The sequence below is a fragment of the Janthinobacterium sp. SUN137 genome (assembly GCF_030587265.1).
Taxonomy (GTDB): domain Bacteria; phylum Pseudomonadota; class Gammaproteobacteria; order Burkholderiales; family Burkholderiaceae_D; genus Janthinobacterium; species Janthinobacterium kumbetense.
The window spans coordinates 171,039-399,973 of the sequence record NZ_JAPWHZ010000001.1 but is presented as its reverse complement, the minus strand read 5'-3'; the positions used below and the strand labels follow the sequence as shown (position 1 = coordinate 399,973).

Genomic DNA, 228,935 nt, shown 5'->3' with positions numbered 1-228,935 from the left:
AACCAAATGACAGAATCAATTTTGTCCTCGCATCAGGCCGACCCGGCCAACCGCGCCCGCCTGCGCTGGCGTTCACGCCGTGGCCTGCTGGAAAACGACATTATCCTGACCCGTTTTCTCGATGCGTATGAAACCGAATTGACCGATGAAGAAGTTGACGCGCTGACGCGTTTGCTGGATTTATCGGACAATGCGTTAATGGATCTGGTACTGGCCCGTAAAGAGCCGGAAGGCGAAGTCGATCTGCCGCATGTGCGCGCACTGCTGCAACGACTGCGCATTGCCTAGACGCCTGGGCGATATATTGCAAACGGTGCGAGTGGCGCGCTGTAGCACTGCCGAATTGCGGTGCGAATTGCAGCCAGAATTTTTGATTTTAATTTCGACTCACTCCCGAGAAGGAAGAGCCCATGAATATCTCTGACACAAAAGCTACCCTGTCGTTCTCCGATGGCAGCCCATCGCTTGAATTTCCAATTTACAAAGGCACGGTTGGCCCGGACGTCATCGACATCCGCAAACTGTACGCCGGTAGCGGCAAGTTCACCTACGACCCAGGCTTTATGTCGACGGCCGCCTGCAACTCGTCGATCACCTACATCGACGGCGACAAAGGCGAGCTGCTGTACCGTGGTTACCCGATCGAACAGTTGGCCGTCAACGCCGACTTCATGGAATCGTGCTACCTGCTGCTGAACGGCGAACTGCCGAACGCAGCGCAGAAAGCCAAGTTCGTCGACACCGTCACCAAGCACACGATGGTGCACGAACAGATGCAATTCTTCTTCCGTGGCTTCCGCCGCGACGCGCATCCGATGTCGGTCCTGGTGGGCACCGTCGGCGCGCTGGCATCGTTCTACCATGACTCGCTGGACATCAACGACCCGCGTCACCGCGAAGTGTCGGCCATCCGCCTGATCGCCAAGATGCCTACCCTGGTCGCCATGACCTACAAGTACTCGGTCGGCCAGCCGTTCGTGTACCCACGCAACGACCTGTCGTACAGCGCCAACTTCATGCACATGATGTTCGCCAACCCGTGCGAAGAGTATAAGGTCAACGACGTGCTGGTGCGCGCTCTGGACCGCATCCTGATCCTGCACGCGGACCACGAGCAAAACGCATCGACTTCGACCGTCCGTCTGGCCGGTTCGTCGGGCGCCAACCCGTTCGCCTGTATCGCTGCCGGTATCGCCTGCCTGTGGGGCCCTGCCCACGGCGGCGCCAACGAAGCGGCACTGAACATGCTGAAAGAAATCGGCACCGTCGAGAACATCCCTGCCTTCATCGCGCAAGTCAAGGACAAGAACTCCGGCGTCAAGCTGATGGGCTTTGGTCACCGCGTGTACAAGAACTTCGATCCACGCGCCAAGCTGATGCGTGAAACCTGCTACGAAGTGCTGCAAGAGCTGGGTCTGCAAGACGACCCGCTGTTCAAGCTGGCGATGGAACTGGAAAAGATTGCACTGAACGACGAATACTTCGTTTCGCGCAAACTGTACCCGAACGTCGACTTCTACTCGGGCATCGTGCAATCCGCACTGGGCATCCCGGTATCGCTGTTCACCGGTATCTTCGCCATGGCCCGTACGATCGGCTGGATCGCCCAGTGGAACGAAATGATCGCCGACCCGGAACAGAAAATCGGCCGTCCGCGCCAGCTGTTCGTCGGTTCGACCACGCGCGAAGTATTGCCACTGGACAAGCGCGCTTAAGTTGCCGCGTATTGTTCTTGCCGGGCCTTGCGGTCCGACGCACAAAAGCGAGCCTCGCGGCTCGCTTTTTTTATGCCTGTCCGCACCGCCGGCCGCAAGCCGGGCTGGTATGCTCAGGCCTGGCTACAACAGAAAACATAACGCGATGAATGACGAAACATGCGCCCCCAGCGGCGTGGCCCTGGCCGATACGGCATTTGGCTATACCTTGTCGCTGATCGGCGGCAAGTACAAGATGCTGATCCTGTACGCGCTGGCGGAAAACACGGTGCTGCGGCATAACGAACTCAAGCGGCATCTCGGCGGCATCGCCTTCAAGACCCTCAGCGTCGTCCTGAAGGAACTCGAAGCCGATGCGCTGATCGTGCGCAAGGAATATCCGCAAGTACCGCCCAAGGTGGAATATTCCCTCTCAAGCAAGGGCGCCTCGCTGATCCCCGTGCTGCATACTTTGTGCGAGTGGGGTGAACGGCACCAGCCTGCCTGATCCGGGTACGCCTGGTAAAGGGGATTTTTGGAGTCAAGTAACTTACCTTTTATGCTGTATAGGTAGTCAATGTGCGTACTTGTGAAAAGTACTCGCTATGGTTATGCTGTTTTTGCCCCTGCAGGCGCGCGGCCATGTGCTGCGCGCCTTGGGGCAGGGTACCGGTTTGCCTGCTTTTCTGTGCATGCGGGTCCGGTGCATTCATCCCATATTCAGGAAAGCAGCATGAAGAAAACCCTCGTTATCGTCTTCCATCCCTCGATCGATACATCGGTCGCCAACAAGCGCTGGCTGCAGGAGCTGGCGCAGTATCCTGAGCGCTACACCCTCCACGATGTGCACCGGGCTTATCCGGATGGAAATATCGATGTGGCGCGGGAGCAGGCGCTGGTGGAGGCGCACGCCAATGTGGTCTTGCAGTTCCCCGTGTACTGGTTTAACTGTCCGCCCTTGCTGAAGCGGTGGCTCGATGACGTGCTGGCGTATGGCTGGGCCTACGGCACGGGCGGCGACGCCTTCAAGGGCCGCAAGGTGGCGCTGGCCGTCACGGCAGGCATCCGCCAGGAAGACTTCACGCCGGAAGGCAAGTGGAACGTCACCCTGGCGCAGCTGCTGGCGCCGTTCGATGTCACCCTGGCGTATATCGGCGCCGACAACCGCCGCTTCTTTGCCTTCTATGGTGCGGAAGACGGGCCGAAGGAAGCGGGTTATGCCGGGCGGCTGGCGCGCAGCGCGCAAGAGTATGAACGCTTCCTGGCCGCCTTGTAAGCGCGCTGGTCCAGCCTCAGTTCAAGGCCGCTTCCAGCTGGCGCAGGGCGACCTGCCGGCCCTCCAGCTGCAGGCTGTCGCCGTCATAGGGTTGCGGCAGGACGATGCGGTGTGGCGCATTGTGCTTGAGGATGCCGCCCCAGTGGGCGACCCTGGCGCCGGCCTGGCGGCGTATCGCCTCGACCGTGGCGCCGCTGGCGAGGATATGGGCTTGCGGAAAAGCTTGCTGCAGCACGCCCAGGCCGAAATAGGCTTGCGGTTCGGCCGCGCTGATATAGATGGTGGTCAGGCGCTTGCCGCTGGCGGCGATGGTGTGCGCTAACTGCGCCGCATCGTCGCGCAGGAACTGGGTATTGACGAGGATGGCGTCCGCCACGCCGCTCAGCAGCAGCGAGGTGGACGGTGCGCGGCTCAGCACATCCAGTTGGAAGGTCTCCAGCGTGCGGGAGGGGTGAAAGGGGAGGGCGGCGCGTGCAAGCATATTATTCTTTCAATATTAGATACTCTCTTGCATATTATCCTTTCGACCAGACACGGGAAATAGGGTAGATTGCAATACTTAGTTGCATGAATCGGATGAATCAAGGGAGTACCCGCATGGACCGCATCACCGCCGCACAAGTATTTGTCGCCATCGCCGAGCGTGGCAGCATGGTGGCCGCCAGCGACGCGCTCGACATGTCGCGCGCCATGGTGACGCGCTACTTGGCCGAGATGGAGCAGTGGGCGGGGGCGCGCTTGCTGCATCGCACCACGCGCCGTTTGAGCCTGACGGATGCGGGCGAGGCCACCCTGGCGCGCTGCCGGCAGATGCTGGAAGTGGCCGGCGCCATGGCCGTCACCTCGCCCGAGGGCCTCGACACGCCGCACGGCTTGCTGCGCATCACCTGCTCGCAATCGCTGGCGCAGACGGCGCTGGCCGGCGCAGTGACCGCTTACCTGCGGCGCTACCCGCGCGCCGCCGTCGACCTGCAGATGGAGAACCGCGCCGTCAATCTGGTGGAGCAGCGCATCGACCTGGCGATCCGCATCACGAACGCGCTCGAGCCGAACCTGATTACGCGCCAGCTGGCCAGCTGCGCTTCGGTGGTGTGCGCCGCACCATCGTACCTGGCGGCGCACGGCACGCCGCGCCGGGCGGAAGACCTGGCCTTGCATAACTGCCTGACGTACACGTATTTCGGCAAGAGCCTGTGGCAGTTCACGCACGACGGGGAAGCGCTCACTGTCCCCGTCAGCGGCCGCCTGTCGGCGAATGAGTCGCTGGTCCTGCTGGTGGCCACGGTGGCGGGGGCGGGCATCGCCATGCAGCCGCGCTATTCGGCCGCGCCGCTGATCGCCAGCGGGCAGCTGGTGGAGCTCCTGCCCGCGTATCAGCCGCAGGACATGGGCATCTACGGCATCTACACCTCGCGACAGCACATGTCGCCCTTGCTGCGCACCATGCTCGACTTCCTGGTGGAGTGGTTTGCCGGCGATCCCGATTGGCTGGCGGCCATCGCGGCGGCGCCGTTGCCGGGCAGACCAGTTGGACGCAAGCGGCACGCCGGCAGGGCTGCCGATGTGCTGTAAGCGCAACAGTGACAGGCTTGCAAGCCCGGGAAAATCAACAACACAGCTTACATTTGCTTGCCAAATAAAATTCAACTAGCGGTTGTTGCGTTACAATACCGCGTGCTATTCTAAATGACGGTATGCAGAATGCTGGTGCAATAAAAAAGCCCTTCCCCACAACTTGATGTGCAATCCGCTAACCGGTCAGGCCGTGTCGCGGAAGGTTAGATTAACCCGCTAATTCCTCGCGAAGCGCGAAGAAAGGTGAGCAATATATGCAGCAATTAACGACCAACTCCTACCTGTTCGGTGGGAATGCTCCGTACGTGGAAGACCTGTACGAGGCGTATCTGAACAACCCAGGCTCGGTACCCGATAACTGGCGTTCCTACTTCGACGCAATGCAGCACGTGCCTGCCGTCGATGGCACCAACAAGCCTGACGTGGCGCATGCCTCCGTCGTCGCCTCGTTCGCCGAGCGCGCAAAAGCTGGTCCGATCCGCACCGTGACCGCTTCCTTCGATGCTGAAATGGGCCGCAAGCGCGTCGCCGCCACGCAGCTGATCGCCGCTTACCGCTACCTCGGTTCGCACTGGGCCAACCTGGATCCGCTGCAACGCCAGGAACGTCCGATGATCCCTGAGCTCGAGCCGAGCTTCTACGGTTTCACCGACGCGGACATGGACACCGTGTTCAACATCAGCAATACCTATTTTGGCCCCGAGACCGCCACCCTGCGCGATCTGCTGAACTATCTGCGCGATACCTACACGCGCTCGATCGGCGCCGAATTCATGTACATCTCCGACCCGGCCGAAAAGCGCTGGCTGCAAGAGAAACTGGAAGCGATCCGCTCCACCCCGAATTTCACCCCAGAGAAAAAAATCCACATCCTCGACCGCCTGACCGCGGCTGAAGGCCTGGAACGCTATCTGCACACCCGCTACGTGGGCCAGAAGCGCTTCTCCCTGGAAGGCGGCGAAACCTTCATCGCCTCGATGGATGAAACCATCCAGCGCGCCGGCGAAAAAGGCGTGCAGGAAATCGTGATCGGCATGGCCCACCGCGGCCGCCTGAACGTGCTGGTGAACACCCTGGGCAAGGCGCCGCAGGAACTGTTCGAAGAATTCGAAGGCAAGCATGGCGACGACCTGCCTGCTGGCGACGTGAAATACCATCAAGGCTTCTCGTCGGACATCTCCACCGCAGGCGGCCCGGTTCACCTGTCGCTGGCGTTCAACCCGTCGCACCTGGAAATCGTCAACCCTGTGGTCGAAGGTTCCGTCAAGGCCCGCATGGATCGCCGCGGCGACGCGCAGGGCGCGCAAGTGCTGCCTATCCTGGTGCACGGCGATGCTGCTTTCGCCGGCCAGGGCGTGGTCATGGAAACGCTGAATCTGGCGCAAACCCGTGGCTACCATACGGGCGGCACGGTGCATATCGTGATCAACAACCAGATCGGTTTCACCACCTCGGATCCGCGCGATGCCCGCTCGACCCTGTACTGCTCGGACGTCGTCAAGATGATCGAAGCACCGGTCCTGCACATCAACGCCGATGATCCGGAAGCCGTGGTGCTGGCGACGCAGATCGCGCTCGACTACCGCATGGAATTCAAGAAGGACATCGTCCTCGACATTATCTGCTACCGCAAGCTGGGCCACAACGAGCAGGATACGCCGGCACTGACGCAACCGCTGATGTACAAGAAGATCGGCCAGCATCCAGGCACCCGCAAGCTGTACGCGGACAAGCTGGTAGCGCAAGGCGTGATCCCTGCCGATGGCGGCGACAAGATGGTGGCCGCTTTCCGCGACGCCATGGACGCCGGCAAGCATACCGTCGATCCGGTCATCTCGAACTTCAAGAACAAGTACGCCGTCGACTGGCTGCCGTTCCTGAACAAGAAATGGACCGATTCGGCCGACACCGCCGTGCCGATGACGGAACTGAAACGCCTGGCCACCCGCATCACCACCGTGCCGGAAGACTTCAAGGTCCACTCGCTGGTTGAAAAAGTACTGGGCGACCGCGGCACCATGGGTCGTGGCGAAATGAACCTGGACTGGGGCATGGGCGAACACCTGGCCTACGCTTCGCTGGTATCGTCCGGCTACGCCATCCGCCTGACGGGCCAGGACGCCGGCCGCGGCACCTTCGTGCACCGCCACGCCGTCTTGCATGACCAAAACCGCGAGCGTTGGGATGCAGGCACCTACATTCCGCTGCAAAACGTGTCGGACAACCAGGCGCCGTTCACCGTCATCGACTCGGTGCTGTCCGAAGAAGCCGTACTGGCCTTCGAATACGGCTACTCGACCGCTGAACCGAACACGCTGACGATCTGGGAAGCCCAGTTCGGCGACTTCGCCAACGGCGCGCAAGTGGTCATCGACCAATTCATCAGCTCCGGCGAAGTGAAGTGGGGCCGCGCTTCCGGCCTGGTCATGATGCTGCCGCACGGTTACGAAGGCCAGGGTCCTGAGCACTCGTCCGCGCGTCCAGAGCGTTTCCTGCAGCTGTGCGCAGACAACAACATGCAAGTGGTGCAGCCGACGACGGCTTCGCAGATCTTCCATTTGCTGCGCCGCCAGATGGTGCGCCAGTTCCGCAAGCCGCTGGTCATCCTGACGCCGAAGTCGCTGTTGCGCAACAAGGATGCCGGTTCGCCGCTGACCGACCTGGCCAAAGGCGGTTTCCAGACCGTCATCGGCGAAGTCGACGACAAAATCGACGCCAAGAAAGTCAAGCGCGTGGTCGCCTGCTCGGGCAAGGTCTACTACGACCTGGTCAACGCACGCAAGACCCGCGGCCAGACCGACACGGCCATCGTGCGCCTGGAACAGCTGTATCCGTTCCCGCACAAGTCGTTCGCTGCTGAACTGAAGAAGTTCCCGAACCTGGTCGAAGTCGTCTGGGCGCAGGACGAGCCGCAAAACCAGGGCGCCTGGTTCCAGATCCAGCACAACATCTTCGAAGGCCTGGAATCGGGTCAGCGTCTGGCTTACGCCGGCCGTCCTGCTTCGGCGTCGCCTGCTGTCGGTTACTATGACAAGCACTACGCCCAGCAAAAAGATCTGCTGGAAACGGCATTCTCGAAGCTGAAGGGTTTTATCCTGACCAAGTAAGTGGCAGGATGACGGGGGCCGTGCGTATGCATGGCGCCTGTTCGCATACATCGTGACGGAGCGCCGCCCTTGCTACGCAGGGGCGGCGCCGCAATAACAAAATAAACGGAGTTTTACATGGCACAAATCGAAGTCAAAGTTCCCCAGTTGTCGGAATCGGTTGCAGAAGCGACCCTGCTGGCATGGCACAAGAAAGTCGGCGAAGCAGTTGCGCGCGACGAAAACATGATCGATATCGAAACCGATAAAGTGGTGCTGGAACTGCCGGCGCCAGCCGCTGGCGTGATCGTTCAAATTATCAAGGCTGACGGCGCTACCGTCGTCGCCGGCGAAGTCATCGCCATCATCGACACCGACGGCTCGGCCAAGGTCAGCCCGATGGAAGTGTCGGCCGTGCCTGCACCAGCCCTGGCTGCCGCCGCACAAGACGCCGCTACCGCGTCCGCGCCAGCCGCTGCGACCAAAGGTGATGTCGCCATGCCTGCCGCCGCCAAGATCCTGTCCGAAAAAGGCCTGTCCGCTGGCGACGTCGCCGGTTCGGGCAAAGACGGCCGCGTGACCAAGGGCGACGCCCTGGCCGCTTCCGCCAAGCCAGCTGTTGCGCCGCTGGCGCCAGCCGCTGCCAAGCCAGCGCTGCAGCAAGTTGCCACGCCGTCGGCCGCCAGCCTGGGCGATCGCCCTGAAGAGCGCGTGCCGATGAGCCGTCTGCGTGCACGTATCGCCGAGCGCCTGCTGCAATCGCAATCGACGAACGCCATCCTGACCACGTTCAATGAAGTGAACATGCAGCCGGTCATCGACCTGCGCAACAAGTACAAGGACAAGTTCGAGAAAGAGCACGGCGTCAAGCTGGGCTTCATGTCCTTCTTCGTCAAGGCCGCCGTCGCCGCGCTGAAAAAATACCCGATCATCAATGCTTCCGTTGACGGCAACGACATCGTCTACCACGGCTACTTCGACATCGGTATCGCCGTCGGTTCGCCACGCGGCCTGGTCGTGCCTATCATCCGCAACGCGGACCAGCTGTCGATCGCCGACATCGAGAAAAAAATCGGTGAATTCGGCGCGAAAGCCAAGGAAGGCAAGCTGACCCTGGACGACCTGACGGGCGGCACGTTCTCGATCTCGAACGGCGGCACCTTCGGCTCCATGCTGTCGACCCCGATCATCAACCCGCCGCAATCGGCCATCCTGGGCGTGCATGCGACCAAGGACCGCGCGGTTGTCGAAAACGGCCAGATCGTGGTACGTCCGATGAACTACCTGGCCATGTCCTACGACCACCGCATCATCGACGGCCGCGAAGCCGTCCTGGGCCTGGTGGCGATGAAAGAAGCGCTGGAAGATCCTGCACGCCTGCTGCTGGACCTGTAAGCACTGTAGTCCCCCGGCGTAGCCGCCGGGGCAATGTAGCTGATACCCCTTGCCAGAAGACGCAGCTGGCTGATCTCAATGAAAGAGGATTCCCATGAACGTCTCTGAAGAAATCAAGCGTCTGCACGAGTTGCACCTGGCAGGTGCCCTGAGCGACGCGGAATTCGCGCAAGCGAAAGCCAAGCTCCTGAGCAATATCAACCTGGACAAGCCGGACCATGCGTCCGGCGCCGCTTCCGGCCCCGCGAACGACCTGGTGCAGGAATTCAACCGCCTGCGTCGGTCGCGCAACGACCGCTGGCTCGGCGGCGTCTGCGGCGGCCTGGGCCGCGCTTCCGGCATGGAAGCGTGGATCTGGCGCCTCGTCTTCGTCCTGTTTACATTGACCTTCGGCTTCGGCGTGGTGATTTACCTTCTATTGTGGATTTTCGTACCAGACGAAGAGATTGGAATAACAAAACATGAGTACTAAACAATTTGACGTAGTTGTCATCGGTGCGGGCCCTGGCGGCTACATCGCCGCCATCCGCGCAGCGCAGCTGGGCTTTTCCGTCGCTTGCGTCGACGAGTGGTCGAACGCCAAGGGCGGCGCCGCGCCTGGCGGTACCTGCACCAACGTCGGCTGCATCCCGTCGAAAGCGCTGCTGCAATCGTCCGAGCATTTCGAACACGCGGGCCACAGCTTCGCCGAGCACGGCATCGACGTCGCCGGCCTGAAGCTGAACCTGGGCCAGATGCTCAAACGCAAAGACACCGTCGTCAAGCAAAACAACGACGGCATCCTGTACCTGTTCAAGAAGAACAAGATCGCCTTCTTCCACGGCCGTGCCGCTTTCGCTGCCGCCGCCGCTGGCACGTATGACATCAGCGTGACGGGCGAAGCCAACGAAACCCTGACGGCCAAGCACGTGGTCATCGCCACGGGTTCGAACGCGCGCGAACTGCCGGGCGCACCTTTCGACGAGAAATTGATCTTGTCGAACACGGGCGCACTGGCCATCGACGCCGTACCAGCCAAGCTGGGCGTCATCGGCGCCGGCGTGATCGGCCTGGAAATGGGCAGCGTCTGGCGCCGCCTGGGTTCCGACGTCACCGTGCTGGAAGGCCTGCCGGTCTTCCTGGGCGCCGTGGACGAGCAGATCGCCAAGGAAGCGTCGAAGCTGTTCACCAAGCAAGGCTTGAAGATCAACCTCGGTTGCAAGATCGGCGCGATCACGCCAGGCAAGAAAGACGTCACCGTGGAATTCGTGGACGCCAAGGGCGAAGCGCAAAAAGCCGTGTTCGACAAACTGATCATCTCGATCGGCCGTACGCCGAATACGAATGGCCTGGGTGCCGACAAGGTCGGCCTGCAGCTGGACGAACGCGGCTTTATCGCCGTCGACGGCGACTGCAAGACCAACCTGCCGAACGTGTGGGCAGTGGGCGACGTCGTGCGCGGCCCGATGCTGGCGCACAAGGCGGAAGAAGAAGGCGTTGCCGTGGCCGAGCGTATCGCCGGCCAGCACGGTCACACCAACTTCAACACGATTCCCTGGGTAATCTACACCTCGCCGGAAATCGCGTGGGTCGGCAAGACCGAGCAAACCCTGAAGGCCGAAGGCATCGCCTACAAGGCCGGTACCTTCCCGTTCATGGCCAACGGCCGTGCGCGCGCGCTGGGCGACACCTCGGGCATGGTGAAATTCCTGGCCGATGCGACCACCGATGAAATCCTCGGCGTACACATCGTCGGCCCGATGGCCTCTGAACTGATTTCCGAAGCCGTCGTGGCGATGGAATTCAAGGCTTCGGCCGAAGACATCGCGCGCATTTGCCACGCTCACCCATCCCTGTCGGAAGCGACCAAGGAAGCGGCACTGGCGGTTGACAAGCGCACGTTGAACTTTTAATTGTAGTTAGTCCTACGGGGGCGCTCGCGGATTTTTTCCGCCGGCGCCCCTGTGCGTTAAAGCGAATCCCATGAACGTAGAAGAGTTTTACCAGCATGCGCTGCAGAAGCGTGATTTCAAGGCCGATGCCGCCCAGCGGCGCGCGGTCGACCGCCTGCAGCTGTGCTATGACGAGTGGGTGGCCTACAAGGGTCAGCGCTCGAGCACCTTCAAGCGCCTGCTGAACCGTCCTGCCGTGCCGAAAGGCGTGTACATGTGGGGTGGGGTGGGGCGCGGCAAATCGTTCCTGATGGACAGTTTTTACTCGGTCGTGCCCCTGGTGCGCAAGACGCGCCTGCACTTCCACGAATTCATGCGCGGCGTGCACCAGCAGCTCGATGAATTGAAAGGCGTGGCCGACCCGCTCGACGAGGTGGCCAAGCGCATCGCCAAGAAATACCGTTTGATCTGTTTCGATGAATTCCACGTCTCCGACATCGCCGATGCGATGATCCTGTACAACCTGCTGTCGGCCCTGTTCGCCAACGGCGTGTCCTTCATCATGACCTCGAATTACGACCCGGACCTGCTGTATCCGGACGGCCTGCACCGCGACCGCATGCTGCCGACCATCGCGCTGCTCAAGGACAAGCTCGACGTGATGAACGTCGACGCGGGCGTCGATTACCGCGGCCGAGCGCTGGAACAGGTGGAAAGTTACTACACGCCGCTGGGCGCCGAGACCGACAAGGCTTTGCGCGACGCTTACACGCGCATCGCCGAGACGGCAGACGAAGACGCGCGCATCCGCATCGAGAGCCGCGAAATCCATTGCCTGCGCCGCGCCGGCGGCATCATCTGGTTCGATTTCGCCACCCTGTGCGGCGGTCCCCGCTCGCAGAATGATTACCTGGAAATCGCCAGCCGCTTCCATACGGTAATATTGTCCGGCATACCGGCCATGTCGGCGGCGCAGTCGTCCGAAGCGCGCCGCTTTACCTGGCTCATCGACGTGTTTTATGACCAGAAGGTCAAGCTGATCATGTCGGCCGAAGTGGCGCCTGATGAGCTGTACACGAACGGCATGCTGGCCAACGAGTTTCACCGCACCGTTTCGCGTATCATCGAGATGCAATCGCGCGAATACATGGAAAAAGAACAGCGCGGCGCGGCCGACGCGATCGTTTGAGGCAGGGATAAGGAACATGATGGCAAATACACTATACAAGCTGGGTGCGGCGCTGGGCCTGGTCCTGGCGTTGTCCGCCTGCGCGCATCAGGGTGCCGCGGCGTTGGATGAGGTCGGCGCGCCGCAGGTGCCCGCCACCTTGTCGGTGGACGAGGCGGACGCCAAGCTGAAGCTGGTCGCCAGCGAGCGCGCGGCGGCGGAAGACGAGTTTGCCGCGCGCGAACTGGAGTGCTACGACAAGTTTTTCGTGAATAATTGCCTGGACAAGGCCAAGGAAAAGCGCCGCCTGATCCTCGTGCGCCTGCGCGCCGTCGAAGCGGAAGCGAATTACTTCAAGCGCGCCGAGTCCGTGCGCCTGCGCGATATCGACCTGGCCCGGACGCAGGAAAGTGCGCGCCTGGACGCCGAACAGCGTGCCGCGGCCCTGCCCAAGCCCGTGAAAGTGGTCGCGCCCGAGCCGGCGCCGCCCAAGCCGGAAGGCAAGAGCGTGGCCGAGCGTGAGGCTGAGCACGCGGCGAAGGTGGCGAAACAGGCTGCCGCCGACGCTGCCGATGCCCCGCGCCGCGCCGCCCGCGAAGCAGCCTATGCCCGCAAGCAGGCTGACGCCGTGGCGCGCCAGAAACGGGTGGCGCAACGTCTGGCCGAGCGCCAGGCCGAAGCGCAGGCCAAGGCTGCCAAGGCGGCGGCCGCTGCCAGCACGCCGGCCGTTGCTGTACCTGTGCCGCCGGCCAAATAACACCGCTGCGCAGGGGGCAGGCCGGAAAGGGCGTGCCCTAAGCCGCGCGGCAGGTTAAACTACGCCCACTGGCTGCCTGCGTACGCTGCGCGCGCCGGTTTCCCAACACCGTTACCAACACTGCCTGGAACGCAACACATGAGCGATGCACAGCAAATAGAGCGGCGCCTGATTGAACTCAACGTGGAACACCGCGACCTCGATGCCGTCATCGAGTTGCTGATACTCGATGGCCACCATGACGAGCTGCAACTGCGCCGCCTGAAAAAACGCAAATTGCAATTGAAGGATCACATCACCTTGCTGAAAATGCAGTTGGTGCCCGACGTTCCCGCCTGAGGGGCGCCAGTAGCGTCCAGTCCAGCCTTCACCTAAGTATATTTTGACCGATCACAATTTATTGCCCGCAAGCCCAGATGGCCAGCCTGCCGATCTGCCAGCCAGTCTGCCCGCCGAGCTCCAGGCGCCGCCTGGCAAGCACGATGCTGACATCGAGCGCCTGTTTGGCGCCGGCGGCCCGCTCGGTCCGGCCGTGGGCAGCTACAAGCCGCGCCGTTCGCAAACGGAAATGGCGAAAGCCATCGCCAGCGCCATCGACAGCCAGACGACCCTGATCGCCGAGGCGGGCACGGGCACCGGCAAGACCTTCGCCTACCTGGTGCCGGCCCTGATGTGGGGCGGCAAGACCATTGTGTCCACCGGTACCAAAAACTTGCAGGATCAGCTATTCCTGCGCGATATCCCCACCGTGCGCGCCGCGCTGCAGGCGCCCGTGTCCGTCGCCTTGCTGAAGGGCCGCTCGAACTACGTCTGCCACTATCACCTGGAACGCACCCTGCAGAACGGGCGTATGACGTCGCGCGACGACGTGGGCCACCTGCGCGAAATTTCGCGCTTCATCAAGATGACCAGCTCGGGCGACAAGGCCGAGCTGACCAAGGTGCCGGAAAACGCCATGATCTGGAATCTGGTGACGTCCACGCGCGACACCTGCATGGGCGCCGAGTGCCAGTATTACCAGGATTGCTTCGTCATGAAGGCCCGTAAGGAAGCCCAGCAGGCCGACGTGGTGGTGGTCAACCATCACTTGTTCTTTGCCGACGTGGCCCTGAAGGATACGGGCGTGGCGGAATTGCTGCCCTCGGCCAACACCATCATCTTCGATGAGGCGCACCAGCTGCCCGATACGGCCACTTTGTTTTTTGGCAATACGGTGTCGACGTCGCAAATCCTGGAACTGTGCCGCGACGTGCTGGCCGAGGGCCTCGCGCATGCGCGCGGCATCGACTGGGCCAAGACCGTCACGGTGGTGGAAAAGGCGGCGCGCGACCTGCGCCTGACCTTCCCGCAGGATATCGTGCGCCTGTCCTTGCCGCAGATCGCCCCCTCGAGCGACTTTTTCCCCGCGCTCGACAGCCTCAAGGACGAGCTTGACGGCATGGTCGCCGTGCTGGAAACCCAGGCGGAACGGGCGGAAACGCTGGAGCAGTGCCGCGTGCGCGGCGTCGAACTGGCGCAGCAGCTGAGCGGCTGGAAGTTCGATCCGAAGGCGAAAGTGGCGGCCGGCGAGGAAGCCGTGTTCTGGGTGGAAGCGTTTTCCAGCTCCCTGCAATTGCATAAAACACCATTATCGATCGCGCCCATCTTCAATAACCAGCGCGAAGGCACGCCGCGCAGCTGGATTTTCACGTCCGCCACCCTGGCCGTGAAAAACGACTTCAAGCATTTTTCTGAACAGATGGGCTTGACGGGCGAACCGTCGCACACCTGGCCGTCGCCGTTCGACTATGGCGAGCAAGGCTTGCTGTTCGTGCCGCAAAACCTGCCGCAACCGAATTCGCTGGGCTACACGGATGCCGTCATCGACTGCGCCTTGCCCATCATCGAGGCGGCGGGCGGGCGCACTTTCTTCCTGTGCACCACCTTGCGCGCGGTCAAGCGCGCGGCCGAACGCCTGGCCGACGAATTCAAGCAGCGCGGTTTGAACTTCCCCCTGTTCGTGCAGGGAGAAAAGGGCCGCACGGAATTGCTGGATCAGTTCCGCGCGGCCGGCAATGGTGTGCTGATCGGCAGCCAGAGTTTCTGGGAAGGCGTCGACGTGCGCGGCGATGCGCTGTCGCTCGTGATCATCGACAAGCTGCCGTTCGCGCCGCCCGACGATCCCGTGCTGGCGGCGCGCATCGAAGTGATGGAAAAGCAGGGCAAGAACGGCTTCATGCACCATTCGCTGCCGGAAGCCATCATCAACCTGAAGCAGGGCGCGGGCCGCCTGATCCGTGACGAGGGCGACCGGGGCGTGCTGATGATCTGCGATCCGCGCCTCATTTCCAAGCCGTACGGCAAGCGCATCTGGCAAAGCCTGCCGCCGTTCAAGCGCACGCGCGACACGGCCGAAGTGGTGGAGTTCTTCCGCAACCTGCCCGCCAGGGGCGCTTAAATCCTCGCCTAAGTCCTGCCTGCCGGCGCCATCCGCGCGCCGGCGTATTTCCCTTTGTTATCAATCACATGGCGTTGTTCGCGCGGCGCCCGCTTGCGCACCTGGCATGCCAGGAATCGGCGCGATCGCGCCAGTTTCTGGCATTTTTCCTCATGTCCAGGACGCCAGACACATCTTTGCGCCAGCGCAAACAGGCTTGTTGCCGAGCGGTCTACAGTGAGCTCATGCCTTGCAGGGTCAAGGCGCGGCGATGGCAGGGCCGCACGGGGAACAGGGGGATGCCATGGAGATCCGCTACGGCTGTTTCTTGAGCTATGCGCACGGCCAATATGCGTTCATGAACAAGTTCAAGAATGACCTCATCGAGGCGTTGGCCTGCTATCTGGAACCGCACCTGGACCGCGAGGAAGTCCTGTTCATCGACAGCGAACAGCTGGGCGGCGGCGACGATATCGACCTGCGCGTGGCGCGCGCCATGTGCCAGAGCGTGTGCATGATCGTGCTGTACACGCCCAAATATGAAGCGCACGGCTACACGCGGCGCGAATTTGCCGCCATGCAACTGATCGAACAGGAGCGGCGCGCCTGGTACGACTTGCCCAGCCACCTGATCATTCCCATCATCATGACGCGCCATCCGGACGGCTTGCCGCCGCAAATCACGGAATCGGGCCTGTACGTCGATTTTTCCGGCTATACCCTGGCCAGCGGCGACCTGAAATCGAATCCGCAATACCTGCCCGACATCGAACGCATCGTGCAGCGCATCGCCACGCATTACCACTTGCTCAAGCGGTCAACACCGCCCGGCCACGATTGCAGCCGTTTCGTGTTGCCCGCTATTCCGCCGGAATGGCGCGCCATTCCGCCTCCCCACTTTCCACGTTAATCACGTAAAAGGTCCTGTCATGGAATGCCAACGCCTCTCCCTGCCGCCTTTGAGCGCCCCTGGCGAAGTCGTCACCTTCTACTCCTACAAGGGCGGTACCGGCCGCACCATGGCCCTGTCGAACATTGCCGTGCTGCTGGCGCGCCGCGAAAACGCCAGCGTGCCCGTGCTGATGCTGGACTGGGACATGGAAGCGCCGGGCCTGCACCATTATTTCGAACAGCACGAGGAGCGACCGGGCGTGCTCGAGTTCTTCGAGGCGTGCCGCCAGCAGCTCGAGCGCATCAGCCTGGAAACGGCGGGCGCGCGCGCCGGCGGGCAGGCCAGGGGCCGGGAAGATGGGGGGCGCGAGGACGCGGCGCTGGCCCAGCGCGTGCTCGACGCCATCGACTGGCAGCAGTACGTGGTGCGCGTCGATCAGGGCAGTCCGCTGTACCTGATGCGCGCGGGGCGCTTCGACGCCAGCTACAGCGAGCGCCTGGCGCAGATGCGCTGGGATCAGCTGTTCGACAGCTGCCCGGCCCTGTTCCGCTGCTTCGCCGATACCCTGGCCCAGCATTTCCGTTACGTGCTGGTCGATTCGCGCACGGGCCGCACGGACAGCGCCGGCATCTGCACCACCTTGCTGCCGAAAAAGCTGGTGGTGGTCTTCACGCCGAACCGGCAAAGCCTGGAAGGCGTCGACGCGCTCGTCACGCGGGCCATCGAGTACCGCCGCAGCCATGAAGACGAACAGCGCCCGCTGCTCGTGTACCCCTTGCCCTCGCGCATAGAAATGGGCGACGGGGCGCAGCGCGCCGAGTGGCGCCGCGGCGATGCGCACAAGGGCATCGCCGGCTTCCAGCCCATGTTCGAGCGTCTGCTGCGCACTTCCTACGGCTTGCCGCAGATCGCCCTTGACAGTTATTTCGACGAAGTCCAGCTGCAGCAGACGAAAACCTTTGCCTATGGCGAGCAATTGGCCGTGCGCATCGATCAGGGCGGCGACCGCTTTTCCCTCACGCGCACCTTCGAAGCCTTTTTGCACTGGCTGACGGGCGGCTACTTCCCCTGGCAATCGAGCCGTGAAATCGCCTTGCTGGGCGCCATCAGCGAAGCGCGCCAGGCCTTGCAGGCCGAACCGGGCCGCGCCGTGGCCCTGCCGCTGGCGCGCGACCTGGCGCGCCTGGGCGAGCTGTATCGCAAGGATGGGCGCAGCGGGCAGGCGCTCGATGCTTTCCGCCAAAGCGTCGAGATCCGCGTGCGCCTGCTGGGCGAGGAGCATCCCGACAGCCTTGCGTGCAAGAGCGGCATGGCGCGCCTGTTGCGCCAGCTGGGCAAGCTCGAGGAAGCCCGCTTCCTGGAAGAGGACGTGCTCGACGTGCGCGAACGCGTGCTGGGCAGCGAACATCCCGACACCCTGGCCGCCCGGGCCTGCCTGGCGAAAACCCTGTTGCTGCAGGGTGAACTGGCGGCGGCGCTGCTGCTGCAGGATACGGTGCTGGCAAGCTACGCGCGCCAGCTGGGCGGCGAGCATCCGCTGACCCTGGAAGCGATGGATGGCCGCGCCGCCACCTTGCTGCGCATGGGCCGGCTGGCACAGGCGCAGCAAGTGCTGGCCACGGTGGTGGCGGCGCGCGAGCGCCTGTTCGGCGCCGAGCATGGCGATACCTTGCGCAGCAAGCTGGCCCTGGCGCAGGCGCTGGGGCGCGAAGGCGACCTGGAAGGGGCGCGGCGCCTGTTCGCTGCCGTGCTGCAGGCGCAGGAGCGGCGCCTGGGCAGCGACCATGCGGCCACCCTGGCCACGCGCGATTTGCTGGCCGACATCGTCGCCGGCCAGGGCGACTGGGCCGGCGCGCGCCAGTTGCACGAAGACCAGGTGGCGGCGCGCGAGCGCACGCACGGGCTCGATCATCCGGAAACCCTGATGAGCCAGCGCAAGCTGGCCGAGGCGCTGCTGCGGCGCGGTGAACTCGATGCGGCGCGCAGCGTGCAGGAGCAGGTGCTGGAAGTGCATGCGCGCCTGCTGGGTGAAGACCACCTCGATACCTTGCACAGCAAGACGCAACTGGCCGGCACCTTGCAGCAGCAGGGCGACAGCGCGGCGGCGCGCCTGCTGGAAGACGCCGTGCTCAGCGGCAGTGACCGGCTCTTGAACGCACCCGTCACGGGACATGCGGACAGCGTGCTGGACGGCGCGCGGCATTTGCAGGAAACCATCCTGGCCGGCCGCGCCAACGGGCACGAAGGGGCCGAGCCGGAGACCCTGGCCAGCATGATTTCTATGCTGCAAGGCATGATCGAGCGCGAACAGTATGCGCAGGCGGGCGAACTGGCCGAACATTTGAAGTCTTGCCTGCTGCGTCCGGGCGTGCCTGGCAAGCTGCGCAGGCGCGGTATGGCGCAGCTGAAAAGAATGTATAAATTGCAAGGCGATTTGAATGCCTTGCTGGCCTTGCAGGAGGATGAAGTGCAGGCGCTGGAAGGGGCGCTGTCCGAGGCGCGCATCGAGCAGCGCTGATGCGGCGCGCCATGTCCGCGCGGCGGCACAAATAATGCTGTCTATCGGCGTGCGGTACGCGCAGTGTTGGCATTGCTTCAGGTAAAATCTCGTTATGAGAATTCTTATCAGTAACGACGACGGCTACCTGGCGCCTGGCCTGGCGGCCCTGGCCGACGCGCTCGCCCCCATTGCCGACATCGTCGTGGTGGCGCCCGACAGCAACCGTTCGGGCGCCTCCAATTCGCTGTCCCTGGACCGGCCCTTGTCCGTGCACAAGGCCGCCAACGGCTTTTATTTTGTCAACGGCACGCCCACCGACTGCGTGCACGTGGCGCTGACGGGCATGCTGATCGAGCGCCCCGACCTGGTGGTCTCCGGCATCAATAACGGCCCCAACATGGGCGACGACACCCTGTATTCGGGCACCGTGGCCGCCGCCACGGAAGGTTTTCTGTTCGGCATTCCCGCCATCGCCTTTTCCCAGTCGCAGTTTGGCTGGGCCAACCTGGACGCGGCCGCCCGCGTGGCGAGGGAAATCGTCGAGCGCCAGTTTGACGCCCTGCAGAAACCGTATCTGCTGAACGTGAATATCCCGGCGATTCCTTACGAGCAAATGCAAGGCGTGGTGGCCACGCGCCTGGGCAAGCGCCATTCGGCCGAGCCCGTGATCCGCGCGCTCGACCCCCGCGGCCGTGAAATCTTCTGGATCGGCCCCGCCGGCGCCGCCAAGGAAGGGGGGCCGGGCACGGACTTCCATGCTGTTGAACATGGGCAAGTATCGATCACGCCGTTGCAGATCGACCTGACCCATACCACCCAACTCGATGCACTGGCAAAAGGCCTGGCATGACCGCTCACGATGACCGACAACCATGACCGATAAGCCGCGCACCTTCCCCCTGTCCCTCGATTCGCTGGCCGGCAAGCCCGCCAGGCAGGGCGGGGGGCAGTCGCTGGCCCAGTCCAGGATCGCCACGCCGCAGACGGCCACGCAGAATGCGGCGCAGAGCGCGGCGCGCGGCGGGGCGCAGCCGTATGGCGCGCACTCGGCCATCGCGCCGTCGCGGGCCCAGGCCATCGCCAATGAGCGGGCGCAGCCGGCGGCGGTGTCGCCGCCGCGGCAAAATCCGCTCGTTTCGGAGGCCGTGCGCCGGGCCATGGTGGCGCGCATCGCGAAACAGGGCGTCAAGGACCAGGTGGTGCTGGACGCCATGCAAGCCGTGCCGCGCCACATGTTCATGGACGAGGCGCTGGCGTCGCAGGCGTATATCGACGCCTCGCTGCCCATCGGCCACCACCAGACCATTTCGCAGCCGTACATCGTGGCGCGCATGATCGAAGTGATGCGCCAGGGCGGGGCGTTGCAGCGCGTGCTGGAAATCGGCACGGGCTGCGGCTACCAGGCGGCGGTGCTGTCGCTGGTGGCGAAAGAGGTGTATTCGATCGAGCGCATCCGGCCCCTGCACGAGCTGGCGAAGGCCAATTTGCGCCCGCTGCGCGTGTCGAATCTGCGCTTGCAGTACGGAGATGGTATGCTAGGCCTGCCGCAGGCGGCGCCCTTCGACGGGATCATCCTTGCCGCAGCCGGCCTGGAAGTCCCGCAAGCCCTGCTGGAACAGCTGGCGCCCGGCGGGCGTCTGGTTGCGCCGGTGGGGGCTAAATTGCAACACTTACAACTCATTACCCGGGTGGGGAAAATGGAATGGACTAGCCAAACCCTGGAAGATTGCCATTTCGTACCTTTGCGCCCGGGCACCATATGATCCCCGGATCAGCTAGCAAGCAGGACATATAAATACATGCGAATGATTAAGAAAAGTAACATACTTCTATGTGGCATCACCTTGGCCGCGCTGTTGAGCGGTTGCGGCACGACGGGCGTCCAGGCGCCCGTCGTCGAGCGCCACCCCTCGAGCAGCAGCGCCGCCGCCAGCGATCCGCGCGACCGCGATCCGGCCTATTACACGGTCAAGCGTGGCGACACCCTGTTGCGCATCGCCCTCGAGCACGGGCAGAATTACCGCGACTTGGTGGCCTGGAATGACTTGAGCAACCCGAACGACATCAAGGTCGACCAGGTGCTGCGCGTGTTGCCGCCGAATGGCGACACGGGCGGCGCGCAAACGTCGGCCATCGTCATGCCGCCAGCGACGGAAGTCAAGCCGGCCGCGCCTGTCGTACCGAAGAAAACGGGCCCGCGCGGCGAGAAGCGCGCGTATTCCGACGCCACCCTGGCCGAATTGCGCGCCGATGGCGGCACGGGCGACGCCAAGCCTGCGCCAGCCCCGGCAGCAACCGTCGCCGCCGCACCGGCCGCCGCCGCGGCAGCCCCTGCGGCATCGGCGCCCGGCGACGACAAGATCAGCTGGATGTGGCCTTCCGAAGGCAAGGTCATCGGCACTTTCGACGAAGGCAAGAACAAGGGCGTCGATATCGCCGGCAAGGCGGGCCAGCAAGTGGTGGCCGCCGGCGCGGGAAAAGTCATGTATGCCGGGAGCGGAATCCGTGGTTATGGTAATCTTGTCATCGTGAAGCACAGTAATAGTTTATTGTCGGCGTATGCGCATAACCGCAGCATCCTGGTGAAGGAAGGGCAGAACGTCAACAAAGGCCAGGCCATCGCCGAAATGGGCGATTCCGATGCCGACCGCGTGAAGCTGCACTTTGAAATTCGCCAGCAGGGCAAGCCTGTCGACCCTTCGAAATTCCTGCCTAACCGTTAGGTAAAGCAATGACACACGCGCCGCACGACCAGCTGGACGATGACCCGGAACTGCCGGAAGACGGGGCAGACGAAGTCGTGACGGACGATGCCGGCGAACTTGACGGCATCGACGCCGTCGACGCGGGCGAGGGCGGCGAGGTGGCCAGCGTCAGCGTGCTGGTCGAAAGTGTCGATGAATTGAAAAAAGTGCTGGCGGCCGAGCTGTCGACCGATACCACCCAGCACTATCTGAACCAGATCGGCACGCGGCCCCTGCTGACGGCGGCGCAAGAGGTGCATTACGCCACCCTCGCCAAGCAGGGCAATTTCGAAGCCCGGCAAACCATGATCGAGCACAACCTGCGTCTGGTCGTGTCGATCGCCAAGCACTACATCAACCGGGGCGTGGTCTTGCTCGACATGATAGAGGAAGGCAACATCGGCCTGATGCGGGCCATCGACAAGTTCGAGCCCGAGCGCGGTTTCCGTTTCTCTACCTACGCCACCTGGTGGATACGCCAGAGCATCGAGCGCGCCATCATGAACCAGGCGCGCACGGTGCGCCTGCCCGTGCACATGGTGCGCGAACTGAATCAAATTCTGCGCGGCAAGTACCACCTGGAAGCCCAGCACCACGATGGCAAGGATGCCACCGCGGAAGACATCGCCCACCTGGTGGGTCGTCCCGTGGAAGAGGTGCAGGATATCCTGGCCCTGTCCGAGCACGCCACCTCGCTCGACGCGCCGCTCGACAACGACCCGCAATCATCGCTGATGGACATGTTGCCCGGCGCCAGCGAAGACAGCCCCGACGCGCGCGCGGAACACCATGAAATGACGGTGCTGGTGCGCGACTGGCTGACCAAGCTGCCCGACAAGCAGCGCGTCGTCATCATGCGCCGTTTCGGCCTCGACAACGACGACCCTGCTACCCTGGAAACCCTGGCCGAGGAAATGGGCGTGACGCGCGAGCGGGTGCGCCAGATCCAGCAGGAAGCCTTGATCAAGCTCAAACGGGCCATGGCCGCACGCGGCGTCGTGCGCGACTCCCTACTGTAGCAAGTCTGATAAAACGCCCATGGCGGCGTTGCATGGCCTCGCCGTACTGGCGTACTGTCTTCGGCCACGCGCCTTGCCCCGCGCATTTTCTCAGGCTTGCTGCCCGGTGAGGGCTTGAGCGGCTTTTGCCTGTCGCGATCTGCTATCATACGCCCCGCTCGCGGCGCCTGACCTTTCCCCCGTTCTTTCAAGTTCCAGCGCGGCCCTGCGTCCTGGCCCACTCTTACCTATTGATCGCTATGCAAGAAAATATCATCGAAATCAAATCGCTCGACATGGACGCCCGTGGCGTTGGCCATATTGAGAACGAAGACGGCTCGCCGGGCAAGGTCGTGTTTGTCGAAGGCGCGTTGCCGGGCGAGCGCGTCAGCTTTGTGACGTTCAAGAAAAAGAAGAACTGGGAAATGGCCCGCATGACGGCGCTGCACCGCGAATCGTCGATGCGCGTGACGCCCAAATGCAAGCATTTCGACAATTGCGGCGGCTGCTCGATGCAGCACCTGGAGCCGTCGGCGCAGGTGGCGATCAAGCAGCGCGTGCTGGAAGACAACTTGTGGCATATCGGCAAGGTGCGTCCGCAAAGCATCATGCGCCCGATGTATGGCCCGACGTGGGGCTACCGCTACCGCGCGCGCCTGTCCGTGCGCCACGTCAAGAAGAAAGACGCCGTGCTGGTGGGCTTCCATGAAAAGAAATCGGCGTTCGTGGCCGACATGGATAGCTGTGAAATCTTGCCGCCGCACATCTCCGCCATGCTGCTGCCGCTGCGTGGATTGATTGCTTCGCTGTCCATCTTCGACCAGATGCCGCAGATCGAGCTGGCCGTGGGCGAAGACGTCACCGCCATGGTCTTGCGCATCATGGCGCCATTGACGGCGGATGACGAAACGAAATTGAAGGCCTTTGCCGACGAATATGGCGTGCAATGGTGGCTGCAGGTGAAGGGCCCGGAAACGGCCGTGCCGTTCTATCCGCTGGACAAGCAATTGCACTACCTGCTGCCGGAATTCGGCGTCAAGATGCCGTTCAAGCCCGTCGATTTTACCCAGGTGAACCACCACATCAACCGCGTGCTGGTGTCGAAAGCCCTGCGCCTGCTGGAAGTGCAGCCGACGGACCGCGTGGCCGACCTGTTCTGCGGCCTGGGTAATTTCACCTTGCCGCTGGCCACGCAAGGCAGCGAAGTGGTGGGCATCGAAGGCAGCACCACCCTGACGGAGCGGGCGCTGGAAAACGCGCTGGCCAATGGCCTGGCGGAAAAAACCTCGTTCTCCACGCGCAACCTGTTCGAAGTGACGACGGACGACCTGATCGCGCTGGGCAAATTCGACCGCATCCTCGTCGATCCGCCGCGCGATGGCGCCATGGCCCTGTGCCAGGCACTGGTCGGCCTGTCGCAAGTGCGTCCGGACCTGCTGCCGAAACGCATCGTGTATGTGTCGTGCAGCCCGTCGACCCTGGCGCGCGACGCCGGCATCCTGGCGCTGGAAGCGGGTTATGTGCTGAGCAAGGCGGGCGTGGTGAACATGTTCCCGCATACTTCGCACGTCGAGTCGATGGCGGTCTTTGATTTGATCTGAGGGCACACCTGATAAAACGTCCATAGCTGCGTTGCCTTGCCTAGCCGTACTATTCGTACTGTCTTCGGCAAGGCGCCTTGCTCTGAACGTTTTTCAGGCGCGCCGAGGCTATTCAGGGCGCTTGCACAAATTCTGCCTTTTCTCCTGACTCCACAGCAATACCACTTACAGCGTGTTATAAAACTGGTCTGTCTTTTCCCGATCCAGCGTCTTTTTTCATTCTTCCTCTGCCGTTTTTTTGCTTGTCCAGTAGGACAACGCGCCGTCCGTCTCCGCCGTTATGCTTTCTTTGTAAAGTGGTATTGCCCACTTCGAGGCCACTTCAAAACCACTTGACCGCCTATTTTTTCAGCAGCATGCTGTTCTTGCAACTGCAAAAAACAAAATCACAGGGTAGCTTTTTCATTGAAGCAGAGTGGTATTTCCGCAAACCTGAACAGGAGACAACGTGGAAAATTTAATACTCAAGAAAACGATCAGGAACATGATGGTATGTCTGGCCAGCGGTGGCGTGCTGGCGGCCTGCGGCGGCGGCGGTGACGCCGGCGCGCCGGCCGGTTCGCAATTGCTGGCGGCCAGCACGGTGGTCGCGTGCGTGCCGTGGCAAGAGGGCGGCACGTATAACGCGGGCACGGTGGTCACCTACCTGGGCGCCAACTACACGGCCCTGGTGACGCAGACCGATCACGTGGGCTCGGGTTGGAACCCCGTCGCCACGCCTAGCCTGTGGAGCGCAGGCGGCACGTGCGATGGCGGCACCACGCCAACTCCTACTCCGACACCAACGCCGACCCCGACGCCCACACCAACGCCGACACCGGCGCCTACGCCAAATCCAACGCCCACCCCGACGCCAACGCCAACCGGCGGCACGTGCGCGCTGGCGTGGGTGGCCGGCACGGCCTACAGCGCGGGCGCCACCGTCAGCTATGCGGGCACGAATTACCGCGCCAATTACTGGACGCAGGGCGATAATCCGTCGACCAGCAGCGGCGCCGCCGGCACGGGCAAGCCGTGGACCAGCCTGGAGATCTGCAGCACCACGCCTACCCCGACGCCAACGCCTACTCCGACGCCGACCCCAACGCCTACGCCGACACCTACTCCGACGCCAACGCCAACGCCGACGCCGACCCCGACGCCAACGGGCCGCGAAGTCGGTTCCTATTTCGCCCAATGGGGCGTGTATGGCCGCGACTATGAAGTGGCGAACGTGCATACCAGCGGCGTGGCCGACAAGTTGACCTTCATCAACTACGCTTTCGGCAATATCTATCCGAAAAACGGCGGCTATGAATGCGCCATGATCACCAAGACGGAGCCGGGCGCGACGAATCCGAATTCGCCGGATGCGGGCACGGGCGGCGATGCCGAGGCCGACTACATCCGCACGCCGAAACGCACCGTCGATGGCCAGGCGATTCCTTGGGATGCTCCCTTGTCGGGCAACTTCCTGCAGTTGAGAAAGCTCAAGGCGGCGCACCCGAACTTGAAACTGTTCATCTCGCTGGGCGGCTGGAGCTGGTCGAAGAACTTCTCCGTCGGTTCCGCCACGGATGCGCTGCGCAAGCAGATGGTGCGCTCGTGCATCGACATCTACATCAAGGGCAACTTGCCGGTGCAGGGCGGTCGCGGCGGCGTGGGCGCGGCGGCGAATATCTTTGACGGCATCGACATCGACTGGGAATATCCGGTCGGCGGCGGCCAGCCGTACAACACGGTCAGCCCCAACGACAAGCGCAATTTCACCTTGCTGATGGCGGAATTCCGTGCCCAGCTCGATGCGCTCGGCGCAGCCAACGGCAAGCGCTACCTGTTGACGGCCGCGGTCGGTGCCGGCAAGGACAAGATCGACAACACGGAACCGGCCCTGTACTCGCAGTACATGGATTGGATCAACCTGATGACCTACGACTTCCACGGCGGCTGGGAAAACAGCACCAACTTCAACGCCCAGCTGTTTGCCGACCCTGCCGATCCGTCGACAGGCATGGCGCGCGAATACGTGGGCGACAAGGCGGTGCAGTACATGATTGCCGCCGGCGTGCCGCGCGACAAGCTGCTGCTGGGCATGCCGTTCTATGGCCGCGGCTGGACGGGCGTGGCGCCGGGACCGAATGGCGATGGCCTGTACCAGGCGGCCACGGGCACGGCGCCGGGCACGTACGAGTCGGGCATCGAGGACTATAAAATCCTCGTCGCCAAGGCCGGCACGCGCTACTACCATCCCGTGACCAAGCAGCTGTACCTGTACACGGGGGCGGGCGGCCAGTGGTGGAGCTATGACGATCCGACCGTCATCGGCACCAAGGTGAAATACGTCAAGGACCAGGGCTTGCGCGGCGCGTTCTCGTGGGAACTCGATGGCGACGCGAATGGCGTGCTGGCAACCGAGGTGTGGAAAGTGCGGTAATGTTGATGTAGCGTAAGACGCGGCCGGATAGCCATGCTGTCCGGCCGTTTATTCATAAAAACACGGGAGGCGGGCGATGGCGGCGGTATCGACATTCGGAGTCAAGCAGAAGCAGCAGCAGGAGCAGCAGCAGGAACAGGAGCTGAGCCGCGAGTGGCGCAGCTGGATCGCGGAAAACCTCATGCTGGGCAGCCATCCGTCGGCGCTGATGCCGGTGCTGCAGCAGGCCGGCATCGCGGAGCCCCTGGCGCGCCGCGAAGTGGAGCTGGCGCTGCAGAGTCCCTACCTGGCCGGCGCCGTGCGCCTGTCGAACCGCCTGGCCAAGCGCGACTGGGTGATCGACATCCAGCGCAAGCTGAACCACCTGCGCACCCCCGAGATTCCCCGCCGCGACAAGCTGTCCGCGCAGGAATTCCTGGACGAGTACTATTCCATCAACCAGCCCGTCATCATCACGGGCATGATGGATGAATGGCCCGCCATAGCGAAATGGAGTCCCGCGTATTTCCGCGAGCATTACGCGCAGCGTGAGGTGGAAGTGCAGTTTGGCCGCGAAGCGGATGCCCAGTATGAAATGAACAGCGTGGCGCACAAGCGCAAGATGGCGTTCGGCGAGTACGCCAGCCTGGTCGAGGCCAGCGGCGCGACCAACGATTTCTACATGACGGCGAATAACAATTCGCAGAATCGCCAAGCCTTGCGCGAGCTGTGGGACGATATCGGCCAGCTGCCCGAATACCTGCGCCAGGATGGCGGCCCCACGGGATTTCTATGGTTCGGCCCGGCCGGCACGGTGACGCCATTCCACCACGACCTGACGAACAACTTCATGGCCCAGGTCAAGGGGCGCAAGCGCCTGCGCATCATGGCCGCCTGCGAGGTGGCGCGCGTGTACAACCAGCGCCACTGCTTTACGCCCGTCGACGGGCGCGACATCGACCTGCGGCGCTACCCGCTGATGGCCGACGTGCAAGTGCGCGAATGCGTGCTGGCGCCGGGCGAGATCCTGTTCCTGCCCGTCGGCTGCTGGCATTTGGTCGAAGCGCTCGACGTATCGATGACGGTGGCGTTTACCAATTTCAAATGGGATAACGATTTTTACAGCAAGTACCCATCTAATCACGACTTTTGATCGTGGCGCCGCATGGCGCGAACCTGCCGCGAACAGCCGCCTTATAGGCGGCTTTTTGCATGTTACGGGGCCATACTTGTATAAAATATTTCCATAAAATAATTGATTCAAATCATTTTGCAGCAATTATTTTGATATGAATGACCATGATGTTTCATTATCCAGATGGCGATGGCGGGCGGATAATTTTATGGCTGGCGCGGCGCCGGGCCGCTGATGGGGTTTGCCGGCGCGCGCCAGCACCGACAACCATCTGGAGGCGGCAGGGCATGAACACGCAGCACACGACACAAGCAGCAATGCAGTTGCAGCAAACACCGAAAATCACCGTGGACACGCGGCTGACGCGCGAAGCGGCCGAATTGCTGGCGAAGGCCGACATCCATTTGAATGGCCGCGCCGCCTGGGACATGCAGCTGCGCAAGCCGGGCGTGCCGGAGCGCGCCTTCGCCAGCGGCAACCTGGGGCTGGGCGAAGCGTACATGGACGGCGATTGGGATGCGCAGCAGCTCGATGAATTCTTTTGCCATTTGCTGCGCGCCAGGGTGGCCGACGATGTGCGCCCCATGCGCCTGGCCTTCCACGCGCTGTACGCGCGCCTGTTCAACTTGCAGACGGAGCGCCGCGCCTGGATGGTGGGCAAGGAGCACTATGACCTGGGCAATGCCTTCTATGCGGCCATGCTCGATCCGCGCATGACTTATACGTGCGGCTATTGGAAGGATGCCGGCAACCTGGCCGAGGCGCAGGAAGCGAAGCTCGATTTGATCTGCCGCAAGCTCGGGCTGGAACCGGGCATGCGCGTGCTCGACATCGGCTGCGGCTGGGGCAGTTTCATGCGCTATGCGGCGGAAAAATACCAGGTGCAGTGCGTGGGCGTGACGATCTCGAAAGAGCAGGCCGCGTATGCGCGCAGCATGCCGGGCGGCGAGCGCCTGGACTTCCGCCTGCAGGATTACCGCGACACCAATGAAAAATTCGACCGCATCGTCAGCATCGGCATGTTCGAACACGTGGGCCACAAGAACCACCGCACCTTCATGGAAGTGGCGCACCGCTGCCTGGAAGACGATGGCCTGTTCCTGCTGCACACGATCGGCAAGAACAAGCGCCATTCCACGTGCGACCCGTGGATCGACAAATACATCTTCCCGAACGGCGACTTGCCGTCGCTGGGCCAGATCGGCGACGCCATGGACGATTTATTTGTGGCCGAAGACTTGCACAACTTCGGCGCCGACTACGACAAGACCCTGATGGCCTGGCATGCGAATTTCGAGCAGGCGTGGCCGCAGTTTTCCGCCCAGCTGGGCGAGCGCTTCCACCGCATGTGGTCATACTATCTGCTGTCCTGCGCTGGCGCCTTCCGCGCGCGTGATTTGCAGCTGTGGCAATGGGTCTTGTCGAAACAGGGCGTATTGGGCGGCTATGAGCGTGTCAGTTGAGATGTGCGGCAACTGATATGATGGATTGATGGATATCAATCAAGCGCGTACCTTCCTGGAAGTGGCTTCCTGCGGCAGCTTCATCATGGCTGCCGAACGCATGCACGTGACGCAAACGGCCGTCAGCGCCCGCATCCGCACCCTGGAGCAGCAGCTGGGGCGCCAATTGTTCGTGCGCAACAAGGCGGGCGCGCGCCTGACGCCGGCCGGCGAGCGCTTCATGCGCCACGCGGCCACCATGGTGCAGGTGTGGGAGCGGGCGCGCCACCAGGTGGCCCTGCCGCCGGGGCGCGACGACGCCGTCAGCATCGGCTGCGAGCTGAGCTTGTGGCAGCCGCTGCTCGGCGACTGGCTGATACGCATGAGCCGCGACTGCCCCGAGATCGCCTTGCGCGCGGAAGTCGACAGTCCCGCGCGCCTGCTCGACGCCGTGCACGACGGCTCGCTCGACCTGGCCGTGCTGTACAACCCGCCCCAGCGCCCGGGCCTGGCCAGCGAATTGCTGGCCGAGGAAAAGCTGGTGATGGTGACCACGCGCGATGACGGCCAGATACAGGCCGATACGTATGTGTACGTGGACTGGGGCCCCAGTTTCGCCGCCAATCACCAGGCCGCGTATCCGGAGCTGAGCAGCCCGCCCATCTCGATCTCGCTGGGACCGCTGGCCCTCGTCTACCTGCTGGACGTGGGCGGCGCCAGCTATTTCCGCATCGGCAGCGCGCAACCCTATCTTGATGCGGGCCTCCTGTTCCGCGTGCGCGACGCGCCCGAGTTCTCGCATTCCGCCTACGCCGTGTACGCGGCCCAGCGCGACAATCCGACCCTGGACCGCGCCCGCGCCTGCCTGCTGGAGGTGGCGGAAAAGGTCAAGTAGATGCGACAGACGTAAAAAAGCCGACTCGAAGGTCGGCTTTTTGTTCAAGCGCAATGCTTAGTCTTAGTCGCGGCTGCCGCCAGCGAAGCCCAGCAAGGAGAGCAGGCTGGTGAAGATGTTGTACACGTCCAGGTAGATGCGCAGGGTGGCCGAGATGTAGTTGGTCTCGCCGCCGTTGATGATTTGCTGCACGTCATACAGGATGTAAGCCGAGAAGATGGCGATGGCGACCATGGAGATCACGATCGACAGTGCCGACAGGCCCAGGAAGATGTTCGCCACCGATGCCAGGATCAGCACGATCACGCCGGCGAACAGCCACTTGCCCATGGCCGAGAAGTCGCGCTTCGAGACCGTGGCGATGGTCGCCATCACGGCCAGGATGGTGGCCGTGCCGCCGAATGCCGTCATGATCAGCATGCCGCCGTTCGAATAGCCCAGGGTACGCGTCAGGATAGGCGTGAGCATCAGGCCCATGAAGAAGGTAAAGCCCAGCAGGACGGCGACGCCCAGGCCCGAGTTCTTGGTCTTTTCAATCGCGTACATGAAGCCGAATGCGACGGCCATGAAGATGATGAAACCCATGCCGCCGGTCAACATCGGCAAATGCATCTGCACGCCGATGAAGGCGCCCAGCACGGTCGGGATCATGGACAGCGCCAGCAGCCAGTAAGTGTTGCGCAAGACCTGATGGCGGACTTGCTGCATGCCCCCCGACAGGTCAAAGGTGCGTTGCATGTTCTGATTCATAGTGCCTCCGTGTTGTCAATTCAAATTACTGCTTTGCCCAAGGATAGCATGAGGGCCGGAATTTGCCAAAAAAGCAGCTTAAGATTTCATTAAACGGGGGCGGGGCGGCAAGATGCCCCCTGCCTGTCTGGGTGATATGGGGTGGAGTATGGTAAAATCAAAGGTTGATTGAGTTATCAATTTACCGTTTTAAACCTTACTTTTTATTGGAGTTTTCACACATGGCAATCGAACGCACCCTGTCGATCATCAAACCAGACGCAGTTGCAAAAAACGTAATCGGTCAAATCTACTCCCGTTTTGAAAACGCTGGCCTGAAAATCGTTGCAGCACGCATGACCCAACTGTCGCGCGAACAAGCTGAAGGCTTCTACGCAGCGCACAAAGAACGCGGCTTCTTCAAGGATCTGGTCGACTTCATGGTTTCCGGTCCAGTCATGATCCAAGCCCTGGAAGGCGAAAACGCCGTTCTGGCCCACCGTGACCTGATGGGCGCGACCGATCCGAAGAAAGCAGAAAAAGGCACGATCCGCGCCGATTTCGCCGATTCGATCGACGCTAACGCCGTACACGGTTCCGACGCTGTCGAAGCTGCTAAAGTGGAAATCGCTTACTTCTTCCCAGAACTGAAGGCTTAATTGCCTTAGATAACGTTATTTCCTGGCGTTATCTGTGAAATAACTTATCACCCCCTGTTCCCGCTGCGCTGTGGAGTTTTCGCTCCGGATGCGCGCGGGGACGGATTTTTAGAATAGACATGATCATGAATACGACGACCCTCACCAACTTGCTGGACCTTGATCCCGCGCAACTCATCGCCTACTGCGCCGAGTTGGGAGAGAAACCGTTTCGTGCGAAACAATTGCAACGTTGGATACACCAGTTCGGCGCTTCCGATTTCGACGCCATGACGGACCTGGCCAAGTCGCTGCGCGACAAGCTGGCCACGCGCGCCGAAGTGCGCGCCCCGGCCATCATCAGCGACCACACGTCGACGGACGGCACGCGCAAGTGGCTGGTTGATGTAGGCAATGGCAATGCCGTGGAAACCGTGTTCATTCCGGAAGAAAACCGCGGCACCCTGTGCATCTCGACCCAGGCCGGCTGCGCCGTGAACTGCCGTTTCTGCTCGACGGGCAAGCAAGGCTTCAACCGCAACCTGTCCGTGGGCGAGATCATCGGCCAGCTGTGGATGGCCGAATTCGAATTGCGCCGCACCAAGGGCATCGAGCCGGGCCCGAAAGGCGAGCGCCAGATCACCAACGTGGTGATGATGGGCATGGGCGAGCCCCTGCTGAACTTTGAACCGACCGTCACGGCCTTGAAATTGATGCTCGACGACAACGCCTACGGCCTGTCGCGCCGCCGCGTGACCCTGTCGACGTCGGGCGTGGTGCCGATGATGGACAAGCTGTCGCAGGAAGTGCCGGTGGCCCTGGCCGTCTCGCTGCACGCCTCGAACGATGCCTTGCGCGACGGTTTGATTCCACTGAACAAGAAATACCCGCTGAAGGAATTGATGGCGGCCTGCAAGCGCTACCTGGAATTCGCCCCGCGCGATTTCATCACCTTCGAATACTGCATGCTGGACGGCGTCAACGACAGCGACGAGCACGCGCGCGAACTGCTGGCGCTGGTGCAAGACCGCGAGTTCGGCGTGAACTGCAAGTTCAACCTGATCCCGTTCAATCCCTTCCCCGAGTCGGGCCTGTTCCGCTCGAAAAACCCGCGCATCAAGGCCTTTGCCCAGGTGCTGATGGATGGCGGCATCATCACCACCGTGCGCAAGACGCGCGGCGACGATATCGATGCGGCCTGCGGCCAGCTGGCCGGCGAAGTCAAGGACCGCACGCGGGTGCAGGAACGCATGGAAAAGATGACTGAGTATCAACAAAAATTTGGCGCCAATTTCGGCAAGATCGTGGAAATCCGCTCCTGATGAGGGAATGCATGGCTTACCAACGCTCGCTCGCTGTGGCCGCTGTTTGCCTGGCCGTGCTGCTGGTCGGCTGTGCTTCCGCTCCCGTCGATGCGGGCGCCGCCTTGCGCCAGGAGGCGCTGGCGAGTACGCAGGAGCGTGCCGCGCTGCGCTTGCAGCTGGCCAGCGCGTATTATGCGCAAGGCCAGCTCGACGTGGCCCTGGCGGAAGCGGAACAGGCCGTGCAACTGGCGCCGAACGATGCGCAAGCCTATGGCGTGCGCGCCCTGATCCTCGCGGCCCAGCGGCAAACTGTGCCTGCTGAGAAAGATTTCCTTTACGCTTTGCGCCTTGCGCCCCACAATCCTGAGTTGAGCAATAATTACGGCCTGTTTTTGTGCCAGACGGGACGCGCCGCGCAATCGCTGGCGTATTTCGATGCGGCCTTGGCCGATGCGGCGTATGTGTCGCCGGAAAAAGCGCTCAACAATGGGGGCGCTTGCAGCCTGGCCCTGAACGATTACCCGCGTGCGGGCGCATATTTGATGCGCGCCGTGCGCATCGCACCGGACGTGGCAGTGACGAACGCCGGCCTGGTGCGCGTGTATTACCAACAGCAAGACTACCGGCAAGCGGCTTATTATTTGCAGCGGCTCGGCAGGATAGCAACAATGGAGAGCCAGACGGCCGATGTGCTGTGGCTCGGGATCAAGGTGCAGCATAAGCTCGGGGATGCGGGTGCGGAAGCTGGCCTGGGGGCGCATTTGCGCAACCACCATTCCGGCTCCCCCGAATATGCTGCTTATCAAAATGGGGCGTTTGATGAGTGAGACAGGGATACCAATGAATTCAGAGTGGGCAGAAACGCCTCAGCAGCAGCCCCAGGGCAATCTTGCGTTGGCAGGCGCACAGTTGAAGGCGCAGCGCGAAGCGCTGGGCTGGCCGGTGGAACAGGTGGCCGACCAGCTCAAGCTGGCGCCGCGCCAGGTGATCGCGCTGGAAGAGGGCGACATGGCGGCCTTGCCGAACGTGGCCGTGGTGCGCGGTTTCGTGCGCGCCTACGCCAAGGTGGTGCGCCTCGACGCGGCGCCGCTGGTGGCCATGATCGAAGTCCATCCGGCGCCGGCGCAAGACCCGGCCGCGCCCGTGCGGCGCGAGATTTCCGCCACGTTTTCCGAATCGCGCTTCCCGTCGATGACGCAGCGTTCGTCGAACCAGACTCCCCTCTGGATCGCCGGCGCCGTGGCTGTCGTCGTGGCGGCCGCCTTTGGTGCCTATAAGCTCGGTTATGTGCCGGCCAGCCTGCTGTCCGCGCATGTCGAGAAAGAAGCGGCGCATGCGGAAGTAGGCCCCGTGGAAACGACCCTGATCAAGCCGGGCCAGGATTTGACGCCCGTGCAGTCGCCGTCCGTGCCCCTGATTTCCGTGCCGCCGCCGCCAGGCAACGATACGCAGACGGGCGCACCGGCCTCCGCCATCGCTTCGGCGCCGGCCGCCGCCGTGCCGCCAGCAGCTGCGCCGGCAACGACGCCAGCCGTGACGCCAGCGGCCACGGCCGCCGTCACGCCGCCGGCGGCTGCCGTTACCGCCGCCGTGGGCGCGAATGCGCTGGTGCTGAAGGTGGAGCAAGATTCCTGGGTGGAAATTCGCCGTCCCGGCACCTCGCCGCTGATTTCGCGCATGGTCAAGGCGGGCAGCACGGAAACGTTCGACATCACCGGTCCGGCCACCTTGGTGGTGGGCAAGCCGGGTGTCGTGCAGGCAACTTTGCGCGGCGCCAAGCTGGACTTGCCGACCGTTGCCGGTGGCACGATTTCCCGTGTCAGCATCAAATAATTGCAGTAATCGTTCACGCAAACTCAGAAGATAATATTATGGCTACCTCGAAAACAGCGATCGGCTCCGGTCCATCCGGCCGGCGCGACAGCCGCAAGGTGCTGATCGCGCACGGCCAGCGCCAGATCTGGGTGGGCGGCGACGCCCCCGTGGTGGTGCAGTCGATGACGAACACGGACACGGCCGACGCCATCGGCACGGCGATCCAGATCAAGGAACTGGCGCGTGCCGGTTCGGAACTGGTGCGCCTGACGGTGGACCGTCCGGAAGCGGCCGCGGCCGTGCCCTACATCCGCGAGCAGCTCGACAAGATGGATATCGACGTGCCGCTGGTGGGCGATTTTCACTATAACGGCCATACCCTGCTCAATGATTACCCCGATTGCGCGCGCGCGCTGTCGAAGTACCGCATCAATCCGGGCAACGTGGGCAAGGGCGCCAAGCGCGACACGCAATTCGCGCAAATGATCGAAGCGGCTTGTCGTTATGACAAGCCGGTGCGCATCGGCGTGAACTGGGGCAGCCTGGACCAGGCCTTGTTGGCGCGCATCATGGATGAAAACGCGGGCCGCGCCGAACCGTGGCCGGCGCAAGCCGTCATGTATGAAGCGCTGGTGACGTCGGCCATTGAAAACGCCGTGCGCGCCGAAGAGCTGGGCCTGGCGCGCGACAAGATCATCCTGTCCTGTAAAGTGTCTGGCGTGCAGGACCTGATCGCCGTGTACCGCGAACTGGCGCAGCGCTGCGACTATCCGCTGCACCTGGGCTTGACGGAAGCGGGCATGGGCAGCAAGGGCATCGTCGCTTCGACGGCGGCCCTGGCCGTGCTGTTGCAAGAGGGCATCGGCGACACCATCCGCATTTCGCTCACCCCGGAACCGGGCGGCGACCGCACGCGTGAAGTCATCGTCGGCCAGGAAATCCTGCAAACCATGGGCTTGCGCAAGTTCGCGCCCATGGTGATCGCCTGTCCCGGTTGCGGCCGCACGACGTCGACCACCTTCCAGGAGCTGGCCGACAACATCCAGACGTATCTGCGCGAGCAGATGCCGGAGTGGAAAAAGTCGTATCCGGGCGTGGAAGCGATGAACGTGGCCGTCATGGGCTGCATCGTCAACGGTCCCGGCGAATCGAAGCATGCGAACATCGGCATCAGCCTGCCCGGCACGGGCGAATCGCCGGCCGCGCCCGTGTTTGTCGACGGCGAAAAAGTCGTCACCCTGCGCGGCGAACGCATCGTCGAGGAATTCCAGGACATCGTCTTGAATTATGTAAAGAGTCACTATGGAAACACGGTTGCCGCCTGAGCCTGATCCAATAAAAAAGTAAAGAAGAACACTATGTCCGAAAATAAGAAATTCGATAAAATTACCGCGGTGAAGGGCATGAATGACGTGCTGCCCGCCGACGCCCCGCTGTGGGAATTGTTTGAAAATACGGCGCAATCCGTGCTGCAAAGCTATGGCTTCCAGCAAATCCGCACGCCGATCGTGGAAGAAACGAAATTGTTCGCGCGCGCCATCGGCGCCGTGACCGATATTGTTGAAAAGGAAATGTATTCGTTCACCGATTCGATGAACGGCGACAACCTGACCCTGCGTCCTGAAGGCACGGCTGGCGTGGTGCGAGCCGTGGTCGAGCACAACCTGGTATACGAAGGCCCGAAACGCCTGTGGTACAAGGGCCAGATGTTCCGCCACGAGCGCCCGCAAAAAGGCCGCTACCGCCAGTTCCACCAGTTCGGCGTGGAAGCCATCGGTTTTACGGGCCCGGATATCGACGCGGAAATCATCATGCTGTCGCGCCGCCTGTGGGATGACCTGGGCCTGGAAGGCATCCGCCTGGAACTGAATTCGATCGGCGACGCGGCCGAGCGCCTGCGCCACCGCGCCGACCTGATCGCCTACCTGGAAAGCCACAGCGAGCTGCTCGACGAAGAAGCCAAGCGCCGCCTGCACAGCAATCCGCTGCGCATCCTCGACACCAAGAACCCTGCCATGCAGGACCTGGTCAATGGCGCGCCGAAGCTGCTGGACTACCTGGGCGAAGAATCGCTGGCCCACTTCCACGGCGTGCAGAAGATCTTGAACCACAACAACATTCCGTTCACCATCAATCCACGCCTGGTGCGCGGCCTCGACTACTACAACCGCACCGTGTTCGAGTGGGTCAGCGACAAGCTGGGCGCGCAAGGCACGGTCTGCGCCGGTGGCCGCTATGATGGCATGGTGGAAATGTTCGGCGGCAAATCGACGCCCGCCGTCGGTTTCGGCATGGGCGTGGAACGTCTGGTGCTGCTGATGAAGGATGCAGCCGAGCCGGAAGCCCCGGCCCAGTGCGACGTCTACCTGGTGCATCAGGGCGAGCAGGCGGGCTTGCAAGCCTTCGTGCTGGCCGAGCGGATTCGCGATGCGGGCCTGGACGTTGTGCTACATTGCGCAGCGAGCAACGGCGGCGGCAGCTTCAAGACGCAAATGAAAAAGGCCGATGCCAGCGGCGCGGCGTTTGCCGTGATCATGGGCGACGATGAAATCGCCAATAACGTTGCTACGGTGAAAGCCATGCGCGAAGCCGATGCCGGTGCGCAACAGAACACGGTGCCGTTCGACGATGTCGTCGACTACGTGGTGGACCAGATCATCGGCGACCACGATTGCGGCCATGACCACGGTCCTGGCGGCCACGTGCATCATCACCATTGATTTGACGCAATACCGTTCTACCCTCGATCAACTACTCATTAAAACTGACGACCCATGGCATACGATCACGAAGAACAAGAGCAACTGGCAACCCTCAAGGCCTGGTGGCAGCGCAATGGCAATCTGACCTCCTGGGTCCTGATCGTGGCGCTGGCAGGCTACAGCGGCTGGGCCGGCTGGCAGTACTACCAGCGCACGCAGGCTGCGCAAGCGGGCCAGCTGTACGACGAACTGCAAAACGCCATCGCCGCCAAGGACACGGCCAAGGTGATGCGCGCGGCCGGCGACATGCAATCGCGCTTCAGCGGCACGGCGTATGCACAGATGAGCGCCCTGTCCGCGGCCAAGGTGGCATTCGATGCGAATGACCTGAAAACGGCCAAGACCCAGCTGCAATGGGTGGCCGAGCATGGTACGGAAGAGTACAAATCCATCGCCAAGCTGCGCCTGGCCGGCGTCCTGCTGGATGAAAAAGCCTACGATGAAGCGCTGAAAGTGCTGGCGACGGCTTCCGTGGCGCAATTTGCCGGCGCCGTGGCCGACCGCAAGGGCGACGTCCTCGTGGCGCAAAACAAGCTGGCCGAGGCGCGCACGGCTTACCTGGCCGCGCTGGCTGCGACGGACAAGAACAATCCAGGCCGTCAATTGATCCAGGTCAAACTGGAAGCGATCGGCGGTACGGTACCGGAAGACAAGGCCAAGGCTGACAAGGCTGCTGCCTGACAGGAACACTGATGGTGCGGCTGCGCGGCGTTGTGCGCCGCCGGCCTTGCCCTTACAAGTACAAGAAAAAGGTTGGATAACACTTATGCGTGTCACTGAAAAGCTGGTAGCTGCAAGTCTGTTGGCCCTGATGGCCGGTTGCTCGTCCTGGAACCCGTTCGCCTCGAAAGATCCGAAAGTCGAACCGGCCAAGCTGGTCGAGTTAAAATCGAGCATTGCCGTGCGCGACGCCTGGAAGTATTCGATCGGCAAGGCCGGCGTGTACGCGTTTACGCCTGCGCTGGCCGGCAACAGCCTGTACGTGGTCAATGCCGATGGCGCGCTGGCGCGCCTGGATGCGGCCAGCGGCCGTGAAACGTGGCGCATCAAGGCCGGCAGCGACATCACCTCCAGCGCCGGCAGCGATGGCGCGCTGGTGGCCGTGGGCGCCGCCAAGGGCGCCGTACTGGCGTTCGACGCCGATGGCAAGCAACTGTGGAAGGCACAGGCGTCCAGCGAAGTATTGACGGCGCCCGTCGTGGGGCAGGGCGTGGTCGTGGTGCGCAGCGTGGACAACCGCATCGTCGGCTTCGACGCCAAGACGGGCGAGCGCAAGTGGACGGTACAGCGCGCCACGCCGGCCTTGACCTTGCGCAATGCGCCGGGCATGGTGCTGGGCGGCGCGAATATCTACGTGGCCCAGCCGGGCGGCAAGCTGCTGGCACTGACGGCGGCCACCGGTGTGGTACGCTGGGAGATCGTCGTCAGCGAACCGCGCGGCGCTACCGAACTGGAGCGCGTCTCCGACATCGCCGGCACGCCGGTGGCGTTCGAAGGCGAAGTGTGCGTCGTCACGTACCAGGGCAAGGCAGGCTGCTTCGATGCCGCCACGGGCGTGCCGCGCTGGACCAAGCCGATCTCGTCCGATGTGGGCGTGGCCGTCGACCAGCGTTTCGTGTTTGTTGCCGATGACCAGGGCGCCGTGGTGGCGTTCAGCCGCGAAGGCGGCCAGAGCGCCTGGAAGAATGAGGCGCTGGCACGCCGCCGCCTGTCGACGCCGGCCTCCTACGGCCGCAGCGTCGCCGTCGGCGACTATCAAGGTTATATCCACTTCCTGTCACGGGAAGATGGCGCATTAATAGGTCGTGTCAGCACCGACGGTAGCCCGATTGTTTCGGCTCCCGTTGTTGCCGGTTCGAATTTGATTTTTCAAACCCAATCAGGGACAGTGACCGCTCTCGCGGTCGAGTAATACAATGAAGCCGGTAATTGCACTAGTAGGTCGACCCAATGTTGGGAAATCGACTTTATTCAATCGTCTGACCCGCTCGCGCGATGCGCTGGTGGCGGATTTGCCTGGGTTGACGCGCGATCGTCACTATGGCGAAGGCCGTGTCGGCGAACGTCCCTTCCTGGTCATCGATACGGGTGGTTTCGAACCCGTCGCCAAGGAAGGCATCATGCACCAGATGGCACTGCAGACCAAGCAGGCCGTGGCCGAGGCCGACGTGGTGGTATTCATCGTGGACGGCCGTCAAGGCCTGACCCCGCATGACAAGACCATCGTCGACTTCCTGCGCAAGAGCGGCCGCCCGGTCTTGCTGGTGGTCAACAAAAGCGAAGGCATGCGCTACACGGCCGTCGTGTCCGAATTCTATGAATTGGGCATGGGCGATCCGTATGCGATCTCGTCGGCGCACGGCGACGGCGTCAACGACCTCGTCGAAGTGATGCTGGACCTGGCGTTCGCGCAGCGTCCGGATGAGCCTGAAGAGCTGGAAAAGACCGACCGCGGCATCAAGATCGCCCTCGTCGGCCGTCCGAACGTGGGCAAGTCGACCTTGATCAACACCCTGCTGGGCGAAGAGCGCGTGATCGCCTTCGACATGCCGGGCACGACGCGCGATTCGATCGAAATCCCGTTCGAGCGCGATGGCCAGCAATACACCTTGATCGACACGGCTGGTATCCGCCGCCGCGGCAAGGTGTTTGAAGCGATCGAGAAATTCTCGGTGGTGAAAACCCTGCAGTCGATTTCCGAAGCCAACGTGGTCGTGCTGATGCTTGACGCACAGCAAGATATTTCCGAACAGGATGCGCATATCGCCGGCTTTATCCTGGAATCGGGCCGCGCGCTGGTCGTGGCCGTGAATAAATGGGATGGCTTGCAATCGCATCAGCGTGACGAAATCAAGATCGATATCGACCGCAAGCTCGATTTCCTGTCGTTCGCGCAGATGCATTTCATTTCCGCGCTGAAGGGCACCAACATCGGTCCGCTGATGAAATCGCTCAACGCCGCGTATGCAGCCGCCATGTGCGACCTGTCGACGCCGAAGCTGACGCGCGCCCTGATCGAGGCCGTGGAGAAGCAGGAACCGCGCCGCAAGGGCTCGATTCGTCCGAAGCTGCGTTATGCCCACCAGGGCGGCATGAACCCGCCTGTGATCGTCATTCACGGCAATGCGCTCGACGCCGTTGGCGATCCTTACAAACGCTATCTGGAAAAACATTTCCGCGATACGTTTGCGCTGGTCGGCACGCCGCTGCGTATCGAATTGCGCACGGGTAAAAACCCGTTCGCACGCACGCCAAGCAAGTAAAATTAAGTGCATATTAAGGCGCCGCAGAGATAATGCGGCGCCGACAGCCAATTCAATGGCTTTTGCACGGAAATAATAAAGTGTTAATGCGCCATGCGCGACAGCGATCGCGAAAACAGGTTACAGTAGCTATGACGCATCTTTCTTTCTTTGAAAGGTGTGAGAGCACTTGAAATCAAGCGAGTCGCCTCCAATTCTTACACAACAACATAAACAACGGAGCTGTTATGAGCAACAAAGGGCAACTGTTACAAGACCCATTCCTCAATGCATTACGCAAAGAGCATGTTCCTGTCTCGATCTACCTGGTCAATGGCATTAAATTGCAGGGCCATATCGAATCGTTCGATCAATATGTCGTATTGCTGCGCAATACGGTGACACAGATGGTGTACAAGCATGCCATCTCGACAGTGGTGCCGGCCCGTGCCGTCAATCTCAATATTGAATCTGAAGCGGAGTAAAGCGTTGAGCTTGACGGCCCAGCGCCTTTCACCCTCCATCGCCCCCGTCCGCGCCAGCGGCGCTGATGCGTTTGCATCGGCGTCGGCGTCCGCCACAACTCATCAGTTGCCATCATGCGCGCGGCACTAGTCGGGGTTGACTTCGGTCACAGCGACTTCGCCGCCAGCATGGAGGAACTCATGCTGTTGTCGCGTTCGGCTGGCGCCGACCCGATTTCCACCATCACGGCCAAGCGTTCCAGTCCGGATTCCGCGTATTTCGTCGGCAGCGGCAAGGCCGATGAAATTGGCGACGTCGTCGTCAATGATGGCCTGGAAATCGTCATCTTCAACCACGCCCTCTCGCCAGCACAGCAGCGCAATCTGGAAAAGCGCCTGAATGTGCGCGTGCTCGACCGTACCAGCCTGATCCTCGACATCTTCGCGCAGCGCGCCAAGAGCCACGAGGGCAAGCTGCAAGTCGAACTGGCCCAGCTGCAGCATCTGGCCACGCGCCTGATCCGCGGCTGGACCCACCTTGAGCGGCAAAAGGGCGGTATCGGCTTGCGCGGTCCCGGCGAGACGCAGCTCGAGACCGACCGCCGGCTGATCGGCGACCGCGTCAAGGCCTTGCGCGCGCGCCTGGAAAAGCTGCACAAGCAGCGCGAAACGCAGCGCCGCGCGCGCGGCCGCAATCACACATTTTCCGTGTCCCTGGTCGGCTATACCAATGCCGGCAAGTCGACGCTGTTCAATGCCGTGACCAAGGCCGGCGTGTATGTCGCCGACCAGTTGTTCGCCACCCTCGACACCACCTCGCGCCGGGTTTACCTGGGCCAGGAAGTGGGCAACGTGGTGATCTCCGACACGGTCGGCTTCGTGCGCGAATTGCCGCATCAGCTGGTGGCGGCCTTCCGCGCCACGCTCGAAGAAACCATCCATGCCGATTTGCTGCTGCACGTCGTCGACGCCGCGTCGCCGGTGCGCATGGAGCAGATCGAGCAGGTCAACCTGGTCTTGAAAGAGATCGGCGCCGATCACATTCCGCAAATCCTCGTGTGGAACAAGATCGATGCGGCCGGGCTGGAGCCTTCGGTGGAGCGCGATGAATATGCTACGATCAGTCGCGTGTTCGTCAGTGCGCAGAAGGGCAGCGGGCTCGACCTGCTGCGCGATGCGATTGTCGAGATGGCCAGGAAGGCGCCCGGTTCGGCCCACCTGTATCAGAACGATGAAGCACTGCAGGAAGATCAGTTTGACGGTCAGTACGACCAGCACGATGGCGCCGCCCCGGACCAGGACGAAGAGCCTGGCGAGGACGATAGGATTTCCACCCACTCCCAAGTCGGAACACGATAGTTATGCTTGTCTCCCTACTCAAAAAAACAGGCTTGAAGTTGTCCCTGAACGATCCCCGCTGGGGCAATCGCAAGGACGACGGCAAGAAAGCCCAAGAAGGCAAAAAGCCCGGCGAAGGTCCGCCGGACCTCGATCAGTTGTGGCGCGATTTCAATCAGCGCCTGAACGCCTTTTTCGGACAGAAGAACCGTCCCGACAACGGCGGCAATAACAACGGTGGCGGCGGTGGTCCGCGTCCCGACATGAAGGGCGCGGGCATCACCGCCGGCGTGGTCGGCGTGATCGCCGTCTTCATCTGGCTTGCCAGCGGGGCCTTCATCGTGCAAGAGGGCCAGAACGGCGTCGTGCTCACGTTCGGCAAGTACAGCCACACCACGCCGGCCGGTTTCAACTGGCGCTGGCCGTACCCGTTCCAGACCGACGAAACCGTCAACGTGTCGCAGGTGCGCACGGTGGAGGTGGGTTACCGCCAGTCGCTGCGCAACAAGCAGGCCAGCGAATCGCTGATGCTGACGGATGATGAAAACATCATCGACATCCAGTTCGCGGTGCAATACACCTTGAAAGACCCGGTCGCGTGGCTGTTCAACACGCGCGACCAGGAAGACACCCTGCGCCAGGTCGCCGAAACGGCGATCCGCGAAGTGGTCGGCCGCAGCAAGATGGACTTCGTGCTGTACGAAGGCCGCGAAAAGGTGGCGTACGATACGCAGCAGCTGATGCAGCAGATCCTCGACCGCTACAAGGTCGGCGCCGTCATCACCAACGTGACGATGCAGGCCGTGCAGCCGCCGGAGCAGGTGCAAGCCGCCTTCGACGATGCCGTCAAGGCAGGCCAGGACCGCGAACGCCAGAAGAATGAAGGCCAGGCTTACGCCAACGACGTCATTCCAAAAGCCCGCGGCGCCGCATTCCGCCTGATGGAGGAAGCCGCCGCGTACAGCGCGATGGTGACCGAGAACGCCGCCGGTAATGCCTCGCGCTTCAAGCAGGTGCTGGTCGAGTACCAGAAGGCGCCGGTCGTCACGCGCGACCGCATGTACCTCGAGACGATGCAGCAAGTGTTCAGCAGTGCCAGCAAGGTCATGGTCGACGCGAAGACGGGCAGCAATCTGCTGTACCTGCCGCTCGACAAGCTGATCGCCCAGACGGCTGCCACCGACGCTGCCGCTGCCGCCGCCCGTGCTGCCGCGACACCCGCAGCCAACACCGTTTTGCCACAGGAAGCCATGCCGACAGTAGAAGTCAATACGCGCCGCGACAGCCGCTCTTCGCGTGAACGGGAGAGCCGCTAATGAACCGTATCGTAGCCGCTCTGATCGCGGGCTTTATCGCGATCATGCTCTTGTCCTCGACCGTGTTCGTGGTCGACCAGCGTAAGTATGCGGTCGTCTTCGCCCTCGGCGAAGTCAAGGAAGTCATCAGCACGCCGGGCCTGTATTTCAAGCTGCCGCCGCCGTTCCAGAACGTGCTGTACCTGGACAAGCGCATCCTGACCCTGGATACGCCGGAGCCGGAACGCTTCATCACGGCCGAGAAGAAGAACATCCTCGTCGACGCGTATGTGAAATGGCGCATCGCCGACCCGCGCCTGTATTTCCGCAGCTTTGGCGGCGATGAAAAGCCGGCCCGCAACCGCATGTCGCAAATCGTCAAGGCGGCGCTGAATGATGAAATCACCAAGCGCACTGTGCGCGAAGTGATCTCGGGCCAGCGCGGCAAGGTGATGGAAGCGATCCTGGCGAAGGTCTCGGCGGAAGCGAAGGCCATCGGCGTGGAAATCGTCGACGTGCGCCTGAAACGCGTCGACTACGTCGAGCAGATCAACAACTCCGTGTACGAGCGCATGAAGTCCGAGCGCGTGCGCGTGGCCAATGAGCTGCGTTCGACCGGTTCGGCCGACTCCGAGAAAATCCGCGCCGACGCCGACAAGCAGCGCACGGTGATCCTGGCCGAAGCGTATCGCGAAGCCGAGAAGATTCGCGGCGAGGGCGATGCCAAGGCATCGCAGATCTATGCGGAAGCGTTTGGCAAGAATCCGGAGTTCTACAAGTTCTACCGTAGCCTGGAAGCCTACCGCGCCACGTTCAAGGACAAGGGCGACGTGATGGTGGTCGATCCGAGTTCGGAATTCTTCAAGTACTTCAAGGGTGGCGGCGCAGCCGGTTCGGCCAAGAAGTAAGGCAGCATCCAGACTGCACCCGGCCGCGAGGACGGGTGCGGCAGCAGCGGGGCCGGCGTGAATGCCGGCCCCGTTTTTTTGTGCCCGCCACGCTGTTGCGGGAAGGCGTAAAATGCGGTGTTTTTAGGGCTGTGCGGCAGCGTTTCGGACAACTTATCCCTAAAGGCCCGTGTTTTCGCGTAAAATATCAGGTTCGGCCTCTTGCCTGGCGCGCCCGCCGCTGCCTCGCATGATGCATTTTTTCAACTTTCTTCCGTATCTCGCTCCCTCATGCCGAATTGGCTTTTGCCCGAAAATATTGCCGATGTTCTGCCGTCGGAAGCGCGCAAGATCGAAGAGCTGCGCCGCCTCATGCTGGATAATTTCCGTCTGTACGGATATGAACTGGTCATGCCGCCGCTGCTCGAGTATCTGGAATCGCTGATGACTGGCGCTGGCAAGGATACCGACCTGCGCACGTTCAAACTGGTCGACCAGTTGTCGGGCCGCATGCTCGGCCTGCGCGCCGACATGACGACGCAGGTGGCGCGCATCGATGCCCACCTGCTCAACCGTGCCACCGTCACCCGCCTGTGCTACGCCGGCAGCGTGCTGCATACCCGTCCGTCGGGCCTGCACGCCACCCGCGAACCGCTGCAGATCGGCGCCGAGATCTATGGCCACGCCGGCCTGGAAGCGGATGCCGAGATCCAGGAACTGGCGCTCGCTTCGCTGGCACTGGCCGGTTTCGACGCGGTCCGCCTGGATTTGTCGCACGTCGGCCTGTTGCGCGCTATCATTGCGCAAGACGCCGCTGCCGTGCGCGACGAGGCTGCGCTGTACACCCTGCTGCGCGCGAAAGATGCGCCGGGCTTGCGCGCCCTGACGGCCGGCTACGACGCCGTGACGCGCGATGCGCTGCTGGCCTTGCCGAACCTGTATGGCGATATCGACGTGCTGGCGCGTGCGCGCGAAGTGCTGCCGCCACTGCCGGGCGTGCTCAAGGCGCTGGCCGAACTGGCCGCGCTGGCCGGTTCCGCGCTGGGCCGCGCCGAAGTGGCGATCGACCTGGCCGACCTGCGCGGCTACCAATATGAAAGTGGCGCGATGTTTGCGCTGTATGTACCTGGCTTGCCGAACGCGGTTGCGCGCGGCGGCCGTTATGACCACGTCGGCGAAGCGTTCGGCCGGGCTCGTCCCGCGACCGGCTTCTCGCTCGATTTGCGCGAACTGGCGCGCCTGTTGCCGACCGCGGAACGGAAGCATTCGATCCGCGCGCCGTGGGGCAGCGCGCCAGAATTGAAGGAAAAAATCGCCGAGTTGCGCAAGGCGGGCGAGGTCGTGATCCAGAGTATGCCGGGTCACAGTAATGAACAAGACGAGTTCGAGTGCGATCGCGTGCTGGTACTTGCCGATAATGGTAGTAGCTGGATTCTTAAAAACTTAGGTTGAGTGATGTCAAAGAAAATTATGGCAAAGAACGTTGTTGTCATCGGCACCCAATGGGGCGATGAAGGTAAAGGCAAGATCGTCGATTGGTTGACCGATCACGCCCAGGGTGTGGTGCGCTTCCAGGGCGGCCACAATGCAGGCCACACGCTGGTCATCGGCGGCGTGAAAACCGCGCTGCAGCTGATCCCGTCGGGCATCATGCGCCCAGGCGTCGCCTGCTACATCGGTAACGGCGTGGTCGTTTCCGTGCCGGACGTGCTGCGCGAAATCGACAAGCTGGAAGCCGTCGGCGTCGAAGTCGCCTCGCGCCTGAAAGTGTCGGACGCCGCACCGGTGATCCTGCCTTACCACTCGGCACTCGACCTGGCCCGCGAAGCGGCGCGCGGCGCGGCCAAGATCGGCACCACGGGCAAGGGCATCGGCCCGGCCTACGAAGACAAGGTGGCGCGCCGCGCCATCCGCGTCGCCGACTTGCTGAACGAAGCCCGTTTCGCCGAAAAACTGGCGGAAAACCTCGATTATCACAACTTCGTGCTGGAGCACTACCTGAAGGCTCCGCGCATCGATTATCAGAAGACTCTCGACGACGCGCTGGCCTATGTGCCGCGTCTGCGTCCGATGGTCACCGACGTGTCGAGCGCGCTGTACAAGGCGCACAAGGCCGGCGCGAACCTGCTGTTCGAAGGCGCGCAAGGTTCCTTGCTCGACGTCGACCACGGCACCTATCCGTTCGTCACCTCGTCGAACTGCGTGGCCGGCAATGCCGCCGCCGGTTCGGGCGTCGGTCCTGGCATGCTGCACTACATCATGGGCATCACCAAGGCGTACACGACGCGCGTCGGTTCCGGCCCGTTCCCTTCGGAACTGCCAACGGATGCAGGCGTCGGCCACCACCTGGCGCAAGTCGGCCATGAATTCGGCACCGTGACGGGCCGCGCCCGCCGCTGCGGCTGGTTCGACGCCGCTTTGCTGCGCCGCTCCGTGCAGATCAACGGCGTGACGGGCATGTGCCTGACCAAGCTGGACGTGCTGGACGGTATCGAAACCTTGAAACTGTGCACCGGCTACACCATCGACGGCGTGGCCACGGACATCTTCCCATCGGGCGCCGAAGAAGCCGCCCGTTGCGTACCGGTGTACGAAGAGATGCCAGGCTGGACGGAAAGCACGGTCGGCGCCAAATCGCTGGCGGCCCTGCCGGCAACGGCCCGCGCTTACATCAAGCGCATCGAAGAACTGGTCGGCGTACCGGTGGACATGGTTTCGACCGGTCCGGATCGTGAAGAAACGATCGTGCTGCGCCACCCATTCGAGTAAGCTGCTGGACACAATCCGCCGCAAGGCGGATTTTTTTAATCACGCTAATAATAAGATTCCACTATCATGACTACCCCACAATCGAACGATCAACATCTCTGGGTCAACTGGGAAGAATACCACCGCCTGATCGAGCGCCTGGCGCTCAAGGTCTACGAATCGGGCTGGAAATTCGACCAGGTACTGTGCCTGGCGCGCGGCGGCGTGCGTCCCGGCGACGTGTTCTCGCGCATTTTTGATTTGCCGCTGGCCATCCTGTCGACCAGCTCCTACCGCGAAGACGCGGGCACGGTGCGCGGCGACCTCGATATCGCCAAGTACATGACCATGACCAAGGGCCCGCTGGCTGGCCGCATCCTGCTGGTCGACGACCTGGCCGATTCCGGCGTCACCCTGGATAAAGTCACGCGTCACCTGAAGGAAAACTTCCCTGACGTGACCGAAGTCAAATCGGCCGTGATCTGGCTGAAAGGCTGCTCCGTCGTGCGTCCCGACTACTTCCTGGACGAATTGCCGCACAATCCATGGATCCACCAGCCGTTCGAAGACTACGACGGCCTGCGCCCGCACCAGCTGGCGGCGTGGATCAAGAAGGGCGAAGCAGGCAAGTAATTGTGCGTGCACTCTTGCTAAAAAAAGACGATCGTGTATCGTCTTTTTTTTCGTCCAAGGAAATGCCATGACCATCTTGCACACGGCGCGCCTGCGCCTCGAACCCGTCACCGAGAAGCATTACGACGCCATGCACGCCATGAACTCGGATACCGAAGTGATGAGGTACCTCAATGCGGGCCAGCCGGAGACGGAGGAACATACACGTGCCGCTGTTGCCCGCATCATGGGGCGCTGGGCCGAGTGGGGCTATTCGTGGTGGGCCTTGATCCGCACCGAAGACGAGGTGCTGGTAGGGCTGGCCTGCCTGCAGCATATCGGCGGCGACAAGGCGCAGCCGCACGAAATCGGCTGGCGCCTGACGCGGGCCGGCTGGGGCAAGGGCTACGCCAGCGAGGCGGCCAATGCCATCGTCGCGCATGCCTTCGACGTCGTCGGCGCGCCCGAAGTGGTGGCCGTGGCCCACCCGGACAATGCCGCCTCGATCAAGGTCATGACGCGCCTGGGCATGCAGTACGTGGGCATGGAGCGCCACTACGACCTCGATAGCGTCGTGTACCGGCTGGTGCGCCCATGACGGCAAGGCCGAAGCCCTTGAAGCTGGGCTGCAGCTACGGCGTGCGCTTTTCGCCCGATGGCACGCGCCTGGCCGTGCTGGGACGCGACCTGGTCCTGTGGGACGTGGCGGCGCGCCAGAAGCTGTGGCGCGGCAAATTTATCGCGCACATGTCGGACATGGCTTTTTCGCCCGACGGCAGCCGGCTGGCCATCAAGAGTACGACGGGCCAGATGGTTGTGGTGGATGCCCTCGCTGGCCAGTTGCTGCTGAACTTACAGAACAAGAAGGAGGGCGAAGGCTGCGGTCCCGCGTGGTCGCCTTGCGGGCAGTATCTTGCCGACGGCGGCTGGGATGGCCGCCTGCGGGTGCGCGACGCGCAAACGGGCGAGGTGCTCTTCACGCAGGCGCACCCGGGCGAGATGCTGCGCGGCATGTGGGCTATCGATGGCGGACGGCGTTTGCTGCTCCTGCATGGCGTCAAATCGGTGGAAGAGGGGCAAGTGCAGCCGCCCGACTATTGCAGCGTGTGGGACTGGCCGCTGCAGACCGGCGCCGGCCGCGTGGTGCTGTCGCTGCCGAAGCTGGCGTCGTGCGCGCCGTCGCCCGATGGCACGCTCCTGGCAGTGCTGCATTACGCTGACGGCCAAGAGTGTCTGTCCGTGCATGCGCTGGACGACGGCCGCCGGCTGGCCACGGTGGCCGTGGAGGCGGGCGGCGGCACGGGCGACGCCTTGCGCTGGCTGCCCGACGGCGGCGCGCTGGGCCGCATCGGCAAGGGCAAGCTGCTGTTCTACGGCTGGCCGGGACTCGGCGTGCTTGCCGAACACGCCATTGCCTATCCCTGCGCGCTGGACTTCTTGCCTGGCACGCCACTGGCCGCCATCGGCTCCTGGGAGTCCGGCATGCTGACGGATCTGAATCTTCACAAGGAAACCGCATGATTACCTGTTATTTGCGTTACATCATCGACCCATATAAATTGCGGGAATTCGAAGCCTACGGCAAACTGTGGATACCGCTCGTCGAACGCTTCGGCGGCCAGCACCACGGCTATTTTTTGCCATCCGAAGGCGCCAGCAACGTGGCGCTGGCCATGTTTTCGTTCCCCAGCCTGGCCCTGTACGAGCAATACCGCAGCGACTCGATGCAGGACGCCGAATGCCAGGCCGCCTTCCGCTATGCGGAAGAGACGCGCTGCATCGTCAGCTACGAGCGCAGTTTTTTCCGTCCTGTGTTTGCCTGAACAGGGTCAATCGCGCTGCGGTGCGCCCAGGGGGAAGAGGTGGCGGTACGGACGTGCCTCCTCCACCGCGCGGGCGAACGAAGGACGGGCCAGCAGGCGCGCGCGGTAGGCGCGCAGCAGGGGCAGCGTTGCGGGAATCGGCTGCGTCCAGTCCGCATAGAACAGCGCGGGGGCAGCGGCGCAGTCGGCCAGGCTGAAGCGGTCGCCGGCGGCCCACGTCCTGCCGGCCAGGTGCTGTTCCAGCCAGGCGTAGGCCAGGTCCAGCTTTTCGCCGGCAAACGCGCGGCCTTCGCGGGTCTTTGCCGGGTCGCCAGTCAGGGCGGCGCCGACGGCATGCTGCACGGGTGTCATGACGTGCAGGTCGAAGTAGCGGTCGAGAAAACGCACGTCCAGCGCCTGCATCGGGTCGTCCGGCAGCAGGCGCAGCGGACCGGGATGGGCCAGTTGCAGGTATTCGATGATGATGCTGGTCTCGGCGACGTTGCGCTCGCCGTCCACCAGCAGCGGAAACTTGCGCAGTGGCCAGCGCTCGAGCCACTCCTGAAGGTGCTGGGGCATGTCCGGCGCCAGGCAGCGGAAGGCGAACGGGATGGCGTTCTCGTACAGCGCGATGAGTACCTTCTGCGTGTACGAGGAAAAGGGATGGCCGTAGAGGATCAGCGACACGGTGGGAACTCCTGTCATTGTGAAAGGTTGGCAACACGCGCGTGTGCCAACGATAGTGCAATGACAGGATCAATGCAAGCGGTACGCGCCGTTCCCGCTTGCCGCCGTGGCGCGCCCGCCTAGCCGAGGTTCGCCAGGTAGCGCAATCCCGTGATGCTGGGGAAGAAGCAATACACGCCGCCACGTGTGATGACGCTGCGCGAGAAATGCTGCAGTTCGGTATTGCCGCTTCCCTTGGCGCCCACGCCGGGCAAGGTGAAGGAACTGACGGCCGGGTCGTTGATGCCCAGGAACACGTCCTGGCCGCTGATGTTGAACGTGGCATCGCCCGCCTCGGGACCGGCCGGACCGACGGCCGATTTGACGAAGGCATCGTCATTGTTCCATTGCTTCATCAGGAATTCGAACTGATTGCGCAGGCTGGCATTGATGAAATAGCCGACCAGGCCGCGCTGCTCCGCGATGGGGGCTGCCGGATCATATTCGCTGCCGTAGGGCATGGCGCGCCGCACGATGCGGTGGTGGCGGGAGGGAGCGCCCACGACGGCTTCGTCGCGCGGATTGTTGCGCCGGATGTGCGCGCCGATCGGGCATTTCAGGCCCAGCGTGTCATCGAGGTCCGGCTGCGCATCGACATAGTGAAAGCGGTTCAGGCTGGCGTCCGGCAGCACGGGGCCGGCCTCGTCCGGCCTGAGCACGAGCGGATTGCCGTTGCGCCAGCGTCCGCACATCTTGGCGGCCACCATTTCGGTCGTGAGTCCGGAACTGGCCGCGCCCTGGCTCAGGATGCTGTCGAACAGCGGCACGTCCTGCTCCAGGATGCGGAAGGCGGCATAACTGCCATTGGTGGACAGTTGCGGCGGCTGCACCGCGTAGGTGCCGCCGTTTTCATTCGGATAGCCGAGCAGGAATTCCCCCGTCTTCACGCTGTTGAGCGGGTCAGGGTCGTGTTCGCGCTTGCGCTGCGGGGCGCCATCGACGTCCGGCTGGGCGATGCTGTCGCGGTAGCCGAAATGCACGCGGTTGTCTGGCAGGGCCACGCCGTCGTGCGCATACAGTTCGCGCCAGCCGGCGGCAAAGGCGCGGCGTAGTGTGGCCGAGGTCGCCTGCAGCACTTCCGTCGATTCGCTGACCCACAGGCTCAGCAGCGCATGCACCTGGCCATGCTGGGTAGCCGGCCCCAGGTTGCCGAGCCAGTGCTCGGGGGCGCTGTCGCCCACGTCGCCCACGGCAGTGACGCTGGCCGGATCGGCCGCGCCCCGTTGAAATGCCTGGTCAAAGGTGGCGAGGTCGGTCGCGGCAACGCCCAGCGCCGACAGGCCGGGCGCGGTAAAGCTGAGGTTCAGGAAGCAGGGCGGCTTGGGGTGGATGTGCCGCGCGGTGGTAATGGACGGCAAGCCGTCGCTGCCGTCGAGCAGGGCCGCGATGGTGCGCCGTGCCTGCGCCGCATCCGTGATGCTGAAGATGAAATGGCGCGCCAGGTTGACGCGGTAGCCGCGCAGGATCGTGCCTTGCACGTCGTCGTAATCGATGGTGGAATCGGCCATGCTGTCTCCGGGGGCTGGGGTGGTGGCTGGCAGGGTGGTGGGGCCGCTTGCGCAGCCCCGGCGTGGCTTTCGGCTCAGGTTCGGAATGCGGCGATGATTTTCTGGACGGTCTGCGGATAGGCGCTGTACAGGCCGTTATTGGGCACGTGCTGCGCGGCGTCGTTGGCCGTGATGAAGGCTTCAAATGCAGCCACATGGTTGGCCACAGGAATCAGCGCCTTGCCGCCCACGACAAATTGCAGCAGCGCGTCGAATACCTCGCCCAGTTCGCCCACGAAATCTTCGATGTAGTCGTTGAAGTTGCCGTCATACTCGGTGATCACGCCGATGACCAGGCTATCGGAAGTGCCCGCCGATTGAATGTTGGGCAGCAGATTGGGTTGGGAGCGGTCAAGCAGGGTGAAGCGGGCAAAGTGCACGGTACCGATAGTGGTAAGGGCGGCATTGATCTTCGGTTGGTATTCCAGCAATGTTGCGGCGATGGCGGTCGGATTGGTGCCGGGCAGCGCCGGCATCATTAAGCACAGTGGATTTGCCATGGGAGGCTCCTCATTACGTGGTTGTCGGGACGACCGACACTACGCCGCGGCACCTGCTGCGTCAAAAACTATATTTTTGCATATGTTGCTAAATACACACTGTTGCATCATGGTAAATGATGGGAAATGCGGTCTCATGTGGATAGTTGCCGAGCCTGGTCAGCGCTGGCGGGCACTCTACCGCCAGGCTGTTCCGGCCTGTTTCAGGAAGCGCAAGTGGCGCCGCCGGCAAGCCGGCTTCCGTCGCCATTATTTTTGCCGGATGGGGTGCTGACGCTCCCGATTGCCACGCTTCAATCCTCGGCCTGGAATTCGCTGGCCGAGACGAACAGATCCCACGAGGCGATGAACAGGGCCGCCACCACGGGGCCGATGACAAAGCCGTTCAGGCCGAACAGGGCCATGCCGCCCACGGTCGACAGCAGCACCACGTAGTCGGGCATCTTGGTGTCCTTGCCCACCAAAACGGGGCGCAGCACGTTGTCGACCAGGCCGATGACGAAGACGCCGAAGGCGGCCAGGCCCGCGCCTTGCCAGATGGCGCCCGTGGCCAGGAAGTAGACGGCAACGGGGGCCCAGACGAGGGCGGCGCCGACGGCCGGCAGCAGCGACAGGAAGGCCATCAGCACGGCCCACAGCAGGGGCGCGGGCACGTCGAGGAACCAGAATGCCAGGCCGCCGAGGGCGCCCTGGGCAATCGCCACGAGGATGTTGCCCTTCACCGTGGCGCGGATCACCGTGGTGAAATTGGTGAACAGGCGTTGCTTGTATTTGCGGCTCAGCGGCACGGCACCCTTGATGCGGGCCGACAGGGCCGAGCCATCGCGCATCAGGAAAAACAGCAGGTACAGCATGATGCACAGGCTGGTGAGGAATTCGAAGGTGTACAGGCCCACATTGATGGCTTTCACCGCCACCACCTGGCTCACCTGCGTGGCGCCCTCGGCCAGCTTGTCCTGCAGGCTGGCCAGGCTGGTCAGGTTGAAGCGGTCGAGCAAGTTGATCAGCCATTGCGGCAGCACCGCCATGATCTTATCGAAGAACATGGCGACCGTGATTTCACCCGAACGTACCATTTCCACGACGCTGGCCGCCTGGTTCACCAGCGACACGGAAATGAGCGACAGCGGCAGGATCACGATGACGATGATCAACAGCAAGGTGAGCAGCGACGCCACGCCGGCGCGGCCCCTGGTTTTTCGCAGCAGCCAGCGGTACACGGGCGCGAACAGGATCGCCAGGACGACGCCCCAGAAGATGGCGCCCGCATAGGGCGCCAGTATCCAGCCGAAGCCGATGGTGACGACGCTCAGGAGGAGCAAGAACACTTTCTGGTGCAGCGTGAGGGTAGGCATGGGCGGCGGCGCAATGATCGGGGTTGAGTTGCCCCATCATAAGCGAGGCGTGCTGCGGCGCGCCATACAATTGTCATGCTGCGTGCGCGAACGCACCTGGCGCCGGCGGGTTGGCAACGCGGTGGCGGCAATTCCAGTAAGCTGTCGTTCCAGGCGTTCCATCCCGGGCGCCTCTGACTACTTTAGGAACGCGCGTGCTTGACCCCATTCACTTTTATGAACCCGCACAGGGCCATGGCTTGCCGCATGACCCGTTCAACGCCATCGTGGGGCCGCGGCCCATCGGCTGGATCGCCTCGCGCAGCGGCGAGGGCGTGCTCAACCTGGCACCGTACAGCTTTTTCAACGCCTTCAATTACCATCCGCCGTTGATCGGATTTTCCAGCATTGGCCGCAAGGATACCTTGCGCAATATCGAACAAACGGGCGAATTCGTGTGGAACCTGGCGACGCGTCCGCTGGCCGAGGCGATGAATGCCAGCTGCGCGCCGGCGCCGCCCGAAGTCGACGAATTCGCGCTGGCCGGCCTGACGCCGGCCGCCTCGCGCCTCGTCAACGTGCCGCGCGTGGCCGAAAGCCCCGTGTCCTTCGAATGCCGGCGCACGCAGATCATCGAACTGCAGGGCGCGAACGGGGACGGTGTCGGCAGCTGGCTGGTGCTGGGGGAAGTGGTGGGCGTGCATATTGCGCGCCACCTGTTGACCGATGGCGTGTACGACACGGCCGCCGCCGCGCCGATATTGCGCGGCGGCGGTCCGGCCGATTATTTCGAGATCGGACCGGACAGCCTGTTCCGCATGCGCCGGCCCAGTTATCCCTGAAGGGGCGAGGCGGGGCGCTATTGCTGCATGACGCAATGGCATGCGCGACCGGCCAGCCCCCATGCCTGGCGTGACATTTACTTGCCCAGTATCGACGCCACGTTATCGGTGCCCGGTGCGCCGAACAGTTGCTGTTTGAGGATGTGCAGCTGGTCGCGCACCTGCGCCGCCTTTTCGAACTCCAGGTTCTTGGCGTGGTCGACCATCAGTTTTTCCAGGCGCTTGATTTCCTTGCTGACCTGCTTTTCGCTCATGGCTTCGAACTTCGCCGCTTCCTGCGCCACTTGCAGGGTTTCGCGCGCTTCCTGCGGACTGTAGACGCCGTCGATCATTTCGCGGATCGATTTCTTCACGCCGATCGGGATGATGTTGTTGGCCGTATTGAAGGCGATCTGCTTGGCGCGGCGGCGCTCCGTCTCGTCGATGGCGCGGCGCATGGAATCCGTGATGCGGTCGCCATACAAAATCGCCGTGCCGTTCAGGTTGCGCGCGGCGCGGCCGATGGTCTGGATCAGGCTGCGCTCGGAACGCAAGAAGCCTTCCTTGTCCGCGTCGAGGATGGCGACCAGCGACACTTCCGGCAAGTCCAGGCCCTCGCGCAGCAGATTGATCCCCACCAGCACGTCGAAGGTGCCCAGGCGCAGGTCGCGCAGGATTTCCACGCGTTCCACCGTCTCGATGTCGCTGTGCAGGTAGCGCACCTTGATGCCATGGTCGCCCAGGTATTCCGTCAACTGCTCCGACATGCGCTTGGTCAAAGTCGTCACCAGCACGCGCTCATCCTTCTTGATGCGCTCGACGATTTCCGACATCAGGTCGTCCACCTGGCTGCTGGCGGGGCGCACGATGATCTGCGGGTCGACCAGGCCCGTCGGGCGCACCACCTGCTCGACCACCTGGTCGGAATGGGTCTTTTCGTATTCGGCCGGGGTGGCCGAGACGAACACGGTCTGGCGCATCTTTTGCTCGAATTCCTCGAATTTCAAGGGCCGGTTGTCCAGCGCCGACGGCAGGCGGAAGCCGTAGTCAACCAGGTTGGTCTTGCGCGAGCGGTCGCCGTTGTACATGGCGCTCAGCTGGCCCGTCAGCACGTGCGACTCGTCGAGGAACATCAAGGCATCGGGCGGCAGGTAGTCGACCAGGGTGGGCGGCGGCTCGCCCGGCAGCGCGCCGGACAGGTGGCGCGAATAGTTCTCGATACCCTTGGTGAAACCGATTTCCGCCATCATTTCCAGGTCGAAGCGCGTGCGCTGTTCCAGCCGCTGCTCTTCGATCAGTTTATTTTCCTTGCGGAAGAACTCGAGGCGCTCGCGCAGCTCGTCCTTGATGGTTTCCACGGCGCGCAGCACGGTGGAGCGGGGCGTCACATAGTGCGAACCCGGGTACACGGTGAAGCGGGGGATCTTTTGCCGCACGCGGCCCGTCAGCGGGTCGAACAGCTGGATCGATTCGATCTCGTCGTCGAACATTTCCAGGCGCACGGCCAGTTCCGCATGCTCGGCGGGGAAGATGTCGATGGTGTCGCCGCGCACGCGGAAGGTGCCGCGGCCGAAATCGACTTCGTTGCGCGTGTACTGCATCTGGATCAGGCGCGCGATGACGTCGCGCTGCGCGACCCGGTCCTTGACGCGCAGGGTCAAAATCATCTGGTGGTATTCGTTCGGGTTACCGATACCGTAGATGGCCGAGACGGTGGCGACGATGATGACGTCGCGCCGCTCCATCAGCGACTTGGTGCACGACAGGCGCATCTGCTCGATATGTTCGTTGATCGACGAATCCTTCTCGATGAACAGGTCGCGCTGCGGCACGTAGGCTTCGGGCTGGTAGTAATCGTAGTAACTGACGAAGTATTCGACCGCGTTCTGCGGGAAAAAGTCGCGGAACTCGCTGTACAGCTGCGCCGCCAGCGTCTTGTTCGGCGCGAAGACGATGGCGGGCCGGCCCATGCGCGCGATGACGTTGGCCATGGTGTAGGTCTTGCCGGAACCGGTCACGCCCAGCAGCGTCTGGAAGGCCAGTCCGTCGGCAATCCCCTCGGATAACTGGGCGATCGCCGTGGGCTGATCGCCGGCCGGAGGGAAGGGCTGGTGCAGCTTGAAGGGGGAGTCCGGGAAAGAGATAATTGCGCTTTCCGCCTCGCTGGCGGTAGATAATTCGGGCATGTGAATCAGACCTTTGTTAGAATAGTGCTCTGCTGGCGGCCCTGGCGTTGTATTTTGGGGCGCTGTCTACAACTCCGCTGTGAACCTGCTTCCAATCGAATCCAATCTTATCATGACGAACCCAACTGTTTCTGCCAGTCTGTTTAGCGCCATCGAGATGGCCCCACGCGACCCGATCCTGGGCATCACCGAAGCATTTAACGCGGACCAGAATCCCGCCAAAATCAATCTGGGCGTCGGCGTCTATTATGACGACAACGGCAAAGTGCCTCTGTTAGCTTGCGTACGCAAGGCGGAAGCCATCCTGATCGAACAGGCCGCCCCACGCACCTACCTGCCGATCGAAGGCCTCGCCGCCTACGACAAGGCTGTGCAAGAACTCGTATTTGGCGCCGATAGCGCCGTAATTCAAGAGCGCCGCGCCGTGACCGTGCAAGCCATCGGCGGCACGGGCGCGTTGAAGATCGGTGCCGACTTCCTGCAGCGCTTCGCGCCGGGTGCCCAGGTCTACATCAGCGACCCAAGCTGGGAAAACCACCGCGCGCTGTTCGAGAACGCCGGTTTCGTCGTGAATAACTACACGTATTACGATGCCGCCACCCATGGCGTGAACTTCGACGGCATGCTGGCCAGCCTGAACGCCATGCCAGCCGGCTCCATCGTCGTGCTGCACGCCTGCTGCCACAACCCGACCGGCGCCGACCTGAGCGTGGCCCAGTGGGATCAGATCATCAGCGTGGTGACGTCGCGCGGCCTGGTGCCGTTCCTGGACATGGCCTATCAAGGCTTCGCCAACGGCATCGCCGAAGACGGCGCCGTGGTGCGCCGCTTCGCCGACGCGGGCGGCCCGCTGCTGGTATCGAACTCGTTCTCGAAATCGTTCTCGCTGTACGGCGAGCGCGTGGGCGCCCTGAGCGTCGTCGCCGCCAGCGCCGACGAAGCGGCACGCCTGCTGTCGCAACTGAAGCGCGTCGTGCGCACCAACTACTCGAACCCGCCGGTACACGGCGGCAAGGTGGTCGCCACCGTGCTGGCCACGCCGGAACTGCGCCAGCTGTGGGAAGAGGAACTGGCCGGCATGCGCGTGCGCATCCGCGAAATGCGCAATGCCTTCGTGGAAAAGCTGAAAGCCAAGGCGCCAGGCCACGACTTCGAATTCGTGCGCCAGCAAATCGGCATGTTCTCGTACTCGGGCTTGACCAAGGAGCAGGTGGCGTCGCTGCGCGAGCAATCGATCTACGCCGTCGACACGGGCCGTATTTGCGTGGCAGCATTGAATTCGCGCAATATCGACATCGTTATTGACGCGATCGCCAAAGTGCTTTAAGATCTTGCTTCTTCGGCGCTGCATGCAAGTGTGGCGCTGATGGCGGTAGAAAGTCGGCGATGGCCATGTTTGTGAAGATGCAGTAGCGGTCTTGCAAATATGGAACAAACGACATATAATATTGCCTCTTTTCCCTGATAGCTCAGTTGGTAGAGCGACGGACTGTTAATCCGCAGGTCCCTGGTTCGAGTCCAGGTCGGGGAGCCAGAATTCGGAAGGCCACGTTGAAAAACGTGGCCTTTTTTGTTTTTGCGCCGCCGGCGTGCAGCTTGGGGCAGGATAAGATTTTCCCTATGGAAATCTGGACAGCGCCAAGTTTGGCCTATATAATACGGCCTCTTTTCCCTGATAGCTCAGTTGGTAGAGCGACGGACTGTTAATCCGCAGGTCCCTGGTTCGAGTCCAGGTCGGGGAGCCAGAATTCGGAAGGCCCTGTTGAAAAACATGGCCTTTTTTGTTTTCCGGCGCCGCCAGCGGGGCTTGCCTGTGCGTGATCGCGTTTTGCGCTATCCTGAATGCATCACTTCAGGAGCACCTTCCCATGACTTGTACCTCCGCCTTGCGCCACATCGTCCTGTGCGACTTCCTCGATGGCATCACGTCTGCCAAGCACGCCGAGCTCGTCTACGAGTTTTCCCAGCTGAAACACCGCATTCCCGGCGTGCGGCAATTCGAATGGGGGCCGAACGTCAGCCCGGAAGGCCTCGACGACGGCTTTACCGATTGCTTTACCCTGACCTTCGATGACGCCGCCGCCCGCGATGGGTACCTGACCCATGCGGCCCACCTGGCCTTTGTCGAGCAGCTCAAGCCATGGCTGGGCCGGGTGCTGGTCTTTGACTACTACCCGCAAGAGCATCCCGGCTGACCGACGGGCAAGGCGCAGCCGGGGAAATACATATTTTTCTCGGGGAAATCTGGACATCGCAAAATTTCCCCTATAGAATGCGGCCTCTTTTCCCTGATAGCTCAGTTGGTAGAGCGACGGACTGTTAATCCGCAGGTCCCTGGTTCGAGTCCAGGTCGGGGAGCCAGAACACGCAGTAGCAGAAAGCCCAGCCTTCACCGGTTGGGCTTTTTGCATTTCAGGGCCGGCGCAGACGCCCGTGTCGCCTGCTCTTGATCCACCGCATGGACCACCAGGCATCTGGCGCTATGCTGGAAGAGACAAGGCGTTGGCGGCTCTGTCATCGCTTGCAATTTCCGGGAGGGGCTGACATGGATGACATCGCACGCGCCGGACCGGCGGCGATCGTGCTCGTGCATGGTGGTTTTGTCGACGGGTCCGGCTGGGAAGGCGTTTACCAGGCATTGCGTGACGAAGGCTGTCACGTTGCCATTGTGCAAAACCCAACGCTATCGCTGGCGGACGACGTGGCCGCGACGGGCCGGGTCATCGCCGCAGTACCGGGTCCCGTGGTCCTGGTCGGTCATTCGTACGGGGGCGCCGTGGTCACGCAAGCGGGGAACGATCCCAGGGTCAAGGCATTGGTCTACATCGCGGCGTTTGTGCCGGATCAAGGGGAGTCTGTCGATTCCTTGCTGAAGAATGCCCCGCCTGGCGCGCCGGTGCCGCCGATCTTGCCGCCGCACGATGGCTTCCTGCTGCTCGACCAGAAAAAATTTGCGGCCGCCTTCGCCGCCGATGTCCCCAGGCACAAGGCCAACTTCATGGCGGCATCGCAAGTGCCCTGGGGGATGGCTGCCTTGACGGGCGTGGTCAGCGCGCCAGCGTGGAGGAGCAAGCCCAGCTGGTACCTGGTCGCGACCGGGGACCAGATGATTGCACCGGCGATGCAGCGCCAGATGTCGGAACGGGCGGGCTCGACGGTGGTCGAAGTTGCCGGCAGCCATGCCATTTACATTTCGCAAGCCCACGCGGTGGCGTCGCTGATCCGCAAGGCTGCGGCGAGCATTGCCGGCGACTAGGCCGGCAGTGCGCCAGCCAGTCGGCCCCCGAAAAGGGCCCCATGTCATGGGGCGTTGCATCAGGGCTTGGCAGTCGCATCCAAGGTCTTGATGATGGCTTCTTGAAATTGCACCGGTTCATCCTGGTGTATCTGATGCCCGGAATGCTCGAAGAAAAACAAGCCCTTCCTTGGTGCCTTCAAGGTGTCGAAATACGCTTGCGTGATCCTGGTCGAGGTCTGGATATCGTTTTTGCCGACGAAGAAATACACGGGGCAGTCAACGCTCTTCAAGGTCTTGGGCAAATCAATGTTCATGACCTCGTTCCAGACGGGCGACCAGGTCTTTGACCATTGCAGAAAACCCGTCTTGAAACCTTCGCTCGTCGCAAATGCCTTGCCATCCTTGTAGAAAAGCCATTTCCTTAAATAGAACATGCTTTCGTCACTTGCAAACGGAAAACTGATGCTGTTCAGCTCCTGGCTGGCGACGGCATTGTCCTTGAAGTGCACTTTCAAGGCTTGCAGCAATTCTTTCTCGCTTTCCAGCTGGCTCACGACCGGATTCGACGCGAAATAGGCATGCAGCAGTTCCGGGTGACGCTTGACGATATCAAAGCCCAGGACGTTGCCCCAGGAACTGCCCAGCAAGTATATTTTGTCCTGCTTTAACTCCTTGCGCAGAAATTGGATGACTTGATACGTGTCCTGCTCCATCTGCCCGACGGACGGCTGCGTGGGGGAGGGATTCAGTTTCAAGGTTTTTCCGGCATCCCGCTGGTCCCATTGCACAATCGTAAATCTGCTTTTCAGGAGATTCGTAAAGGCATCCGCCCCCTTGATCATGGAGCTTCCCGGGCCGCCGGATAAAAACAGCAGCACGGGCTTGTTCGCGTCGTCCGTCTTGATTTCCACCACTTGCTTGATGCCGCCAATATCGGGTGTCAGGGTGGTGGTGACTTCCGCGGAAGCGGGTGTCGCTGCCGCAGTGGTTTGCGCCTTGCATGCGTAGAAGGGAATCAGGGCGGTCAAGAGCACTGCCAATGTCATTTTTTTTATCATGGTGTCAGGGTCGGTTTCAGGTTGCTTGCACCGGCGCATTCTGCGCCGCAGTTGAACAGCTAATTTATCGCATGGTTTCCAGCGGGTACGTCGACATGCCTCCTCGTTAAAAAGTTGGGTTTATGAAAATCATTGACCTTGCCCGGCATGCAGCCGCAACGCTTCCAGCGCCAGATAAGCGGCTTGCAATTGCGCGGCGATGGCGGCCAGGCCGCTTGCCGCGGGCGCGGGCGGATCGCCGTGGTAAGCCGTGCCGTACTTCGCATGCACGCCTCCTTGCGCGCGCATCGCTTGCAACTGCGCCGCTGTGGCGGCGATGCCGAAGCGGGGCAATACATCGCTGAAGAGGATGTCGGGCAATTGCTTATAGTTAATTAACTGCAGCTGGCCTGCCGCCGCATGGGACCGGGCGGCGTCGAACAGGCTGGCCAGCACGAGGCCCGTATAGCCATCGAGATCGCCCGGCGCCAGCTGGTGTGCGGGCAGCGGCAGCTGTGCCGGGTGCAGCATGCCGGGCACCATCTGCGGGCCGCGCTGGCGCTGGTGCGAGGCCAGCACGGCCAGCGGTTCGCGGTAGACGAACAGGCAGGGCGTGCCGGGAAACGCTTGCCGCAGCAAGTCCAGGCTGTGGATGTGCCAGCAGTCGAACTTGATGAAGAAGTGCGTCTGTGCGCCGGAACGGCGCTGGCCCAGGGCCAGGATGGCCTGGCGCAGCAGGGCGATGCTGGCGGCCGGGTCGGCGCTGTCGTGATGCAGGCGCAGCAGCGAGTCGATGATGGGCGGCTCGGACATCACTATGCATTGCGGCAAGGACGCCAACAGCTGGCTCAGCAGGGTCGAGCCGCAGCGCGAGACGTGGAAGATGAAGGCGTCGGGCGCCAGGCCATCGCCGAGCGTCGCCAGCGCCGCCAGCGGCGTGCGGCAGACGCGGCGCTCGCCGTGCGGCTGGCGCGTCAGGGTATTGACAAAGAAGGCGTCGCTGAAGGGTGTTTTTCCCAGCTCGCGCCAGCACATGGCGGCGTCCGCCCATGTTTCGCCCCGCTCCACGTACAGTGGATACCAGCCGCGCAGGTCCATGCCCTCGTGCCACGGCACCGTCTCGCCCCTGGCCAGCAAGCGCTCCTGCTGGGCCAGGCCCGGCGCGGCGCTCACGGCGGGTTCCCGTCGGCCAAGGCAGCCAGCGCGCTGGCCAGCGCCAGGCTGGTGGGCGAGGGCGATAGCCGCAACTGGGCGATGACGGCCCGCACATTGCCATCGTTGATGCTGGGGTCGCCATACTTGTGGGGCGCTTTCGGCACGAAGCCGGCCGAGGCGAACAGCGCTTCGAGCCAGGCATTGCCGATGCAGTCGAGCACGAGGTGGATGCGCGGCGTCGGGCCCCGGTTGTGCACCGCGTGCAGGCAGCTGGCATCCATGTACCAGGCGTGCCCGGCCGTGAAGTGGACGGTCTCGCCATCGATGGTAAACAGCACCTGCGGCGAGGTGTGGATGGGGATATGGATGCGGACCAGGCCATCGGCCAGCGACATGCCGGCGTCGCGGTGCTCGTGGATGAGGGTGCCCGGCGCCAGCGCCATCAGGCGCGCGGCGTGAAGCTCGCATGCGAAGCTGGCAAGCACCTCGCGCAGGCAGGGGCAGCGCGCCAGTTGCGGCGTGGCGGCATAGGCGGGGCCGTTGACGGGCATGATATTGCCGGCTGCTCCGCCTGGCGAGCGCAGCGGTATGCAGCTCCAGCCCGTGTCGTAGGCGCCCGTGTTGAAATGGCTGATCCACTCGCCGGCGGCGAACTGGTCGCTGTCACCCTGCATGCGCGCCACGTCGAAGCGCAGCGGCAGTTGCAGCCAGGTGCTGGGGGTATGTTGCGCCGGCACTATGGCGCGCTCCATTCCAGTTGCTCCTGCACCTCGTTTTCCCCGCGCAGGCGAAAGCCGAGCCGCTGGTACAGTGCGCGCGCGGCGGCGTTGCCCTTGTTGACGGCAAGGTGGATCTGCCATTGCTCCGCAGCGGCTTGCGCCTGCAGGCCGCGCAGCACGGCGCTGCCGGCGCCCTGGCCTTGCGCGGCGGGCAGGATGGCGATGTCGACCAGGTGCAGCACCTGATTCCGGCGCTCCAGGATCAGGCGGCCGATGGGCGTGTCGCCGTGCTGCAGCACCAGGTACACGGCGTGCGGATACGCTTGGCGATAGCCGTGGCTTTGCATGCGCTGCTGCATGGCGATCAGCTGTTCGACGACGGCGGGAGCGGCCGGCATCTGGCGCAAGTCGTCGCGGGTGGAGCCGTACAGCGCGGCGGCAAAGCCCTCGTCGTCGTCGCGCTGGACGCGCAACTGGTAGGGGGCGGGCAGACTGGCGAGGGCGGAAAGCGGCAAGGCGTGCATCGGTGCTCCGGTAGGTGGTTGCGATGGCGGCAAATGAGCAGGCATGTATTTATTTGCTATGCTGCCAATTTTTCCGCGTACTTGCAATCATTTCAAGGAGGCCGCCATGCATTCTGTCTTTATCCCGCCTTGCCCGTGGAGTCGCGCGTGAATCCGGCGCGCGCGGAACTGGCCGCCATTGCGGCCGCGCTGTGCGATCCGCAGCGCTCCCTGGCCAGCCTGGTCGGCGAAACGGTGCAGCTGCGCCGGCTCGTCGAGCGCCATTCGCGCCTGGCCATGGACCGGCAGGACGGCTTGCGCGATGGCGAAAGTTTTCTGCCCAGCGGCTGGGCCATCTCGCCCGTGCAGGCGGGACTGTGCGCGCGCGAGCCGTACCGCAGCGCCGCCTTCATCCAGGGCCTGGCGCTGGCCGTGCGCGAGCGCCTGGACGTGAGCGGCGGGCGGCCCGTGCGGGTGCTGTATGCGGGTTGCGGCCCGTTCGCCCTGCTGGCCTTGCCGGTGATGGCCTTGCTGGATGCGCAGTTGGTGCAGTTTTCCATCCTCGACGTACATGCCGAGACCCTGGCGTATGCGCGCGACCTGATCGCAGTCCTGGGCCTGGACAGCCACGTCGCCGAATACCTTTGCGCCGACGCGGCCGCCTGCCGCATTCCTGCCGGCGCCATGCCGGACGTGATCGTCAGCGAAACCATGAATACGGCGCTGGGCAAGGAGCCGCAGGTGGCCATCCTGCGCAATCTGCACGCGCAAGCGCCTGCGGCGACGCTGCTGCCGGCGGCCGTCACCGTGCACCTGGGCCTGGACCGGCGCGCGCCGGATGCGCCGTGCACCGACTGGGGCCGCGTGTTTACCCTCGATGCGGGCGCCTTGCGCGCCTGGCAGGATGAAGGGGGCGACAGCCTGCCGGCCGCCAGCATCCGCCTGCCCGACGTGCTGGAACAGGCGCCGCGATTGCTGACGCGCATCCGCGTGCATGGCGACATCGTCCTGGGCGACCATGAGTGCAGCCTGAACCTGCCCCTGGCCTTGCCCGGCAAGCCCAGCCTGGCCGGCGGCAGCGTGCTCGACTTCCATTACCGCCTGGGCAGCCAGCCGGGACTGGCGTTTTGCCTGCGCAGAATGCCTGAATCCATGCCGGAATTGCCCAGGGCAGTGTCTCAGTAGTAGTACTACATTGGCAGACTATTTACTTCTGTAGGATAATATGGAACCGGTTCCATCTATGCGCAAATGCAATGTAGCGCAATCATCGAAGTCAATAAAATAACAAGTCTTGCGGGAGTCTCATGAACCATCCAGGCACTGAACCATCTGCAACATCCGTTTCATCCCTTCCTCGCATCAGCCGCCGCCACGCCCTGATCGGCCTGGCTGCCCTGCTGGCGCAGGCCGGTTTCTGGAGCAATCCCCTGTCCGCCGCCATGTCGGCGCCGGCCAGCGCTCCGGCCACCGGCCTGGCGCCCGCCACCATGCTGTTCTACACCTTGTCGCAGACGATCACGGGCCACCGCGACCTGTCCGCCGCGACGGCGGCGCGCATCGAGCAAGCCATGCGCACCAACGTGCCGGGCTTCGCCGACCGCTTGCCGCAGCTGGGTGCGCTGCTCGTCACGGGCCAGGAAGCCAAGGCCCTGCTGGCGGCCGCCAGCGCCGCCGATGCGGGTCTGCGCGAGCTGGCGCTGGCCATCGTTGCCGCCTGGTACACGGGCACCGTCGCCGGCCATCCCGCGCAGGGCACGAAGTCCATCGTCGTCGCGTATGCGGAAGCCTTGATGTATCGCACGGTGGCCGATGGCCAGGTCGTGCCGACTTACTGCAATTACGGCCCCCTGTGGTGGTTGAAGGCGCCGCCCGCCGTGGGCGTCTCCGCGCCCGTGGCGCCAAAACCCGTACCGGCCCCGGCCACCACCGGCACTCCCGAAACCAAAGGCAAGCAAGCAAAATGAAATCACCCCAATTCAAGAGTAATGGCGACGTCGTCGCCGATGTCGTCATCGTCGGGACCGGCGTCGTCGGCGCCATGATGGCCGACCAGTTGGCCGCACAGGGTCACTCCGTGATCATGCTGGAAGCGGGCTTGCGCATCGAGCGGGGCCAAGCCGTGGAAAACTGGCGCAACATGCCGTTCGAGAACCGCGTCGGTTCCGACTTCCAGGGCCTGTATCCGCAGGCGGACAACGCGCCCGCGCCGCTGTATTTCCCAAAAAACAACTATGTGGAATTGTCCGGCCCCAGCGGCAGCAGTTTCCAGCAGGGCTATCTGCGCACGGTGGGCGGCACGACCTGGCACTGGGCCGCATCGTGCTGGCGCCATTTGCCGTCCGACATGCGCATGAAAAGCGATTACGGGGTAGGGCGCGACTGGGCCATTTCCTACGATGAGCTGGAACCGTACTATTGCCGCGCCGAGCAGGAAATGGGCGTGGCCGGCCCCAACGATCCCGCCTTGCAGTCGCCCAGCGAGCGCAGCGCGCCGTATCCGATGGACATGGTGCCCTGGGGCTATGGCGACAAGCGCTTTGCCGAAGTGGTCAACCCGCACGGCTACCGTTCCGTGCCGATTCCGCAAGGCCGCTCGACGCGCCCGTGGCAGGGACGCCCGACTTGCTGCGGCAATAACAATTGCCAGCCGATCTGCCCCATCGGCGCCATGTACAACGGCATCCACCACGTGGAGCGGGCCGAGCTGAAGGGCGCGGGCGTGCTGGCCGAGGCCGTCGTCTACCGCATCGACACGGACCAGAACAACCGCGTGACGGCCGTGCACTGGTATGACGCGAAGAAACAGTCGCATATGGCGACGGGCAAGGCTTTCGTGATTGCCTGCAACGGCATTGAAACGCCGCGTTTGCTGCTGTTGGCGGCCAACCAGAACAATCCGAACGGCATCGCCAACAGTTCTGATCAAGTCGGCCGCAACATGATGGACCACTCGGGTTTCCACTGTACTTTCCTCGCCAATGAACCGATCTGGACGGGCCGTGGCCCCGCGCAGAGCAGCTGCCTGGTGGGCCCGCGCGATGGCGCCTTCCGCGCGCAGTATTCGGCCAACAAGATGATCCTGAACAATATCACCCGCGTCGGACCCGCTACGCAGCAGTCGTTGAAGCTGGGCCTGGTGGGCAAGGACCTCGACGATGAAATCCGCCGCCGCGCCGCGTTCGGCGTGGACCTGTCGATCAGCCTGGAGCCGCTGCCGGAAGCGCACAACCGTTTGACATTGAGCAAGACGCGCAAGGACCCGCTGGGCCTGGCCTGCCCGGACATCTACTATGACGTGGGCGACTATGTGCGCGATGGCGCGAAGGCCGCGCATGCGCAGCTGGAGCACATCGGCAAGCTGTTCGGCGCCGTGGAATTCCATATCACCGACAGCCTGAACGCGAATAACCACATCATGGGTGGCGTCATCATGGGTTCCAATCGCGCCGATTCCGTGGTCGATGGCAATTGCCGCGCCCACGATCACGCCAACCTGTGGCTGCCCGGCGGCGGCGCCATGCCGTCGGCCAGCGTCGTCAACACCACCCTCAGCATGGCCGCGCTCGGTTTGCGCGCGGCCGACGACATCGCCCGCACCCTGGCAAGGGAGGCAGCATGATGCGCCGCCTGTCCTTCGCTCTTGGCCTGGCCTTGCTGGCCGGCGGCGCCATCGCTGCCGTGCCTGCCTCGGCGCCGCCCGTCACGCTGACGCCGGACCGCCCGGCCGCGCCCGTGGCCGCCAAGCCCGATGCGCGCCTCGAGCGGGGCCGCTACCTGGCCATCGCGGCCGACTGCATGGCTTGCCATACGGCAGCGGGCGGCAAGCCGTACGCGGGCGGCTACGCCATCGATTCGCCCCTGGGCACGATTTACGCGACGAATATCACGCCGTCGAAACAAGGCGGCATCGGCCGCTACACGGAAGCCGACTTTGCGCGCGCGCTGCGCGAAGGCGTGCGTGCCGATGGCAGCCATCTGTATCCGGCCATGCCCTACACCAGCTATGCGCAGTTGACGGATGCGGACGTGGGCGACCTGTATTACTACTTCATGCAGGCCGTTCAACCTGTCGACGCGCCGGCGCGCCAGACGGCCTTGCCATTCCCGTTCAATGTGCGCTTGTCGATGCTGGGCTGGAATACTTTGTTCCTGGACAATAAACGTTTTGTGCCGGACCCCACGAAAAGCGCGCAGATCAACCGCGGCGCCTACCTGGCCGAAGGCTTGGCGCATTGCAGCGCCTGCCATACGCCGCGCAACGCGCTGATGGCGGAAATCGGCAGCCAGACCCTGGCGGGCGCGTCGCTCGGTTCCTGGCATGCGCCGAACATCACGTCCGACAAGGTCAGCGGCATCGGCGCGTGGACGGATGCGGAACTCATGGCTTACCTGAAGACGGGCCACGTGGAAGGCAAGGGGCAGGCGGCGGGGGGCATGGCCGAAGCCATCCAGAACAGCCTGCAGTTTTTGCGCGACGACGACGTGGCCGCCATCGTGGCCTGGCTGCGCACGGTGCCGCCCGTGCGCGCGCCGGGGCAGACGCAAGCTGCCTTCAGCCATGGCAGCGCCGCCAGCGAAGAGCCGCTGCTGCGCGGCATGGCCAGTTCCACCGAGCGCCATTCGCTTAACAGCGGCGCGATCCTGTTTTCCGGCTACTGCGCCAGTTGCCATTCGGCCAGCGGTGCCGGCAGCACGGGCCAGGCGTATCCCGCCCTGTTCAACAACACGGCGACGGGCGGCAGCACGCCGGCCAACCTGGTCTCGGCCATCTTGTTTGGCGTCGAGCGCAAGATCGAAGGGGAAGAGCATGAAGCGTTCATGCCCCGTTTCGACCAGCGTTCGTATGTGCAACCCTTGACGGACGAGCAGATCGCCGCTATCGCCAATTACGTGCTGAAGCAGTATGGCAACCCAGATGTGTCCGTTACGCCCGCGTATGTGGCGCAGGCGCGCAGCGGCGGCGAGAAGCCCGTGCTGGCGCGGGCACAACCGTTCATGCTGCCGGGCGGTATCGTGGGAATCTTGTTGTTGATCGCGCTGTTTGTATTGCTGCGCCGGCGCCGCCAGCGTAAGGAATAAGTGTCGAAACGGCGGCGAATATGAACGTTGGGCGCAACTTGCAGTAAAATGCAGGCTGAAAAATGGTTACGAGCAATCGTAGCCATTTTTTATTCTGGCCCGATCCCGGCAATTGTTTTCGTCTTATTTGAAAATTGACAATGTCCCATTCCCTGCATCACCAATTTTTGCGTTTCGCCGCCGTCGGCGCTTCCGGCACGGCCGTGCAATACAGCGTGCTGTGGGGCGGCGTGGAATGGGCCGGCATCAATGCCGCCGCCGCGTCCGGCATCGGCTACATCCTCGGTTCCGTCGTCAACTACCTCCTTAATTACTTTTTCACGTTCAAGAGCGACAAGGGCCATGGCGAGGCTGCCAGCAAGTATTTCACCCTGCTGGGCATCGGCTGGTGCATCAATACGGGCCTGATGTGGCTGCTGGTACACCAGCTGGGCTGGTATTACTGGCTGGCGCAGGTGCTGGCGACGGGAATCGGGCTGGTCTGGAATTTCGCGGGCAGCCGCTGGTGGGCCTTCAAGCCGGCGGGCGCAGCGGGAAAGTAGTCATTTCGTCATAAAAAGAGGCGCACTGGCCACACGCAGGCGCCCGGTTTTACCAAAACAAGGGGTTAATCATGCAGTTCCTGGAACGCTATTTCAAACTGAAGGACAACGGAACCAATGTGCGCACGGAGCTGCTGGCCGGCCTGACCACGTTCCTGACGATGGCCTACATCATCTTCGTCAACCCGTCCATCCTCGGCGACGCGGGCATGCCGAAAGACTCCGTTTTTGTTGCCACCTGCCTGGCGGCCGCCATCGGCACCCTGATCATGGGTCTGTACGCGAACTATCCGATCGCGCTGGCGCCGGGCATGGGCTTGAATGCGTATTTCTCGTACACGGTGGTCAAGGGCATGGGCATGAGCTGGGAAGTGGCGCTGGGCGCCGTCTTCATTTCCGGCTGCCTGTTCATCCTGGTCAGCCTGTTCAAGGTGCGCGAGATGATCATCAACAGCATCCCGCCCGCGCTGCGCACGGCCATTACCGTCGGTATCGGCCTGTTCCTGGCGATCATTTCCCTGAAAAGCGCCGGCGTGGTGGTGTCGAACCCGGCCACCATCATCGCGCTGGGCGACTTGCACCAGGCGGCGCCCATCCTGGCCATCCTCGGCTTTTTCATCATCGTCGCGCTGGACCGCCTGAAAGTGCCGGGCGCCATCCTGATCGGCATCCTCACCATCACCGTTGCCAGCTTCTTCTTTGGCGGCAACCAGTTCAACGGCATCGTTTCGACGCCGCCCGCCATCGAGCCGACCTTGTTCAAGCTCGACATCATGGGCGCGTTGTCGATCGGCATCGTTAACGTGGTGCTGGTATTTTTCCTGGTGGAATTATTCGATGCGACGGGCACCCTGATGGGCGTGGCCAACCGTGCTGGCTTGTTAAAAGACGGCAAGATGGAACGCATGAACAAGGCCTTGCTGGCCGACAGCACGGCGATCGCGGCAGGCGCCTGCCTGGGTACGTCCAGCACCACGGCCTTCGTGGAAAGTGCTGCCGGCGTGCAAGCGGGCGGCCGCACGGGCTTGACGGCCGTGGCCGTTGCATTGTTGTTCCTGGGCAGCCTGTTCTTCGCCCCGCTGGCGCACACGGTGCCGCCGTACGCGACGGCGCCGGCGCTGCTGTACGTGGCGTGTCTGATGCTGCGCGAACTGACTTTCATCGACTGGGATGACAGCACGGAAAGCATTCCTGCCGCTATCACAGCCTTGATGATGCCATTTACGTATTCCGTGGCCAGCGGCGTTGCGTTCGGCTTCATCACCTATGCGGTATTGAAACTGTTGACGGGCAAGGGCAAGCAAGTGTCCGTGGTGGCTTACATCATCGCCGCCATCTTCCTGTTCAAGTTTATCTACCTGGGCGAATAGCGGGGAGGGCAGGGCCGGAGCCGCGCGTCCGGTACTGCTATCGAAAAAGCGGCAATCGCAAAAAGGCCGCCCGTGCATCCGCATCGGCGGCCTTTTTTGATGACGGGGCCTACATCAGCAGCGCGGCCACCAGGTCTTTCCTGTCGTCGCCGGCGCTGCCGTCGAAGCGCAAGGCCGCTTCCACGTGCGACAGGTGCTCGACCATCAGACGCGCCGCCAGGTCCGCGTCGCCGTTGCGCGCCGCCTCGAGAAAGCGGCCGTGTTCGTCGTACGAGCAGGCGGCGGCGTGGCCGGACTGGTACAGCATGGTGATGAGCGAGCTGCGGCCCACCAGTTCGCGCACGATGTCGCGCAGGACGGCGTTGCCGGCGATATCGGCCAGCAAGACGTGGAAGTCGCCCAGCAGTTGCGAACGCAGCGGCGTCGCTTGCGCCAGCGCCAGGCGTTCCGCCTTCAGGTGGCGCTCCAGCATCCGGTAATCGGCAGGCTTGGCCCGCGCGACGAATTCGCGCGCCAGGGCCGCTTCGATGACGCGCCGCGCGGCAAAGATGTCGCGCGCCTCCGCCTCGGTCGGCTGGCTGACGAAGGCGCCCTTGTCGGGCACCATGCGGATCAATTTATCTTTTGAAAGTATGAGCAGGGCGGCGCGGATCTTGGTGCGGCTGACGCCATACAGCCGGCACAGCGCCTCTTCGCGCAGCCGGGTGCCGGGCGGCAATTGGCGCGCCACGATGGCGGCCGCCATATGCTCGGCAATTTCCGCCGAGCTGTCGCCGCTGCCGGGTTTGTCCACCAGGGTTGCGCTTGATTCTGTCATGTCGGGTGAGAGCAGTAAGCCAGGGGCAAGGTGAGCTTGCAAGCGCATGTCCGCGCGGCGGCGTGGTTGACGCCCCGTTGCCGGCATGCCGTTGTGCGCCTTCCATATCGGCAAGGCATGGCTATTCTACTATCTTGCGTGGCACCGCGCAGACGGGCGCAGCCATCCGGCGAGGCTGGCTCGCCGGTAGCCTGTTTTGCTGCTCATGCAGCATCCATGTCGTAACGACTGGACATGGGAAATTTTGACGTATATAATTCGGCCTCCTTTCCCTGATAGCTCAGTTGGTAGAGCGACGGACTGTTAATCCGCAGGTCCCTGGTTCGAGTCCAGGTCGGGGAGCCAGAACAAGCAGCAGCAAAGGGCCACGTGGCAACACGTGGCCCTTTTGTTATGCGCGCACGGTTTTCCGTTCACGCTGGCCATGCCGTGTTAGCGCGTGCGCGACGCCGGCCCGCTGGTGGCAGGGGGCGCGCAACGTTTCCCGGATCAGGGATCGACAAACACGTCGAAACGCACCTTGAGCGGGCTGCCCCACGAGATTTCCACCCAGGCCCGGAAGCCGCCGTTGTATGGCGCAATGTTGTACACGGCCATGCGGGCGGCGCCAATGAAACGGTCCTGGGCAGTGGCGCCGTATTCGCTGATGTTGAGGAAGACGCGCGAATTGGCTTTCACGTTGGCATTGGCGAAGTTGACCGAAGGATGCACGCCGTTGGCCGTCCACGTGTAGTAGGTGGTGAAGGCGGCGGGGCTCAGGTTCAAGTCCTGCGCGGCCGCGCCTTTGGCGCTTTGGCCTTCCTGTTCCATCGGCAGCTCGGTTTCTTCCAGTGTCAGGTTGCTGCCGGTGCGATGTTCTACTTTCATTTCCATGATGTACTCCTGATCGATAGTTTGGACGCCGCGCCTGTCGTCGTGCGGCAAGACGCCCTATCTGTTGCCGTGACGGCCAGTGTCACGTCCTGGCTGATAAGGTAGCCGCCTGCTCCATGCTGTGGGAGTAAGCTATTCTAGGCAAACGCGCGGGCAAAAAGGGGGCGGCGCCACCGGAAAAACGGCGCTCGCTTGTGCTGGCGCAAACACCTTGCAGGCAAACGGCAAGATCTTTTCCCGCAGGCTATTTTTGCGGGGCGCCACGCATGCCGCGCAGGACAATGGCACAATAGGTCCAGCCGACCTGCCGATGCGGAACCCGTTGCGAGCCTAGCCCATGCCGATACTGAACCTGAGTGCCGAAACCGATATCTATTACGAATTGATCGAAGGCGACCCCGCCAAGCCCTGCCTGGTGTTCCTGCACGAGGGACTCGGTTGCTGTGCGATGTGGAAAGACTTCCCTGCGCAGCTATGCCAGGCGACGGGGTGCCGCGGCTTGCTGTACGACCGCCACGGCTATGGGCAGTCGTCGCCGCTGGCGGCGCGCCGGCAGCTCCATTATTTGCACGACTATGCGCTGTGCGAGCTGCCGCAAGTGCTGGCGGCACTGCTGCCGGGACAGGATCATTTTCTCGTCGGCCATTCCGATGGCGGCAGCATCGCCCTGATCTATGCTGCGCAGCAACCACCCCGCTTGCGCGGCATCATCACCGAAGCGGCGCACGTGTTTGTCGAGGGCATCACGCTCGAGGGCATCCGCGTGGCGGACGCGGCGTTTGGCGCGGGCAAGCTGCGCGCGCTGGCGAAATACCATGGCGACAAGACGGAGACCATCTTCAAGGCCTGGTCGGATACTTGGCTCAGCTATGGTTTCCAGTTCTGGAACATCGAGTACCTGCTGCCTTCCGTCGAATGCCCGGCGCTGGTGGTGCAGGGCAGCGAGGACCAGTACGGCAGCGCGGCCCAGGTCGACACGATCGTGGCGCAGGCGCTCAACGCCGTGCCCGCCATGGTCGAGCAGTGCGGCCATACGCCGCACCAGGAGCAGCCGCAGGCATTGCTGGCGCTGATGGAAGGCTTTTTGCAAGGCCGCATGGACGCGGCCACGCATCCGAGACACACATGAGTTCCTCAATGGCAGGCGGGATCGCTGTCCCAGCGGCCCGAACAGATGCGCGAGCGGCACAGCATGCCTTCGATCAAGCCCAGCTGCTTGCAGCGCCGTAACAGTTCCGCCGTTTCCTGCTCCTGCTCTTGTTCCTGTTTCTGCCTGCGCAGCACCACGTCGCGCACGGGCGCCGCCGTGCCTTCTTGCCGGTGCGCATGGGCCACCATCGCCGTCAGCAAGGCGACGTCGCTGTCGCCGGGCACGGCAGCGGGCCTCGCTCCCTGCGGCCGCGCGGCCGCCTGGCGCACGGGCGGCGGCGTCTTGCGCGGCGCGCTTGCTGTCGTGGCGGCCATCGCAGGCAAGGGCGGTGCCGCCGTATTGACGATGGTGGCCGCCTGCGCCGCCTGTGGCGGCACCGTTGGCGCCGGCACTGCGGGCGGCGCCATGGCCGTGACGGGCGCTGCCGGCCGGGGCCGCGGCAAGACCTCCGTGTCGTAGGCAAACACGGCCGTGATCAGCACCGCCAGGCACAGCGCGCCAACGGCCCCGTGCCGCCAGCCGGGACGCCAGCGCAGGGCCGGCATGGCTGCGGGCGCGGCGACGCCGTGTTCGAGCTGCGACAGGATGCCCTTGCCTTCGATGCGCGCGCCAGCCGCGCCGGCCTTGCCCAGCAGGTCGGGACCGCGCGCCTGGCCATCCCCGGTTTTCAGTAAAGACAAAATATCACCTCCGCAGTGGATCAAATTCGACTGACCTTGATGTAAACCGCGCTCATGCGGGCCGCGGACGCCTACGATCTAGCGATACCGCCGAGCACGCTGCCCGGCCCCGGCTATTCCCCTTACGGAGCGCCCCATGTTCGTCGCCCTGGTCCTGATGTATTTCTTGCTCGCCTGTTTTGCCTGCTGGCTGCTGCTGTTTCCCGGCGGCCGCGCCATCGTGCTGCACACGCTCGTCAACCTGGGCTGGCGCATGCAGCGGCGCGCGCAGCACTGGAAGGGCGGCAGCGGCGCGCAGTGGCAGCGCGTGCAACGTTACACGGGCTCGGGCATGGCGCGCGCCTGGCAACTGCTGTGGCGGCACCGCTGGCTGAGCCTGGCGGGCAGCGTGCTGGTCATCGTGCCGCCGCTGCTGGCCTGGCTGTCCAGCGACCGCATCGCCCTGCGCGGCTATGCCGACCAGCAACACGTCATCAATGACCAGGTCAGCGACTTGCTGAAAGGCGAGCAGCTGGTGCCGCCGCCGGCCTTGCCGCCGCTGCTGTTTTCCACGGCAGAAGTGACGCAGTTGCGCCCGCTGCTGGGCGGCGCCAGCCGCAACTGGCAATTGCTCGACCACGATTTCGCGCAGCGCCTGCTGCTGGTCTTCAAGATCATGAAGGATGTGCATGGTTACGACATGGTCTTGCTGGAAGGCTATCGCAGTCCCGCGCGCCAGGACCAGCTGGCGGCGGCCGGCCCGAACGTGACGAACGCGAGGGCGTTTCAAAGCTATCACCAGTATGGCCTGGCGGCCGATTGCGCATTCATGCATGAAGGAAAGCTCATCATTTCTGAAAAAAATGCCTGGGCCATGCGCGGCTACCGTCTATATGGCGTGACGGCCGAATCGGTGGGCCTGCGCTGGGGCGGGCGCTGGACCATGATGGATTTCGGCCACACGGAATTGCCGCAACCGCGCGTGCTGGGCAAGTAAGCCGCGCCAGCCATTCTAGCGCCGGGCGGCGGCCGGATTTTCACAGCTGCAAGCTTGCTTGCGCAGCGTCAAGGACACAGCGGCGCCTGCCGCGCGCTGGCGCCTGGTACTTGTCATATGTCAACAAAGGCGCGCCGCATTGCTGTCAGCATGGGCCGACTCCGCCTCGCTGCGCGGCGGCGTTCCTCCTGCTTTGCGACCTTACCCTGGGCTCATCATGCTGCGACGAATCTGGCATTTCCTCACCGACAGCCGCAATCTGACCATCCTTGGCTTCGTGGCGCTGGCCGTGTTCCTGTACCTGGGTGCCGAAGTGCTGGAAGTGGCGCTGATCTGGGCGCTGGCCTTGCTGTTGCTGGCCTTTGTCACCTGGCTGGGCCTGTGGCTGTGGCGCCGGCGCCGCGCGCGGCGCGATGCGCAGGCGCTGGGCCAGGCCATCCTCAACGAGGCCGAGATCGCCGCCGCGCAAGCGGCCTCGGCGTCGACGGCCAGCAGCACGCAGCAGGGCGAACTGGGCGCCGTGCGCACGGGCATGCTGGCCGCCATCGAGACCATCAAGACGTCCAAGCTGGGTATCAAGTCGGGCGCCGCCGCCCTGTATGAATTGCCGTGGTACATGATCATCGGCAATCCGGCCGCCGGCAAGAGCAGCGCCATCCTGCATTCGGGGCTGCAATTTCCCTTCGCCGACGGCAAGATCGTGCAAGGCGTGGGCGGCACGCGCAACTGCGACTGGTTTTTCACCACGGACGGCATCGTGCTCGACACGGCGGGACGCTATTCCGTCGTCGACGAGCACCGCGGCGAGTGGTTCGGCTTTCTCGACCTGCTGAAAAAATACCGGCGCAAGGCGCCCATCAACGGCATCCTCATCGCCGTCAGCATCGCCGAACTGCGCGGCGACCCCGATGTCGGCATGCAACTGGCGCGCAGCCTGCGCAAGCGCGTGCAGGACGTCATCGAACGCCTGGAAGTGTTCGCGCCCCTGTACATCGTGTTTACCAAGGCGGACTTGATCGCCGGCTTCACGGAGTTTTTCGCGGATGCCGAACGCAGCGAGCGCGAACGCGTCTGGGGCGCCACCATGCCCTACCAGCGCAAGTTGCCGACGGCCGACCTGCTGGCGTTCTTCGACCAGGGTTTCGATGAATTGCACGATGGCTTGACGGAGCTGAGCCTGGCCAATATGGCGCACCGGCAACGTAAGACGATGGCGCCCGGCGTCTTCACCTTTCCGCTCGAATTCGCCGCCATCAAGCCGGCCCTGCGCGCCTTCATCGCCACCCTGTTCGAGGAAAACCCGTTCCAGTTCCAGCCCGTGTTCCGCGGCTTTTACTTTACCAGCGCGCTGCAGGAGGGCGAGCCCGTCAGTGCTTCCTCGCAGCAGGTGGCGCGCCGCTTCGACCTGGCTTTCGCGCCGGCCCCGGCCACGGTGCCATCGGGCGCGCGCCAGCATGGCTATTTCCTGCTGGAGCTGTTCCGCAAGGTCATTTTTGCCGACAAGCACCTGGTGGCCAACTATGCCAACCGCGCCAGGCTGCGCTTCAAATATGCCGTGTTCTTTGCCGCCACCGTGTCGCTGGGCGCCTGCCTGGGCGGCTGGAGCTGGTCCTACCTGGGCAACCGGCAACTGGTGGCCAACGTCGAGGCCGATCTGAACAAAGTGGTGAAGCTGCAGGAGCGGCGCCTGGACTTGCAGTCGCGCCTGGAAGCGCTGGAGATCTTGCAGGACCGCATCGAGCAGCTGGAAGCGTACCGCACGCAACGGCCCTGGTCCTTGCGCCTGGGCCTGTACCAGGGCGACTTGCTCGAACGCAAGCTGCGCGAGGAATATTTTTCCGGCGCGCGCGAGGTCATGCTCTCCCCCGTGGCGGGCGCGCTGGAAGCGCTGCTGTTCGAGATGAACGCCAGCGCCGACCAGTTGCAGCCCACGGCGCGCACGCCGCAGACGCCGGCCGCCGCTTCCGCAGCGCCTTCCGCCGCGCCGCGCGGCGTGCAGTACCAGGCGGCCAGCGCGACGAACGTGGAAGATGCCTACAACGCGCTGAAAACCTATCTGATGCTGGCCGATAAATCGCATGCGGAAAGCAGCCACCTGAACGACCAGCTGACGCGCTTCTGGCGCGGCTGGCTGGAGGGGAATCGTGGCGCCATGCCGCGCGAACAGATGATACGCAGCGCCGAGCGGCTGCTGACGTTTTACCTGGCGCAGATCGGCGACCCGTCCTGGCCGCGCATCGAGCCGAAGCTGGCGCTGGTCGACCAGGCGCGCGAAAACCTGCGCCGCGTGGTGCGCGGCATGCCGGCGCGCGAGCGCGTGTATGCGGATGTCAAGGCGCGCGCCTCGACGCGCTTTCCCGGCATGACGGTGGCGCGCATCGTCGGCGAACAGGATCAGTCGCTGCTGGCGGGCAGTCACGCCGTCTCCGGCGCCTTTACGCGCCAGGCGTGGGAAAAATTCGTCGAAGGCGCGTTTCGCGACGCCGCCAACCGCGAGCTGCAAAGCGCCGACTGGGTGCTGAAAAGCGCCTCCACCGACGACCTGACCCTGGAAGGCAGTCCGGAGCAGATCGAGAAAAACCTGGTGGCCATGTACAAGGCGGACTACGCGCGCGAGTGGCAAAAATTCGTGCAGGGCGTCGCCGTCGCCGACCTGAAAGGCTTCGACGGCGCCGTGCAGGCGATGAACCGCCTGGGCGACACGCAGTCGTCGCCGGTCGCCAGACTGCTGACGACGATTTACGAGGAAACCTCGTGGGACAACCCGGCGCTGCAAAATGCCCAGTTGCGCAAGGCCGAGCGGGGCATCGTCGCCTGGTTCAAGGAAACCGTGCTGCGCCGCGCGCCGTCGCCGCTGACGGCCAATCCCGGTCTCAATGCGCAGCTCGACCCGGCCCGCCCGGACAAGCCCATGGGACCCGTGGGCCGCGAATTTGCCGGCGTGGGCAAGCTGGTGGCGGCCAGGGACAACAATGCGTCCCTGATGCGCGCCTACCTGGAAGCGCTGTCGAAACTGCGCAGCCGCTTGAACCAGCTGAAGAATCAGGGCGATCCGGGACCGGGCGCGCGCCAGTTCATGCAGCAGACCCTGGAAGGCAGCGGTTCCGAACTGGCCGACGTCCTGAAACTGGTCGACGAGCAGCTGCTCACGGGGATGAGCGACGCGCAAAAGCAGGCGATCCGTCCCATCCTCGTGCGCCCGCTGATGCAGACGTTTTCCGTCATCGTCGCGCCGGCCGAACTCGATATCAACAAGACCTGGGCGGCGCAAGTGTATGAACCGTTCCAGAAATCGCTGGCGAACAAGTATCCGTTCGCGCCCACGGCGCGCATCGAGGCGAGCAACCTGGAGATCGGCCAGTTCTTCGGCCCCGAAGGCCTGGTGGCGAAATTCGTCACCACCTCCATGGGACCGCTGGTGGTGCGGCGCGGCGACGTGCTGGCGCCGCGCACCTGGGCCGACATGGGCATCAGCCTGTCGCCGCAGGTGGTGGCGCGTTTTCCCGGCTGGATCGCGCCGCTGGGCGCCGGCGGCGTGGCGGCCACGTCGACGGCGGCGCAAACCGTCTTCCAGATCCAGCCGTCGCCCGCGCCGGGCACGCTGGAATACACGGTGGAGATCGACGGCCAGCAGCTACGCTACCGCAACACCCCGGCGCAGTGGACGAACATGGTGCATCCGGGCCCGCAGGGCGCGGCGGGAGGGCAGGGGGCGCGTATCACGGCCGTCACCTTCGACGGGCGCACGGTGGAATTGTTCAACGAACCGGGCCAGTTCGGCTTGAAGCGCATGATCGATGCGGCGGCCAAGAAGCGCAAGGATGGCGACGTGTTCGAACTGCGCTGGGCGCGCGGCGAGGTGGCCGTGGCGGTCGACCTGAAGATCACCAGCAGCGCCGAGACGGCGGGCGCCGGCGCGGGCGGGACTGCGGCGGTGCAGGAGCAGGGCTTTCGCGGCATGCAGCTGCCCGAGACCATCGTCGGCGCGCCCGCTGTTCCTGCCGCGCCCGCGCCGGCGATGGCCGCCGCTCCGGCGGTTGCCGTTGCTGCAGTGGCAGCGGGAGTGACGCCATGATGCGCGCGCAACAGCAGGTGCGCCTCGGTTATTTTGGCAAGATCCCCGCGCGCGGCGATTTCATCAAGGCTTGCGACAATCACGCGCTGGTGCAGCTGCTCGACGACTGGCTGGCGCAGGTCATGACGGCACTGACGGTGGAGCCGCGCTGGAAGCTCAATTACGACGCCTTGCCGCCGCTGCGCTTTGCCTTCGTCGGCACGCGCAGCCGGCGCGCCATCGCCGGGCGCCTGGAAGCGAGCAGCGACCAGTCGCTGCGGCGCTTTCCCTTCATGGCCATGGGTGCGCTGGAAGTCGATGACGCGGAAGCCTTTGTCGCCTGCAGCCCGCTGGTGCTGGCGCCCCTGTGGCAGCGCGTGGAGCAGCTGTCGCAAGGCATCGTGGCCAGCGCCGAACCGTTGCCGGCCCTGCTGGCGCTGGCCGGCAACGTGGTCGACATCGAACCGGCCGCGCCGTGCCACGCGGCGCGCCTGGCCGCCTTTTTGCAGGCGCAGACGCTGCATGGCCTGCAATCGATGCTGGCTTCGCCCGCGTTTCCCGTGACGGTGCGCGAATTGCTGCTGGGCCTGGGCCTGCTGCTGCGGCCCGTGCGCCAGAGCGGCTTGCCGCGCTTGGAGAAAAGCCTGGTGCTGCCGTTGCCGCAGGACGCGCAGCTGCGCGAACTGGTGGCCAGCTTCTGGCTGCACCTGATCGCGCCCTTCCTGCGCCAGGCCGACTTCGAACTGGCGCTGTTCTTTTCCCACCTCGACGAGGCGCCCGTGCTGGTGATCGGCTTTTGCGGCGCCGACCCGCACGGCTTGCGCGCGCTGATCGATCCGCAGGCCGGCTGCGAACGGCTGATCGTCTTCGACCAGCTCGACTGGGTGGAGGAGCAGCTGGGACACGATGCGGCGCTGCGCCAGTTTTCCGCCTGCCTGCAGCAGGAGCAGCTGTCGCTGCGCTCGGCCTGCGCCATGTTTGCCGATACCTTTGCCTGAAGGATTGCGATGAAATCTCCCGTCATTTTCCTGCTGCCGCTGCTGACGCTTGCCGCCACACCTTGCCACGCCCAGGCGCAGGCGCCCCAGACGCCGATGCCGGGGCAGATCCTCGTCACGGGCACCCTGGCCGACGAGGCGGGCAAGGCGGCCGTGCTGGCCCGCCTGCGCGAACTGTATGGCGCCGAGCGCGTGGTCGACCAGATCGCCATCGGCAACGTGGCCGTGCCGGCCAACTGGAACGGCTACGTGCAAAAGCTGATCGCGCCTAACCTGAAGCTCATTTCACGGGGACAGATCAGCATCGACGGCAACAACGTCAGCGTGCGCGGCGAAGTGGCGAACGAGGCGCAGCGCCAGCAGATCGCCAGCGACATCGCCACCAGCCTCAATCCCACCTACATCGTCAACAATGGCTTGCGGGTCAAGGCGGCCGAGGCCGAGCAAGGCTTGCTCGATGCGGCGCTGGACAAGCGCATCATCGAATTCGACAGCGGCAAGGCGTCCATCACGCCGGCCGGCCTGGCCATCCTCGACGAGATGGCGGCCGCCATGCTCAGGCTGCGGGGCCGCAAGGTGGAGGTGATCGGCCACACGGACGACACGGGCCTGCGCGCCAGCAATGTGGCCCTGAGCCAGGCGCGCGCCGAAGCCGTGCGCGCCTACCTGGCTGGCAAGGGTGTCGTCGCCGATACGGTGCTGGTGTCGGGCCAGGGGCCGGACCGCCCCGTGGCCAGCAACGCCACGGCCGATGGCCGGGCGAGAAACCGGCGCATCGAGTTCCGTATTGCGCAATGATCCGCGCGCAATGATCAGGGCAGTGTGATCGTGAGGTGCGCGGGGCGGGGCGCCAGCTTGACCAGGTCCGCATACGCGGCCAGGGTTGTTTGCGTGCCGCGCGTCAGATGCGTTTTCAGGCCCAGGTAGGCGCAGATGGCCAGCAGGGCGAAAAAGCTCGACAGCACCCACAGCGGCACGTCGCTGCCGCGTTTGTTGACCACCTGGTCGGGGCGTTCCGCGCGCGGCGCGAAGCCGCGGCTCTTGCCCTTGATGTGGGCGATTTCATCGCCCAGGCGCGCCGTCAGGTAGCTGAGTTTTTCGCCGCCGTCGATCGCATACTTGCCCTGGAATCCCAGCAACAGGCACATATGGAAGACCTGCAGCGCCTGCACGCGCATGGCGCCCTTGCCGCGCAGGGCGTCGAGGCGGTCGAAAAAATGTTCGCCGGCCAGCTGGTCACCGAAGATCAGCAGCTGCAGCGGGCGCCGCTCCCACTGCTTGCGCAGCGTGAAGGGCGAGGCCAGGATGATTTCATCGACGGCCGCGCAGAATGCATATTTGGCCGCCTCGATATCGTCGCCGTCGGCGCGGATCTTTTTCGCCTCGCGTTCGAAGTCGTCGAGGAAGGCCGTGATGCGGTCCATGAAGCCTTGCTCGTCGCCGGGCGCCGAACCGTGCTTCAGCATGAACAGCATGTAAAAGCCTTCATGCATCAGGTCCAGCAGGGCGCTGCCGGCATGGCGGGCGCCGGCAGGGGCGGGGCCGCGTGGTCCCAGCAGGGAAGGCGCCGCGCGCCGTTCGATGAGCTGGCTCATGCCGTCACCGCGATCAGTTCCAGCTGCAGGTCGCGTATGCCGGCCGGCACGTACACGGAAATCGACTGCGCCTTGAGCATCTGCTCGTACAGCGCGCCGCGGTTTTCAATCGCAAAATAATAGGTGTCGGGCCGCACGGGGATGGCCGCCGGCACTTGCGGCGCATGCGACAATTTCAGGCCGGGCATGGCCGTGAGCACGCATTTTTCCACGTCGTCGGGCGCGCCCACCTTCACGCGCAGCGGCACCACGTCCACCAGTTCGATGGCCGGCATGGCGGCGCGGATCGCCAGGTACAAGGTGGTGTGCTGGTCGATCTTGCCCGAATCGAGCTTGCCCAGGTAGTACGACGGCTGCTCTTCCAGCAGGGCGATGGAAAAATACTTCGACGAGATGACGGTGTCGAGCAGTTCGCGGATGATGCCCTCGAGGGCGTCGAAGCAGGCGCCCGGCTGCGCGTGGTCGTAGGCGGGCAGGCTGGCCAGGGTGTAATGCTTGGAGTAGCTGAGCAGGCCGCCCGCCAGGCCCAGCAGCGCCTCGTACAGGCGCTCCGGATGCAGGGCCGGATGGCGCACGTAATGCATCAGCGCGGCGGCGGCCGTGCTGACCGTGTGCAGCAGCCAGAACGAGGACACGTCGCCGGAGCGGAACTCGATCACGTTGCGGCTCGGTTCCCGGTGGTGGCCGTGCAGCGCGCTCACCTTCGCCTGCAAGGCGTCGAGCAGGTGTTCCAGCACGCCCCGCAGGCGCGGCGCGCCGGCGATCGCCAGGCTGGGCGCCATGAACGAGGGTACGGGCTCGAAGCCGCCCGACACCGTGCGCCGCAGGGCGATCAGCGGCAGGCAGTCGTAGGAGCCGCGCGCCTCGCTGTCGGGAATCAGGCGCACGCTCTTCTTCAGGTAAGCCACGTCGGCCACGGCGGACTCCGTGAACAGGTCGGGAGTGGCGCGCAGCGCGTGCGCAAAGCGCGTGGCCGCCGGCGTGCCTGCCGTTGTCGCCTGCGCCGTGTAATTCATGCCTTCGCCGTTGAGGATGGGCAGCGCCGCGTAATACGTCACTTCCTGCACCGCCGGCGGCAGCGCTTCCAGGTCCACCGGCGGGGGCAGGGTATCGCTGCCCGTTGCGCCGTCGCCCAGCGCCTCGAACACTTCGCCGTCGCGGAAGATCGCCGACAGGGCCTGCAGGCGCAGGGTGCCCGTCTTCAGCGCCGCCAGGTCCCACTCCATGTGCGCCACGCCCCACAGGTAGGGATGCAGCGCGCTGGCCGTGTGATGCAGGCGCGCTTCGTGATATTGATCCTGGCGCTGGAAATGCTGCGGCCGCAGGAACAGGCCCTCTCCCCACAAGATTTTCGCTGCCATGCCCATTGCGTTTCTCCTTGAATGTGTGGCGTGCCGCTGCCGCCGCTGCTGCGTTAGCGGCAGCGCAGGGTGGACAGCGGCGCCATGCCGCCGTCTATGCCGGCCACGCTGAGCGCGCAGGCGTGCAGGCCGACGGTGATGCCGCCGCGTTCCGCGTCGGCGGCGGCAAAGGTGGCGCGCCAGCGCTGCGCCGCAGGCGCGCGGAACAGGGCCACGACGCCGATGAAATACGCTTCCTTGCTGACTTTTTCCTGCACCTCGTAGCGCTGGCCCGGCACCAGCAGCACTTCCTTCACTTCCATCAGGTCGGCGCCCAGCGCCGTCTTTTCGCGCTGCGTGTCGAGGAAGCTGTCGTACGGCGCCTGCTCGAAGGCGGCGCTCTGGCGCAGCTTGTAGATGCGCGCCACCAGCGCCAGCGGCCGGCCGTCGGCATCCGTGTTGAGGCGCTGCGCCGCATGCAGGCGGATGTTGACGTTGCGCGGCGGCTTTTGCGCGTCGGGCAGTTCGGGCGGCGGCTTGGCCGCGCCGGCCATCTGCAGCGCCGCGTTGGCCAGGGTGCCGATGGCGCCGCCCGCACAGCCGGCCAGCGGCAACGCCAGCAGCAGTAGCGCGGCGGTGCGGGCCAGGCGGCGGAGCGGGGCGTCAAATGGCATGGCTGCTCTTTGCAAAGTGAAGAATGGAAATAAATGTGCTGCAGTCATTTAAACGCATGCAGGGGCGACCTACTTGCGTTGGCGCAAAATCAGTCAGCGATCAAGACAATTACTGCGCCAGATCAGGTTTCATGTCGCTGTACGCGGCTGTGATGTGGAACTTCTTCTTTGCTGATTAATCTCAATCTGGCAAAAAAATTGGCGATCAATAATGGCCTCCACCAAGGCGCCGCCCATCTTTCCCAGCGGTAGCGTCCTCCACGTGAAGGAATGCCCCGATGAAGCCAGCCACCGTGTTGCCCCGTATTGCCTGCCTCGCCAGCGCCTTGCTGCTGGCCGCCTGCGCCTCGCCGGACCAGCCGGCGCCGAAGAAACCTGCCGCGCCGACCCTGGCGCAAGTGATGAGCGACGCCGATGCGGCGGCGCGCGCCGGCCAGTACGAACGGGCCATGATCCTGCTCAAGGGCGGCAGCAGCAGCTACCCGGCCGACAAGGCGCCGTGGCTGCAAATGGCGCAGATGAAGTTCGACCGCGGCCAGTACGGCGACGCCATCGGCCATGCGCTCGAAGCGCTGGAGCGCGACCCGGACGACAAGGTCGCCAACAGCATCGTCGCCGTCAGCGGCTTGCGCCTGTCCGGCAAGGCGCTGGCCGACCTGTCGCGGCAAAACAATCTGAATGGTTCGCTGCGCTCGGAAGCGCAGGACCTGGCCAAGCTGCTGCGCGCGAGCATCGGCGAAGACGTGCTGGTGCCGCCGGCCAAGCGTCCGCCGGCGGCCGGCAAGCGCGCCGCCGGTTCCGGCACGCCGGCGGCGAAGGGCGCGGCGCAAGGCAGCACGGCCGACCCGTTCAGCGGCCTGAAATAAGCCGGCATTCCCACCATCCCCTGAGTAAAGGAAGCGACATGCCCAAGTCCGACAGCGTGCAAAAACGCCTGAAGCAGATACGCGCGCCGCGCGTGCAAATGACCTACGACGTCGAAATCGGCGACGCGATTGAAAACAAGGAGCTGCCCTTCGTGGTCGGCGTGCTGGGCGACTTTGGCGGCAATCCGGACAGCGAAAAAAAACGCCTGAAGGACCGCAAGTTCGTCGCCATCGACCGCGACAACTTCGACGAAGTGCTGGCCGGCGTGGAACCGGTGGCCCGTTTCGCCGTGCCGAACCGCCTCGGCGCGGCGGGCGGCACGTTTGCCGTCGACCTGCACTTCCGCTCGATGGACGACTTCCGCCCGGAATCGGTGGTGCGCCAGGTCGACCCCTTGCGCAAGCTGCTCGAGGCGCGCACCAAGCTGGCCGACTTGCGCAACAAGCTGGCCGGCAACGACAAGCTGGAAGACTTGCTGACGGAAGTGCTGAACAACACGGACAGCTTGGCCACCCTGAAACCGCAGTTCCCAGCGCAGGAGGATTGAGATGAGCGCCCAGGCAGAAGCCCCAGAATCCCTCGCTGTATCCGCTCCCGATGCGCCGGCCGCCACCGACTTGCTGGACCAGATCGTCGAGCAAAGCCGCGTCGCCAAGTCCGGCGCCGAACATGCGCGCGCGCGCGACCTGATCTCGGAACTGGTGGCGCAGGTGCTCGACGGCACGGTGCTGATGTCCAGCAGCCTGTCGGCCACGCTGGACGCGCGCGTGGCGGAAATCGACCGCCTGATTTCCGCCCAGCTCAGCGAAATCATGCACGCGGCGCCGTTCCAGCAGCTCGAACAAAGCTGGACGGGGCTGCGCTACCTGGTCGGCAATTCCGATACGGGCACGCGCCTGCAGATCCGCATGTTCAACGCCACCAAGCGCGAACTGGTGAAGGATTTCCAGGCCGCGCTGGAGTTCGACCAGAGCAGCATGTTCAAGAAGGTGTATGAGGAGGAATTCGGCACCTTCGGCGGCGCGCCGTTCGCCGCGCTGCTGGGCGACTTCGCCATCTCGCGCCAGCCGGAAGACATGTATTTCGTCGAACAGATGTCGCACATCGCCGCCGCCGCGCATGCGCCGTTCATCGCTTCGGCCGCGCCGGAACTGTTTGGCCTGGAAAGCTACGGCGACCTGGGCAAGCCGCGCGACCTGGCCAAGGTGTTCGACACCATCGAGTACGCGAAATGGAAAGCCTTCCGCGAATCCGAGGATGCGCGCTATGTCGGCCTGACTTTGCCCCGCTTCCTGGGTCGCCTGCCGTTCAATCCCGTCGACGGCACCACGGTCGAAGGCTTTAATTTTGTCGAGGAAGTCGACGGCAGCGACCATCACAAATACCTGTGGTGTAACGCCGCGTATGCGTTCGGCTGCAAGCTGACGCGCGCCTTTGCCGACTACGGCTGGTGCGCCGCCATCCGCGGCGTGGAGGGCGGCGGCCTGGTGGACGACCTGCCGACCCACACCTTCAAGACGGACGAGGGCGACGTGGCCCTGAAATGCCCGGCCGAAGTGGCGATCACCGACCGCCGCGAAAAGGAATTGAGCGACCTGGGTTTCATCTCGCTGGTGCACTGCAAGAACACGGCGTATGCGGCGTTCTTCGGCGCGCAGTCGGCGCAGAAAAGCCGCAAGTACAACAGCGACGCGGCCAACGCGAATGCGGTGCTGTCGTCGCAGTTGCAGTACATCTTTGCCGTCTCGCGCATAGCCCATTACATGAAGGCCATGATGCGCGACAAGATCGGCAGCTTTGCCGCCGCCTCTAATGTGGAAGATTTTTTGAACCGCTGGCTGATGCAGTACGTGCTGCTCGACGATAACGCCAGCCAGGAACAGAAGGCGCAGTTCCCCCTGCGCGAAGCGTCCGTGCAGGTGCATGAAGTGCCGGGCCGGCCCGGCGTGTACCGCGCCGTGTCCTTCCTGCGGCCGCACTTCCAGCTCGATGAATTATCCGTTTCGCTCCGACTGGTCGCGGAGTTGCCGAAGTCGACCAATTCCTGATCCACCTCTCTTTCAACCACAGGAGCACACCATGGCAATCGATGTATATCTGCAGATAGACGGCATCAAGGGCGAGTCCACCGATGACAAGCACAAGGACTGGATCGAGTGCAAATCGGTCAGCTGGAGCGTCGAGCAGCCGAAGTCCGCCACCGCGTCGACGGGCGGCGGTCACACGGCCGAACGCTGCGAGCACAAGGACATCGTCATTTCCAAGCTGGCCGACCTGGCCTCGCCGGTGCTGCTGCAGACCTGCTCGGCCGGCAAGACCATCCCCAAGGCGCGCTTCGAATTCATGCGCGCCGACGGCCAGGGCGAGCGCGTCAAGTACTTTGAAATCGAAATCGAAAATGTGCTGATCGGCGCCGTCACGCCGAACGTGGAAGAGGGCGATATCCTCGGTGAACACGTCGGCTTCAAGTTCTCGAAGGTGAAGTGGAAATACACGCAGCAAAAAGTGACGGGCGGCGCCGGCGGCAATACCTCGGGCGGCTGGGACCTGGCCGCGAACCGCGTGGCTTGATCCATCCTTGCGCGGCGCGCGGCGGCTACCTGCGCCCGCGCCGCGCCGACTTTTCAGGAGAGCGCATGGACAGTTATGTACCTGGCCTGTTCGACCGCCTGATGGGCGACGGCGGCGCGGCGGCGGGCGGCGTGGCGCCGCGCCTGTCGCTGGAACAATTGAAGGATGCGGTGGCGCGCGACCTGGAAGAGCTGCTCAATACGCGCGTGGCCCTGCCGCCCGGCGCGCTCGACGCCTATCCGGAATGCGCGGCCTCCATCGTCAACTATGGCTTGATCGATTTCGCCGGCATGTGTTTGTCCAGCAGCGATGACCGCGCCCGCATCTGCGCCGCGCTGAAGGCCGCCATCGAACGCCACGAGCCGCGCCTGCGCAATGTGCGCGCCCGCCTGGAACGGGAAGCGGGCGCCATCAACCGGGTCGGCTTCGTCATCAGCGGCACCCTGGCCGTGAGGTCCGGTGGCGAGACGGTCAATTTCGACGCCGTGCTGCAGCCGTCGTCGCTGCGCTATTCGATCAACCGCAAGGGAGCCGCCGCATGAGCAATAACCTCAAGACACTGATCGCCAAGCTGAATGACACGGCGCGCACGGCCGCCACCCGCGCCGCCGCCATCTGCGTGGGACTGGGCCAGTATGAAGTCGATATCGAACACCTGTTCCTGGCGCTGCTGGAGCAGGAGCGCAGCGATTTCGTCACCATCGCGCGGCGCAGCGAGATCAGCCTGACGGCGCTGGAGGCGGACTTGCGCCGCGAGATCGGCGGCTTCCGCACGGGCAGCGCGCGCACGCCCGTGTTTTCGCCCCACTTGCCGCTGCTGTTCGAACACGCCTGGCTGATCGCCTCGCTGGACACGGCGCAGCCAGGCCCCATCCGCAGCCGCCATCTGCTGTTGGCGCTGCTGACGGAGCCGGAACTGTCGCAGCTCGCGTACCGCGGCTCGAAGCTGTTCGCCCGCTTCAGCGTGGAGCAATTGAAGCACCATCCGGACAAGCTGACGGCCGGCTCAGGCGAGGAGGAAAGCGCTGGCGTGCCGCGGCTTTCCGACACCGGCGACGATCCTGTTGTTAGTCTGGCCAGCAAAACCCCGGCGCTGGACCAGTTCACCACCGACCTGACGCAGCTGGCGCGCGACGGCAAGCTCGATCCCGTGATCGGCCGCGAGGCGGAGATACGCCAGGCCGTCGACATCCTGCTGCGCCGGCGCCAGAACAATCCTATTTTGACGGGCGAGGCGGGTGTGGGCAAGACGGCCGTGGTGGAAGGCCTGGCCCTGCGCATCGCCGCCGGCGACGTGCCTGAAGTGCTGCAGGGCGCGCGCATCCACGCGCTCGACATGGGCTTGCTGCAGGCCGGCGCCAGTGTGAAGGGAGAATTCGAAAGCCGTTTAAAAAATGTCATCGACGAGGTGACGAAAAGCCCGCACCCCGTCATCCTCTTCATCGACGAGGCGCATACGATGATCGGCGCCGGCGGCCAGGCGGGGCAGAACGATGCGGCCAACCTGCTCAAGCCGGCGCTGGCGCGCGGCGCCCTGCGCACCATCGCCGCCACCACCTGGAGCGAGTACAAGAAGTATTTTGAAAAGGATGCGGCGCTGGCGCGGCGCTTCCAGGTGGTGAAGGTGGAAGAGCCCAGCGAAGACATCGCCTGCGCCATGCTGCGCGCCATGGCGCCGCTGATGGAGCGCCATTTCGGCATCCGCGTGCGCGACGCGGCCATCGTCGAAGCGGTGCGCCTGTCGCACCGCTACATCAGCGGGCGCCAGCTGCCCGACAAGGCCATCGGCGTGCTCGATACGGCGTGCGCCAAGGTGGCGCTGGGCCAGCGCGCCACGCCGGCGCAGCTGGAAAACGCGCACCGGCGCCAGGAACGCATCGGCGCGGAAATCGCCGCCCTGGCCCGCGAGGCGGCCGAGGGCGAAGTGCCCGGCAAAGCCGGCACTGCGCGCCTGGCGCAGCTGCGGCGCGAGCATGACGACGGGCAGGCGGCGGTCGCGGCGCTGGCGCAGCGCTGGGAGCGCGAAAAGGCGCTGGTGGTGCAGATCGGCGAGCTGCGCGCGCAGCTACGCGGCGAGCGGCCGGGCGAGATCGGCGCGGCGCGCCTGCTGGCGCTGAAGGACGAGCTGGCGGCCCTGCAGGGCGACGCGCCGCTGTCGCCGCTGGAAGTCGATGCGCAGGTGGTGGCCGGCATCGTCGCCGGCTGGACCGGCATCCCGCTGGGGAAAATGCTCAAGGATGAAATCCGCACGGTGCTGACCCTGGACGGCGCGCTGCGCGAACGGGTGCTGGGACAGGACCACGTCATCGACGCGGTGGCGCAGCGCGTGCGCACGGCGCGCGCCAGCCTGGACGACCCGGACAAGCCGCAAGCCGTGTTCCTGTTCACGGGGCCGTCCGGCACGGGCAAGACGGAAACGGCGCTGGCGCTGGCCGACTTGCTGTATGGCGGCGAGCGCAAGCTCATCAGCATCAACATGAGCGAATACCAAGAAGCGCACAGCGTGGCCGGCCTGAAAGGCTCGCCGCCCGGCTATGTCGGCTATGGCGAAGGCGGCGTGCTGACGGAAGCCGTGCGGCGCCAGCCCTACAGCGTGGTGCTGCTCGACGAGGCGGAAAAGGCCCATCCCGACGTGCTGGAATTGTTCTTCCAGGTGTTCGACAAGGGCGTGCTCGATGATGCGGAAGGGCGCGAAGTCGATTTTCGCAACACCATCATCATCGCCACCTCGAACCTGGGTTCGGGAGCGATGATGGCCGCTTGCCTGAACCGGGCGGCGCAGGACTTGCCCACGCCGGCCGCGCTGGAAGAACTGGTGCGACCGCAGCTGGTGGCGCACTTCAAGCCGGCCTTGCTGGGGCGCCTGAAGGTGCTGCCGTTCTATCTTCTGAACGACGCGGTGCTGGCCGAGATCATCGCCCTGAAGCTGGCGCGCATCGGCGCGCGCATCGCGCGCAACCACCAGGCGCAGTTCAGCCATGACGCGGGCCTGGTCGACGCCGTGCTGGCGCGCTGCACCGAGGTCGATTCGGGCGCGCGCAACGTCGACCAGATCCTCAACGGCAGCCTGCTGCCGGCGATCGCCGAAGCGGTGCTGGCGCGCATGGCCGCAGGCGAGCCGGTCGCGTCGATACGCGTCAGCGCGAACAAGCAGGGGCAGTTTAAGTACACGATCCGATAATCCACCTTCCGGAGAGCGCCATGTTCAATCTGGAGCAGTTGCTGCACCCCGTCAGCGCCGTCAGCCCCTGCGGCGACGACCTCACCTTCAGCCAGGAGCTCGACGCCATTGCGCGCGCGCGCCAGCACGACGACCCGAGCCTGGACCAGGGCGAGTGGGTGACGGCGCTGAAGGAAGCCGACTGGCCCTTCGTGGCGACGCGCTGCGAACAGCTGATCGCGGCGCGCAGTAAGGATTTACGCATGGCCGTGTGGCTGGCCGAGGCGCACGCGAAGACGCGCCACTTCCGTGGTCTGGGCGATGGCTACGCGCTGCTGGCCGGCCTGTGCGAACGTTACTGGGATGGCCTGTACCCGCCGGCGGAAGAGGGCGACCAGGAACAGCGCATCGGCAATGTCTTCTGGCTGCTGTCGCGCACGCCGCAGCTGCTGCGCGAGATCCCGCTGACCGAAGGCGCCGACGGCCTGTATTCGCTGCAGGATTTCGATGCGGCGCGCCAGCGCGCGGCCGCCAGCGTAGCGCAGGGCGCGGCGGAGCAGGGCTGGGGCGACGCGCGCCACGACGAAGGGGCAACCCTGGCGCAGATGGAGGCGGCGCGGCAAAGGAACACGCGCGCCTTTTCCGACGGCTTGCTGGCCGATGCGCAGTACTGCATGCAGTCGCTGCTGGCGTTCGAGCGCAGCGTCGATGCGCGTTTCGGCGCCGACGGTCCGAGTTTCCGCGCTGCGCGCGAAGCGCTGGAAAACGCCATTCATTTCATCGCGCCGCTGTCGCCTGGCGCGGATTTTATCGGCGCGCCACCCGCCGCCGGCCAGGCCGCCGGCGAGGGCGGCGGCGCCATCGTGCAGCGCCAGCAGGCGCTGGCCCAGCTGCGCCAGGTGGCCGATTTCTTCCGCCGCACGGAGCCGCACAGTCCCGTCGCCTACCTGGCCGAGAAGGCCGCCAGCTGGGGCGAGCTGCCGCTGCACCTGTGGCTGCGCGCCGTCGTGAAGGATGCGAATACCCTGGCGCAGCTCGACGACATGCTGGGCACGAACAGTGCAAACGGGTGATGCCGCTGACCCCTTCCATGCTACTCTTCGGGCATGTCCAGAATGCTCATCTTGCCTGCCGCGCTATGCCTGTTCATCGCCGCCGGCGCGCGGGCCGGCACTGCGGTGCCGCTGGTGATTTACGGCGACGACGACTATCCGCCGTACTCCTACGTTGAAAACGGCCAGCTGAAAGGCATTTATACGGAGATCGTGCACGAAGCGGCGCAATCGATGCCGCAGTATGCGGTGCAGCTGCGCCCCGTGCCCTGGAAGCGGGGCTTGCTGATGTTGCAGACGGGCGAGGCGTTTGCCCTGTATCCGCCGTATTCCTGGCGCAGCGAGCGGCCGTATGTGCGCTACTCCGTGCCGCTGCTGATGGAGCAGCTGGTGGTGCTGTGCAACCAGGACGTGCTGGCCAGGCGCAAGCTGCGGCAATGGCCCGCCGATTACGGCGGCCTGCACATCGGCGTGAACGCCGGTTTCCTGCCGGGCGACGCGGGGTTGATGGCGTCCCTGCGCGCTGAAAAAATCGTGCTCGACCCCGCCAAGGGCACGCGCACGAATTTGCTCAAGCTGATGCGCGGACGCATCGATTGCTATGTCAGCGACCGCCTGTCGGCGCAGTGGGAATTGCAGCGCATCCGGCGCGAGGGGCCGCCGGGCACGCCGATGCAGGCAATCGAGGAAACGGCGCAGCTGGCCAGCCAGCAAGGCCACCTGGGTTTTACGGCGCAACGGCCTGCCGCCTATCCTTATCGCGATGACTTTATCGCACAATTCAATGCGTCCATCGTGCGCATGCAAAATAGCGGCGCGATCCGCCGCATCGTCGACCGCGCGCTGCAACCCTGATTCCAGCTATGGAGAAGACCATGAAAAAATTGCTGTTCCTGAGTGTGCTCGTGCTGGCCGGCTGCGTGGGCCACCCCGACAATATTGTGCCTGTCAGTCACTTCGACACGACCCGCTATCTGGGAAAATGGTATGAGATCGCGCGCCTCGACCATTCGTTCGAGCGGGGCCTGAGCCAGGTGACGGCCGATTACAGCCTGCGCCAGGATGGCGGCCTGAAAGTGCTCAACCGCGGCTACAAGGATGCGGATGCGAAGTGGAAGGAAGCGGAAGGCAAGGCGTATTTCGTGGACAAGAAAGACGTGGGCTACCTGAAAGTGTCGTTTTTCGGCCCCTTCTATGGTTCCTACATCGTCTTCGACCTCGACCAGCAAAATTACAGCTATTCCATGATCAGCGGCCCGGACAAGTCGTACTTCTGGCTGTTGTCGCGCACGCCCACCATGGACCCTGCCTTGCAGCAACGCCTGATCGAGAAAGCCGGCGGCCTGGGTTTTGACACGTCAAAATTGATCTATGTGAAGCAAAACTGACCTTGCTTGCCTGCTGCCCGTTCGTGGCGGCAAAGCGCCTTCTGGTTGTTGCTTTTCTGCATGTTATTTCTTGCAATACCACTCTGATTCACTCACAATCTGCTCCAAAGTAGTGCGCTGCGGCGCGCTGCCATTCCGGTGGCGACGTTCGCGTTGCGCCACCGCTCGTGATTGCCGCACGGCAGATGGCTGCTATATTGGTACGTAGCAGTAGGTCGGTTTCGTGGCGTCTGTGCATCGTTTTCTTCAGATAGGAATCACGCAATGAAAAACCTCAAAATCGGCGTACGTCTCGGTGGCGGTTTTGCCGCCGTCCTGTTCCTGTTGACCAGCCTGACCGTGGTGGGCATCGTGCAGATGCAAAGCGCCAGCAAGGAAACCGATGCGCTCGTCAACGTCAAGGTGCGCAATGAGCGCCTGATCGCCGAGTGGACCAAGGTCATCGAGGTCAACGCGGCGCGCACGGCGGCCGCCTGGAAAGTCAGCGATCCCGAACACCAGAAACAGTTTGAACAGGAAATGGCGGTCTCGTCTGCACGCGCCACGGAAATCCAGAACGATATCGGCAAGAGCGAGTTGAACACGGACGAGCAGGCGCTGTACCAGGAAGTATTGAGCACGCGCAAGGCCTACACGGAAGTGCGCAAGAATGTGTTCAAGGCCAAGAATGCGGGCGACCTGGAACTGGGCAAGCGCCTGTACGAAGGCGACATGGCCGTCAAGCGCGACATCTACCTGGCGTCGCTGAAGAAGCTGGAATTGCTGGAAGCCAAATTGCTCGATGAAACGGCCGCGCAAATCCGTTCGCGCTACGAAAATGGCCGCATGCTGCTGATCTCGCTGGGCGTGGTGGCCATCTTGCTGGGCATCGCCTGCGCCTACTGGATCACGCGCTCGATCACGCGTCCCATCACGCGTGCCGTCGAGGTGGCGGAAGCCGTTTCCGCTGGCGACCTGACCAGCCATATCGTCGTGGAAAGCCGCGACGAGACGGGGCAATTGATGCATGCGCTGAAAAACATGAACGATAAACTGGTGAGTATCGTGGGCCAGGTGCGCGCCGGTACCGAATCGATCAGCACGGCGTCGAGCGAAATTGCCGCCGGCAACCTGGACTTGTCGTCACGCACGGAAGAGCAGGCCAGCTCGCTGGAAGAGACGGCGTCGTCCATGGAAGAGCTGACCTCCACCGTGAAACTCAACGCGGACAATGCGCGCAGCGCCAACCAGCTGGCCATCGACGCCTCGCAGATCGCCAGCAAGGGCGGCGTGGTGGTGTCGGAAGTGGTCAGCACCATGGGCTCGATCAACGATTCCTCGCGCAAGATTGTCGACATCATCAGCGTCATCGACGCCATCGCCTTCCAGACGAATATCCTGGCCCTGAACGCGGCCGTGGAAGCGGCCAGGGCTGGTGAACAGGGCCGTGGCTTTGCCGTCGTGGCCTCTGAAGTGCGCAACCTGGCGCAGCGCTCCAGCGCGGCAGCCAAGGAAATCAAGGGCTTGATCGACGATTCCGTGCAAAAGGTCGAGGCCGGTTCGCAACTGGTGGACAAGGCGGGCCGCACCATGGACGAGATCGTGCAAAGCATCAGTCACGTGACGCAGATCATGAACCAGATCACCGACGCCAGCGATGAACAGCGCGCCGGCATCGAGCAAGTCAACCAGGCCATCGGCCAGATGGACCAGGTGACGCAGCAAAACGCGGCCCTGGTGGAAGAAGCGGCCGCGGCGGCCGAATCCATGCAGGAACAGGCGGCCAGGCTGGCCGAGGTCGTGGGCGTGTTCAAGCTCGATGCCACGCAGCAATATGCTGCCGCCCGTAGCAGCCCGTCCGTGACGGCGCCTGCGCCAGTAGCGGCTGCCACGCGAGCCGCCACGCAGCCTGCCATGCGACGCGCGCCAGCATCCCGCGCGCCAGCACCCGCCGTGACCGCAAACTCGCCGGACAAGGCGGCGCAAGCGGACGCGGTGCGCGCACGCACGCCGAAGACGCCGGTGGCCTCGGGCGCCGACGAATGGGAAGAGTTTTAAGCACGGATTCTTAAGCGCAGTTTCCCCCTTGGCATGGCGCGGGCGCTACAATCGCGGCTTGAAGACAGCCGCGAACGCGCTCCGCCATGACCACCCGCCGTACCTCCAGCCTTAGCTCAAGCCTTAGCTCAAGCCATCCCGCCAGCCCTGGCGCTGCATCGTCCTCCCTGGCTGAACCGGCCAAACGCGCGCGCTGCCCAGCCTGCCTGCGCGCCGTCTCCAGCTGCATCTGCCGCTGGATCGCCCCCGTTTCCCACGCGGTGGAAGTGCTGATCCTGCAGCATCCGCTGGAAGTTCACAATGCCAAGGGCAGTGCCCGCCTGCTGCACTTGAGCCTGCCGAACAGCCGCATGCTGACGGGCGAGCAGTTTGCCGCCGATACGCTCGCCGAACTGCTGGCTGACAAGCACAACGTGCTGCTGTACCCGGATACGCCCGGCGACCGTTCGCTGGGCATCGCCCCGCCGCCGGCGCTCGACCCAGCCAGCTTGCTCGATCTTGCCCGCGTGCGGCTGGTGGTGCTGGACGCCACCTGGCGCAAGAGCCGCAAGATGCTGTATCTGAATCCCCCGTTGCAACAGCTGCCGCGCCTGCCCCTGCGCGACACGCCCGCATCCCATTACCTGATCCGCAAGGCGCACGCGCCAGACCAGTTATCGACCCTGGAAGCGACGTGCTATGCCCTGATGCAGTTGGAGCAGGACGCGGCCCGCTTCGTTCCCCTGATCGCGGCATTTGACGGCTTTGTCGCACAGCAGTTGAGCTATGTCATGCCGCACGGTGAAAAAGCTTGAAACGGCATCACGCCAGCCCTTGATCTTGCCCGCGCAGCGGCATAGTATACTGTACGTATATACAGTTGATGGGGCCGTTCATGAAAGCAATCATTCCAGAGCACGATGACAGCTTCGCCGGGCAAGCCATGTTGCCGCCGCAATCGCTGAAAGCCCACAAGGGCCGCGGCGCCGTGTCGAACCTGCAAGGGCGCTACGAGGTGCACGCGCGCGGCGGTTTCGATGATGGCTGGGGCGTGGGCGGCATGGATGAGGAGGGCGGGGAGGCGGGGCCTCCCACCTGGAAGACGCAGGTCAGCGACGAGCAGGCGCGCACCATTCTCACGCGCAACGCTTCGCCCGATTTGCCGTTCAACGTCTCTCTGAACCCGTACCGGGGTTGCGAACACGGTTGCATTTATTGCTTTGCCCGCCCTACGCACAGCTATCTGGGCCTGTCGCCGGGCCTGGACTTCGAAAGCCGCATCTACGCCAAGGTGAACGCCCCCGAACTCTTGCGCCGCGAACTGGCCAAGCCCTCATATGTGCCCGAACCGATCGCCCTGGGCGTGAACACGGATGCATATCAGCCGTGCGAACGCGAACGGCAACTGACGCGGCGCGTGCTGGAAGTGCTGCACGAGTGCGACCACCCCGTGGCGCTGATCACGAAATCGTCGCTGATCGAGCGCGATATCGACATTCTGGCGCCGATGGCGGCCAGGCGCCTGGCCGCCGTGGCCGTCACTGTCACCACGCTCGACCCGGCCATCGCGCGCACCCTGGAACCGCGCGCGGCCGCTCCGGCGCGGCGGCTGCGCACCATCCGCACCCTGACGGAGGCGGGCATCCCCGTGGGCGTGAGCATCGCGCCCATCATCCCGTTCGTGACGGAACCGGAAATCGAGCAGCTGCTCGAAGCCGTGCGCGACGCGGGCGCCATCCACGCCCATTACGTGGTGCTGCGCCTGCCGTGGGAAGTGAGCCCGCTGTTCCAGCAATGGCTGGAAGCGCACTTCCCGGAACGGGCCCAGCGCGTGATGAACCGGGTGCGCGAAATGCGTGGCGGCAAGGATTACGACAGCGCGTTCGGTACGCGCATGCGGGGCGAAGGCGTGTGGGCTGACCTCATCCGCCAGCGTTTCGAGAAAGCCGTGCACCGGCTGGGCTTGCACGGCAAGGGCGGCCGCTTCAAGCAGCTCGATTGCACGCAGTTCCGCCGGCCGCTGGTGGTGCCGCCGCTGGGCGCAAAAGTAAAAAAAGGTAATGCGGGGCAGCTGGATTTGTTTTAGCGCAAGCAGTGCGGGGCGCGCGCTTGTGCGTTGACACGGGCACGCGCAAGGGCATGCGCGCTGCGCGAAACAGGCGGGTTTGGTGGCGAGTCGCATCGCCGTCCTGCTTCCGTCGGGGGGGATGCCGGCAGGGGGAGCGGGCGACGAGAAACTCATCGCCCGCAGGCATGCCGGGCTTAGCCGGAACGGCTCGATCTTGCTGACTGGATCAGCAAACGGTGCTGGCGCAAGCAGCCAGGCAGAGTTGCTGTGCGATGCCGCTCAAGGCGCCGCAAGCCGCTTTGCACAGGGTGCAGGGAATGCCGGAAGGGGCGACACCCTGGCTGATGGCGGAGATGCTGGGGCTGCGTTGTACGGCTTTGGCTTGCAATGGCAGATTGTTCATTTTAAAACTCCTTGTGGTGGCGCCGCCGCGGGCAACGGCAATGGGTGTGCGTACCGAAGTACGGTGCTGATCGTTTCCCGCCAACGACCGTATGCTGAAGCGCGTGCACGCATCGCTGCGCCCACGAGCCCCGACAATTCAAATGCTGTTGACGTTAGCGTTGCGACCAGTAGCGCACTGCGCCGACGCTGACCGGTATCACATCGCTGACGTCGACGGCGAAGCGGGCGACCGTGTTGGCTACCTGCAGGTTTTCCGGGTTGAAGAAGGTCATGATGATGTCGTAGCACTCGGAGCCCGGGCGGCACACGGGACTCTGTTGCACGACGATGGTATCGAGCTGCATGCCCGTGGTCTTGGCCAGCATTTCCGCCGCTTGCATGGCATTCGTGGCCGAGAAGTTGAGCGCGCGGTCCATGCCCGTGACGCCCAGGTTGCGGAAGTCGTAATAGATGCGGTTCAGGAAGTTTTCCAGGCGCGCGCCCGTGTTGCTGCTGTTGATGTCCAGGCTGTCCTGCACCGCCATCAGGCTGTCGATCAGCTGCGGCACATTCCAGCTGAACATGCCCCGGATGGCCGGCTGGATCACGGGAACGACCTGGCCGGACATCAGCCTGGCGGCGCCCGAGATTACGCCTGGAAACGAATTCATGACGACGAGGCCATCGATGGTGCCGACATAGGCCTCGAACAGCAGTTCATAGGTCATGTCGGCATACGGACCGACGGGGACGACCGCGTAAATCGGCGTGGCGTCCAGGTTGACGGTCCAGGTCAGCGATTGGCGGAAATATGGCTTTGCGCGCAGGAATTCGATCAATTGCTGCGGATCGCTCGGATTGTCCCTGCCTGGTGGCATGGCCTGGACGAAGGAATCGCGGCGCGCTTCGCTGCCGAAGTCGACGCCCAGGTTGCCCAGCGCATACACCAGGGTCGGGCCCTTGGCGCTGCCGCCGCAGCCGCAATCGGAGGCATCGATGCCGGAAGCGGCGATGCCTTGCCGCGTCGCGCCGGAAGGGCCCGCAAGGTTGGCCAGGGAGGGGGTTTCCAGCATGGGAATGCTGAGCGGATGCGCCTGCGCGGAAGTGTCGGCATTGGCTGGGCTCGCTTCAATCACAGTATCGTCTGACATTTCAATTTTCCCTTTTAATAATAGTTGAGTGGCGCCCGGCACATTCAATGTCCCAGTCAGGAGGCGGCGACAGTCCAGCTCGCCATTGGTGTTGCAACGCGTTGCGCTTTGCAGCAATGCGCTGCAAACTCCACGAGGGTCAGGACGATCCCCATGTTGGTGTTGCCGGCATAGCAGCAAGGCTGCGATGGCCGAGACGATCGGGGTGGCAAAGCTGGTGCCGCTGCTGAGCCGCACCCGCCCTGCGGGCGCGGCGCCGAGGATGTCGGTGCCGGGCGCCATGATGCCGCGCGCGCGATAGGCTTCGCCCCAGTTGCTGTTGGGCATGGGCGCGCCTTGCCGGTCCAGTGCGCCGACGACCAGCGTGTATTTGATGGAGGCGGGGATGTGCAGGCAATCGCAGCCGTCGTTGCCCGCCGCCGCGACCAGCAGGACGTTGCGTTCATGGCACAGCTGTATGGCTTTTTGCAGCAGGCCATCGGCGGCGCCGCTGTCGGACAGTTCGCCGCCGCTGACATTGATGATGTGCGCGCCGTGCTCGACGGCCTGGGTGATGGCGCGGGCCAGGTCGAGCTGCGTGCATTGCGTCAGTGCGCCGTCGGCGCGGTCGGCAAAGATGGGCAGGATCAAGCCTCGGCAATGGGGGGCCAGGCCCGTGACGGGGCTGCCCGGCTGGCCAAAGATGATGCTGGCGACATGGGTGCCGTGTTGCGATGCCCGGCCGCTGCCGCTGGCACCCGTGGCGAGCGTGTCGAGCAGTTGCAGTCTGGCGCCGGCAAAGCAGGGATGGCTGGTATCGACGGGACCGTCGAGCACGGCGATGCAGATGTCGGCACAGCCGGTGTTGCCATCTTGCAAGGCAGCCAGGCCGTGCAGCAAGCCATGATTGGTCAGGCTGTCGTGGGTGGTGGATACTTCCATGGTCGTCGGCACGCGGTGCTCCTTGCTGGGTCCTGGAGGGCGTGCGGCGCACCGCTTGAGGTGCTCCGCCCGCCTGCTGCGGCGCCTGCTGCTCCAGCGCCGATAGCATGATCTTTAGCAAGGGGCGTGCCAGAAGACCAAGTGCTTGATTTTCAAGGGATGGGGCGGATTTGCATTGTCGTGTTGCAATAATGTTGGCGGATATCGTCCACCCTTGTTGAGCGGGATGGACGAAAACGGCAGGCGGCAAGGACGGGGAGGGGGCGCCCGGGACACGGCATGGCGTGACGCGGGCGCGTGCGGCGGTTCAGCTATCCTTGCTGTAGCAGGCGCGGCTGGGCCGCAGGCGCATGCGCACGAGGGACACCAGGAAGCTGAAGCCTGCCTGGTTCGGATCGATGACCGGCACATAGGTCTGCAGCGCGTCTTCCAGCTGCGCGCTGACGCGCGCGGCGACGCCGACAAAGCCTGTGCAGCCCAGCAGGATGGACTGGGCGCCGTCTTCCTGTATGGCCAGCATGGCGGCCTTGAAGGTTTTTTCGACCACCGTGTCCAGCTTGCCGAGGTCGGCGACGGGACAGTCGATGGAGCGGATGGAGGCGAAGCTGTCCTGCAAGCCGTAGGTCTGCATGTGGCCCTGCTGCATGGCGAGCGTGCTGGGCAGTATCGTCATGATCGACAGGCGCTGGCTGAGGGCCAGCGCGGTAAAGGCGGCGGGCGGGAAGCCGCCCAGGATGGGGATGTCGATCACTTCGCGCGCTGCCTCCACGCCGCACATGTCGAAGTCGCTGAGCCAGATGCCGTCATAGCCTTCGCGTTCGATTTCCCTGGCCAGCTGCACTACCGGATAGCCGTTTTGCAGCCAGTCGACGCGGTATTCGATGCAGTCGTTCCCAGTAGAAATATTGCGCACGGACACTTCGACATCGGGCGGCATCACGGGCTCGATGGCGTCGAGCAGGCGCTGGTTGTAGATGGACGTGGCCACCGGCGCCACGATGCAGATGCGCAGCGGCTTCATGCGGCGCTCCCTGCCGCTGCGCCGGCGTTGCCCGTGAGCGGCACGTAGGGTCCCAGGTAGCCGATGGCGTTGATCAATTGCATGAAGCTGTCGAGTATCAGGCCGTCCCGTTCCCGCAATGCCGGATGGGCTTGCAGACCCAGCAGCGTCACCTTGCGCTGCATCAAGGCCGGGTTGAGCGTGCCGTCCGGCAGCAGCAAGTCGCCATTCGAATACACGGCCTGGCCATCGCCCTCGACAAAGTAACTGATGGTGTCGGGCGCCATGCAGAGGGGCGTGCTGCGGCTGCTGTCCCAGGCCAGCAGCGATTCGTTCTGGTACAGGACCGTGCAAAGCCGCTCACCCGCGCGGATGGTGATCTTGCCCAGGTCGAAGCCATTGCGCGAGTCGACTTCGGCGGCGACGAACGTGCCCTGTGGAAACAATGGCCAGGCGCGCATGTCGCATTGCCGCGCAAGATAATCGACCACTTCCTCCGCGCTGCGCAAGCGGCCTGCCTGCAGTTCGCGGCCCAGGCGCAGGGCGCGTCCCAGGGTGCCGCGCACGGGCAGCGCCCGGGCCAGCTCCGCCGGCGCCATGATCCACATGGCCAGGCCGCCGAACTGCTTGAAATCGGCCTGCGAGACGATGGGGCGCATCATCTGGTCGATGATCGTTGCCACGTCTTGCTGGTGGGCATGGGCGCCGTTCACGCCCTGGCTGGGCTGGACGTCGAGTTCCACGCGCAACCCCGTCTGGCTGACGAGGAAGGCGGGGCGCGGATTGATGTGCGCGGCCGCATACGTCAGCTGGGGCAGCGAGGGAACGGCGCGGCCGGCCCCGTCAGCGTCGATCACGGCCAGGCCCAGGCGGGCGGCGACCAGGCAGGCGACGAGAAACCCCAGCGCGCCGCTCTCGGGCGGCGCCAGGTAGGCCAAGGTGCGATTTTCCAGCGCCAGGCGCTCCCTGACGGCGAGCACGGCGTCGACGGGGCCCTGCGGAAAATGGGCGCCATTGATCGCCACGGGCGAACCCAGGTAAGCCACCATGACCGTTTCGCCAGCGGTGGCTTCGTCGACGCCGACCACGCGCACCTGGGCGTCCGGATAATAATCGCCGGCGTGGAACTGGGCCAGCAGGCTGCGCGCGGAAGCGAGCGTGCCGCCGCCGCCGCTGCCGAAGAAGCAGGCGCCCAGCAACAGCGATTCAAGGTCATCGTGGTTCAGCACATAGCTCATGTTGCGGGTCCTCAGGTTGGCATGGCATGGAAATGGTTTGCGCCAGGACGGCCTGCAACTGCAGCGCCTGGGCAAACCGGGGAAAAGCCGTGTCGCGTTCCACGCCGCGCAAGGCGCGCGTGAGGTGATCGAGTGCTTCGTGCCGGCGGCCGCGCTGCAGCAGCAGTTGCGCCAGGCGGGTCGCCACCAGCAGGCTGCCGGCCGCGGCGCCCAGCGCCTTGGCGGTCGACAGCGCACTGCCCAGTTCGCGTTCCGCGTTGTCCAGGTCGCCCACCGCGATCCACGTCCGGGCATGCATGTCGAGCAATTCGACCAGGTAGGCCCGTTCGCCATGTTCCAGCGCCAATTCGATGGCGCCGTGCAGCAATTGCCGGGCTTGCGATGGCTGGCCTGCCGACAGCAGCAGTTCGCCCCGCTTCCAGGCCTGGAATGAATGGAAGAGCATGCCGCCTTCGCACAGCATGTATTGCTGGTAGCCGTCGGCGATGCGCTGTTCGGTCTGCGTATGGATGTTGCCTGTTGCCAATGCGCAGGCATGGAATATCTGGCCCACTCCCAGGTAGAATTGATAGCCGTATTCGCTGGCGACGGTTTGCAGGTCCGCCGCCAGGCTTGCCAGCCGGACCCAGTCCTCGAACATGCAGGCCAGCCACGCGGCGCCTTGCAGCGCGATGGCGCGATGGAAGGGGTGCGGGTTGTCGGCGCCGCCGCGCAACGCCAGGTGTTCCATCACCGCGCGCGCGCGCCGGAAGGCGCCGCTCTGGAAGCAGGACAGGCCTTCGAACGTAGTCGACAGCGCGGCGATGTCCAGGCCCTGTCCGCCCGTGTCGGCAGCTGCCGCGCCGCACAGCAGGTGCCCGCGCGCCAGGCAGGCCAGCGTCTCGCGGTAGTCGCCGAGCCAGAACAGCGTGTTGGCCAGGGCCAGGTGGGCCTGCGACAGCAAATCCGTGTCGCCTATCGCTTGCGCCCGCTGCAGCATGTCTTGCGCCGTTGCCCGCGCCGCCACCAGGTCCAGCGCCATCAGTTGCGAGCTCCAGATGCCGAACCGCAGGGCGGTGATTTCCACCTCGTCGCCCAGCGCCGCCGCTTCCTGCAATGCCTGCTGGTAGCAGGCGAGCGCTTCGGCGCTTTGCCAGCCGCTGATGCCGCGGTGCGAAATCGCCAGCCAGCGGTGCAGGTCGCAGCTCAGGCGGCGCGCGGTGCAGGGATGCGCATCGGCGGCCAGCAAGGTGAGGCCGCGGCGCAACACCTCGATGGCTTCCTTGAAGCGGGCCGCCTCGATCAGCGCGCGTCCCTCCAGCAGGCAGACGCGGGCGAAATTGCTGCGCTCCTCGTCGCCATGCACGCGGCGTTCGATGACCTTGCGGTTGATGCCCAGGTGGCGGGCCGCGGTCGTCTTGTTTCCTTCGGCAAGGCGCATCGCATAGTCGATCAGCAATTGTTCGGCGGCCGCCAGCTTGTCGTCTCCGTCCAGCCGCATGAGGGCTTCCGCCAACAGCGTGTGATCGGCGTCCTGCGGCTTGCCCGCCGACAGGAACGCTTCCAGGCTGTGGGCATCGATCAGCGCCGATTCGGCCAGTATCGACAGCCGTTCCACCAGGTTGCGCAGTTCGCGGATATGCCCGGGCCAGGCATGCCGGCCCAGGCGTTCCATGGCGGTGGCGGTAAAGCGGATGGGGCGCTTTTGCTGCCCGGCAAAGTGCGCGGCGAGGGCGGCGACGTCGCCGCGGCGCTGGTCCAGGCCCGGCACGTCGAGTTTCAATACCGCCAGCCGGTAATACAAGTCTTCGCGGAAACGGCCCGCCTGCACCATCGCGGCCAGGTCGCAATGGGTGGCGGCCACGATGCGGCCGTTGAACGGCTGGGTATCGCCGCCGCCCAGCGGCCGGAAACAGCGCGATTCGAGCACGCGCAGCAGCTTGCTCTGTACCGCCAGCGGCAATTCGCCGATTTCATCGAGAAACAGCGTACCTTGTCCCGCCTGGGCGAAAAAACCGGCGCGGCTGCTCAGCGCTCCCGTAAATGCCCCCTTGGTATGGCCGAAGAGTTCGGCGTCGATCAGGTGTTCCGGCAGGGCGCCGCAGTTGAGATCGACAAAGGGCGCGCCGGGATCGCCGCTTTGCCGGTGCACGAGCTGGGCGATGATTTCCTTGCCGGAACCGGTGGGACCGCTGATGAGCACCGTGCAGCGGGTCGGCGCCACGGCGTCGACCATGCGCAGCAGGCGCTGGAAGATGGGGGAGCTGCCAATGACGTTCAGCCCGCCCCCGAGGCTGGCGCGGTGTAGGGGGGCTTGCACAGGAGCAATGGTGCCCGTCCCGGGCAGAACGTAATGCGGCTGCCTGCCATGCTGTTGCAGCATAGACCTGTCGGACATGGTCGTCTCGCTCCGATGAATTCGCTCCGATCGTGCAGGGCCATCATTTTTGTTTTGCCCCGCTGCCTCCTGACGCGTGCCATTGCCCTACTCGGGCATAAAGGAATCGCGCGTTCCGATTATGGGCGTTAATGAAACGGCGATAGTCGCCAATTGTCACAATAAAAAGATTTTCATCGCTTGCATCATGCAAGCCGGCGGCCCGCCGCAGCTCACTGCGCGGCAGGCGGCGCATCCTTCAATTGCGCCAGATGTTGCTCGATGGCAAAGACGTGCGGATCGCTCTTGCCCAGCTCGCGCAGGGCGCTGGCCAGGTGCAGCAGGTAGTCGCTGTTCGGGCCGCTGGGGCCGCTTGATCGGGCGATCTGGCGCGCGATGTCCAGTTCCGGGGCGGCGCCGAGGAAGGCGGCGTTTTCCTCGTTGGCGATGTACACCAGGCCTTCGGCCTTGCTGCCATCGTCGAAGGTGATCTCGGTGGCCAGGCGCAGGTAGCCGTTCTTTTCGCGGTGGTCGAGGTGGGCAAAGACTTCGGGCGTGATCAGGTAGGCCATGCCGTCGCACACGGCGCCCGCCTGCGGCACGATGGTGGCGACGCGGCCCGGCGCCATCGGCGTGCCCCGGTGGTCGTGCGAGCCTTGCCAGAAGCGCCGCGTCCAGCCGGCGATGCTGGCGGGGCGCCGTTCGATGTAGGGAAAATCGGCCTTGTAGATCAGCGAGCCATAGCCGAACAGCCAGACCTGCGCATGGCCGTCGAATGTGGTCATGCGCTGGTTGATGGCGATGGTGGCGGCGTCAATGGCGGACAGGTCGGGCTGGGTCATGGTGCGGGCGGTGAGGGGGGCAATGCGCGATTATAAAACGGCGCCAGCCGGGCCGCCCGCTCCCACGTTCCACTCGTGCGTCTCGACAAAGCGGAACAGGAAGGCCATGAAGCTTTCGGCCGCCGGCGACAGCGAACGTCCCGTCTTCGTGTAGACGAAAAAGCGCCGCGTCAGTTCCGGTTCGTGCAGGGCGCGCATGTGCAAATTGTATAGTTTGACCATCGGTTCCGCGTACGGCAGGCACACCGTGATGCCCAGGTTGGCGCTGACCATGGCCAGCGCCGTCGTCATGAAGGTCACTTCATTGTAGGGATTGAGCGACAGCTCGCGAAACGCGCCGTGCATGTCGCGCAGCAGGCGTTCCGTGAACTGGCCCTGCAGCGATATGAATGGGTAGTCGCCCACGTCGGCCCAGGTGACGCGCTCTTTCTGCCGCAGCGGATGCTGCTCGGGGTAGACCAGTACGAAGGGCATTTCGAACAGCACCTGCGCGGCGATTTCCGCCGTCGGGTCGCGCTCGGGGCCGATGCCGAAATCGACTTCGCCGCTGAACACGCGCGCCGAGACATTCTCCACGGGGCAGTCAACCAGGCGCAGCTGCACGTCCGGGTGCGCCTGGCGGTAGGCGGCGATCACTTCCGGCAGCAGGGTGCACGCCATCATCTGCGGCGCGGCGATGCGCACCATGCCCGTTTTCAGGGCCTTGCGCTGGGCGATGCCGGCCATGGCGCCGTCGAGGTCCTCGATCATCTTCTCGAACAGCGGATACAGTTCGCGGCCGATTTCCGACAGCTGCGTCTTGCGCGTGCTGCGCTCGACCACGCGCACGCCCAGCACGCTTTCCAGTTCCTTGATCAAGCCGCTCAAGGCGGACTGCGTCACGTGCAGGTATTCGGCGGCCAGGGTGAAACTGCCCGTCTTGGCCAGCGCCACGAAGGCGCGCATCTGTCGCAGGCTGGGACTCATAAGATAATCCGATAAATCGATGGTTAAAAATTGTTTGTATGATAGCTGTAACTGGATTCTAATGGTGAAAAGCTGAAAAATATCGCGCCCAGGGCGCCATCCATCGGAGACAGACCGCATGAAAATCAAGCAAATCCACCACGTCGCCTACCGCTGCATCGACGCGAAGAAAACCGTCGAGTGGTACGTCAAGCATTTGAACATGAATTTCGTCCTCGCCATCGCGGAAGACCTGGTGCCGTCGACCAAGGCGCCGGACCCGTACATGCACGTGTTCCTCGACGCGGGCCAGGGCAATGTGCTGGCCTTCTTCGAGCTGCCCACGCAGCCGCCGATGGACCGCGACCGCAATACCCCGGCCTGGGTGCAGCACCTGGCGCTGGAAGTGGGCAGCATGGAAGAACTGCTGGCCGCCAAGGAGCGCCTGGTGGCCGGCGGCGTCGAGGTGCTGGGCCCCGTCAACCACGCCATCTTCCAGTCGATCTATTTCTTCGATCCGAACGGCCACCGCCTGGAGCTGGCGGCCAACGTGGGCACGCCGGAAATGATGGCCAAACTGGACGCCGTCAAATGGGAAATGCTGGAAGAATGGTCGCAGACGCGCCGCGCGCCCAAGCACGCCGCCTGGATGCACGCGCCGGCCGACGCCTGAGCGCAGCAGATTGACTGCTGCAGACCGACACTCTCTGACCAATACACCGAACCAGGAATACCATGAAACTCGCAACCCTGAAAAACGGCAGCCGCGACGGCGCCTTGATCCTCGTCAGCCGCGACCTGCGCCAGTACCAGCGCGTGGCCGCCATCGCCCCCACCCTGCAGGCGGCGCTCGACAACTGGGACGCCGTCGCGCCCAAGCTGGAACAGGCGTACGCCAACCTGAACGCGGGCCAGGCGCCGGACGCGCAGCCGTTTGATGCCAATCAGTGCCACTCGCCGCTGCCGCGCGCCTACCAGTGGGCTGACGGTTCCGCCTACATCAACCACGTGGAGCTGGTGCGCAAGGCGCGCAACGCGGAAGTGCCGGCCTCGTTCTACACGGACCCGCTGATGTACCAGGGCGGCTCGGACAGCTTCATCGGCCCGCGCGACCCCGTCTTCGCCCTGTCGGAAGAGTGGGGCATCGACCTGGAAGCGGAAGTGGCGGTGATCACGGGCGACGTGGCCATGGGCGCCGGCGCGGATGACGCGGCGAAGGCGATTCGCCTGGTCATGCTGGTCAACGATGTCTCGCTGCGCAACCTGATTCCGGGCGAACTGGCCAAGGGTTTCGGTTTCTTCCAGTCGAAGGCGGCCAGCGCGTTTTCGCCCGTCGCCGTCACGCCAGATGAACTGGGCGCGGCCTGGGCGGACAGCAAGCTGCATTTGCCGCTGCTGGTGGACCTGAACGACAAGCCGTTCGGCAAGCCGAATGCGGGCGAAGACATGACCTTCAATTTTGCGCAACTGGTCGCCCATGCGGCGAAGACGCGCGAACTGGGCGCCGGCACTATCGTTGGCTCGGGCACCGTGTCGAACAAGCAGGGCAACCTGTTCGGCTCCAGCATCGAGAACGGCGGCGTCGGCTACTGCTGCCTGGCCGAAGTGCGCATGTATGAAACCATCGAACACGGCGCGCCAAAGACGGCGTACCTGAAGTTCGGCGATACGGTGCGCATCGAGATGCGCGACGCGGCCGGCGCCAGCATCTTCGGCAGCATCGAGCAGACCGTGGCCCTGTACGCTGGCGCCACGCGCGCCTGAGGAGGCCGCCCGTGAAGCTGTACACCTATTTTCGCAGTTCGGCCGCCTACCGCGTGCGCATCGCCTTGAATCTCAAGGGTATCGCTTACGACAGCATCCCCGTGCATCTGCTGCAGGATGGCGGCCAGCAGCTGCTGCCTGCCTACCGCGCCGTCAATCCGTCGGCGCTGGTGCCGGCCCTCGACGACGACGGCGCCATCCTGACGCAGTCGCTGGCCATGCTCGAGTATCTGGAAGAGACGCGCCCTGGCGTGCCCTTGCTGCCGGCGGACCCGCTGGAACGGGCGCGCGTGCGCGCGCTGGCGCTGGCCATCGCTTGCGACGCCCATCCGCTGACGAATCTGCGCGTCCTGAAGTACCTGAAAACCACCCTGGGGCTGTCGGACGAGGTCAAGCAGGAGTGGTACCGCCATTGGATGGCCGAGGGACTGGCGGCCGTGGAAGCGCTGCTGGCGCAGGGCGATCCTGCCGGCACGGGTCTGTTCTGCCACGGCGACAGCCCGACGATGGCCGATTGCTGCCTGGTGCCGCAAGTGTTCAATGCGCTGCGCTTTGCCATCGATTTGGCGCCGTATCCGCGCGTGGCGCGCATCCATGCGCATTGCGCCGGCTTGCCAGCGTTTATTGCGGCGCACCCGTCGCAGCAGCCTGACGCCGAATAGCAACACACGGCGCGGTGCGGGAAGCCCCGTCTGGCAACAGGCGGGGTTTTTTTATGCGTGCTTGATTTTGATCAGTCAATGCCATCTTGCCGGTGCGCTACAATTTGCGTTTGCCCAAATACTTCACGTCCCCATGACCGCAACAACCGTTCCTGCCAGCATCACCGATGCCCTGTCCCTGGCGCACGCTTCCTGGCGTCCCATCCTGCTGCGCGGCTTGCAGGCCGTGATGGCGGCCGATCCCGCCTACCTGCCGGCGCTGGCCGCCGACGATTACCTGCCCACGCAGGGCCGCTTGTTCGCCGCCTTCGCCCTGCCGCTGGCGCAGGTGCGCTACGTGCTGGTGGGCGAGGGGCCGTATCCGCGCGCCGACAGCGCCACGGGCGTGTGCTTCATGGATGGCGCCGTCGGCAGCCTGTGGTCGGCGACGGGGCTGTCGAAACCCGTCAACCGCGCCACCTCCTTGCGCAACTTCATGAAGATGCTGCTGGTGGCCGATGGCCAGCTGCAGGGCGGCGATACGTCCGGCGCGGCCATGGCGCCCGTGGCGGCCGCCGCGCTGCAAGCGGACAGCGGCGTGATCCAGACCCTGCCCGACTTGCAGCGCAAGATGACGGAGCAGGGCTTTTTGCTGCTGAACGCGGCGCTGGTATTCCGTTCCCACGTGCCGCCCGTGCAGGATGCGCGCGGCTGGCTGCCTTTCCTGCAAGTGGTGCTGGAAGCGCTGGCGGGGCAGGGCGGGGCGGTGCAGCCGCAACTGGTACTGTGGGGCAAGATCGCCGAGCTGATCAAACGCTTGCCGGTGGCGGCATCCTTGCCGCAGGTGACGGCGGAACATCCGTATAATCTGTCCTTTATCGGCAATCGTGACATGCAGGCCTTGTTTGGCCCCATGCAACTATTGCGTGCTTGAGCTTGAATCATCGCCTGTCTGGCGGAAGTGCGGGGAATATGCAAATCAGTAACGTGGAAGAATTGAAGGCGTGGATCGCGGCGGGCGGCGTGCCCGACTATCTGTATTTCTGGGGGCACACGCCAGCGCAGCCGCAGGTGCCCGACAAAAGCTGCTTCAGCCAGTGGTTTCCGTCGCCGTTCAGTCTGGCCGGCGTGACGTATGCGACGGCCGAGCATTACATGATGGCGCAAAAGGCGGCCCTGTTTGGCGACACGGCCGTGCAGGCGCGCATCGTGGCGGCCGAGCGGCCGTCGGAAGTGAAGAAGCTGGGTCGCGAAGTGGCGAACTTCGACGCCAGGGTGTGGGAAGCGGCGCGCGCCGGCATCGTTTTCGATGGCAACTTTGCCAAGTTCTCGCAAAAGGCTGCGCTGCGCAAGTTTTTGCTGGGCACGGGCGAGCGCGTCATCGTCGAAGCCAGTCCCGTCGACCGGATATGGGGCGTGGGCCTGGCGTCGGACAATCCGCGCATCCTGGACCCGGCCCGCTGGGACGGCTTGAACCTGCTGGGGTTTGAACTGATGAAAGTGCGGACCGCTTTGCGGGGCTGAAAATTGACGCTGCACCCGCCCGTGACTTCCCGACTGTTGTTTTCCTGATGCCGCCGCGCCTGGCGCGGCCGGCCATGCCCCTTCCAGCCCTGTGGTCATCGAGGGGCGCTCTGACAAACCCCGCCGAATTTGTTATACTTGACTAAATCATTCAACTACTCGGGGTTTGAGGAGTTGAAAAGCCGCAATATTTTAAACCAGTTGACCAGAGGATGTATGCGTCTGACTACAAAAGGCCGTTTTGCCGTGACAGCGATGATCGATCTTGCCCTGCGCCAGGGCAAGGGACCGGTCACCTTGTCCGGTATCAGCCAGCGCCAGTCGATTTCCCTGTCCTACCTGGAGCAGCTGTTCGGCAAGCTGCGCCGGCATGAGATCGTCGAATCGATCCGCGGCCCAGGCGGCGGTTACAGCCTGGCGCGCCGCGCCGACAAAGTGACGGTGGCCGACATCATCATCGCCGTCGACGAACCGCTGGACGCCACGCAGTGCGGCGGCAAGGAACATTGCCACGGCGCCGACGCGGCCACGGGCGCGCGCTGCATGACGCATGAATTGTGGTCCACACTCAACGAAAAAATGGTCGATTATCTGGATTCTGTGTCCTTGCAGGACCTGGTCGACCAGCAGAGACAAAAGAATGCCGAGCAAAGCGTGATGGTGATGCACCGTAACCACGCCGCCCTCGGTTGATAATGACAAAAATACCAGTTGCTGATTGCAGGAGTTATTGATGAACGCCCCAGAAAAAAACGTAGGCCAAGTGCACTTTGAAACCGCACCGCATTTCCCGATCTACATGGATTACTCGGCCACGACGCCGATCGATCCACGCGTCGCCGACAAGATGATTCCTTACCTGCGCGAGCAGTTCGGCAATCCGGCATCGCGCAGCCACATGTACGGCTGGACGGCGGAAAAAGCCGTGGAAGAGGCACGCGGCCACGTGGCGGCCCTGGTGAACGCGGATCCGCGCGAAATCATCTGGACCTCCGGCGCAACGGAAAGCAACAACCTGGCCATCAAGGGCGCGGCGCAGTTCTACAAGACCAAGGGCAAGCACATCATCACCGTCAAGACCGAGCACAAATCGGTGCTGGACACGGTGCGCGAACTGGAACGCATCGGCTTTGAAGCGACCTACCTGGAACCGCAGGACAACGGCCTGATCACCGTCGAGCAGCTGGCCGCGGCCGTGCGCCCGGACACCATCCTCGTGTCGGTGATGCTGGTGAACAACGAAATCGGCGTGATCCAGCCGATCGACGAGATCGGCGTATTCTGCCGCTCGAAAGGCATCATCTTCCATTGCGACGCCGCGCAAGCGACGGGCAAGGTCGTCATCGACCTGCAAAAGACCAAGGTCGACCTGATGACCTTCACGGCACACAAAACCTACGGCCCGAAAGGCGTGGGCGCCCTGTACGTATGCCGCAAGCCGCGCGTGCGCCTGGAAGCGCAGATGCACGGTGGCGGCCATGAGCGCGGCCTGCGTTCGGGCACCCTGCCGACGCACCAGATCGTCGGCATGGGCGAAGCGTTCCGTATCGCCAAGGAAGAGATGGACAGCGAAATCGGCCGCATCCAGGCCTTGCGCGACCGCCTGGCCAAAGGCTTGCAAGAGATCGAAGAAGTCTACATCAACGGCGACATGGAACACCGCGTGCCGCACAACCTGAACGTCAGCTTCAACTACGTCGAAGGCGAGTCGCTGATCATGGCGATCAAGGATATCGCCGTATCGTCCGGTTCGGCCTGCACCTCGGCCAGCCTGGAGCCATCGTACGTGCTGCGCGCCCTGGGCCGCAGCGACGAACTGGCGCACAGCTCGATCCGCTTCACCATCGGCCGCTTCTCGACCGAGGAAGACATCGACTTCGCCGTGAACCTGCTGAAATCGAAAGTACACAAGCTGCGCGACCTGTCGCCGCTGTGGGACATGTTTAAAGATGGCATCGATATCAATTCGATCCAATGGGCTGCCCACTAACCAATACCCTGGCCCTGTTGGACAGGGCCGGCAAGAATATTTAAGGAGCATCAAAATGGCTTACTCGGACAAAGTACTCGATCACTACGAAAACCCGCGCAACGTGGGCGCTTTCGACAAGGGTGATGAAACCATCGGCACCGGCATGGTAGGCGCGCCTGCCTGCGGCGACGTGATGAAACTGCAGATCAAGGTTGGCGCCGACGGCCTGATCGAAGATGCGAAATTCAAGACGTATGGCTGCGGTTCGGCCATCGCCTCGAGCTCGCTGGTGACCGAATGGGTGAAAGGCAAGACCCTGGACCAGGCGCTGGCCATCAAGAACACGCAGATCGCCGAAGAACTGGCTCTGCCGCCAGTGAAGATCCACTGCTCCATCCTGGCGGAAGATGCCATCAAGGCGGCAGTGCTGGATTACCAGACCCGTCACCCAGCGGTAGCTTAAACGTTGGTAGCCCGCCCCGGCCGCAAGGCCGGGGCAGTTACGGAGAAATACATGATCACACTGACCGAAAAAGCGGCGAAACACATCAACCGTTATATCGAACGGCGCGGCAAGGGCATGGGCTTGCGCTTTGGCGTGCGCACCACGGGTTGCTCGGGCCTGGCCTACAAGCTCGAATATGTCGATGAAGTGGCGGCCGAAGACAGCGTCTTCGAATCGCACGGCGTGAAAGTCTTCGTCGACCCGAAAAGCTTGCCTTACATCGACGGCACGGAACTCGATTTCGCGCGCGAAGGCTTGAACGAAGGCTTCAAGTTTCACAATCCGAACGAAAAAGACGCCTGCGGCTGCGGCGAGTCCTTCAGGATTTAAACAGCTGGCAAGACCCCGGTCGGTGCGCTGTACCCATCGATTGCGGTACAGCGACCACCGACCATTATGCAAAACCACTTCGAATTATTCCAGTTGCCGGCGCAGTTCTCGCTCGACATGAGCGCGCTCGACGCGGCCTACCGCGACGTGCAGGGCAAGGTCCATCCGGACCGCTTCATCAATGCCAGCAGTGCTGAAAAGCGCGTGGCGATGCAATGGGCCACGCGCGCCAATGAAGCCTATCAAACCCTGAAAAGCCCGCAAAAACGCGCGCAATACCTGTGCGAACTCAATGGCGTCGACCTGCAGACGGAGTCGAACACGGCCATGCCCGTCAGTTTCCTGATGCAGCAGATGGAATGGCGCGAAGAGCTGGGCGACGCCCGTGCCGGCAAGGATGCCGACGCGCTCGACGCCCTGGACCGCCAGCTGCGCGGCGAACGCAAGGCCTTGCTGGCCCAGGTGGCGGCCCAGCTGGACGCGGCCGACTACGCGAATGCCGCGCAAAGCGTGCGCGCCCTGATGTTCCTCGACAAATTCGGCGAGGAAGTCCGTTTTGCCTATGAGGCCATCGAGGCTTGACCAGGCGATCGCTTGACCGGCGTGCCAAGCGCCAGTCTGGCCCGCGACTTATAATGCGCGTCAGGCATCAACTGCATCACGCAAAAAATTAATCGAGGCACGAATACAATGGCACTTCTGCAAATTTCCGAACCAGGCATGTCGACCGCGCCGCACCAGCACCGCCTGGCCGTCGGCATCGACCTCGGCACCACCAATTCCCTGGTCGCCACCGTCCGCAACAGCATTCCCGAGGTGCTCAACGACGAAGACGGGCGCTCCCTGCTGCCCTCCGTCGTGCGCTACCTGCCGAACGGCCACGCGAACATCGGCTACAAGGCCCTGGCTGCGCAAACCACCGACCCGAAGAACACCATCGTTTCCGTGAAACGCTTCATGGGCCGCGGCCTGGCCGACATCGCCTACGCGGAAAACCTGCCCTACGACTTCCAGGACACGCCTGGCATGGTGCAGCTGAAAACCGTGGCCGGCGTGAAAAGCCCCGTCGAAGTGTCGGCGCAAATCCTCGCCACCCTGCGCCAGCGCGCGGAAGATTCGCTCGGCGACGACCTGGTGGGCGCCGTGATTACTGTACCAGCGTATTTCGACGATGCACAGCGGCAAGCCACGAAAGATGCGGCCCAGTTGGCCGGCATCAATGTCTTGCGCCTGCTGAGCGAGCCGACGGCCGCCGCCATCGCGTATGGCCTCGATAACGCGTCCGAAGGCGTGTACGCCGTGTATGACTTGGGCGGCGGCACCTTCGACATCTCGATCTTGAAATTGAGCAAGGGCGTGTTCGAAGTGCTGTCCACGGGCGGCGACTCGGCCCTGGGCGGCGACGATTTCGACCGCCGCCTGTTCTGCTGGATCAGCGAGCACGCCAAGCTGGCGCCGCTGTCGGACGAAGACACGGCCATCCTGATGGTGAAGGCGCGCGAGATCAAGGAATTGCTGTCGACTAAGTCGGAAACGACGATCGACGCCAAGCTGAACTCGGGCGAAGAAATCCATCTGCGCATCACGGCAGCCGACTTTGCCGCCATGACGCAGCACCTGGTCGTGAAAACCATGAACGCCATCAAGAAAGCCTTGCGCGACGCGAACGTGGATGCGGACGACGTCGATGGCGTGGTGATGGTGGGCGGCGCCACGCGCATGCCGCACGTGCAGCGCGCCGTGAGCGAGTTCTTCCACACGACGCCGCACGCGAACATCGACCCCGACAAAGTGGTGGCGCTGGGCGCGGCCATCCAGGCGAACTTGCTGGCAGGCAACCGCGCCGCCGGCGACGACTGGCTGCTGCTGGACGTGATCCCGCTGTCGCTGGGCATCGAAACCATGGGCGGCCTGGTGGAAAAGATCATCCCCCGCAATTCGACGATACCGTGCGCGCGCGCCCAGGAATTCACGACCTTCAAGGATGGCCAGACGGCCCTGGCCGTGCACGTGCTGCAGGGCGAGCGTGAACTGGTCAGCGATTGCCGTTCCCTGGCGCGCTTCGAGCTGCGCGGCATTCCGCCGATGGTGGCGGGCGCCGCGCGCATCCGCATCACGTATCAGGTCGATGCGGACGGCTTGCTGTCCGTCTCGGCGCGCGAACTGCGCTCGGGCGTGGAAGCGTCGATCAGCGTCAAGCCGGCCTACGGCCTGGGCGACGACGATATCGCCCGCATGTTGCAGGATTCGTACACCTCGGCCGACGTCGACATGGTGGCGCGCGCGCTGCGCGAAGAGCAGGTGGAAGCGGAACGCATCCTGCTGGCCACGCAGTCGGCGCTCGATGAAGACGGCGGCTTGCTCGATGAAGCCGAACGCGCAGCCGTGGACAGCCTGATGAACAAGGTGCGCGACGCCATTGCGCAATCGCAAAGCGGCGCCATCGATCACCAGGCCTTGAAGCTGGCGATCGAGGCGCTGGCCGACGGCACCGAGGATTTCGCCTCGCGCCGCATGGACCGCAGCGTGCGCACGGCCTTGACGGGTAAATCCCTGGATCAAGTCGTATAAAACTAATTGAACAGCGCGCCGCAGGCACTCGCCGCGGCCGCGCTCCGAATGACAGACTGAAAGAAGACACCATGCCACAAATCGTTATCCTGCCGCACGCCAAGCTTTGCCCGGACGGCGCCGTCATCGAAGCCCCTGCCGGCAAGTCCATCTGCGACATCCTGCTGGAAAACGACATCGACATCGAGCACGCCTGCGAAAAATCGTGCGCCTGCACCACCTGCCACGTGCTGGTGCGCGAGGGCATCGAATCCCTGAACGAAGCGACGGAACTGGAAGAGGACATGCTGGACAAGGCCTGGGGCCTGGAAGCCGTGTCGCGCCTGTCGTGCCAGTCCATCGTGGCCGAGGCCGACCTCGTCGTCGAAATCCCGAAATACACGATCAACCAGGTCAGCGAAGGCAGCCACTAACATGAAATGGTCCGACATTCACGTGATCGCCGAGGCGCTGTACGATGCGCATCCGGACATCGATCCCCTGACCGTGCGTTTCACCGACCTGCACAACTGGGTGGTGGAACTGGACGGCTTCGACGATGACCACACGCGCGGCGGCGAAAAAGTGCTCGAAGCGATACAGATGGCGTGGATCGATGAAGCGCGCTAAGGGCGCGGCAGCCGCCGCCACCGCAGTCGCCGCGCCGAAAGACGTCATCACCGCCGCCAGCAACATGCCCGAAATCAAGGATGGCCAGTCGGTCGCCTTGCTGCAGGAATTGCACATCCTGACGCGCGACGGCAAGATGAACCAGGACAGCCGCCGCAAGCTCAAGCAGGTGTATCACCTGACGCAATTCATCGAGCCGCTGCTGCGCGAAGTGCAGCTCGATCACCCTGGCGTGTCCCTGGTCGACCACGGCGCCGGCAAGTCCTACCTGGGCTTCATCCTGTATGACCTGTTCTTCAAGAATGGCAACGACGGTTCGCACATCTATGGCATCGAGACGCGCGAAGAACTGGTGCAGCGCTCGCAGGAGCTGGCGAAGAAATTCAAGTTCCCCGGCATGTCGTTTTTACCGCTGTCCGTGGCCGAATCGACGGAATCGACCTTGCTGCCGCAGCAGATCGACATCGTCACGGCCTTGCACGCGTGCAATACGGCCACCGATGACGCCATTCATTTTGCCTTGAAGAAAAAGGCGAAATTCATGGTGCTGGTGCCATGTTGCCAGGCGGAAGTCGCCTCCGTATTGAAGAAGAACAAGGGCAAGAGCCTGGGCAAGAATGTCTTGACGGAATTGTGGCGCCACCCGCTGCACACGCGCGAGTTCGGCAGCCAGATCACCAACGTGCTGCGCTGTTTGCAGCTGGAAGCGCATGGCTACCAGGTCAGCGTGACGGAACTGGTGGGCTGGGAGCATTCGATGAAGAATGAACTGATCATCGCCAGTTACAAGAACTTGCCGCGCCAGCGTCCGACGGAACGCTTGCAGGAAGTGCTGCAAACCCTGGGCCTGGAAGAGATGGGTCACCGCTTCTTTGCTGAAGAGCTGGCCAAGGCGGGCGCGTAAAGTATCCGCAGGGCAAAGTATCCGCAAGGGCAAACGAGGGGAGGAGCGGGTCGGTTACAATACCGGCTTTCTCCTCCTCTTGCTTTTTGCGCCTCCTCCATGACCACACCTATTGAAATGCCCACCGTCCGCCTGGCCAAGCGCCTGTCTGAAGACGTGCCCTGTTCGCGCCGCGAGGCCGAGCTGTATATCGAGGGCGGCTGGGTGACGGTCGACGGCGAGCTGGTGGAAGAGTCGGGCGCGCGCGTGGCCGACAATCAAACGGTGGTGCTGCTGCCGAACGCGACGCTGGAAGAAATGCCGCCCGTAACGATTCTGCTGCACAAGCCGGCCGGCATCAACGGCGGCGTGGGCAGCGAAGGCAAGCCAGCCTTGAGCTGTTTGCGTCCCGAAGAGATCTTCACGCCGGAAAACGTGGCGCCCAGTTCCGTCACGCGCTTCCTCAAGCGCCACCTGATCGGCCTGACCATCACCAATCCGCTCGACACCATGGCGTCCGGCTTGCTGGTATTCACACAGGATTTCCGCGTCGCCCGCAAGCTGGTCGACGAAGCGAGAACGGTGGAGCAGGAATTCATCGTGGAAGTGGCCGGCGACATCATGGAAAACGGCCTGGCGCTGCTCAATCACGGCTTGCCCTTCAATGGCAAGCCTTTGCCGCCGATCAAGGTCAGCTGGCAAAATGAAACGCGTTTGCGTTTCGCCCTGAAAAACGTGCAGCCGGGCCAGATCGCCCATATGTGCAAGATGGTGGGACTGGACGTCGTCGCCATGAAGCGCTTGCGCATCGGCCGCATCCCGATGGGCGCCATGCCCGTGGGGCAATGGCGATATCTACAGGGTTACGAACGCTTCTAAAGCTGCGGCGCCACGATGGAATGGCTTTCTGCAAAGCTTTTCCATAGCCGTTCGGCAATATTCAAGGCGATGGTGTCGGCCTTCTCTTGCAAGGCCGCATTGCCCATGCTCTCGGTCGTGGCGAAGAACAGGGTCAGCCAGCGGCGGAACATGCAGGGTGTGAGGTGTTCCATTTGCGCGTGCTGGGCCAGCGGCTTGCCGTGGTAGCGCATGGTGCCGCGCAGCAAGCCTGACCAGAAATCGACCAGTGTGGCCAGGTGGGCATCCCAATCCTTGACCTCGGCGGCAAAGATGGGGCCCAGCATGGCATCGTCGCGCGCGGCCGCATAAAAGGTGTGGACGAGATGCTTGACTTCGTCTTCGCTGCAGACTTCCTCGCGGTAGGGAGCGAAGCGGGTGTGGGGGAGGGGGGCGGTATTGTTCATGGCATGCCATGATCGCAGAGCCCCCGTGGCGCTTCAATGACCCAGGTCAAGCCGCATAAAAACTCAGGCGGCGACTTTCTTCGACTTCTTCGCCGGGGCCGGCAATTGCACGATGTGCGTGCCCGCCAGCTTGTCGTGCAGAAATTGTCCATTGCCCGTGAACAGGGCCGTGCTGGACCAGGCCAGGATGCCGATACCGATGGCGCCCAGGGCCGTCCAGTGCTGCAAGTCCAGCAGATACGACACCAGCAGGGCTGGCAGCAGCCACATCCACGACAGCACGTAGCGGTAGGCGGCCACGCGCAGCGGCACGTGGGCGTGGCCCGGCAGCACGACTTTCAGGCGCCACGTCTTCATGGCCAGGGTTTGCCCTTCGCGGCTCCACTGGTGGATGAAATACGCACCCATGACGAGGAAGGCCAGGCACTGGCGCATGTGTTCCGTCAACGGCGTATGTGCGCCCTGCACGGCCAGCTCGAACAGCAGGAAGGGCAGGAACAGCACGGCCAGGGCCAGCAGCGACTCGTACACCATGGAAATCAGGCGGCGCTTGATCGTGGGATGGGAAGTGATGCTGGCGGCAGGCGTGCTATTTGGCATTGGTTGGCAGTGGGGCAGGCGTAACAGGTGGCGTGACGGGCACGGTGGCGGGGGGCGCGGCGGGATCGCTCGGCACGGCCGTCGCTGCGGGCGCGGGCGCGGGCGGCAGCACGGGCGCGGCGGCCGCAGGCGCTGCCGGCGTGGCGGGCAACAGGATCGGGGCAGGTTTGCTCGTATTCGAATTGATCGCGGGCACTTTTTCCAGCGGCTTTTTCGGCACGAGTTCCGTCGCCAGTTTTTTCTTTTGATCTTCCGGCAATTGCTGGTACTGCTCCCATTGCGCGGTTTTTTGACCAGGATCAATCTTCTTCGTGCGCGTATAGTTTTCGCGCACGAGGCGGCGCTGTTCCGGCGTCAGCTTGATCCATTCGCGCATGCGTTCATGCACGCGGGTTTGCTCGTCCGGCGTCATGGAGGCGAAACGGCTGGCAATATCGAGCCATTTTTGCTTGCGCAAGGCTTCCAGCTTGTTCCATTCGCTCGCCAGCGGCTGCAGGGCTTCCTGCTGCGCGCGCGACAACTTGTTCCACGAGGGATTCTCGCCGGCCTTCGGCGGCGTGCCGCCCTTGCCGGCCGTGCGGGGCGAACCGGGCTTGGCTGTCGAGGCCGGCGCGGGCGCCACCACGGGTGCGGCTGCCACGGGAGGAGCGGCGGGCGCGGCATGTTGCTGCGCGCCAACCCAGGCGGCGCCGGCCAGGGCGCAGGCACCCAGGCCGATGCCGCCGGCCAGCCAGCCTTTGCGTACGCTTGAGCGTGTCATTATTGCTCGCGTTTCGTCAGGTAGGCGTTGAAGCCATGGTCCATGTAGGCGGAAAGCGGCAATTCGTCCGACAGCACGGCGGCGTCGATTTCTGCCAGTTCGGCAATATGTTGTTCTTGCTCAAACTGATAGATGCCCACCATGCCGCCGACCAGCAGCAGCAGGGGGATGATGACGCTCATGCGGCCCAGCCACGACAGCGGCTCGACAAACAGGCTGCTGGCCACGCCGGCGAACACATTCTGGCGCACGGCGACGGCGGCGGGCGCGTCCGCCTTCTTGCGCGACAGGGCCAGCTTGCGTGCCGCTGCCAGGCGATCGGTGGCCGATGCGGGCAGGTCGTCGAGTTTTTCGTTCAGTGCATGGCGCACTTTGTAAGCGAAATTGAGATCGTCGGTGTTCATAATTTAATTCCCTTGGCTTTCAGCGATTCGGCGAGCGTGTGGGTAGCTCTAGAGCAATGTGTTTTCACGCTACCTTCGGAGCAACCCATCGCTTCCGCTGTTTCAGCCACATCCATGTCCTGCCAATAACGCATGAGGAAGGCTTCGCGTTGACGTGACGGCAGTTTTTGTACTTCTGCATCAATCAAATCAAGGATTTGCGCGCGCTCGACCTGGTCGGCCGAGGATTCGGCGGCGCTGGAGCCCTGTTCCGATTCATAAGTGTCAAGTATATCAAAATCCTCATGCTCGTCGCCCGAGGGCTTCATGCCGGAAAACAGGCTGACCCAGGTGTTGCGGACTTTTTCGCGGCGGAAATAATCGAGAATGGTGTTTTGCAGGATACGCTGGAACAGCATCGGCAGTTCGGCGGCCGGCTTGTCGCCGTATTTCTCGGCCAGCTTGATCATGGCGTCCTGCACGATGTCGAGTGCCGATTCTTCCTTGCGGACCGCGTAGGCGGCTTGCTTGAAGGCGCGCCGTTCGACATTTTCTAGAAAGTCGGATAATTCTTTGTCTGTTGCCATGCGGTATGGGGGATCTTAGCGGCTGCGGGTGCGGTGGGCGAAATTGGGACGGGTATGCTTTTTGCAACCCCGTGCATGCTAGCAAAAAATGTGCGTTTCCGCAGAGTTTTTGCACTCCGTGCGCGCAAAATGGCCTTTCGGCTGACATTTTCCTTGACCATAATGGTGCGACGCGATACCGTATAGGACGCTTTGAACACCCCAAAGCCCTATGGTCAGGTCGCGACCGGCACACAAGGCCATCCGCGGCAAGACGCGCTTTCATTTGTAGGCAGTTTGTTCTAACCCGCGCCACAAGCGCGAGCGGTTCGTACAGGCGCCACAGAAACTCCGGCCAAACGAGTTGCGTTAAGCGTTGTTTTGTAAGGTATCTATGGGTGCCCAAAGAAATTGCGTGACCGCATGAAAAGGGAAGCAGGAGCACTGTCGCGCACAGCGAACTTCGTCAGGAAAGAACATCCGATCAATCTCCAATGGACCTTGAAAGGAATGTTTCATGAATACCGAAGCAGCAGCAGGACCAATTACGGGCGCAGAAATTGTCGTGCGCTGTCTGGCTGAAGAGGGCGTCGAGCACGTCTTTGGATACCCGGGCGGAGCCGTACTCTACATCTACGACGCCATCTTCCAGCAAAACAAATTCCAGCATATCCTGGTACGCCACGAGCAGGCCGCGATCCACGCCGCCGATGCCTATTCGCGCAGCTCGAACAAGGTCGGTGTCGCCATCGTCACGTCCGGTCCGGGCGTCACGAATGCCGTCACGGGCTTGTCCACCGCGTACATGGACTCGATTCCCATGGTGGTGATCTCCGGCCAGGTGCCGAGCCACGCCATCGGGCAGGATGCGTTCCAGGAATGCGACACGGTCGGCATCACGCGCCCCGTCGTCAAGCACAACTTCCTCGTCAAGGACGTCAAGGACCTGGCAGCGACGATCAAGAAAGCCTTCTTCATCGCCCGTACCGGCCGTCCCGGACCCGTGCTGGTCGATATCCCCAAGGATATCAGCATGCACAAATGCCATTTCGACTATCCGAAGGAAGTCGAGATGCGTTCCTACCGTCCCGTCGACAAGGGCCACTCGGGCCAGATCCGCAAGGCCGTGCAGCTGTTGCTGCAAGCCGAACGCCCGATGATCTACACGGGCGGCGGCGTGATCCTGGCGAACGCCTCGGCCGAGCTGAACAAGCTGGTCGACCGTCTGGGTTTCCCTTGCACCAACACCTTGATGGGCCTGGGCGGCTACCGCGCCTCGAGCGAGCAGTATGTCGGCATGCCCGGCATGCACGGCACCTATGAAGCGAACATGGCGATGCAGAATTGCGACGTCCTGATCGCCATCGGCGCCCGTTTCGACGACCGCGTGATCGGCAACCCGAAACATTTCGCTTCGCATCCGCGCAAGATCATCCACGTGGACATCGATCCCTCGTCGATTTCCAAGCGCGTCAAGGTCGATATCCCCATCGTCGGCAACGTCAAGGACGTGCTGATCGAGTTCCTGGCGCAACTGGATGCCGCCGAAGCCAAGCCGAATGTCAATGCCTTGAGCAACTGGTGGAAGCAGATCGCCGAATGGCGCGGCCGCGAATGCCTGAAATACCCGACCTCGGACCTCGTCATCAAGCCGCAATCGGTGGTGGAAAAGGTGTTCCAGATCACCAAGGGCGACGCCTTCATCACGTCCGACGTGGGCCAGCACCAGATGTGGGCCGCGCAATACTATGGTTTCGACAAGCCGCGCCGCTGGATCAATTCCGGCGGCCTGGGCACCATGGGTGTCGGCTTGCCGTACGCCATGGGCGTGCAGATGGCTAACCCGGACGCCACCGTTGCCTGCATCACGGGCGAAGGTTCGATCCAGATGTGCATCCAGGAATTGGCGACGTGCAAGCAGTACCACTTGACGCCAAAGATCATCATGCTCAACAACCGTTTCCTCGGCATGGTGCGCCAGTGGCAGGAAATCGATTACGGTTCGCGCTATTCCGAGTCGTACATGGATTCGCTGCCCGACTTCGAGAAGCTGGCCGAGGCATATGGTCACGTGGGCATGAAAATTGAAAAACCGGGCGACGTCGACGGCGCCCTGAAAGAGGCGTTTGGCATGAAAGACAGGCTGGTATTCATGAACTTCATTACCGACCAGTCCGAAAACGTGTGGCCCATGGTGAAAGCCGGCAAAGGCCTGTCCGAAATGATGCTCGGCTCGGAGGACCTCTAATCATGCGCCATATTATTTCTGTCTTGCTGGAAAACGAAGCGGGCGCCCTGTCGCGCGTGGTGGGCCTGTTCTCGGCACGCGGTTACAACATCGAAACGTTGACCGTGGCGCCGACGGAAGACTCGACCCTGTCGCGCATGACCATCGTCACCAGCGGCTCGGACGACATCATCGAGCAGATCACCAAGCACTTGAACCGCCTCATCGAAGTGGTGAAGGTGGTGGACTTGACCGAAGGCCAGCATATCGAACGCGAGTTGATGCTGATCAAGGTTCGTGCCGTGGGCAAGGAGCGCGAGGAAATGAAGCGCACCGCCGATATCTTCCGTGGCCGCATCATCGATGTCACCGAAAAGACGTACACGATCGAACTGACCGGCAACAAGGTCAAGCTCGACGCGTTCATCGATTCGATCGACCGCGCCGCCATCCTGGAAACCGTCCGCACGGGTGGTTCCGGCATCGGCCGCGGCGAACGCATCCTCAAAGTATAAAAATACAAGCAGCTCTACGCGGCCCTGGCGCCGCATTTAAAACAACAACGCATCATCAAATTATAGGAAATACCATGAAAGTTTTTTACGACAAAGACGCTGACCTCTCCTTGATCAAAGGCAAAAACGTTGCCATCATCGGCTACGGTTCGCAAGGCCACGCGCACGCGCAAAACCTGAACGATTCGGGCGTCAACGTCACCGTCGGCCTGCGCAAGGGCGGCGCGTCGTGGACCAAGGTCGAGCAAGCTGGCTTGAAAGTGGCGGAAGTCAACGACGCCGTGAAAGCGGCCGACGTCATCATGATCCTGTTGCCGGATGAAAACATCGCCCAGGTCTACAACGAAAACATCGCCCCGTTCGCCAAGCAGGGCGCCGTGCTGGCCTTCGCCCACGGCTTCAACGTGCATTACGGCCAAGTCGTGCCACGCGCCGACCTGGACGTGATCATGGTCGCGCCGAAAGCGCCGGGCCACACCGTGCGCGCCACCTACACCCAGGGCGGCGGCGTGCCCCACCTGATCGCCGTGTACCAGGACAAATCGGGCATCGCCCGCGATATCGCCCTGTCGTACGCCTCGGCCAACGGCGGCGGCCGTGCCGGCATCATCGAAACGAACTTCCGTGAAGAAACCGAAACGGATCTGTTCGGCGAACAGGCCGTGCTGTGCGGCGGCGCCGTGGAACTGATCAAGGCCGGCTTCGAAACCCTGACGGAAGCCGGTTACGCGCCTGAAATGGCGTACTTCGAGTGCTTGCACGAACTGAAGCTGATCGTCGACCTGATCTATGAAGGCGGCATCGCCAACATGAACTACTCGATCTCGAACAACGCCGAATACGGCGAATACGTGACCGGTCCTAAGGTCGTGACGTCGGCCACCAAGGATGCGATGCGTCAATGCCTGAAAGACATTCAAACGGGCGAATACGCGAAGAGCTTCATCCTGGAAAACAAGGCCGGCGCACCGACCCTGATCTCGCGCCGTCGTCTGACGTCCGAACACCAGATCGAAGAAGTGGGCGCGAAACTGCGTGCCATGATGCCTTGGATCGCCAAGAACAAGATGGTCGACCAGTCGAAAAACTAAGCATTTTTTGCTGATTCACCATAAAAAAGCCGGCACAAGCCGGCTTTTTTTTGTACGCCGGCGCCTGGCAGGCAACATCCGTTACAATCAGGCCCATTCAACAATACCGTCAGCCTCATGCTTGTTTTTTCTAAAGTTTTTGTCGGGAATCTTCATGTGGTCAAGCGACCCGTCGCGGTTGCCGTCAGCTGCTGGTTTCTGGTCATCGGCTCGCTGTTGGCGCTGGTGTCGGCTTTCCTCGGCCGCCACGACCCCGCCATGCTGGCCGCAATGGGGGACGGCGTGATTCCCGCCGAAGTGCAATACGCGATTTTGCTCTTTAGCCAGGGCATCACCTTGGTGGCAGCGCTGGCCATGCTGCAACGGCTGCGTGGCGCGCGCACGGTGTATCTGGTGTGGGGCGTGATCGACATTGCGCTCTGCCTGGCGACCTTGCCGGTCAAGATGAACGTCCTGCCTGGCGCGCTCATGTTCGCCGTCATCTGCGCCTTCCTGTACAGTCCGAAATCGAATGCCTGGTTTTCGCCACGCAAGGCGGCTAATGATGCCTGCATGACGCCAGCCTGAGCATGGCTGCCTGAACACGGCTATTTCCCTGCGCACGCCGTCGCGGCGTTTGCGCTACAATTCCGCCCTTCCTTTGCAGTTTCATATCGCTGCATCTGTTTCGGTATCTGCCGACCGCAACGCGCATTACCGCTATTTGATAGCACGCCAGGCTCGTTGAAGCGCTGCCTGCGCAACCCGAGGTACCCACATGACTGACCGTATGACCGCCGCCGTGCCTGTTTCAGGCACTGCCGGCACTGCCATTTCCCGACGCTTTCCGCTGGCCGCCTTGCTGGCGCTCGCGATGACCAGCTTTATCGCCATCCTGGCCGAAACCTTGCCCGCCGGCCTGTTGCCGCAGATTTCGCAGGGTCTCGGTATTTCCGAAGTCATGACGGGTCAGCTCGTCACGGTGTTTGCGATCGGCTCCATCCTGACCGCCATCCCCCTGACCGCCATGACCAGCGGCTGGCGCCGCCGCAAGGTGCTGTTGCTGGCCGTCGGCGGCTTCCTGGTCTTTAATACCATGACGGCGCTGGCGCCCAATTACATGGTGGCGCTGGCCTCGCGCTTCCTGGCCGGCATGGCGGCCGGGCTGGCCTGGGGCTTGATGGCCGGCTATGCGCGCCGCATGGTCAGCGTGGAACAGCAGGGCAGGGCGATGGCCATCGCCATGATCGGCACGCCGCTGGCCCTGTCGCTGGGCGTGCCGCTGGGCACCCTGATGGGCGGCGTGCTGGGCTGGCGCAGCATCTTCGGCATCATGTCCGGCCTGGCCGTGGTCCTGGTCGCCTGGATACTGGTGGCCGTGCCCGATTATCCGGGGCAAAAGAATGGCGAACGGCTGTCGATCCGCCAGGTGTTCATGACGCCGGGTGTGCGGCCGATTTTGGCCGTGATCGTTGCCTGGATGCTGGCGCATAACATTCTGTATACCTATATCGCGCCGTTCCTGGCGCCGTCCGGCTTGCGTCCCCGCATCGACCTGGTGCTGCTCGTATATGGCGTAGGCTCGCTGGCCGGCATCTGGCTGGTCAGCCAGCTGATCGACCGCTGGCTACGCCCGCTCGTGCTGGGCTGCCTCGCCGCGTTTGCCCTCGTGGTGGTGGCGCTGGGCCTGGCGATGGACTCGCCGGCCGTCATCTATGTCAGCATGGCCATCTGGGGCGTCACCTTTGGCGGCGCCGGCACCTTGCTGCAGACGGCGTCGGCCGACGCGGCCGGCGACGGCATGGATGTGGCGCAAGCGATGGTGGCGACCATCTGGAACGTGGCCATCGCGGGCGGCGGCCTGGCGGGCGGCGTGCTGCTGGACGGCTATGGCGCGGCCTCGTTCCCCTGGGCCATGCTGGCCTTGCTGCTGGTGGCGCTGACCATCGCCTGGCGCGCGCGGCGTTACAGTTTCAAGCCGGGCCGGCGCAGCGGCGGCCCGGTGGCAGGTCACTAATAACATTGTTATTTTGAATGACAGTGTGTTGAAATGTGAACAGATGTGACTGGCAAGCACATTTTGTGACGATTTGTTAATTTGCGCCACAGGAATGAATGAGGCGTTAGAATCTACACAGTTTGACAAGTTTCTCAAGCGAAAGAGGTGGCAACAGCCACCCCTTTCGCGGGCTGTCAGCCATATTAACTACCTAGGAGTACCCCATGACCGTGATGAAATCCGTCCTTGTTGCCGCCGCTGCCACCGTTGCCCTGAGCGCACAAGCCCAATCCCTGCCGACCAACGGCACCCTGGTGGTCGTACCCGCGTTTGGCGAAGTCAAGCATGTCAATGACCAGGTGGTCGCTACCCTGGCCGTCGAAGAACAGGACAAGGACAAGGCTGCCGCCGCGTCGCGAGTCAACCAGAAGATGAACAAGGGCATCGCCATCGTCAAGCAGGCCGATCCTTCTGCCGCGCTGAAATCGTATGGCTATTACACCTATCCCGTGTATCCGGAAGAGCGCCCGTTGCCAGCCGGCGCCGTGGCCAAGCCGCGTTTGCCGACGGCCTGGCGCGTGGGCCAGTACCTGGAAGTGACGACGGCCAATCTGGCGACCCTGCCAAAAACCGTGTCGGCGGCGCAAGGCGTGCTGACCCTGAATGGCTTGAATTTCGGCCTGAAGCCGGAAACCATCCGCCTGCTGGACGACCAGCGCATCGCCGCCACGTATAAGAACCTGAACGAGCGCGTGGCCGCCATCGCCAAGGCCATGGGCCGCAACGTTGCCGACGCCGTGCTCGATACGGTGGACTTCGAAGGTTCGGGCAACTATGTCACCGAAAACCGTGCTGCCGCCGCGCCGATGATGATGCGCAGCGCCAAGATGGCCGAAGACAGCACCGTCGCCGAACCGAGCTTCGAGCCGGGCGAAACGACGCTCGACATGCGTGTCGTCGGCAAGGTCAAGTTCAAGTAAGTGCGTTAGCGTGGAAACAATTCCGCGTTAGACTGTTTTAAAAATCATGGGGCTGTTGGCCCCATGGTCGTTTTTGCCCCATTATTTTTCAGGAGAACACCATGACCGTCATGAAAACCATGCTGGCCGCCGCTGTCGTTACCGCCGCCGCTACCGTTGCCCTGGGCGCACAAGCCCAGGCCTTGCCCACTTCCGGCACCCTCGTGGTGGTGCCTGCCAACGGCGAAGTCGTGCATGCGAACGACCAGGTGACCGTCACCCTGGCCATTGAAGAGCAGGACAAGGACAAGGCCGCCGCCGCCTCGCGCGTGAACCAGAAGATGAACCAGGGCGCCGCCATCGTCAAGAAGGCCGATCCGCAAGCCGTGCTGAAGACCCAGGGCTACTACACGTATGCCGTGTACCCGGAAACGGCGCCGCTGCCGCCAGGCGTCGCCGCCAAGCCGCGCGTGCCGACGGGCTGGAGAGTGGGCCAATACCTGCAGGTCACGACGACCAACCTGGCCGCCTTGCCGAAAACCGTTTCCGCGGCGCAAGGCGTGCTGACCCTGAACCGCCTGAACTTCGGCCTGGCGCCCGCCACCATCCGCAAGCTCGACGATCAGCGCATCGCGGCCGCGTACAAGAACCTGAACGAACGCGTGGCCGCCATCGCCGGCGCCATGGGCCGCAACGTCAATGACGCCGTGATCGACACCATCGATTTCGAAGGCTCGGGCAATTACGCGCAGCGCGTCAGCGTGGCCGGCGCGCGCAACATGAGTGCTGATATGGCGGCTTATGGCGGCAACCAGGTGGCCGAACCGAGCTTCGAGCCAGGCGAAACGACCCTCAACATGGGCCTGGTGGCGAAGGTCAAGTTCAAATAAGGCTAGCTTCGGGATCAATATTGTCAGCTTGACGCCGCCACGCTTTTCTTTGGCGGTAGCTCCTCTATAATGGCAATATCGGCGGGCGCATGGCGAGACAGTCATGCGCCCGCCATCTGGCACCGATTCCCCCGCAGTACACAAGATATGGAACAACATGGCAAACTTCCCCCGTCGTAGAGGCAAGAACGGCACTCCCGCAGCATCCAAAGCGTCCCGCTTCAGCAAATTCGTGCGCCAGCCGGTGACCGATGGCACTGGCAAGAAAACCTTGCGCCGCCGCGGCATCTATCTGTTGCCGAACGCCTTCACGACGGCAGCCCTGTTTTGCGGTTTCTACGCCATCGTCATGGCCATGAACCAGAAATTCGAACACGCGGCCTGGGCCATCTTCATCGCCATGATCCTCGACGGCCTCGACGGCCGCATCGCGCGCCTGACGAATACGCAGAGCGAATTCGGCGCCCAGTACGACAGCCTGTCCGACATGGTGTCGTTCGGCGCCGCGCCCGCGCTGGTGATCTACGAATGGTCGCTGCGCGGCATGGGCAAGCTGGGCTGGCTGGCCGCCTTCGTGTATTGCGCCGGCGCCGCCTTGCGCCTGGCCCGTTTCAACACGAATATCGCCGTGGTCGACAAGCGCTTCTTCCAGGGCTTGCCCAGCCCGGCGGCGGCGGCCATGGTGGCCGGCTTCATCCTGTTGATGAACGACCTGGAATTTGCCGGCAACCAGCTGGCCTGGGTGTCGTGGGCGATCGCCCTGTTTTCCGGCCTGACCATGGTCACCAACGTGCCGTTCTACAGCTTCAAGGATGTGAATTTCCGCAAGTCCGTGCCGTTCATCGTGGTATTCCTGCTGGCATTGTTCTTTGCGCTCATCTCCATCGACCCGCCGAAAGTGCTGTTCCCGATTTTCGTCGCCTATGGCCTGTCCGGCTACGCCGTGTTCTTCTGGCGCATGGCGAAGGGCAAGCCCGTCAGCATTATCCAGACCGACCCCGAGCATTGATGCGCCGAGTCGGTAGCGTCGCCAGTCTTCAGCCAGCCAGGAGCAGCCATGAGCACCAGCAACCGACTCATCATTTTTGACACCACCTTGCGCGACGGTGAGCAATCGCCGGGCGCCTCCATGACGCGCGAGGAAAAGCTGCGCATCGCCAAGCAGCTCGAGCGCCTGAAGGTCGACGTGATCGAAGCGGGCTTCGCCGCCGCCTCGCAAGGCGACTTCGAGTCGATACGGGCGATAGCCGGCGCCGTGCGCGAATCGACCATCTGCTCGCTGTCGCGCGCCAACGACCGCGACATCGCCCGCGCCGCCGAAGCGCTGGCGCCGGCCGAGCGCAAGCGCATCCACACTTTCATTGCCACGTCGCCCCTGCACATGCAGATGAAGCTGCGCATGACGCCAGAGCAAGTGCTTACGCAAGCGCAAAACGCCGTGCGCTACGCGCGCCAGTTCACGGACGACATCGAATTCAGCCCCGAAGACGGCAGCCGCTCCGACGAGGATTTCCTGTGTCGCGTGCTGGAAGCCGTGATTGCCGAGGGCGCCACCACCATCAATTTCCCCGATACGGTGGGCTACGCCGTGCCGGAAATCTTTGGCGCCACCATCAAACGCTTGCGCGAACGCATCCCGAACTCAGATAAAGCCATCTGGTCTGTCCATTGTCATAACGACCTGGGCCTGGCTGTGGCCAATTCGCTGGCCGGCGTCATGATAGGCGGCGCGCGGCAAATCGAATGCACGATCAATGGCCTGGGCGAGCGGGCCGGCAACACGGCGCTGGAAGAAGTGGTGATGGCGCTGCGCACGCGCGCCGCGTATTACAACTTGACGGTGGGTATCGACACGACGCAGATCGTGGCAGCATCCAAGATGGTGTCGCAGATCACGGGCTTTGCCGTGCAGCCGAACAAGGCCGTCGTCGGCGCGAACGCCTTTGCGCACGCGTCCGGCATTCACCAGGACGGCATCTTGAAGGCGCGCGAGACGTATGAAATCATGCGCGCCGAAGACGTGGGCTGGACGGCCAACAAGATCGTCCTCGGCAAGCTGTCGGGCCGCAATGCCTTCAAGCAGCGGCTGCACGAACTGGGCATCGCGCTGGAATCGGAAGCGGAAGTCAACGCCGCCTTCATCCGCTTCAAGGAACTGGCGGACCGGAAATCCGAGATTTTCGACGAAGACATCATGGCCCTCGTCAGCGAAGAACAGCAGGCGCAGGAAAGTGAGCACTACCGTTTCATTTCACTGACGCAGCAGTCGACGACGGGCGCCGTGCCGCATGCGCGCGTGGAATTCCTCGTCGGCGGCAAGCAACTGAGCTGCGAAGGGCGGGGCGACGGCCCCGTCGACGCCACCGTCAACGCCATCGAAAGCGCGGCCGCCAGCGGCGCGGAGCTGGTCTTGTTTTCCGTCAATGCCATCAGCACGGGCACGCAGTCGCAGGGCGAAGTCACCATGCGCCTGTCGCGCGACGGGCGCATCGTCAACGGCGTGGGCGCCGACCCGGACATCATCGTGGCCTCGGCCAAGGCGTATCTGTCAGCCTTGAACAAGTTGCATGCCAAGGATGAACGTATCGACCCCCAGCCGTAAGTCGGGGTCAGACCCGCCGGGTCTGACCCCAGAATTTGATGCTCACCGTACTAGAGTACGGCTGCGCTTCTCGGCCCAAAGGGGGCGCCGAGCCTCACTGCCGCTCGCTACGGTTTTATCAGGCGTCGTTACGCTGGTAATGTTCTACCAGAAAAAGCGCCGCTCTTCCTTGGCCGGATCGGGCCCGTTCATCATCATGCGCACGATGCCGTCGTGGTCGAAGTGCACGTGCATCATGGAATCCCACACGCCCGATTCCTTGTAGCGGTAGGACCAGACGTGCAGTTTCGGCAGCGACAGGTACGATGTTTCCGTCGGGCGGCCCAGGGTGTGCAGCACGTCTTGCTGGGTCGATACGCCCACCTTGATGCGGGCAAAGCCCGGCGTGTCGAGCACTTGCTCGTAGGAAATTAGCTTGTCATCGGGGCCGAAGCGGGCCATGTACGTGTATTGGCCGTACGGGCCCGTCGCGTATTCCAGTTCAGGCCCGGTGGGCAATTGATAGATATTCGTCGGCCGGCCCAGGCGCGCTTCCACGGCGGCGCGCGGCTCGCCCGGCTGGGGCGGCGGAGCGTTCCAGCTGGCGCAGCCGGCCAGTGCGGCAAACAGCAGCGGTGTTGCTGATTTGAGCAGTTTTTTCATGTTTGACCTCCTGAAATGCAGGAAAATCCTATCATGCACCGAGAAAAGGCCGCACGGCAGGATACAGGCGGGCATTTTTCCGATATACTTGCGCGTCTGGTTGGAAGCATAGGCCAGTATTTTAATAATCGTAGTTCACGGTGGATAGGGTTCAGACTCTGTGCACCGCATGTGAAAGGTTTATCATGACAGTAGAAAACATCAACAAAGCCGCTATCATCGCGGACAACGCACGTGGTCAAAACGACACCGGCTCCCCTGAAGTGCAAGTTGCACTGCTGACAGCTCGCATCAACGAACTGAACGGCCACTTCAAAGCTCACTCGAAAGATCACCACTCCCGCCGCGGCCTGATCATGATGGTCAACCGTCGTAAGAGCCTGTTGTCCTACCTGAAGGCTAAAGACGCTACCCGTTATCGCGACCTGATCGCTAAACTTGGTCTGCGCAAGTAATTTTTGCCGTACAAGGTTTATACAGAAATGCCTGCGCCAGTTCGCTGACGCGGGCATTTTGTCATTTGAATTCCGGATTTATATCGAGAAGTACAGTATTCTCTCCCGATATCATGCTTTAAAAGTAAAGTAGTAAAGGTGGCAACGATGTTTCTGCCGCCTGTGGTGAGGTGAACGACAGCCCCTGAAAATCTGTCGGCAATTAGAAAAGGGATACCCCATGTTTAACAAAGTTACGAAAACCTTCCAGTACGGTCAACACCAAGTGACCCTGGAAACCGGCGAAATCGCACGTCAGGCATCCGGCGCAGTGCTGGTGTCGATCGAAGATACCGTCGTTCTGGCAACGGTAGTGGCACGCAAAGATGCCAAGCCAGGCCAGGATTTCTTCCCTTTGACGGTTGATTATGTCGAAAAAACCTATGCTGCCGGTAAAATCCCGGGCGGTTTTTTCAAGCGCGAAGGCCGTCCTTCCGAAAAAGAAACACTGACATCCCGTTTGATCGACCGTCCTATCCGTCCGCTGTTCCCGGAAGGCTACCTGAATGAAGTGCAAGTCATCATTCACGTGTTGTCGGTCAACCCTGAAATCGATCCGGACATCGCCGCCATGATCGGCGCCTCGGCCGCCCTGTGCGTATCGGGCGTGCCTTTCAACGGTCCTATCGGCGCAGCGCGCGTCGGTTACGCCAATGGCCAGTACATCCTGAACCCGACCGTCCAGCAGCTGAAAACGTCGGAAATGGACCTGGTTGTCGCCGGTACCGAAACGGCCGTGCTGATGGTCGAATCGGAAGCGAAACAGCTGTCCGAAGAAATCATGCTGGGCGCCGTGGTCTTCGGCCACGACCAGATGAAAGTCGTCATCGACGCGATTCACGACCTGGTGCGTGACGGCGGCAAGCCGGAAGTGGAATGGGCGCCTGCGCCGAAAAACGAAGCACTGATCGCCCGCGTCGCGCATTTCGCCAACGCCAAGATCAATGACGCGTATCAAACCAAGGACAAGCAAGAGCGTACGGCCAAGCTGAAGGCGGCGACGTCGGAAGTGATCGCCGACCTGTCGGCCGAAGCGGCTGCCGCCGGCGGCGCGTCGATCGACAGCGCTGAAGTCAACAACATCCTGTTCGACATCGAAGCGAAAATCGTGCGTACGCAAATCCTGGACGGCGAGCCACGCATCGACGGCCGCGACACGCGCACCGTGCGTCCGATTTCGATCCGCACCAGCGTGTTGCCACGCACCCACGGTTCGGCCCTGTTCACGCGCGGCGAAACGCAAGCGCTGGTCGTCGCTACCCTGGGCACCGCCCGCGACAGCCAGAAGATCGATGCGCTGATGGGCGAGTTCACCGATTCGTTCATGCTGCATTACAACATGCCTCCGTTCGCCACCGGCGAAACGGGCCGTGTCGGTACGCCAAAACGCCGCGAAATCGGCCACGGCCGCCTGGCCAAGCGCGCGCTGATCGCCGCCCTGCCAGCAGCTGAAGAGTTCAGCTACTCGGTGCGCCTGGTATCGGAAATCACGGAATCGAACGGTTCCTCGTCGATGGCTTCCGTGTGCGGCGGCTGCCTGGCACTGATGGACGCCGGCGTGCCGATGAAAGAACACGTGGCCGGTATCGCCATGGGCCTGATCAAGGAAGGCGGCAAGTTTGCCGTGCTGTCCGACATCCTGGGCGACGAAGATCACCTGGGCGACATGGACTTCAAGGTAGCCGGTACCCGCAACGGTATCACGGCGCTGCAGATGGACATCAAGATCATGGGCATCACCAAGGAAATCATGCAAGTGGCACTGGCGCAAGCCAAGGAAGGCCGCGAGCATATCCTGGGCGAAATGCAAAAAGCCATGCCGCACGTCAAAACCGAACTGTCCGATTTCGCACCGCGTCTGATCACCATCAAGATCAACCCGGAAAAAATCCGTGACGTGATCGGCAAGGGCGGCGCCGTGATCCGCGCGCTGACCGAAGAGACGGGCACCCAGATCGACATCAGCGACGAAGGCGTGGTCACCATCGCGTCCGTCGACGCTGCTGCCGGCCAGGAAGCCAAGCGCCGCATCGAGGAACTGACCGCTTCCGTCGAAGTGGGCAAGACCTACGAAGGCACCGTGCTGAAACTGCTGGACTTCGGCGCCATCGTGCAAGTCATGCCAGGCAAGGACGGCTTGCTGCACATCTCGCAGATCGCCAACGAGCGTGTCAACGCCGTGGCCGATTACCTGAAAGAAGGCCAGCTGGTGCGCGTCAAAGTGCTGGAAACGGACGACCGCGGCCGTTTGAAACTGTCGATGAAAGCTGCCGAAGGCAACGAAGCGCCAGCCGCTTAATGTCCTTCAGGTTCGCCTGAGTGCGGCTTCGGCCGCATGCTCAAAAACCGCCGGCGCGCAAGCCCTGGCGGTTTTTTTATGCGCCGCGTTTGCGCTGTATCGAAGGCGTGTGCCGGCTTGCCCACCTGTCTGCACCGGCCTTGATCCAGCGCGTATCGGCCGCCGCTACTCTCTGTAGATTCGGCATGGGATCTTCCCCTGAACGAGTCTTCCAAGGAGATGCAGCATGCGCACATACTGCGGGCTGGCCGCCGCCTTTCTGCTTGCCGTCGCGCCCGGTGTCCGGGCGCAGCTGGACAGCGCACCGACGCCGGTGCCGTTGCCCATCCCTATCGCCGCCGCGTCCGCGGCCATGCCGGCGCAAGACCTCGACGCCTTGCGCGCCGTGCATGCGCGCGAAATCAATGACCTCAGCACCTTCAGGACGGCGGGCTTGCAGCGCGAAGCCATCGATCCCTACCTGGACAGCGCGCCGGGCCAGCAATTCCTGCGCGAACTGCGCGCCGCCGATCCTGCCGCCCCGGCCGAGACGATTTACGCGCGCGCGGTCGAGCAGCTCGCCTCCGGCAGCACCTTGCCCGATGTGCAAGCCATGTCGGCCGCGCTGGTGAAGATCGTGCCGCATGGCCAGAATGTGTCGCCGTACTCGCCGTATTTCACCACCAGCGCGCAATTGCAGTTGGCTTCGGGCCAGTGCGCCAGCCTGGCCGACTGTTTCGGCTTGCCCTTGAAGAGCGAGGCGCCGCTGTATGATGTGTATCAGGTCATGCCCAAGGGTACCGTCAGCGTGTTCGTCAGCCAGGTGGCGCCGACGGAAGAGCTGGGCGGGCTGGTGCGGCGCCGTGGCGGGGCACAGCAGTATTTGCTGCCCAACCGCAGCCTGTGGTCGGCCCCCGTGCTGATCGGCACGATCAAGAATTGAGGAGAGATGATGGATCAACCGCGCCTGCAAGCCCATGCCGCCGAACTGGAACAGTTGCTGGCGCGCCTGGCGCCCGCCGATGGGGAAGTGGCCGACCTGCGCAGCGCGCTGGAGCCGCTGCTGGCCCTGGCGGGCAGCGGCGCCTTGACGGCGCCCCTGCCGTGGGGCGATATCCCCGGCGGGCGTTATTTTACGGAAGGCGGCTTGCGCCGTTACCCCGAGCTGGAGCAGGCATTTGCCCGTTTCCGCATCGAGGCGACGGGCGGCGAATCGCCGGCCCTGCGCAAGCTGCGCGGCGAGATCTGATTAATATATGGTATCAATTGTTGTTTATGGGTAATTGACTATCAGTATTGCTTGACGACAAAATCTTATTCCCTGACCATGGCGCATCCCTCCCGATTTTCTCTTTTTTATTGGATGCACCATGTTGTCCTCCCTTAAGGCGCGGCTGATCGCCATCGCCGTTTCCATCGTCGTGCTGGCCATGCTGGCCGTCGCCATCGCCAACTTTTTCACTACCCGCTCCAGCACCCTGGCCGCGCTCGACACGCAGATGCTGCAGTTGTCGCACAGCCATGCCGCGGCCATCGCCGAATGGCTGCGCTCCAAGCAAGCCGTCGTGGGCTCGCTCAAGCAGGGCGCCACGGCGGCCGATCCGCTGCCGGCCCTGAAGGCGGCCGAGCAGGCCGGCACCTTTGACATGGCGTATATCGGCTTTGCCGACAAGCACGCCGTCTTTTCGCAGGAGCGCAAGCGCGCCGCCGACTACGATCCCACGGCGCGGCCCTGGTACAAGCTGGCGTCCGAAGTGGGCGGCCCCATCATCACGGCGCCCTACATCGGGGCCAGCACGGGCAAGCTGGTGGTGACGTTTGCCGAGCCGCTGGGCGGCAAGGGCAGCGTGACGGGCGTGATGGCGGCCGACGTGATGATGGATGCGGTGGTGCAAAACGTCGCCTCGATCAAGCCGACGGCGTCCAGCTATGCCTTCCTCGTCGATGGCGGCGGCAAGATCATCGCCCACCCGGACGGCAAGCTGACCCTGAAGCCGCTGGCCGAGCTGGACCCGGGCCTCAGTGCGCAGGCGCTGGCCGACATCGAAAAGAGCGGCGACGGCGCCGCCATCCGCCTCGGCGAACGCAATGGCATCTTGCATGTGAGTAAGGTGCCGGGCAGCGACTGGCTGCTGGCGACCGTGCTCGACCGCGCAGAAGCGACGCAAGCCTTGAGCTCCATGCTGCGCGCCTCGGCCCTGACGGCCTTGCTGGTGCTGGCCCTGGCCGCCACGGTCTTGAGCGCGCTGGTGGCGCGCGCCTTGCGCCGCCTGGGCCTGGTGCGCGACGCGATGGAAGCGATCGCCACGGGCGACGGCGACCTGACCAGCCGCCTCGACGCGGAAGGCACGGACGAGCTGGCGCAGATCGCCAAGGCGTTCAACTTGTTCGTCGAAAAGATCGCCACCGTGCTGGTGCAGATCCGCAGCATCAGCACCCTGGTGCGCAGCGAGTCGGCCGATATCGCCGCAGGCAACGCCGACCTGTCCTCGCGCACGGAAGCGCAGGCGGGCGCGCTGGAAGAAACGGCCAGTTCGATGGATGAGCTGACGTCGACCGTCAAGCAGAATGCGGAAAACGCGCATGCGGCCAATGAGCTGGCCGTGTCCGCCTCGGAAGTGGCGGCCAAGGGCGGCCGCGTGGTGCAGCAAGTAGTCGGCACCATGGCCGGCATCCAGGAAAGCTCGCGCAAGATCGTCGACATCATCGGCGTGATCGACGGCATCGCCTTCCAGACGAATATCCTGGCCCTGAACGCGGCCGTCGAGGCGGCGCGCGCGGGCGAGCAGGGCAGGGGCTTTGCCGTGGTGGCGTCCGAAGTGCGCAACCTGGCGCAACGGTCTGCCGGCGCGGCGAAGGAAATCAAGGAATTGATCGGCGATTCGGTGGAGAAAGTCGATGCGGGCGGGCGTCTCGTCGATGAGGCGGGCCAGACCATGGACCAGGTGGTGGCGTCGGTGCAGCAATTGACGACCATCATGAGCGAGATCACGGTGGCCAGCCGCGAACAGAGCGCCGGCATCGGCGAAATCAATACGGCCGTCACGCACATGGATACCATGACGCAGCAAAACGCGGCCCTCGTCGAGCAAGCCGCCGCTGCCGCGGAAAGCCTGCAGGAGCAGGCCGTGGACCTGGCGCAAGCCGTCGGCATGTTCCGCCTTGGCGATGCGGGTCCTGCCGCCGCGCCCGCGCCCGTGACCCGCCTCAAGGCGAAGCCGGCCGTTCGTGCTGCCGCGCCGCGCGCGCCAGCCCGCGCACTGTCGCCGGCCAAGCCCGTCAAGGCGGCCAAGTCGGGCGCCGACGAGTGGGAAGAGTTTTAAGCACGCAGCAGTAAATCGACGTTCATCCGCGTTTTTGTCAGGCCAGCCTGCCAAAAGCGCAGTTCGTCGCAATCGGCGTGTCTGCCGGGGGCGGTATGGCTATAGTGACACCATACCGCAAGCCCACTGCCAGACACCCGAGGAGATTCAAATGAACGTCGCTAAAAACATGGAAGTCATCGCCGTTGCCGCCGCCATCCTGCTCGGCGCCAGCTGCTACGCCATCGCCCCGGCCGCCCCGGCCCTGCAAGTGGCCAGTTCCACGGTCACCCTGGCCGCGCCCGCGAACAAGGCGGCCATGCAAGTGGTGGTGGTCAAGGCCAAGCGCCTGACCGCCTTGGAAAAAGCCCGTTTTGCATAATTGATTGTCAGCAATTTTTGCTGCTGCTACAGTGGCAGCCAGCGGCGATGCGCGCGAGTCCCACGAGGGCGCCGCGACACATAAAAACAAGATACCGAGGATGCACTACATGAAAAAGACACTGCAATTGGCGCTGCTGTTCCTGGCGACTCTGGGCCTGGTGCGCGGCGCGGCCGCCGAGACCCGCTTGCTGGAAATGCGCAACATCGACGCCCGCGTGGTGCGCGTCAAGCTCGATGGCGTGATGGAAGTGCGCATTCGCCAGGGCAACGTGCCTTCGCTGAGCATCACGGCCGACAAGCGCTACATCGCCGACGTCAGCACGGCGCAAAGCGGCGACACCCTGCACATCGAAACGGAAGTGCGCGGCTTCAAGATCGGCCCTTCGTCGATCCGCGCGGACCTGGTCTTGCCGAATTTGCACGAGCTGAGCTCGGAAGGCTTCGGCAGCACGGACATCACGGGTTTCAAGGGCGAGGAACTGACCCTGTCGCTGGAAGGGGCGGGCAGCATCAAGCTGGTGGGCGACTACCGCAAGCTTAATGCCAGCCTGGGCGGCGTGGGCAGCATGCAGATATGGATCGGTAACAATGAGCGGGCCGAGCTGGACTTGCAGGGCGCGGGCTCGGTCGTGCTGGGCGGACGCGGACGACTCTTGAAAGCCAGCCTGGGCGGCCTGGGCAGCCTGAATGCGCAGCAATTCGAAGCGGACGCCGTGAACCTGGAATTGAGCGGCCTCGGCAACGCCACGGTGAATGCCCATACGAATGCCAAGCTGAACTTGAGCGGGCTCGGTTCGGTGGTGGTGTACGGCAAGCCGGTCAACCGCGATGTCAGCGTCGAGGGCCTGGGCAAAGTTAGCTGGAAGTAAAAGCATCCTGCCGCAGGCCGTATTGGCAGGACAAGAATAAGTAGTCAGACCACATCCCATTCCGATGAAAAAACTGATCATTACATTACTCATGCTGTTGACGATACAGCTACCCGCGCGGGCTGGCTTCGCCGAAGGCGCCAGTGCCTACAACAACAAGAATTACGCCTTGGCCTACAAGGAAATATTGCCCCTTGCCAAGACCGGCAGCGCCGATGCCCAGCACTTGCTGGGCTTGATGTATTACATGGGGCGGGGCTTGCCGCAGGATTACAAGCAAGCCATGTTCTGGCACCGCAAGGCGGCCGAGCAGGGCAAGGCCGACGCCCAGTATGTGGTGGGCGCCATGTATTACACGGGCAACGCCGTGCTGCAGGATCATAAGCAAGCCGTGGGCTGGTTCCGCAAGGCGGCCGAGCAGAACCATGCCGAGGCGCAGCAGGTGCTGGGCCTGATGTACCGCTACCACATGGGTGGCGTGCAGCAGGACAACGTCATCGCCTACATGCTGTGGAACCTGGCGGCGGCGAATGGCAACGCGAATGCGGCCGACCAGCGCGCCGCCGTGGTGCGCAAGATGACGCATGAGCAAGTCGAAGAGGGGCAAGCCCTGTCGGCGAAATGGAAGCCGGGCACGCCCTTGCCGCGCCAGTCGAAAACGGGCGCCGGTTAAGACGGGGCAGTGGTCTGCAGGGGAGGGCGGCTTGGCGTACAATCGCCGTTTTCCCTTGAGAGAGTCCCGCCATGCGTGCAGTTGCCATCAGCCAGCCAGGTCCCGCCGACGTTTTGCAGATCGCGGAACGTCCCATGCCGCAATGTAAGGCGGGCGAACTGCTGATCAAGGTGCACGCGGCCGGCATCAACCGTCCCGACGTGCTGCAGCGCCTGGGCAAGTATGCGCCGCCCGCCGGCGCGTCCGACTTGCCGGGCCTGGAAGTGGCGGGCGAAGTCGTCGATGGCGATTTTACCAATACCGCGTTCAAGAAGGGCGACCTGGTCTGCGCGCTGGTGCAGGGCGGCGGCTATGCCGAATACTGCGCCGCCCCAAGCGGCCAGTGCCTGCCCTTGCCGCAAGGCTTGACAGCGCTGGAAGGCGCGTCCCTGCCGGAAAACTTCTTTACCGTCTGGAGCAATGTCTTCGACCGCTGCGCGCTGCTTGACGGCGAAACGTTACTGGTGCAGGGCGGCACGTCCGGCATCGGCGTGACGGCCATCCAGCTGGCGGCCGCCCTGGGGCATCGCGTGTTCGCCACGGCGGGCAGCGACGAGAAGGCGCGCGCCTGCGAGGCGCTGGGCGCCGAACGGGGTATCAACTACCGCACGGAAGATTTCGTCGCCGTCGTCAAGGAATTGACCGGTGGCAAAGGCGTCGATGTCATCCTCGACATGGTGGGCGGCGACTACCTGCCGCGCGAAATCGATTGCCTGGCCGACGATGGTCGCATCGGCCTGATCGCCGTGCAGGGCGGCACCAAGGCGGAACTGGACCTGGGTAGCTTGCTGCGCCGCCGCCTGACGGTGACGGGTTCCACCCTGCGTCCCCGTTCCGTCGCCTTCAAGGCGGCCATCGCCAGCCATTTGCGCGCGACCGTCTGGCCGCTGATCGAAGCGGGCAAGATCAAGCCTGTGATCTATCAAACTTTCCCGTTAGAAAAAGCCAACGAGGCGCATGCCTTGATGGAGGCGAGCACGCACGTGGGCAAGATCATGTTGCAAGTTGCCTGAAACGGGGCACTGCCTGTTTGACCGGCATCGGTGCCGGAGTTAGAATGACGGGTTATTAGAATTTAGGCTACTATGCGTCGCAAACTCGTCGTCGGAAATTGGAAAATGAACGGCAGTCGCACCTCGAACGCGGTGTTATTGTCTGAAATAGTTGCTGGCCTGGCTGCCTCTGGCGCCGCCAGCGCCGTCTGTGTGCCTGCGCCGTATCTGGCGCAGTGCCAGGCGCAATTGGCAGGCACGGCCCTGGGCTGGGGCGCGCAGGATGTGTCCGCGCACGCCAGCGGCGCCTACACGGGAGAAATCTCGGCCGCCATGCTGCAGGATTTCGGTTGCGGCTATGTGGTGATCGGGCATTCCGAGCGCCGCGCCTACCATGGCGAGAGCGATGCGCAGGTGGCGGCCAAGACGGTTGCGGCGCTGGCGGCGGGCATCACGCCTATCGTCTGCATCGGCGAAACCCTGGCGCAGCGCGAAGCGGGCCAGACCAATGCCGTAGTGGCGCAGCAACTGGGCGCCGTGCTGGCGGCCATTGGTGACGACGACGTGGCGAAACTGGTGCTGGCCTACGAGCCAGTCTGGGCCATCGGCACGGGCAAGACCGCCACGCCGCAAATGGCGCAGGACGTGCATCAGGTGTTGCGCGCCCAGCTGGTGGCAAAGAATGCGGTAGCGGCAGCCGGCGTGCAAATCCTGTACGGCGGCAGCATGAAGCCGGAGAACGCAAAAGAATTGATGGCGATGCCGGATATCGATGGCGGTCTGATCGGTGGAGCAGCATTGAAGGCGGCGGATTTCCTGGCGATTATTCACGCCGCTGATTGAATTACTTTAAACTAAGAATGGAATTGCAATGAACATGATGTTCAATCTGGTAGTGGTAGTACAGGTTATTTCGGCATTGTCGATTATCGCGCTGGTGTTGTTGCAGCACGGTAAGGGTGCCGACATGGGCGCCGCCTTCGGTTCGGGCGCCTCGGGCAGCCTGTTCGGTGCGACGGGTTCGTCGAACTTCATGTCGAAATCGACGGGCGTTGCCGCCGCGATCTTCTTCGGCGCCACCCTGGCCCTGTCGCTGATGGCGAATCAACGTGCCACCACGGTCGGCGGCGGCGTGATGGATAAAGTCGTCAAGCCAGTGCCGGTCACCGGCGCGGGCGCGATCCCGACGACGGTGCCAGCAGCAGCTCCGGCTGCCAGCGCTCCGGCAGCGGCGGCTCCGGTTGCCAGCACCCCGGCCGGCGCGATTCCGAAGTAATTCTGTATCAGCTCGATACCTCATCGAGAGTAATTCTCATTACGGGCAGATTATTGCTCAATGTTTTAGCAGTGCGGCAGGAAAAAATCGTGGCGTGCTGGAAGATGTAAAAATTTATCGTTTTTATCTGTGTTTTGATGCATTTGTGCATTAACTTTAGCGGCAAAGCAGAGTAGAATACGGGCCTTACCGCCGACGTGGTGAAATTGGTAGACACGCTATCTTGAGGGGGTAGTGGCGAAAGCTGTACGAGTTCGAGTCTCGTCGTCGGCACCAGAAATCAGAAGCCAGCAACGGCGCACGAGCCATGGCTCGTACAAAGTTGCTGGCTTTTTTTACGAGGATGTGTCGTTCGATCCTGGTCTTAGCTTTGATTGGGGTCGTGCGTTAGATACGCTGCAAATGATCGCAGCGTCCTCATTTAACCGATCGTTCAATATAAGCTCATCAATCGTGAACCTCGAAAATTACTTCCCCGTCCTGCTGTTCATTATTATCGGCCTTGGTGTCGGTATCGCTCCCCAGCTCCTGGGGCGCCTGTTAGGCCCTAACAAGCCCGACGCAGCAAAACTCTCCCCGTACGAATGTGGCTTTGAAGCATTCGAAGACGCGCGCATGAAATTTGATGTGCGCTACTATCTGGTCGCAATCCTGTTTATTTTGTTCGATCTGGAAACGGCATTCTTTTTCCCATGGGGCGTTGCAATGCGCGACCTGGGCTGGGCCGGTTTCGTCACGATGATGGTGTTCATCGCTGAATTCGTGGTCGGATTTTGGTACATTTGGAAGAAAGGTGCCCTTGACTGGGAATAAGCCATGGCTATTGAAGGCGTATTAAGCGAAGGTTTCATCACCACCTCGGCCGACAAGCTGATCAACTGGGCGCGCACCGGGTCTATGTTCCCGATGACGTTCGGTCTGGCCTGCTGTGCGGTCGAAATGATGCATGTGGGCGCAGCCCGCTACGATATGGACCGTTTCGGCGTCGTGTTTCGTCCGTCGCCGCGTCAGTCCGACGTCATGATCGTTGCCGGCACCCTGTGCAACAAGATGGCGCCGGCCCTGCGCAAGGTCTACGACCAGATGGCAGAGCCACGCTGGGTCATCTCGATGGGTTCCTGCGCCAATGGCGGCGGGTACTACCATTACTCCTATTCCGTGGTGCGCGGTTGCGACCGCATCGTGCCCGTCGACGTGTATGTGCCTGGCTGTCCTCCGACCGCTGAAGCCTTGCTGTACGGCATCATGCAGTTGCAGAACAAGATCAAGCGTACCAGCACGATCGCACGCTAACGGGGCCGCTTCAGATTATGACAACACATTTAGAAGTATTGCAAAACGCCCTCGGCACTGCCCTGGGCGATCGCGTTAGCACGACGGTTGCGCTGGGCGAAGTCACCCTGGTCGTCAAGGCCGAGGACTACCTGGCCGTGATGCTGACCCTGCGCGACGATCCGGCCCTGCATTTCGAGCAATTGCTCGACCTGTGCGGCGTCGACTACTCGACCTATGGCGACGGTAGCTGGGATGGTCTGCGTTTCGCGGCCGTGTCGCACCTGCTGTCGGTCAAGCACAACTGGCGCGTGCGCGTGCGCGTGTTCGCGCCGGACGACGACATGCCGCTGCTGCCCTCCGTGGTCGGCATCTGGCGCGCCGTCAACTGGTACGAGCGCGAAGCATTCGACCTGCTGGGCATCCTCTTCGAAGGCCACAACGACTTGCGCCGCCTGCTGACCGACTACGGTTTCATCGGCCATCCGTTCCGCAAGGATTTCCCCGTCTCCGGCTATGTCGAGATGCGCTACGATCCGGAACAAAAGCGCGTGATTTACCAGCCCGTGACGATCGAGCCGCGGGAAAACGTGCCGCGCGTGATCCGCGAAGAACATTACGGGATGAAATAATGGCTGAGATTAAGAACTACACCCTGAACTTTGGGCCGCAGCATCCGGCCGCGCACGGTGTGCTGCGCCTGGTGCTGGAGATGGATGGCGAAGTCATCCAGCGCGCCGACCCGCATATCGGCCTGCTGCACCGCGCTACCGAAAAGCTGGCCGAACAGAAGACCTACCTGCAATCCGTGCCGTACATGGACCGTCTCGACTATGTGTCGATGATGTGCAATGAACATGCGTACGTGATGGCCATCGAAAAGATGCTGGGCCTGGAAGTGCCGCTGCGCGCGCAATACATCCGCGTCATGTTCGACGAGATGACGCGTATCCTGAACCACCTGATGTGGCTCGGCACCCACGCGCTGGACGTCGGCGCCATGGGCCCGTTCCTGTATTGCTTCCGCGACCGCGAAGACTTGTTCGACGCCTACGAGGCAGTGTCGGGCGCGCGCATGCACGCGGCCTACTACCGTCCGGGCGGCGTGTACCGCGACCTGCCGGACGCGATGCCGCAGCACAAGGCATCGATCATCCGCAACGCCAAGGCCATCGGCAAGCTGAACGAAAACCGCCAGGGCTCCCTGCTGGACTTCATCGAAGACTTCGCGCGCCGCTTCCCGAACTCCGTGGACGAGTACGAAACCTTGCTGACCGACAACCGTATCTGGAAACAGCGTACCGTCGGCATCGGCGTGGTCTCGCCGGAAGATGCGCTGGCCATGGGCTTCACGGGCGCCATGCTGCGCGGCTCGGGCGTGCAGTGGGATTTGCGCAAGAAACAGCCGTACGAAGTGTACGACTTGATGGACTTCGACATTCCTATCGGCACCAACGGCGATTGCTACGACCGCTACCTGGTCCGCGTGGAAGAGCTGCGCCAGTCGAACCGCATCATCAAGCAATGCGTGGAGTGGCTGCGCAACAATGAAGGTCCTGTCATGACCAGCAACCGCAAGGTGGCGCCTCCGGGCCGCGTCGACATGAAGACCAACATGGAATCGCTGATTCACCACTTCAAGCTGTTCACGGAAGGTTTCCACGTGCCGCCAGGCGAGGCCTACAGCGCCGTGGAACATCCGAAGGGCGAGTTCGGCGTGTACCTGGTGTCCGATGGCGCCAACAAGCCGTACCGCATGAAACTGCGCGCGCCAGACTACGCCCACTTGCAGTCGCTCGACGAGATGGCGCGTGGGCACATGCTTGCCGACGCCGTGACCATCATCGGGACGCAAGATATCGTGTTCGGCAGTATTGACCGCTAAGAGGCAAAAAGTATGTTGTTATCAGAGCAATGCTATAAGAAAATTGACCGCGAGCTGGCCAAGTACCCGGCCGACCAGCGTCAGTCGGCCGTCATGGCCGCGCTGGCCCATGCCCAGGATGAACTGGGCTGGCTGGCGCCGGAAACCATGAAGGAACTGGCCGATTACATCGGCATGCCGGCGATTGCCGTGCAGGAAGTGGCCACGTTCTACAATATGTACAACGTGAAACCCGTGGGCAAGCACAAGATCACCGTGTGCACCAACCTGCCATGCGCCCTGTCGGGCGGCGTGCGCGCTGCAGACTACCTGAAGCAGAAACTGGGTATCGATTTCCGCGAAACCACTGCAGACGGCCAGTTCACCCTGGTTGAAGGCGAGTGCATGGGTGCTTGCGGCGATGCGCCTGTCTTGCTGGTCAGTAATAAAACCATGTGCAGCTGGATGTCGAACGAGAAAATCGACGCCATGCTGGAGGAACTCAAGAAATGACGTCACTCCACAACCGCCATATCGATCCATTGATCCTGAAGGATCTGGATGGCAAGAACTGGCATTTGCAAGATTATGTGAACCGCGGCGGCTATAGCGCCCTGCGGCGTATCCTGGAAGAGAAAATCACGCCGGAACAGATCATCGCCGACCTCAAGGCTTCGTCCTTGCGCGGCCGTGGAGGCGCGGGTTTCCCTACCGGCTTGAAGTGGAGCTTCATGCCGCGCCAGTTCCCGGGTCAAAAATACCTCGTCTGCAATACAGATGAAGGCGAACCGGGCACTTTCAAGGACCGCGACATCATTCGTTACAATCCCCATGCGCTGATCGAAGGCATGGCCATTGGCGCTTATGCGATGGGCATCACCGTCGGTTATAACTATATCCACGGTGAAATCTTCCAGGAATACCTGCGTTTCGAAGAAGCGCTGGAAGAGGCGCGCGCCGCCGGTTTCCTGGGCGACAAGATCATGGGCAGCGAGTTCTCGTTCCAGTTGCATGCGCACCATGGTTATGGCGCCTACATCTGCGGCGAAGAAACGGCCCTGCTGGAGTCGCTGGAAGGCAAGAAAGGCCAGCCGCGCTTCAAGCCGCCTTTCCCTGCCTCGTTTGGCCTGTACGGCAAGCCGACGACGATCAACAACACGGAAACCTTCGCGGCCGTGCCTTTCGTGCTGAACATTGGTCCAGAGAAATACCTGGCGATGGGCAAGCCGAACAACGGCGGTTCGAAGATATTCTCGATCTCGGGCGACGTGGAAAAACCGGGCAACTACGAAGTGCCGCTCGGCACCCCGTTTGCGACCCTGCTGGAACTGGCAGGCGGCATGCGCGGTGGCAAAAAGATCAAGGCCGTGATCCCTGGCGGTTCGTCCGCTCCGGTGATCCGCGGCGACATCATGATGCAGACCGACTTGGACTATGACTCGATCGCGAAAGCCGGTTCGATGTTGGGTTCGGGCGCCGTCATCGTGATGGACGAAACACGCTGCATGGTAAAGGCGCTGGAACGCCTGTCCTACTTCTACTTTGAAGAATCGTGCGGCCAGTGTACGCCTTGCCGTGAAGGCACAGGCTGGATGTACCGCATGGTGCACCGCATCGAGCAGGGGCAGGGTCGTCCAGACGACCTGGACATGCTCAACTCGATCGCCGACAACATCCAGGGCCGCACCATTTGCGCGCTGGGCGATGCGGCTGCCATGCCGGTACGGGCCTTCATTAAGAATTTCCGTGAAGAATTTGAATATCATATCGAGCACAAGCATTGCTTAGTGCCCGCATATATCTAAGCTGCGTCAGGTAACGATCACTATGGTTGAAATCGAAATAGACGGCAAAAAAGTCGAAGTCCCTGCTGGTAGCATGGTGATGGACGCCGCCAACAAATTGGGAACCTACATTCCGCACTTCTGCTATCACAAGAAATTGTCGATCGCAGCGAACTGCCGCATGTGCCTGGTCGAAGTGGAAAAGGCGCCCAAGCCTTTGCCCGCTTGTGCGACCCCGGTCAGTGCCGGCATGATCGTGCGCTCCGCCAGCGATAAAGCTGTGCAGGCGCAAAAGTCGGTCATGGAATTCTTGCTGATTAACCACCCGCTCGATTGCCCTATCTGCGATCAGGGCGGCGAATGCCAGTTGCAAGACCTGGCAGTGGGTTACGGCAAGAGCGAATCGCGCTACAAGGAAGACAAGCGCGTCGTGCAGCCGAAGGAAGCCGGTCCGCTGGTGTCCATGCAGGAAATGTCGCGCTGCATCCAGTGCACCCGTTGCGTACGCTTTGGCCAGGAAGTGGCCGGCGTGATGGAACTGGGCATGATTGGCCGCGGCGAACACTCGGAAATCGTGTCCTTCGTGGGCCAGACGGTCGACTCCGAACTGTCGGGCAACATGATCGACCTGTGCCCGGTCGGCGCACTGACCTCGAAGCCGTTCCGCTACAGCGCCCGTACGTGGGAACTGTCGCGCCGCAAATCGGTCAGCCCGCATGACGGCCTGGGCGCGAACCTGATCGTGCAAGTGAAAGCTGGCAAGGTCAAGCGCGTATTGCCTCTGGAAAACGAAGCCGTCAACGAGTGCTGGATCTCGGACAAGGACCGTTTCTCGTACGAAGCGCTGGACAGCGCCGAACGCCTGACGTCCCCGATGCTGAAACAAGGCAACGAGTGGAAAGAAGTCGATTGGCAAACGGCGCTGGAATACGTGGCGCACGGTTTGAAAAATATCAAGCACGAGCATGGCGCCGACGCCATCGCTGCGCTGGCCACGCCGCATTCGACGGTTGAAGAGCTGGTCCTGCTGCAAAAAGTCGCCCACGGTCTCGGTTCCGAGCACGTCGACTTCCGCCTGCGCCAGACCGACTTCGCGCTCGACGCGTCCGTCAAACCTTGGCTGGGCATGCCGATCAACGAATTTGGCCAGATCAAGCGCGCCTTCGTCATCGGCTCGTTCCTGCGCAAGGATCACCCATTGCTGGCCACGCGTCTGCGCGCGTCCGTCAAGGGCGGCGCCAAGCTGTCGATCCTGCACGCCTCCGACGATGATCAATTGATCACCATCGCCAACAAGATGATCGTCGCGCCTGGCGATTGGCTGGCGGCCTTGTCGGAAGTGGTCGTTGCTGTTGCTAAAGCGAAAGAAATCGCCGCACCAGCCGGTTTCGAAGCGGTGAGCGCTTCGGACGTGGCCGTCGCGATTGCCGCCAGCCTGATGGCCGGCGACAACGGCGCCGTGCTGCTGGGTAATGCGGCAACGCAACACCCGCAAGCGTCGCAACTGCACGCTGCCGCGCAATGGATCGCCGAACAGACGGGCGCCAAGCTCGGTTACCTGACGGAAGCGGCCAACACGGTTGGCGCGCACCTGGTCGCCAAGCCGCGCGCCAACGTGCAAGCTGCGTTTGCCGTGCCGAAGAAAGCCTACGTGCTGCTGCACGCCGAGCCGGAACTCGATGCCGCCAATCCACAAGCGGCCCGCGCCGCCCTGGATGGCGCCGACATGGTCGTGGCCATGTCCGCCTTCAAGCACGGCATGGATTACGCCGACGTCTTGCTGCCGATCGCCCCGTTCGCTGAAACCTCGGGCACCTTCGTCAACTGCGAAGGCCGCGCGCAAAGCTTCAACGGCACCGTGAAACCGCTGGCCGATACCCGTCCAGCCTGGAAAGTGCTGCGCGTCCTGGGCAACATCCTGGGCCTGGCCGGTTTCGACTACGACACTTCCGAGGCGATCCGCGACGAAGCGTTTGGTGCCGGCGTGACCGATCTGTCGGCACAGCTGAACAACATCGCCAAGAACGCCCCGGAAGCGGCCTCGTATGCACCGGCTTCGCCAGCGCTGCAACGCATCGCCGACGTGCCGATCTACTTCGCCGACGCGCTGGTACGCCGCTCCGAACCGCTGCTGCGCACGGTCGATGGCGCCGCGCCGCAAGCGCACCTGTCCCTGGCGCTGGCTGACAAGCTGGGCATCAAGGCGGGCGACAAGGTCAAAGTGGCGCAAGGCTCCGGCAGCGCCATCCTGGTGGCGGCTATCCATGCCGGCCTGCCAGCCAATGTGGTGAAAGTGTCGGCGGCGCATGCCTCGACGGCTAGCCTGGGCGGCATGTTCGGTGACATCACAGTTGAAACAGCAGAGGGGAAAATCTGATGGCTCTGCCTGAATTTGTAAACGTCATCAACAGCAGCGGCCAGGATTTGCTGGGCGGCTCCTGGCCGTTCTTCTGGACCCTGATCAAGATCCTGTGCGTGCTGCTGCCGCTGATGGGCCTGGTTGCCTACCTGACCTTGTGGGAACGCAAGCTGATCGGCTGGATCCAGATCCGCGTCGGCCCGAACCGCGTGGGTCCCCTGGGCTTGCTGCAACCGATCGCCGATGCGCTGAAACTCTTGTTCAAAGAGATCATCATCCCGTCCAAGGCCGCCAAGGGCCTGTTCGTGATCGGCCCGATCATGACCATCATGCCGGCCCTGGCCGCCTGGTCGGTCGTGCCGTTCGGTCCGCAAGCCGTGCTGGCCAACGTCAACGCAGGCTTGCTGATGCTGCTGGCGATTACCTCGATGGAAGTCTACGGCATCATCATCGCCGGCTGGGCCTCGAACTCGAAGTACTCGTTCATGGGCGCCATGCGCGCTTCGGCACAGATGATTTCGTATGAAATCCCGATGGGCTTCGTGATGGTCATCGTGCTGATGGTCTCGGGCAGCCTGAACTTCATCGACATCGTCGGCGGCCAGCAAATCGGCTTCTTCGCCGACAAGGGCGTGAACTTCCTGTCGTGGAACTGGCTGCCGCTGCTGCCGATGTTCGTCATCTACCTGGTGTCGGGCCTGGCTGAAGCCAACCGTCACCCGTTCGACGTCGTCGAAGGCGAGTCGGAAATCGTGGCCGGCCACATGGTCGAGTACTCGGGCATGGCCTACGCCATGTTCATGCTGGCCGAATACGCCAACATGATCCTGATCGGCGCCCTGGCTTCGATCATGTTCCTCGGTGGCTGGTCCGCGCCATTTGCTTTCCTTGAGTTCTGGGGTGGTTTCGGCGGCTTCTTCTGGTTGTTCGCCAAGACCTTCTTCATCGTGTCGGTGTTCATCTGGGTACGCGGTACTTTCCCACGCTACCGTTATGACCAGATCATGCGCCTCGGCTGGAAAGTGTTTATCCCGTTGACGCTGGTCTACCTGGTCTTCGTCGCTGCCTGGATGCAGACATCCTGGAATATTTGGAAGTAAGAGAGTGCATACGAATGGATAAGGTAAAAGATTTCTTCAGCAGCCTCTTGTTAGGCGAGCTGATCAAGGGCATGGCGTTGACAGGCAAGTACATGTTTTCGCGCAAGATCACGGTGCAATTCCCGGAAGAGAAGACACCGATCTCGCCGCGTTTCCGTGGCTTGCACGCGCTGCGCCGCTACCCGAACGGCGAGGAACGTTGCATCGCCTGCAAACTGTGCGAAGCGGTTTGCCCGGCGATGGCCATCACGATCGAATCGGAACAGCGTGACGACGGCTCGCGCCGCACCACGCGTTACGATATTGACTTGACCAAGTGCATCTTCTGCGGTTTCTGCGAAGAGTCCTGCCCGGTCGATTCGATCGTCGAGACGCAAATCCTGGAATACCACGGCGAGAAACGCGGGGATTTGTATTACACGAAAGAGATGTTGCTGGCCGTAGGTGATCGTTATGAAAATGACATCGCCGCTGCGCGCGCCGCCGACGCACCTTATCGCTGATGGATGCGCCGCAGCTGACCAGCTGCGGCGCGCCCCTCGTTCATCTGTACGTCTATTGGGTTTTTTATGGACTTTAAAACAATTTTGTTTTACGCCTTCGCGCTGATCTTGATTCTGGCAGCGACGCGCGTCATCACGGCCCGTAATCCGGTCCACGCAGTACTGTTCCTGGTACTGTCCTTCTTTTCCGCAGCGGGCATCTGGATGCTGCTGCAAGCTGAATTCCTGGCCATCGTGCTGGTATTGGTGTATGTCGGCGCCGTGATGGTGCTGTTCCTCTTCGTGGTCATGATGCTCGATATCAATATCGACCGCATGCGCGAAGGTTTCTGGGGCTATCTGCCTTTGTCCGTGACGGTGGGCGTGATCATCGTGCTGGAAATGGCCGCTGTCCTGTGGCACGGTTTCCGCAACTTTGCGCCAAGCATCGCTCCGGTGAACGTCAACCTGGGCGGCACCAAGGAACTGGGCCTGCTGATCTACACGAAATATGTGTTTGCCTTCGAGATCGCCGCCGTCGTGCTGCTGGTGGCCATCGTTGCCGCGGTCGCACTGACTTTGCGCAAACGCAAGGACACCAAGCATTTTGCTCCAGGCGATGCGGTACGCGTCAAGCGTAACGACCGCCTGAAGATCATCAAGATGGACGCGGTCGTCGAGCGTCCTGCGGCTGAGCCGGAAGTTAAGGAGGCACCATGACATTATCGCTCACACATTTTCTGGTCCTGGGCGCGATCCTGTTCGCAATCTCGATCGTCGGTATTTTCCTGAACCGCAAGAACATCATCGTATTGCTGATGGCAATCGAATTGATGCTGCTGGCGGTGAATATGAATTTCATCGCGTTCTCCCATTTCATGGGCGACGCGGCCGGTCAGATCTTCGTTTTCTTCATCCTGACGGTTGCCGCCGCTGAGTCGGCTATCGGTCTGGCTATTCTGGTGGTGATGTTCCGTAATCTGGATACCATCAACGTCGAAGACCTGGACAGCCTCAAAGGCTGATGTTTTTCAGACTCGATCTCTCGAATAATAACGATTAAGGTTCATCATGGCGGGGCAACTCCTCAACCCTAACCTCCTTCTTGCCGTACCGCTGGCGCCGCTGGCCGGTGCCGCGATTGCAGGCTTGCTTGGCACCCAGTTCCTGGGTAATTTGGTCGGACGCAAGACGTCGCATACCGCGACGATCCTGGGCGTACTGATTGCGTTCATCCTGTCCGTGCAGACATTGCTGGCAGTGATGGATGGCGCGACATTCAATGGCACGATCTATAACTGGATGACGATCGGCACCCTGAAGATGGAAGTGGGCTTCCAGATCGATTCGCTGTCGGCGATGATGATGTGCGTGGTCACCTTCGTCTCCCTGATGGTGCACATTTACACGATCGGCTACATGAAGGATGACGAAGGCTACAACCGCTTCTTCGCCTACATCTCGCTGTTCACGTTCTCGATGTTGATGCTGGTCATGGCCAACAACTTCCTGCAACTGTTCTTCGGTTGGGAAGCAGTGGGCCTGGTTTCTTACCTGCTGATCGGTTTCTGGTACCAGCGTCCAACGGCCATCGTGGCCAACATGAAGGCTTTCCTCGTCAACCGCGTGGGTGACTTCGGCTTCATCCTGGGCATCGGCCTGCTGCTGGCCTACGCCGGCACCATGAACTACCAGGAAGTGTTCGCCAAGAAAGACGAACTGGCACTGTTGAGCTTGCCAGGTACCGACTGGGCCCTGCTGACCGTTGCCTGTATCTGCCTGTTCATCGGCGCGATGGGCAAATCGGCGCAGTTCCCGCTGCACGTGTGGCTGCCTGACTCGATGGAAGGTCCTACCCCGATTTCGGCACTGATTCACGCCGCGACGATGGTGACGGCCGGTATCTTCATGGTTTCGCGCATGTCGCCGCTGTTCGAACTGTCGGACACGGCACTGTCCTTCATCCTAGTGATCGGCTCCATCACGGCGCTGTTCATGGGCTTCCTGGGCATCATCCAGAACGACATCAAGCGCGTCGTCGCTTACTCGACCCTGTCGCAGCTCGGCTACATGACCGTGGCGCTGGGTTCGTCCGCGTACTCCGTGGCCGTGTTCCACCTGATGACGCACGCATTCTTCAAGGCACTGCTGTTCCTGGGCGCCGGTTCCGTCATCATCGGCATGCACCATGACCAGGACATCCGCAACATGGGCGGCCTGCGCAAGTACATGCCAATCACGTGGATCACTTCCCTGGTCGGTTCGCTGGCCCTGATCGGCACGCCGCTGTTCTCCGGTTTCTACTCGAAAGACAGCATCATCGAAGCCGTCGAAGCGACGCACATCTGGGGCGCTGGCTTTGCCCAGTTCGCCGTGCTGGCTGGCGTCTTCGTTACCGCCTTCTACTCGTTCCGCATGTATTTCCTCGTCTTCCACGGCAAGGAACGTTTCGGCCAGCCGCATGCGCACGGCCATGACGACCATCACGCACCGAAAGCGGCCCATGGCGCGCACGGCGATGCACATGACGACCACCACGAAGAAGAGGAAGACGACCACGGCCACCATGGCCTGGAACCTGGCCAGAAGCCGCATGAATCGCCGTTCGTCGTGTGGTTCCCGCTGGTGATGCTGGCGATTCCATCCTTGATCATCGGTTACCTGACGATCGGCCCGATGCTGCATGGCGATTTCTTCAGAGGCGTGATCTTTGTCGGCGAAAACCATCCAGCAATGGAAGAGTTGTCGCATGAATTCCACGGCGCAATGGCGATGGCGATCCACGGCCTGTCGACGGCACCGTTCTGGCTGGCATTGTCCGGCGTGGTGGCAGCCTACTACTGCTACATGGTCAACCCGCGTGTGCCGGCCTGGTTCTTTGCCAAGTTCCACGCGATCCACACCCTGCTGGACAACAAGTACTACATGGACAAGTTCAATGAAGTCGTGTTCGCCGGCGGTGCCCGCTTGCTGGGTAATGGCCTGTGGAACTTCGGTGACAAGAAGCTGATCGATGGCCTGCTGGTCAACGGTAGCGCCAAGGTCGTTGCCTGGCTGTCCTCGCTGTCGCGAGTGTTGCAGACCGGCTACATCTATCACTATGCATTCGTGATGATCCTGGGCGTGCTGGGCTTCCTGATCTATTTCCTGCCATTCTGGCCCGCTAAGTAAGCTGACCTGATAAAAGAATACTGAGAACCATGATGCAGTCTACGATTTCTACACTACCTCCTTACCTGAGTCTGTCGATCTGGGTGCCGATCATTTGCGGCGTCCTGGTCCTGGCTCTCGGCCGTGACAGCAAAGCGGGCTTTACCCGCTGGCTGTCGCTGGCCGGCGCGGTGCTCAGCATGCTGTGCACCTGGCCCCTGATCCAGCATTTCGACAACGCCGCGCACGGCATGCAATTCGTCGAAAAAGCACCGTGGATTGAAACCTTCAATATCTGGTACTCGCTGGGTATCGACGGCCTGTCCCTGTGGTTCGTGCCACTGACAGCCTTCATCACCGTCATCGTCGTCATTTCGGCTTGGCAAGTGATCGAGAAGCGCATCGCCCAGTACATGGGCTCGTTCCTGATCCTGTCGGGCCTGATGATCGGCGTGTTCTGCGCGCTGGACGGCTTGCTGTTCTACTTCTTCTTTGAAGCAACCCTGATCCCGATGTTCATCATCATCGGTATCTGGGGCGGTTCGAACCGCGTGTACGCGTCGTTCAAGTTCTTCCTGTACACCTTCTTCGGTTCGCTGCTGACCCTGGTTGCCATCATCTACCTGCGCAATGTGTCGGGCACTTTCGACATCCTGGCCTGGCATGCGTTCAAGCTGACGATGAACGAACAGATCTTCATCTTCCTGGCCTTCCTGATGGCGTTTGCCGTCAAGGTACCGATGTTCCCCGTGCATACGTGGTTGCCGGACGTCCACGTGGAAGCGCCTACGGGCGGTTCCGCCGTGCTGGCCGCCATCATGCTGAAACTGGGTGCCTACGGCTTCCTGCGTTTCTCGCTGCCGATCACGCCGGACGCCAGCCACTACCTGTCGGGTTTCATGATCGCCTTGTCGCTGATCGCCGTCATCTACATCGGTCTGGTTGCCCTGGTGCAAACCGACATGAAAAAATTGGTCGCCTATTCGTCGATCGCGCACATGGGTTTCGTCACCCTGGGCTTCTTCATGTTCAACGACATCTCGGTACAGGGCGGTATCGTGCAGATGGTCTCGCACGGCTTCATCTCCGGCGCGATGTTCCTGTGCATCGGCGTGCTGTATGACCGCATGCATACCCGTAACATCGCCGACTACGGCGGCGTCGTGAACCGCATGCCGAAATTTGCCGCCTTCTTCGTACTGTTCTCGATGGCCAACTGCGGTCTGCCAGCGACGTCCGGCTTCGTCGGCGAGTTCATGGTGATCCTGGGCGCGGTGAAATTCAACTTCTGGATTGGTCTGCTGGCTGCAACGGCACTGATCTGGGGCGCGGCGTACTCGCTGTGGATGGCCAAGCGCGTAGTGTTCGGCAAGATCAAGAACAAGCACGTGGCCGAATTGACCGACATCAACAAACGTGAATTCTTCATGCTTGCTGTGCTGGCCATCGCCGTGCTCGTGATGGGTCTGTACCCAGCCCCGTTCACCGACACGATGCAAACTTCGGTTGCCGACCTGCTGCAGCATGTCGCCATCAGCAAGTTGCCTTAAATAGAAGACCGATAACATGACTAATGCACCTAATCTGGTACCGCTGTACGCGGAAATCTTTCTGCTGATCGCCACGTCGGCGCTCTTGCTGATCGATATGTTCTTGCCTGCGGCGAAGCGTTCGATCACTTACGTGCTGGCCTTGCTGACCCTGGCCGGCTGCGCCTTGCTGACCGTGGGCGACTTCAACGCGGGCACCACCGTCTACACGTTCAATAACATGTTCGTGTCGGACCCGATGTCGCAGTTGCTGAAACTGTTCTCCTACGGCGCCGTGGCGCTGACCCTGATCTACTCGCGTGCCTACGCCACCGACCGCAGCATGCTGTCGGGCAACCTGGGCGGCGAGTTCTACGTGCTGGCCCTGTTTGCACTGCTGGGCCAGATGATCATGATCTCGGCTAACAACTTCCTGATCATCTACCTGGGTCTGGAACTGATGTCGCTGTCGCTGTATGCACTGATCGCCTTGCGCCGTGACAATGCCAAGGCCACGGAAGCGGCCATGAAATACTTCATCCTGGGCGCACTGGCTTCCGGTTTCATGTTGTACGGTATCTCGATGCTGTACGGCGCGTCCGGTACCCTGGACCTGGGCGAACTGCGCGTGGCGCTGGAAAACGGCAAGACCAACGGCACCATCATGGTCTTCGGCCTGGTATTCCTCGTCGCCGGCCTGGCCTTCAAACTGGGCGTCGTGCCATTCCACATGTGGGTGCCTGACGTGTATCAAGGTTCGCCGACGGCAGTGACCCTGCTGCTGGGCGCAGCGCCGAAACTGGCCGCGTTTGCCATCACCCTGCGCCTGCTGGCCGAAGGCTTGCTGCCGATGGCGCATGACTGGCAGCAAATGCTGCTGGTGCTGGCCGTGATGTCGCTGGCGATCGGTAACTTCACCGCGATCGCGCAAACCAACCTGAAGCGCATGTTGGCGTACTCGACCATCGCACAAATGGGCTTCGTTCTGCTGGGCCTGCTGTCCGGTACTGTGGATGCACCGAACAACACCCTGAACGCGGCTGGCGCAGCCACCGCCTACGGCGCGTCGATGTACTACGTGATCACCTACGTGTTCACCACCCTGGGCACCTTTGGCGTGATCATGTTGTTGGCACGTAATGGTTTCGAAGCAGACGAACTGGCCGACTTCAAGGGCCTGGGCAAACGCAGCCCGATCTTCGCGCTGGTGATGACCCTGTTCATGTTCTCGCTGGCCGGCGTGCCGCCGCTGATGGGCTTCATGGCCAAGTACTCGGTGCTGGCATCGGTATTGGCCACGGGCCAGCTGTGGCTGACCATCGCCGCCGTGCTGTTCTCGCTGATCGGCGCCTTCTACTACCTGCGCGTCGTGAAGATGATGTGGTTCGACGAGCCGACCGACAGCAATGCGCTGGTCGTGCATGGCGACATGCGCGTCGTGCTGGCCCTGAACGGCGTGTTCGTCCTGGCGCTGGGTGCGATGCCTAACAGCATCCTGGCTGCCTGCGCGACCGCCATCACCAAGACCCTGGCGTCCTGACCGATGGATGTCACCGTCTCGAGCTGGCTGGTGATCGCCCTGGGCATCCTGGGCGCCAACCTGCCTTTCCTGAACGAGAAACTGTTTGCCGCCGTGCCCTTGAAAAAGACGGCGCAAGCAGACGGGGGCAAAGGCTGGCGCAAGCCGCTGGCGCTGCGCCTGCTGGAGATGGTGATTCTGTACTTCATCGTCGGCGCCGTGGCGTTCGCGCTCGAAGCGCGCATCGGCAACGGTTTCCCGCAGACGTGGGAGTTCTATGCCATCACGGGATGTCTGTTCCTGGTGCTGGCTTTCCCAGGCTTTGTCACCCGCTATCTGCGCAAACGACATTAGCCCCATCGACCGAAAGCGGCGCCTCTGGCGCCGTTTTTTTTTATTGAGCATAATCAAGGTATGGATACTGAACGCATGGACATGAATTTAACTGAGACCAAGGTAGACGGCGAGCTCGTCTACCAGGGCGGCTTCCTGCGCGTGCAGCGCGACCGGGTTGCGCTGCCGGATGGCAAGATCACGGCGCGCGAATTCGTCCTGCATCCGGGCGCCGTCGTCATCCTGCCGCTGCTCGACGATGGCACGGTGCTGATGGAACGCCAGTACCGCTATCCGCTGGACCGGGTCTTCATTGAATTCCCCGCCGGCAAGATCGATGCGGGCGAATCCCACCTGGCTTGCGCCCAGCGCGAGTTGCTGGAAGAAACGGGCTATACGGCCAGCGACTGGCAATTCGTCTCCACCATCCACAACGCCATCGCGTATTCGGACGAGCACCTGGAACTGTTCCTGGCGCGCGGCCTGGTAGCGGGCGAACGCCAGCTCGATGAAGGCGAATTCCTCGAAACGTTCACGGCCACCGTGCCGCAGCTGCTCGACTGGGTCAAGGATGGCACGATCACGGACGTGAAAACCGTCATCGGCATCTTCTGGCTCGACAAGATTACCAGCGGCGCCTGGCAGCCGGCTTGATCCTGCGCATGCGCACGGCGATCTTCCTGTTGCTGGCGTCGGCCAGCCTGGGCGCCCACGGGGCGGCGCGCACGCCGTTCCAGGTGCGCTGCGAAGACACGATCAGCAAGACGGTGTCCGTGCTGACGGCGCAGCAGAACGGCTACAGCATCGACACGCATCTGCCGTACAAGGCCCTGACGGTGATGAAGGGCACGGCGCGTGCCAACACCTGGGTACTGGGCTTGACCAAGACCGAGTCGCGCGTGGCCATCGCCCTGGCCGGCCCCATGCTGCAAGACCCGGCCAGCGGCTACGAATGCGTGGCGCCGCAGATTACCGTCACCCTCACGTATGCGCCCGTGGTGATCTATATCGGCCGCGAATTTGCCCCGGGCACTTGCGCGTATGATGAGATACTGGCTCACGAATTGCGGCACATGAAAACCTATATGGAACATTTGCCGCGGGTGGAAAAGACCGTGCGCGCCGCGCTGGCGAAGCGCTTCGAGGCGCGGCCCCTGTATGCGCCCAGCGGCACTGCCAAGGCGGCGCTGGCGCGCGAGATCGACACGGGCTGGTTGCCGTACGTCAAGGCCGAAATGCGCAAGGTGGAAATTTTGCAGGCGGCCATCGATTCTCCGCAGGAATATGCGCGCCTGGGCAAGGCGTGCAATGGCGAGATCCAGAATATCCTGGCGGGCAAGACAGCGCCCGCCAACTAGACAAGGAATGGCATGACAGCAGCACCGAATCGCCCCCGTTATTTTGCCCTGATCCCCGCCGCCGGCGTGGGCGCGCGCATGGAAGCGGGCAGTCCCAAGCAATATTTACCCATCGCCGGCAAGCCCATGCTGCGCCACGCGCTCGACGCCTTTCTCGCCAGCCCCCTGATCGCGCATACGTATGTCGTCGTCAGCACCGAGGATGGCCAGATCGACGCCGTCGTGCCGGGGCAGGGCGCAGGTGCAGGCGTGACCGTGCTGCGCTGCGGCGGCGCCACGCGCATGGAAACGATACTGAATGCCCTGCAGGCGCTGCACGGCAGCATAGCCGCCCACGACCAGGTGCTGGTGCACGACGCGGCGCGCCCTGGCCTGACGCCGGCGCTGATCGCAAAACTCATCGCCGAAGTCGCTGACCATCCGGCCGGCGGCTTGCTGGCCTTGCCCGTGGTCGATACCGTCAAGCGGGCAGGGCAGAACAGCCTGTCGGCGCAGACGGTGCCGCGCGACCATTTATGGCTGGCGCAGACGCCGCAGATGTTCAGCTATGCGCTGCTGCACCGGGCCCTGTCGCAAGCGCCCGATCCGCAAGCGATCACGGACGACGCCAGCGCCGTCGAAGCGCTGGGCCTGGCGCCCAGGCTGGTCGAAGGCCACCCGCGCAACCTGAAGGTGACCTTGCCGCGCGACATACACACGGCCGAACTGTACTTGGCCCATCCTTGAATCCTGAACAGAAAGACCGCATGACGACCATCACCACTCCCGTACTGCCTTTCCGCATCGGCCAGGGCTATGACTGCCACGCGCTGGTGGAAAACCGCGACCTGATCATCGGCGGCGTGAAAATCCCCCATCACCTGGGCTTGCTTGGCCATTCCGACGCGGACGTATTGCTGCACGCGATTACGGACGCCATCTTCGGCGCCGCCGCGCTGGGCGACATCGGCCGCCATTTCCCCGACACGGATGCGCAATTCAAGGGCGCCGATTCGCGCACCCTGCTGCGTGAAGCCGTGCGCCGCGTGCAGGCGACCGGTTATATCATCGGCAACATCGACGCCACCATCATCGCCCAGCGCCCGAAAATGGCGCCGCATATCGCCGCCATGTGCGTCAACGTGGCCGACGACCTGGGCGTGAGTGTGGGCCAGGTCAATATCAAGGCCAAGACGAATGAAAAACTGGGCTACCTGGGTCGCGAAGAGGGTATCGCGGCCGAAGCCGTGGCCTTGCTGCTGCGCGCCTGAGCATACCCTGCAGCACCTTTTAAATGATTTCTGAAAATTAATATTTCCAAAGTGAAATTTGGTGAAATTTTAACGTTATTGTCATGATAATATTTGTCCGCTTTTTCGGACGCGACAAGACGTCACCTTATAACCACTGGAAATATTGAGAGAACGGGATCATATGCGCAGTCGTATGCAGGGACCAGCCGCGCGCTGGTTGGGAGCGGGTCTGTTGGCCATGGTCATGCTGGCCGGATGTGGCGGCGGTGGCGGTGGCAGTGAAACTGCTGCGCCGCCGCCTGTGGCGGCCGTGCCGCAGCCTGCCATTTTGTTTGCCGGCGCCGTGTCGGCGGCGGCCGAAGGTGCCGATGCCATCGGCAGCGTGGGTGGACAGATTGAACTCGATGCCGGTAGCAGCAAGGATAGCGACGGCGGGACGCTGAGTTTTGCCTGGAGCCTGGTCTCCAAGCCTGCCGGCAGCGGCTTGAACATGGGTGCTGTTGCAACCCCGAAACTGAACTTCCAGCCCGACGCCTTGGGCACGTATATCTTCAAGCTGCGCGTGACGAATGGCAAGGGTGGCTTTGCGGAAAAGAATGCTACCGTGCTGGTGAATAACCGTGTGCCGAATGCGGTGGTGGTGGTCAATGCGACGTTTACGGCGCAAGCACTTGTCAAACCAGCCGTGAGTGTGTCGCTGGGAGCCGGTATCGTTCTCGACGCCACCGGCAGCACTGACGCTGACGGTGACAAGGTCACCACCACGTGGGACTTGATCGAAAAACCGGCCGGCAGCACATCCAATTTGCGCGTTGTCGATCAGGTTGCCCGTTTCTCGCCCGATGTGCTGGGCCTGTATAAAATACGCGCCCGCGGTGCGGATGGCAAGGGCGCGTATGCCGAAACGGTGTACCAGTTCGATGCTAATAATACGATGCCATCCGGCGTGATCCAAGGCACGGTCGCTGTCATCAGCCGTGAAAATCAAACAGTGCCCGTCGGCCAGCCGGTGGTGACTAGCGGTATCCTGAGTTATGACGAGGGAGGCGGCAAACTCGCTTATGCATGGGCGGTTGACAGCCGGCCTGCTGGTTCCGTCGCCGTGATCGGGGAAGCAACGGCGGTAGTGCCGTCGTTCACGCCAGACGTGACCGGCGCGTATGTGCTGTCGATGACGGTCACCAGTGGCCGGCAATTGGCGGTGGCCTACCTGAAGCTCAATGTGATCGTCCCGACTTACAGTGTCATGGCGTTGCCGTTCAAGCCTTTGGAGGCGCGTTACAGCAAGGGAATGGACCGACTGATCGTGGTGACGCCCAATCCCGATAGCTTGAAAATCATTAATCCGGCCGATGGTACTTTCAGCAGCGTCAGTTTGCCTGCCGCCGTCAAGTCCTTCAGTCTGAGTGCAGACGGGAAACTGGCCGGCGTATTGCATGAGGGGGTGGTCAGCCTGATTGATCTGGAAGCGGGGAAACTGCTGCGTTCGACCGGTACAGCCGGTTCGCAGACCGAAGTGTTCACGACCGATGCGGGCATCGTCTTTCTGTCCGGTCAATCCAAGGGATCGCTCAGAGAGCCAGTATTGGAAGGGTTCAATGCGCGTACTGGCCAGCTTGTAGAGAGGCGAACCACGAGCGGAGGTTTCTATGGTGAAATGAAGGGTATCTTCGTGGCATCGCTGAACAAGGGACTCGTTACCATCAATGAGGAGCCACTGTTCCAGCCCTCGGCTTTTCTCGTTGATTCGCAGCAAGGCTATATCTTGCAAACCTCCTACTCTATTTTCATGCCGCATCCGATCCCGATGGCCGCGCCGTTTTTCTTGTCACCCAAGGAAGACCTGCTATTTACGGCAAGCGGAACATACTTTAAGGCTGATACGCTGGTATACGTTGGTCGCTTTGCTTTGAGCAATACGAACAACGGCGTGTTGTCGGTGAGCTATTCGCCCGTCAAGGCGGAGGCACTGGTGATGGAGCGTGATGGCCTCGGCTATCTCGGCAGTGATCCGGCGTATCAAGCCAGCTACAAGCGTTTCACAGGAGATCTGTTGTTCCCTGCAGGCGATGTCACCTTGCCGTACATTGGCGGCGAACCCAGCTATGGCATCGGCATCTTCCACACGGCCGCCGGCGATCCAGTGGCGCTGGTGCAGACGGGCGGCGCGCAGAAGGGCACCGCGCGTGCCAAGTACTATCTGGTGTATCGCTGATCGCATGGAAGCGGCGGCGCGTCCGCCTGGCAATCTGTGCTATTTTTAAAGGCGGCGCGATGGCACAGACCATCGCGGCCGCTTTTTTTATTGACGACACAGGAGAATTCCCGATGCCAATCATCAAGCGTACACGCATTGCCACCGCATTGCTGCTGGGAGCTTTCGCCGCCTGCGCCATGCCCGCCCACGCCGAACTGCAAGCCACGGGCGAACCGCCCGCCGCGAAACAGCCGTGGAAGACCGTTACCGTGGCCGAGGGCGTGCGCCAGCCGTGGGGCATCGCCTGGCTGGGCGAGGGGCGCGCGCTCGTCACCAGCAAGCAGGGCACCTTGCATTTACTCAATGGAAAGACTTTTACCGATGTGGCGCTGGAAGGCATGCCCAAGGTGTTTACGGGCGGGCAGGGCGGCTTGCTCGATATCGTCCTGCACCCGCAGGATGCGGGCAAGGCGCAGCAGCGCGTCTACATGACGGTGTCGACTGGCAACAATGACGCCAACCGCACGACCCTTGTGCGCGGCGTGTTCGACGGCAAGAAGGTGACGGGCATCCAGACCCTGTTCAAGGTCGCTACGGACAAGAGCGGCGGCCAGCACTTCGGTTCGCGCCTGCTGTGGCTGCCGGACGGCACTTTGCTGATGAGCGTGGCCGATGGCGGCAACCCGCCGCTGCGCGTCAAAGACCGCCTGGCGCGCGAGCAGGCGCAAAACCTGGCCACGCACCAGGGTTCCATCCTGCGCCTGACGGAAGACGGCAAGCCGGCGCCCGGCAATCCGCTGGCCGCCAAGGGCGCCTTGCCGGAAATCTGGTCGTATGGGCACCGCAACGTGCAGGGCCTGGCGCTCGACCCCGTTTCCGGCCGCGTATGGGCCACGGAACACGGTCCATACGGCGGCGACGAGCTGAACCTGGTGGTGGCGGGCGGCAACTATGGCTGGCCCCTGCAAAGCTATGGCGCCGACTACACGACGCATGAACCGGTCGGCAAGCACGAAGTGACCGGCATGCTCAACCCGAGCGTGGCCTGGGTGCCGTCGCCGGCCCCGTCCGGATTGGCTGTCTACACGGGCGACAAGATTGTCGCCTGGCGCGGCAGCATCTTCAGCGGCGGCCTGGCGGCCAAGGATATCCGCCGCATCGCCGTCGATACCAGCGGCAAGGTGACGGGGCAGGACCGCCTGGCCATCGGCGCGCGCGTGCGCGACGTGCGCCAGGGGCCGGATGGCTACCTGTATGCGCTGACGGATGAAGACAACGGCCGCCTGTTGCGCATCGTGCCGCAGTAACACGGCAGGCGCCCACTTCGCTTAAGATGGCGCCTTTACTTCATTCAAGGTGGCGGCATGGCCCGTGATACTTATGCATACCGGCACGTCGCCGTCGAATCGCGCGCGATTAATGGCCGCGTGGAAATCCGGCCCGTGCCGGGCCAGGCCTTTTCGCCGGAGCTGACCGTGCAGTGCTCGCGCCGCCTGGCCGACCTGCAGCGCCATCCCCTGGGCAGCCGCTTTCTGCTCTTTGCCAAGCTGACGGACCGCCTGGGCGGCACGCCTTTCCTGTATGCGTATCACGGCGACGCGGACGTGGTGATGACGCCGGCCGAAGTGACGAAATTCCTCGGAGAATTCCGCCGCGGCCGCATCTGATTCCTACGAGGCGATGCAGGCCGCGCCGGCCTTGGCGCCGGCCTGCGGCTTGCCGAAGATGGCGATCGTCAAGCCGCAGCCGAGGGCGAACAGGCCGCCGACCACCATCGCGCTGGACACGCCCAGCCGGTCGACGGCCACGCCTCCCAGCAAGGCGCCGGACGCCAGCGACACTTGCACGATGGCAACGAAGAGCGCGCTGCTGCCTTCCATCAGCTCCGGCGCCGCCTTGAACATCCACGTCTGCACGGCGATCGGCATGGCGCCGAAACCGAAACCCCACACGGCCACCAGCAGCATGGCGGTAAGCGAATGGCTGCCGAACGCGGCCAGGGCAAGGGTGGACATGCCCAGCACGGCGCCCGTCGCCATCAGCGCGGTCCGTTCATAGCGGCCGGCGGCCCAGCCGCCCACGAGGTTGCCGATGAAGCCAGACGCGCCGTACACGAGCAGCATGGCGCTGACCGTGCCGGCCGCCAGGTGCGAGATTTGCGTGAGGAAAGGCGCGATATACGTGTAGGCGGCGAACTGGCCCGTGAAGAGCATGGCCGTGGCGATCAGGCCCAGCCTGGCCTTGCGGATGCCGAAAATCATCGGCAACTGGCGCAGGCGGATGGCCTGTGTCGGCGGCAGCTTGGGCAGCAGCAACAGCTGGCCGACGAAGACCAGCACGGCAATGGCGCTGGCCGCGCCGAACGCGACCCGCCAGCCCACCAGATCGCCCACCAGCGCGCCGGCCGGCACGCCCGCCACCGTGCCCAGCGAGACGCCGGCGAAGATGATGGACATGGCGCGCGAGGCATGCTGCGGCGCCACCAGGCGCGGGCCGATGGCGCTGCCGATGGCCCAGAAGCCGCCCACGCCCACGCCCAGCATGGCGCGGCCCAGCAGTATCCACGCATACGAAGGGGCCAGCGCCACCAGCAGGTTCGAGGCTACCAGCAGGGCCGTCAGGGCCAGCAGCACGATGCGGCGGTCCAGGCGGCCCGAGCCGACGGTGACGAAGATGGCGGCAAAGGCGGCAACGATGCCGGGCGTGGTGATCATCAAGCCCGCCTGGCCCTTGCTGATGGCCAGTTCGGCGGCCATGGCGGGCAGCAGGCCGACGGGCAGGAATTCGGAAGTGACGAGGGCGAAGGCGCCGATGCCGACGGATAAGACGGCCAGCCACGGCGCCACGGTGGTATCGTCGTCGGTAGCGTTGGAAAGTGTATGCATGAGAGGTTCCTGAAAAGCCGAGAGGTTTTTAACCGGTCGGTATATAATCAGGGCAGGTGGACATTGTTGTCAATAATTTTTTACCGAACGGTATGAAACAAGATAAAAAAGAAGAGGCGGTCAAGGCGAAAACGGGGCGGCCACGCACGTTCGACGCGGACGAGGCGCTCGATTGCGCCATGAAAGTATTCTGGGAAAAAGGCTATGAAGGCAGTTCCTTGCCGGAATTGACGAAAGCCATGGGCATGAACCGGCCCAGCCTGTATGCCGTCTTCGGCAACAAGGAACAATTGTTCCACAAGGCGCTGGAACGCTACAGCGATACGCGCATGCGGTTTTTCGATGCGGCGCTGGAACAGCCGACGGCGCGCCAGGTGGTGGAAGCCTTGCTGACGCAATATGTCGACGCGCAAACGATGCCGGACGGCCCGCACGGCTGCATGGGCGTCAATGCGGCGCTCGCCTGCAGCGACGATGCCTTGCCGATCCGCGATGAATTGTTCGCGCGCCGGCTGCGCGGTGAAATCAAGCTGCGCGACCGCTTGCGGCGCGCGAAGGAAGAGGGGGATTTGCCGCCCGATTCCTGCCCGGAGCAGCAGGCGCGCTTCGTCGTGACCCTGTCGCAGGGCATGGCCATCCAGGCGGCGGCCGGCGTATCTCGCGAGCAATTGCAGCAGATGGTGGGATTGCTGCTGCGCAATTGGCCGATGTAACTACTCCGTCGGGGCGATGGTCTTGGCCAGGTCGCTGGGCGCCTTGCGCCGCCAGGCGGCCGTCAGGGCGGCGGCCAGCATGTCCAGCTCGGCATCCGCCAGGCGCACCGTGATGCCGGCCAGGCGTTCGCCCCACCACAGCTTCTCGCAGCCGGACGGCGTGATGACGGTGGCGATGTGCGCCGCTTCCGCATCGAGCAGCACATTGATGTGCTCGTCATCGGGCAGGGTGGCGAAGATCTTCCCGCCCACGCGGAAGGCCGGACGGTCGTGGTGTTCTTCCTCGGTGGCGTCGGGAAACGACAGTGCCAGATAGCGTAGTTCTTCCAGGTCGACCATTCCTCTTTCCCCCAGTTCGGATAGATAGCAGCGTGACTACATTTTGCCATGCTGTTTCGCCGCGTGGTGCAGCGGCATGCGAAAAGAAATGCGCAAGATGCGACACTGGCGCGCGCGCTTGTGGCGCTTGCGCGACAGGTCCGGCCAGCGCGCCAGGGGTAAAATGCCGATCCCGGCAGGCTTGTTCAGCCTGTTTCAAGGTGCTTGTCATATAAATATCTTACATGGCTAAAAGAAAAATACTTTTCTTCTAGGGAATTTAAGATAGAATAGATTCAACGTTTCACCTGACCCGTCAATTGTCTGGTTTTGTCCCGGGAACCCGAACCCTTTCCAGGACGCTTGCAGTGCCGCCATGGCACGCCGCAAGTCCGCGAAGTTTTGCGGAAGCCACGCCCCCGACCGCTCATTCTTGCAATTCTTGCGCTATGCCGACACGCCTCAATGCAGCGTGTATTCAGCTCAAGCGCCTTCACGCCTGTTGCGCCCGTTGAATACTTATTGACTGGATACCCATTATGAAAAACTTGCCTAAAATCGCTTTGTCCCTGATCGCCGTTGGTGTGTTTGCCCACGCGAACGCCAGCACCATCACCGTTTCCACCGGCTACTCGAATGCCGGCGCGCAAGTGTCCGCCGCCGCTTACCAGTCCGTTGTGAATGCCGCCGTGGCCACGCCGGGCGCCGGCTATGGCACGACGACGATTGCCAGCTACAACAATGTCACGAATAGCAGCCTGTTCGGCAGCGGTTCGAATATCGCCTTCAAGTCGGTGATCAACTTTGGCGTCAGCGCGGCCGATGCGGGCGCCTGGAGCTTCCGCAGCGGCGTCGATTTCGGCAAGGGCGGCGCCCTGTTCCTCGACGGCGTGGCGCTGGACTTCAAGAGCAGCGACCTGTGGTGGGCCGGTAACTACAATAGCAGCAGCCAGTTCCTCGCCGGTTCGGGCACTTTGGCTGCAGGCAACCATACCTTGAGCATCTTCGGCCTGGAAGGCTGCTGCGATGGCGGCCAGCAAGTCCAGTTCAAGGCGGGCAACAACAATTTCGCCAGCTTTTCCAGCACCGACGGCCTGGTCTCGGCCGTGCCGGAACCAAGCACCTATGCCATGCTGCTGATCGGCCTGGGCTTGCTGGGCTTCACGGCACGCCGCAAGCAGGAAGCCAAGTTTTAAGCGCACGTCCCGAGCGCACGTAAAAAAGCCCGCCGCTCCGTCAGGATGCGGCGGGCTTTTTGCATGATAGCGGCTTAGTCGCCGCTGTCTTCATCTTCGTCGGCGCCCTTGGCCGCCTGGCCGCGCTCGGCATCGACGGCGCGCTGCAGGCTGGCCGCGTCGCGGAAGAAGGCGTCCGTCGCGTGATCCGGGCTCAGGCGCAAGGCTGGCGGGTAGATCACGGCCATGTAGGCTTCGTCGGCCAGGCGGCCGCTGGCCTGCAGGTTGCTCAGCAGGATCAGGGTCGAGCCGACGATGGCCAGCACGACGGCGACGAGGCCGAAGCGGCGCGGATGCTGCGGCTTGATCGTGCACAAATGGTAATAGATCATCGCGCATACAATGACGATGAACATATGCCGTCCGTAGCGCGTCAGCACTTCCAGCGACAGCGCATACGCCGTCACATTGCTGCCCAGTTCCCACACTTCCATGGCCAGCAAGCCGCAGCCGATGATGAACAGGTGGCGGCCGAAGCGCGCCCCATGGCCAAACAGGCGGTTTGCCACGGCCCAGATCGACGCCCACACGAGGCCGCCGGCCAGCGCGTAGGCGATGATCATCAGGTAGGAAATCGGCTCGAAGGCGTCCGCGTCGCTCAACCAGTTGCTGAAGGCGGCCGAGGCGCCGATCATGGCCAGGCCGGCGATGGCGGGGCGCAAGCCTTCCCAGTCGTGCCGGGTCGTGTCGCCCAGTTCGGGCGCCACCGGGTGGTCGCTGGCGCGCACGCGCAGGCGCGTGTGGCCCAGGCGCACGATGCTGTTGCCCGTCATGGCCACCTGCAGTTGCCGCTGGCCCCGGTGGATCACGCCATTCTGGCTGCCCAGGTCGCGCAGCAACAGGCCGCCTGCGCCGTCGTCCTCGACGATGGCGTGCGCGGCGGCCGTATGCGCGTCGTCGAGGATGAAGTCGTTGTCGTAGCCGCGCCCGATGCGGATCGGCAAGGTGGCTATGCGCTGGCGTTGCCGCACTTCGCCATTGTCGGCGAGGATTTCGATGAAGTATGGTGCTTTCATGGCTTGCGGCGGCTTTCCCGCGACAGCGCTTCGAGGAAGGTGCGCGTGACGCGCATGCCGTTGGCGTAGGACACGCCGCGCGCGTCGATGCGGCTTTGCAGGCTCATGAGTGGCTCATCGGTGCTGGCGGCCAGCAGGGCAAAGTCGTACAGGCCGGTAAACTTGCGGTAGGCGCGCACGCACAGGACGGCGCGCAGGGGCAGGGTCTTGTTCTTGACGAACTGTTCGGTGCATTGCGGGCCCGTCAGGCTGGCGCTCTTGTAGCTGCCGAAACTTTCATTCTTGAACGAGGCGCTGGCCAGTTCGGAAAAGCGCAGGGCGCCCAGACCGCTGCTGCGCAAAAATTCGTGGCGCATCGACACTTGCCCCGTCTGCAAGGCGCCGGAGATGAAGATGGCCGATTCCATGGCGCAGCTGGTGTTGTCGAGCATGTAGGGCTTGTCGGACTTGACGTTGGAGCGCCCCCAACAGCGCATCTGGTCGGACTCGCGCACGGGCACGCGATACGGGCCCATGGCTTTCAGGCTCAATGGCGTATCGAGCAGGCGCGCCAGCATGACTTCCTGGTGCGCCAGCAGTTGCGCCGTCACCAGCGGCTTGAAGTCCTTCGGCGGCTTGCCTTGCTGCGCCACCTTGGCCAGCAATTGCTGGGCATAGCGGGCAGGCACGAGAAAACTGACGAGTTCGCCATCGAGGCGTTTCGACACATTCACGCCGGCCACGTCGCCATTCGCCGTGACGCTGGGGCCGCCGCTCATGCCGGAATTGATCGGTCCCGTAAACATCAGCTGGTCGTAGAAGCTGCGCGTGACGACGCCGTTGTACGAGCCTTCCGAGATGGCGAAGCCCAGGTCCAGCGGATTGCCCATCGAATACAGGTACTGGCCTTGCGTCAGGGGCGCCAGCCCTTCCGGCATCTTGAAGAAACCCGTGCCATGGCGGTTCACGCGCAGCACGGCCAGGTCGTGCAGCACGTCGACGGCAAGCAATTCCACATTGCCGCGCTGGCCGCTGGTGTCGACCCATTCGCCCACGTAGGTATCGGGGTCGAGCGCGAATTGGGAGACCACGTGATAGTTGCTCACCACCAGGTCGCCCGTGCCGATCAAAAAGCCGGAACCCACGGACGATTGCGTGCGGCCGTTTTTCAGCAGCACGCGCACTTGCAGGATGTCGGCGCGCGCCGCCGTGTACAGCTTTTGCGCGGCCGACGAGGGCGGCGGCAGGGCCGCATGTTCCGTGGCGGCGGGCGCGGCGGTGGCCGGCGGCGGTTTGATGGGGGGAGTCGAAGCGGTGGTGGTCGCGGCAGGCGCGGCAGGGACAGGCGCCGCGGCCGCGTGGGCGCCTGCGGCAACGCACAGGCTGGCCAGCAAGCAGGCGTAGTTAGATAATTTCATGCATCCTTTGTGCGTGAGCAGGAGCGCGGCCGGCGCGGCGCGGTATCGCGCACGCGCCGCCCCGGGGGGCTACAGGGCGCCGTCTTCCAGCGCCGGCGCCGTTTGCGGCGTCATCATGTGACCGAGCTTGCTTTGCTTGGTATTCAGGTAGTGCTGGTTGAAGGCGTTGCGGTTGACCAGCAGGGGCACCCGTTCGGCCACCGTGATGCCCAGCGCTTCCATGGCGGCGATCTTGCGCGGGTTGTTTGTCATCAAGCGCAGGCTGTGGATGCCGAATTGCGCAAACATGGGCTTGCACAGGGTGTAGTTGCGTGCGTCGGCCTTGAAGCCCAGCTGTTCATTCGCCTGCACCGTGTCGGCGCCCGCTTCCTGCAGGCGGTAGGCGCGGATCTTGTTGATCAAGCCGATGCCGCGTCCTTCCTGGCGCAGGTACAGCAAGATGCCGCGGCCTTCTTCGGCGATGCGTTTCAAGGCGCCCTCGAGCTGGGCGCCGCAGTCGCAGCGCTGCGAAAACAGCACGTCGCCCGTCAGGCACTCGGAATGCACGCGCGCCAGCACCGGTTCGCCGTTGCCGATATCGCCCAGCACCATGGCCAGGTGTTCCTTGCCAGTGGCGTGCTCGACAAAGGCGTGCAGGGTGAACTGGGCCCACGGCGTCGGCAGTGCGCAGGAAGTCGTGTAATCCAATTCGCCTGTCGCCAGGAGGTCTGCGCCGCTTTGCATGGTTGTGCTCATATAGGTAATTGTCAAAAATAAAAGGCGCGCGACACCACTCCGGTGCCGGCGCGCCCTGTCATCATACCAAAAAGCAGGGGAAGCCATTTCCCCTGGCTGAGATTTGAAAGCTGGAATGCCTGGTGATATTCCTCTAATTGCGGCCGGATTAGCCTTTTACAAGACGGCTGGCCTTGCCGAAGCCCCGCTCCACCAGCAACAGCATGCCGCCGAAGATGGACAGGTTCTTCAGGAAGTTCGTCAGCTGGTCCTGGAAGTGGGCCGCGTCCGCACTCCAGAAGGCGTGGAAGATCACGGTGGTGGGAATCAGGAACAGCGCCAGGGCCAGCGCCGCCCAACGCGCCTGCCAGCCCGTGATCAGCAGCAAGCCGCCGCCCACTTCCAGGGCGATCACGCCCACCAGCAGGATGTTTGCCATCGGCAAGCCCTGGCTGGCCATGTAGCCGGCCACCCCCGCGAAGGCGCCGATTTTCAGCAAGCCCGAGACAAAGAACAGCACGCCAAGGGCGGCACGGCCGAGGGGCAGCAGCAGATCAGTGTTATTTTTCATAGTAATCCAATTGTTTTTATCAAGATTTGAGGTTGACTTGCGGTGCCTGGCAAAACCGTAGCGAGCGGCAGTGATTTGTGGCTAAGAAGCGCAACCGTACTCTAGTACGGTGAGCATCGCAGGCCGCAAAGCGCGACGCGCAGTAGGTTTGGCCAGGTGCCATCATTTAGGTAGGTCGAAGAGGAGGAATTCCGCGTCCTCGGGTTGCGTGATGATCACACTGGCTTCCTGCGTCAGTTTCAGCGCATCGCCCGCTTTCAAGGGCGTGCCGTTGACGACCAGGCTGCCGCGGATCAGGTGCACATAGGCGAGGCGGCCTTCTTCCAGCGCGTGTTCCGCCTGTTCGCCTTCCTGCAGGATGCTGGCGTAGATGGCCGCATCCTGGTGGATCAGCACGGAACCCTGGCGGCCGTCGGAGGAAGCGATCAGGCGCAGCTTGCCCCGTTTGCTGTCCGGCGCGAAGTGTTTCTCTTCATAGCTGGGCGGAATGCCCGTCACGTTCGGCTGGATCCAGATCTGCAGGAAGTGCAAGCCATCCGTGTTCGAATGGTTGAACTCGCTGTGGCGCACGCCGCTGCCGGCGCTCATGCGCTGCACGTCGCCGTAGTGCAGGACGGAACCGGTGCCCATGCTGTCCTTGTGTTCCAGTGCGCCGTCGAGTACATACGAAATGATTTCCATGTCGCGGTGGCCGTGCGTGCCGAAACCCTGGCCTGGCGTGACGCGGTCTTCATTGATCACCAGCAGGGGGCCAAAACCCATGTGCAGCGGATCGTGATAGCTGCCGAAGGAAAAGCTGTGGTGGGAATTGAGCCAGCCGTGGTTGGCGGCGCCGCGTTCTTCGCTGTGACGAATCTGTAACATGGTGGACTCCGTTTCTATAAGTTAATGTGCGATAATTTCGAAGGACCGTTGCCTGGCGCTACGCCGTGGCTTCTTTTATGCCCTTCGCTGTACGATGAACAAAGTATAGGCCCCTGTGCAGGGAAAGAAAAACGGAAAATCTTGCGACCTATGATCGAAAAAATCGAATGTTAAGACTGAGCCTGGAAGCCCTGCAAATCGTCGACGCCATCGACCGCCGCGGATCGTTCTCGTCGGCCGGCAAGGAGTTGCACAAAGTTCCGTCCACCATTTCCTATACGGTGGCCAAGCTGGAAGACGACCTCGGCGTGCAAGTGTTCCAGCGCAACGGCCCGAAAGTCATGCTGACGGCGGCCGGCCAGGAATTGCTGAAAGAGGGCCGCTACCTGCTGAAGGCGGCGCAGGACCTCGAACACCGCGTGCGCCGGGTGGCGTCCGGTTGGGAAACGGAATTGTCCATTGGCATCGACTCCATGTTTTCCGCCGTGGCCCTGGCCGACGACGTGCGCGCCTTTTATGACGTGGCGCAGCAGACGCGCTTGCGCCTGTCGCAAGACACCTTGTCGGGCACGTGGGAAGCGCTGCTGGACCGGCGGGCCGACTTGCTGGTGGGCGCGCCCGGCGACGGGCCGGCGGGCGGCGGCTATATCGCGCAGCCGATCGGCATGCTCGACTTCGTCTTTGCCGTGGCGCCCACGCATCCGCTGGCGCAGGTGCAGGAACCCTTGTCGCGCGGCCACCTGCAGCAGCACCGGGCCGTGGTGGTGGCCGATTCGGCGCGCCAGATGGCGCCGCGCACGGTGGGTCTGCTGCTGGGGCAGGATGCCTTGAGCGTGCCGAACATGCAGGTCAAGTTCGACTACCAGGTGCTGGGGCTGGGCTTTGGCTTCCTGCCGGGACCGTGCGCCCGCGCCGCCATCGCGCGTGGCTTGCTGGTGGAAAAGGCCGTGGAAGAGCCGAAACCGTCGGAAACGTTTTACCTGGCCTGGAGAGTGGGTGAGGATGGCGCGGCGCTGCGCTGGTGGATGGCGCGCATGCGCGAACCGGATGTGTTTGCCCGCCTGGCGCAGCATCTGCCGGGCCATTCGGCGTAGGTCTTAAAATGTTGACATACGCCAACATTTTTAAGTTACCATATTCACAGTATTTCCGCCCGACCTCCACGCCCCACAGTGGGATTTTGATGATTACACACACCGCAGCGCCCCTGATCTGTTCCCCTGACCTGGCCCTAGAGTGGGGTTGCCATGCTTGAGGCGAAGGTTGCGCTGTGCCTGCGCCTGGCCCAGGATGCCCGTGAGCAGGCGGGGCCGCAGCAGGCCGCCACCCTGGCGCGGCTGGAGGAGGAACTGGAGCGGCTGCGCGGCGCCAGCCGGCCCGTGGTGCGCGTGGCGCCTCCCGACGCCTTGCTGGAAATCGATCCCGACGGCTTCTTGATCGGCTGGAACCATGGCGCCGAACAGATGTTCGGCTATTCCGAACTGGAAGCCCTGGGCCAGCACATCCTGTTCCTGTATCCGGAAGACGACGCGGAAGCGAGCGTGCTGGAATTGCATTTCACGCAGGGCGACGTGGCCACCGATGTGCGCCGGCGTAAGAAGTCGGGCATGGTGACGTGGCTGCGCATGCACCGCCACGTGATCCACGACCAGGCGGGCAAGGCGTGCGGCATGGCCGTGCGCCTGTCGGCCATGAGCGAGCCGCTGTCCGACGTGGACAAGGTAAGGTTGCACGCACGCATCATCGAAGACAGCGAGCAAGCCGTGCTGATCACGGATGCGGAAGAGCGCATCGTCTCCATCAACAGTTCCTTCAGCCGCATCACCGGCTATTCGCCGGCCGAAGCCATCGGCCGCACGCCGGACTTGCTGCGCTCGGGCGTGCACGATCCCGATTTCCGCGCCAAGGTGCGCGCCGCCATGCGCGGGCACGGTTCCTGGCGCGGCGAAATTATCGGCAAGCGCAAGAATGGCGAACTGTTCCCGCAAGACGTCACCATCAGCGTCGTGCGCGACGAATTCGGCGAAATCAGCCACGTGTTTTCCCTGTTTTCCGATATCAGCGTGCACAAGGATGCCGAGGCGCGCATGCAGCGCATGGCCAACTACGACAGCCTGACGGGCTTGCCCAACCGCTGCCTGCTGAACCAGCTGGTCGACCAGGGCCTGGCCGAGGCGAAACGCCAGGGCACGCATGGCGCGCTGATGGTCATCGACATCAGCCGCATCGGTTCCATCAGCGACACGCTGGGCCATGAAGTGGGCGACCAGCTGGTGATCGCCATCGGCCAGCTGTTCCGCGGCGCCTTGCGCGACGCCGACATCCTGGCGCGCGTCGACAACAGCAAGTTCGTCGTGGCCCTGCTGCATATCGAAAAGCGCGAACACGCGGCGAACGTGGCGCAAAAGCTGCTCAATTTGCTGGAAGCACCGATCAATATCGATGCGCACGCCCTGCACGTGGGCGCCAGCATCGGCATCACCGTGTATCCGGAAGACGGCCTGGAAGCGCCGGCCCTGTTCCGTTTTGCCGACGTGGCCGTGGCCAAGGCGGGGCAGACGATCGAATCGACCTTCCTGTTCTACCGCGAAGACATGAACCGCCGGGCCAAGGAACATTTGCGCCTGGAAAGCGAAATGCGCCTGGCGCTGGGCGACAAGGAACTGGAATTGCATTACCAGCCGAAAGTGAGCCTGGCGAGCGGACGCATCGTGGGCGCGGAAGCCTTGCTGCGCTGGAAGCATCCGATGCGCGGCATGGTCTCGCCCGGCCTCTTCATCCCCGTCGCCGAGGAAACCAGCCTGATTCTGGAGCTGGGCACCTGGGTGCTGGACGAGGCGTGCCGCCAGATCCGCAGCTGGGAAGACCGCGGCCTGCACATGCCGGCCATCGCCGTCAACCTGTCGGCGCGCCAGTTCGATGAACAGTTGCCGGCGCGCATAGCCGCCGTGCTGGAACGCTACGGCGTGCGGCCCGACCAGATCATGCTGGAAATCACGGAAAGCCTGTTGATGCGCGGCGCCGACAAGGTGATCGACATCATGAACCAGCTGGTGGCCATGGGCCTGGCGCTGGCGCTGGACGACTTCGGCACCGGCTATTCCAGCCTGGCCTACCTGAAGAAATTTCCCATCAGCACCTTGAAAATCGACCGCTCCTTCGTCATCGGCTTGCCCTTCGAGGAAAACGATTGCGCCATCGCCCGCGCCATCGTCACCATGGCGCAGCAGCTGCGCCAGGAAATCGTCGCCGAAGGGGTGGAAACGGCCGAGCAGATGCGCTTCCTGCGCGAACTCGGCTGCGACCAGCTGCAAGGTTATCTGTTCAGTCCGGCCGTGCCGGCGGCCGAATTCGAGCTGATGCTGGGTGAAGGCCGGCAATTGCGGCTGGAAGAACTGGCGCTTTAAGCGCCACCCAGCTGCACTTTTTCCAGCAGATAATCGAGCATCACGCGCACCCTGGCTGGCACTTGCAAGCCCGGTCCCACGAAGACGGCGTGCACGAGTTCCTTGTCGCCCGGGTTGTAGTCCTGCAGCACGGGTATCAAATCGCCTCGCTCGATGTCGCGCAGCACGTGCTGGCGCGAAAAGCGTCCCAGCCCCATGCCGGCCAGCACCAGCTGGCGCATGCTTTCGCCATCGCTGACGCAGGTATTGCCCTGCGGCGCCACCTGTATCGATCCGCCCGCGCCATCGAGGAAGGGCCAGGTTTCGTTCTGGCAGCGGAAGTTGAACGCCAGCAAATTGTGCCGTGATAATTCCTGCGGCGTGCGCGGCAAGCCGTGGCGCGCCGCGTAGGCGGGCGAGGCCACCACGACCAGCGCGTCTTCGCCGAGTTTGCGCGCCACCAGGTTCGATTCCTTCAGCTTGCCCGTGCGGATGGCGATGTCGGTACGGTCTTCCAACAGATCGACGATGGCGTCGCTGACGACGACGTCGAGCACGATGTCGGGATAGCGCTGCGCGAACTCGGGCAGGATGGGCAGCAGATGGCGCACGCCGAACGGCACGAAACAGTTGATGCGCAAGCGCCCGCGCGGCGCCGCCCCTTGCGATGCTTCGCGCTCGGCGCTCTCGATATCGTCGAGGATGCGCTTGCACTGGATAAAGAAGGCGTCGCCCTCGGGCGTCGTGTGCAGCTGGCGCGTGCTGCGCTGCAGCAGCCGCGCGCCGAGCCGCGCTTCCAGTCGATTGATGAGCTTGCTGACGGCCGACGGCGTCAAGGCCAGGCGGCGCGCGGCGGCGGAAAAGGCGCCCGTTTCCACCACGGCGGCAAACACGGCCATCTCGAACGCGCGGTTGATGTCTTGCCTGGCCATTATTGAATCCATTTCATAGGTGTTTCCATTATTGGAGTCTATATCAAAAGCGTTTGCATCGATACACTGGCTGGCTTGAACTCTGCCGGAGAAATACCATGACCACCGCAAACCCTGTTTCCACTTCAGCCAGCAAGATGCCGCCCGGCGTGCTGGCGCTGGCCGTCGGCGCCTTTGCCATCGGCGTGACCGAATTCATCGTCGTCGGCATCTTGCCGACCATCGCGAAAGATTTGCATATTTCCATCGAATCGGCCGGCTCGCTGGTCAGCCTGTATGCGCTGGCGCTGGCCATCGGCACGCCGCTGCTGGTGCTGCTGATGTCGCGCCTGCCGCGCAAGGCTGCCCTGCTGGGGCTGATGAGCGTGTTCCTGGCCGGTAACCTGCTGGCCGCCTTTTCGCACACGTTCGAACTGTTGCTGCTGGGGCGTGTCATCACGGCCGTGGCGCACGGCACCTTCTTTGCCATCGGCGCCACCGTGGCCGCCAGCCTCGTCACCAAGGCACAGGCGGGCAGGGCGATTTCCGTGATGTTTGCGGGATTGACCCTGGCCATGGTGATCGGCGTGCCGTTCGGCAGTTTCCTCGGCAACTTGATGGGCTGGCGCCTGCCCTTCTTTGCCGTGGTGCTGCTGGCCGCGCTGGGCCTGGCCGCCATGGCGCGCTGGCTGCCGGCCGGTTTGCAGCAAGGCAAGGGCGGCAAGGCCATGACGCAGCTGGCGGCGCTGGGCAGCGGCCCCATCCTGACGATGATGGCGATTACGACGTTTGGCTTTGGCAGCAGCTTTGCCGCGTTCACGTTCATCACGCCCATCCTGACGGATGTGACGGGCTTTTCCGCCACCATGGCCAGCGCCTTGCTGATCGTGTTTGGCGCCGCCACCTTTGCCGGCAACCTGGCGGGCGGCTACCTGACCAGCCATCTGGGCTGGCAAAAGGCCTTGCGCGCGATGCTGCTATTGCTGGCCGTCACGCAAGCGGGCGTGGCGCTGAGCATCAGTTCGCAGTGGATGATGACGGTGATGCTGTTCGTCTGGGGCGTGTTCGCCTTCGGCCTGTCGCCCGCTTTGCAGGCAGGCATGCTGGCCACGGCCGAGCGCTACACGCCGCACGCCGTCGATTTCGCCTCGGGCCTGAACATTTCCGCGTTTAACCTCGGCATTTCCTTCGGTTCCATGCTCGGTGCGCTGATGGTCTCGCGCCAGCTGATGGCGTCGTCCCCCTGGGCCGGCGTGGCCGCCGCGCTGCTGGCCCTGCTGCCGCTGGCCTGGCTGGCGCGCAAGAACCTGGCGTCCCACGTGGCGGGCGCGGCCGCGCACTGAGGTTCAGGTATGCACGGCGACGGCCGGCGCCGGTTTCTTCATGCGCTGCGCCATGTAGGAGCTGCCCATCGACGCGGCCATGATCATGGCGATGGCCAGCCATTGCGGCGCGTCCAGGCGTTCGTCGAGCAGGATGAACGCCAGCATGGCGGCCACGGCAGGCTCCATGCTGCTCATGATGCCGAACGCCTGCGGCGTCAGCCGCTTCAGGGCCACCATTTCCAGCGAGATCGGGATGGCGCTGGAAATGAGCGCGACGCCCAGGCCCACGCCCAGCACGACGGGTGAGAGCAGGGCGACGCCGCTATGCATCACGCCGACGGGCACGACCACCAGCGCGGCCATGGCCAGGCCCAGCGACACGGAATGGCCCGCATGCAAATGGCTGGCGCGCTTGCCGAAGACGATGTACGAAGCCCAGCAGACGGCGGCGCCCAGGGCGAACAGCACGCCCGTGGGATCGAGATTGCTGACGTCGTGACCCAGCGGCAACAGCAGCGCCAATCCCGCCACGGCCAGGGCCACCCAGACGAAGTCGAGCGGGCGGCGCGAGGCCAGCAGCGCCACGGCCAGCGGGCCGGAAAATTCGATGGCGACGGCGATGCCGAACGGTATCGTGCGCAAGGCCATGTAGAAGCACAGGTTCGTCAAACCCAACGCCGCGCCGTACAGGGCCACCGTGCGCAGGTCGGCGCGGCTCAGCTGCCAGCGCCACGGGCGCCAGAACAGCAACAGCAGCAAGGCGGAAAAGCCCACGCGCACGGCCGTCGTGCCTTGCGCGCCCACCAGCGGGAACAGGCTGTGCTTGGCCCACGACGTGCCCAGTCCCAGGCAGGTGACGGAACCGAGGATGGCCAGCAGGGGAATCAAGGAGGAATAGCGGCGTAATGGCATGGTGATAAATGGCTTGATATCGAAGTGGTGAAAGTTTATTGTGTCTGCTCCGATATTTGCACTGCATTTTGACCTCTATGACGCAACTTTCGCTCACACCTGCTGTCGCCCTTGACGCCTTCGACCTGGCCATCCTCGATATCTTGCAGCGCGATAACACGACCTCGCAGCGGGAAATCGCCCAGGCCGTGTACTTGTCCGCGCCGGCCGTGCAGCGGCGCATCCGCCGCCTGCGCGAGAGCGGCGTGATCCGCAACGAGGTGGCCGTGCTCGACGCCAGTCGCCTGGGCCGCCCTCTGATACTGACGGTGGAAGTGCATTTGCACGACGAGCATCCGCAGCGCACGGCCGGCATGCGCGCCCGCATCATGGCCGAACCCGCCATCCAGCAGTGCTACGGCATCACGGGCGAGGCTGACTACCTGCTGGTCATCACGGCCAGCAGCATGGCCGAATACGAGGCGCTGACGGAACGCCTGTTCGGCGGCGACGACAATATCCGGCGCTACCGCACGTCGGTGGCCTTGACTTGCCTCAAGATGGGCTTGCACGTGCCGCTGACATAGAACAAGGGCCAGGCAGATGACCATTTCTAACCAGACACAAGCGGCCGTGCTGGCCGCCATGCCCGCCAGCATGCGCGCCGCCGTGGCGGGGTACGACTGGGCGCGCGACAGCGTCGGTGAGTCGGACGCTGCCGTCTACCGCTTGCAGGGCAGGGATGGCGCGCCGGCCCTGTTCCTGAAACACGGCACGGGTGCCGGCGCTGCCGAGCTCGCCGACGAACTGGCGCGCCTGCGCTGGCTGGCGCAGTACCTGCCCGTGCCGGCCGTGGTGCAATTTGCCCGCGCGGCAAGCCCGGAACAGGCATGGCTGCTGACGGCGGCCCTGCCGGGCAACACGGCGTGCCAGGTGCTGGAAGACAATCCTGCGCTGGGCTCCGCCGTGGCCGACGCGCTGGCGGCCTTCCTGCGCCGCATGCACGCGCTTCCCGTCAACGACTGCCCATTCGACGCCGGCCATGCCGTGCGGCTGGTCCAGGCGCGCCGGCGCATCGATGCGGGCTTCGTCGATGCCGGCGATTTCGATGCCGAGCGGGAAGGCTGGACGGCGCAGCAAGTGTGGCTGGCGCTGCAAGACTACCTGCCGCTCATCCCAGACCTCGTCGTCACGCATGGCGATTTTTCGCTGGAAAATATCCTGATGCACGATGGCGCCGTCGTCGGCTGCCTCGACGTGGGCCGGGCGGGCGTTGCCGACCGTTATCAGGACCTGGCCATCGTTTGGCGTGCTCTTGGTGAGTTGGACGCCGCGCTACCGCCAAGGTTTGTTCAGCAATATGGGATCGTTGATATCGATCAAGGCAAGCTGCAATTCCATCTGCTGCTCGACGAGCTGTTCTGAGTGCTGGCAGTCATCACGGCTCTTCGCGCTCGGCGTCGCGTTCGCGGCAACTCAAGGAGGCGTAATGGCCCTTGGGCAGCGTGGCCTGGATGGCCACTTCGCGCAGGTTTTTCCGGATATCGACGGGGTCGGTCAGGGTGCAGCGCTGGGCGCTGGCGAACGCCTGCAGCTTTTGCGTGCTGCCGTTTACCTTTACCGTCACGCCGGCTCCGGGGCTGACGCAGCAGCCTATGTATTGCGTGATGTATTCCTCTTCGATGAGCACCAGTTCGTGTCCCATGAAGCTGGCCGGTTTCTTGAGCAGGTAATAATCCGTGTAGTCGAAGCGCTGGTTGGGGCGCTTGCCAATAAAACCTTCGCGCATGTAGGCGGCGATGGCCTTGCCGGAGGTGCCCACTCGCTGCGTCGTGCCCTTTTTCAGGTGCAGCGCATGGATCAGGCCATTTTCGAGTCCCCCGTCGGCAGCGGCAGCAGATGCTGCAGCGGCGGCGCTGGTGCAAGTGGCGGCGGCGAGCAGAAGAGCGCCGAGCAGGCGGCGGGTGCGGTATTCAGGCATGGGAATGATTCCTTGCATATATTTCACGGGTGGAGGAGAAGAAGCGCAGTGTAGCCCACGCCGGCCTGGGCGCGTGGCACAATGCGTGATCTGCACGCCACGTGCCACTCACCCCAGGACTTTCATGACCCGCGCCATCCTTGACCAAGCCCAGATCCATCCCGCCGCCCGCCCTTTGATCGGCAGCAAGCACAAGGACATCGTGCGCGAAGTGCAGGCGGCCATCGCCGCGCACCAGGTGGTCGTCGTCGGCATGGCGCTCAATCCGTTTCCGCGCAAGGCGCGCAAGATCCTCGACGTGCTGGGCACGCCCTACCAGTACCTGCAATACGGCAGCTATTTGAACCAGTGGCACCGCCGCAATGCCCTCAAGATGTGGACGGGCTGGCCCACGTTCCCCATGGTCTTTGTCAACGGCGTGCTCATCGGTGGCGCCAGCGAGCTGCACAAGCTCGTGGAAAACGGTGAGTTCAGCGCCATGCTGGCAAAGAAAGTGCGCGAGTTTTAAGCGCTGTCTTACTCGCCCGGCCGCCACGGCGACTTGCGCGTGCGCAAGGGGTCGAGCAAGCTGCGCAGATCGTTGTGGTCGAGTTCGTACATCAGCGCAATCAGACTGCCCAGTTCGCCCGAGGGAAAGCCCTCGCGCGCGAACCAGCCCAGGTAGTGGCCCGGCAAGTCGGCCAGCAAGCGTCCCTGATATTTCCCATATGGCATTTCGCGCGTGACCAGCAGCGCCAGTTTTTCTGAATTCATGGTGGTGACCCCGTGTGGATGCGGCCAGTGTAGCAGACCGCTCTATTATTGATCTGTGCGCAACTATCTTCTGCCTGATGAGGTATTTTTCGAAACAAAGAAAACCCCGATACTGCATGCCAACATCATTTATCGGAGTTTGCCATGCCCATTGCCTTGCTCGCGCTGACCCTCAGCGCATTTGCCATCGGAACCACGGAGTTTGTCATCGTGGGGCTGCTGCCCACCATCGCCGCGGACCTGGGCGTCAACCTGCCATCGGCCGGCTTGCTGGTCAGCCTGTATGCGCTGGGCGTCGCCGTCGGTGCGCCCGTGCTGACTGCCCTGACGGGCAAGATCCCGCGCAAGACCTTGTTACTCTCGCTGATGGTCTTGTTTACCTTGGGTAACTTGCTGGCCTGGAAATCGCCGGGTTACGAAACCCTCGTCATCGCCCGCATCCTGACGGGGCTGGCGCACGGCGTCTTCTTTTCCATCGGCTCGACCATCGCCACGTCCCTGGTGCCGAAAGACAAGGCGGCCAGCGCGATTGCCATCATGTTTACGGGCTTGACCGTGGCCCTGGTGACGGGCGTGCCGCTGGGTACTTTCATCGGCCAGCATTTCGGCTGGCGCGAAACTTTCCTCGCCGTTTCGGCGCTGGGCTTGATCGCCTTTGTCGGCAGCCTGCTGTACGTGCCATCGACCATCAAGCACAGCAAACCGGCCTCGCTGCTGCAGCAAGTGCAGGTGCTGGGCCAGCCGCGCCTGCTGTTGGTGTATGCCATGACGGCCGTCGGCTATGGCGGCTCCTTCATCGCCTTCACGTATCTGGCGCCGATTCTGCAGCAAGTGTCGGGTTTCAGCGCCGGCGCCGTGGGCGTGGTGATGCTCGTGTATGGCGTCTCCGTGGCGTTCGGCAATATCTGGGGCGGCAAGCTGGCCGACAAGAAAGGCCCTGTCAGCGCCCTGAAACTGATCTTCCTGCTGCTGGCGGCCGTCTTGTTGCTGTTGACCTTCACGGCGCCGCATCCCGTGCTCGTCGTCATCACCGTGTTGCTGTGGGGCGCCGTGGCCTTCGGTAACGTGGCTGGCTTGCAAGTGTATGTCGTGCAGCAAGCGGAACATTTCACGCCCCGCGCCGTCGACGTGGCGTCCGGCCTGAATATCGCCGCCTTCAATCTGGGCATCGCCGGCGGCGCCTGGGGTGGCGGCCTCATCGTGGAACACCTGGGTCTCGTGCACACGGGCTGGATCGGCGCCCTCGTCGTGCTGGGCGCATTCGGCTTGACGGCCCTGAGCGGCCGCCTGGACCGTTTGAACCCGATCTCCGTGCGGCCCGCTGGCGCAAAAGCGATGCGGGCGACGGGGCATTGAGAAGGCGGGAGTCCGCTCGTTCTTGCTTCCGAGGTGCAGCTTGCCTGTAATCAAGCTGAAATATTTGTCGTTTATGCTCCGGCCTCGTATTCCAGCAGGTCTGTCCCACGATATTTATTTATAACGGAAGAAACAAAAAATGTCGAATTACGCCCCTGAGTCCTCACGCCGCCGCCTGTTGCAACTGTTTGCCGGTGCCCCCATGCTGCCTTTGGCCGGCTTGACCGGCGTCAGCGCTTTTCTGTCCGGTTGTGGCGGCAGTTCGGACAACGACCTGCCAGCGGTGACGCCGCCAGTCACGCCCACCGCGACGTTTACCACGGCGGAATTCACAGGCATGGCCGCGCCACTGGCGAGTTCGCCTGCCGCGCTGGCCACGACCACCGTCGGCTCCAAGCTCAAGGTCAATTTCAGCGATGGCAGCAGCAATAGCTATAATCTGGCGTACCAGCCTTTCTTCCTGACGGGCGACCGGGTGCCGGACGGCAAGGGCGGCACCGTGATCGCGGGCGGCTACTTCGACATCAAGAACCAGCCCATCATCGACAGTTCGGTGCCGGGCAAGGAACGCCAGTTCTTCTCGGATTCGCCGGACGGCAGCTCGATGCTGACGGTGGCCAACGCCAGCGTGAGCGGCGTCAAGGGCAAGCCGGTGTTTGCCGTGGTGCAATTTGAATACAACTCGCTGAACCAGGCCGGCGCTTCCACCTACGGCACGCTGCCGTCGCCGATCGCCGTACTGAGCCTGGACCAGGACCAGACCACCGGCAAGCTGTCGCTGGTGAAATACCACAATGTCGATACCTCGCTGGTGAAGGGCCTGTGGATTACCTGCGGCGCCAGCTTGTCGCCGTGGAATACCCATCTGTCGAGCGAAGAGTACGAACCCGACGCCTTCGACCAGGGCCTGGGTGGCCAGACCTTGGCCGTGCTCAAGGAATTCAGCAAGAACGTCTTCGGCAATACGACGACCGCCAATCCGTACGACTACGGCCACCTGCCGGAAGTGTCGGTCAACCCGGACGGCACCGGCAGTATCAAGAAGCACTACTGCCTGGGCCGTTACTCGCGCGAACTGGTGCAGGTGATGCCGGACCAGCGCACCATCCTGGGCGGCGACGACTACACGAATGGCGGGCTGTTCATGTTCGTGGCCGACAAGGTCGCCGACCTGGCCGCAGGCGGCACCCTGTACGTCGCCAAATACACGACCCAGCTGACCGAGACCACTACCGGCAAGCTGCAATGGGTCAAGCTGGGCCATGCGACGCATGCCGAGATCAAGGCGCTGGTCGACGGCGGCATCAAGGCCACCGACATCATGGATTCGACCCTGGCCGATCCGTCCGACGCCAGCTACACGAAGATCGTGCTGAACAAGAAAACCGCCTGGGTCAGGGTCAAGGCCGGCCAGGAAAAAGCCGCCGCCTTCCTGGAAACCCACCGCTACGCGGCCCTCAAGGGCGGCAGCATGGCCTTTACCAAGAACGAGGGCACGACGGTCAATGCCAAGGACAAGATCGCGTACTCGGCATATGCCAACATCCAGGATTCGATGGTCGAAGGCGGTTCGGGCTACGTGGCCGGCCACAACGTCAAGTTCAAGAAACTGGTGGCGGGTGCCGTCGTGTCGCACAAGCTGACGGGCGGACAGAAGGATGACACGGGCGCGGCCATTGACAGCGAATGGGTGCCAAGCGAGTCGACCCTGCTGATCGCAGGCGAAGACATCGCGGCCGATGGCCTGGGCAACACGGCCAACCCGGCCAAGATCGCCAGCCCCGACAACCTGAAGTTCTCGGAAAAACTGCGCACCCTGTTCATCGGCGAGGACAGCGGCAACCACCTGAACAACTTCCTGTGGGCGTACAACGTCGATACCAAGAAGCTGGAGCGCTTGCTGTCGTGCCCGGCCGGCGCGGAATCGACGGGCCTGCATGCGGTCGATGAAATCAATGGCTGGACCTATGTGATGAGCAACTTCCAGCATCCGGGCGACGAGTGGAGCCGCTTCCCCGCCTTGCCGTCCGCGCTGAAGGACCAGATCAACATCATCATCAACACCAACTACAACAGCAAGGCCAGCGGCGCTGTCGGCTACCTGACGGCGGAACTGGCGCAGGTGAAACTGTCGAAGTGATGCGCGTCAGCTGACGCCGCAGCGGGCACGCAGGGCAGGGAGGCGCAGGCCTTCCCTGCCGGTGCGTGCCCCTCGCCACGCGCTCCGTCCCTCGACCCGGGTGACGGGGCGTTTGGCGTGGCGGCGCCCGGCGGACGGCTAACTTGCTGGCAGAAAACAGCAAAACGGGGGAAAATGGCGTTTCCCTTCCTTTAGCGTCCCCCATCATGTCCGATATTGCAGCTTCGCCGCCAGGCCTGCGCGCCGCCATCAATCCGAAACCGCTGGGCGTCGCCCTGTTGCTCATCCTGATCGGTGCGTGGTACCTGGCGCACACCGTCGGCATCAACCAGGCCGCGCTGTATGTGGTGGGCGCCTTGCTCGGCATCACCCTGTATCACGCGGCTTTCGGCTTCACGTCCGCCTGGCGCGTCTTCATCGCCGATGGCCGCGGCGACGGCTTGCGCGCGCAAATGCTGATGCTGGCCGTGGGCGTGGCGCTGTTTTTCCCCGCGCTGTCGGCTGGCACCCTGTTCGGCACGCCCGTCGCGGGCCTCGTTTCTCCCGCCGGCACGTCCGTCATCTTCGGCGCCTTCATCTTCGGCATCGGCATGCAGCTGGGCGGCGGCTGCGCGTCCGGCACCTTGTATACAGTCGGCGGGGGCAGCACGCGCATGCTCATCACCCTGGCCGCCTTCATCGTCGGCTCCGTGATCGGCACGGCGCACATGCCGTTCTGGACTTCATTGCCGCAACTCAAGCCGATTTCCCTCGTCACGACCCTGGGCCTGGTCCCCGCGCTGGCGCTGAACTGGATCGTTTTTGCCTTGATCGCCGCCATCACGGTGCTGGTGGAAAAGCGCCGCCATGGCAAGCTCGTCGCCACGCCCCTGCGCCCGGCGCAGGCGTCGCCCTGGCTGCACGGCCCTTGGCCGCTGGTGGCGGGCGCCGTCGCCCTCGTCGTGCTGAACTTCGCCACCCTGGCGCTGTCAGGCCGTCCATGGGGCGTGACGTCGGCGTTCGCCCTGTGGGGCGCGAAAGCGGCGTCCGTGGTCGGCATCGACACGGCCAGCTGGGCTTACTGGTCCACCAAGGCGAATGCCGCCGCCCTGGCCGCGCCATTGACGCAAGACAAGACTTCCGTGATGGATATCGGCATCGTGCTCGGCGCCATGCTGGCGGCCGCGCTGGCCGGCCGCTACGCGCCCGTGTGGCGCATCCCGCGCCGCTCGCTGATCGCCGCCATCGTCGGCGGCTTGCTGCTCGGCTACGGCGCGCGCCTGGCCTACGGCTGCAACATCGGCGCGTATTTCAGCGGCATCGTCTCGGGCAGCTTGCACGGCTGGCTGTGGCTGGTGTGCGCCTTCCTGGGCAACGTCATCGGCACGCGCTTGCGTCCGTGGTTCGGCCTGGAAGTGGAAAAAGTCAAACCGACGGGCTGCTGACGCCGGCGTCAACAGGGGCTTTGCTGTATATTTCTGCCCCTGTTCACCTTTGCCGCCAGCGCAACATCCATGTCCCCAGTCATCCTGTTTGCCGTCGTCCTCGCGTATTTCCTGATCTTGCTGGGCGTGGCGTGGCGCACCTCGCGCCATGCCACCAACGACAGTTTTTTCATCGGCAACAAGGACAGCAACTGGATGCTGGTGGCCTTCGGCATGGTGGGCACGACCTTGACGGGCGTGACCTTCATCAGCGTGCCCGGCGCCGTGGGCAGCAACGGCTTCGGCTATATCCAGCTGATGATCGGCTATGTGCTCGGTTACCTGGCCATCACCATCATCTTGCTGCCGCTGTACTACCGGCTGCAGCTCACGTCGATTTACCGCTACCTGGAATTGCGCCTGGGACGGCGTTCCTACCAGAGCGGGGCGGCGTTCTTCATCGTCTCGCGCCTGCTGGGCGCCACGGCGCGGCTGTATCTGGTGGTCAATATCCTGCAGGCAACTATTCTCGACAGCTTCGGCGTGCCGTTCTGGCTGACGGCGTGCGTCGTGCTGCTGCTGATCCTGCTCTACACGTATGAAGGGGGCGTCAAGACCATCGTCTGGACCGATACCCTGCAAACGGCGTGCATGCTGGCCGGTCTCGTCATCTGCAGCGTGTTCTTGCTGCGCGAGATGGATTTGTCGCTCGTCGATAGCATCGAGCGCATGCGCGCGCAAGGCCTCACGCGCATGTTTACCACCGACCCGGACAGCCCCGCCTACGTGTGGAAGCACATTCTTGCCGGCATGTTCATCACGATTGCCATGACGGGCATGGACCAGGAGATGATGCAAAAGAATATCTCCGTACGGACCCTGCGCGACTCGCAAAAGAATATGCTCAGCCTGACCGTGGTGCTGACCGGCGTGCTGCTGCTGTTCCTCTTCCTGGGCGGCTTGCTGCACCTGTACGCGCCGCTGGTTGGCGTGACGGCCACGGGCGATAAATTGTTCCCCGCCGTGGTGCTCGGGCATTTCCCCGCCGTGGTGCAGCTGATTTTCTTCATCGCCCTCATTTCCGCCCTGTTTCCCAGCGTGGACGGGGCGCTCACGGCCCTGACATCCACCTTCTGCATCGACATCCTGGGCTTGCAGCGCCGGCCGGATTTGAGCCCGGCCGTGCAGATGCGCTGGCGCCGCAAGGTGCACCTGGGCTTTGCGGCCCTGTTCTTGATCCTGATCATGGCCTTCAAGTGGCTCGATGATCCCAGCATGATAGGCGTGATCCTGAAGCTGGCCAGCTATACCTACGGTCCGCTGCTGGGCTTGTTCGCCTTCGGCCTGCTGAGCCGGCGCGGCGTGCGCGACCGCTGGGTGCCTTTGGTGGCCGTGGCCGGGCCGCTGCTGTGTGCGCTGATCGAGCAGGAGCAGGCGCTGCTGTTCGCGCATTACCGCCTGGGCCTGGAATTGCTGATACTGAACGGTTCCCTCGTGCTGGGCGGCCTGTTCCTCATTTCCACGCCGCCAGGGCAGGGCGCCCAAGGCGCGCAATACTTGTCAAAATAAGACGAATCCCAAGGCGATCGCGGCCATTTTCAGCTATATTGATTTCCTTTAGGTACACAACCTCACGGAGCATCAATGTCACTCAACCCCTTCCCGCCGCTGCGCCGCGGCTTTGGCGCATTCTGGCGCGCGCTGGACGCCACCCGCCGCGCGGTCATCAATCTGATTTTCCTGCTGATCGTCATCGCCATCCTGATCGCCATCTTTGGCGGCGGCGCCAAGCCCCTGGCGGAAAAGACCACGCTGGTGCTGGACTTGCAAGGCCCGCTGGTCGAGGAAACCCCAGGCGGCGTGCGCGAAGCGGTGCTGGCCAATGTCAGCGGCGAAGTCAAGAAGAACGTGCAGCTGCGCGACGTGCTGGCCGTGCTCGACACGGCGGCCAAGGACAAGAACATCGGTTCCATGGTCATCCTGCTCGACGAATTGCAGGGCGGCGGCCTCGCGTCGCTGCGCGAAGTGGCGGCCGGCGTGGAACGCTTCCGCGCCACGGGCAAGAAAGTGACGGCCTGGGGTTCGAGCTACAACCAGCGCCAGTACCTGGTGGCGGTCAAGGCCGACGAGGTCTTCCTGCACCCGATGGGCGGCGTCATGCTGGAAGGCTTTGGCCGCTACCGCAATTACTACCGCGACGCGCTCGACAAGGTCGGCGTGACGGTGAACCTGCTGAAAGTGGGCACGTACAAGAGCGCGGCCGAGCCTTTCATCGCCAACGGCCCGTCCGAAGCGGCGGCCGAAGCGGACCGCTACCTGAACAACGGCCTGTGGACCACCTACACGACGGACGTGGAAAAGGCGCGCAAGCTGCCGGCCGGCGCCATCATGCAATCGATCGATGCGCTGCCGGCGCTGATGACGGCGGCCGGCGGCGACCTGGGCAAGCTGTCGCTGGACGCCAAGCTGGTCGACGGCCTGAAAACGCGCGACGAACTGCGCCAGTTCATGATGGCGCGCGGCGCGAAGAACACGGAAGGCACGAATTTCCGCCAGGTGAACTACACCGACTACCTGGCGCGCCTGCGCCCCGTACACATCGGCGACGCCGTCGGCGTGGTCATCGCCTCCGGTGAAATCGGCGACGGCATCGCGCCACCGGGCGCCATCGGCGGCCTGTCCACCTCGCGTCTGATCCGCCAGGCGCGCGAAGACAAATCGATCAAGGCTGTCGTGCTGCGCGTCGATTCGCCGGGCGGCAGCGCCTTCGGCTCGGAATTGATCCGCCGCGAACTGGAACTGACGCGCGCCGCCGGCAAGCCGGTGGTCGTCTCGATGGGCAACGTGGCCGCTTCCGGCGGCTACTGGATCAGCACCTCGTCCGATGAAGTGATCGCCGACGCGGCCACCATCACCGGTTCCATCGGCGTGTTCGCGATTCTGCCGACGGCCGACAAGGTGGTGGAAAAGCTGGGCATCCACACGGCCGGCTCGCCGACCACCTGGCTGGCCGACGCGAGCAACCCATTGCGTCCGCTCGACCCCCGCTTTGCGCAAGTGATCCAGGGTTCGATCAACCACGTGTATGGCGACTTCCTGAACCTGGCCGCCAAGGCGCGCAAGACGACGCCGGAAAAGATCAATGAAGTGGCGCAGGGCCGCGTCTGGACGGGCTTGCAGGCGAAAGAGCGCAACCTGGTCGACCGCATCGGCAGCTACGGCGATGCGCTGGCGTCGGCCGCCAAGCGCGCCAACCTGGGCGCCGACTACCGCGTCACGTACCTGGAGCAGGAAACGTCGAACGTGGACCGCCTGATCGGCATGTTCGGCTCCAAGGCCATGGCCTCGCTGGGGCTGGGCGAGCACGTGAAACTGGGCCTGGCCGGCACGGGCTTGCCGGCCGACGCGGCGCTGGGCATGGCGCAGGACCTGAGCTGGCTGTCGGGCATCACGCGCGAGCACAAACCGTTCATGGCCCTCACGCACTGCCTCTGTGAAGTGCCACTCGGCAGCAAGTAACACCTGACCAAATCTACTGCGCTCGATGATTTGCGGCCTGCGATGCTCACTGTGCTCAAGCACAGCTCCGCTTCTCGGTCACAACTCATCTTCGTTCGCTACGATTTTGTCAGGAGTTACACGGCAATATAGATGACATACCCAAGCCGGCTTCGCCCGGCTTGTTTCACATCAGGAGCAAGGCATGGCAAGCGACATGAACGAAAAAACCGGCACGGCCATCACCATCCGCCCCTGCGCCAAGGGCGACGAGCTGGCGCTGGCGCTGGTGGGGCAAGCGACTTTCCTGGAAGCGTTCGCCGGCATCCTCGATGGCGCCGACGTCATCGCCCATTGCCAGCGCCAGCACGACGCGCAGCTGTACCGCGATTGGCTGGCGCTGCCGGCCATGCGCCTGTGGCTGGCCGAGGCCACGCCTGGCGGCGCGCCCGTCGGCTACCTGGTCCTCAGTCCGGCCAGCCTGCCGGTGGCTGACCCGCGGCCGGACGACCTGGAAATCAAGCGCATCTACCTGCTGCACCGCTTCCAGGGCCAGCGCGTGGGCCAGCGCCTGATGCAGGCGGCCGTGGAACAGGCGCGCGCCGGCGGGGCAGGGCGGGTGCTGCTGGGCGTGTACGCGGAAAACCACGATGCGCTGGCGTTTTATGCGCGCTGCGGCTTTGCGCAGGTGGGCCGGCGCACCTTCCGCGTGGGCCGCACCGACTATCAGGATGTCATCCTCGGCATGACGCTGTAAGCGCCAACGGCCTGCGTGGCGCCAGGTCAAGCCGGCTGGCGGGAGATTTGTAGCGAGTTTGTATCTGCATGCGAGTCGCCCGCGCGCCGCCGGCGCCGGGGCGCGACGCCCCGCAAGCCTGATTCTTCCACCGTTCCCCCACAGGGGCGGCATGCCTGCCGGCCCGCCTGATCCTTCCATGCCTGCCAGGCTGTGTGTAATTGTTTCAAGTAGAAATGAAACAGTTACATGACTATGCTAGAGTCGTTTCACGCTAGGGAGCGATGTTTTTTCAGCTGACTTTCAGCTCTTGACTCCCCCGGCTTTGTACCGAAACAACCCCGAAAAACGGTCGTCCGGCCTGAGTGTGTTCCACCTCGGCCGGCGCCACAGACTCGCCGTGCCAGCGGCCTAGACAAGGATAAGCGATGGATTCGCAGACTACACCCAACACCCCGCGGCGCAGCCGCCGTTCGAAAATCGTCGGTACGGTCATCGCGCTGGCCGTGATGGCTGCGCTGGGGGGCGTTGCCTGGTACCTGACCCATTCGGGCGTCAGCGCGCAGCCCGGCGCCGGTGGCCCCGGAGGGCCGGGAGGCCCGGGCGGGCGCCGCGGCGGCCCCTCGACCACCGTGGGCGTGGCCACGGCCGTGAAATCCGACTTGCCCGTGGTGCTCGATGCGCTGGGCACGGTGACGGCCGCGTCCACCGTGACGGTGCGCCCGCAAGTGTCGGGCATTTTGAAGGAGCTGAAATTCAAGGAAGGCGGCATGGTCAAGGCGGGCCAGGTGGTGGCGCAGATCGACCCGGCCCAGTTCGAGATGGCGCTGATGCAGGCCACGGGCCAGCGCCAGCGCGATGAAGCGCAGCTGGAAAACGCGCGCCTGACCCTGAAACGCTATCAAACCCTGCTGGGCCAGGATTCCATCGCGCGCCAGGATGTCGACACGCAGGCCGCCCTGGTCAAACAGTTGGAAGGTACCGTGATGACGGACCGCGCGGCCGAAGGCACGGCCAGGCTGAACCTGGGCTACACCAAGGTGGTGTCGCCGATCAGCGGCCGCGCGGGCTTGAAGGTGGTCGATATCGGCAACCTGGTGAGCACCAGCGACACGGGCGGCGTGGTGGTGGTGACGCAGCTGTCGCCCATCGACGTGGAATTTTCCGTGCCGCAGGATAAGGTGCAGACCATCCAGGAACGCCTGAATGGCGGCACGGCCCTGGCGGCGCTGGCGCTGGACCGCACGCGCACGCATACCCTGGACAAGGGCAGCCTGACGGCGCTCGACAACCAGGTCGACGTGCAGACGGGCACCGTGCGCGCCAAGGCCCGCTACACTAACGACAAGATGGTCCTGTTCCCCAGCCAGTTCGTCAACGTGCGCCTGGAACTGGGCAACATCACGGGCGCCGTGCTGGTGCCCGTCACGGCCTTGCGCCACAGCAACAACGGCGACTTCGTGTACGTGCTGAAAGCGGACAAGACCGTTACCGTGCGCATGGTCACGCGGGGCCAGGCGACCACCGACATGGTGGAAATCCGCGCCGGCCTGGAAGCGGGCGAGCAAGTCATCACGGAAGGCGCCGACCGCCTGAAGGAGGGCGCGAAAGTCACCCTGGCGGGCGACAAGCCTGCCATGGGCGGCGCCGGTGCTGCCGGTGCGGCCGGGGCGAACGGCGAACGCCGCCACCGCCGCCAGCACGCTGACGGCGCGGCCAGCGCCTCGGCGTCCGCATCGGCATCCGCGCCAGCCGCAGTGCCAGCCACGGCGCCGGCGAAGGGCGCAGCGCAATGAGTCCATCGACTCCCTTCATCAAGCGCCCCGTCGCCACGGCGCTGCTGATGCTGGCCATCGTGCTGGCGGGGCTGGTCGGCTTCAAGTTCCTGCCGCTGGCCGCCTTGCCGCAGGTGGACTTCCCCACCATCCAGGTGCAGACCCTGTATCCGGGCGCCAGTCCCGAAGTCATGGGGCAGACCGTGACGGCGCCGCTGGAGCGCCAGTTCGGGCAGATGTCCGGCTTGCAGCGCATGAGTTCCACCAGCGCGGCCGGCGTCTCCATCATCACTCTGCAATTCACCCTGGGCCAGACCTTGGACGTGGCCGAGCAGGAAGTGCAGGCCGCCATCAACGCGGGCGGCTCGCTGCTGCCCACCGACTTGCCGGCGCCGCCCGTGTACGCCAAGATCAATCCGGCCGACGCGCCCGTGCTGACCCTGGCGATTACCTCGGACACGATGCCGCTGACGCAGGTGCAGAACATCGTCAACACGCGCCTGGCGCTGAAGATCAGCCAGGTCAACGGCGTGGGCCTCGTGTCGCTGTCGGGCGGCCAGCGTCCCGCCGTGCGCATCCAGGGCGACACCAAATTGCTGGCCTCTTACGGCCTGGGCCTCGACAGCCTGCGCACGGCCATCGCGGCGGCCAACGTCAACAGCGCCAAGGGCAGTTTCGACGGCCCCACGCGCTCGTTCACCATCAACGCGAACGATCAACTCGTCACGGCGGAAGACTACAAGCGCCTGATCATCACCTATAAGAACGGCGCGCCCGTGCGCCTGTCCGACGTGGCCAATGTAGTCGACAGCGCGGAAAACACGCGCCTGGGCGCCTGGTCCGGCAAGCAGCCGGCCATCATTCTGAACGTGCAGCGCCAGCCCGGCGCCAACGTCATCAAGACGGTCGACGCCATCAAGGCCCTGCTGCCCGACCTGCAGGCCAGCCTGCCGGCGGCCATGAAGCTCGACGTGCTGAGCGACCGCACGACGGGCATCCGCGCCTCCGTCGAACACGTGGAAATGGAATTGCTGCTGTCCGTGCTGCTGGTGGTGCTGGTGATCTTCGCCTTCCTGCACAGCATGCGCGCCACCGTGATCGCCAGCCTGTCCGTGCCGATTTCGCTGATCGGCGCCTGCGGCGTCATGTATCTGCTCGGCTACAGCCTGAACAACCTGTCGCTGATGGCGCTGACGATTGCCACGGGCTTCGTCGTCGATGACGCCATCGTCATGATCGAAAACATCGCCCGCTACATCGAGGAGGGCGAAACGCCGATGGCCGCCGCCCTGAAGGGCGCGTCGCAGATCGGCTTTACCATCATCTCGCTGACTGTCTCCCTGATCGCCGTGCTCATTCCCCTGCTGTTCATGGGCGACGTGGTGGGCCGGCTGTTCCGCGAATTCGCCATGACCCTGGCCATCACGATCCTGATTTCCGCCGTGGTCTCGCTCACCCTGGTGCCGATGATGTCGGCGCGCTGGCTGAAGAGCCACGCCGATGAAAAGATCAGCGCCACGGGCCAGCGCATCCAGGCGTTCCTCGACAAGGTGATCGTGCAGTACGACCATGCGCTCGTGTGGGTCTTGAAACGCCAGGGCCTGACCTTGCTCGTGGCCCTGGCCACCTTGCTGCTGACCGTCATCCTGTACATCACGATTCCGAAAGGCCTGTTCCCCACGCAGGATACGGGCCAGCTGCAGGCGCGCATCGAAACCTCGCAAGCCGTCTCGTACGAGCGCATGGCCACCTTGCAGCAGGCTGCCGCCAGCGCGCTGCTGGAAGACCCCGCTGTCGATACCTTGAGTTCCCTCGTGGGCGTCGATGCGGCCAACAATACCATGCTGCATACGGGTAGCATGCTGATCAATCTCAAGCGTCCGCGCAGCGGCAGCCAGGACGAGATCATGGAGCGCCTGCGCGACCGCGTGGCCAAGGTGGCCGGCGTGACCCTGTATCTGCAGCCGACGCAGGATCTGACCATCGATGCGGAATCGGGGCCGACGCAGTACCGCGTCTCGCTCGAAGGGGCCGACACGGCCACCGTCACCGAGTGGGCCGGCAAGCTGGCGGCGCGCATGCGCGAAAAAACGCAGCTGCGCAACGTCGTCACGGATGCGGGCGCCACGGGCGCCGCCGTGACGGTCGCCATCGACCGCGACAGCGCCGCGCGCATGTCCGTCACCACGGCTACCGTCGACGACGCGCTGTACAACGCCTTCGGCCAGCGCATCATTTCGACGATTTTCACGGAAACCAACCAGTACCGCGTGATCCTCGAAGCGCAGCCGGGCATCGTCACGACGCCATCCGACCTGTCGGACCTGCAGGTGCGCACGGGTTCCGGCAAGTCGACGCCGCTGTCCGCCTTTGCCAGCGTCAGCGAAAAACAGGCGCCGCTGCAAATCACGCACGTGGCGCAATACCCGGCCACGACGCTCGGCTTTGATACGACGCAAGGCGTGGCCCTGGGCAGCGCCGTCGACGCCATCCGCCAGGCGGCGAAAGACATCGCCTTGCCGCCATCGGTGACCTTGACCTTCCTCGGCGCGGCCGGCGCGTATGAAAACTCGCTGTCGAACCAGCTGTGGCTCATTCTGGCCGCCGTCGTCTGCGTGTACATCGTGCTGGGCGTGCTGTACGAAAGCTACATCCACCCGCTGACGATTTTGTCGACCCTGCCGTCGGCCGGCGTGGGCGCCTTGCTGGCGCTGATGATTTCCGGGCAAGACCTGGGCGTGATCGGCATCATCGGCATCATCCTCCTGATCGGCATCGTCAAGAAGAACGCCATCATGATGATCGACTTCGCCATCGAAGCCGAGCGCGATGAAGGGAAAAGCCCGCAGGAAGCCATCCACCAGGCGGCGCTGCTGCGCTTCCGCCCCATCCTGATGACGACCCTGGCGGCCCTGTTCGCGGCCGTGCCGCTGATGCTGGGCTGGGGCGAGGGCGCCGAGTTGCGCCGTCCGCTGGGCCTGGCCATCTTCGGCGGCCTGATCGTCAGCCAGGTGCTGACCCTGTTTACCACGCCCGTCATCTACCTGGGCTTCGACCGCCTGGGCCAGCGCTTCGCGCGCAAGGCGCCCGGGGTGAAGCTGGACAAGCCGGCCGATAACGCGGGGAGCGCCGCGTGAACCTGTCCGAACCGTTCGTCAAGCGCCCCATCGCCACCGTGCTGCTGACCATCGGCATCGCGCTGGCCGGGATCGGCGCCTTCTTCGTGCTGCCCGTCTCGCCGCTGCCGCAGGTCGATTATCCGACCATTTCCGTCAGCGCCAGCCTGCCCGGCGCCAGCCCCGCGACCATGGCCACGTCGGTGGCCACGCCGCTGGAACGGCGCCTGGGCGTGATCTCGGGCGTCAACGAGATGACGTCGTCGTCGGGCACGGGCTCGGCGCGCATCAATTTGCAGTTCGACTTGAACCGCAAGATCGATTCGGCCGCGCGCGAAGTGCAGGCGGCCATTGCCGCCTCGCGCGTGGACTTGCCGGCCACCCTGCGCAGCAACCCCACCTACCGCAAGGCCAATCCGTCCGACGCGCCCGTGATCATCCTGGCGCTGACGTCGAAAACGCGCACGCCGGGTCAGATCTACGACGCCGTGTCGAACCTGGTGCAGCAGAAGGTGGCGCAAGTCAAGGGCGTGGGCGACGTGGAACTGGGCGGCGGCTCGCTGCCGGCCGTGCGCGTGGAATTGCTGCCGTACCAGCTCAATCACTATGCCGTGTCGATGGAAGACGTGCGCGCGGCCATCCAGGCCAGCAACGCCAACCGCCCGAAAGGGGCGATTTCCGGCGACGAGCGCAGCCTGCAGATCTATTCGGGCGCGGCGACGGCGTCGGGCGGGCGCAGCGCCGCCGATTACCGCAGCCTGGTGGTGGCCTGGCGCGACGGCGCCGCCATCCGCCTCGACGACGTGGCCGAAGTGGTCGACGGCGTGGAAAACAACAATACCCTGGGCCTGTTCAATGGCGACCCGGCCGTCATCGTGCTGATCACGCGCCAGCCCGGCGCCAACGTCATCGCCACGGTGGACGGCGTGCGCGCGCTGCTGCCGCAACTGCAGGCGCAGCTGCCCGGCGACATCAAGCTGCAGGTGGCGTCCGACAGCACCAATTCCATCCGCTCGTCCCTGCACGAGATCGAGTTCACGCTGATCCTGTCCATCGTGCTCGTCGTGCTGGTGGTCAGCGCCTTTTTGCGCAGCGTGCGCGCCACCATCATCCCGGCCGTGGCCACCATCGTCTCTTTGCTGGGCACCTTCGGCGTGATGTACATGCTGGGCTTTTCGCTAAATAACCTTTCCTTGATGGCGCTCACGGTGGCCACGGGCTTTGTCGTCGATGATGCCATCGTGGTGCTGGAAAATACGCAGCGCCACATCGAGGCGGGCATGGACCGTTTCAAGGCGGCCCTGCTGGGCGCGCGCGAAGTGGGCTTTACGGTGCTGTCGATCAGCCTGTCGCTGGTGGCCGTCTTCATCCCGCTGCTGTTCATGGGCGGCCAGGTGGGGCGGCTGTTCCGCGAATTCGCCGTGACCCTGTCGGCCGCCGTGATGATTTCGCTCGTCATCTCGCTCACCACGACGCCGATGATGTGCGCCTGGCTGCTGAAAAGCGGGCAGCACCACAAGCCGCCAGGCGTCGTCGCGCGCTGGTTCGAACGGGGTTTCGAGCGCATGCTGAACGTGTATGAACACTGCCTGGACTGGGCTCTGTCGAGCGCCGCTCTCGTGATGACGATTCTCGTGTTCGTCGTCGGCCTGAACGTGTACCTGTTCGCGGCCGCGCCCAAGGGCTTTTTCCCGCAGCAGGACACGGGCCAGATCAACGGCGGCATGCGCGCCGACCAGAGCATCTCGTTCCAGGCCATGCAGGCCAAATTGCGCCAGCTGGTCGACATCATCAAGGACGATCCGGCCGTCGCCACCGTCGTCGGGTTCACGGGCGGCGGCAGGGCAGGGGGCGGCTTCATGTTCATCGATTTGAAGCCGGCCTCGCAGCGCACGGACAAGGGGCAAGCCGTGATCGCCCGCCTGCGCCCGCAGCTGGCCAAGGTGACGGGCATTTCGCTGTTCCTCAACCCCGTGCAGGATTTGCGCATGGGCGGGCGTTCCAGCAATTCCACGTACCAGTACACCCTGATCAGCGACAACCAGGCGGACTTGAAGAAATGGGCGGCGAAACTGGCCGACCAGATGAAGCTGCAGCCGGCCCTGATCGACGTGGACACGGACCAGGCGGAAAACGGCGTGGAAACGTTTGTTTCCATCGACAAGGACCGCGCCACGCAGCTGGGCGTACAGGTGAAGGATATCGACAATGCGCTGTACAACAGCTTCGGCCAGCGCCAGGTGGCGACCATCTACGATGAGCTGAACCAGTATCACGTAATCATGGAAGTGGCGCCCCGCTACGCGCAAAGCCCGGAAGCGCTGCGCTCCGTGTACGTGCCCGCGTCGAATGCGGCCGCCGTCGCCGCCACCGGCACGACGGCCGCCAGCACCGCCGCGGCCAGCACCAGCGTGGCGGCGACGACGTCCAATACGACGGCGGCGCGCGACCCGTCCAGCGGCTCGGCCTTGAGCACCACCCTGGCGAAGATGGTGCCGCTGTCGTCGTTCAGCAGCTTCGCGGAAAGCTCGACGGCGACGTCGATCAACCACCAGGGCGGCGAACTGGCCACCACTGTGTCGTTCAACCTGGCCGACGGCTATCCGCTCAGCGACGGCCAGGCTGCCGTGGCCCAGGCGGAGTCGGAAATCGGCATGCCGGTGAACGTGCGCGGCAGCTTCCAGGGTTCGGCGAAGAGCGCGCAGGACAGCAACAAGGAGCAGCCGCTGCTGATCCTGGCGGCCATCGTGGTGATCTACATCGTGCTGGGCATCCTGTACGAAAGCCTGATCCATCCCGTCACCGTGCTGTCGACCTTGCCGTCGGCGGGGGTGGGCGCCGTGCTGGCACTGCTGCTGTTCCGCATGGAGTTTTCCATCATCGCCCTGATCGGCGTGTTCCTGTTGATCGGTATCGTCAAGAAAAATGCTATATTGATCATCGACTTCGCGCTGGAGGCCGAGCGTTCGCGCGGGCTGACAGCTGTGGAAGCGGTGCGCGAGGCTTGTTTGCTGCGTTTCCGCCCCATTCTGATGACCACCCTGGCGGCGGCGCTTGGCGCCTTGCCGCTGGCGATCGGTTTCGGCGAGGGGTCAGAGCTACGCCAGCCCTTGGGGGTCGCCATCATCGGCGGCCTGATTGCCAGCCAGTTACTCACATTGCTGACCACCCCGGTGGTCTACATCCTGCTCGACAAGCTGCGCACGCGCAGCGCCGACGAGCAGCAATTGAGCCGCATTCCTGGGCCAGATAACCCGAGCACACAATCATGAAGCAAGTAAAACCTATCGTATCGACCGTCCCCGCACGCCACCTGCTGGCACTGGGCGTGGCCACCGCCGTCCTCCTGCTGTCCGGCTGCGCCGTCAGCCCCGCGTATGAAACGCCGACGGCCGCCGCGCCGCAAACGTTCAAGGAGGCGGCCGGCTGGCAGCCCGCCGTGCCGGCCGACACCCTGGAGCGGGGACCGTGGTGGACCCTGTTCGGCGACGCCCAATTGAACCAGCTGGCCGAAGGCATCGACATCTCGAACCAGAACGTGGCCGCCGCCATCGCTTCCTACGAGCAGGCGCGCGCGCTGGTGCGCGAACAGCGCGCCTCGCTGTTCCCCACCGTGAACCTGACGGGCAGCGGCGCCCGCTCGGGCGGCGGGGGCGAGCAGCAGACGAACAACAACTTCAAGGCCGCCATCGGCGCGTCGTGGGAACCGGACGTGTGGGGCAAGCTGCGCGCCGGCGTGACGGGGGCGGACGCCAGCGCCAGTGCCAGTGCGGCCGACCTGGCCGCCGCCCGCCTGTCGGCGCAGGGCGAACTGGCCACCAATTACTTTTCGCTGCGCCAGAGCGATGCGCAGATCGCGCTGCTGAATGCCACCATCGATGGCTACAAGCGCGTGCTTGACATCACCAGCAACCGCTTCAATTCGGGCATCGCCGCCAAGTCCGACCTGCTGCAGGCGCAGACGCAGCTGGCCAATGCGCAGATCGACCTGTCCAGCCAGACGCGTTCACGCGCGCAGCTGGAACATGCGATCGCGATACTTTTGGGCCGCGCGCCGTCGGAGTTCAGCCTGGCCGTGGCGCCGTGGACCCTGACCGTGCCCGAGGTGCCGCTGGGCGTGCCGTCGACCCTGCTGCAGCGCCGTCCCGACATCGCCGCCGCCGAGCGCCGGGTGGCCGTGGCCAACGAGCAGATCGGCATCGCCCGTTCCGCGTATTACCCGAGCCTGAACCTGACGGGTTCCTACGGTTCCGGCGCCAGCAAGGTGGGCGACCTGTTCAATGCCCCATCGAGCCTGTGGTCGCTGGGCGTGTCGGCCGCGCAAACCCTGTTCAACGCGGGCGCCACCACGGCCAGCGTGGATGCGGCCAAGGCGGGGCACGAGGCGGCCGTGGCGCGCTACCGCCAGACGGTATTGAGTGCCTTTGGCGCCGTGGAAGACCAGTTGTCGGCCACGCGCGCGCTGGCCGAACAGCTGGCCCTGCGCCAGCAGGCGTCGTCCGCCGCCGACCAGGTCGAGCAGCAGATGCTGAACCGCTACAACGCGGGCCAGGTCGGCTATACGGACGTGGTGACGGCGCAAGTGACGGCCCTGTCGGCGCGCCGTTCGCTGGTGCAGGCGCAGGCGGACCGTCAGACGACGGCTGTGGCCCTGATCCAGTCGCTGGGCGGCGGCTGGCACGTGCCGCAGGCGCAGTAAAGGGGACGGCTAGGGGGCAGCCTGGCGCAGGGAAAAGCCCTGCGCCAAATTCGTGTTTTGCCGCGCATCTTGAGTGCTAGAATGCAAGATTATCAATTCCCAGCCTGACGCTTTGGCCGTGGCTGCACTCTTGCAGAAGATGACACGCAGTAAACACAGCAATGCTTCCGTCCCTGAAGTGGCCACCATCGTTTTCCCCGTGGTGGCCATCGGCGCATCCGCCGGCGGACTCGATCCCATCGTTGCCTTCCTGGCGAACGTGCCGCAGGAGAGCGGGATTGCCTATGTGGTGATCCAGCATCTTGATCCCACGCAAAAGGCCATGCTGCCGGAACTGCTGCAGCGCGCCACCAGCATCCCCGTCACGGAAATCACGCACCAGGCGGAGTTGCGGCCCAACCATATCTATGTGATACCGTCGAATGCCGACCTGGGCTTGTCCAAGGGGCGTTTCTTGCTCAGCGAACCGGTGCAGCTGCGCGGGCACCGCTTGCCTATCAATATCTTTTTCGAGAGCCTCGCAAGCGAGTTGGGCGAACTGGCCGTGGGCGTGATTTTTTCCGGCATGGGCAATGACGGCACGCGCGGCTTGCAGGCGATCAAGCAGGCAGGGGGTCTGACCCTGGCCCAGCATCCGGACACGGCCAAGTTCGACATGATGCCGCAAAGCGCGATTGCCGCGGAAGTGGTGGACCTGGTCGACTTTCCCGACAAGATGCCGGAGAAGATCATCACCTATCTGTTCCGCAGCAGCTTCCTCAGCCTGCCGGGCCATGAGCCGAACGGGCGCAATTCCTTGCAGGAAATTGTCGCCTTGCTGTCCGAACACACGGGCAACAGTTTTACGGATTACAAGATCAACACGGTGCTGCGGCGCATCGAGCGGCGCATGAGCTTGTATCAAATGACGTCGATGGAAGAATACGTGCCGTATCTGCGTGCCAATCCGGGCGAAATCGACTTGCTGTTCAAGGAATTGCTGATCGGCGTGACGAGTTTCTTCCGCGACCCGAAAGTGTGGGAATACCTGAAGATGGTCGCCTTGCCGCAATTGCTGGCGGCCCATCCGGACGGACGCGCGTTCAAGGCCTGGGTGCCCGCCTGTTCCACGGGCGAGGAAGCGTATTCGCTGGCCATGGTGTTCCATGAAGTGGTGGCCAGCATCAATCCGCCGTCGAAGTACAGCCTGCAGATCTTTGCCACCGACCTGTCGGCCGACGCCATCGACCGCGCGCGCCAGGGACGCTTTCCGCACAGCATCAGCAGCGACGTGTCGGCCGAACGCCTCGGGCGTTTCTTCTTGCGCGACAAGAACGATTATCACGTGAAGAAAGAGATACGCAACACGATCATCTTTGCCCAGCAAAACATCATTTCCGACCCGCCGTTCACCAAGCTCGACATCCTGTGCTGCCGCAATCTGCTGATCTACCTCAATGCCAAGTTGCAGCAGCGTTTGATACCCCTGTTTCATTACGCCTTGAACCGCGACGGGATTTTGCTGCTGGGCAGCGCCGATACGCCCGGCCATTTTTCCGACCTGTTTTCACCGCTGACCACGTCGACCCGGCTGTATCGCCGCCTCGACAACCTGGCGCGTCAGCGCCTGCCCACGTATTTCCCCACCAAGGTATCGTTGGCATCCCCCCCTACACCTAGCGACACGAGAGAAGTCAGCATGACTGGAAAGATTCAATCCCATGTCGAGCAATTATTGCTCCAGAAATATTCGCCTGCCGCCGCGCTGCTGAACCAGGATGGCGACATCCTGTACATCAACGGCCGCACGGGCGCCTTCCTCGAACCGGCAGCCGGCAAGGCCAACTGGAATATCCACGCCATGGCGCGCGAAGGCTTGCGCTACGAGCTGGCTGGCCTCATCAAGGAAGCCTTGCAGAGCGAGAGGGTGGTGCGCCTGAAGGGGCTGGTGGTCAAGGACCACCTGGGACAGTCGCTGGGCGTCGACCTGAGCGCGGAAGCGCTGAGCCAGCCTGAATCCTTGCGCGGCATGGTGTTCGTCACGTTTGCCAGCGCGCCGCTGGTGGCCGAGGCGCGCCGCGGCCGCTCGCCGAACCCCAAGGTGCTGGAACTGGAACAGCAACTGGCGCAGGCGCGCAATGAAATCCAGGCCGTGCGCGACGAGATGCAGACGTCGCGCGAGGAACTCAAATCGGCCAACGAGGAACTGCAGTCGACCAATGAAGAGCTGCAATCGACGAACGAAGAGCTGACCACGTCGAAGGAAGAGATGCAGTCGCTCAACGAAGAGTTGTACACGGTCAATGCCGAGCTGCAATCGAAGGTCGATGATTTGTCGCTGGTCAATAGCGACATGAAGAATCTGCTCAATAGTACCGATATCGCCACCATTTTCCTCGACAGCGACCTGCGCATCCGCCGCTTCACGGCGCCGGCCACGCAAATCTATAAGCTGATCCAGACGGACTTGCGCCGCCCGCTCAGCGACATCGTCAACGACCTCGATTATCCGGGCCTGGAAGACGATGCGCTGGAAGTGATCCGCAGCCTGGTGTTTTGCGAGCGGCAAGTGGAAACCAAGACGGGGCGCTGGTACAACGTGCGCATCATGCCGTACCGCACGATTGAAAATGTGATCGATGGCGTGGTGGTGACCTTCATCAACATTACAGAGTCGAAACTGCTGGAAGCCCAGCTGCGCCAGATCCAGTCCGGCGCCGTGGCCGGCGGCAGTAGCGGCGAGCACGCGTCATGAGCGAACCATTCGACGGCAGCGCGCCGGCCCGCCTGAGAGAGCAGGCGGAGCAATTGGCCGCGGAGCAGCGCCAGCCCGCGCCGCAGTCGAATGAAGACGTGATGCGTCAGTTGCATGAGTTGCAGGTCAGCCAGATCGAGCTGGAAATGCAGAGCGCGGCCCTGGCCGAGCTGGAACAGCTGAAAAATGAATTTGAAAGCAGCCGCGACCGTTATGCGCAGCTGTATGAACAGGCGCCCGTCAGTTACTTTTCGCTGGCGCGCGAAGGCGTGATCACGCGTGTCAACGTGGCGGCTTGCGGCTTGTTGCAACGCGACAAGAACCGGCTGCTGGGACGGCGTTTCGAGCAATTCGTCGCGCCCCAGGCGCAGGGCGGTTTCCGGCGCTTCCTCGACGCCGTCTTCACCGGCGGCGCGCGCCAGGTGCTCGAAGCGCCGCTGTTCGAAGGCGAAGCGGGCGGCATGTGCGGCATGGTGCGCATCGAAGCCAATTACGATGCGGACAGCGCCACGGCGCGCATGCTGGTGACGGACCTGGGCGACGAGCACGCGCGCGAATCGGCCTTGCGGCGCGCCTTCGTGATACTCGACAGCATACGCGAAGGCGTGCTGGTGACGGACAGCGCCAACCGCATTATTTCCGTCAACCCCGCGTTCACCACCATCACCGGTTACCAGGCGGAGGAAGCCATCGGCCGCGATCCGTCCTTCCTCGGCGGCGGCACGCATCTGCCGCATTTTTATGAAGCCATGTGGCGCAGCCTGCACCAGGATGGCAGCTGGTATGGCGAACTGGTGAACCGGCGCAAGAATGGCGAGCGCTTCGTCGAATCGCTGTCGATCACGCCGATGCGCAGCCCGGATGGCGCGATCAGCCACTTTGTCGGCGTGTTTTCCGATATTACCGAGCGCAAGCTGGCCGAGGCGGACTTGCGCGAACTGCACCGCGAGCTGGACCAGCGGGTGGTCGACCGCACGGCCGAATTGCTGCGGGCCAACCAGCACCTGCAGCTGGAAGTACACCAGCGCGAGCGGGCGCAGGAAGCCTTGCGCGATGCCGAGCGCTTCTTTCACGCCACCATCGATTCCCTGACGGACCGGGTGCTGGTGCTGGACCGGTCGGGCCGCGTCGTGCATGCCAACCAGGCTTGCCTGGCCTTCGTCGGGCAAACGCCGCAGCCGCTGCACTACCTGGAATTTTGCGACACGGACCCGCGCTGGCAGCGCAGCGCCGGGCGCGAGCTGGCCGCCGGCATCCGCTCCGTCATCGCCGGCAACGCGGACACGTTTGCGCTCGAGTATGAGTTTGCCACGCGCTCGGGTCCCCGCTGGTCGCAGGCCAGGATCAGCCGTTTCCTCGGTGAAGGGCCGCTGCGCGTGGTGGTGGCGCACACGGACATCACCGAACGCAAGCTGATGGATGGCGCCCTGCGCCAGTCGCATGCGCAGCTGCGCCAGCTGGCGCTGCACCTGGAAACGGCCAAGGAAGATGAGCGCAAGCGCATTTCGCGCGATATCCACGATGAACTGGGGCAAAACCTGCTGGCGCTGCGCATCGATATTTCCATGCTCAGCGCGCGCACGGAAGGGTCCCATCCGCGCCTGCACCGCCGGGTCGGCGCCGTGCTCAGCAACGTCGACACCACCATCAAGAGCGTGCGCGGCATCATGAACGAGCTGCGCCCGATGGCGCTGGACCTGGGCTTGCAAGCTGCCATCGAATGGCAGGTGGGCGACTTCCGCAAGCGCAGCGGCGTCGCTTGCCAGCTGCTGATACGCGACGAGGCATTGTTTTCCGCCATCGGCAGCCAGGTCGAGATCGTGCTGTTCCGCATCGTGCAGGAAGCGCTCAGCAACGTCATGCGCCATGCCCAGGCCAGCCAGGTCGAAATCGAGCTCAGTTCGGATGCCTGCGCCGTGTACGTGGCCATCAGCGACAACGGCATCGGCATCACGCCGCAGCAGCAGCGCAAGAAGCAGTGCTTTGGCCTGATCGGCATCGCCGAGCGGGTGACGGCGCTGGGCGGGCAGTTCGAGGTCGGTGTGCCGGCCTCGGGCGCCGGTTGCCGGCTGGCCCTGCAGATCCCCTTGCAGGGGACGGGACGGCCGGCTGCCTGATACAGAAATTGCAATGGGATAATTTTTGCCGACTCAGGCCGCCTGGACAGGCTATACTTTCGCCTGCTTTTTATGGAGGAGCAAATCTTGTTCAAGACAATCGTATTACCAGTCGCCTTGCTGGGCGCGTTCGCCGGCGCACACGCTGACGAAGGGCAGTGGCAACCACACCAATTGCCGCAGCTGAAAGCCGAACTGAAACGGGTCGGCATCGACATTCCTGCAGAAAAACTGGCCGACCTGAGCAAGCACCCGATGAGCGCCATCGTGTCGCTGGGCGGTTGCTCGGCCGCCTTCGTTTCCGACGCCGGCCTGGTGGTGACGAACCACCATTGCGCGTATGGCGCCGTGCAGCGCAATTCCACGCCGGAGCACAATTACATCACCGACGGCTTCCTGGCCAAGACGCGCGCCGCAGAGCTGCCGGGCGGTCCGAACAGCCTCGTGTATGTGACGGACAAGGTGGAAAACGTCAGCGACCGCGTGCTGAAGGGCTTGACGGCCGACATGAGCGGCCGCGCGCGCCACGAAGCCGTGGAAAAGCGCGTCAAGGACCTGATCGCCGAATGCGAAACGGACAAGATGTACCGCTGCTCCGTGCCCGCCTTCCACCGCGGCCTCGAGTACTACCGCATCCGCCAGATGATGATACGCGACGTGCGCCTCGTGTACGCGCCATCGGACAAGATCGGCAACTTCGGCGGCGATACCGACAACTACGAGTGGCCGCGCCACACGGGCGATTACTCGTTCCTGCGCGCCTACGTGGGCAAGGATGGCCGTCCGGCCGACCCGTCGCCCGACAATGTGCCGTACCAATCGAAGGATTTCCTGGTGGTGTCGGCCGAAGGCTTGAAAGCCGGTGACGGCATCTTGCTGGCGGGCTACCCCGGCCGCACCAGCCGCTACAAGCTGCCGGCGGAAATCCGTTTCGCGCGCGATATGGCCTTCCCCCTGAAAGTATCCGAACTGCAAGCAGACCTGGCCGTGATGGCCGACTCGACGAAGGGCGACCCGGCCGCTGCCGTGCGCTATGCGAGCGTGGTGAAAAGCATCAACAACGTGCTGAAGAAAACCCAGGGCTTGCTCGACGGTTTCGCCCGCAAGGACATCGCCGCCATCAAGGACGTGCAGGATGCCGAGTTCCGCGCCTGGTACGCGAAACAGCCGAACGTGTCGCCGACCCTGCTGGCCGAACTGGACGCGGCGATCGCCAGCGACATGGCCTTGAGCGAAGAAGAGTTCGCCTGGAGCGTGGCCACCAACAGCGACTTGCTGAAAAGCGCGCGCACCATCTACCGTTTGTCGCTGGAGCGCCAGAAAGCGGACGCCGAGCGCGAATCGGGCTTCCAGCAGCGCGACCTGGCCTTCATCAAGGCCCGCCTGGCCCGCCTGGAACAGTCGTATGTCAACAAGGTCGACCAGGCGCGTTTTGAAGCCGGTCTGAAGCGCTACGCGCAACTGGCGGCGAAGAGCCATCCGCAAGGCCTGGACGCGCTGCTGCCGGCGCCAGGCGCCGTGGCGGCCCTGTACCAGCAGACGCAACTGGCTGACACGGCCAAGCGCCTGGCCTGGCTGGAAAAGGACCAGGCCGCTGTTGCCCAGTCCGACGACGCCTTCATGGCGCTGGCCATCAAGCTGCAGCCCGTCGAAGCGGCGCTGGAAGAGCGCCGCAAGGAAATCGACGGCAACCTGGAACGCGTGATTCCGCAATACATGCAAGCCGTGATTGCCTGGAAGAAATCGCAAGGCAAGCCGGTCTATCCTGACGCCAACTCGACCCTGCGCGTCACGTACGGCACGGTATCGCCGTACTCGCCGCGCGACGGCATCACCAAGGGGCCGTTCACGACCGTGGAAGGCATCGTCGAGAAAGTCACGGGCAAGGCCCCGTTCGAAGCGCCGCAAGGCTTGATTGACGCCGTCAAGCAAAAACGCTACGGCCAGTTCCGCGACCCGGCACTGGGCACGGTGCCCGTCAACTTCCTCACCAGCGCCGACACCACGGGCGGCAATTCCGGCTCGGCCGTGATGAACAAGCGCGGCGAATTGATCGGCCTGAACTTCGATTCGACGTATGAATCGATCACCAAGGACTGGTACTTCGACACGGCCATCACGCGCGCCATCCACCTCGACATCCGCTACATGCTGTGGGTGATGAAGGAAGTGGACCACGCGGATAACTTGTTGCAGGAAATGACGATCAAGTATCCGAAGGCAGTGAAAGCCGCCAAGAAATAAGCTTCAGTTTGCGCTAGCGCAAAGCCGCATCCGCCGCAGGGCCGATGCGGCTTTTTTGCGGCCGCACCGTACGCGCGGCCGGCGCCTGCCGTATCGGCTGCGCCACGTATAATTCCGATCACTTTCCACCCTTATTTTTTCGACAGGCCCGCCATGCCCCCGACTCCCGCTTTACCACTTGATTGGCAGACATTTGAAACTGCCTACGACGTCGAAGAAACCTGCTTCAAGCTGGCTAGCGCGTCGCTGGCCTTGCTGGGCGCGTCCCCATTCAAGGACCAGGCATTTTCCGCCTTTGCCTTCAACGCCGTATCGTTCCCCTCCCTTTCGCTGAGCTTTGACACCGATCCCGCCAACCGGGAGCGCGATTACTATCCTCCGGACTGGTCGAACGAGTGCATCGAAGTCGACGTGCCGGCAATCGGCCAGCTGTGGGAGGAGGGCTATACAAGGATCGAAGGCGCGCTGCTCGAACTGATCGACGCTGCCGATGACGAGTTGCTCGATGCCATCGAGGAGGGCTATCTGCACAGCCTGAGGAAAACCATGGTGCGGCTTGAAACGAGCCATGCGTTCGAGCAGATCAAGACCTGCCCGCGATTCTGGACCGTCGTCACGCAAATCGACGCGGATACGGAGGAAGAGGAGCGGCTGCTCGACCAGGTGCGCCAGGGCCTGCCGGCGTGAGCCTCCGCCGCCATTGCAAGCCGTGCGCTATAGCAGGGCTTGCCAGCGCCTGACTTCCGCGTCCGTCAGCATCGGCCCCCAGCCGCCACGCAGCGCCGCATCGTGCTGCACATAGTGCGCAAGCGGCGGCGCCGCCACGCCATGCCTGGCACAGATATCAAGCACGGCTTCCAGCTGGCGCCGGCTTGCCGCAAGGTCATCGCCATGCCAGGTACAGGCGCTCGTTTCCAGCACATGCCCGACAAGTTGCTCCAGCGCACCGAGCAGGTGCCCGGGCAGCGCCATGCGCAGGTCGTCCGGCCAGGGATCGCCCATGCCCGTCACTGCCAGGCCAGCAAAGCCGCGCTCCCAGGCGGCAAAATCCCCCGGCGCGAGCTGCGCCACCTTCCACGCGTGGCCGGCGAACGCGGACAGCGCCGGGTGGTGCAGGGCATGCTGCCGGCAAAAGCGTTGCAGGCACGTGAGCGCAAGGCATTGCCTGGCAATCACGGAGAGCGTGTCTATCGATATGTCATGCATGAATCATCAGTTCCTGAAGGTGGCACTTGCCGATAAGCGAGTCAATTTGGCTTTATTGCGGTTGTCCCGCCTGGCAAGGCAGCTGCCGCAGCGCCTCCACGGGCAACTGAAAAAAGCGCGGCACCATGGCCGGCGACAGCTCGTCGCCGCCGTCCGCCATGGCCAGGCGGCCGCTCAGCAGCAGCATCACGTAGCCGTGGCCCAGCGACCAGCCGGCGCTGGCGGCGGCCTTGTCCCAGCGCGCATCGAGGCCCGCTTCGCGCACGGCCGCGCCGGCCGTCTGCAGCACGTACTGGAAGCACGCCTGCGCCGCGTCCTGCAAGGCGGGGAACTGGCGCACGTCCTGGTGTTCGAACATCAGCCGGTAGTGGGCCGGCGCGGCCAGGGCGAATTCGATGTATTGCTGGCCCAGCAGCTGAAACCGCTGTTCGGAAGGCAGGCTGCCCTGCGGCGGCAGTTCGGCTTCCCATTTGGCGATCAGGCTGGCGAAGCCGGCCGCCGCCACGTCGGCCAGCAAGGCTTCCTTGCTGGGGAAGTGGCGGTACACGGCGGCGATCGACACGCCCACCGTGCGCGCCAGTTCGCGCAGGGAAAGGGCGGCGTCGCTTTGCTGCGCCAGTTGCGCGATGGTGGCGGCGACCAGGGTGTCGCGCAGGTTGCCATGGTGATAATTGCTGTTCGTGCTCATGTTATGTTATCGCTGTTCACATTGTCGTGTATGATGGCCATGTTATCACTGAACACATGGAGAGCACATGCAAGAGATGAACAATGCGGTACGCGCCGTGGCCTTGCCGCCGGGCGCCAGCATCGCCCCCTTGTACCCGGGCAGCCACCTGGCCGACGCGTATGCCGTCGAGTTGCCGACTGCGCAGGCGCGCCAGATGGACATGGAAAGCCTGGCGCGCGTGCTGCTGGGCAGCCAGCCGGGCTGGGCGCGCAAGCTGATGGTGGTGCGCGACGCCATCGTGGCGCGCTTCGGCATCCGGACGGCCAGGCAGATGGAAGCCAGGCCTGGCAAGCGCATCGGCATCTTCCGCATCTTTGCCGTCAGCGACGATGAAATCATCGTGGGCGAGGATGACAGCCACCTGGACTTCCGTTTGTCGGTGCTGCGCAACCGCGACGCGGGGCGGCATGGCAGCGTGACCATGTCCAGCGTCGTGCATTGCCATAATCGGGTGGGACGCGCCTACATCCTGGTGATCCGGCCTTTCCACAAGCTGATCGTGCAGCGTTCGCTGGCGCGCGCCGTCAAGGGCGGCTTTGCCTGAGCGGGGGAGGGGGCTGGCGGTGCGGGCAATCTTGCTTATTCATGGCTGGTATTGCATACTGCACCACCAGCCTCATCACGATTCCCATGAACGATACGCTTCTCCTGCTGGGTTTTGCCACCACGCCGCTTGAACTGATTTCCTTTGTCCTGGCATTGACAACCGTTGCGCTGAACATCCGCCAGAATCACTGGGCGTGGCTGTTCGCCATCATTTCCTCGGCCGCCTACGGTTTCGTGTTTTTCGAATCGCGCCTGTATGGCGACATGGCCTTGCAACTGCTGTTCATCAGCGTCTCGTTCTGGGGCTGGTACCAGTGGCTGCATCCGGCCAGCGGCGGCAAGACCCTGCCCGTGACGCGCCTCGACGGCCGCGGCTGGCTGGCATGCGCCGTCGGCTGGCTGGTGGGCTTCCTGCTCATCGCCTGGCTGCTGACGACGACGGACACGGACGTGCCCCATGCGGATGGTTTCCTCACCGCAGGCAGCCTGGTGGGACAATTCCTGCTGTCGCGCAAGAAACTGGAAAACTGGATCGCCTGGATCATCGTCGACGTGCTGTACGTGTGGCTGTATGTGCACAAGGGCCTGACCCTGACGGCCGTGCTGTACGCGTTCTTCGTCGTGATGGCCGTCATCGGCTTGCTGGCGTGGAGAAAGTCGGCCCCGGCCGCGCCGAGCGCGATGGTCCTCAAGTGATGGAGCGTTGCGTGCGCGTGGCCATCCTGGGCGCGGAATCGTCGGGCAAGTCGACCCTGGCGGCGGCCCTGGCCGAGCGCCATGGCACGGTGTGGGTGCCCGAGTATTTACGCGAGTTTGTGGAAACGCAAGGCAGGGTGCCCGTCGCGGCGGATCAGTATGGTATTGCGCGTACGCAAGTCGAACGCGAAGCGGCCGCTGCCTCCCAAGCCCGCCACTTCCTGTTTTGCGACACGACGCCCTTGATGACGGTGGTGTACAGCCGCCATTATTTTCACGGCGCCGATGCGCAACTGGCGGCGCTGGCCGATGCCACGCAGTACGATCTGACCCTGGTCACGGCGCCCGACAGCCCGTGGGTGGCCGATGGCTTGCAGCGCGAGTCGGAAGCCGTGCGCCAATTGATCTACCGCTACCTGCTCGATGAGCTCGACGCGCGCGGCATCGTCTACCACGTGCTGCGCGACAGCCTGGAGGCGCGCCTGGAACAGGCGGCGCCTTTGCTGCAGCAGGCGCTCGCTGCGGCGCCTGCCATTTCCCTCAACTAAAAGTCAAACTGCGCCGAGACTTTGAAAGTCCGGCTGGCGCCCGGATACAGATAGCCATCCGATTCCGGCGTCACGTCGCGCCAGTAGAACTTGTCGGCCACGTTGTTGACGGTGGCGCGCAGCACGGCGCGCGTGCCGGCGATGCGCGTGGCGTACGCGGCGCCCAGGTTGAACACGTTGTACGACGGCACGAAGGTCGTGTTGCTGTACTCAAACGCTTTCTTGCCCGCATATTCCCAGCTGCCATTCACGCTCAAGCCCGCCACCTGTTGCACGGCGTAATCCGCATGCACGGCCGCCTTGAAGGCCGGCACGTTGGGCACGCGCTTGCCGTCGAGGTCGGCATTGCCCGTGCCTGACTGCTGGCTGTTCAGGGCCGTCACGGACGCGCCCAGGCTCAGGCTGGACGATGCCTTGCCCTGGGCCGACAATTCCAGCCCCCGGTGCTGGGCCTGGCCTTCGCGCACGAAGTTATAGGCGGTGCTGTCGACGTACTGGTTGAATTCCAGGCCCTTGCGGATCTGGAACAGGCTGGCCGCCAGCATGAAGTCCGGCGTCACATCCATCTTCACGCCCAGTTCGATCTGCTTCGAGCGGCTGGGCGACAATTCCACGTTCGCATTGAGCGCCTTGCGGTCGGCCGTGCCGCCATGTTCCATGCCTTGCGAATAGGCCGCGTACACGGACAGATTGTCGAGCGGGGTGTAGACGAGCGAGACGTTGGGCAGCAGGAAATCGTGCTTGGCGCGGATTTCCGTGTCGGCCTTGAGTACATACTGGTAGCCGTCGACATTGATATGGCGCAAGCCGCCATGCAGTTTCCAGTCCGGCGCCAGGCTGACGATGTCCTGCACGAAGACGGAGTTTTCCGTGTCCTTGCGCACCAGGCGCACGGGGCCTTGCACGCCCGTCGACATGTCGACGATCTGCGGGCGGTAGATGTTGCTCACGCCGGCCCAGTCGTACACGTACAGGCCGGCGCGGTCCTTGCGGCGGAAGGTCGAGACGCCGGCCGTGAATTCATGGTGCAGGGAGCCGGTGGCGAACTTGCCCTGGATCATGGCTTGCGCGCTCAGCGGTTTTTTCGTCTCGCCCAGGCTGCGGTAGTCATACACGTCGAAGTCGCCATTGCCGCAGAAGCCTGGGTACAGGTCTTGCGCGCTGCAGCCGTAAGGGAAGGCCGTGTAGTCGTCGCGCTTGAACGAGTGCTGGTTGGCCGACAGGGTGGCGTGCCAGTCGTCGCTGAACGCGTACTGGAAGCGCAGACCGAGATTGCTGGTGACGGTTTCCACGGGACGCGTCCACGGCTGCAGGTTGAGCATGGCGTCGGCGCTGATGCCGGTTGGCAAGGTTTTATTGTTCAGCAGCTGGAAGCCGGGCGCCGTCGCCTGCGCCTTGTCCTGGTAGTCGGCATCGATTTGCAGCAGCGCTTGCGGGGAAATCTGCCAGTCGAAGGCGCCGGAAATGAACTTGCGGTTGCCGTCCGCGCCCTTGATGTAGGAGCGCAGGCGCTCGGCCGCCACGTTGACGCGGTAACCGAAGCGCGTGTCTTCCAGGCGGCCGCCCAGGTCGATGGCGCCGTACACGGTGCCGCGCTCGCGCGTTTCCACGGTGACCGTGCGCAGCGGGGCGGCGGTAGGGCGCTTGACGATGAAGTCGATCACGCCGCCCGGCGCGGCCACGCCTGCCTGCAAGCCGGCCAGGCCCTTCAGCACTTCGATGCGTTCCTTGTTTTCCAGCGGGATTTGCGTGTCGCCAGGAATGGCCACGCCATCCTTGCGGTAGCTGGAATTGTTATCGAGCTTGAAGCCGCGGATGGAAAACTGTTCCGCATAGCCGACGGCGTTGTAGGCGTCGTTGATGCTGGTGTCGAGCTTGACGGCATCGCTGAGGTTGCGGATCTGCAAGTCCTGCATGTCTTTTTGCGAAATGACGGTGACGGATGCCGGCGTCTGCAGCAGCGGCGCGTCACTGAAGCCGCCCACGGAGGCGCGCTTGGCGGCCGGCGCCTTGCTGGCCGTGACGACGACTTCGGCCATGCTTTGCGCCTGCGGGTCGGCTGCGTCGGAAGCCAGGGCGGGCGCGGCAAACGCGTGCAGGATGGCCAGGGTCAATACAGAAACGGATAAATTCGGTGTGGACATAGATTGCTCGTGGTTCAAGCCGTCTCTGTAAAGAGCACGGCAGGCTGCTTGTTCGGCTGGCGCCAACGCAGGAGCTATCAAAGGAGGGAGGTACTTTGCGCTTTCCTTCGCTGGCATTATCCAGATCAGGTACGAAGGGTATCTCTCACCCGGATGACTGCTCCAGGACCCCTAGCGAAATGACAGCTTAGCATGAACCACGGCCAGCTGTCCCACCCGGCTGACCGTTTTACAACAGTGTGGCTGGAATTTGTAAACTGAGCTACAGACTGAGTTCCAGCACCTTGCGGCTGATGGCGGGCGTCACTTCGCGCTGTTCGCCCAGGGCCGTCATGCCGTGCGCTTCCAGGGCGGACACGACGGCGTCCACGCTGGCGTGATTCAGGCCGTAGTCGGCCAGGCGCGTCTTGACGCCCATGTGGCGGAAGAAGAATTCCGTGCGCGCGATGGCGGCCTCGATGCGGCCATCCTCGTCGCCGCCGTCCAGGCCCCACACGCGGGCCGCGTATTGCAGCAGCTTGGCGCGCTTGGCTTGTTTGCGCACGCGCAACATGCTGGGCAGGATGATGGCCAGGGTTTGCGCATGGTCGAGCTCGTACAAGGCCGTCAATTCGTGGCCGATGGCGTGCGTGGACCAGTCCTGCGGCACGCCCACGCCGATCAGGCCGTTCAAGGCCAGGGTGGCGCTCCACATCACGTTGGCGCGCACGTCGTAGTCGTCCGGGTGCGACAGGGCTTTCGGGCCTTCCTCGATCAGGGTCAATAAAATGCCTTCGGCGAAGCGGTCTTGCACGGACGCGTTCACTGGGTAGGTCAAATACTGTTCCATCACATGCGCGAACGCATCGACGACGCCATTGCCCACCTGGCGCAGCGGCAAGGTGAACGTCTTCGACGGGTCCAGCACGGAGAATTTAGGATAGACCTTGCGGCTCATGAACGAGCGCTTTTCTTGCGTGGCCTTGCGCGTGATCACGGCCGAGCCATTCATTTCGGAACCCGTGGCCGGCAAGGTCAGGACCGTGCCGAAGGGCAGGGCGGCTTCGACGATCTTGCCCCCTTTCGCCAGGATGTCCCACGCCACGCCTTCGTGCAGGGCGGCCGCAGCGATGAACTTGGTGCCATCGACCACGGAACCGCCGCCGACGGCCAGCAGGAAATCGATGCGCTCGCTTTTCACCATGGCCACGGCCTGCATCAGGGTTTCATAGCTGGGATTGGGTTCGATGCCGGCAAATTCCAGCACCGTATGGCCGGCCAGCGCCGCCTTGACTTCATCGTAGACGCCGTTCTGCTTGATGCTGCCGCCGCCATACGTCATGAGCACTCTGGCCTGGGGCGGGATCAGCGCCGTGATGGCGGCGATCTGGCCCTGGCCGAAAAGGATTTGCGTCGGATTGTAAAAGTCGAAATTGAACATGGGGCTCCTGCCGTTGAGGTTTAGGCTGTTGCTGAGCCATGATTATGGCCGAATGGGTGGAAACGTGCCGTGGACGCTTGAGCTTTTCGTCCGCGCGGTGGAGAATGCAGCCGATGTCACCACCACGCGAAAAGGAATGCGCATGACCACCGTCCCACTGGAAGAATCCGGCTTGCCGGCCACCGCGCTCGACATGCACCGCGCCATCGGCGCCACCATCGCCGCGCTGCAGGCGCTGGACTTGAACAGCCAGCGTTTCGAGGCGTGCACGGACCCGGAACTGCGCCGCGTGCTCGCGCATGCGGGCGACACCAGCCGCAAGGAAGCGGCCATGCTGCTCGAATGGATGCGCCGCCGCGACGCGCGCCTGGACACAGCCATGAAGGAAGCGCTGTTCAAGGCGGGGCCGATTGTTGCCCAGTATCACTATGACGAGAAAATATTGTAACTATTGGTTTGTTGCTGTGGCGTACCATGCGCCACTTTCGCATCGCTTCGCGTAGACTGTGCCCCTAATTAAATTTAACGTCGGATAGCAGCGGCTGTCCGGTGTATTTCAGGGGGCTTCAAGAAATGAGATCATTACCATACCGAGAAGGCAGCTGGTTTGCCGTGCCCTTGCCGGGCGGCGGCTATGCCGTCGGCGTGGTGGCGCGCAGGGCGCCTGCCGGGCGCATCATGCTGGCGTATATGTTCGGGCCGAAGCGCGACAGCTTGCCCACGCTGGAAGAGCTGGAAGGCTTGCGTCCGGAACAGGCCGTGCGCCGCCTGCGCACGGGCGACATGGCCCTGCTCAACGAGCGCTGGCCCCTGCTGGGCGACAGCCGCCACTGGGAGCGCGATGCCTGGCCCATGCCGGCCTTTATCCGCCGCAATGAATCCTTGCAGCGCGCCTGGCGCGCCAGCTATGCGGATGCCGACCCTGCCAAGCTGAACCGCGAGGAATCGATTCCCTTCGATACGCCGGGCATGGAAAGCGATTCCCTGTACGGCTATGGGGCGACGGAATTGTTGATGAATAAATTGCTGGCGCAGGAACAGGCGTCCGCCTGAGCGGCAGGGAACGGCACAGCTGTACCGTTCCCGTCCGTTTACGCCGCTGGCAAGCTGATCTGAAACGCGAGGCCGCCGCCTTCGCGGTTGCGCACTTGCAATTCGGCGCCATGGCGCAGCAGTACGCGGTCGACGATGGCCAGACCTAAGCCTGCGCCATTTGCCTGCCCGCGCGCCGTGTCGAGGCGGGTAAACGGCTTCATCAGCTTCTCGATCTTTTCCGCCGGCACGCCCGTGCCATGGTCCTGCACCTCGATGATCACCTTTTTCGCGCCGTGGCTGGTGCGCACCTGGCAGGCGATATCGATTTCCGTCACGTCGCTGTCCGGCGTCTTGCCATAGCGGCGCGCATTCTCGATCAGGTTGTTCAGCACGCGGCGCAGGTCCGTGGGATTGCCCATCGCATGCGCGCCGTCGGCGATGCTGGCGTTGATCTTCACGTCCGGCAGGCGCATCGCTTCGCGCGTCATGTCGTTGAGCAAACCACTGAGGTCGACGTCGGTAAAGCTCGACGCCTCCGTCGGCCTGGCATAGTCGAGGAACTGGCCGATGATGGCGTCCATTTGCCCGATATCGGACTGGATGCCTTCGCGCGCCTCGTCCGACAGGTTCGCCATTTCCACTTCCAGCTGCATGCGCGCCAGCGGCGTGCGCAAGTCGTGCGAAATGCCGGCCAGGATCACGGCGCGGTCCGATTCCACCTGTTTCAGGTCATCGACCATCTGGTTGAAGCTGCGGTTCGCCTCGATGATTTCGATCGGCCCCTTTTCCGGCAGCGGCGCCGGCTGCTTGCCCTTGGCGATGTCGCGCGCGGCCGCTGTCAAGCGCGACAGCGGCAGATTGATCAGGCTGGAAATGATGGCCGCGCCCAGCAGGGACAGCAGGGACACGAGGCTGGCCCAGCCCAGCCACTGGAAGCCCGTCAGGCCGCGCAGACGCTCGCGGTCCAGCATCAGCCAGTACTCGTCGTCGTCGATCTTGAAGCTGACCCAGAAGCCGGCCACGCCGTTGACGCGCGCGGAAAAGCGCGTGTCCTTGCCCAGCTTGGCCTTCACCAGCGCCTCGATGTCGGGCATCAGGTAATTGTCGGGCGGCGGTTCGATGCGGTCGTCCTCTTCCAGCGAGAAGATGCGGATGCCTTCATTGCTGACGAGGTCGAACAGCAGCTCGCGCCGCAGTTCGGGCGCCGAGTGCGTCAAGGCCGCATGCGTGATGGTGACGACGGAAATGATCTGGGCGGAAATCTGCTGCGCCTGCGGCTCGCGCTGGATGAAGGAGATCATGCTGAACCACGCGATCATGCTGACCGTGGTCAAGGTGCCGAGCAGCAAAAAGGTGCGCCAGAACAAGCCGCTTTTCAGCCGCGCCAGGCTGATATCGGGAAAAAGCTTCATCATGCCTCGCCAGCGATCAGCGCGGCTGTCCGTCCGGGATGAAGACGTAGCCGAGGCCCCACACGGTCTGGATGAACAGCGGGCTCGACGGATCTGGCTCGATCAGCTTGCGCAGGCGCGAGATTTGCACGTCCAGGCTGCGGTCGAACACTTCGTATTCGCGGCCGCGCGCCAGTTCCATCAGTTTTTCGCGCGACAGGGGCTGGCGCGCATGGCGGGCAAACACTTTCAGCACGGAAAACTCGCCCGTGGTCAGGGGCACCGTCTCGCCATTCTTTTTCAGGGTACGCGTGCCCAGGTCCAGCACGAAGTCGCCGAATTCGAAGGTTTGCGGCGTTTCCGACGGCGCGCCCGGGATTTCATCGGGACCCTTGCGGCGCAGCACGGCGCCGATGCGGGCCACCAGCTCGCGCGGATTGAACGGTTTCGGCAGGTAATCGTCGGCACCCATTTCCAGGCCCACGATGCGGTCCACGTCTTCGCCCTTGGCCGTCAGCATGATGATCGGCGTCTGGTCGCCCGCGCCGCGCAGGCGGCGGCAGATCGACAGGCCGTCTTCGCCCGGCAGCATCAGGTCGAGCACCAGCAGGTCGTAGCGTTCGCGCAGCCACAGCTTGTTCATGGCCGTCGCGCTCTCTGCCGTGAAGACATTGAAACCCTGTTCGGTCAGGTAGCGGCGCAGCAGGTCGCGCAGGCGCACATCGTCATCGACCACCATGATTTTTGCCTGGTGGCCGTGGATCGATTGCGTTGGTGTGTTGCTGCCGGAAGTGGAGGTTGTGGTCATTTAGGGTGTCGTGTTATCTTATATTAGTTGCTATAGTAACGCCTCGCGCGGTGTCGGCAAGGGGCTGTGGCGACCCATTACAAAGTGTTACAAACTTTACCCAATTACTCTTACTGCACCGTGTAAAGCATCATACACTGGGGCCACAGTGGAAATCAGCTTTAAGTTTATACGGCATCGCGGAAGAGGAACTCAATGAATATCTTTACTAAAAAAATTCACGCCGCTCCCAGCGCAGCTATTGCCGCACGTACAACTGTGCTGTCCGCATTTGCCGTTTGCTCCGTGTTTGCCGCCAGCCTGGCGTCAGCGCAAAACCAGCCGCCGCCACGCCGTGACGACCAGCAGCAAATGCAGGCTCAGCGGTATGAACAGGTACAGCGCACCAGCAGCAATGATACGCGACTGCGCGAACAGCGTGACGCACGCAGTTTCGACACGCGCGCCGAAGAGCAGCGCCGCGCCAACGAAGGCGCCGACGCCTCGCGCCGCACGGGCCGCATGACGCCCGACGAGCGGCGCGACCTGCGCCGCCAGATCAACGAAGTGGGCCAGGATATCTATTCCAACCCGCCGCGCCGCTAGGCAGCCATCCCCCCTCCGACAGGGCCATCTCGCAAGACATGGCCCTGTTTGCATCTGGCCGCCCGCATTGTTGCTCAGTCAGGCACACGGCCCCGCCCCGTGATATTGTTCTAGTGCACGGAGGCAATTCTTTGAAATGGCTGCTGGGGGAGGCAAGGCGTGAGCGACGACGACACACCCGTTCCGGATGCGGTCCCCGCAGGCGGCTTGCCGCACGGCCTGGTCCAGCGCGACGAGGGCGTGTTCCTGGACCTGTCGCTGGCGCCGGCGCAGCTGCGCGCCGCCGTCGACCAGCTGTTCCAGTCGGGGCAGTTGCTGGCGGGCCTCGATTACGGTTTGTTCCTGCTGACCCTGTTCCATGCGCCCGCACCCCGCGCCGCGCCCAAGGGCGATGCCTTGCTGCGCATCGCCGTGCGCGTGGCGCCGTTCCCGCCCCCGCGCCGCGCCCTGTATAAACAGGTCAAGATCCGTGGCGACAGCGCCGAGTTTTATTTTGAAACCTTGCCTGCCGACGCGGATGGCCAGGCGCCGGCGCGCCGCGAATTTGACGAGCTGGTGGCTGACTTGTGGTGCAAGGGCGTGCACTACGGCATCGATAGCGTGGCCGTGCGCGCCATGCTCGCCAGCGGCAAGGCCGAGCGCATCACGGTGGCGCGGGTGCTGCCGCCGCAGCCGGGGCGCGACGCCCAGCTGGTCGAAGTGTCGCAAGGCATCCACCGCGACGACGCGCCGCGCGAACGTTCCGATGGCCGCCTGGATTTGCTCAGCTTCAAGAACCGCTTCCCGCAAGTGAAAAAGCACGCGCGCCTGCTGCGCCTGCTGCCCGGCACGCCCGGCTTGCCAGGCTATGACCTGGCCGGCAAGGCGCTGCCGCCGCCCGCGCCGCTGGAGCTGGACCTGGCTGCGGTGGCGGGGCCAGGTACGTCGGTCGAGTATTTCAGCGATGGCGCTTTCGTCGTCGCCACCATGGATGGCTATGTGAATGTCGATGAGCACGGCAAGATGTCGATCGAAAACAAGATCGTCAGCCGCGAAGGCGTCAGCAGCCGCACCACGGGCAATCTGAAGCTGCGCGCCGCCTACGAGGAGTATGGCGAAGTGCAGGAGCAGCGCCAGCTCGACGGCAGCGACATCACCATCCATGGCGACGTGTATGGCCATCTGCACTCGCATGGCGGGTTGATATGGCTCAAGCGCAACCTGGTGGGCGGCACGGCCTTCAACGAACACGGCGACGTGCGCGTCGAGGGCGTCGCTTCCGGTTCCGTGCTGCAGGCGCTGAGCGGCGAAGTGCACGTGAAGCGGGCCGAAAGCTGCGTCATCGCCGGCACGCGCGTGGTGATCGACAGCGCCAGCAATTGCGAGATCATCGCCGACGAGGTCGTCATCGAACTGGCCGAAGGCTGCGCCGTGGCGGCGCGCACCATCCGCATCGGCAGCGCCGGTCCCCGCAGGCAGGTGGAAATGCTGCTGTTTCCCCTCGTGCCCGACTTGAGCGCGCTGGAGCAAAAGATCGGGGAAAGCCTGGCGAAGGCGGCGCAATTCCTGCAGGTGCAGCACAAGCGCCAGCAGGAAATCGATGCCATCGCGCAATTGCCCGAGGTGCGCAACTACCTGACCCTGGCGGGCCAGCTGCGGCGCGGCGAATTGCAGCTGCAGCCGGCGCAGCAGCTGCAGTACGACAAGCTGGCCGCGCGCATCGCTCCCGTGCTGAAAGAGGTGGCGCGGCTGCGCGTGGAAGTGAAACAGTCGGAAATCCTGCACGCGCAGATGCTGGCGCTGGTGGAACAATTGCGCCTGGAGCGGCAGGCGACGGCGGGCCAGTCGCGCTGCACCCTGGGTCTCGTCGATGGCGAGACGACGGTGCGCGCCCTTGTCGTGCCGCCCGGACCGGCCAAGGTCTACGACCGGCCGCCGAAAGAAATCAAGGCCTTGCTGCGCAGCGCCACGCCGGCCACGCAGCCCGTGTTCGCGGACAGCACGGGCAGCCTGGACTGGACGTATGCGCCGCCGCCGTAGTTACCGTAGTTAATCCGTGACCTTGCCGCGGGACTGCTTGAGGACGCTGTGCGTGCTCTTGCTGTCGAGGCGGCGCCGCTGCGAGCTGCGCGTGGGCTTGGTGGCGCGGCGCACGGCGGGCAGGAAAGTCACGCTGTCGATGATTTCCTGCAAGCGCCGCAATGCCTCTTCCTTGTTCTGCTCCTGGCTGCGCGACTGCTGCGCCTTGAGCACCAGCACGCCATCCTTGCTGATGCGGCTGTCGCGCAGGGCCAGCAGCCGTTCCTTGTACGCTTCCGGCAGCGACGAGGCGGCGATGGGGAAGCGCAAATGGATGGCGCTGGACACCTTGTTGACGTTTTGCCCGCCCGGGCCCTGGGCGCGGATGGCGGAAAATTCAACTTCAGCGGGGTTGACGAGGTGTTGCATGGCCTGCCTGTTGGGGGATGATGTGGGTATTGTAAGGGAAGATGGCTGCGCCGGCGCAAGGCGGGGCGCCGAGGTCAGGCTGGCCTTCCGGGAAAGTTGAGTTTTCTCAACGCCGCTTGCGGCGATGCTGGTTAGCATGGGGCCAACGTTGCGCCACTGCGCATCCTGGCAGCGCTTACCGGATGAAAGGAACACCATGCAGCCCACGACTACGCCTGGCGCCGCAACCGCGCAATACCTGACGCAGTACTTGAGCTTCCGGCTGGGCGGCCTGGAATACGGCCTCGATTACCGTTGCGTGCGGGAATTGCGCCCCCTGAAGGAACTCGACCGTTTTTCCTCGGAAGGGGAAGTGCTGCACAGCGTGGCCGTCTCGCGCGGCGTGATCATTCCCATCGTCGACATGCGCGCCGCGTTCGGCAGCGCCCACGGCGCGCCCGACCCGGCCACCGACGTGATCATCCTGCAGCTGAGCAATGGCGTGATGGGCATGGTGGTCGATGGCGTCACCGATATCGTCAGCCTGGCGCCCGCCGACATCGCCGCCGTGCCCGGCCTGGGCGAGACGGAAGCCGATTACCTGCTGGGCCTGGGCACGGTGGCGGGACGCCGATTGATCCTCGTCGACATCGACCGCCTGATGGCGATCCGCAGCCCCAGCCCCATGCAGGCGGCATAAAAAAAGACGACCCGGGAGTCGTCTTTTGTCGCTACTGCATTAACCGAGCTTTTCGAGTTGATCTTGCAAGTCCAGCCATTCCGCTTCCAGCTGCGCCAGGTCCTTGGTGAAGAAGGTCTGGTCGGCCAGCAATTGCTTCAGCTTGGCCTTGTTGGCCGCGTCGTAGATGGTCGGCTCGCCCAGCTTGGCGTCGGTTTCCGCCTTTTGCGCATTGCGCTTGGCGATCTGCTCTTCCTGGCGCTTGATCTTGTTTTCGATCGGCTTGCGCAGGGCGGCTGTTTTCTGGCGCTCTTCCGCTTCCTTGCGCTTGTCGCGCACGGGCGCGGCAGGGGCGGCGGCTACCGGCGAAGGTACGGAAGACGTCACGGGGAAGTCCGTCTTGTTGGCCTTGCCGGCGGCCGGCAGCACGTCCGTGCCCTTGCCCAGCTTGGTCTTGAACAGCCAATCCTTGTAGTCGTCCAGGTCGCCGTCGAACGGTTGCAGCTTGCCGTCGGCAACGATGATGAATTCGTCGGTGGTGGCGCGCAGCAAGTGGCGATCATGGGAAACGACGACCAGGGTGCCTTCGAACTGGGCCAGCGCTTCCGTCAGCGCTTCGCGCGTTTCCAGATCCAGATGGTTGGTCGGTTCATCGAGCAGCAGCAGGTTAGGACGCTGCCAGACGATCAGGGCCAGCGCCAGACGGGCTTTTTCGCCGCCCGAGAACGGTGCGATCGACGCGGTGACCATGTTGCCGGGGAAGTTGAAGCCGCCGAGGAAGTTGCGCAGTTCCTGCTCGCGCACGGTCGGGGCGATCTTCGCCAGATGCCACAGCGGCGATTCGTCGTGGCGCAGCATTTCCACCTGGTGCTGGGCGAAGTAGCCGATGTTCAAGCCCTTGCCCATGGTGGCGTCGCCCGTCAGCGGCATCAGTTCGCCGGCGATGGTCTTGATCAGGGTCGATTTGCCGGCGCCATTCTGGCCCAGCAAGCCGATGCGCTGGCCGATCTGCAGCGAAAACTTGATGCCGTTGACGATGGTTTTATGCGTGATTTCGCCCGTCGCTTCGTTTTCGATCTTGTAGCCCGCATCGACGTCTTCCATCACCAGCAGCGGGTTCGGAGCCGACAGCGGCTCGCGGAATTCGAACGAGAATTCGGCGGCGGCGCGCAATGGCGCCAATTCTTCCATCTTCGCCAGCGCCTTCATGCGGCTTTGCGCCTGGCGGGCCTTGGACGCTTGCGCCTTGAAGCGGTTCACGAACGATTCCAGATGGGCGCGCTTGCGCTGCTGCTTTTCCAGCGCGCCGGCGGCCAGGATCATCTGCGCCGCGCGTTGGCGCTCGAAGCTCGAATAGTTGCCCGAGTAGCGCTTCAGCTTGCGCTCGTCGATATGCACGACCACGTTGACGACTTCATCGAGGAAGTCGCGGTCATGGGAAATGATCAGCAAGGTGCCGGCGTAGCGCTTGAGCCAGTCTTCCAGCCAGATGATGGCGTCCAGATCCAAGTGGTTGGTCGGTTCATCGAGCAGCAGCAGGTCGGACGGGCACATCAGCGCTTGCGCCAGGTTCAGACGCATGCGCCAGCCGCCGGAGAAACTCGCCACAGGTTGCTGCATCTGGTCCAGCGTGAAGCCCAGGCCCAGCAGCAATTGCTCGCCGCGCGATTGCACGGTGTAGGCGTCGGCATCGGCCATGGCGCTGTAGATTTCGCCGATGGCGATACCGTTTTCCGACGTGGCAGGCTCCGATTCCAGGCGCGCCAGTTCCGCTTCCAGTTTGCGCAGGGTGACGTCGCCGTCGATCGCATAGTCGAGCGCGGCACGGTCCAGCGGCGGCGTTTCCTGCGCCACGTAAGCCACGCGCCACTTGGCCGGGAAATCGATCTCGCCCTGGTCAGGGTGCAATTCGCCACGCATCATGGCGAACAGGCTCGATTTGCCCGCGCCATTGGCGCCGATCAGGCCGATCTTGTCGCCCGGATTGAGGGTGACATCGACTTGTTCGAGCAACGGTTTGATGCCGCGCATCAGGCTTACTTGTAGGAAACGTATCATTTTTTTCTTTGTGTTGTAAATTAAGGCGCTGCGCGCTGACGCCAGCGCTTATACCAGCTTGAGCTGCTCGGCCGTCAGCAGGAAGACCATGTCGTCGCCGGCGCTCGTCGTCAGCCAGGTCAGGCCCAGTTCGCCGAAGGCCGCTTCCGCGTATGCGCGTTCGTTGCCGATTTCAATCATCAGGATGCCGTCATCCGTCAGGCGCTCGGCCGCGCCGGCGATGATCTTGCGCACCAGGTCCATGCCGTCGCTGCCGCCGTCGAGGGCGATTTGCGGTTCGGCCAGGTATTCCTGGGGCAGGGCGCCCATCGACGTGGAATTCACGTACGGCGGGTTGCTGATGATCAAATCATATTTCTTGGCCGGCACGTTCGTGTACAGGTCCGATTCGATCAGGGTGACGCGGTCTTGCAGCTTGTACGTGTCGACGTTGCGCTTGGCCACGGCCAGCGCATCGGCGGAAATGTCCACGGCGTCGACCTGGGCGTTCGGGAAGGCGTCGGCCATCATGATAGCCAGGCAGCCCGAACCGGTGCACAGTTCCAGGATGTTTTCCACGGCTTCCGGTTCCGCCACCCACGGCGAGAAGTATTCAGGGATCAGCTCGGCGATGAAGGAGCGGGGCACGATCACGCGCTCGTCGACGTAGAAGTTGTACGTGCCCAGCCAGCCTTCCTTGGTGATGTAGGCGGCGGGCACGCGGTCGATGCTGCGGCGGTCGATGACGCTCATCACGCTGGCCACTTCCGACGGCAGCAGCTTGGCGTCGAGGAACGGTTCGAGCTTGTCGAGCGGCAACTTCAACGTGTGCAGGATCAGATAGGCCGCTTCGTCGAACGCTTCGGCGCTGCCGTGGCCGAAAAACAGCTTGGCGGTATTAAAACGGGTAACGGCGTAGCGCAGCAGGTCGCGTGGCGTGGAAAACGGGTTCGGGGTCATGGCATTCTCGAAAAGACGGTGTTCTGGCCCGCCGTGACGGGCCTCGGTATTCTGGTTCAGACGGGCAGCAAATGCTCCAGGGTGCGCCGGTAAATATTCTTCAGGGGATCGATGTGGCGCAGTTCGATGTGCTCGTCGATCTTGTGAATACTGGCATTGGGCGGCCCGAATTCTATCACTTGAGGGCAGATTTGCGCGATAAACCGGCCATCCGAGGTGCCGCCCGTGGTCGACAGCTCCGTCGCGAGGCCCGTTTCTTCCAGGATGGCGGCCGACAGCGCATCGGAGAGGGTGCCGCGCGGCGTGAGGAAGGGCAGGCCGCTCAGGGTCCACTGCAAATCGTATTGCAAGTCATGCCGGTCGAGGATGGCGTGCACCCGTTCCTGCAATCCCTCGGCCGTGCTGGCCGTGGAAAAGCGGAAATTGAAGTCGATCACCATGTCGCCCGGAATCACGTTGTTCGCGCCCGTACCCGCGTTGATATTCGACATTTGCCACGAGGTGGGCAAGTAATACTCGTTGCCCGCATCCCATTTTTCCTCGACCAGGTCGGCCAGCGCCTGCGCCGCTTCGTGGATGGGATTCATTGCCAGGTGCGGGTAGGCGATATGGCCCTGCACGCCCTTGATCGTCAACCGGCCCGACAGCGAACCGCGGCGGCCGTTCTTGATCATGTCGCCCAGCTGCGCGCTCGACGTCGGCTCGCCCACCAGGCAATAGTCGATCTGTTCGCCCCGCGCCTTCAGTTGCTCGCACACGATGACGGTGCCGTCCGTGGCCGGGCCTTCCTCGTCGCTGGTGATCAAAAAGGCGATCGAACCCGTGTGCTCGGGCGTGGCGGCGATAAATTCCTCGCAGGCAATTACCATGGCGGCGATCGAGGTCTTCATGTCGGCCGCGCCACGGCCGTACAGCTTGCCGTCGCGGTGCGTGGGAATGAAGGGCAGCGAACGCCATTGCTCGACGGGGCCGGTCGGCACCACGTCCGTATGGCCGGCAAAGACGAACACGGGCGACGTCGTGCCGCGCCGCGCCCACAGGTTGGTGACGTCGTTCGACTGGATCGTTTCGCAGACAAAGCCCAGCGGCGTGAGGATATCGATCAGGTGCTGCTGGCAGCCCTTGTCGTCGGGCGTGACCGAGGACAGGGCGATCAGTTTTTCGGTCAGGGCGAGGGTTTTGGAGGTGGTCATGGGTAAGGTCGTGCCGGCAACATCGTTCCGGTGGTCAACTAAGTATGGTTACAGCGAGAAAAGGGTCTGGTACTGCGCATCCGAAAACGCCACGCTGAACTGGCCATCCTTGTCCAGCACGGGGCGCTTGATGATGGACGGGTTTTCCAGCATCAGCTCCAGGGCGCTGGCCGCGTCGGTGATCGATGCTTTGCGCTCGTCGGACAGGGCGCGCCAGGTCGTGCCTTTCTTGTTGACCAGCACGTCCCATGGCAATTGCGCCAGCCACGCCTCGACGGTGGCGCGTTCCAGGCCCTGCTTCTTGAAGTCGTGGAAGGTGAAATCGAGTTGCTGCGCGGCCAGCCAGGTGCGGGCCTTTTTGACGGTATCGCAGTTGGGGATACCGTAGAGTGTAATGGTCGTCATGGGTAGGGCTAAGGGGATATGAATGCGGTTCGCTTGATCGCGGCGCTTGCGCTGGCGCGATATGCGATGTTAGCCGACATTATACAGTCGATGCGCAGTCGATGCGGCAGTGCAACAAGGTTGCATGTTCATGGCAGGTTCAGGACCAGGCGCTGCGGATGCCCAGCAGCGTGGCGGCCTGGCCGAAGTCCGGATGGGCCGAGAGGGGCGTGGCGGACACCCGCGCGAGCTTGGGCGCGGCGCGGTGGAACAGCACCACGGCCGTTTCATCGTTTTTGTGGCGCGACATGTAGAGCATGCCGTCAACGGTGTCCGGATGCGCATGGATGGCCGCTGACCATGTCTTGGTCGTCTGGTACGACGATGTGCCGCTGAGCCCTCCATGGCCGCCCAGCTTTCTGAGGGCGGCGCCTGTCAGGTCGGCCAGGATGAGCGTTTCCCCCGTGAGCCGAATGACAAAACGCGCCCGAATCACGGCCAGTTCGATCACGAAGTGGTTATGGATGGGTTTGCGGTCATGCAGCAAGGTTTCAGCGAGGGCGACGGCCAGCGAACTACCGAGATAGCAGGTACCGAATCGGGTCGCCGCCTGTGGATGGGGATCGTCGAAGCGGTAGGTGTTTGCCCTGCCGAAATACGGTTCGCCCGTGGCATGGCCGGAGATCCGGTACAGCGTGGCGGGATCGCAGCGCGCCGTTTGCAGCGCTGCGGGCAGTTGCGGCAGACGGGGCAGGCGCAAGATTGCCACGGTCGTGCTGTTATTCGTCTGCGTAGGCGCGGGCGGCCGCCATCACGGCATCGAGTTTCCCTTTGGTCAGGGCCTCCAGCGGCGACTTGCCGCCCAGAGACAGGCGCGGGGCGGTAAAAAAATCCCATTTGGCGGCGCCGGGCAAGTCGCCGAGGATTTTGCTGATTTTTTCCAGGATGTGGCGGTCGTGGCGGGGATCGGCGAAAAATGCTGGATAGACATATTCGCCGGAGGCGCCGCGCAAGGCAAACAGGCGTCTGGCTTTGAGTGCCGCACTGAGCGCTTGCGGCGTGACTTCCAGCCGGGCGCGCAGTTCCGGGCCGGATAGCAAGCTGTGCGACGCCAAGTCTTTTTCACGCTGCTGCCGTTCCTGCTCTTCCAGGCCGCGCATGAATTGCCGGGTGCTGACGTGGCCGGCATGCGCGTCGATGCCGGAAACCCGGTTCAACTCCCGCTCGGCCACGATATCGAGGTCGCGCCGCATTTGCGCGAGCAGCGCGGGCCGGTCGTCGCGCGGTACGGCGTCCAGCAGCGATGCATACGCTTCCTGGAACGTATCTTGTGCAATATTAAAGCGCAAGCCGGTGGCGCTGGATGCGAGTGTGTCCGCCAGCTTGCTGGCCAGCGAGGGCGTGGCAGGCGCATGCCCGGTGTCGGCGGCGGCCTCATCGATCGTGCCGGTGTCGCCCTTGCCGGCAGGGGCGCGAGTATCCGAGGTGTTCGATGTATTCGACATGGCCCTATCCTTGAAACGCATGTTTCAGCATAGGACAGGAAGTCAAGCAAAGCAAACAAAGCAAGGAAATTAAATATCTACACTTTGATTTATCGCAAACCTTGAGTGTGGCTGGCCTACACGGGCCGTGGCGCCGCCTTGCCCGATTCGGCCGGGCCGAAATGCAGGCCCAGCCGCAGGGCCAGGGCGCGCAGGGCGCCGCTTTCCTGCAGGTGCAGGGCCAGCGCGATGTGGCCGTCGGGGCGCACCAGGTAGGCCGCGTCGCGGCCCAGGCCGGCCAGCTTGGCGGCGACATTGAAGGTGTAGCAATGCACGGGCAGTTTCAGCACGCGCGCCTCGTCCAGCAATTCGGGCGCCGCTTCGCCATAGATGTGCAATTGCCAATCCAGGCTGCGCAGGGCCGTGAAATTGTCTTGCGTGCCGTCGGAGAACCACGGCAGGCGGTCGCCGCCGCGCAAGTATTCTGCGTGGCCCGCGGACAGGGCGCTGTCTTCATAGCTGATCTGGATTTGCGACACGGTCCGGAACAGCAAGCGGCGCGCCCGCCCGAAGCCGGACAGGAAGGGCAGCGCGTGCGGCACCAGCCAGCGGCGCAGGAATTGCCCGGCGATGCCTTGCGCGACGATGGCCTGGAAGGCGCGGTCGGTGGTGGAGACGAGCTTGCGGGCAAACACGATGCGTTCGCTTTCATAGGTGTCGAGCAGGGCGTCGTTGCTTTGTCCCCGCAGCTTTTGCGCCAGTTTCCAGGCCAGGTTGACGGCGTCGCCCAGTCCCGTGTTCATGCCCTGGCCGCCCACGGGACTGTGCAGATGGGCTGCGTCGCCGAGGATGAAGCAGCGCCGTTCGCGAAACTGCGCCGCCACCCGGTGATGCACTTTATACGTGGAAAACCAGTTCACGTGCTCGACCTGGATATTCAGCAAGCTTTCCACCTGTTCCCGCGCGTCGTCGAAGACGGGCGCGGGCGCGCCTTCCGGGCGGTCGGGCAGGATGCCGATCAGGCGCTGCATGCCGCTGGTGCGCACGGGCAACATCAGCGCAAACGCATTCGCGCCCAGGTGGGCGTGCAAATCCGTATTCTTGCCGGCCACTTGCGCATCGGCCACGTAATACAGGTGGTCGTAGGTGCCGCCCGAGAACGCGAAGCCGGCGATCTCGCGCACCTTGCTGCGGGCGCCGTCGCAGCCGCAAATATAATTAAACGTGCAATATTGCCGTTCGCCATTATTGAGCAGAATGGCTTGCACTTCGCTATCGTCCTGCGTCCACAGGTCCAGCGCGACGTTCCATTCCACATGCACGCCGGCCGCCGCCAGCTTGCTGATAAGAAAGCGTTCATGCTCGTCCTGGGGCAGGCTCAGCACGAAAGGGTAGGGACTCAGGCCTTCGCCGATCTCGCCCAGCGCCAGTTTCACCAGCTCCTCGCCGCCTTCGTGGATGTGCATGGCATTGATCTTGATGCCCAGGCTGACCAGCTCGTCGGCAAATCCCAGTTGCTGGTAAAACTCCAGGGTGCGCGCATGCACGGCCATGGCCCGCGACGCCTGGCCCGGTCCGCTGTTTTTATCGATGATGCGGCAATCGACGCCATGGCGCGCCAGGCGCAAGGCAAGCATGAGGCCGGTAGGACCGGCGCCGACGATCAATACGGGAGGAGTATTCATGTCATCCAGTATAGGACAGGATGGGTGATGGCTGCGCGACGATTGAAGTTGCGCTCTGGAAACGAAAAATGTCCCGCCAGTTGGCAGGACATGATTTTTTACGTGCGTCACGACGCCTCTGCAAACCGTAGCGAGCACGCTCAATATCGGGTCGAGTAGCGGAACTGTACATGTAGTACAGTGAGCAACGGAAACCCGATAGTGGGCAGCGCAGTAGGTTTACAGAGGTGTCATCAAATACCGCGCAGCAGCTCGTTGATACCCGTTTTTGCGCGGGTCTTTGCATCCACGCGCTTGACGATCACGGCACAGTACAGCGAGTACTTGCCGTCTTCCGAAGGCAGGTTGCCCGAGACCACGACGGAGCCGGCTGGCACGCGGCCGTAGGTCACTTCGCCCGTGGCGCGGTCGTAGATCTTGGTCGACTGGCCGATGTACACGCCCATCGAGATGACGGAGTTTTCTTCGACGATCACGCCTTCGACGATTTCCGAACGGGCGCCGATGAAGCAGTTGTCTTCGATGATGGTCGGGTTCGCTTGCATAGGCTCCAGCACGCCGCCGATGCCGACGCCGCCGGACAGGTGGACGTTCTTGCCGATTTGCGCGCAGGAACCGACGGTGGCCCAGGTGTCGACCATGGCGCCTTCATCGACGTAGGCGCCGATGTTGACGTAGGACGGCATCAGCACGACGTTCTTGGCGATGAAGCTGCCGCGGCGGGCGACGGCTGGCGGCACCACGCGGAAACCGCCCTTGACGAAGTCTTCCTTCGTGTAGTTGGCGAACTTGGTCGGCACCTTGTCGTAGAACTGCATCGTGCCGTCCGATGGCAGGACGACGTTGTCTTCCAGGCGGAACGACAGCAGCACGGCTTTCTTGACCCACTGGTTGACGACCCAGTCGCCCGAGGTTTTTTCCGCCACGCGGATGCTGCCGTTGTCCAGGCCATTGATGACGTGGGAGACGGCGTCGCGCAGTTCGGCCGTGCCGTTGCCCGGATTGATCTCGGCGCGGTTTTCCCAGGCCTGGTCGATGATGTTTTGCAGTTGTTGGCTCATGATGATGT

Annotated in this window: 213 protein-coding genes, 5 tRNA genes and 1 riboswitch; of the genes, 162 read left to right on the top strand and 56 right to left on the bottom strand. The window is 63.2% G+C overall.

The genetic code is table 11. From position 1 onward, the window contains the following. The first annotated feature begins 6 nt into the window (after positions 1-6). From O3298_RS01930 to O3298_RS01915, 4 genes are all read left to right on the top strand, one after another. Positions 7-288, top strand: coding sequence for a succinate dehydrogenase assembly factor 2 (locus O3298_RS01930; protein WP_034752073.1), 282 nt, complete (start codon positions 7-9; stop codon positions 286-288). Between the two features lie 122 nt (positions 289-410). Beyond that, positions 411-1,715, top strand: a complete 1,305-nt coding sequence (gene gltA / locus O3298_RS01925) for a citrate synthase (RefSeq protein ID WP_099667070.1) — start codon at positions 411-413, stop codon at positions 1,713-1,715. A 145-nt stretch (positions 1,716-1,860) separates the two neighbouring features. Further along, a complete protein-coding gene (locus tag O3298_RS01920; RefSeq protein ID WP_305058394.1) occupies positions 1,861-2,202 on the top strand; it encodes a helix-turn-helix domain-containing protein in 342 nt (113 codons plus the stop codon). 225 nt (positions 2,203-2,427) lie between these two features. After that, complete coding sequence (locus tag O3298_RS01915) at positions 2,428-2,970, top strand: NAD(P)H-dependent oxidoreductase (RefSeq protein ID WP_305058393.1); 543 nt, start codon at positions 2,428-2,430, stop codon at positions 2,968-2,970. A 16-nt stretch (positions 2,971-2,986) separates the two neighbouring features. Here O3298_RS01915 and O3298_RS01910 read toward each other — a convergent pair whose 3' ends face one another. Continuing rightward, on the bottom strand, positions 2,987-3,451 hold the full coding sequence (locus O3298_RS01910; protein ID WP_305058392.1) for a hypothetical protein: 465 nt from the start codon (positions 3,449-3,451) through the stop codon (positions 2,987-2,989). Positions 3,452-3,567: 116 nt separating this feature from the next. Here O3298_RS01910 and O3298_RS01905 point away from each other — a divergent pair, with 116 nt between their 5' ends. From O3298_RS01905 to O3298_RS01810, 20 genes are all read left to right on the top strand, one after another. Further along, on the top strand, positions 3,568-4,542 hold the full coding sequence (locus O3298_RS01905) for a LysR family transcriptional regulator (RefSeq protein WP_305058391.1): 975 nt from the start codon (positions 3,568-3,570) through the stop codon (positions 4,540-4,542). A 257-nt stretch (positions 4,543-4,799) separates the two neighbouring features. Next, positions 4,800-7,652: a 2-oxoglutarate dehydrogenase E1 component gene (locus tag O3298_RS01900; protein ID WP_034789088.1), complete on the top strand. Its 2,853-nt coding sequence runs from the start codon at positions 4,800-4,802 to the stop codon at positions 7,650-7,652. A 117-nt stretch (positions 7,653-7,769) separates the two neighbouring features. Beyond that, entirely contained in the window at positions 7,770-9,026 is a 1,257-nt protein-coding gene (odhB, locus tag O3298_RS01895; RefSeq protein WP_230542174.1) for a 2-oxoglutarate dehydrogenase complex dihydrolipoyllysine-residue succinyltransferase, read from the top strand. A gap of 94 nt (positions 9,027-9,120) precedes the next feature. Then, positions 9,121-9,498, top strand: coding sequence for a PspC domain-containing protein (locus tag O3298_RS01890; protein WP_305058388.1), 378 nt, complete (start codon positions 9,121-9,123; stop codon positions 9,496-9,498). Beyond that, positions 9,488-10,918, top strand: coding sequence for a dihydrolipoyl dehydrogenase (gene lpdA / locus O3298_RS01885; RefSeq protein ID WP_034752057.1), 1,431 nt, complete (start codon positions 9,488-9,490; stop codon positions 10,916-10,918). Before O3298_RS01890 ends, lpdA begins: the two co-directional genes overlap by 11 nt. A 70-nt stretch (positions 10,919-10,988) precedes the next feature. Beyond that, positions 10,989-12,086: a cell division protein ZapE gene (zapE, locus tag O3298_RS01880; protein ID WP_099667077.1), complete on the top strand. Its 1,098-nt coding sequence runs from the start codon at positions 10,989-10,991 to the stop codon at positions 12,084-12,086. Positions 12,087-12,105: 19 nt separating this feature from the next. Continuing rightward, the gene (locus O3298_RS01875) at positions 12,106-12,822 is read left to right on the top strand and encodes a hypothetical protein (protein ID WP_289904151.1); all 717 of its coding nucleotides are present in this window, start codon (positions 12,106-12,108) and stop codon (positions 12,820-12,822) included. Positions 12,823-12,960: 138 nt separating this feature from the next. After that, positions 12,961-13,161 carry a YdcH family protein gene (locus O3298_RS01870; protein WP_034752051.1) on the top strand — a complete coding sequence of 67 codons (201 nt, stop codon included), beginning with the start codon at positions 12,961-12,963 and terminating at the stop codon, positions 13,159-13,161. A gap of 61 nt (positions 13,162-13,222) precedes the next feature. After that, positions 13,223-15,259: an ATP-dependent DNA helicase gene (locus tag O3298_RS01865; RefSeq protein ID WP_369811441.1), complete on the top strand. Its 2,037-nt coding sequence runs from the start codon at positions 13,223-13,225 to the stop codon at positions 15,257-15,259. Between the two features lie 283 nt (positions 15,260-15,542). Then, on the top strand, positions 15,543-16,148 hold the full coding sequence (locus O3298_RS01860; protein WP_035820738.1) for a toll/interleukin-1 receptor domain-containing protein: 606 nt from the start codon (positions 15,543-15,545) through the stop codon (positions 16,146-16,148). Between the two features lie 19 nt (positions 16,149-16,167). Then, positions 16,168-18,648, top strand: coding sequence for a tetratricopeptide repeat protein (locus O3298_RS01855; protein WP_305058387.1), 2,481 nt, complete (start codon positions 16,168-16,170; stop codon positions 18,646-18,648). A gap of 94 nt (positions 18,649-18,742) precedes the next feature. Then, on the top strand, positions 18,743-19,480 hold the full coding sequence (surE, locus tag O3298_RS01850; RefSeq protein WP_289910939.1) for a 5'/3'-nucleotidase SurE: 738 nt from the start codon (positions 18,743-18,745) through the stop codon (positions 19,478-19,480). A gap of 22 nt (positions 19,481-19,502) precedes the next feature. Beyond that, positions 19,503-20,393: a protein-L-isoaspartate(D-aspartate) O-methyltransferase gene (locus O3298_RS01845; protein ID WP_305058386.1), complete on the top strand. Its 891-nt coding sequence runs from the start codon at positions 19,503-19,505 to the stop codon at positions 20,391-20,393. A gap of 42 nt (positions 20,394-20,435) precedes the next feature. Beyond that, positions 20,436-21,353: a peptidoglycan DD-metalloendopeptidase family protein gene (locus O3298_RS01840; RefSeq protein ID WP_289904153.1), complete on the top strand. Its 918-nt coding sequence runs from the start codon at positions 20,436-20,438 to the stop codon at positions 21,351-21,353. Between the two features lie 8 nt (positions 21,354-21,361). Then, positions 21,362-22,393 (top strand): RNA polymerase sigma factor RpoS, encoded by a 1,032-nt coding sequence (gene rpoS, locus O3298_RS01835; RefSeq protein WP_077407335.1) that lies wholly within the window; start codon positions 21,362-21,364, stop codon positions 22,391-22,393. Between the two features lie 239 nt (positions 22,394-22,632). Then, positions 22,633-23,973: a 23S rRNA (uracil(1939)-C(5))-methyltransferase RlmD gene (gene rlmD, locus O3298_RS01830; protein ID WP_099667081.1), complete on the top strand. Its 1,341-nt coding sequence runs from the start codon at positions 22,633-22,635 to the stop codon at positions 23,971-23,973. Between the two features lie 448 nt (positions 23,974-24,421). Next, complete coding sequence (locus O3298_RS01825; RefSeq protein WP_305058384.1) at positions 24,422-26,386, top strand: glycosyl hydrolase family 18 protein; 1,965 nt, start codon at positions 24,422-24,424, stop codon at positions 26,384-26,386. A gap of 76 nt (positions 26,387-26,462) precedes the next feature. After that, complete coding sequence (locus O3298_RS01820) at positions 26,463-27,518, top strand: cupin-like domain-containing protein (RefSeq protein WP_305058383.1); 1,056 nt, start codon at positions 26,463-26,465, stop codon at positions 27,516-27,518. 299 nt (positions 27,519-27,817) lie between these two features. Continuing rightward, a complete protein-coding gene (gene cfa, locus O3298_RS01815; protein WP_305058960.1) occupies positions 27,818-28,963 on the top strand; it encodes a cyclopropane fatty acyl phospholipid synthase in 1,146 nt (381 codons plus the stop codon). A gap of 28 nt (positions 28,964-28,991) precedes the next feature. After that, positions 28,992-29,837 carry a LysR family transcriptional regulator gene (locus O3298_RS01810; protein WP_305058382.1) on the top strand — a complete coding sequence of 282 codons (846 nt, stop codon included), beginning with the start codon at positions 28,992-28,994 and terminating at the stop codon, positions 29,835-29,837. Positions 29,838-29,900: 63 nt separating this feature from the next. Here O3298_RS01810 and O3298_RS01805 read toward each other — a convergent pair whose 3' ends face one another. Then, a complete protein-coding gene (locus O3298_RS01805; RefSeq protein WP_034752039.1) occupies positions 29,901-30,587 on the bottom strand; it encodes a Bax inhibitor-1/YccA family protein in 687 nt (228 codons plus the stop codon). Positions 30,588-30,808: 221 nt separating this feature from the next. Between O3298_RS01805 and ndk the strand changes: the two genes are divergently transcribed. From ndk to O3298_RS01710, 19 genes are all read left to right on the top strand, one after another. Then, on the top strand, positions 30,809-31,225 hold the full coding sequence (gene ndk, locus O3298_RS01800) for a nucleoside-diphosphate kinase (RefSeq protein WP_034752036.1): 417 nt from the start codon (positions 30,809-30,811) through the stop codon (positions 31,223-31,225). A 125-nt stretch (positions 31,226-31,350) separates the two neighbouring features. Further along, positions 31,351-32,526, top strand: a complete 1,176-nt coding sequence (rlmN, locus tag O3298_RS01795) for a 23S rRNA (adenine(2503)-C(2))-methyltransferase RlmN (protein ID WP_034752035.1) — start codon at positions 31,351-31,353, stop codon at positions 32,524-32,526. Positions 32,527-32,537: 11 nt separating this feature from the next. After that, complete coding sequence (pilW, locus tag O3298_RS01790) at positions 32,538-33,335, top strand: type IV pilus biogenesis/stability protein PilW (protein WP_305058381.1); 798 nt, start codon at positions 32,538-32,540, stop codon at positions 33,333-33,335. 67 nt (positions 33,336-33,402) lie between these two features. After that, positions 33,403-34,341, top strand: a complete 939-nt coding sequence (locus O3298_RS01785; protein WP_354670185.1) for a helix-turn-helix domain-containing protein — start codon at positions 33,403-33,405, stop codon at positions 34,339-34,341. A gap of 38 nt (positions 34,342-34,379) precedes the next feature. Then, entirely contained in the window at positions 34,380-35,648 is a 1,269-nt protein-coding gene (gene ispG, locus O3298_RS01780; protein ID WP_305058380.1) for a flavodoxin-dependent (E)-4-hydroxy-3-methylbut-2-enyl-diphosphate synthase, read from the top strand. Positions 35,649-35,681: 33 nt separating this feature from the next. Then, positions 35,682-37,043, top strand: coding sequence for a histidine--tRNA ligase (hisS, locus tag O3298_RS01775; protein WP_099667087.1), 1,362 nt, complete (start codon positions 35,682-35,684; stop codon positions 37,041-37,043). 54 nt (positions 37,044-37,097) lie between these two features. Then, the gene (locus O3298_RS01770) at positions 37,098-37,766 is read left to right on the top strand and encodes a tetratricopeptide repeat protein (RefSeq protein ID WP_099667088.1); all 669 of its coding nucleotides are present in this window, start codon (positions 37,098-37,100) and stop codon (positions 37,764-37,766) included. Between the two features lie 85 nt (positions 37,767-37,851). Beyond that, complete coding sequence (gene bamB, locus O3298_RS01765; protein ID WP_099667089.1) at positions 37,852-38,997, top strand: outer membrane protein assembly factor BamB; 1,146 nt, start codon at positions 37,852-37,854, stop codon at positions 38,995-38,997. 4 nt (positions 38,998-39,001) lie between these two features. Further along, a complete protein-coding gene (gene der / locus O3298_RS01760; protein ID WP_070221915.1) occupies positions 39,002-40,348 on the top strand; it encodes a ribosome biogenesis GTPase Der in 1,347 nt (448 codons plus the stop codon). A gap of 227 nt (positions 40,349-40,575) precedes the next feature. Further along, a complete protein-coding gene (hfq, locus tag O3298_RS01755) occupies positions 40,576-40,812 on the top strand; it encodes an RNA chaperone Hfq (protein WP_008450615.1) in 237 nt (78 codons plus the stop codon). A gap of 114 nt (positions 40,813-40,926) precedes the next feature. Next, positions 40,927-42,150 carry a GTPase HflX gene (gene hflX, locus O3298_RS01750; protein WP_099667090.1) on the top strand — a complete coding sequence of 408 codons (1,224 nt, stop codon included), beginning with the start codon at positions 40,927-40,929 and terminating at the stop codon, positions 42,148-42,150. A gap of 2 nt (positions 42,151-42,152) precedes the next feature. Beyond that, the gene (gene hflK / locus O3298_RS01745) at positions 42,153-43,445 is read left to right on the top strand and encodes an FtsH protease activity modulator HflK (RefSeq protein ID WP_070254060.1); all 1,293 of its coding nucleotides are present in this window, start codon (positions 42,153-42,155) and stop codon (positions 43,443-43,445) included. Beyond that, positions 43,445-44,332 (top strand): protease modulator HflC, encoded by an 888-nt coding sequence (gene hflC, locus O3298_RS01740; RefSeq protein ID WP_034752023.1) that lies wholly within the window; start codon positions 43,445-43,447, stop codon positions 44,330-44,332. The genes hflK and hflC overlap by 1 nt, the downstream gene beginning before the upstream one ends. Before the next feature lie 270 nt (positions 44,333-44,602). Beyond that, positions 44,603-45,763, top strand: coding sequence for an ATP phosphoribosyltransferase regulatory subunit (locus O3298_RS01735; protein ID WP_099667092.1), 1,161 nt, complete (start codon positions 44,603-44,605; stop codon positions 45,761-45,763). 3 nt (positions 45,764-45,766) lie between these two features. Beyond that, positions 45,767-47,080, top strand: a complete 1,314-nt coding sequence (locus tag O3298_RS01730; RefSeq protein WP_086147765.1) for an adenylosuccinate synthase — start codon at positions 45,767-45,769, stop codon at positions 47,078-47,080. A 66-nt stretch (positions 47,081-47,146) separates the two neighbouring features. Further along, the gene (locus O3298_RS01725) at positions 47,147-47,692 is read left to right on the top strand and encodes a phosphoribosyltransferase (RefSeq protein WP_034752020.1); all 546 of its coding nucleotides are present in this window, start codon (positions 47,147-47,149) and stop codon (positions 47,690-47,692) included. A gap of 67 nt (positions 47,693-47,759) precedes the next feature. Continuing rightward, positions 47,760-48,269 carry a GNAT family N-acetyltransferase gene (locus tag O3298_RS01720; RefSeq protein WP_305058379.1) on the top strand — a complete coding sequence of 170 codons (510 nt, stop codon included), beginning with the start codon at positions 47,760-47,762 and terminating at the stop codon, positions 48,267-48,269. Next, positions 48,266-49,192, top strand: coding sequence for a WD40 repeat domain-containing protein (locus O3298_RS01715; protein WP_305058378.1), 927 nt, complete (start codon positions 48,266-48,268; stop codon positions 49,190-49,192). Before O3298_RS01720 ends, O3298_RS01715 begins: the two co-directional genes overlap by 4 nt. Continuing rightward, a complete protein-coding gene (locus O3298_RS01710) occupies positions 49,189-49,494 on the top strand; it encodes an NIPSNAP family protein (protein ID WP_034752016.1) in 306 nt (101 codons plus the stop codon). The genes O3298_RS01715 and O3298_RS01710 overlap by 4 nt, the downstream gene beginning before the upstream one ends. 6 nt (positions 49,495-49,500) lie before the next feature. Here the strand turns inward: O3298_RS01710 and O3298_RS01705 are convergent, their stop codons facing one another. The 4 genes from O3298_RS01705 to O3298_RS01690 form a co-directional block, all read right to left on the bottom strand. Then, positions 49,501-50,160, bottom strand: coding sequence for a glutathione S-transferase family protein (locus O3298_RS01705; RefSeq protein ID WP_305058377.1), 660 nt, complete (start codon positions 50,158-50,160; stop codon positions 49,501-49,503). A 119-nt stretch (positions 50,161-50,279) separates the two neighbouring features. After that, a complete protein-coding gene (locus O3298_RS01700; RefSeq protein ID WP_305058376.1) occupies positions 50,280-51,707 on the bottom strand; it encodes a hypothetical protein in 1,428 nt (475 codons plus the stop codon). Between the two features lie 74 nt (positions 51,708-51,781). Next, positions 51,782-52,246, bottom strand: coding sequence for a hypothetical protein (locus O3298_RS01695; RefSeq protein WP_143451500.1), 465 nt, complete (start codon positions 52,244-52,246; stop codon positions 51,782-51,784). Between the two features lie 293 nt (positions 52,247-52,539). Then, positions 52,540-53,601 carry an AI-2E family transporter gene (locus tag O3298_RS01690; protein ID WP_099667099.1) on the bottom strand — a complete coding sequence of 354 codons (1,062 nt, stop codon included), beginning with the start codon at positions 53,599-53,601 and terminating at the stop codon, positions 52,540-52,542. Positions 53,602-53,795: 194 nt separating this feature from the next. Here O3298_RS01690 and O3298_RS01685 point away from each other — a divergent pair, with 194 nt between their 5' ends. Next, positions 53,796-54,422 carry a flavin reductase family protein gene (locus tag O3298_RS01685; RefSeq protein ID WP_289910921.1) on the top strand — a complete coding sequence of 209 codons (627 nt, stop codon included), beginning with the start codon at positions 53,796-53,798 and terminating at the stop codon, positions 54,420-54,422. 77 nt (positions 54,423-54,499) lie between these two features. On the opposite strand, the gene uvrB is transcribed toward O3298_RS01685, so the two are convergent. Next, positions 54,500-56,587: an excinuclease ABC subunit UvrB gene (uvrB, locus tag O3298_RS01680; protein WP_099667101.1), complete on the bottom strand. Its 2,088-nt coding sequence runs from the start codon at positions 56,585-56,587 to the stop codon at positions 54,500-54,502. 112 nt (positions 56,588-56,699) lie between these two features. Between uvrB and O3298_RS01675 the strand changes: the two genes are divergently transcribed. From O3298_RS01675 to O3298_RS01650, 6 genes are all read left to right on the top strand, one after another. Continuing rightward, positions 56,700-57,914: an amino acid aminotransferase gene (locus O3298_RS01675; RefSeq protein ID WP_180278725.1), complete on the top strand. Its 1,215-nt coding sequence runs from the start codon at positions 56,700-56,702 to the stop codon at positions 57,912-57,914. A 131-nt stretch (positions 57,915-58,045) separates the two neighbouring features. Further along, a tRNA-Asn gene (locus O3298_RS01670) sits at positions 58,046-58,121 on the top strand. 135 nt (positions 58,122-58,256) lie between these two features. Next, positions 58,257-58,332: transfer RNA gene (locus O3298_RS01665), tRNA-Asn, on the top strand. A 123-nt stretch (positions 58,333-58,455) separates the two neighbouring features. Beyond that, positions 58,456-58,782: a Dabb family protein gene (locus O3298_RS01660; protein ID WP_289898498.1), complete on the top strand. Its 327-nt coding sequence runs from the start codon at positions 58,456-58,458 to the stop codon at positions 58,780-58,782. Between the two features lie 90 nt (positions 58,783-58,872). Next, positions 58,873-58,948 (top strand) — tRNA-Asn (locus O3298_RS01655). Between the two features lie 184 nt (positions 58,949-59,132). After that, positions 59,133-59,843, top strand: a complete 711-nt coding sequence (locus O3298_RS01650) for an alpha/beta hydrolase (RefSeq protein WP_305058375.1) — start codon at positions 59,133-59,135, stop codon at positions 59,841-59,843. A gap of 59 nt (positions 59,844-59,902) precedes the next feature. On the opposite strand, the gene O3298_RS01645 is transcribed toward O3298_RS01650, so the two are convergent. From O3298_RS01645 to O3298_RS01630, 4 genes are all read right to left on the bottom strand, one after another. Beyond that, complete coding sequence (locus O3298_RS01645; protein ID WP_099667104.1) at positions 59,903-60,871, bottom strand: alpha/beta fold hydrolase; 969 nt, start codon at positions 60,869-60,871, stop codon at positions 59,903-59,905. Positions 60,872-61,012: 141 nt separating this feature from the next. After that, entirely contained in the window at positions 61,013-62,035 is a 1,023-nt protein-coding gene (locus tag O3298_RS01640) for a sulfotransferase (protein WP_289916491.1), read from the bottom strand. Then, the gene (locus tag O3298_RS01635) at positions 62,032-62,769 is read right to left on the bottom strand and encodes an aspartyl/asparaginyl beta-hydroxylase domain-containing protein (RefSeq protein WP_305058374.1); all 738 of its coding nucleotides are present in this window, start codon (positions 62,767-62,769) and stop codon (positions 62,032-62,034) included. Before O3298_RS01635 ends, O3298_RS01640 begins: the two co-directional genes overlap by 4 nt. Further along, the gene (locus O3298_RS01630) at positions 62,754-63,260 is read right to left on the bottom strand and encodes an N-acetyltransferase (RefSeq protein ID WP_305058373.1); all 507 of its coding nucleotides are present in this window, start codon (positions 63,258-63,260) and stop codon (positions 62,754-62,756) included. Before O3298_RS01630 ends, O3298_RS01635 begins: the two co-directional genes overlap by 16 nt. Before the next feature lie 147 nt (positions 63,261-63,407). Between O3298_RS01630 and O3298_RS01625 the strand changes: the two genes are divergently transcribed. From O3298_RS01625 to O3298_RS01600, 6 genes are all read left to right on the top strand, one after another. Continuing rightward, positions 63,408-64,424 carry a hypothetical protein gene (locus tag O3298_RS01625; protein WP_305058372.1) on the top strand — a complete coding sequence of 339 codons (1,017 nt, stop codon included), beginning with the start codon at positions 63,408-63,410 and terminating at the stop codon, positions 64,422-64,424. A 122-nt stretch (positions 64,425-64,546) separates the two neighbouring features. Further along, entirely contained in the window at positions 64,547-65,206 is a 660-nt protein-coding gene (locus O3298_RS01620) for a sugar dehydrogenase complex small subunit (RefSeq protein ID WP_305058371.1), read from the top strand. Beyond that, positions 65,203-66,861: a GMC family oxidoreductase gene (locus O3298_RS01615; protein WP_289910848.1), complete on the top strand. Its 1,659-nt coding sequence runs from the start codon at positions 65,203-65,205 to the stop codon at positions 66,859-66,861. The genes O3298_RS01620 and O3298_RS01615 overlap by 4 nt, the downstream gene beginning before the upstream one ends. Next, positions 66,858-68,321, top strand: coding sequence for a cytochrome c (locus O3298_RS01610; RefSeq protein ID WP_305058370.1), 1,464 nt, complete (start codon positions 66,858-66,860; stop codon positions 68,319-68,321). The genes O3298_RS01615 and O3298_RS01610 overlap by 4 nt, the downstream gene beginning before the upstream one ends. Before the next feature lie 140 nt (positions 68,322-68,461). Further along, positions 68,462-68,863: a GtrA family protein gene (locus O3298_RS01605; protein WP_099667111.1), complete on the top strand. Its 402-nt coding sequence runs from the start codon at positions 68,462-68,464 to the stop codon at positions 68,861-68,863. A 71-nt stretch (positions 68,864-68,934) separates the two neighbouring features. After that, positions 68,935-70,233, top strand: a complete 1,299-nt coding sequence (locus O3298_RS01600) for an NCS2 family permease (protein WP_092606241.1) — start codon at positions 68,935-68,937, stop codon at positions 70,231-70,233. A 109-nt stretch (positions 70,234-70,342) separates the two neighbouring features. Here the strand turns inward: O3298_RS01600 and O3298_RS01595 are convergent, their stop codons facing one another. Beyond that, positions 70,343-71,050 (bottom strand): GntR family transcriptional regulator, encoded by a 708-nt coding sequence (locus tag O3298_RS01595; RefSeq protein WP_305058368.1) that lies wholly within the window; start codon positions 71,048-71,050, stop codon positions 70,343-70,345. A 269-nt stretch (positions 71,051-71,319) separates the two neighbouring features. On the opposite strand from O3298_RS01595, the gene O3298_RS01590 reads away from it, so the two are divergent. Continuing rightward, positions 71,320-71,395 (top strand) — tRNA-Asn (locus O3298_RS01590). A gap of 144 nt (positions 71,396-71,539) precedes the next feature. Here O3298_RS01590 and O3298_RS01585 read toward each other — a convergent pair. Beyond that, a complete protein-coding gene (locus tag O3298_RS01585) occupies positions 71,540-71,923 on the bottom strand; it encodes a hypothetical protein (RefSeq protein ID WP_305058367.1) in 384 nt (127 codons plus the stop codon). Positions 71,924-72,260: 337 nt separating this feature from the next. Between O3298_RS01585 and O3298_RS01580 the strand changes: the two genes are divergently transcribed. Beyond that, positions 72,261-73,052, top strand: coding sequence for an alpha/beta fold hydrolase (locus O3298_RS01580; protein WP_099667114.1), 792 nt, complete (start codon positions 72,261-72,263; stop codon positions 73,050-73,052). Between the two features lie 5 nt (positions 73,053-73,057). Here the strand turns inward: O3298_RS01580 and O3298_RS01575 are convergent, their stop codons facing one another. After that, entirely contained in the window at positions 73,058-73,753 is a 696-nt protein-coding gene (locus tag O3298_RS01575; RefSeq protein WP_305058366.1) for a hypothetical protein, read from the bottom strand. 136 nt (positions 73,754-73,889) lie between these two features. Here O3298_RS01575 and O3298_RS01570 point away from each other — a divergent pair, with 136 nt between their 5' ends. From O3298_RS01570 to O3298_RS01555, 4 genes are all read left to right on the top strand, one after another. Continuing rightward, positions 73,890-74,729: a M15 family metallopeptidase gene (locus O3298_RS01570; RefSeq protein ID WP_305058365.1), complete on the top strand. Its 840-nt coding sequence runs from the start codon at positions 73,890-73,892 to the stop codon at positions 74,727-74,729. A gap of 217 nt (positions 74,730-74,946) precedes the next feature. Then, positions 74,947-78,804 carry a type VI secretion system membrane subunit TssM gene (gene tssM / locus O3298_RS01565; RefSeq protein WP_305058364.1) on the top strand — a complete coding sequence of 1,286 codons (3,858 nt, stop codon included), beginning with the start codon at positions 74,947-74,949 and terminating at the stop codon, positions 78,802-78,804. Continuing rightward, positions 78,801-79,781 (top strand): type VI secretion system-associated protein TagF, encoded by a 981-nt coding sequence (gene tagF, locus O3298_RS01560; protein ID WP_305058363.1) that lies wholly within the window; start codon positions 78,801-78,803, stop codon positions 79,779-79,781. Before tssM ends, tagF begins: the two co-directional genes overlap by 4 nt. A 9-nt stretch (positions 79,782-79,790) precedes the next feature. Next, complete coding sequence (locus O3298_RS01555; protein ID WP_305058362.1) at positions 79,791-80,579, top strand: OmpA family protein; 789 nt, start codon at positions 79,791-79,793, stop codon at positions 80,577-80,579. 14 nt (positions 80,580-80,593) lie between these two features. On the opposite strand, the gene icmH is transcribed toward O3298_RS01555, so the two are convergent. From icmH to tssJ, 3 genes are read right to left on the bottom strand one after another with little or no spacing between them, the layout of a single operon-like run. Continuing rightward, positions 80,594-81,376, bottom strand: coding sequence for a type IVB secretion system protein IcmH/DotU (icmH, locus tag O3298_RS01550; protein ID WP_305056234.1), 783 nt, complete (start codon positions 81,374-81,376; stop codon positions 80,594-80,596). After that, complete coding sequence (tssK, locus tag O3298_RS01545) at positions 81,373-82,743, bottom strand: type VI secretion system baseplate subunit TssK (protein ID WP_305058361.1); 1,371 nt, start codon at positions 82,741-82,743, stop codon at positions 81,373-81,375. The genes icmH and tssK overlap by 4 nt, the downstream gene beginning before the upstream one ends. Positions 82,744-82,790: 47 nt before the next feature. Further along, complete coding sequence (gene tssJ / locus O3298_RS01540; protein WP_305058360.1) at positions 82,791-83,390, bottom strand: type VI secretion system lipoprotein TssJ; 600 nt, start codon at positions 83,388-83,390, stop codon at positions 82,791-82,793. A 278-nt stretch (positions 83,391-83,668) separates the two neighbouring features. Between tssJ and O3298_RS01535 the strand changes: the two genes are divergently transcribed. From O3298_RS01535 to O3298_RS01480, 12 genes are all read left to right on the top strand, one after another. Next, a complete protein-coding gene (locus O3298_RS01535) occupies positions 83,669-84,256 on the top strand; it encodes a M48 family metallopeptidase (RefSeq protein WP_305058359.1) in 588 nt (195 codons plus the stop codon). Between the two features lie 38 nt (positions 84,257-84,294). After that, positions 84,295-84,804, top strand: a complete 510-nt coding sequence (gene tssB / locus O3298_RS01530; RefSeq protein ID WP_305058358.1) for a type VI secretion system contractile sheath small subunit — start codon at positions 84,295-84,297, stop codon at positions 84,802-84,804. Position 84,805: 1 nt separating this feature from the next. Further along, positions 84,806-86,305, top strand: a complete 1,500-nt coding sequence (gene tssC, locus O3298_RS01525) for a type VI secretion system contractile sheath large subunit (RefSeq protein ID WP_077407195.1) — start codon at positions 84,806-84,808, stop codon at positions 86,303-86,305. Positions 86,306-86,336: 31 nt separating this feature from the next. Beyond that, the gene (locus O3298_RS01520) at positions 86,337-86,828 is read left to right on the top strand and encodes a type VI secretion system tube protein Hcp (RefSeq protein ID WP_034750126.1); all 492 of its coding nucleotides are present in this window, start codon (positions 86,337-86,339) and stop codon (positions 86,826-86,828) included. A gap of 65 nt (positions 86,829-86,893) precedes the next feature. Further along, complete coding sequence (gene tssE, locus O3298_RS01515; RefSeq protein WP_099667124.1) at positions 86,894-87,370, top strand: type VI secretion system baseplate subunit TssE; 477 nt, start codon at positions 86,894-86,896, stop codon at positions 87,368-87,370. Next, the gene (gene tssH, locus O3298_RS01510; protein ID WP_305058357.1) at positions 87,367-90,009 is read left to right on the top strand and encodes a type VI secretion system ATPase TssH; all 2,643 of its coding nucleotides are present in this window, start codon (positions 87,367-87,369) and stop codon (positions 90,007-90,009) included. The genes tssE and tssH overlap by 4 nt, the downstream gene beginning before the upstream one ends. 20 nt (positions 90,010-90,029) lie before the next feature. Beyond that, positions 90,030-91,061, top strand: a complete 1,032-nt coding sequence (gene tssA, locus O3298_RS01505; protein ID WP_305058356.1) for a type VI secretion system protein TssA — start codon at positions 90,030-90,032, stop codon at positions 91,059-91,061. Positions 91,062-91,094: 33 nt separating this feature from the next. Further along, positions 91,095-91,895: an ABC transporter substrate-binding protein gene (locus O3298_RS01500; protein WP_305058355.1), complete on the top strand. Its 801-nt coding sequence runs from the start codon at positions 91,095-91,097 to the stop codon at positions 91,893-91,895. 20 nt (positions 91,896-91,915) lie between these two features. After that, positions 91,916-92,428, top strand: coding sequence for a lipocalin family protein (locus O3298_RS01495; RefSeq protein WP_305058354.1), 513 nt, complete (start codon positions 91,916-91,918; stop codon positions 92,426-92,428). A 264-nt stretch (positions 92,429-92,692) separates the two neighbouring features. Then, complete coding sequence (locus O3298_RS01490) at positions 92,693-94,465, top strand: methyl-accepting chemotaxis protein (protein ID WP_305056243.1); 1,773 nt, start codon at positions 92,693-92,695, stop codon at positions 94,463-94,465. 86 nt (positions 94,466-94,551) lie between these two features. After that, positions 94,552-95,259 (top strand): tRNA-uridine aminocarboxypropyltransferase, encoded by a 708-nt coding sequence (locus tag O3298_RS01485; RefSeq protein WP_305058353.1) that lies wholly within the window; start codon positions 94,552-94,554, stop codon positions 95,257-95,259. A 128-nt stretch (positions 95,260-95,387) separates the two neighbouring features. Continuing rightward, positions 95,388-96,530 (top strand): PA0069 family radical SAM protein, encoded by a 1,143-nt coding sequence (locus O3298_RS01480; RefSeq protein ID WP_305056391.1) that lies wholly within the window; start codon positions 95,388-95,390, stop codon positions 96,528-96,530. Between the two features lie 208 nt (positions 96,531-96,738). Here the strand turns inward: O3298_RS01480 and O3298_RS01475 are convergent, their stop codons facing one another. From O3298_RS01475 to O3298_RS01445, 7 genes are all read right to left on the bottom strand, one after another. Continuing rightward, complete coding sequence (locus tag O3298_RS01475) at positions 96,739-96,915, bottom strand: hypothetical protein (RefSeq protein WP_305056245.1); 177 nt, start codon at positions 96,913-96,915, stop codon at positions 96,739-96,741. 154 nt (positions 96,916-97,069) lie between these two features. Beyond that, positions 97,070-98,980 (bottom strand): S8 family serine peptidase, encoded by a 1,911-nt coding sequence (locus O3298_RS01470; RefSeq protein WP_305056246.1) that lies wholly within the window; start codon positions 98,978-98,980, stop codon positions 97,070-97,072. A gap of 295 nt (positions 98,981-99,275) precedes the next feature. Continuing rightward, on the bottom strand, positions 99,276-99,989 hold the full coding sequence (locus tag O3298_RS01465; protein WP_289916439.1) for an aspartate/glutamate racemase family protein: 714 nt from the start codon (positions 99,987-99,989) through the stop codon (positions 99,276-99,278). Next, on the bottom strand, positions 99,986-101,206 hold the full coding sequence (locus tag O3298_RS01460) for a DUF917 domain-containing protein (protein WP_305056247.1): 1,221 nt from the start codon (positions 101,204-101,206) through the stop codon (positions 99,986-99,988). The genes O3298_RS01465 and O3298_RS01460 overlap by 4 nt, the downstream gene beginning before the upstream one ends. Next, positions 101,181-103,583 (bottom strand): sigma 54-interacting transcriptional regulator, encoded by a 2,403-nt coding sequence (locus tag O3298_RS01455; RefSeq protein ID WP_305058352.1) that lies wholly within the window; start codon positions 103,581-103,583, stop codon positions 101,181-101,183. The genes O3298_RS01460 and O3298_RS01455 overlap by 26 nt, the downstream gene beginning before the upstream one ends. A gap of 212 nt (positions 103,584-103,795) precedes the next feature. Continuing rightward, positions 103,796-104,380: a gamma-glutamylcyclotransferase gene (locus tag O3298_RS01450; RefSeq protein ID WP_289911476.1), complete on the bottom strand. Its 585-nt coding sequence runs from the start codon at positions 104,378-104,380 to the stop codon at positions 103,796-103,798. A 54-nt stretch (positions 104,381-104,434) separates the two neighbouring features. After that, positions 104,435-105,370 carry a LysR family transcriptional regulator gene (locus O3298_RS01445; RefSeq protein ID WP_077407156.1) on the bottom strand — a complete coding sequence of 312 codons (936 nt, stop codon included), beginning with the start codon at positions 105,368-105,370 and terminating at the stop codon, positions 104,435-104,437. A gap of 118 nt (positions 105,371-105,488) precedes the next feature. Between O3298_RS01445 and O3298_RS01440 the strand changes: the two genes are divergently transcribed. The 15 genes from O3298_RS01440 (at position 105,489) to O3298_RS01370 (ending at position 117,027) form a co-directional block, all read left to right on the top strand. Next, the gene (locus tag O3298_RS01440) at positions 105,489-106,022 is read left to right on the top strand and encodes a VOC family protein (RefSeq protein WP_225241978.1); all 534 of its coding nucleotides are present in this window, start codon (positions 105,489-105,491) and stop codon (positions 106,020-106,022) included. Between the two features lie 62 nt (positions 106,023-106,084). After that, positions 106,085-107,113 carry a fumarylacetoacetate hydrolase family protein gene (locus O3298_RS01435; RefSeq protein WP_305058351.1) on the top strand — a complete coding sequence of 343 codons (1,029 nt, stop codon included), beginning with the start codon at positions 106,085-106,087 and terminating at the stop codon, positions 107,111-107,113. 11 nt (positions 107,114-107,124) lie between these two features. Beyond that, complete coding sequence (gene maiA, locus O3298_RS01430) at positions 107,125-107,775, top strand: maleylacetoacetate isomerase (RefSeq protein WP_305058350.1); 651 nt, start codon at positions 107,125-107,127, stop codon at positions 107,773-107,775. Positions 107,776-107,908: 133 nt separating this feature from the next. Further along, on the top strand, positions 107,909-108,688 hold the full coding sequence (locus tag O3298_RS01425) for a uracil-DNA glycosylase (RefSeq protein WP_305058349.1): 780 nt from the start codon (positions 107,909-107,911) through the stop codon (positions 108,686-108,688). Positions 108,689-108,726: 38 nt separating this feature from the next. After that, entirely contained in the window at positions 108,727-109,278 is a 552-nt protein-coding gene (locus tag O3298_RS01420) for an NADAR family protein (RefSeq protein WP_251351403.1), read from the top strand. 216 nt (positions 109,279-109,494) lie between these two features. Next, positions 109,495-109,971, top strand: coding sequence for a Fe-S cluster assembly transcriptional regulator IscR (iscR, locus tag O3298_RS01415; RefSeq protein WP_065310626.1), 477 nt, complete (start codon positions 109,495-109,497; stop codon positions 109,969-109,971). A 40-nt stretch (positions 109,972-110,011) separates the two neighbouring features. Then, positions 110,012-111,268, top strand: coding sequence for an IscS subfamily cysteine desulfurase (locus O3298_RS01410; RefSeq protein ID WP_099667139.1), 1,257 nt, complete (start codon positions 110,012-110,014; stop codon positions 111,266-111,268). Between the two features lie 55 nt (positions 111,269-111,323). After that, positions 111,324-111,713 (top strand): Fe-S cluster assembly scaffold IscU, encoded by a 390-nt coding sequence (gene iscU, locus O3298_RS01405; RefSeq protein WP_305058348.1) that lies wholly within the window; start codon positions 111,324-111,326, stop codon positions 111,711-111,713. 51 nt (positions 111,714-111,764) lie between these two features. Continuing rightward, positions 111,765-112,085, top strand: a complete 321-nt coding sequence (gene iscA / locus O3298_RS01400; RefSeq protein ID WP_010399774.1) for an iron-sulfur cluster assembly protein IscA — start codon at positions 111,765-111,767, stop codon at positions 112,083-112,085. Between the two features lie 66 nt (positions 112,086-112,151). Beyond that, complete coding sequence (gene hscB, locus O3298_RS01395) at positions 112,152-112,667, top strand: Fe-S protein assembly co-chaperone HscB (RefSeq protein WP_230520945.1); 516 nt, start codon at positions 112,152-112,154, stop codon at positions 112,665-112,667. Positions 112,668-112,775: 108 nt separating this feature from the next. Next, on the top strand, positions 112,776-114,656 hold the full coding sequence (gene hscA / locus O3298_RS01390; RefSeq protein WP_305056252.1) for a Fe-S protein assembly chaperone HscA: 1,881 nt from the start codon (positions 112,776-112,778) through the stop codon (positions 114,654-114,656). Between the two features lie 71 nt (positions 114,657-114,727). After that, positions 114,728-115,069 (top strand): ISC system 2Fe-2S type ferredoxin, encoded by a 342-nt coding sequence (gene fdx, locus O3298_RS01385; protein WP_034750070.1) that lies wholly within the window; start codon positions 114,728-114,730, stop codon positions 115,067-115,069. A 1-nt stretch (position 115,070) separates the two neighbouring features. Beyond that, positions 115,071-115,265 (top strand): Fe-S cluster assembly protein IscX, encoded by a 195-nt coding sequence (gene iscX, locus O3298_RS01380; RefSeq protein WP_071322763.1) that lies wholly within the window; start codon positions 115,071-115,073, stop codon positions 115,263-115,265. Then, complete coding sequence (locus O3298_RS01375) at positions 115,252-116,169, top strand: SAM-dependent methyltransferase (RefSeq protein ID WP_099667142.1); 918 nt, start codon at positions 115,252-115,254, stop codon at positions 116,167-116,169. Before iscX ends, O3298_RS01375 begins: the two co-directional genes overlap by 14 nt. Positions 116,170-116,268: 99 nt before the next feature. After that, positions 116,269-117,027 (top strand): rRNA pseudouridine synthase, encoded by a 759-nt coding sequence (locus O3298_RS01370; protein WP_305058347.1) that lies wholly within the window; start codon positions 116,269-116,271, stop codon positions 117,025-117,027. Here O3298_RS01370 and O3298_RS01365 read toward each other — a convergent pair. From O3298_RS01365 to O3298_RS01345, 5 genes are all read right to left on the bottom strand, one after another. Continuing rightward, the gene (locus tag O3298_RS01365; protein ID WP_176388401.1) at positions 117,024-117,452 is read right to left on the bottom strand and encodes a group III truncated hemoglobin; all 429 of its coding nucleotides are present in this window, start codon (positions 117,450-117,452) and stop codon (positions 117,024-117,026) included. The two genes, O3298_RS01370 and O3298_RS01365, sit on opposite strands and share 4 nt — an antisense overlap. A 63-nt stretch (positions 117,453-117,515) precedes the next feature. Then, complete coding sequence (locus O3298_RS01360) at positions 117,516-118,052, bottom strand: RDD family protein (RefSeq protein WP_305058346.1); 537 nt, start codon at positions 118,050-118,052, stop codon at positions 117,516-117,518. Next, complete coding sequence (locus tag O3298_RS01355; RefSeq protein ID WP_305058345.1) at positions 118,042-118,812, bottom strand: DUF3106 domain-containing protein; 771 nt, start codon at positions 118,810-118,812, stop codon at positions 118,042-118,044. The genes O3298_RS01360 and O3298_RS01355 overlap by 11 nt, the downstream gene beginning before the upstream one ends. Next, a complete protein-coding gene (locus O3298_RS01350) occupies positions 118,812-119,216 on the bottom strand; it encodes a DUF3619 family protein (protein WP_099667147.1) in 405 nt (134 codons plus the stop codon). The genes O3298_RS01355 and O3298_RS01350 overlap by 1 nt, the downstream gene beginning before the upstream one ends. Beyond that, on the bottom strand, positions 119,213-119,782 hold the full coding sequence (locus O3298_RS01345) for an RNA polymerase sigma factor (protein ID WP_034779551.1): 570 nt from the start codon (positions 119,780-119,782) through the stop codon (positions 119,213-119,215). The genes O3298_RS01350 and O3298_RS01345 overlap by 4 nt, the downstream gene beginning before the upstream one ends. Before the next feature lie 496 nt (positions 119,783-120,278). On the opposite strand from O3298_RS01345, the gene O3298_RS01340 reads away from it, so the two are divergent. The 9 genes from O3298_RS01340 (at position 120,279) to O3298_RS01300 (ending at position 130,023) form a co-directional block, all read left to right on the top strand. Further along, positions 120,279-122,009 carry an acetolactate synthase 3 catalytic subunit gene (locus O3298_RS01340; protein ID WP_099667148.1) on the top strand — a complete coding sequence of 577 codons (1,731 nt, stop codon included), beginning with the start codon at positions 120,279-120,281 and terminating at the stop codon, positions 122,007-122,009. 2 nt (positions 122,010-122,011) lie between these two features. Next, positions 122,012-122,503 carry an acetolactate synthase small subunit gene (gene ilvN / locus O3298_RS01335; RefSeq protein ID WP_010399754.1) on the top strand — a complete coding sequence of 164 codons (492 nt, stop codon included), beginning with the start codon at positions 122,012-122,014 and terminating at the stop codon, positions 122,501-122,503. Positions 122,504-122,577: 74 nt separating this feature from the next. Further along, entirely contained in the window at positions 122,578-123,594 is a 1,017-nt protein-coding gene (ilvC, locus tag O3298_RS01330; RefSeq protein ID WP_034750044.1) for a ketol-acid reductoisomerase, read from the top strand. 156 nt (positions 123,595-123,750) lie between these two features. Continuing rightward, on the top strand, positions 123,751-124,161 hold the full coding sequence (locus O3298_RS01325; RefSeq protein ID WP_305058344.1) for a hypothetical protein: 411 nt from the start codon (positions 123,751-123,753) through the stop codon (positions 124,159-124,161). A 190-nt stretch (positions 124,162-124,351) separates the two neighbouring features. Further along, on the top strand, positions 124,352-125,590 hold the full coding sequence (locus tag O3298_RS01320) for an MFS transporter (RefSeq protein WP_305058343.1): 1,239 nt from the start codon (positions 124,352-124,354) through the stop codon (positions 125,588-125,590). A gap of 206 nt (positions 125,591-125,796) precedes the next feature. Beyond that, positions 125,797-126,552 (top strand): SIMPL domain-containing protein, encoded by a 756-nt coding sequence (locus O3298_RS01315; RefSeq protein WP_251351414.1) that lies wholly within the window; start codon positions 125,797-125,799, stop codon positions 126,550-126,552. Between the two features lie 101 nt (positions 126,553-126,653). Beyond that, entirely contained in the window at positions 126,654-127,421 is a 768-nt protein-coding gene (locus tag O3298_RS01310; RefSeq protein ID WP_305058342.1) for an SIMPL domain-containing protein, read from the top strand. Between the two features lie 157 nt (positions 127,422-127,578). Then, positions 127,579-128,430, top strand: coding sequence for a CDP-diacylglycerol--serine O-phosphatidyltransferase (gene pssA / locus O3298_RS01305; protein ID WP_077407095.1), 852 nt, complete (start codon positions 127,579-127,581; stop codon positions 128,428-128,430). A gap of 48 nt (positions 128,431-128,478) precedes the next feature. Next, positions 128,479-130,023: a 2-isopropylmalate synthase gene (locus O3298_RS01300; protein WP_305058341.1), complete on the top strand. Its 1,545-nt coding sequence runs from the start codon at positions 128,479-128,481 to the stop codon at positions 130,021-130,023. Between the two features lie 144 nt (positions 130,024-130,167). Here the strand turns inward: O3298_RS01300 and bamE are convergent, their stop codons facing one another. Continuing rightward, positions 130,168-130,665 carry an outer membrane protein assembly factor BamE gene (gene bamE / locus O3298_RS01295; RefSeq protein WP_092606134.1) on the bottom strand — a complete coding sequence of 166 codons (498 nt, stop codon included), beginning with the start codon at positions 130,663-130,665 and terminating at the stop codon, positions 130,168-130,170. Positions 130,666-130,850: 185 nt separating this feature from the next. Between bamE and rpsO the strand changes: the two genes are divergently transcribed. From rpsO to O3298_RS01125, 34 genes are all read left to right on the top strand, one after another. Then, a complete protein-coding gene (gene rpsO, locus O3298_RS01290) occupies positions 130,851-131,120 on the top strand; it encodes a 30S ribosomal protein S15 (RefSeq protein ID WP_010399743.1) in 270 nt (89 codons plus the stop codon). 220 nt (positions 131,121-131,340) lie between these two features. Then, positions 131,341-133,458: a polyribonucleotide nucleotidyltransferase gene (pnp, locus tag O3298_RS01285; RefSeq protein ID WP_010399742.1), complete on the top strand. Its 2,118-nt coding sequence runs from the start codon at positions 131,341-131,343 to the stop codon at positions 133,456-133,458. A 226-nt stretch (positions 133,459-133,684) separates the two neighbouring features. After that, complete coding sequence (locus tag O3298_RS01280) at positions 133,685-134,380, top strand: hypothetical protein (protein WP_289916426.1); 696 nt, start codon at positions 133,685-133,687, stop codon at positions 134,378-134,380. A 9-nt stretch (positions 134,381-134,389) separates the two neighbouring features. Next, on the top strand, positions 134,390-134,686 hold the full coding sequence (locus O3298_RS01275; RefSeq protein ID WP_289904221.1) for a hypothetical protein: 297 nt from the start codon (positions 134,390-134,392) through the stop codon (positions 134,684-134,686). A 121-nt stretch (positions 134,687-134,807) separates the two neighbouring features. Beyond that, complete coding sequence (locus tag O3298_RS01270; protein ID WP_305058340.1) at positions 134,808-136,760, top strand: methyl-accepting chemotaxis protein; 1,953 nt, start codon at positions 134,808-134,810, stop codon at positions 136,758-136,760. A 151-nt stretch (positions 136,761-136,911) separates the two neighbouring features. Further along, positions 136,912-137,121 carry a hypothetical protein gene (locus O3298_RS01265; RefSeq protein ID WP_077407080.1) on the top strand — a complete coding sequence of 70 codons (210 nt, stop codon included), beginning with the start codon at positions 136,912-136,914 and terminating at the stop codon, positions 137,119-137,121. 109 nt (positions 137,122-137,230) lie between these two features. Next, on the top strand, positions 137,231-137,992 hold the full coding sequence (locus O3298_RS01260) for a GIN domain-containing protein (RefSeq protein WP_305058339.1): 762 nt from the start codon (positions 137,231-137,233) through the stop codon (positions 137,990-137,992). Between the two features lie 64 nt (positions 137,993-138,056). Continuing rightward, entirely contained in the window at positions 138,057-138,665 is a 609-nt protein-coding gene (locus O3298_RS01255) for a tetratricopeptide repeat protein (RefSeq protein WP_289898460.1), read from the top strand. A 71-nt stretch (positions 138,666-138,736) separates the two neighbouring features. Further along, positions 138,737-139,717 (top strand): NAD(P)H-quinone oxidoreductase, encoded by a 981-nt coding sequence (locus tag O3298_RS01250; protein ID WP_305058338.1) that lies wholly within the window; start codon positions 138,737-138,739, stop codon positions 139,715-139,717. A 72-nt stretch (positions 139,718-139,789) separates the two neighbouring features. After that, positions 139,790-140,539 (top strand): triose-phosphate isomerase, encoded by a 750-nt coding sequence (gene tpiA, locus O3298_RS01245; RefSeq protein ID WP_305058337.1) that lies wholly within the window; start codon positions 139,790-139,792, stop codon positions 140,537-140,539. A 28-nt stretch (positions 140,540-140,567) separates the two neighbouring features. Continuing rightward, positions 140,568-140,972 (top strand): preprotein translocase subunit SecG, encoded by a 405-nt coding sequence (gene secG, locus O3298_RS01240; RefSeq protein ID WP_034749996.1) that lies wholly within the window; start codon positions 140,568-140,570, stop codon positions 140,970-140,972. A gap of 191 nt (positions 140,973-141,163) precedes the next feature. Further along, positions 141,164-141,248: transfer RNA gene (locus tag O3298_RS01235), tRNA-Leu, on the top strand. A 177-nt stretch (positions 141,249-141,425) separates the two neighbouring features. After that, complete coding sequence (locus O3298_RS01230) at positions 141,426-141,785, top strand: NADH-quinone oxidoreductase subunit A (protein WP_010399734.1); 360 nt, start codon at positions 141,426-141,428, stop codon at positions 141,783-141,785. Between the two features lie 3 nt (positions 141,786-141,788). Then, positions 141,789-142,265, top strand: a complete 477-nt coding sequence (locus O3298_RS01225) for an NADH-quinone oxidoreductase subunit B family protein (protein ID WP_010399733.1) — start codon at positions 141,789-141,791, stop codon at positions 142,263-142,265. A gap of 17 nt (positions 142,266-142,282) precedes the next feature. Further along, the gene (locus O3298_RS01220) at positions 142,283-142,876 is read left to right on the top strand and encodes an NADH-quinone oxidoreductase subunit C (protein WP_289898458.1); all 594 of its coding nucleotides are present in this window, start codon (positions 142,283-142,285) and stop codon (positions 142,874-142,876) included. Beyond that, positions 142,876-144,129 (top strand): NADH-quinone oxidoreductase subunit D, encoded by a 1,254-nt coding sequence (locus O3298_RS01215; protein ID WP_034749992.1) that lies wholly within the window; start codon positions 142,876-142,878, stop codon positions 144,127-144,129. Before O3298_RS01220 ends, O3298_RS01215 begins: the two co-directional genes overlap by 1 nt. 12 nt (positions 144,130-144,141) lie before the next feature. Further along, complete coding sequence (gene nuoE, locus O3298_RS01210) at positions 144,142-144,621, top strand: NADH-quinone oxidoreductase subunit NuoE (RefSeq protein WP_034749989.1); 480 nt, start codon at positions 144,142-144,144, stop codon at positions 144,619-144,621. Then, positions 144,618-145,913 carry an NADH-quinone oxidoreductase subunit NuoF gene (gene nuoF / locus O3298_RS01205; RefSeq protein WP_010399729.1) on the top strand — a complete coding sequence of 432 codons (1,296 nt, stop codon included), beginning with the start codon at positions 144,618-144,620 and terminating at the stop codon, positions 145,911-145,913. Before nuoE ends, nuoF begins: the two co-directional genes overlap by 4 nt. A 22-nt stretch (positions 145,914-145,935) precedes the next feature. Continuing rightward, positions 145,936-148,269 carry an NADH-quinone oxidoreductase subunit NuoG gene (gene nuoG, locus O3298_RS01200; RefSeq protein WP_305058336.1) on the top strand — a complete coding sequence of 778 codons (2,334 nt, stop codon included), beginning with the start codon at positions 145,936-145,938 and terminating at the stop codon, positions 148,267-148,269. After that, a complete protein-coding gene (gene nuoH, locus O3298_RS01195) occupies positions 148,269-149,351 on the top strand; it encodes an NADH-quinone oxidoreductase subunit NuoH (protein WP_071076363.1) in 1,083 nt (360 codons plus the stop codon). Before nuoG ends, nuoH begins: the two co-directional genes overlap by 1 nt. Positions 149,352-149,365: 14 nt before the next feature. Next, positions 149,366-149,854, top strand: a complete 489-nt coding sequence (gene nuoI, locus O3298_RS01190; RefSeq protein ID WP_010399726.1) for an NADH-quinone oxidoreductase subunit NuoI — start codon at positions 149,366-149,368, stop codon at positions 149,852-149,854. Between the two features lie 66 nt (positions 149,855-149,920). Then, positions 149,921-150,553 carry an NADH-quinone oxidoreductase subunit J gene (locus O3298_RS01185; protein WP_034779507.1) on the top strand — a complete coding sequence of 211 codons (633 nt, stop codon included), beginning with the start codon at positions 149,921-149,923 and terminating at the stop codon, positions 150,551-150,553. After that, positions 150,550-150,858, top strand: coding sequence for an NADH-quinone oxidoreductase subunit NuoK (gene nuoK, locus O3298_RS01180; protein WP_010399724.1), 309 nt, complete (start codon positions 150,550-150,552; stop codon positions 150,856-150,858). The genes O3298_RS01185 and nuoK overlap by 4 nt, the downstream gene beginning before the upstream one ends. A gap of 46 nt (positions 150,859-150,904) precedes the next feature. Next, positions 150,905-153,004, top strand: a complete 2,100-nt coding sequence (gene nuoL, locus O3298_RS01175) for an NADH-quinone oxidoreductase subunit L (protein ID WP_305058335.1) — start codon at positions 150,905-150,907, stop codon at positions 153,002-153,004. 29 nt (positions 153,005-153,033) lie between these two features. Further along, positions 153,034-154,533, top strand: coding sequence for an NADH-quinone oxidoreductase subunit M (locus O3298_RS01170; RefSeq protein ID WP_251351432.1), 1,500 nt, complete (start codon positions 153,034-153,036; stop codon positions 154,531-154,533). 16 nt (positions 154,534-154,549) lie between these two features. Beyond that, on the top strand, positions 154,550-156,052 hold the full coding sequence (gene nuoN, locus O3298_RS01165) for an NADH-quinone oxidoreductase subunit NuoN (RefSeq protein WP_099667163.1): 1,503 nt from the start codon (positions 154,550-154,552) through the stop codon (positions 156,050-156,052). Between the two features lie 3 nt (positions 156,053-156,055). Then, entirely contained in the window at positions 156,056-156,385 is a 330-nt protein-coding gene (locus O3298_RS01160) for a DUF2818 family protein (RefSeq protein ID WP_305056264.1), read from the top strand. A gap of 75 nt (positions 156,386-156,460) precedes the next feature. Then, positions 156,461-157,018: an NUDIX domain-containing protein gene (locus tag O3298_RS01155; RefSeq protein WP_070255807.1), complete on the top strand. Its 558-nt coding sequence runs from the start codon at positions 156,461-156,463 to the stop codon at positions 157,016-157,018. An 8-nt stretch (positions 157,019-157,026) separates the two neighbouring features. Next, positions 157,027-157,722, top strand: a complete 696-nt coding sequence (locus O3298_RS01150) for a hypothetical protein (protein WP_180278728.1) — start codon at positions 157,027-157,029, stop codon at positions 157,720-157,722. 12 nt (positions 157,723-157,734) lie between these two features. Next, positions 157,735-158,448: a 2-C-methyl-D-erythritol 4-phosphate cytidylyltransferase gene (gene ispD / locus O3298_RS01145; protein WP_305058334.1), complete on the top strand. Its 714-nt coding sequence runs from the start codon at positions 157,735-157,737 to the stop codon at positions 158,446-158,448. A 20-nt stretch (positions 158,449-158,468) separates the two neighbouring features. Beyond that, positions 158,469-158,972: a 2-C-methyl-D-erythritol 2,4-cyclodiphosphate synthase gene (gene ispF / locus O3298_RS01140; protein WP_305058333.1), complete on the top strand. Its 504-nt coding sequence runs from the start codon at positions 158,469-158,471 to the stop codon at positions 158,970-158,972. A 163-nt stretch (positions 158,973-159,135) separates the two neighbouring features. Then, positions 159,136-161,169 (top strand): hypothetical protein, encoded by a 2,034-nt coding sequence (locus O3298_RS01135; RefSeq protein WP_305058332.1) that lies wholly within the window; start codon positions 159,136-159,138, stop codon positions 161,167-161,169. Positions 161,170-161,282: 113 nt separating this feature from the next. Continuing rightward, a complete protein-coding gene (locus O3298_RS01130; protein WP_305058331.1) occupies positions 161,283-162,458 on the top strand; it encodes a PQQ-dependent sugar dehydrogenase in 1,176 nt (391 codons plus the stop codon). Between the two features lie 57 nt (positions 162,459-162,515). Further along, on the top strand, positions 162,516-162,818 hold the full coding sequence (locus O3298_RS01125; RefSeq protein ID WP_305058330.1) for a hypothetical protein: 303 nt from the start codon (positions 162,516-162,518) through the stop codon (positions 162,816-162,818). Positions 162,819-162,821: 3 nt separating this feature from the next. Here O3298_RS01125 and O3298_RS01120 read toward each other — a convergent pair whose 3' ends face one another. After that, positions 162,822-164,036, bottom strand: coding sequence for an MFS transporter (locus O3298_RS01120; RefSeq protein ID WP_305058329.1), 1,215 nt, complete (start codon positions 164,034-164,036; stop codon positions 162,822-162,824). Between the two features lie 92 nt (positions 164,037-164,128). On the opposite strand from O3298_RS01120, the gene O3298_RS01115 reads away from it, so the two are divergent. Beyond that, positions 164,129-164,749: a TetR/AcrR family transcriptional regulator gene (locus tag O3298_RS01115; RefSeq protein WP_077407037.1), complete on the top strand. Its 621-nt coding sequence runs from the start codon at positions 164,129-164,131 to the stop codon at positions 164,747-164,749. Here O3298_RS01115 and O3298_RS01110 read toward each other — a convergent pair whose 3' ends face one another. Further along, positions 164,750-165,088, bottom strand: a complete 339-nt coding sequence (locus O3298_RS01110) for an MmcQ/YjbR family DNA-binding protein (RefSeq protein ID WP_099667171.1) — start codon at positions 165,086-165,088, stop codon at positions 164,750-164,752. It abuts the gene before it with no gap. Positions 165,089-165,606: 518 nt separating this feature from the next. Between O3298_RS01110 and O3298_RS01105 the strand changes: the two genes are divergently transcribed. After that, positions 165,607-166,263, top strand: a complete 657-nt coding sequence (locus O3298_RS01105; RefSeq protein WP_305058328.1) for a CCXG family PEP-CTERM protein — start codon at positions 165,607-165,609, stop codon at positions 166,261-166,263. Positions 166,264-166,337: 74 nt separating this feature from the next. Here O3298_RS01105 and O3298_RS01100 read toward each other — a convergent pair whose 3' ends face one another. The 5 genes from O3298_RS01100 to O3298_RS01080 all read right to left on the bottom strand — a co-directional run bounded on the left by O3298_RS01100 (position 166,338) and on the right by O3298_RS01080 (position 170,864). After that, positions 166,338-167,318 carry an FHA domain-containing protein gene (locus O3298_RS01100; protein ID WP_305058327.1) on the bottom strand — a complete coding sequence of 327 codons (981 nt, stop codon included), beginning with the start codon at positions 167,316-167,318 and terminating at the stop codon, positions 166,338-166,340. After that, a complete protein-coding gene (locus tag O3298_RS01095; RefSeq protein WP_305058326.1) occupies positions 167,315-168,715 on the bottom strand; it encodes a serine protease in 1,401 nt (466 codons plus the stop codon). The genes O3298_RS01100 and O3298_RS01095 overlap by 4 nt, the downstream gene beginning before the upstream one ends. A 69-nt stretch (positions 168,716-168,784) precedes the next feature. Continuing rightward, positions 168,785-169,438: a GTP cyclohydrolase II gene (gene ribA, locus O3298_RS01090; protein WP_077407024.1), complete on the bottom strand. Its 654-nt coding sequence runs from the start codon at positions 169,436-169,438 to the stop codon at positions 168,785-168,787. 160 nt (positions 169,439-169,598) lie between these two features. Next, a complete protein-coding gene (locus tag O3298_RS01085; RefSeq protein ID WP_305058325.1) occupies positions 169,599-170,000 on the bottom strand; it encodes a DoxX family protein in 402 nt (133 codons plus the stop codon). A 162-nt stretch (positions 170,001-170,162) separates the two neighbouring features. Next, complete coding sequence (locus O3298_RS01080) at positions 170,163-170,864, bottom strand: pirin family protein (protein ID WP_305058324.1); 702 nt, start codon at positions 170,862-170,864, stop codon at positions 170,163-170,165. A 167-nt stretch (positions 170,865-171,031) separates the two neighbouring features. Here O3298_RS01080 and O3298_RS01075 point away from each other — a divergent pair, with 167 nt between their 5' ends. Together O3298_RS01075 and O3298_RS01070 are read left to right on the top strand one after the other, a co-directional pair. After that, on the top strand, positions 171,032-171,958 hold the full coding sequence (locus O3298_RS01075) for a LysR family transcriptional regulator (RefSeq protein WP_251351450.1): 927 nt from the start codon (positions 171,032-171,034) through the stop codon (positions 171,956-171,958). Positions 171,959-172,111: 153 nt separating this feature from the next. Then, positions 172,112-174,271 carry a bifunctional diguanylate cyclase/phosphodiesterase gene (locus O3298_RS01070; RefSeq protein ID WP_251351451.1) on the top strand — a complete coding sequence of 720 codons (2,160 nt, stop codon included), beginning with the start codon at positions 172,112-172,114 and terminating at the stop codon, positions 174,269-174,271. Here the strand turns inward: O3298_RS01070 and O3298_RS01065 are convergent. Then, positions 174,268-175,194: a LysR family transcriptional regulator gene (locus O3298_RS01065; protein ID WP_305058323.1), complete on the bottom strand. Its 927-nt coding sequence runs from the start codon at positions 175,192-175,194 to the stop codon at positions 174,268-174,270. The genes O3298_RS01070 and O3298_RS01065 overlap by 4 nt on opposite strands. Positions 175,195-175,280: 86 nt before the next feature. Between O3298_RS01065 and O3298_RS01060 the strand changes: the two genes are divergently transcribed. Then, positions 175,281-176,504 (top strand): MFS transporter, encoded by a 1,224-nt coding sequence (locus O3298_RS01060; RefSeq protein ID WP_305058322.1) that lies wholly within the window; start codon positions 175,281-175,283, stop codon positions 176,502-176,504. Between the two features lie 3 nt (positions 176,505-176,507). Here O3298_RS01060 and O3298_RS01055 read toward each other — a convergent pair whose 3' ends face one another. After that, complete coding sequence (locus O3298_RS01055) at positions 176,508-177,398, bottom strand: DMT family transporter (RefSeq protein ID WP_305058321.1); 891 nt, start codon at positions 177,396-177,398, stop codon at positions 176,508-176,510. Between the two features lie 77 nt (positions 177,399-177,475). Between O3298_RS01055 and O3298_RS01050 the strand changes: the two genes are divergently transcribed. Continuing rightward, positions 177,476-177,964, top strand: a complete 489-nt coding sequence (locus tag O3298_RS01050; RefSeq protein WP_305058320.1) for an Lrp/AsnC family transcriptional regulator — start codon at positions 177,476-177,478, stop codon at positions 177,962-177,964. Positions 177,965-177,980: 16 nt separating this feature from the next. After that, the gene (locus O3298_RS01045; RefSeq protein ID WP_305058319.1) at positions 177,981-178,802 is read left to right on the top strand and encodes an APH(3')-I family aminoglycoside O-phosphotransferase; all 822 of its coding nucleotides are present in this window, start codon (positions 177,981-177,983) and stop codon (positions 178,800-178,802) included. A 13-nt stretch (positions 178,803-178,815) separates the two neighbouring features. Here the strand turns inward: O3298_RS01045 and O3298_RS01040 are convergent, their stop codons facing one another. Then, complete coding sequence (locus O3298_RS01040; RefSeq protein WP_305058318.1) at positions 178,816-179,358, bottom strand: hypothetical protein; 543 nt, start codon at positions 179,356-179,358, stop codon at positions 178,816-178,818. Between the two features lie 124 nt (positions 179,359-179,482). Between O3298_RS01040 and O3298_RS01035 the strand changes: the two genes are divergently transcribed. After that, positions 179,483-179,866 carry a glutaredoxin gene (locus tag O3298_RS01035; RefSeq protein WP_251351461.1) on the top strand — a complete coding sequence of 128 codons (384 nt, stop codon included), beginning with the start codon at positions 179,483-179,485 and terminating at the stop codon, positions 179,864-179,866. Positions 179,867-179,874: 8 nt separating this feature from the next. On the opposite strand, the gene O3298_RS01030 is transcribed toward O3298_RS01035, so the two are convergent. Further along, entirely contained in the window at positions 179,875-180,111 is a 237-nt protein-coding gene (locus tag O3298_RS01030; RefSeq protein WP_034749909.1) for a DUF3820 family protein, read from the bottom strand. 144 nt (positions 180,112-180,255) lie between these two features. Between O3298_RS01030 and O3298_RS01025 the strand changes: the two genes are divergently transcribed. The 14 genes from O3298_RS01025 to O3298_RS00960 all read left to right on the top strand — a co-directional run bounded on the left by O3298_RS01025 (position 180,256) and on the right by O3298_RS00960 (position 206,616). Further along, positions 180,256-181,467 (top strand): MFS transporter, encoded by a 1,212-nt coding sequence (locus O3298_RS01025; RefSeq protein ID WP_289916403.1) that lies wholly within the window; start codon positions 180,256-180,258, stop codon positions 181,465-181,467. A gap of 139 nt (positions 181,468-181,606) precedes the next feature. Next, positions 181,607-183,607, top strand: coding sequence for a PhoX family phosphatase (locus tag O3298_RS01020; protein WP_305058317.1), 2,001 nt, complete (start codon positions 181,607-181,609; stop codon positions 183,605-183,607). A gap of 206 nt (positions 183,608-183,813) precedes the next feature. Beyond that, entirely contained in the window at positions 183,814-185,031 is a 1,218-nt protein-coding gene (locus O3298_RS01015) for a YeeE/YedE family protein (protein WP_305056282.1), read from the top strand. Positions 185,032-185,100: 69 nt separating this feature from the next. Further along, positions 185,101-186,579 (top strand): sodium:solute symporter, encoded by a 1,479-nt coding sequence (locus tag O3298_RS01010; RefSeq protein ID WP_305058316.1) that lies wholly within the window; start codon positions 185,101-185,103, stop codon positions 186,577-186,579. A gap of 75 nt (positions 186,580-186,654) precedes the next feature. After that, complete coding sequence (gene sppA, locus O3298_RS01005) at positions 186,655-188,529, top strand: signal peptide peptidase SppA (protein ID WP_305058315.1); 1,875 nt, start codon at positions 186,655-186,657, stop codon at positions 188,527-188,529. 196 nt (positions 188,530-188,725) lie between these two features. After that, the gene (locus tag O3298_RS01000; RefSeq protein ID WP_099668434.1) at positions 188,726-189,265 is read left to right on the top strand and encodes a GNAT family N-acetyltransferase; all 540 of its coding nucleotides are present in this window, start codon (positions 188,726-188,728) and stop codon (positions 189,263-189,265) included. A gap of 407 nt (positions 189,266-189,672) precedes the next feature. After that, positions 189,673-191,040: an efflux RND transporter periplasmic adaptor subunit gene (locus tag O3298_RS00995; protein ID WP_305058314.1), complete on the top strand. Its 1,368-nt coding sequence runs from the start codon at positions 189,673-189,675 to the stop codon at positions 191,038-191,040. Beyond that, positions 191,037-194,156 (top strand): efflux RND transporter permease subunit, encoded by a 3,120-nt coding sequence (locus O3298_RS00990; protein ID WP_305058313.1) that lies wholly within the window; start codon positions 191,037-191,039, stop codon positions 194,154-194,156. Before O3298_RS00995 ends, O3298_RS00990 begins: the two co-directional genes overlap by 4 nt. Then, positions 194,153-197,407 (top strand): efflux RND transporter permease subunit, encoded by a 3,255-nt coding sequence (locus O3298_RS00985; RefSeq protein ID WP_305058312.1) that lies wholly within the window; start codon positions 194,153-194,155, stop codon positions 197,405-197,407. The genes O3298_RS00990 and O3298_RS00985 overlap by 4 nt, the downstream gene beginning before the upstream one ends. Then, positions 197,404-198,834 carry an efflux transporter outer membrane subunit gene (locus O3298_RS00980; protein ID WP_305058311.1) on the top strand — a complete coding sequence of 477 codons (1,431 nt, stop codon included), beginning with the start codon at positions 197,404-197,406 and terminating at the stop codon, positions 198,832-198,834. Before O3298_RS00985 ends, O3298_RS00980 begins: the two co-directional genes overlap by 4 nt. A 139-nt stretch (positions 198,835-198,973) precedes the next feature. Then, positions 198,974-201,568 (top strand): chemotaxis protein CheB, encoded by a 2,595-nt coding sequence (locus O3298_RS00975; protein ID WP_305058310.1) that lies wholly within the window; start codon positions 198,974-198,976, stop codon positions 201,566-201,568. Further along, the gene (locus O3298_RS00970; protein WP_305052694.1) at positions 201,565-203,685 is read left to right on the top strand and encodes a PAS domain S-box protein; all 2,121 of its coding nucleotides are present in this window, start codon (positions 201,565-201,567) and stop codon (positions 203,683-203,685) included. The genes O3298_RS00975 and O3298_RS00970 overlap by 4 nt, the downstream gene beginning before the upstream one ends. An 87-nt stretch (positions 203,686-203,772) precedes the next feature. Next, complete coding sequence (locus O3298_RS00965; protein WP_369811435.1) at positions 203,773-205,929, top strand: S46 family peptidase; 2,157 nt, start codon at positions 203,773-203,775, stop codon at positions 205,927-205,929. Between the two features lie 153 nt (positions 205,930-206,082). After that, on the top strand, positions 206,083-206,616 hold the full coding sequence (locus tag O3298_RS00960) for a hypothetical protein (protein WP_305058308.1): 534 nt from the start codon (positions 206,083-206,085) through the stop codon (positions 206,614-206,616). Positions 206,617-206,643: 27 nt separating this feature from the next. On the opposite strand, the gene O3298_RS00955 is transcribed toward O3298_RS00960, so the two are convergent. Together O3298_RS00955 and O3298_RS00950 are read right to left on the bottom strand one after the other, a co-directional pair. Continuing rightward, positions 206,644-207,135: a hypothetical protein gene (locus O3298_RS00955; RefSeq protein WP_305058307.1), complete on the bottom strand. Its 492-nt coding sequence runs from the start codon at positions 207,133-207,135 to the stop codon at positions 206,644-206,646. 52 nt (positions 207,136-207,187) lie between these two features. Next, positions 207,188-207,823 carry a TetR/AcrR family transcriptional regulator gene (locus O3298_RS00950; RefSeq protein WP_305058306.1) on the bottom strand — a complete coding sequence of 212 codons (636 nt, stop codon included), beginning with the start codon at positions 207,821-207,823 and terminating at the stop codon, positions 207,188-207,190. Positions 207,824-207,890: 67 nt separating this feature from the next. Between O3298_RS00950 and O3298_RS00945 the strand changes: the two genes are divergently transcribed. The 3 genes from O3298_RS00945 (at position 207,891) to O3298_RS00935 (ending at position 209,655) form a co-directional block, all read left to right on the top strand. Continuing rightward, a complete protein-coding gene (locus O3298_RS00945; RefSeq protein WP_289910771.1) occupies positions 207,891-208,409 on the top strand; it encodes a DUF2867 domain-containing protein in 519 nt (172 codons plus the stop codon). 86 nt (positions 208,410-208,495) lie between these two features. After that, the gene (gene pnuC, locus O3298_RS00940) at positions 208,496-209,107 is read left to right on the top strand and encodes a nicotinamide riboside transporter PnuC (protein ID WP_099667198.1); all 612 of its coding nucleotides are present in this window, start codon (positions 208,496-208,498) and stop codon (positions 209,105-209,107) included. Then, positions 209,107-209,655 carry an ATP-binding protein gene (locus O3298_RS00935; RefSeq protein WP_305058959.1) on the top strand — a complete coding sequence of 183 codons (549 nt, stop codon included), beginning with the start codon at positions 209,107-209,109 and terminating at the stop codon, positions 209,653-209,655. Before pnuC ends, O3298_RS00935 begins: the two co-directional genes overlap by 1 nt. Here O3298_RS00935 and O3298_RS00930 read toward each other — a convergent pair. Beyond that, complete coding sequence (locus O3298_RS00930) at positions 209,652-211,799, bottom strand: TonB-dependent siderophore receptor (RefSeq protein ID WP_305058305.1); 2,148 nt, start codon at positions 211,797-211,799, stop codon at positions 209,652-209,654. The genes O3298_RS00935 and O3298_RS00930 overlap by 4 nt on opposite strands. Positions 211,800-211,884: 85 nt before the next feature. Further along, positions 211,885-211,982, bottom strand: a riboswitch (TPP riboswitch). Between the two features lie 79 nt (positions 211,983-212,061). Further along, complete coding sequence (locus O3298_RS00925) at positions 212,062-213,219, bottom strand: iron-containing alcohol dehydrogenase (RefSeq protein ID WP_305058303.1); 1,158 nt, start codon at positions 213,217-213,219, stop codon at positions 212,062-212,064. Positions 213,220-213,361: 142 nt separating this feature from the next. Between O3298_RS00925 and O3298_RS00920 the strand changes: the two genes are divergently transcribed. After that, a complete protein-coding gene (locus tag O3298_RS00920; RefSeq protein ID WP_034750230.1) occupies positions 213,362-213,667 on the top strand; it encodes a hypothetical protein in 306 nt (101 codons plus the stop codon). 125 nt (positions 213,668-213,792) lie between these two features. Continuing rightward, on the top strand, positions 213,793-214,272 hold the full coding sequence (locus O3298_RS00915) for an Imm26 family immunity protein (protein WP_099667202.1): 480 nt from the start codon (positions 213,793-213,795) through the stop codon (positions 214,270-214,272). A gap of 38 nt (positions 214,273-214,310) precedes the next feature. On the opposite strand, the gene O3298_RS00910 is transcribed toward O3298_RS00915, so the two are convergent. Both O3298_RS00910 and ompR read right to left on the bottom strand, forming a co-directional pair. Further along, positions 214,311-215,669: a sensor histidine kinase gene (locus tag O3298_RS00910; protein WP_305058302.1), complete on the bottom strand. Its 1,359-nt coding sequence runs from the start codon at positions 215,667-215,669 to the stop codon at positions 214,311-214,313. A gap of 13 nt (positions 215,670-215,682) precedes the next feature. Then, positions 215,683-216,384 carry a two-component system response regulator OmpR gene (gene ompR, locus O3298_RS00905; protein ID WP_223278807.1) on the bottom strand — a complete coding sequence of 234 codons (702 nt, stop codon included), beginning with the start codon at positions 216,382-216,384 and terminating at the stop codon, positions 215,683-215,685. 264 nt (positions 216,385-216,648) lie between these two features. Here ompR and O3298_RS00900 point away from each other — a divergent pair, with 264 nt between their 5' ends. Next, positions 216,649-217,038 (top strand): hypothetical protein, encoded by a 390-nt coding sequence (locus O3298_RS00900; protein ID WP_099378341.1) that lies wholly within the window; start codon positions 216,649-216,651, stop codon positions 217,036-217,038. A gap of 159 nt (positions 217,039-217,197) precedes the next feature. Further along, a complete protein-coding gene (locus O3298_RS00895; protein ID WP_305058301.1) occupies positions 217,198-219,057 on the top strand; it encodes a flagellar assembly protein A in 1,860 nt (619 codons plus the stop codon). Between the two features lie 9 nt (positions 219,058-219,066). Here the strand turns inward: O3298_RS00895 and arfB are convergent, their stop codons facing one another. Continuing rightward, positions 219,067-219,465, bottom strand: a complete 399-nt coding sequence (gene arfB, locus O3298_RS00890; RefSeq protein WP_034749850.1) for an alternative ribosome rescue aminoacyl-tRNA hydrolase ArfB — start codon at positions 219,463-219,465, stop codon at positions 219,067-219,069. Between the two features lie 196 nt (positions 219,466-219,661). On the opposite strand from arfB, the gene O3298_RS00885 reads away from it, so the two are divergent. Continuing rightward, positions 219,662-220,144: a chemotaxis protein CheW gene (locus O3298_RS00885; RefSeq protein ID WP_077406904.1), complete on the top strand. Its 483-nt coding sequence runs from the start codon at positions 219,662-219,664 to the stop codon at positions 220,142-220,144. A 39-nt stretch (positions 220,145-220,183) separates the two neighbouring features. On the opposite strand, the gene O3298_RS00880 is transcribed toward O3298_RS00885, so the two are convergent. The 8 genes from O3298_RS00880 to dapD form a co-directional block, all read right to left on the bottom strand. After that, on the bottom strand, positions 220,184-222,181 hold the full coding sequence (locus tag O3298_RS00880; RefSeq protein ID WP_289897235.1) for an ATP-binding cassette domain-containing protein: 1,998 nt from the start codon (positions 222,179-222,181) through the stop codon (positions 220,184-220,186). A gap of 48 nt (positions 222,182-222,229) precedes the next feature. Next, positions 222,230-223,120 carry a 50S ribosomal protein L3 N(5)-glutamine methyltransferase gene (prmB, locus tag O3298_RS00875; RefSeq protein WP_305058300.1) on the bottom strand — a complete coding sequence of 297 codons (891 nt, stop codon included), beginning with the start codon at positions 223,118-223,120 and terminating at the stop codon, positions 222,230-222,232. A 56-nt stretch (positions 223,121-223,176) separates the two neighbouring features. Next, entirely contained in the window at positions 223,177-224,313 is a 1,137-nt protein-coding gene (gene dapE, locus O3298_RS00870; RefSeq protein ID WP_305058299.1) for a succinyl-diaminopimelate desuccinylase, read from the bottom strand. Positions 224,314-224,361: 48 nt separating this feature from the next. Beyond that, complete coding sequence (locus O3298_RS00865) at positions 224,362-224,718, bottom strand: ArsC family reductase (protein ID WP_099667207.1); 357 nt, start codon at positions 224,716-224,718, stop codon at positions 224,362-224,364. Positions 224,719-224,857: 139 nt separating this feature from the next. Beyond that, on the bottom strand, positions 224,858-225,466 hold the full coding sequence (locus O3298_RS00860; protein WP_305058298.1) for an RES family NAD+ phosphorylase: 609 nt from the start codon (positions 225,464-225,466) through the stop codon (positions 224,858-224,860). A gap of 10 nt (positions 225,467-225,476) precedes the next feature. Then, positions 225,477-226,202, bottom strand: a complete 726-nt coding sequence (locus tag O3298_RS00855; RefSeq protein ID WP_305058297.1) for a hypothetical protein — start codon at positions 226,200-226,202, stop codon at positions 225,477-225,479. A 116-nt stretch (positions 226,203-226,318) separates the two neighbouring features. Beyond that, positions 226,319-227,866, bottom strand: coding sequence for an FAD-dependent oxidoreductase (locus tag O3298_RS00850; RefSeq protein ID WP_305058296.1), 1,548 nt, complete (start codon positions 227,864-227,866; stop codon positions 226,319-226,321). 233 nt (positions 227,867-228,099) lie between these two features. Further along, positions 228,100-228,927, bottom strand: a complete 828-nt coding sequence (gene dapD / locus O3298_RS00845; RefSeq protein ID WP_034779378.1) for a 2,3,4,5-tetrahydropyridine-2,6-dicarboxylate N-succinyltransferase — start codon at positions 228,925-228,927, stop codon at positions 228,100-228,102. Positions 228,928-228,935: the final 8 nt, after the last annotated feature.

Coding starts and splice junctions, on each gene's coding strand:
- O3298_RS01930 (WP_034752073.1), top strand. CDS start 7: ATGACAGAATCAATTTTGTCCTCGCATCAGGCCGACCCGGCCAACCGC.
- gltA (WP_099667070.1), top strand. CDS start 411: ATGAATATCTCTGACACAAAAGCTACCCTGTCGTTCTCCGATGGCAGC.
- O3298_RS01920 (WP_305058394.1), top strand. CDS start 1,861: ATGAATGACGAAACATGCGCCCCCAGCGGCGTGGCCCTGGCCGATACG.
- O3298_RS01915 (WP_305058393.1), top strand. CDS start 2,428: ATGAAGAAAACCCTCGTTATCGTCTTCCATCCCTCGATCGATACATCG.
- O3298_RS01910 (WP_305058392.1), bottom strand. CDS start 3,451: ATGCTTGCACGCGCCGCCCTCCCCTTTCACCCCTCCCGCACGCTGGAG.
- O3298_RS01905 (WP_305058391.1), top strand. CDS start 3,568: ATGGACCGCATCACCGCCGCACAAGTATTTGTCGCCATCGCCGAGCGT.
- O3298_RS01900 (WP_034789088.1), top strand. CDS start 4,800: ATGCAGCAATTAACGACCAACTCCTACCTGTTCGGTGGGAATGCTCCG.
- odhB (WP_230542174.1), top strand. CDS start 7,770: ATGGCACAAATCGAAGTCAAAGTTCCCCAGTTGTCGGAATCGGTTGCA.
- O3298_RS01890 (WP_305058388.1), top strand. CDS start 9,121: ATGAACGTCTCTGAAGAAATCAAGCGTCTGCACGAGTTGCACCTGGCA.
- lpdA (WP_034752057.1), top strand. CDS start 9,488: ATGAGTACTAAACAATTTGACGTAGTTGTCATCGGTGCGGGCCCTGGC.
- zapE (WP_099667077.1), top strand. CDS start 10,989: ATGAACGTAGAAGAGTTTTACCAGCATGCGCTGCAGAAGCGTGATTTC.
- O3298_RS01875 (WP_289904151.1), top strand. CDS start 12,106: ATGGCAAATACACTATACAAGCTGGGTGCGGCGCTGGGCCTGGTCCTG.
- O3298_RS01870 (WP_034752051.1), top strand. CDS start 12,961: ATGAGCGATGCACAGCAAATAGAGCGGCGCCTGATTGAACTCAACGTG.
- O3298_RS01860 (WP_035820738.1), top strand. CDS start 15,543: ATGGAGATCCGCTACGGCTGTTTCTTGAGCTATGCGCACGGCCAATAT.
- O3298_RS01855 (WP_305058387.1), top strand. CDS start 16,168: ATGGAATGCCAACGCCTCTCCCTGCCGCCTTTGAGCGCCCCTGGCGAA.
- surE (WP_289910939.1), top strand. CDS start 18,743: ATGAGAATTCTTATCAGTAACGACGACGGCTACCTGGCGCCTGGCCTG.
- O3298_RS01845 (WP_305058386.1), top strand. CDS start 19,503: ATGACCGATAAGCCGCGCACCTTCCCCCTGTCCCTCGATTCGCTGGCC.
- O3298_RS01840 (WP_289904153.1), top strand. CDS start 20,436: ATGATTAAGAAAAGTAACATACTTCTATGTGGCATCACCTTGGCCGCG.
- rpoS (WP_077407335.1), top strand. CDS start 21,362: ATGACACACGCGCCGCACGACCAGCTGGACGATGACCCGGAACTGCCG.
- rlmD (WP_099667081.1), top strand. CDS start 22,633: ATGCAAGAAAATATCATCGAAATCAAATCGCTCGACATGGACGCCCGT.
- O3298_RS01820 (WP_305058383.1), top strand. CDS start 26,463: ATGGCGGCGGTATCGACATTCGGAGTCAAGCAGAAGCAGCAGCAGGAG.
- cfa (WP_305058960.1), top strand. CDS start 27,818: ATGCAGTTGCAGCAAACACCGAAAATCACCGTGGACACGCGGCTGACG.
- O3298_RS01810 (WP_305058382.1), top strand. CDS start 28,992: ATGGATATCAATCAAGCGCGTACCTTCCTGGAAGTGGCTTCCTGCGGC.
- O3298_RS01805 (WP_034752039.1), bottom strand. CDS start 30,587: ATGAATCAGAACATGCAACGCACCTTTGACCTGTCGGGGGGCATGCAG.
- ndk (WP_034752036.1), top strand. CDS start 30,809: ATGGCAATCGAACGCACCCTGTCGATCATCAAACCAGACGCAGTTGCA.
- rlmN (WP_034752035.1), top strand. CDS start 31,351: ATGAATACGACGACCCTCACCAACTTGCTGGACCTTGATCCCGCGCAA.
- pilW (WP_305058381.1), top strand. CDS start 32,538: ATGGCTTACCAACGCTCGCTCGCTGTGGCCGCTGTTTGCCTGGCCGTG.
- ispG (WP_305058380.1), top strand. CDS start 34,380: ATGGCTACCTCGAAAACAGCGATCGGCTCCGGTCCATCCGGCCGGCGC.
- hisS (WP_099667087.1), top strand. CDS start 35,682: ATGTCCGAAAATAAGAAATTCGATAAAATTACCGCGGTGAAGGGCATG.
- O3298_RS01770 (WP_099667088.1), top strand. CDS start 37,098: ATGGCATACGATCACGAAGAACAAGAGCAACTGGCAACCCTCAAGGCC.
- bamB (WP_099667089.1), top strand. CDS start 37,852: ATGCGTGTCACTGAAAAGCTGGTAGCTGCAAGTCTGTTGGCCCTGATG.
- der (WP_070221915.1), top strand. CDS start 39,002: ATGAAGCCGGTAATTGCACTAGTAGGTCGACCCAATGTTGGGAAATCG.
- hfq (WP_008450615.1), top strand. CDS start 40,576: ATGAGCAACAAAGGGCAACTGTTACAAGACCCATTCCTCAATGCATTA.
- hflX (WP_099667090.1), top strand. CDS start 40,927: ATGCGCGCGGCACTAGTCGGGGTTGACTTCGGTCACAGCGACTTCGCC.
- hflK (WP_070254060.1), top strand. CDS start 42,153: ATGCTTGTCTCCCTACTCAAAAAAACAGGCTTGAAGTTGTCCCTGAAC.
- hflC (WP_034752023.1), top strand. CDS start 43,445: ATGAACCGTATCGTAGCCGCTCTGATCGCGGGCTTTATCGCGATCATG.
- O3298_RS01735 (WP_099667092.1), top strand. CDS start 44,603: ATGCCGAATTGGCTTTTGCCCGAAAATATTGCCGATGTTCTGCCGTCG.
- O3298_RS01730 (WP_086147765.1), top strand. CDS start 45,767: ATGTCAAAGAAAATTATGGCAAAGAACGTTGTTGTCATCGGCACCCAA.
- O3298_RS01725 (WP_034752020.1), top strand. CDS start 47,147: ATGACTACCCCACAATCGAACGATCAACATCTCTGGGTCAACTGGGAA.
- O3298_RS01720 (WP_305058379.1), top strand. CDS start 47,760: ATGACCATCTTGCACACGGCGCGCCTGCGCCTCGAACCCGTCACCGAG.
- O3298_RS01715 (WP_305058378.1), top strand. CDS start 48,266: ATGACGGCAAGGCCGAAGCCCTTGAAGCTGGGCTGCAGCTACGGCGTG.
- O3298_RS01710 (WP_034752016.1), top strand. CDS start 49,189: ATGATTACCTGTTATTTGCGTTACATCATCGACCCATATAAATTGCGG.
- O3298_RS01700 (WP_305058376.1), bottom strand. CDS start 51,707: ATGGCCGATTCCACCATCGATTACGACGACGTGCAAGGCACGATCCTG.
- O3298_RS01695 (WP_143451500.1), bottom strand. CDS start 52,246: ATGGCAAATCCACTGTGCTTAATGATGCCGGCGCTGCCCGGCACCAAT.
- O3298_RS01690 (WP_099667099.1), bottom strand. CDS start 53,601: ATGCCTACCCTCACGCTGCACCAGAAAGTGTTCTTGCTCCTCCTGAGC.
- uvrB (WP_099667101.1), bottom strand. CDS start 56,587: ATGCCCGAATTATCTACCGCCAGCGAGGCGGAAAGCGCAATTATCTCT.
- O3298_RS01675 (WP_180278725.1), top strand. CDS start 56,700: ATGACGAACCCAACTGTTTCTGCCAGTCTGTTTAGCGCCATCGAGATG.
- O3298_RS01660 (WP_289898498.1), top strand. CDS start 58,456: ATGACTTGTACCTCCGCCTTGCGCCACATCGTCCTGTGCGACTTCCTC.
- O3298_RS01650 (WP_305058375.1), top strand. CDS start 59,133: ATGGATGACATCGCACGCGCCGGACCGGCGGCGATCGTGCTCGTGCAT.
- O3298_RS01645 (WP_099667104.1), bottom strand. CDS start 60,871: ATGACATTGGCAGTGCTCTTGACCGCCCTGATTCCCTTCTACGCATGC.
- O3298_RS01635 (WP_305058374.1), bottom strand. CDS start 62,769: ATGGAGCGCGCCATAGTGCCGGCGCAACATACCCCCAGCACCTGGCTG.
- O3298_RS01630 (WP_305058373.1), bottom strand. CDS start 63,260: ATGCACGCCTTGCCGCTTTCCGCCCTCGCCAGTCTGCCCGCCCCCTAC.
- O3298_RS01620 (WP_305058371.1), top strand. CDS start 64,547: ATGAACCATCCAGGCACTGAACCATCTGCAACATCCGTTTCATCCCTT.
- O3298_RS01615 (WP_289910848.1), top strand. CDS start 65,203: ATGAAATCACCCCAATTCAAGAGTAATGGCGACGTCGTCGCCGATGTC.
- O3298_RS01610 (WP_305058370.1), top strand. CDS start 66,858: ATGATGCGCCGCCTGTCCTTCGCTCTTGGCCTGGCCTTGCTGGCCGGC.
- O3298_RS01605 (WP_099667111.1), top strand. CDS start 68,462: ATGTCCCATTCCCTGCATCACCAATTTTTGCGTTTCGCCGCCGTCGGC.
- O3298_RS01600 (WP_092606241.1), top strand. CDS start 68,935: ATGCAGTTCCTGGAACGCTATTTCAAACTGAAGGACAACGGAACCAAT.
- O3298_RS01595 (WP_305058368.1), bottom strand. CDS start 71,050: ATGACAGAATCAAGCGCAACCCTGGTGGACAAACCCGGCAGCGGCGAC.
- O3298_RS01585 (WP_305058367.1), bottom strand. CDS start 71,923: ATGGAAATGAAAGTAGAACATCGCACCGGCAGCAACCTGACACTGGAA.
- O3298_RS01580 (WP_099667114.1), top strand. CDS start 72,261: ATGCCGATACTGAACCTGAGTGCCGAAACCGATATCTATTACGAATTG.
- O3298_RS01570 (WP_305058365.1), top strand. CDS start 73,890: ATGTTCGTCGCCCTGGTCCTGATGTATTTCTTGCTCGCCTGTTTTGCC.
- tssM (WP_305058364.1), top strand. CDS start 74,947: ATGCTGCGACGAATCTGGCATTTCCTCACCGACAGCCGCAATCTGACC.
- tagF (WP_305058363.1), top strand. CDS start 78,801: ATGATGCGCGCGCAACAGCAGGTGCGCCTCGGTTATTTTGGCAAGATC.
- O3298_RS01555 (WP_305058362.1), top strand. CDS start 79,791: ATGAAATCTCCCGTCATTTTCCTGCTGCCGCTGCTGACGCTTGCCGCC.
- icmH (WP_305056234.1), bottom strand. CDS start 81,376: ATGAGCCAGCTCATCGAACGGCGCGCGGCGCCTTCCCTGCTGGGACCA.
- tssK (WP_305058361.1), bottom strand. CDS start 82,743: ATGGGCATGGCAGCGAAAATCTTGTGGGGAGAGGGCCTGTTCCTGCGG.
- tssJ (WP_305058360.1), bottom strand. CDS start 83,390: ATGCCATTTGACGCCCCGCTCCGCCGCCTGGCCCGCACCGCCGCGCTA.
- O3298_RS01535 (WP_305058359.1), top strand. CDS start 83,669: ATGAAGCCAGCCACCGTGTTGCCCCGTATTGCCTGCCTCGCCAGCGCC.
- tssB (WP_305058358.1), top strand. CDS start 84,295: ATGCCCAAGTCCGACAGCGTGCAAAAACGCCTGAAGCAGATACGCGCG.
- tssC (WP_077407195.1), top strand. CDS start 84,806: ATGAGCGCCCAGGCAGAAGCCCCAGAATCCCTCGCTGTATCCGCTCCC.
- O3298_RS01520 (WP_034750126.1), top strand. CDS start 86,337: ATGGCAATCGATGTATATCTGCAGATAGACGGCATCAAGGGCGAGTCC.
- tssE (WP_099667124.1), top strand. CDS start 86,894: ATGGACAGTTATGTACCTGGCCTGTTCGACCGCCTGATGGGCGACGGC.
- tssH (WP_305058357.1), top strand. CDS start 87,367: ATGAGCAATAACCTCAAGACACTGATCGCCAAGCTGAATGACACGGCG.
- tssA (WP_305058356.1), top strand. CDS start 90,030: ATGTTCAATCTGGAGCAGTTGCTGCACCCCGTCAGCGCCGTCAGCCCC.
- O3298_RS01500 (WP_305058355.1), top strand. CDS start 91,095: ATGTCCAGAATGCTCATCTTGCCTGCCGCGCTATGCCTGTTCATCGCC.
- O3298_RS01495 (WP_305058354.1), top strand. CDS start 91,916: ATGAAAAAATTGCTGTTCCTGAGTGTGCTCGTGCTGGCCGGCTGCGTG.
- O3298_RS01490 (WP_305056243.1), top strand. CDS start 92,693: ATGAAAAACCTCAAAATCGGCGTACGTCTCGGTGGCGGTTTTGCCGCC.
- O3298_RS01485 (WP_305058353.1), top strand. CDS start 94,552: ATGACCACCCGCCGTACCTCCAGCCTTAGCTCAAGCCTTAGCTCAAGC.
- O3298_RS01480 (WP_305056391.1), top strand. CDS start 95,388: ATGTTGCCGCCGCAATCGCTGAAAGCCCACAAGGGCCGCGGCGCCGTG.
- O3298_RS01475 (WP_305056245.1), bottom strand. CDS start 96,915: ATGAACAATCTGCCATTGCAAGCCAAAGCCGTACAACGCAGCCCCAGC.
- O3298_RS01465 (WP_289916439.1), bottom strand. CDS start 99,989: ATGAAGCCGCTGCGCATCTGCATCGTGGCGCCGGTGGCCACGTCCATC.
- O3298_RS01460 (WP_305056247.1), bottom strand. CDS start 101,206: ATGAGCTATGTGCTGAACCACGATGACCTTGAATCGCTGTTGCTGGGC.
- O3298_RS01455 (WP_305058352.1), bottom strand. CDS start 103,583: ATGTCCGACAGGTCTATGCTGCAACAGCATGGCAGGCAGCCGCATTAC.
- O3298_RS01445 (WP_077407156.1), bottom strand. CDS start 105,370: ATGAGTCCCAGCCTGCGACAGATGCGCGCCTTCGTGGCGCTGGCCAAG.
- O3298_RS01440 (WP_225241978.1), top strand. CDS start 105,489: ATGAAAATCAAGCAAATCCACCACGTCGCCTACCGCTGCATCGACGCG.
- O3298_RS01435 (WP_305058351.1), top strand. CDS start 106,085: ATGAAACTCGCAACCCTGAAAAACGGCAGCCGCGACGGCGCCTTGATC.
- O3298_RS01425 (WP_305058349.1), top strand. CDS start 107,909: ATGACCGCAACAACCGTTCCTGCCAGCATCACCGATGCCCTGTCCCTG.
- O3298_RS01420 (WP_251351403.1), top strand. CDS start 108,727: ATGCAAATCAGTAACGTGGAAGAATTGAAGGCGTGGATCGCGGCGGGC.
- iscR (WP_065310626.1), top strand. CDS start 109,495: ATGCGTCTGACTACAAAAGGCCGTTTTGCCGTGACAGCGATGATCGAT.
- O3298_RS01410 (WP_099667139.1), top strand. CDS start 110,012: ATGAACGCCCCAGAAAAAAACGTAGGCCAAGTGCACTTTGAAACCGCA.
- iscU (WP_305058348.1), top strand. CDS start 111,324: ATGGCTTACTCGGACAAAGTACTCGATCACTACGAAAACCCGCGCAAC.
- iscA (WP_010399774.1), top strand. CDS start 111,765: ATGATCACACTGACCGAAAAAGCGGCGAAACACATCAACCGTTATATC.
- hscB (WP_230520945.1), top strand. CDS start 112,152: ATGCAAAACCACTTCGAATTATTCCAGTTGCCGGCGCAGTTCTCGCTC.
- hscA (WP_305056252.1), top strand. CDS start 112,776: ATGGCACTTCTGCAAATTTCCGAACCAGGCATGTCGACCGCGCCGCAC.
- fdx (WP_034750070.1), top strand. CDS start 114,728: ATGCCACAAATCGTTATCCTGCCGCACGCCAAGCTTTGCCCGGACGGC.
- iscX (WP_071322763.1), top strand. CDS start 115,071: ATGAAATGGTCCGACATTCACGTGATCGCCGAGGCGCTGTACGATGCG.
- O3298_RS01375 (WP_099667142.1), top strand. CDS start 115,252: ATGAAGCGCGCTAAGGGCGCGGCAGCCGCCGCCACCGCAGTCGCCGCG.
- O3298_RS01370 (WP_305058347.1), top strand. CDS start 116,269: ATGACCACACCTATTGAAATGCCCACCGTCCGCCTGGCCAAGCGCCTG.
- O3298_RS01365 (WP_176388401.1), bottom strand. CDS start 117,452: ATGAACAATACCGCCCCCCTCCCCCACACCCGCTTCGCTCCCTACCGC.
- O3298_RS01360 (WP_305058346.1), bottom strand. CDS start 118,052: ATGCCAAATAGCACGCCTGCCGCCAGCATCACTTCCCATCCCACGATC.
- O3298_RS01355 (WP_305058345.1), bottom strand. CDS start 118,812: ATGACACGCTCAAGCGTACGCAAAGGCTGGCTGGCCGGCGGCATCGGC.
- O3298_RS01350 (WP_099667147.1), bottom strand. CDS start 119,216: ATGAACACCGACGATCTCAATTTCGCTTACAAAGTGCGCCATGCACTG.
- O3298_RS01345 (WP_034779551.1), bottom strand. CDS start 119,782: ATGGCAACAGACAAAGAATTATCCGACTTTCTAGAAAATGTCGAACGG.
- O3298_RS01340 (WP_099667148.1), top strand. CDS start 120,279: ATGAATACCGAAGCAGCAGCAGGACCAATTACGGGCGCAGAAATTGTC.
- ilvN (WP_010399754.1), top strand. CDS start 122,012: ATGCGCCATATTATTTCTGTCTTGCTGGAAAACGAAGCGGGCGCCCTG.
- ilvC (WP_034750044.1), top strand. CDS start 122,578: ATGAAAGTTTTTTACGACAAAGACGCTGACCTCTCCTTGATCAAAGGC.
- O3298_RS01320 (WP_305058343.1), top strand. CDS start 124,352: ATGACTGACCGTATGACCGCCGCCGTGCCTGTTTCAGGCACTGCCGGC.
- O3298_RS01315 (WP_251351414.1), top strand. CDS start 125,797: ATGACCGTGATGAAATCCGTCCTTGTTGCCGCCGCTGCCACCGTTGCC.
- O3298_RS01310 (WP_305058342.1), top strand. CDS start 126,654: ATGACCGTCATGAAAACCATGCTGGCCGCCGCTGTCGTTACCGCCGCC.
- pssA (WP_077407095.1), top strand. CDS start 127,579: ATGGCAAACTTCCCCCGTCGTAGAGGCAAGAACGGCACTCCCGCAGCA.
- O3298_RS01300 (WP_305058341.1), top strand. CDS start 128,479: ATGAGCACCAGCAACCGACTCATCATTTTTGACACCACCTTGCGCGAC.
- bamE (WP_092606134.1), bottom strand. CDS start 130,665: ATGAAAAAACTGCTCAAATCAGCAACACCGCTGCTGTTTGCCGCACTG.
- rpsO (WP_010399743.1), top strand. CDS start 130,851: ATGACAGTAGAAAACATCAACAAAGCCGCTATCATCGCGGACAACGCA.
- pnp (WP_010399742.1), top strand. CDS start 131,341: ATGTTTAACAAAGTTACGAAAACCTTCCAGTACGGTCAACACCAAGTG.
- O3298_RS01280 (WP_289916426.1), top strand. CDS start 133,685: ATGCGCACATACTGCGGGCTGGCCGCCGCCTTTCTGCTTGCCGTCGCG.
- O3298_RS01275 (WP_289904221.1), top strand. CDS start 134,390: ATGGATCAACCGCGCCTGCAAGCCCATGCCGCCGAACTGGAACAGTTG.
- O3298_RS01270 (WP_305058340.1), top strand. CDS start 134,808: ATGTTGTCCTCCCTTAAGGCGCGGCTGATCGCCATCGCCGTTTCCATC.
- O3298_RS01265 (WP_077407080.1), top strand. CDS start 136,912: ATGAACGTCGCTAAAAACATGGAAGTCATCGCCGTTGCCGCCGCCATC.
- O3298_RS01260 (WP_305058339.1), top strand. CDS start 137,231: ATGAAAAAGACACTGCAATTGGCGCTGCTGTTCCTGGCGACTCTGGGC.
- O3298_RS01255 (WP_289898460.1), top strand. CDS start 138,057: ATGAAAAAACTGATCATTACATTACTCATGCTGTTGACGATACAGCTA.
- O3298_RS01250 (WP_305058338.1), top strand. CDS start 138,737: ATGCGTGCAGTTGCCATCAGCCAGCCAGGTCCCGCCGACGTTTTGCAG.
- tpiA (WP_305058337.1), top strand. CDS start 139,790: ATGCGTCGCAAACTCGTCGTCGGAAATTGGAAAATGAACGGCAGTCGC.
- secG (WP_034749996.1), top strand. CDS start 140,568: ATGAACATGATGTTCAATCTGGTAGTGGTAGTACAGGTTATTTCGGCA.
- O3298_RS01225 (WP_010399733.1), top strand. CDS start 141,789: ATGGCTATTGAAGGCGTATTAAGCGAAGGTTTCATCACCACCTCGGCC.
- O3298_RS01220 (WP_289898458.1), top strand. CDS start 142,283: ATGACAACACATTTAGAAGTATTGCAAAACGCCCTCGGCACTGCCCTG.
- O3298_RS01215 (WP_034749992.1), top strand. CDS start 142,876: ATGGCTGAGATTAAGAACTACACCCTGAACTTTGGGCCGCAGCATCCG.
- nuoE (WP_034749989.1), top strand. CDS start 144,142: ATGTTGTTATCAGAGCAATGCTATAAGAAAATTGACCGCGAGCTGGCC.
- nuoF (WP_010399729.1), top strand. CDS start 144,618: ATGACGTCACTCCACAACCGCCATATCGATCCATTGATCCTGAAGGAT.
- nuoG (WP_305058336.1), top strand. CDS start 145,936: ATGGTTGAAATCGAAATAGACGGCAAAAAAGTCGAAGTCCCTGCTGGT.
- nuoH (WP_071076363.1), top strand. CDS start 148,269: ATGGCTCTGCCTGAATTTGTAAACGTCATCAACAGCAGCGGCCAGGAT.
- nuoI (WP_010399726.1), top strand. CDS start 149,366: ATGGATAAGGTAAAAGATTTCTTCAGCAGCCTCTTGTTAGGCGAGCTG.
- O3298_RS01185 (WP_034779507.1), top strand. CDS start 149,921: ATGGACTTTAAAACAATTTTGTTTTACGCCTTCGCGCTGATCTTGATT.
- nuoK (WP_010399724.1), top strand. CDS start 150,550: ATGACATTATCGCTCACACATTTTCTGGTCCTGGGCGCGATCCTGTTC.
- nuoL (WP_305058335.1), top strand. CDS start 150,905: ATGGCGGGGCAACTCCTCAACCCTAACCTCCTTCTTGCCGTACCGCTG.
- O3298_RS01170 (WP_251351432.1), top strand. CDS start 153,034: ATGATGCAGTCTACGATTTCTACACTACCTCCTTACCTGAGTCTGTCG.
- nuoN (WP_099667163.1), top strand. CDS start 154,550: ATGACTAATGCACCTAATCTGGTACCGCTGTACGCGGAAATCTTTCTG.
- O3298_RS01160 (WP_305056264.1), top strand. CDS start 156,056: ATGGATGTCACCGTCTCGAGCTGGCTGGTGATCGCCCTGGGCATCCTG.
- O3298_RS01155 (WP_070255807.1), top strand. CDS start 156,461: ATGGACATGAATTTAACTGAGACCAAGGTAGACGGCGAGCTCGTCTAC.
- O3298_RS01150 (WP_180278728.1), top strand. CDS start 157,027: ATGCGCACGGCGATCTTCCTGTTGCTGGCGTCGGCCAGCCTGGGCGCC.
- ispD (WP_305058334.1), top strand. CDS start 157,735: ATGACAGCAGCACCGAATCGCCCCCGTTATTTTGCCCTGATCCCCGCC.
- ispF (WP_305058333.1), top strand. CDS start 158,469: ATGACGACCATCACCACTCCCGTACTGCCTTTCCGCATCGGCCAGGGC.
- O3298_RS01135 (WP_305058332.1), top strand. CDS start 159,136: ATGCGCAGTCGTATGCAGGGACCAGCCGCGCGCTGGTTGGGAGCGGGT.
- O3298_RS01130 (WP_305058331.1), top strand. CDS start 161,283: ATGCCAATCATCAAGCGTACACGCATTGCCACCGCATTGCTGCTGGGA.
- O3298_RS01125 (WP_305058330.1), top strand. CDS start 162,516: ATGGCCCGTGATACTTATGCATACCGGCACGTCGCCGTCGAATCGCGC.
- O3298_RS01120 (WP_305058329.1), bottom strand. CDS start 164,036: ATGCATACACTTTCCAACGCTACCGACGACGATACCACCGTGGCGCCG.
- O3298_RS01115 (WP_077407037.1), top strand. CDS start 164,129: ATGAAACAAGATAAAAAAGAAGAGGCGGTCAAGGCGAAAACGGGGCGG.
- O3298_RS01110 (WP_099667171.1), bottom strand. CDS start 165,088: ATGGTCGACCTGGAAGAACTACGCTATCTGGCACTGTCGTTTCCCGAC.
- O3298_RS01105 (WP_305058328.1), top strand. CDS start 165,607: ATGAAAAACTTGCCTAAAATCGCTTTGTCCCTGATCGCCGTTGGTGTG.
- O3298_RS01100 (WP_305058327.1), bottom strand. CDS start 167,318: ATGAAAGCACCATACTTCATCGAAATCCTCGCCGACAATGGCGAAGTG.
- O3298_RS01095 (WP_305058326.1), bottom strand. CDS start 168,715: ATGAAATTATCTAACTACGCCTGCTTGCTGGCCAGCCTGTGCGTTGCC.
- ribA (WP_077407024.1), bottom strand. CDS start 169,438: ATGCAAAGCGGCGCAGACCTCCTGGCGACAGGCGAATTGGATTACACG.
- O3298_RS01085 (WP_305058325.1), bottom strand. CDS start 170,000: ATGAAAAATAACACTGATCTGCTGCTGCCCCTCGGCCGTGCCGCCCTT.
- O3298_RS01080 (WP_305058324.1), bottom strand. CDS start 170,864: ATGTTACAGATTCGTCACAGCGAAGAACGCGGCGCCGCCAACCACGGC.
- O3298_RS01075 (WP_251351450.1), top strand. CDS start 171,032: ATGTTAAGACTGAGCCTGGAAGCCCTGCAAATCGTCGACGCCATCGAC.
- O3298_RS01070 (WP_251351451.1), top strand. CDS start 172,112: ATGCTTGAGGCGAAGGTTGCGCTGTGCCTGCGCCTGGCCCAGGATGCC.
- O3298_RS01065 (WP_305058323.1), bottom strand. CDS start 175,194: ATGGATTCAATAATGGCCAGGCAAGACATCAACCGCGCGTTCGAGATG.
- O3298_RS01060 (WP_305058322.1), top strand. CDS start 175,281: ATGACCACCGCAAACCCTGTTTCCACTTCAGCCAGCAAGATGCCGCCC.
- O3298_RS01055 (WP_305058321.1), bottom strand. CDS start 177,398: ATGCCATTACGCCGCTATTCCTCCTTGATTCCCCTGCTGGCCATCCTC.
- O3298_RS01050 (WP_305058320.1), top strand. CDS start 177,476: ATGACGCAACTTTCGCTCACACCTGCTGTCGCCCTTGACGCCTTCGAC.
- O3298_RS01045 (WP_305058319.1), top strand. CDS start 177,981: ATGACCATTTCTAACCAGACACAAGCGGCCGTGCTGGCCGCCATGCCC.
- O3298_RS01040 (WP_305058318.1), bottom strand. CDS start 179,358: ATGCCTGAATACCGCACCCGCCGCCTGCTCGGCGCTCTTCTGCTCGCC.
- O3298_RS01035 (WP_251351461.1), top strand. CDS start 179,483: ATGACCCGCGCCATCCTTGACCAAGCCCAGATCCATCCCGCCGCCCGC.
- O3298_RS01030 (WP_034749909.1), bottom strand. CDS start 180,111: ATGAATTCAGAAAAACTGGCGCTGCTGGTCACGCGCGAAATGCCATAT.
- O3298_RS01025 (WP_289916403.1), top strand. CDS start 180,256: ATGCCCATTGCCTTGCTCGCGCTGACCCTCAGCGCATTTGCCATCGGA.
- O3298_RS01020 (WP_305058317.1), top strand. CDS start 181,607: ATGTCGAATTACGCCCCTGAGTCCTCACGCCGCCGCCTGTTGCAACTG.
- O3298_RS01015 (WP_305056282.1), top strand. CDS start 183,814: ATGTCCGATATTGCAGCTTCGCCGCCAGGCCTGCGCGCCGCCATCAAT.
- O3298_RS01010 (WP_305058316.1), top strand. CDS start 185,101: ATGTCCCCAGTCATCCTGTTTGCCGTCGTCCTCGCGTATTTCCTGATC.
- sppA (WP_305058315.1), top strand. CDS start 186,655: ATGTCACTCAACCCCTTCCCGCCGCTGCGCCGCGGCTTTGGCGCATTC.
- O3298_RS01000 (WP_099668434.1), top strand. CDS start 188,726: ATGAACGAAAAAACCGGCACGGCCATCACCATCCGCCCCTGCGCCAAG.
- O3298_RS00995 (WP_305058314.1), top strand. CDS start 189,673: ATGGATTCGCAGACTACACCCAACACCCCGCGGCGCAGCCGCCGTTCG.
- O3298_RS00990 (WP_305058313.1), top strand. CDS start 191,037: ATGAGTCCATCGACTCCCTTCATCAAGCGCCCCGTCGCCACGGCGCTG.
- O3298_RS00980 (WP_305058311.1), top strand. CDS start 197,404: ATGAAGCAAGTAAAACCTATCGTATCGACCGTCCCCGCACGCCACCTG.
- O3298_RS00975 (WP_305058310.1), top strand. CDS start 198,974: ATGACACGCAGTAAACACAGCAATGCTTCCGTCCCTGAAGTGGCCACC.
- O3298_RS00970 (WP_305052694.1), top strand. CDS start 201,565: ATGAGCGAACCATTCGACGGCAGCGCGCCGGCCCGCCTGAGAGAGCAG.
- O3298_RS00960 (WP_305058308.1), top strand. CDS start 206,083: ATGCCCCCGACTCCCGCTTTACCACTTGATTGGCAGACATTTGAAACT.
- O3298_RS00955 (WP_305058307.1), bottom strand. CDS start 207,135: ATGCATGACATATCGATAGACACGCTCTCCGTGATTGCCAGGCAATGC.
- O3298_RS00950 (WP_305058306.1), bottom strand. CDS start 207,823: ATGAGCACGAACAGCAATTATCACCATGGCAACCTGCGCGACACCCTG.
- O3298_RS00945 (WP_289910771.1), top strand. CDS start 207,891: ATGCAAGAGATGAACAATGCGGTACGCGCCGTGGCCTTGCCGCCGGGC.
- pnuC (WP_099667198.1), top strand. CDS start 208,496: ATGAACGATACGCTTCTCCTGCTGGGTTTTGCCACCACGCCGCTTGAA.
- O3298_RS00935 (WP_305058959.1), top strand. CDS start 209,107: ATGGAGCGTTGCGTGCGCGTGGCCATCCTGGGCGCGGAATCGTCGGGC.
- O3298_RS00930 (WP_305058305.1), bottom strand. CDS start 211,799: ATGTCCACACCGAATTTATCCGTTTCTGTATTGACCCTGGCCATCCTG.
- O3298_RS00925 (WP_305058303.1), bottom strand. CDS start 213,219: ATGTTCAATTTCGACTTTTACAATCCGACGCAAATCCTTTTCGGCCAG.
- O3298_RS00920 (WP_034750230.1), top strand. CDS start 213,362: ATGACCACCGTCCCACTGGAAGAATCCGGCTTGCCGGCCACCGCGCTC.
- O3298_RS00915 (WP_099667202.1), top strand. CDS start 213,793: ATGAGATCATTACCATACCGAGAAGGCAGCTGGTTTGCCGTGCCCTTG.
- O3298_RS00910 (WP_305058302.1), bottom strand. CDS start 215,669: ATGATGAAGCTTTTTCCCGATATCAGCCTGGCGCGGCTGAAAAGCGGC.
- ompR (WP_223278807.1), bottom strand. CDS start 216,384: ATGGTGGTCGATGACGATGTGCGCCTGCGCGACCTGCTGCGCCGCTAC.
- O3298_RS00900 (WP_099378341.1), top strand. CDS start 216,649: ATGAATATCTTTACTAAAAAAATTCACGCCGCTCCCAGCGCAGCTATT.
- arfB (WP_034749850.1), bottom strand. CDS start 219,465: ATGCAACACCTCGTCAACCCCGCTGAAGTTGAATTTTCCGCCATCCGC.
- O3298_RS00885 (WP_077406904.1), top strand. CDS start 219,662: ATGCAGCCCACGACTACGCCTGGCGCCGCAACCGCGCAATACCTGACG.
- O3298_RS00880 (WP_289897235.1), bottom strand. CDS start 222,181: ATGATACGTTTCCTACAAGTAAGCCTGATGCGCGGCATCAAACCGTTG.
- prmB (WP_305058300.1), bottom strand. CDS start 223,120: ATGACCCCGAACCCGTTTTCCACGCCACGCGACCTGCTGCGCTACGCC.
- dapE (WP_305058299.1), bottom strand. CDS start 224,313: ATGACCACCTCCAAAACCCTCGCCCTGACCGAAAAACTGATCGCCCTG.
- O3298_RS00865 (WP_099667207.1), bottom strand. CDS start 224,718: ATGACGACCATTACACTCTACGGTATCCCCAACTGCGATACCGTCAAA.
- O3298_RS00855 (WP_305058297.1), bottom strand. CDS start 226,202: ATGTCGAATACATCGAACACCTCGGATACTCGCGCCCCTGCCGGCAAG.
- O3298_RS00850 (WP_305058296.1), bottom strand. CDS start 227,866: ATGAATACTCCTCCCGTATTGATCGTCGGCGCCGGTCCTACCGGCCTC.
- dapD (WP_034779378.1), bottom strand. CDS start 228,927: ATGAGCCAACAACTGCAAAACATCATCGACCAGGCCTGGGAAAACCGC.